Annotated in this window: 210 protein-coding genes and 1 pseudogene (2 of these 211 only partly in view); 139 read left to right on the top strand and 72 right to left on the bottom strand. The window is 38.8% G+C overall.

Annotated elements, in window-relative coordinates:
* Positions 1-958 carry the 3' portion of an RsmB/NOP family class I SAM-dependent RNA methyltransferase gene (locus ACH784_RS17860; RefSeq protein WP_404396089.1) on the top strand. 317 nt of this gene lie to the left of the window's left edge, so the window shows 958 of its 1275 coding nt (coding positions 318-1275); its start codon lies off the left edge, out of view; it ends in the stop codon at positions 956-958.
* Positions 959-1034: 76 nt separating this feature from the next.
* Complete coding sequence (locus ACH784_RS17865) at positions 1035-1457, top strand: NUDIX hydrolase (RefSeq protein ID WP_404396092.1); 423 nt, start codon at positions 1035-1037, stop codon at positions 1455-1457.
* A 119-nt stretch (positions 1458-1576) separates the two neighbouring features.
* On the opposite strand, the gene ACH784_RS17870 is transcribed toward ACH784_RS17865, so the two are convergent.
* The 3 genes from ACH784_RS17870 to udk form a co-directional block, all read right to left on the bottom strand.
* Positions 1577-3175 carry a tetratricopeptide repeat-containing sulfotransferase family protein gene (locus tag ACH784_RS17870; RefSeq protein WP_404396095.1) on the bottom strand — a complete coding sequence of 533 codons (1599 nt, stop codon included), beginning with the start codon at positions 3173-3175 and terminating at the stop codon, positions 1577-1579.
* 227 nt (positions 3176-3402) lie between these two features.
* The gene (locus tag ACH784_RS17875; RefSeq protein WP_058032251.1) at positions 3403-4629 is read right to left on the bottom strand and encodes a NupC/NupG family nucleoside CNT transporter; all 1227 of its coding nucleotides are present in this window, start codon (positions 4627-4629) and stop codon (positions 3403-3405) included.
* Positions 4630-4644: 15 nt separating this feature from the next.
* Positions 4645-5274: a uridine kinase gene (udk, locus tag ACH784_RS17880; protein ID WP_404396098.1), complete on the bottom strand. Its 630-nt coding sequence runs from the start codon at positions 5272-5274 to the stop codon at positions 4645-4647.
* Between the two features lie 296 nt (positions 5275-5570).
* Between udk and ACH784_RS17885 the strand changes: the two genes are divergently transcribed.
* The 7 genes from ACH784_RS17885 (at position 5571) to ACH784_RS17915 (ending at position 10404) form a co-directional block, all read left to right on the top strand.
* Positions 5571-6785: a phosphopentomutase gene (locus ACH784_RS17885; RefSeq protein WP_138560210.1), complete on the top strand. Its 1215-nt coding sequence runs from the start codon at positions 5571-5573 to the stop codon at positions 6783-6785.
* 13 nt (positions 6786-6798) lie between these two features.
* A complete protein-coding gene (deoD, locus tag ACH784_RS17890; RefSeq protein ID WP_404396101.1) occupies positions 6799-7500 on the top strand; it encodes a purine-nucleoside phosphorylase in 702 nt (233 codons plus the stop codon).
* A 238-nt stretch (positions 7501-7738) separates the two neighbouring features.
* On the top strand, positions 7739-8479 hold the full coding sequence (locus tag ACH784_RS17895) for a ferredoxin--NADP reductase (protein WP_404396104.1): 741 nt from the start codon (positions 7739-7741) through the stop codon (positions 8477-8479).
* A 63-nt stretch (positions 8480-8542) separates the two neighbouring features.
* Positions 8543-9001: a nuclear transport factor 2 family protein gene (locus ACH784_RS17900; protein ID WP_404396106.1), complete on the top strand. Its 459-nt coding sequence runs from the start codon at positions 8543-8545 to the stop codon at positions 8999-9001.
* A 5-nt stretch (positions 9002-9006) separates the two neighbouring features.
* The gene (locus ACH784_RS17905) at positions 9007-9321 is read left to right on the top strand and encodes a hypothetical protein (protein ID WP_404396108.1); all 315 of its coding nucleotides are present in this window, start codon (positions 9007-9009) and stop codon (positions 9319-9321) included.
* 52 nt (positions 9322-9373) lie between these two features.
* A complete protein-coding gene (locus tag ACH784_RS17910; RefSeq protein WP_404396111.1) occupies positions 9374-10093 on the top strand; it encodes a substrate-binding periplasmic protein in 720 nt (239 codons plus the stop codon).
* A 53-nt stretch (positions 10094-10146) separates the two neighbouring features.
* Positions 10147-10404 (top strand): DUF2999 family protein, encoded by a 258-nt coding sequence (locus ACH784_RS17915; RefSeq protein ID WP_404396114.1) that lies wholly within the window; start codon positions 10147-10149, stop codon positions 10402-10404.
* A gap of 31 nt (positions 10405-10435) precedes the next feature.
* On the opposite strand, the gene ACH784_RS17920 is transcribed toward ACH784_RS17915, so the two are convergent.
* The 3 genes from ACH784_RS17920 to ACH784_RS17930 all read right to left on the bottom strand — a co-directional run bounded on the left by ACH784_RS17920 (position 10436) and on the right by ACH784_RS17930 (position 13330).
* Positions 10436-10822, bottom strand: a complete 387-nt coding sequence (locus tag ACH784_RS17920; protein ID WP_404396116.1) for a hypothetical protein — start codon at positions 10820-10822, stop codon at positions 10436-10438.
* Positions 10823-11008: 186 nt separating this feature from the next.
* Complete coding sequence (locus tag ACH784_RS17925) at positions 11009-12550, bottom strand: methyl-accepting chemotaxis protein (RefSeq protein ID WP_404396119.1); 1542 nt, start codon at positions 12548-12550, stop codon at positions 11009-11011.
* Between the two features lie 186 nt (positions 12551-12736).
* Positions 12737-13330, bottom strand: a complete 594-nt coding sequence (locus ACH784_RS17930) for a GNAT family N-acetyltransferase (protein WP_404396121.1) — start codon at positions 13328-13330, stop codon at positions 12737-12739.
* A 164-nt stretch (positions 13331-13494) separates the two neighbouring features.
* On the opposite strand from ACH784_RS17930, the gene ACH784_RS17935 reads away from it, so the two are divergent.
* Positions 13495-14370 (top strand): hypothetical protein, encoded by an 876-nt coding sequence (locus ACH784_RS17935; RefSeq protein ID WP_404396124.1) that lies wholly within the window; start codon positions 13495-13497, stop codon positions 14368-14370.
* A 72-nt stretch (positions 14371-14442) separates the two neighbouring features.
* Complete coding sequence (locus tag ACH784_RS17940; protein WP_404396127.1) at positions 14443-15912, top strand: PLP-dependent aminotransferase family protein; 1470 nt, start codon at positions 14443-14445, stop codon at positions 15910-15912.
* Positions 15913-15927: 15 nt separating this feature from the next.
* Here the strand turns inward: ACH784_RS17940 and ACH784_RS17945 are convergent, their stop codons facing one another.
* Complete coding sequence (locus tag ACH784_RS17945) at positions 15928-16392, bottom strand: SRPBCC family protein (protein WP_404396130.1); 465 nt, start codon at positions 16390-16392, stop codon at positions 15928-15930.
* Positions 16393-16468: 76 nt separating this feature from the next.
* Complete coding sequence (locus tag ACH784_RS17950) at positions 16469-16954, bottom strand: SixA phosphatase family protein (protein WP_404396132.1); 486 nt, start codon at positions 16952-16954, stop codon at positions 16469-16471.
* Between the two features lie 358 nt (positions 16955-17312).
* Here ACH784_RS17950 and ACH784_RS17955 point away from each other — a divergent pair, with 358 nt between their 5' ends.
* The 6 genes from ACH784_RS17955 to ACH784_RS17980 all read left to right on the top strand — a co-directional run bounded on the left by ACH784_RS17955 (position 17313) and on the right by ACH784_RS17980 (position 24671).
* Entirely contained in the window at positions 17313-18569 is a 1257-nt protein-coding gene (locus ACH784_RS17955; protein ID WP_404396135.1) for an efflux RND transporter periplasmic adaptor subunit, read from the top strand.
* 89 nt (positions 18570-18658) lie between these two features.
* The gene (locus ACH784_RS17960) at positions 18659-19363 is read left to right on the top strand and encodes an ABC transporter ATP-binding protein (RefSeq protein WP_058032267.1); all 705 of its coding nucleotides are present in this window, start codon (positions 18659-18661) and stop codon (positions 19361-19363) included.
* 1 nt (position 19364) lies between these two features.
* Entirely contained in the window at positions 19365-20678 is a 1314-nt protein-coding gene (locus tag ACH784_RS17965) for an ABC transporter permease (protein ID WP_058032268.1), read from the top strand.
* Between the two features lie 12 nt (positions 20679-20690).
* Entirely contained in the window at positions 20691-21899 is a 1209-nt protein-coding gene (locus tag ACH784_RS17970; protein WP_404396138.1) for an ABC transporter permease, read from the top strand.
* 77 nt (positions 21900-21976) lie between these two features.
* On the top strand, positions 21977-23308 hold the full coding sequence (locus ACH784_RS17975) for a sigma-54-dependent transcriptional regulator (RefSeq protein WP_404396140.1): 1332 nt from the start codon (positions 21977-21979) through the stop codon (positions 23306-23308).
* Between the two features lie 22 nt (positions 23309-23330).
* The gene (locus tag ACH784_RS17980; RefSeq protein WP_404396143.1) at positions 23331-24671 is read left to right on the top strand and encodes a sensor histidine kinase; all 1341 of its coding nucleotides are present in this window, start codon (positions 23331-23333) and stop codon (positions 24669-24671) included.
* A 15-nt stretch (positions 24672-24686) separates the two neighbouring features.
* Here the strand turns inward: ACH784_RS17980 and ACH784_RS17985 are convergent, their stop codons facing one another.
* Together ACH784_RS17985 and ACH784_RS17990 are read right to left on the bottom strand one after the other, a co-directional pair.
* Positions 24687-25079 (bottom strand): hypothetical protein, encoded by a 393-nt coding sequence (locus ACH784_RS17985; protein ID WP_404396146.1) that lies wholly within the window; start codon positions 25077-25079, stop codon positions 24687-24689.
* Positions 25076-25381 carry a hypothetical protein gene (locus ACH784_RS17990; protein WP_404396148.1) on the bottom strand — a complete coding sequence of 102 codons (306 nt, stop codon included), beginning with the start codon at positions 25379-25381 and terminating at the stop codon, positions 25076-25078. The genes ACH784_RS17985 and ACH784_RS17990 overlap by 4 nt, the downstream gene beginning before the upstream one ends.
* 68 nt (positions 25382-25449) lie before the next feature.
* Between ACH784_RS17990 and ACH784_RS17995 the strand changes: the two genes are divergently transcribed.
* The 4 genes from ACH784_RS17995 to ACH784_RS18010 all read left to right on the top strand — a co-directional run bounded on the left by ACH784_RS17995 (position 25450) and on the right by ACH784_RS18010 (position 28348).
* Positions 25450-25980, top strand: a complete 531-nt coding sequence (locus tag ACH784_RS17995) for a TerB family tellurite resistance protein (RefSeq protein WP_404396151.1) — start codon at positions 25450-25452, stop codon at positions 25978-25980.
* Between the two features lie 248 nt (positions 25981-26228).
* A complete protein-coding gene (locus ACH784_RS18000) occupies positions 26229-26402 on the top strand; it encodes a hypothetical protein (protein WP_404396154.1) in 174 nt (57 codons plus the stop codon).
* 271 nt (positions 26403-26673) lie between these two features.
* Positions 26674-27444, top strand: coding sequence for an alpha/beta hydrolase (locus ACH784_RS18005; protein ID WP_404396157.1), 771 nt, complete (start codon positions 26674-26676; stop codon positions 27442-27444).
* A gap of 40 nt (positions 27445-27484) precedes the next feature.
* Positions 27485-28348: a GNAT family N-acetyltransferase gene (locus ACH784_RS18010; RefSeq protein ID WP_404396160.1), complete on the top strand. Its 864-nt coding sequence runs from the start codon at positions 27485-27487 to the stop codon at positions 28346-28348.
* Between the two features lie 109 nt (positions 28349-28457).
* On the opposite strand, the gene ACH784_RS18015 is transcribed toward ACH784_RS18010, so the two are convergent.
* Entirely contained in the window at positions 28458-29540 is a 1083-nt protein-coding gene (locus ACH784_RS18015; protein WP_404396162.1) for an acyltransferase family protein, read from the bottom strand.
* A 216-nt stretch (positions 29541-29756) separates the two neighbouring features.
* Here ACH784_RS18015 and ACH784_RS18020 point away from each other — a divergent pair, with 216 nt between their 5' ends.
* Entirely contained in the window at positions 29757-30200 is a 444-nt protein-coding gene (locus ACH784_RS18020; protein ID WP_404396165.1) for a DUF3291 domain-containing protein, read from the top strand.
* Between the two features lie 15 nt (positions 30201-30215).
* Positions 30216-30848: a glutathione S-transferase N-terminal domain-containing protein gene (locus ACH784_RS18025; RefSeq protein ID WP_404396168.1), complete on the top strand. Its 633-nt coding sequence runs from the start codon at positions 30216-30218 to the stop codon at positions 30846-30848.
* Here ACH784_RS18025 and ACH784_RS18030 read toward each other — a convergent pair.
* Entirely contained in the window at positions 30833-32362 is a 1530-nt protein-coding gene (locus ACH784_RS18030) for a tetratricopeptide repeat-containing sulfotransferase family protein (protein WP_404396170.1), read from the bottom strand. The two genes, ACH784_RS18025 and ACH784_RS18030, sit on opposite strands and share 16 nt — an antisense overlap.
* Positions 32363-34807, bottom strand: a complete 2445-nt coding sequence (locus tag ACH784_RS18035) for a TonB-dependent receptor (protein ID WP_404396971.1) — start codon at positions 34805-34807, stop codon at positions 32363-32365.
* A 344-nt stretch (positions 34808-35151) separates the two neighbouring features.
* On the opposite strand from ACH784_RS18035, the gene ACH784_RS18040 reads away from it, so the two are divergent.
* Positions 35152-35694 carry a manganese efflux pump MntP family protein gene (locus ACH784_RS18040; protein WP_404396172.1) on the top strand — a complete coding sequence of 181 codons (543 nt, stop codon included), beginning with the start codon at positions 35152-35154 and terminating at the stop codon, positions 35692-35694.
* A 107-nt stretch (positions 35695-35801) separates the two neighbouring features.
* Here the strand turns inward: ACH784_RS18040 and ACH784_RS18045 are convergent, their stop codons facing one another.
* Positions 35802-36950, bottom strand: a complete 1149-nt coding sequence (locus ACH784_RS18045; RefSeq protein ID WP_404396175.1) for a S8 family serine peptidase — start codon at positions 36948-36950, stop codon at positions 35802-35804.
* A 389-nt stretch (positions 36951-37339) separates the two neighbouring features.
* Between ACH784_RS18045 and ACH784_RS18050 the strand changes: the two genes are divergently transcribed.
* The gene (locus ACH784_RS18050) at positions 37340-38563 is read left to right on the top strand and encodes a glycerophosphodiester phosphodiesterase family protein (RefSeq protein WP_404396178.1); all 1224 of its coding nucleotides are present in this window, start codon (positions 37340-37342) and stop codon (positions 38561-38563) included.
* A 139-nt stretch (positions 38564-38702) separates the two neighbouring features.
* On the opposite strand, the gene ACH784_RS18055 is transcribed toward ACH784_RS18050, so the two are convergent.
* Positions 38703-41375: a TonB-dependent receptor plug domain-containing protein gene (locus ACH784_RS18055; RefSeq protein ID WP_404396181.1), complete on the bottom strand. Its 2673-nt coding sequence runs from the start codon at positions 41373-41375 to the stop codon at positions 38703-38705.
* Between the two features lie 282 nt (positions 41376-41657).
* Between ACH784_RS18055 and ACH784_RS18060 the strand changes: the two genes are divergently transcribed.
* Positions 41658-44024 (top strand): hypothetical protein, encoded by a 2367-nt coding sequence (locus ACH784_RS18060; RefSeq protein ID WP_404396184.1) that lies wholly within the window; start codon positions 41658-41660, stop codon positions 44022-44024.
* A 44-nt stretch (positions 44025-44068) separates the two neighbouring features.
* On the opposite strand, the gene ACH784_RS18065 is transcribed toward ACH784_RS18060, so the two are convergent.
* Complete coding sequence (locus tag ACH784_RS18065; RefSeq protein ID WP_404396187.1) at positions 44069-44650, bottom strand: TetR/AcrR family transcriptional regulator; 582 nt, start codon at positions 44648-44650, stop codon at positions 44069-44071.
* 132 nt (positions 44651-44782) lie between these two features.
* On the opposite strand from ACH784_RS18065, the gene ACH784_RS18070 reads away from it, so the two are divergent.
* Positions 44783-45826, top strand: a complete 1044-nt coding sequence (locus tag ACH784_RS18070) for an alkene reductase (RefSeq protein WP_404396189.1) — start codon at positions 44783-44785, stop codon at positions 45824-45826.
* A 124-nt stretch (positions 45827-45950) separates the two neighbouring features.
* Here the strand turns inward: ACH784_RS18070 and ACH784_RS18075 are convergent, their stop codons facing one another.
* The 3 genes and pseudogenes from ACH784_RS18075 to ACH784_RS18085 all read right to left on the bottom strand — a co-directional run.
* Positions 45951-47405 (bottom strand): serine hydrolase domain-containing protein, encoded by a 1455-nt coding sequence (locus ACH784_RS18075; RefSeq protein ID WP_404396191.1) that lies wholly within the window; start codon positions 47403-47405, stop codon positions 45951-45953.
* A 309-nt stretch (positions 47406-47714) separates the two neighbouring features.
* Positions 47715-48767: a hypothetical protein gene (locus ACH784_RS18080; RefSeq protein ID WP_404396194.1), complete on the bottom strand. Its 1053-nt coding sequence runs from the start codon at positions 48765-48767 to the stop codon at positions 47715-47717.
* A 223-nt stretch (positions 48768-48990) separates the two neighbouring features.
* Positions 48991-49167 (bottom strand): annotated as a pseudogene (locus ACH784_RS18085) (tyrosine-type recombinase/integrase); the annotation flags it as partial.
* Between the two features lie 74 nt (positions 49168-49241).
* Here ACH784_RS18085 and ACH784_RS18090 point away from each other — a divergent pair.
* The 14 genes from ACH784_RS18090 to ACH784_RS18155 all read left to right on the top strand — a co-directional run bounded on the left by ACH784_RS18090 (position 49242) and on the right by ACH784_RS18155 (position 64055).
* Positions 49242-50426: a tyrosine-type recombinase/integrase gene (locus ACH784_RS18090; RefSeq protein WP_404396198.1), complete on the top strand. Its 1185-nt coding sequence runs from the start codon at positions 49242-49244 to the stop codon at positions 50424-50426.
* Between the two features lie 2 nt (positions 50427-50428).
* Entirely contained in the window at positions 50429-52108 is a 1680-nt protein-coding gene (locus tag ACH784_RS18095; protein ID WP_404396200.1) for a hypothetical protein, read from the top strand.
* Positions 52105-54063: a hypothetical protein gene (locus tag ACH784_RS18100; protein WP_404396203.1), complete on the top strand. Its 1959-nt coding sequence runs from the start codon at positions 52105-52107 to the stop codon at positions 54061-54063. The genes ACH784_RS18095 and ACH784_RS18100 overlap by 4 nt, the downstream gene beginning before the upstream one ends.
* A gap of 28 nt (positions 54064-54091) precedes the next feature.
* The gene (locus tag ACH784_RS18105) at positions 54092-54487 is read left to right on the top strand and encodes a hypothetical protein (protein WP_404396205.1); all 396 of its coding nucleotides are present in this window, start codon (positions 54092-54094) and stop codon (positions 54485-54487) included.
* A 500-nt stretch (positions 54488-54987) separates the two neighbouring features.
* Entirely contained in the window at positions 54988-56670 is a 1683-nt protein-coding gene (locus ACH784_RS18110; RefSeq protein ID WP_404396208.1) for a hypothetical protein, read from the top strand.
* A 206-nt stretch (positions 56671-56876) separates the two neighbouring features.
* Positions 56877-57155, top strand: a complete 279-nt coding sequence (locus tag ACH784_RS18115) for a hypothetical protein (RefSeq protein ID WP_404396210.1) — start codon at positions 56877-56879, stop codon at positions 57153-57155.
* A 19-nt stretch (positions 57156-57174) separates the two neighbouring features.
* Complete coding sequence (locus ACH784_RS18120) at positions 57175-57723, top strand: hypothetical protein (protein WP_404396213.1); 549 nt, start codon at positions 57175-57177, stop codon at positions 57721-57723.
* Complete coding sequence (locus ACH784_RS18125) at positions 57710-57964, top strand: ABC-three component system middle component 6 (RefSeq protein WP_404396214.1); 255 nt, start codon at positions 57710-57712, stop codon at positions 57962-57964. The genes ACH784_RS18120 and ACH784_RS18125 overlap by 14 nt, the downstream gene beginning before the upstream one ends.
* A complete protein-coding gene (locus ACH784_RS18130) occupies positions 57933-59627 on the top strand; it encodes a DUF2326 domain-containing protein (RefSeq protein ID WP_404396217.1) in 1695 nt (564 codons plus the stop codon). Before ACH784_RS18125 ends, ACH784_RS18130 begins: the two co-directional genes overlap by 32 nt.
* A gap of 405 nt (positions 59628-60032) precedes the next feature.
* Positions 60033-61268, top strand: coding sequence for a hypothetical protein (locus ACH784_RS18135; RefSeq protein ID WP_404396219.1), 1236 nt, complete (start codon positions 60033-60035; stop codon positions 61266-61268).
* Positions 61269-61352: 84 nt separating this feature from the next.
* Positions 61353-62264, top strand: a complete 912-nt coding sequence (locus tag ACH784_RS18140) for a phage exclusion protein Lit family protein (RefSeq protein WP_404396221.1) — start codon at positions 61353-61355, stop codon at positions 62262-62264.
* Positions 62265-62399: 135 nt separating this feature from the next.
* Positions 62400-62708, top strand: a complete 309-nt coding sequence (locus ACH784_RS18145) for a transposase (RefSeq protein ID WP_404396223.1) — start codon at positions 62400-62402, stop codon at positions 62706-62708.
* On the top strand, positions 62705-63571 hold the full coding sequence (locus ACH784_RS18150; RefSeq protein WP_404396226.1) for an IS3 family transposase: 867 nt from the start codon (positions 62705-62707) through the stop codon (positions 63569-63571). Before ACH784_RS18145 ends, ACH784_RS18150 begins: the two co-directional genes overlap by 4 nt.
* Positions 63572-63644: 73 nt before the next feature.
* Positions 63645-64055, top strand: a complete 411-nt coding sequence (locus ACH784_RS18155; RefSeq protein WP_404396228.1) for a hypothetical protein — start codon at positions 63645-63647, stop codon at positions 64053-64055.
* Between the two features lie 547 nt (positions 64056-64602).
* Here ACH784_RS18155 and ACH784_RS18160 read toward each other — a convergent pair.
* Together ACH784_RS18160 and ACH784_RS18165 are read right to left on the bottom strand one after the other, a co-directional pair.
* Positions 64603-64929 carry a hypothetical protein gene (locus ACH784_RS18160; protein ID WP_404397017.1) on the bottom strand — a complete coding sequence of 109 codons (327 nt, stop codon included), beginning with the start codon at positions 64927-64929 and terminating at the stop codon, positions 64603-64605.
* A gap of 4 nt (positions 64930-64933) precedes the next feature.
* Positions 64934-65494 carry a hypothetical protein gene (locus ACH784_RS18165; protein WP_404396230.1) on the bottom strand — a complete coding sequence of 187 codons (561 nt, stop codon included), beginning with the start codon at positions 65492-65494 and terminating at the stop codon, positions 64934-64936.
* A gap of 100 nt (positions 65495-65594) precedes the next feature.
* Here ACH784_RS18165 and ACH784_RS18170 point away from each other — a divergent pair, with 100 nt between their 5' ends.
* From ACH784_RS18170 to ACH784_RS18180, 3 genes are all read left to right on the top strand, one after another.
* On the top strand, positions 65595-65921 hold the full coding sequence (locus ACH784_RS18170) for a helix-turn-helix domain-containing protein (RefSeq protein WP_404396232.1): 327 nt from the start codon (positions 65595-65597) through the stop codon (positions 65919-65921).
* 534 nt (positions 65922-66455) lie between these two features.
* On the top strand, positions 66456-68360 hold the full coding sequence (locus ACH784_RS18175; protein WP_404396235.1) for a hypothetical protein: 1905 nt from the start codon (positions 66456-66458) through the stop codon (positions 68358-68360).
* Between the two features lie 922 nt (positions 68361-69282).
* A protein-coding gene (locus ACH784_RS18180; RefSeq protein WP_404396238.1) for an IS3 family transposase occupies positions 69283-70361 on the top strand; the annotation gives its coding sequence in 2 pieces (ribosomal slippage) (positions 69283-69535 and positions 69535-70361; 1080 coding nt in all).
* Between the two features lie 532 nt (positions 70362-70893).
* Here the strand turns inward: ACH784_RS18180 and ACH784_RS18185 are convergent.
* On the bottom strand, positions 70894-72411 hold the full coding sequence (locus tag ACH784_RS18185) for a response regulator (protein ID WP_404396240.1): 1518 nt from the start codon (positions 72409-72411) through the stop codon (positions 70894-70896).
* A gap of 111 nt (positions 72412-72522) precedes the next feature.
* Positions 72523-73818: a methyl-accepting chemotaxis protein gene (locus ACH784_RS18190; RefSeq protein ID WP_404396242.1), complete on the bottom strand. Its 1296-nt coding sequence runs from the start codon at positions 73816-73818 to the stop codon at positions 72523-72525.
* Between the two features lie 212 nt (positions 73819-74030).
* Between ACH784_RS18190 and ACH784_RS18195 the strand changes: the two genes are divergently transcribed.
* Genes ACH784_RS18195 through ACH784_RS18205 form a run of 3 tightly spaced genes read left to right on the top strand, consistent with a single transcriptional unit; the run spans position 74031 to position 77935 of the window.
* A complete protein-coding gene (locus ACH784_RS18195; protein ID WP_404396245.1) occupies positions 74031-75785 on the top strand; it encodes a CHASE domain-containing protein in 1755 nt (584 codons plus the stop codon).
* Between the two features lie 23 nt (positions 75786-75808).
* Positions 75809-76225 carry a response regulator gene (locus ACH784_RS18200; RefSeq protein ID WP_404396248.1) on the top strand — a complete coding sequence of 139 codons (417 nt, stop codon included), beginning with the start codon at positions 75809-75811 and terminating at the stop codon, positions 76223-76225.
* 18 nt (positions 76226-76243) lie between these two features.
* Positions 76244-77935: an EAL domain-containing protein gene (locus ACH784_RS18205; protein ID WP_404396251.1), complete on the top strand. Its 1692-nt coding sequence runs from the start codon at positions 76244-76246 to the stop codon at positions 77933-77935.
* 157 nt (positions 77936-78092) lie between these two features.
* Here the strand turns inward: ACH784_RS18205 and ACH784_RS18210 are convergent, their stop codons facing one another.
* Positions 78093-78833 carry a hypothetical protein gene (locus ACH784_RS18210; RefSeq protein WP_404396253.1) on the bottom strand — a complete coding sequence of 247 codons (741 nt, stop codon included), beginning with the start codon at positions 78831-78833 and terminating at the stop codon, positions 78093-78095.
* Positions 78834-79084: 251 nt separating this feature from the next.
* On the opposite strand from ACH784_RS18210, the gene ACH784_RS18215 reads away from it, so the two are divergent.
* Positions 79085-81913 (top strand): EAL domain-containing protein, encoded by a 2829-nt coding sequence (locus tag ACH784_RS18215; protein WP_404396255.1) that lies wholly within the window; start codon positions 79085-79087, stop codon positions 81911-81913.
* 669 nt (positions 81914-82582) lie between these two features.
* On the opposite strand, the gene ACH784_RS18220 is transcribed toward ACH784_RS18215, so the two are convergent.
* The gene (locus ACH784_RS18220; RefSeq protein ID WP_404396258.1) at positions 82583-82990 is read right to left on the bottom strand and encodes a site-specific integrase; all 408 of its coding nucleotides are present in this window, start codon (positions 82988-82990) and stop codon (positions 82583-82585) included.
* Positions 82991-83598: 608 nt separating this feature from the next.
* Here ACH784_RS18220 and ACH784_RS18225 point away from each other — a divergent pair.
* The 31 genes from ACH784_RS18225 (at position 83599) to ACH784_RS18375 (ending at position 104889) form a co-directional block, all read left to right on the top strand.
* Positions 83599-84444 (top strand): hypothetical protein, encoded by an 846-nt coding sequence (locus tag ACH784_RS18225; protein WP_404396260.1) that lies wholly within the window; start codon positions 83599-83601, stop codon positions 84442-84444.
* Positions 84445-84595: 151 nt separating this feature from the next.
* Positions 84596-84820 carry a hypothetical protein gene (locus ACH784_RS18230; RefSeq protein WP_404396263.1) on the top strand — a complete coding sequence of 75 codons (225 nt, stop codon included), beginning with the start codon at positions 84596-84598 and terminating at the stop codon, positions 84818-84820.
* Positions 84821-85444: 624 nt separating this feature from the next.
* A complete protein-coding gene (locus ACH784_RS18235) occupies positions 85445-85690 on the top strand; it encodes a hypothetical protein (protein ID WP_404396266.1) in 246 nt (81 codons plus the stop codon).
* Positions 85691-85692: 2 nt separating this feature from the next.
* Positions 85693-86178 carry a PIN domain-containing protein gene (locus ACH784_RS18240; protein WP_404396269.1) on the top strand — a complete coding sequence of 162 codons (486 nt, stop codon included), beginning with the start codon at positions 85693-85695 and terminating at the stop codon, positions 86176-86178.
* Positions 86179-86289: 111 nt separating this feature from the next.
* Positions 86290-86817, top strand: a complete 528-nt coding sequence (locus ACH784_RS18245; RefSeq protein ID WP_404396270.1) for a hypothetical protein — start codon at positions 86290-86292, stop codon at positions 86815-86817.
* A gap of 161 nt (positions 86818-86978) precedes the next feature.
* Positions 86979-87287 (top strand): transposase, encoded by a 309-nt coding sequence (locus tag ACH784_RS18250; RefSeq protein ID WP_404396223.1) that lies wholly within the window; start codon positions 86979-86981, stop codon positions 87285-87287.
* The gene (locus ACH784_RS18255; protein WP_404396226.1) at positions 87284-88150 is read left to right on the top strand and encodes an IS3 family transposase; all 867 of its coding nucleotides are present in this window, start codon (positions 87284-87286) and stop codon (positions 88148-88150) included. Before ACH784_RS18250 ends, ACH784_RS18255 begins: the two co-directional genes overlap by 4 nt.
* Positions 88151-88288: 138 nt before the next feature.
* Positions 88289-88651 carry a hypothetical protein gene (locus tag ACH784_RS18260; RefSeq protein WP_404396273.1) on the top strand — a complete coding sequence of 121 codons (363 nt, stop codon included), beginning with the start codon at positions 88289-88291 and terminating at the stop codon, positions 88649-88651.
* A 119-nt stretch (positions 88652-88770) separates the two neighbouring features.
* Positions 88771-89334 (top strand): hypothetical protein, encoded by a 564-nt coding sequence (locus tag ACH784_RS18265; protein WP_237126965.1) that lies wholly within the window; start codon positions 88771-88773, stop codon positions 89332-89334.
* Positions 89334-89909, top strand: a complete 576-nt coding sequence (locus tag ACH784_RS18270; protein WP_404396275.1) for a hypothetical protein — start codon at positions 89334-89336, stop codon at positions 89907-89909. The genes ACH784_RS18265 and ACH784_RS18270 overlap by 1 nt, the downstream gene beginning before the upstream one ends.
* Before the next feature lie 398 nt (positions 89910-90307).
* Positions 90308-90565: a hypothetical protein gene (locus tag ACH784_RS18275; protein ID WP_404396277.1), complete on the top strand. Its 258-nt coding sequence runs from the start codon at positions 90308-90310 to the stop codon at positions 90563-90565.
* A 119-nt stretch (positions 90566-90684) separates the two neighbouring features.
* Positions 90685-90936 carry a hypothetical protein gene (locus ACH784_RS18280; protein WP_404396280.1) on the top strand — a complete coding sequence of 84 codons (252 nt, stop codon included), beginning with the start codon at positions 90685-90687 and terminating at the stop codon, positions 90934-90936.
* Positions 90937-91076: 140 nt separating this feature from the next.
* Positions 91077-91622: a hypothetical protein gene (locus ACH784_RS18285; RefSeq protein WP_404396282.1), complete on the top strand. Its 546-nt coding sequence runs from the start codon at positions 91077-91079 to the stop codon at positions 91620-91622.
* Between the two features lie 452 nt (positions 91623-92074).
* Complete coding sequence (locus ACH784_RS18290) at positions 92075-92923, top strand: hypothetical protein (RefSeq protein ID WP_404396285.1); 849 nt, start codon at positions 92075-92077, stop codon at positions 92921-92923.
* Between the two features lie 120 nt (positions 92924-93043).
* Entirely contained in the window at positions 93044-93661 is a 618-nt protein-coding gene (locus ACH784_RS18295) for a hypothetical protein (protein WP_404396288.1), read from the top strand.
* Between the two features lie 90 nt (positions 93662-93751).
* The gene (locus tag ACH784_RS18300) at positions 93752-94150 is read left to right on the top strand and encodes a hypothetical protein (RefSeq protein WP_404396289.1); all 399 of its coding nucleotides are present in this window, start codon (positions 93752-93754) and stop codon (positions 94148-94150) included.
* Between the two features lie 106 nt (positions 94151-94256).
* Complete coding sequence (locus ACH784_RS18305; RefSeq protein WP_404396292.1) at positions 94257-94637, top strand: hypothetical protein; 381 nt, start codon at positions 94257-94259, stop codon at positions 94635-94637.
* A 120-nt stretch (positions 94638-94757) separates the two neighbouring features.
* Positions 94758-94982: a hypothetical protein gene (locus ACH784_RS18310; protein WP_404396263.1), complete on the top strand. Its 225-nt coding sequence runs from the start codon at positions 94758-94760 to the stop codon at positions 94980-94982.
* Positions 94983-95100: 118 nt separating this feature from the next.
* The gene (locus tag ACH784_RS18315) at positions 95101-96072 is read left to right on the top strand and encodes a hypothetical protein (RefSeq protein WP_404396295.1); all 972 of its coding nucleotides are present in this window, start codon (positions 95101-95103) and stop codon (positions 96070-96072) included.
* Between the two features lie 545 nt (positions 96073-96617).
* Positions 96618-97217, top strand: a complete 600-nt coding sequence (locus ACH784_RS18320) for a hypothetical protein (RefSeq protein ID WP_404396298.1) — start codon at positions 96618-96620, stop codon at positions 97215-97217.
* A gap of 457 nt (positions 97218-97674) precedes the next feature.
* A complete protein-coding gene (locus ACH784_RS18325; RefSeq protein WP_404396300.1) occupies positions 97675-98475 on the top strand; it encodes an acyltransferase in 801 nt (266 codons plus the stop codon).
* 312 nt (positions 98476-98787) lie between these two features.
* Positions 98788-99258 carry a hypothetical protein gene (locus tag ACH784_RS18330; protein WP_404396302.1) on the top strand — a complete coding sequence of 157 codons (471 nt, stop codon included), beginning with the start codon at positions 98788-98790 and terminating at the stop codon, positions 99256-99258.
* A gap of 122 nt (positions 99259-99380) precedes the next feature.
* Positions 99381-99869 carry an AAA family ATPase gene (locus ACH784_RS18335; RefSeq protein WP_404396304.1) on the top strand — a complete coding sequence of 163 codons (489 nt, stop codon included), beginning with the start codon at positions 99381-99383 and terminating at the stop codon, positions 99867-99869.
* Positions 99870-100004: 135 nt separating this feature from the next.
* Positions 100005-100505: a hypothetical protein gene (locus tag ACH784_RS18340; RefSeq protein WP_404396307.1), complete on the top strand. Its 501-nt coding sequence runs from the start codon at positions 100005-100007 to the stop codon at positions 100503-100505.
* Between the two features lie 104 nt (positions 100506-100609).
* Positions 100610-101125: a hypothetical protein gene (locus ACH784_RS18345; RefSeq protein WP_404396310.1), complete on the top strand. Its 516-nt coding sequence runs from the start codon at positions 100610-100612 to the stop codon at positions 101123-101125.
* A gap of 98 nt (positions 101126-101223) precedes the next feature.
* Positions 101224-101649 carry a VOC family protein gene (locus tag ACH784_RS18350; protein WP_404396312.1) on the top strand — a complete coding sequence of 142 codons (426 nt, stop codon included), beginning with the start codon at positions 101224-101226 and terminating at the stop codon, positions 101647-101649.
* Between the two features lie 148 nt (positions 101650-101797).
* Positions 101798-102040: a hypothetical protein gene (locus tag ACH784_RS18355; RefSeq protein WP_404396315.1), complete on the top strand. Its 243-nt coding sequence runs from the start codon at positions 101798-101800 to the stop codon at positions 102038-102040.
* Positions 102041-102137: 97 nt separating this feature from the next.
* The gene (locus ACH784_RS18360) at positions 102138-102596 is read left to right on the top strand and encodes a hypothetical protein (protein WP_404396317.1); all 459 of its coding nucleotides are present in this window, start codon (positions 102138-102140) and stop codon (positions 102594-102596) included.
* Positions 102597-102773: 177 nt separating this feature from the next.
* Positions 102774-103226, top strand: a complete 453-nt coding sequence (locus tag ACH784_RS18365; RefSeq protein ID WP_404396318.1) for an FxLYD domain-containing protein — start codon at positions 102774-102776, stop codon at positions 103224-103226.
* Positions 103227-103486: 260 nt separating this feature from the next.
* The gene (locus tag ACH784_RS18370; RefSeq protein ID WP_404396320.1) at positions 103487-103996 is read left to right on the top strand and encodes an AAA family ATPase; all 510 of its coding nucleotides are present in this window, start codon (positions 103487-103489) and stop codon (positions 103994-103996) included.
* Between the two features lie 371 nt (positions 103997-104367).
* Positions 104368-104889, top strand: a complete 522-nt coding sequence (locus ACH784_RS18375) for a hypothetical protein (RefSeq protein ID WP_404396322.1) — start codon at positions 104368-104370, stop codon at positions 104887-104889.
* 221 nt (positions 104890-105110) lie between these two features.
* Here the strand turns inward: ACH784_RS18375 and ACH784_RS18380 are convergent, their stop codons facing one another.
* The 3 genes from ACH784_RS18380 to ACH784_RS18390 form a co-directional block, all read right to left on the bottom strand.
* Positions 105111-105749, bottom strand: a complete 639-nt coding sequence (locus ACH784_RS18380) for a 2OG-Fe(II) oxygenase (RefSeq protein ID WP_404396325.1) — start codon at positions 105747-105749, stop codon at positions 105111-105113.
* Between the two features lie 102 nt (positions 105750-105851).
* Positions 105852-106301 carry a low molecular weight protein-tyrosine-phosphatase gene (locus ACH784_RS18385; RefSeq protein ID WP_404396973.1) on the bottom strand — a complete coding sequence of 150 codons (450 nt, stop codon included), beginning with the start codon at positions 106299-106301 and terminating at the stop codon, positions 105852-105854.
* 37 nt (positions 106302-106338) lie between these two features.
* Positions 106339-106890 carry a TetR/AcrR family transcriptional regulator gene (locus ACH784_RS18390; protein ID WP_404396327.1) on the bottom strand — a complete coding sequence of 184 codons (552 nt, stop codon included), beginning with the start codon at positions 106888-106890 and terminating at the stop codon, positions 106339-106341.
* 86 nt (positions 106891-106976) lie between these two features.
* Between ACH784_RS18390 and ACH784_RS18395 the strand changes: the two genes are divergently transcribed.
* From ACH784_RS18395 to ACH784_RS18415, 5 genes are all read left to right on the top strand, one after another.
* Complete coding sequence (locus ACH784_RS18395) at positions 106977-107513, top strand: dihydrofolate reductase family protein (RefSeq protein ID WP_404396330.1); 537 nt, start codon at positions 106977-106979, stop codon at positions 107511-107513.
* Between the two features lie 136 nt (positions 107514-107649).
* Positions 107650-108663: an ACR3 family arsenite efflux transporter gene (gene arsB / locus ACH784_RS18400; RefSeq protein WP_404396331.1), complete on the top strand. Its 1014-nt coding sequence runs from the start codon at positions 107650-107652 to the stop codon at positions 108661-108663.
* A 131-nt stretch (positions 108664-108794) separates the two neighbouring features.
* A complete protein-coding gene (locus ACH784_RS18405) occupies positions 108795-110354 on the top strand; it encodes a DEAD/DEAH box helicase (protein ID WP_404396334.1) in 1560 nt (519 codons plus the stop codon).
* Between the two features lie 83 nt (positions 110355-110437).
* Entirely contained in the window at positions 110438-111307 is an 870-nt protein-coding gene (locus ACH784_RS18410; RefSeq protein ID WP_404396336.1) for an HDOD domain-containing protein, read from the top strand.
* 52 nt (positions 111308-111359) lie between these two features.
* Positions 111360-111764, top strand: a complete 405-nt coding sequence (locus ACH784_RS18415) for a GFA family protein (RefSeq protein ID WP_404396976.1) — start codon at positions 111360-111362, stop codon at positions 111762-111764.
* A gap of 24 nt (positions 111765-111788) precedes the next feature.
* On the opposite strand, the gene ACH784_RS18420 is transcribed toward ACH784_RS18415, so the two are convergent.
* From ACH784_RS18420 to ACH784_RS18470, 11 genes are all read right to left on the bottom strand, one after another.
* Positions 111789-112493 carry a GNAT family N-acetyltransferase gene (locus ACH784_RS18420; protein WP_404396339.1) on the bottom strand — a complete coding sequence of 235 codons (705 nt, stop codon included), beginning with the start codon at positions 112491-112493 and terminating at the stop codon, positions 111789-111791.
* A 4-nt stretch (positions 112494-112497) separates the two neighbouring features.
* A complete protein-coding gene (locus ACH784_RS18425) occupies positions 112498-112950 on the bottom strand; it encodes a DMT family transporter (RefSeq protein WP_404396341.1) in 453 nt (150 codons plus the stop codon).
* Entirely contained in the window at positions 112947-113573 is a 627-nt protein-coding gene (locus tag ACH784_RS18430) for a nitroreductase family protein (protein ID WP_404396344.1), read from the bottom strand. The genes ACH784_RS18425 and ACH784_RS18430 overlap by 4 nt, the downstream gene beginning before the upstream one ends.
* 83 nt (positions 113574-113656) lie before the next feature.
* The gene (locus ACH784_RS18435; RefSeq protein ID WP_404396346.1) at positions 113657-114244 is read right to left on the bottom strand and encodes a Crp/Fnr family transcriptional regulator; all 588 of its coding nucleotides are present in this window, start codon (positions 114242-114244) and stop codon (positions 113657-113659) included.
* 128 nt (positions 114245-114372) lie between these two features.
* Positions 114373-114498, bottom strand: a complete 126-nt coding sequence (locus ACH784_RS18440) for a hypothetical protein (protein ID WP_257720524.1) — start codon at positions 114496-114498, stop codon at positions 114373-114375.
* 335 nt (positions 114499-114833) lie between these two features.
* Positions 114834-115214 carry a hypothetical protein gene (locus ACH784_RS18445; RefSeq protein WP_404396979.1) on the bottom strand — a complete coding sequence of 127 codons (381 nt, stop codon included), beginning with the start codon at positions 115212-115214 and terminating at the stop codon, positions 114834-114836.
* An 11-nt stretch (positions 115215-115225) separates the two neighbouring features.
* Entirely contained in the window at positions 115226-115507 is a 282-nt protein-coding gene (locus ACH784_RS18450; protein ID WP_404396349.1) for a hypothetical protein, read from the bottom strand.
* Between the two features lie 534 nt (positions 115508-116041).
* On the bottom strand, positions 116042-119164 hold the full coding sequence (locus tag ACH784_RS18455; protein ID WP_404396352.1) for an efflux RND transporter permease subunit: 3123 nt from the start codon (positions 119162-119164) through the stop codon (positions 116042-116044).
* A gap of 9 nt (positions 119165-119173) precedes the next feature.
* Positions 119174-120136, bottom strand: coding sequence for an efflux RND transporter periplasmic adaptor subunit (locus ACH784_RS18460; protein WP_404396355.1), 963 nt, complete (start codon positions 120134-120136; stop codon positions 119174-119176).
* The gene (locus ACH784_RS18465; RefSeq protein ID WP_404396358.1) at positions 120133-121476 is read right to left on the bottom strand and encodes a TolC family protein; all 1344 of its coding nucleotides are present in this window, start codon (positions 121474-121476) and stop codon (positions 120133-120135) included. Before ACH784_RS18465 ends, ACH784_RS18460 begins: the two co-directional genes overlap by 4 nt.
* Positions 121477-121676: 200 nt before the next feature.
* Positions 121677-122009 (bottom strand): hypothetical protein, encoded by a 333-nt coding sequence (locus tag ACH784_RS18470; RefSeq protein ID WP_404396360.1) that lies wholly within the window; start codon positions 122007-122009, stop codon positions 121677-121679.
* A gap of 106 nt (positions 122010-122115) precedes the next feature.
* Here ACH784_RS18470 and ACH784_RS18475 point away from each other — a divergent pair, with 106 nt between their 5' ends.
* From ACH784_RS18475 to ACH784_RS18520, 10 genes are all read left to right on the top strand, one after another.
* Positions 122116-122511: a MerR family transcriptional regulator gene (locus ACH784_RS18475; protein WP_404396362.1), complete on the top strand. Its 396-nt coding sequence runs from the start codon at positions 122116-122118 to the stop codon at positions 122509-122511.
* Between the two features lie 2 nt (positions 122512-122513).
* Complete coding sequence (locus ACH784_RS18480; protein WP_404396365.1) at positions 122514-124541, top strand: winged helix-turn-helix domain-containing protein; 2028 nt, start codon at positions 122514-122516, stop codon at positions 124539-124541.
* A gap of 22 nt (positions 124542-124563) precedes the next feature.
* Entirely contained in the window at positions 124564-124980 is a 417-nt protein-coding gene (locus ACH784_RS18485) for a VOC family protein (RefSeq protein ID WP_404396367.1), read from the top strand.
* 1 nt (position 124981) lies between these two features.
* Positions 124982-125341: a GFA family protein gene (locus tag ACH784_RS18490; RefSeq protein WP_404396370.1), complete on the top strand. Its 360-nt coding sequence runs from the start codon at positions 124982-124984 to the stop codon at positions 125339-125341.
* Between the two features lie 35 nt (positions 125342-125376).
* Positions 125377-125763: a VOC family protein gene (locus ACH784_RS18495; RefSeq protein WP_404396372.1), complete on the top strand. Its 387-nt coding sequence runs from the start codon at positions 125377-125379 to the stop codon at positions 125761-125763.
* A gap of 10 nt (positions 125764-125773) precedes the next feature.
* A complete protein-coding gene (locus tag ACH784_RS18500; protein WP_404396375.1) occupies positions 125774-126070 on the top strand; it encodes a hypothetical protein in 297 nt (98 codons plus the stop codon).
* Positions 126071-126111: 41 nt separating this feature from the next.
* The gene (locus ACH784_RS18505; RefSeq protein WP_404396378.1) at positions 126112-126582 is read left to right on the top strand and encodes a GNAT family N-acetyltransferase; all 471 of its coding nucleotides are present in this window, start codon (positions 126112-126114) and stop codon (positions 126580-126582) included.
* A 241-nt stretch (positions 126583-126823) separates the two neighbouring features.
* Positions 126824-128848, top strand: coding sequence for a methyl-accepting chemotaxis protein (locus ACH784_RS18510; RefSeq protein ID WP_404396380.1), 2025 nt, complete (start codon positions 126824-126826; stop codon positions 128846-128848).
* 132 nt (positions 128849-128980) lie between these two features.
* On the top strand, positions 128981-129859 hold the full coding sequence (locus ACH784_RS18515; protein WP_404396383.1) for a PhzF family phenazine biosynthesis protein: 879 nt from the start codon (positions 128981-128983) through the stop codon (positions 129857-129859).
* 216 nt (positions 129860-130075) lie between these two features.
* A complete protein-coding gene (locus ACH784_RS18520) occupies positions 130076-130408 on the top strand; it encodes a hypothetical protein (protein ID WP_404396385.1) in 333 nt (110 codons plus the stop codon).
* A gap of 167 nt (positions 130409-130575) precedes the next feature.
* On the opposite strand, the gene arsH is transcribed toward ACH784_RS18520, so the two are convergent.
* The 5 genes from arsH to ACH784_RS18545 all read right to left on the bottom strand — a co-directional run bounded on the left by arsH (position 130576) and on the right by ACH784_RS18545 (position 134304).
* Positions 130576-131346, bottom strand: coding sequence for an arsenical resistance protein ArsH (arsH, locus tag ACH784_RS18525; protein ID WP_404396388.1), 771 nt, complete (start codon positions 131344-131346; stop codon positions 130576-130578).
* 80 nt (positions 131347-131426) lie between these two features.
* Entirely contained in the window at positions 131427-131972 is a 546-nt protein-coding gene (sigZ, locus tag ACH784_RS18530; RefSeq protein ID WP_404396390.1) for an RNA polymerase sigma factor SigZ, read from the bottom strand.
* Positions 131973-132031: 59 nt separating this feature from the next.
* Positions 132032-132376 (bottom strand): HopJ type III effector protein, encoded by a 345-nt coding sequence (locus ACH784_RS18535; RefSeq protein WP_404396393.1) that lies wholly within the window; start codon positions 132374-132376, stop codon positions 132032-132034.
* 94 nt (positions 132377-132470) lie between these two features.
* The gene (locus tag ACH784_RS18540) at positions 132471-133610 is read right to left on the bottom strand and encodes an alpha/beta hydrolase-fold protein (protein ID WP_404396395.1); all 1140 of its coding nucleotides are present in this window, start codon (positions 133608-133610) and stop codon (positions 132471-132473) included.
* A 100-nt stretch (positions 133611-133710) separates the two neighbouring features.
* On the bottom strand, positions 133711-134304 hold the full coding sequence (locus ACH784_RS18545; protein WP_404396396.1) for a LysE family translocator: 594 nt from the start codon (positions 134302-134304) through the stop codon (positions 133711-133713).
* Between the two features lie 96 nt (positions 134305-134400).
* Here ACH784_RS18545 and ACH784_RS18550 point away from each other — a divergent pair, with 96 nt between their 5' ends.
* Entirely contained in the window at positions 134401-134853 is a 453-nt protein-coding gene (locus tag ACH784_RS18550; RefSeq protein ID WP_404396399.1) for an Lrp/AsnC family transcriptional regulator, read from the top strand.
* Positions 134854-135239: 386 nt separating this feature from the next.
* Here the strand turns inward: ACH784_RS18550 and ACH784_RS18555 are convergent, their stop codons facing one another.
* Positions 135240-136457 (bottom strand): NnrS family protein, encoded by a 1218-nt coding sequence (locus ACH784_RS18555; protein WP_404396402.1) that lies wholly within the window; start codon positions 136455-136457, stop codon positions 135240-135242.
* A 184-nt stretch (positions 136458-136641) separates the two neighbouring features.
* Here ACH784_RS18555 and norR point away from each other — a divergent pair, with 184 nt between their 5' ends.
* From norR to ACH784_RS18575, 4 genes are all read left to right on the top strand, one after another.
* Positions 136642-138243, top strand: a complete 1602-nt coding sequence (gene norR / locus ACH784_RS18560; RefSeq protein WP_404396405.1) for a nitric oxide reductase transcriptional regulator NorR — start codon at positions 136642-136644, stop codon at positions 138241-138243.
* A gap of 238 nt (positions 138244-138481) precedes the next feature.
* Positions 138482-138952 carry a bacterioferritin gene (bfr, locus tag ACH784_RS18565; RefSeq protein ID WP_404396407.1) on the top strand — a complete coding sequence of 157 codons (471 nt, stop codon included), beginning with the start codon at positions 138482-138484 and terminating at the stop codon, positions 138950-138952.
* A gap of 3 nt (positions 138953-138955) precedes the next feature.
* Positions 138956-139444 carry a bacterioferritin gene (gene bfr, locus ACH784_RS18570; RefSeq protein WP_130255369.1) on the top strand — a complete coding sequence of 163 codons (489 nt, stop codon included), beginning with the start codon at positions 138956-138958 and terminating at the stop codon, positions 139442-139444.
* A gap of 386 nt (positions 139445-139830) precedes the next feature.
* Positions 139831-140163, top strand: a complete 333-nt coding sequence (locus ACH784_RS18575; RefSeq protein WP_404396411.1) for a zinc ribbon domain-containing protein YjdM — start codon at positions 139831-139833, stop codon at positions 140161-140163.
* Positions 140164-140208: 45 nt separating this feature from the next.
* Here ACH784_RS18575 and ACH784_RS18580 read toward each other — a convergent pair whose 3' ends face one another.
* The 4 genes from ACH784_RS18580 to ACH784_RS18595 all read right to left on the bottom strand — a co-directional run bounded on the left by ACH784_RS18580 (position 140209) and on the right by ACH784_RS18595 (position 146562).
* Positions 140209-140793: a GNAT family N-acetyltransferase gene (locus ACH784_RS18580; protein WP_404396414.1), complete on the bottom strand. Its 585-nt coding sequence runs from the start codon at positions 140791-140793 to the stop codon at positions 140209-140211.
* 157 nt (positions 140794-140950) lie between these two features.
* Entirely contained in the window at positions 140951-141634 is a 684-nt protein-coding gene (locus ACH784_RS18585; RefSeq protein ID WP_404396417.1) for a LipL32 family surface lipoprotein, read from the bottom strand.
* A 173-nt stretch (positions 141635-141807) separates the two neighbouring features.
* On the bottom strand, positions 141808-143862 hold the full coding sequence (locus ACH784_RS18590) for a S9 family peptidase (RefSeq protein WP_404396419.1): 2055 nt from the start codon (positions 143860-143862) through the stop codon (positions 141808-141810).
* Between the two features lie 108 nt (positions 143863-143970).
* Positions 143971-146562 (bottom strand): TonB-dependent receptor, encoded by a 2592-nt coding sequence (locus tag ACH784_RS18595; RefSeq protein ID WP_404396422.1) that lies wholly within the window; start codon positions 146560-146562, stop codon positions 143971-143973.
* A 152-nt stretch (positions 146563-146714) separates the two neighbouring features.
* Between ACH784_RS18595 and ACH784_RS18600 the strand changes: the two genes are divergently transcribed.
* On the top strand, positions 146715-148790 hold the full coding sequence (locus ACH784_RS18600) for a winged helix-turn-helix domain-containing protein (RefSeq protein WP_404396425.1): 2076 nt from the start codon (positions 146715-146717) through the stop codon (positions 148788-148790).
* Positions 148791-149087: 297 nt separating this feature from the next.
* Here ACH784_RS18600 and ACH784_RS18605 read toward each other — a convergent pair whose 3' ends face one another.
* The 4 genes from ACH784_RS18605 to ACH784_RS18620 form a co-directional block, all read right to left on the bottom strand.
* Entirely contained in the window at positions 149088-150449 is a 1362-nt protein-coding gene (locus tag ACH784_RS18605; RefSeq protein ID WP_404396428.1) for a TonB family protein, read from the bottom strand.
* Between the two features lie 283 nt (positions 150450-150732).
* On the bottom strand, positions 150733-153291 hold the full coding sequence (locus ACH784_RS18610) for a TonB-dependent receptor (RefSeq protein ID WP_404396431.1): 2559 nt from the start codon (positions 153289-153291) through the stop codon (positions 150733-150735).
* A gap of 826 nt (positions 153292-154117) precedes the next feature.
* On the bottom strand, positions 154118-155344 hold the full coding sequence (locus tag ACH784_RS18615; protein ID WP_404396433.1) for a threonine/serine exporter ThrE family protein: 1227 nt from the start codon (positions 155342-155344) through the stop codon (positions 154118-154120).
* Between the two features lie 125 nt (positions 155345-155469).
* A complete protein-coding gene (locus ACH784_RS18620) occupies positions 155470-156705 on the bottom strand; it encodes a glycosyltransferase (RefSeq protein ID WP_404396436.1) in 1236 nt (411 codons plus the stop codon).
* Between the two features lie 255 nt (positions 156706-156960).
* Between ACH784_RS18620 and ACH784_RS18625 the strand changes: the two genes are divergently transcribed.
* Positions 156961-159444, top strand: coding sequence for a prolyl oligopeptidase family serine peptidase (locus ACH784_RS18625; RefSeq protein WP_404396438.1), 2484 nt, complete (start codon positions 156961-156963; stop codon positions 159442-159444).
* Positions 159445-159650: 206 nt separating this feature from the next.
* On the opposite strand, the gene ACH784_RS18630 is transcribed toward ACH784_RS18625, so the two are convergent.
* The 6 genes from ACH784_RS18630 to ACH784_RS18655 form a co-directional block, all read right to left on the bottom strand.
* Positions 159651-160514 carry an EamA family transporter gene (locus ACH784_RS18630; protein WP_404396441.1) on the bottom strand — a complete coding sequence of 288 codons (864 nt, stop codon included), beginning with the start codon at positions 160512-160514 and terminating at the stop codon, positions 159651-159653.
* 179 nt (positions 160515-160693) lie between these two features.
* Entirely contained in the window at positions 160694-161488 is a 795-nt protein-coding gene (locus tag ACH784_RS18635) for a Rossmann-like fold-containing protein (protein WP_404396444.1), read from the bottom strand.
* A 46-nt stretch (positions 161489-161534) separates the two neighbouring features.
* Positions 161535-162623, bottom strand: a complete 1089-nt coding sequence (locus ACH784_RS18640) for a methyl-accepting chemotaxis protein (protein ID WP_404396447.1) — start codon at positions 162621-162623, stop codon at positions 161535-161537.
* A 72-nt stretch (positions 162624-162695) separates the two neighbouring features.
* On the bottom strand, positions 162696-163535 hold the full coding sequence (locus tag ACH784_RS18645; RefSeq protein WP_404396450.1) for a GGDEF domain-containing protein: 840 nt from the start codon (positions 163533-163535) through the stop codon (positions 162696-162698).
* 48 nt (positions 163536-163583) lie between these two features.
* Entirely contained in the window at positions 163584-164012 is a 429-nt protein-coding gene (locus ACH784_RS18650; protein ID WP_404396453.1) for a DUF3429 domain-containing protein, read from the bottom strand.
* Positions 164013-164161: 149 nt separating this feature from the next.
* Complete coding sequence (locus tag ACH784_RS18655; protein WP_404396456.1) at positions 164162-164632, bottom strand: DM13 domain-containing protein; 471 nt, start codon at positions 164630-164632, stop codon at positions 164162-164164.
* Between the two features lie 571 nt (positions 164633-165203).
* On the opposite strand from ACH784_RS18655, the gene ACH784_RS18660 reads away from it, so the two are divergent.
* The 4 genes from ACH784_RS18660 to ACH784_RS18675 all read left to right on the top strand — a co-directional run bounded on the left by ACH784_RS18660 (position 165204) and on the right by ACH784_RS18675 (position 171188).
* Positions 165204-166784, top strand: a complete 1581-nt coding sequence (locus ACH784_RS18660; RefSeq protein WP_404396459.1) for a diguanylate cyclase — start codon at positions 165204-165206, stop codon at positions 166782-166784.
* A 325-nt stretch (positions 166785-167109) separates the two neighbouring features.
* A complete protein-coding gene (locus ACH784_RS18665; protein ID WP_404396462.1) occupies positions 167110-168513 on the top strand; it encodes a YfcC family protein in 1404 nt (467 codons plus the stop codon).
* Positions 168514-168666: 153 nt separating this feature from the next.
* On the top strand, positions 168667-170895 hold the full coding sequence (locus ACH784_RS18670; RefSeq protein WP_404396465.1) for a putative bifunctional diguanylate cyclase/phosphodiesterase: 2229 nt from the start codon (positions 168667-168669) through the stop codon (positions 170893-170895).
* Entirely contained in the window at positions 170880-171188 is a 309-nt protein-coding gene (locus ACH784_RS18675) for an EAL domain-containing protein (RefSeq protein WP_404396468.1), read from the top strand. The genes ACH784_RS18670 and ACH784_RS18675 overlap by 16 nt, the downstream gene beginning before the upstream one ends.
* A 61-nt stretch (positions 171189-171249) precedes the next feature.
* On the opposite strand, the gene hemH is transcribed toward ACH784_RS18675, so the two are convergent.
* Positions 171250-172266, bottom strand: a complete 1017-nt coding sequence (gene hemH, locus ACH784_RS18680) for a ferrochelatase (protein ID WP_404396471.1) — start codon at positions 172264-172266, stop codon at positions 171250-171252.
* A gap of 260 nt (positions 172267-172526) precedes the next feature.
* On the opposite strand from hemH, the gene ACH784_RS18685 reads away from it, so the two are divergent.
* From ACH784_RS18685 to ACH784_RS18695, 3 genes are all read left to right on the top strand, one after another.
* A complete protein-coding gene (locus ACH784_RS18685; protein WP_404396474.1) occupies positions 172527-174077 on the top strand; it encodes a methyl-accepting chemotaxis protein in 1551 nt (516 codons plus the stop codon).
* A gap of 112 nt (positions 174078-174189) precedes the next feature.
* Positions 174190-176133, top strand: coding sequence for an ATP-dependent DNA helicase RecQ (locus tag ACH784_RS18690; RefSeq protein ID WP_404396981.1), 1944 nt, complete (start codon positions 174190-174192; stop codon positions 176131-176133).
* A gap of 2 nt (positions 176134-176135) precedes the next feature.
* Positions 176136-177311 (top strand): anhydro-N-acetylmuramic acid kinase, encoded by a 1176-nt coding sequence (locus tag ACH784_RS18695; protein WP_404396477.1) that lies wholly within the window; start codon positions 176136-176138, stop codon positions 177309-177311.
* A 229-nt stretch (positions 177312-177540) separates the two neighbouring features.
* Here the strand turns inward: ACH784_RS18695 and ACH784_RS18700 are convergent, their stop codons facing one another.
* The 4 genes from ACH784_RS18700 to ACH784_RS18715 all read right to left on the bottom strand — a co-directional run bounded on the left by ACH784_RS18700 (position 177541) and on the right by ACH784_RS18715 (position 182155).
* Positions 177541-177975: a hypothetical protein gene (locus ACH784_RS18700; protein WP_404396480.1), complete on the bottom strand. Its 435-nt coding sequence runs from the start codon at positions 177973-177975 to the stop codon at positions 177541-177543.
* A gap of 261 nt (positions 177976-178236) precedes the next feature.
* Positions 178237-178992, bottom strand: a complete 756-nt coding sequence (locus ACH784_RS18705) for a hypothetical protein (RefSeq protein ID WP_404396483.1) — start codon at positions 178990-178992, stop codon at positions 178237-178239.
* Between the two features lie 127 nt (positions 178993-179119).
* On the bottom strand, positions 179120-179455 hold the full coding sequence (locus tag ACH784_RS18710) for a gamma-glutamylcyclotransferase family protein (RefSeq protein ID WP_404396485.1): 336 nt from the start codon (positions 179453-179455) through the stop codon (positions 179120-179122).
* Between the two features lie 558 nt (positions 179456-180013).
* Complete coding sequence (locus ACH784_RS18715; RefSeq protein ID WP_404396487.1) at positions 180014-182155, bottom strand: DUF6351 family protein; 2142 nt, start codon at positions 182153-182155, stop codon at positions 180014-180016.
* A gap of 156 nt (positions 182156-182311) precedes the next feature.
* Between ACH784_RS18715 and ACH784_RS18720 the strand changes: the two genes are divergently transcribed.
* The 7 genes from ACH784_RS18720 (at position 182312) to ACH784_RS18750 (ending at position 189803) form a co-directional block, all read left to right on the top strand.
* Positions 182312-182704: a hypothetical protein gene (locus tag ACH784_RS18720; protein WP_404396490.1), complete on the top strand. Its 393-nt coding sequence runs from the start codon at positions 182312-182314 to the stop codon at positions 182702-182704.
* Between the two features lie 31 nt (positions 182705-182735).
* Entirely contained in the window at positions 182736-183149 is a 414-nt protein-coding gene (locus ACH784_RS18725; RefSeq protein WP_404396493.1) for a hypothetical protein, read from the top strand.
* Between the two features lie 86 nt (positions 183150-183235).
* Entirely contained in the window at positions 183236-183721 is a 486-nt protein-coding gene (locus ACH784_RS18730) for a DUF411 domain-containing protein (RefSeq protein ID WP_404396496.1), read from the top strand.
* The gene (locus tag ACH784_RS18735) at positions 183721-185478 is read left to right on the top strand and encodes an efflux RND transporter periplasmic adaptor subunit (RefSeq protein ID WP_404396498.1); all 1758 of its coding nucleotides are present in this window, start codon (positions 183721-183723) and stop codon (positions 185476-185478) included. The genes ACH784_RS18730 and ACH784_RS18735 overlap by 1 nt, the downstream gene beginning before the upstream one ends.
* A 15-nt stretch (positions 185479-185493) precedes the next feature.
* Positions 185494-188634, top strand: coding sequence for an efflux RND transporter permease subunit (locus ACH784_RS18740; protein ID WP_404396501.1), 3141 nt, complete (start codon positions 185494-185496; stop codon positions 188632-188634).
* Between the two features lie 111 nt (positions 188635-188745).
* Positions 188746-188982 (top strand): hypothetical protein, encoded by a 237-nt coding sequence (locus tag ACH784_RS18745; protein ID WP_404396504.1) that lies wholly within the window; start codon positions 188746-188748, stop codon positions 188980-188982.
* Positions 188983-189179: 197 nt separating this feature from the next.
* Positions 189180-189803, top strand: coding sequence for a LysE family translocator (locus tag ACH784_RS18750; protein WP_404396506.1), 624 nt, complete (start codon positions 189180-189182; stop codon positions 189801-189803).
* A gap of 456 nt (positions 189804-190259) precedes the next feature.
* On the opposite strand, the gene ACH784_RS18755 is transcribed toward ACH784_RS18750, so the two are convergent.
* Complete coding sequence (locus tag ACH784_RS18755; RefSeq protein ID WP_404396509.1) at positions 190260-191156, bottom strand: LysR substrate-binding domain-containing protein; 897 nt, start codon at positions 191154-191156, stop codon at positions 190260-190262.
* Positions 191157-191313: 157 nt separating this feature from the next.
* On the opposite strand from ACH784_RS18755, the gene ACH784_RS18760 reads away from it, so the two are divergent.
* The 16 genes from ACH784_RS18760 to ACH784_RS18835 all read left to right on the top strand — a co-directional run bounded on the left by ACH784_RS18760 (position 191314) and on the right by ACH784_RS18835 (position 211922).
* A complete protein-coding gene (locus ACH784_RS18760; RefSeq protein ID WP_404396511.1) occupies positions 191314-191796 on the top strand; it encodes a DoxX family protein in 483 nt (160 codons plus the stop codon).
* A 111-nt stretch (positions 191797-191907) separates the two neighbouring features.
* Complete coding sequence (locus tag ACH784_RS18765; RefSeq protein ID WP_404396514.1) at positions 191908-192855, top strand: glutathione S-transferase family protein; 948 nt, start codon at positions 191908-191910, stop codon at positions 192853-192855.
* Between the two features lie 289 nt (positions 192856-193144).
* Positions 193145-193603 carry an REP-associated tyrosine transposase gene (locus tag ACH784_RS18770; protein ID WP_404396515.1) on the top strand — a complete coding sequence of 153 codons (459 nt, stop codon included), beginning with the start codon at positions 193145-193147 and terminating at the stop codon, positions 193601-193603.
* A 688-nt stretch (positions 193604-194291) separates the two neighbouring features.
* Positions 194292-194906 carry a class I SAM-dependent methyltransferase gene (locus ACH784_RS18775; RefSeq protein ID WP_404396517.1) on the top strand — a complete coding sequence of 205 codons (615 nt, stop codon included), beginning with the start codon at positions 194292-194294 and terminating at the stop codon, positions 194904-194906.
* Between the two features lie 84 nt (positions 194907-194990).
* Entirely contained in the window at positions 194991-196538 is a 1548-nt protein-coding gene (locus ACH784_RS18780) for a S24 family peptidase (RefSeq protein ID WP_404396520.1), read from the top strand.
* A gap of 16 nt (positions 196539-196554) precedes the next feature.
* The gene (locus tag ACH784_RS18785) at positions 196555-197796 is read left to right on the top strand and encodes a hypothetical protein (protein ID WP_404396522.1); all 1242 of its coding nucleotides are present in this window, start codon (positions 196555-196557) and stop codon (positions 197794-197796) included.
* Positions 197797-198364: 568 nt separating this feature from the next.
* Positions 198365-198607, top strand: a complete 243-nt coding sequence (locus ACH784_RS18790) for a hypothetical protein (RefSeq protein ID WP_404396525.1) — start codon at positions 198365-198367, stop codon at positions 198605-198607.
* A 23-nt stretch (positions 198608-198630) separates the two neighbouring features.
* A complete protein-coding gene (locus ACH784_RS18795; protein WP_404396984.1) occupies positions 198631-200181 on the top strand; it encodes a PepSY-associated TM helix domain-containing protein in 1551 nt (516 codons plus the stop codon).
* Positions 200178-200567, top strand: a complete 390-nt coding sequence (locus ACH784_RS18800; RefSeq protein WP_404396527.1) for a DUF3325 family protein — start codon at positions 200178-200180, stop codon at positions 200565-200567. Before ACH784_RS18795 ends, ACH784_RS18800 begins: the two co-directional genes overlap by 4 nt.
* Before the next feature lie 244 nt (positions 200568-200811).
* Positions 200812-202983, top strand: coding sequence for a winged helix-turn-helix domain-containing protein (locus ACH784_RS18805; protein ID WP_404396530.1), 2172 nt, complete (start codon positions 200812-200814; stop codon positions 202981-202983).
* Between the two features lie 175 nt (positions 202984-203158).
* Positions 203159-203323, top strand: coding sequence for a hypothetical protein (locus ACH784_RS18810; RefSeq protein WP_404396533.1), 165 nt, complete (start codon positions 203159-203161; stop codon positions 203321-203323).
* Positions 203324-204875: 1552 nt separating this feature from the next.
* Positions 204876-205709, top strand: a complete 834-nt coding sequence (locus ACH784_RS18815; protein WP_404396537.1) for a WD40 repeat domain-containing protein — start codon at positions 204876-204878, stop codon at positions 205707-205709.
* Between the two features lie 9 nt (positions 205710-205718).
* Entirely contained in the window at positions 205719-206705 is a 987-nt protein-coding gene (locus tag ACH784_RS18820; RefSeq protein ID WP_404396540.1) for a WD40 repeat domain-containing protein, read from the top strand.
* 93 nt (positions 206706-206798) lie between these two features.
* On the top strand, positions 206799-208109 hold the full coding sequence (locus ACH784_RS18825; protein ID WP_404396543.1) for a nuclease-related domain-containing protein: 1311 nt from the start codon (positions 206799-206801) through the stop codon (positions 208107-208109).
* A gap of 102 nt (positions 208110-208211) precedes the next feature.
* Positions 208212-209102, top strand: coding sequence for a cation diffusion facilitator family transporter (locus ACH784_RS18830; RefSeq protein WP_404396546.1), 891 nt, complete (start codon positions 208212-208214; stop codon positions 209100-209102).
* A 72-nt stretch (positions 209103-209174) separates the two neighbouring features.
* Positions 209175-211922, top strand: a complete 2748-nt coding sequence (locus tag ACH784_RS18835; RefSeq protein ID WP_404396549.1) for an ATP-binding protein — start codon at positions 209175-209177, stop codon at positions 211920-211922.
* 103 nt (positions 211923-212025) lie between these two features.
* Here the strand turns inward: ACH784_RS18835 and ACH784_RS18840 are convergent, their stop codons facing one another.
* On the bottom strand, positions 212026-216522 hold the full coding sequence (locus ACH784_RS18840) for an EAL domain-containing protein (RefSeq protein ID WP_404396552.1): 4497 nt from the start codon (positions 216520-216522) through the stop codon (positions 212026-212028).
* A 269-nt stretch (positions 216523-216791) separates the two neighbouring features.
* Between ACH784_RS18840 and ACH784_RS18845 the strand changes: the two genes are divergently transcribed.
* On the top strand, positions 216792-216986 hold the full coding sequence (locus ACH784_RS18845; protein WP_404396554.1) for a bacterioferritin-associated ferredoxin: 195 nt from the start codon (positions 216792-216794) through the stop codon (positions 216984-216986).
* A gap of 127 nt (positions 216987-217113) precedes the next feature.
* Complete coding sequence (locus tag ACH784_RS18850) at positions 217114-217695, top strand: thymidine kinase (protein ID WP_404396557.1); 582 nt, start codon at positions 217114-217116, stop codon at positions 217693-217695.
* A 5-nt stretch (positions 217696-217700) separates the two neighbouring features.
* Here ACH784_RS18850 and rlmF read toward each other — a convergent pair whose 3' ends face one another.
* On the bottom strand, positions 217701-218591 hold the full coding sequence (rlmF, locus tag ACH784_RS18855; RefSeq protein WP_404396559.1) for a 23S rRNA (adenine(1618)-N(6))-methyltransferase RlmF: 891 nt from the start codon (positions 218589-218591) through the stop codon (positions 217701-217703).
* Between the two features lie 123 nt (positions 218592-218714).
* Between rlmF and ACH784_RS18860 the strand changes: the two genes are divergently transcribed.
* Positions 218715-219617, top strand: a complete 903-nt coding sequence (locus tag ACH784_RS18860; protein ID WP_404396562.1) for an alpha/beta fold hydrolase — start codon at positions 218715-218717, stop codon at positions 219615-219617.
* On the opposite strand, the gene ACH784_RS18865 is transcribed toward ACH784_RS18860, so the two are convergent.
* The 3 genes from ACH784_RS18865 to ACH784_RS18875 form a co-directional block, all read right to left on the bottom strand.
* Positions 219577-221034 (bottom strand): tetratricopeptide repeat-containing sulfotransferase family protein, encoded by a 1458-nt coding sequence (locus tag ACH784_RS18865; protein WP_404396565.1) that lies wholly within the window; start codon positions 221032-221034, stop codon positions 219577-219579. The two genes, ACH784_RS18860 and ACH784_RS18865, sit on opposite strands and share 41 nt — an antisense overlap.
* A gap of 94 nt (positions 221035-221128) precedes the next feature.
* Complete coding sequence (locus tag ACH784_RS18870) at positions 221129-223732, bottom strand: TonB-dependent receptor plug domain-containing protein (protein WP_404396568.1); 2604 nt, start codon at positions 223730-223732, stop codon at positions 221129-221131.
* A 276-nt stretch (positions 223733-224008) separates the two neighbouring features.
* Positions 224009-224170, bottom strand: a complete 162-nt coding sequence (locus tag ACH784_RS18875) for an oxidoreductase-like domain-containing protein (RefSeq protein WP_404396570.1) — start codon at positions 224168-224170, stop codon at positions 224009-224011.
* A gap of 84 nt (positions 224171-224254) precedes the next feature.
* Here ACH784_RS18875 and ACH784_RS18880 point away from each other — a divergent pair, with 84 nt between their 5' ends.
* Both ACH784_RS18880 and ACH784_RS18885 read left to right on the top strand, forming a co-directional pair.
* Positions 224255-224626 (top strand): hypothetical protein, encoded by a 372-nt coding sequence (locus tag ACH784_RS18880; RefSeq protein WP_404396573.1) that lies wholly within the window; start codon positions 224255-224257, stop codon positions 224624-224626.
* Positions 224627-224685: 59 nt separating this feature from the next.
* Positions 224686-226050 carry a leucyl aminopeptidase family protein gene (locus tag ACH784_RS18885; protein ID WP_404396576.1) on the top strand — a complete coding sequence of 455 codons (1365 nt, stop codon included), beginning with the start codon at positions 224686-224688 and terminating at the stop codon, positions 226048-226050.
* Between the two features lie 60 nt (positions 226051-226110).
* Here ACH784_RS18885 and ACH784_RS18890 read toward each other — a convergent pair whose 3' ends face one another.
* Together ACH784_RS18890 and ACH784_RS18895 are read right to left on the bottom strand one after the other, a co-directional pair.
* On the bottom strand, positions 226111-227580 hold the full coding sequence (locus tag ACH784_RS18890) for an aminoacyl-histidine dipeptidase (protein WP_404396986.1): 1470 nt from the start codon (positions 227578-227580) through the stop codon (positions 226111-226113).
* Positions 227581-227652: 72 nt separating this feature from the next.
* Entirely contained in the window at positions 227653-228717 is a 1065-nt protein-coding gene (locus tag ACH784_RS18895) for a ketoacyl-ACP synthase III (protein WP_404396579.1), read from the bottom strand.
* A gap of 130 nt (positions 228718-228847) precedes the next feature.
* On the opposite strand from ACH784_RS18895, the gene ACH784_RS18900 reads away from it, so the two are divergent.
* The 3 genes from ACH784_RS18900 to ACH784_RS18910 form a co-directional block, all read left to right on the top strand.
* Positions 228848-229249 carry a DUF4440 domain-containing protein gene (locus ACH784_RS18900; protein ID WP_404396581.1) on the top strand — a complete coding sequence of 134 codons (402 nt, stop codon included), beginning with the start codon at positions 228848-228850 and terminating at the stop codon, positions 229247-229249.
* A 122-nt stretch (positions 229250-229371) separates the two neighbouring features.
* The gene (locus ACH784_RS18905) at positions 229372-230601 is read left to right on the top strand and encodes a sensor histidine kinase (RefSeq protein ID WP_404396583.1); all 1230 of its coding nucleotides are present in this window, start codon (positions 229372-229374) and stop codon (positions 230599-230601) included.
* Positions 230598-230686, top strand: the 5' portion of a protein-coding gene (locus ACH784_RS18910; RefSeq protein WP_404396586.1) for a response regulator transcription factor. Its footprint extends 436 nt past the window's final position; 89 of the gene's 525 nt are visible here — the first part of the coding sequence; the start codon lies at positions 230598-230600; the stop codon falls past the right edge of the window. Before ACH784_RS18905 ends, ACH784_RS18910 begins: the two co-directional genes overlap by 4 nt.

Here is a 230686-nt window from a genome sequence, read left to right on the forward strand (position 1 = left end):
TGAGGCCTATCAGCTTTTAAACGGCGTAGAGTTACCAAATTGGTCTGAGTTTGCAGGTTTAGATGTTGAAGCATTAAAAGCAAACCTTGATGAGGCCACACCTGCAGAGCAACAAAGCTATCCTGATTGGCTTTGGCAGCGCGCTGAGCAAGAGCTTGGTGATGATTGGGTTAATATCGCACAGGCACTGAACGTACCTGCGAAACCTTACTTACGTGTAAACACCTTGAAGACCGACGTTGAAACGTTACAAACGTCTTTGAAAAAGAGTCAATCAATCACAAAAGTGCTTGAACAAGACAACTGTTTAGAGGTTGAAGAATACGGCTATTTATTTAAATCTGATGCATTCAGCAAAGGCTGGTTTGAAATGCAAGATGCCGGCTCACAGCAGATCGCACCATTACTCGATGTAAAACCGGGCCAGCGCGTTGTTGATGCGTGTGCAGGCGCGGGTGGTAAGAGTTTACACCTTGCTGATCTAATGCAAAATAAAGGTTACATCTTATCGATGGACATTCACCAGCATAAGCTAGATGCACTTAAAAAACGTGCTAAGCGTGCTGGGGTGCACATGCTAGAAACGCGTTTAATCAAAAACAGTAAAACGATTAAGCGCTTAAAAGAAAAGTTTGATCGCGTGTTACTAGACGTACCATGTTCTGGCACGGGGGTTTTACGCCGTAACCCAGATGCAAAATGGCATTTGCAACCTGGAAATATTGATTCTCTGATCAGTTTGCAGGCTGAAATTCTGCAGCGTTACAGCCAGATGTGTAAAGTCGGTGGCAAGCTTGTATATGCGACGTGCTCTATTTTCCCAAGTGAAAACCAACAGCAAGTGCAGGCATTCTTAGAGAACAATCCAAACTTTGAATTACTAGAAGAGTTAAACCTGCAACCGGGAATTAACTCTGAGTATGACGGTTTTTATGCCGCCGTATTAACCAAGAAATAAATTCTTATTAATTTAGAGCCGCTGCAAAGCGGCTTTTTTGTGTTTAATAAAATAATAAATAATTAAGGCAAATATTATGTCAGAACATGTTCGAGTGGGTGTCGCAGTTGTCATTATTCGTGATGGCAAAATTCTACTCGGTGAACGTATTGGTGCTCATGGAGCGAATACGTGGGCCACACCCGGTGGTCATCTAGAAATGGGTGAAGAAATAGCGGCTTGTGCAATCAGAGAAACGTTAGAAGAGACTGGTTTGAAAGTTTCTGACGTAAGTCAGTTAGGTTTTTCTAACGATGTTTTTAATCCGTTAAATAAACATTATGTGACTTTGTACGTGGTGGCAAATGGTGTAGAAGGCGAGCCTGAAATCATGGAGCCAAATAAGTGTCTAGGTTGGCAATGGTTCGCCTTAGATGAACTGCCAAAACCGCTGTTCTTGTCATTAGAAAACTTTTTAAAGCAGGGGAAGTTGAAGTGTTTATTACAATTTAATGATTAACAATCTTGCTGGTCAATTATATACAAATCCCTGTATGAAATCTAAATAGCTGGTTTTTGAGGGTGGGTGCTATGCTTAATAATTAAGCATAGCACCCATGGTCAATGTGCGAATCTAGCTTAAATGTCTATATAGTTTTTATAATTGCTGAAACGGTCTACTGAAGATGTATAAATAGGCTGTCTTACTTGCCAAACACTGGCAGTAGAAACAAGGTTGTCTGATTTATAAAATTGTCTCATTTGATGTTCATAGTCTAACCCTAAAAATGCCAGTAGAGACTCTATGTTTTGCTGAAAGTCAGTAACGAGTGACTCATATTCTATTATTTGTATATTATTAGGATATTTTTTGGAAAAGTGGGTGACCAATTTTTGTTGAATATCATATTGATGGGCGATGGCTTTTAGATCACTAGCATAGGGCAGCGTATTATTCATATGCTGAAAGTATATACTCAGAATGTTTGTAAGCTTGTTTCTTTTGGTTACGACAATTTTTGAATTAGGAAAAAGGCTAATTATCAAATCGATATATAAGTAGTTATGTAGATGTTTATTGGTTGTATGATTGATATTGCCAAACTCGTTTGTTATGTGTGTGCTGTATTCCTTTGCAAGCTCATTGAGTTGAGATTTATCTATTAGGGTCGATAAATATTTTTCATCGTTTTCTTCTAGCTTGATAATGTTGCTAAAAAAACTCACTTCTCCAGCATTTCTTATCTTTGAATGTGCACTTAAAATTTGCTCGATTAAGGTTGAACCGGATCTAAACATGCCACAAATAAAAATAGGTGTGTCATCATTTGCAGTTTTAACTACTGAGCTGTGATTCTTTATTTTTTCTACAAGCACGTCGAAGTAGTTGGCATCATAATTCGTTTGGATTGAGTCATTTGCCGCTTTGTAAAAATTAAATGCTTGTTCATAAAAACCTTGCCTATCAAGCTCAAACGCGATTGCAAATTGTAAGGTTTGTTTTTCCTGTTTGGTAATTCTAGAGCTAAGTAGTTCGTTTGCGGTCTCTAATAGTTCATCTGAATGGTTTGCTTTAAGCTCTAACAACCTTGCTACTGTAAGAGCGTTTTTAGGTTCGATAGATAAACAATGTTGATATTGTTTTATAGCATTGCTTTTATCACCCAGCTCCTCAAAGAATAAACCACAATTATAATTTATGACAAAGTCATTAGGAAAATCAGCTAAAGCTTTTGTAATGGTTTCTAACGCTTGTTTTTTTTTCTTTTGATAAATTCTGGATCTAATTAACAAATTAGTTAATTTCTTCGAATTTGAAGAATGTTGCTTAATATAAGTTAAAAGTAGTTGCTCAGAGAATGAAAAATGGTTTTGACTAATCATCTGTGCTGCAAAATCAGATATTAACGATTCGTCTTTTATTTTCACGATCGAATTTACAAACTTATTTTTTGTCGAATCATCAGATACTTTATGGTATCTAAAAAAGTTTTTTACTAACTCTATTTCTAAAATGTCGTGGTTAATGAGTAAGTAAAAAGCGCAATAACTTTGATTTGAAAGGTCATTGAAAGATTGAAAGTGAAGAAGTAGGTTTGCAAGTACCTCATTATTGCTAGCGCACTCAACAATGAGTTGCTTGTTTATTTTATGGTAGTCAGATTCATTGTCTGCTTCTAACGCTTCAATTGCTCTTAATAGCTGATTTTGAATATGATGAAAGTTTTCAGAGTCCATAAAATAAAATCACAAAGGAAATAAATTCAATCAACATACTAACATGTTTTATTTATGCTTAGGGATATAATAGAGGTCTTTTTTAAGAGTCATATTAAGAAGTAGAAACGATAAAAGGGCCATAAAGGCCCTTTGGTGAAGTATCGTTCAAGTTAGTGTGGTTACTTTAACCCCTTAAAGCAACCAACCAATTGTTTTGCAAATTTTAGGGAAATCTCGTTAAGTTTCTAAGCTAGCGAGAGGAAAAACCCTGCAATTGCGGCGCTCATTAGGTTAGCCATTGACCCTGCTAAAACCGCCCTGAGCCCTAAGCGTGCGATATCCTTTCTTCGACTTGGCGCCATACCGCCAAGTCCGCCTAGTAAGATTGCAATCGATGAAAGGTTAGCAAATCCACATAACGCAAATGTGACAATTGCTTGTGTATGTGCACTTAACCCTTCTCGATAATTCATAAAGTCTAGATAAGCAACGAATTCGTTAACTACTAGCTTTTGTCCGATAAAACTACCGGCCGTTACAGCTTCGCTCCAAGGCACACCAAGTAACCATGCAACTGGTGCGAATACGTAACCTAAAATCTCTTGTAATGTTAGAGTCGGATGGTCAAACCAAGCACCGATTCCGCCTAACAAACCATTTAATAATGCAATTAATGCTACGAAAGCAAGCAACATGGCACCTACATTCAGTGCTAAGTGCATACCACTTGACGCACCAGATGCAGCTGCATCGATCACATTTACTGGTTTTTCTTCATCAGACATAACATCTGATAAGTCTTGCTTTGGTGTTTCTGTCTCTGGCACGATCATTTTTGCCATTAAGAAACCACCCGGTGCAGCCATAAAGCTGGCAGCAATTAAATATTTAAGCTCAACACCAATTGCAACGTAACCTGCCATAACAGAACCAGCTACGGTTGCAAGGCCACCTACCATCACAGCAAATAACTCTGACTTGGTCATGCTTGGAATAAACGGTTTTACAATTAAAGGTGCTTCCGTTTGTCCCACAAAGATATTAGCTGTTGCAGAAAGCGACTCCGGACGAGACGTTTTAAGCAATTTTTGTAAGCCACCACCTAAAATCTTAATAACCCATGTCATTATGCCTAGGTGATAAAGCACTGCGACTAGCGCAGAGAAAAATACGATGACCGGTAATACTTGGATCGCAAAAATAAAACCAATATTACTGTCACTTTTGGCAAGAGAGCCGAATAAAAACTCGATACCGTCTCCTGCATACCCAATTACCGCTGATACTTTGCTTGATAATTGGTCAAGTATGTTTCTGCCAGCTTCCACAAATAGTACAAAACCACCTATAAAAAGCTGTAGTGCAAACGCCACCCCAACAGTACGCAAATTAATAGCTTTGCGATTCGTTGACGCTGCAAATGCAATACCCAGTAGGGCCATCATGCCCACTAGGCTCATTATTGTTGTCATGGTAAATTCCCGTTTTTATTCTTGTAGCAAATATTTTATCTTGCTTTTAATTATATCAATCGCCACGCGATTCATGCCACCGCGTGTAACCACTAAATCAGCAGAATGTTTAGATGGTTCTATAAATTGATAGAACATGGGTCTTACCGTTGCTTGATACTGCTCCACAACAGATTGTAGTGTTCGGCCTCGCTGCTCTATGTCTCGCTGCGTGCGACGCAGTAAACAAATATCAAGAGGCGTATCAATAAATACTTTTATATCAAACTCTTTACATAACTCAGGGTCGCTGAGTAATAAAATGCCTTCAACAATTAATATTTTTGCAGGGTTAACCTGTCGTGTGTCTTTACTACGTGTATGCTGGGCATAATCGTAGGTTGGCACTTCAACAGACTGACCAGATCTTAATTGCTCTAAATGCGATTTAAGAAGTTCATGTTCAAATGCATCCGGATGGTCATAGTTTGTTTGTGTTCTATGCTCAAACGGTAAATGCGATTGATCTTTATAATAGGCATCTTCTTCGATGATGGCGATAGAACCATCTTCTAGCTCATTAACAAGCTCATTATAAATAGTTTGCGTAAAAAGAGATTTGCCCGATGCAGATGCACCAGCAATAGCTATAATTGTTCGTGTCACTAAAGTTCACACCCAACTGTTGATTCACTCGGAAGATCACAATAGCAAAAAAGACACGAATAATCTCTTTTGCTTCGCTTAGGGAGCAAATTTAGCGATTTTGATGTTTCTGTGACAGGACTTATGTCCGCCCGCTAAAAACAGAACTTTTATGACATTTTCGTGACATTTAGCGTCTAATTTTAAAAGCGGACTTATGTCCTGTACGCTATTGTTAACCAACTATTAAAGTATTCAACACTGATTCGGAGGCAACAATTGATTCTCCAAATTAGCTATAAGTTAAGAGGTAAATTATGGCAAGAGCAATTATCCTGATGGCAGACAGCTTAGGCGTAGGTGCCGCTCCAGATGCAGAACAATTTGGAGATTTAGGAGCAAATACCCTTGCACACCTTTTAGCTGCTTACAAAAAAGAAAAAGGTGAATCACTTCCTTTACCTAATTTAACTAAACTTGGTTTAGTAGATGCTTGCGAAGCAGCGGGTAAAGAAGCATGTGAAGTAGCAGAACGCTCAGCGCCAATGGCGGCTTGGGGTTATGCAAAAGAGCTTTCAAGTGGTAAAGATACGCCGTCTGGCCATTGGGAAATGGCAGGCGTACCTGTGTTGTTCGATTGGGGTTATTTCCCTAATACACAGCCATGTTTCCCTGAAGAATTTGTTGCTGAATTGTGCAAGCGTGCTGAAATTCCAGGAATTTTAGGCAACTGTTACGGTTCAGGTACCGTTATTTTAGAACAACTGGGTGAAGAGCATGTAAAAACGGGCATGCCAATTTGTTATACCTCAGTTGATAGTGTGTTCCAAATAGCCGCACACGAGCAATCATTCGGCCTTGACAAGCTTTATCAAGTATGTGAAATCGCACGGGCACTGCTTGATGATATGAATATAGGGCGAGTGATTGCGCGGCCATTTATAGGCACTTCGAGTGCCGACTTTATGCGAACAGGTAATCGTAGAGATTATTCTGTGCTACCTCCTGCACCAACATTATTAGATAAGTTGGCGCAAGATGGTGGTGAAGTGATCAGCATAGGTAAAATTTCTGATATTTATGCCCATCAAGGCATTACTCAGAAGCATAAAGCGCCAGGCTTGATGAATTTACTTGAGAAAACCTCAGAAATCATCGACAGCGCCCCTGATCACAGTTTGATTTTCACAAACCTTGTGGATTTTGACGAAAAATTTGGTCATAGACGTAATGCCGTAGGGTATGCCGAAGCGCTTAAGCAATTCGATGATTACCTACCAACAATACTTAATAAAATGCAAAAAGATGATTTATTAATTATTACGGCAGATCACGGCTGCGATCCAACAGCACCAGGTACTGATCACACCCGTGAATATGTACCGGTTCTGGCTTATACACCGGGGATTGACAATATCGCACTCGGCGAACGACAAAGTTTTGCTGACATAGGTCAAACCCTTGCCCAGTGGTTTAATTTATCAACACTTGACTACGGCGACAGCTTTGCTGACGACCTAATCAAGGCGTAAGAAGGAAAAGAGAATGAGTACTCCTCATATCAATGCGAACAATGGTGATTTTGCTGAAACGGTATTAATGCCCGGTGACCCTTTACGCGCTAAATATATAGCAGAAAATTTTCTTGAAGACGCTCGTCAAGTAACTGGTGTTCGTAACATGTATGGTTTTACTGGCACTTATAATGGTAAACCAGTAAGCATAATGGGGTCTGGTATGGGCATTCCTTCAATGTCTATTTATGCACGTGAACTAATTGTTAGTTATGGCGTAAAAAATCTGATCCGCATTGGTACTTGTGGCGGTATTAGTCAAGACATCAAAATCCGTGATGTTATTTTCGCACAAGGTGCAAGTACAGATTCAAATGTAAACCGTGCACGTGTACGTGGTTATGACTTCGCAGCAATTGCTGATTTTGGTTTACTTGAAAACGGTGTTAACGCAGCACGTAAACTAGGTATTGAAGCGAAAGTTGGTAATGTATTCACGACAGATACTTTCTACCAAGCTGATGGTTCTTTCTATGAAGAACTAGACAAGTTAGGTGTATTAGCTGTTGATATGGAAACGGCAGGCATGTACGGCGTTGCAGCAGAGTACGGTGCTAAAGCAATGGCATTATTCACAGTAAGTGACCATGTTATTACTGGTGAAGCAACACCAGCAGAAGAAAGACAAAGTACATTTAACGAAATGGTGAAGATTGCTTTAGAGTCAATCTAACGATTTTGTAAAACAGTTTTAAGTTGTTATTTGCTCGTTGGGTTTTGAGCAAAAAGTTCCTTGGTAACGTAATCGCTGATTTTTGGAGACACGCCCAAATTGAAGCGAATCACACCCCAAAAGGCCACGCTGTATAGTGTGGCTTTTTTTTGTCTAAAATTTATGAGCCGTTGAGATTTTTGACATATCGTTGCTTTCTGCCACAGTTATAGTGTGTTTAATCTAAAAGAGCTTTTATATGTCTCAATGGGTTAGTGGAAAAATCACTGAGGTAAATTGGTGGACACCGTCACTGTTTAGTATCAAAGTCGCTGCAGATGTTGCGCCCTTTCAAGCTGGGCAGTTTACTAAATTAGCGATGACGATCGGTGATAAACGTATTGCTCGAGCTTACTCCTATGTTAATGCGCCAAATGATCCCGTGCTTGAGTTCTATCTGACTGAAGTTGAGGGAGGCAAACTGACATCAGGACTCGCTGAACTTGAAGTTGGGGCGAGTATTGATGTTGAAGCGAAAGCTAATGGCTTTTTAACTATTGAAGAATCTCCGCAAAGAGATGTACTTTGGATGATTTCGTCGGGTACCGGTATCGGACCTTTTTTATCTATTTTAGCCGATGGCAAGGTGTGGGATAAATATCAAAAAGTGATTCTGATCCATAGTGCTAGATATAATAACGATCTTACTTATCAAGATTTTATTCAAGCCCATGAGAAGCTGTTTAAACAATTTACTTATTTACCTTTAGTGACCAGAGAAGAACCTGAGCATGGCTTGCAAGGGCGTATTACAGAGTTAATTAAACAGAATGCTGTTGCGCGCTATTTTAATTTGCAAGCTTTACCTGAAAACTCCCATTTTATGATTTGTGGAAACCCCGACATGGTAAAAGAAACTTCTCAATTGTTACAATCGCTTGGATATAAAAGACACAGACGTTCTGAACCTGGTCATATATCAGTCGAACAATATTGGTAAGCTATGAATAAAGGATGGGATTTGTTAAGGTTGCCAGCGATATTGTGTTTTATTTAGGTACTTATGAGAATTTTAAGTTTTATAGCTGCTTTAATCGTTACGTTTAGCATAAAAGCAAACCCAGCTTTTGAAGAACAATCAACTGCTTTAAATAACGCGAAGACAGAGCAAGAGTTAGCGGCAGAAAAAGTAATCGATCAGTTAATTGTTGCCTATAATCAACAAGACATTAAATCATTCTTGGCTTTATATACAGATGATGTAGAGTTCTATATGTATCCGCAAAAATTAATGTTTACGGGTAAAGAAGATTTAATTAAGCGCTATGGTTTGATGTTTAAGAAAATGAAATGTCTTAGATCAAAATCACTTAAGCGTATTACCCATGGCAGCATCGTGATAGATCATGAAAGCTCTGAAATTTGCAGTAAAGCTGCTGATGTGGTCGACAAGCGATCTGAGTTTGTAACAAGCTACCAAATTGAAAAGGGCAAAATCAAAAAGGTAGTGTTTTTTAGGTAATTAAAATGAACAAAGACATGAGGATCCAATTACTATATCGTGTTGAGCCAGGGTGCTTGGGTCCTGATGGTATTGATTATATTGAAGAGTTTTGCCAGTTTGCTGCGAAAAAAATCCCACCTCCTAGCTACGCACTTTTTGCTTTTGTGCCTAGGTACGATAAGTTGCTGGACGAAAAAGAATATTCTTTAATGAATCGCAAGCTGTCACAAAGCCAAATCGAAAGTTATTTCCTTAAAATTGAAAAACCTTTAGAAGAATTCGAATCGCAAGTTGATGAATTGATAGCTTTTGCCGTTGATGCTTTTTTTGACCGTTAAAAAGTATTTTTCGTGTTAAGATAATTCGTCCAATATATGCCTTGGGAATTCAATGAGACTATTATTTTGTTTGATACTACTCTTAAGTTTTAAGGTATTTGCCGCGAATAAACTGCAGGTTGTCACTGAAGAGTGGTTGCCCTACAACTATACTAATTCTGAAGGTCAATTAGTTGGTCGTTCTACGGCTAAAGTGCGTGCTGTGCTTACTGATGCAGGCGTCGATTACACCCTCAATAGTTATCCTTGGTTACGTTCAATGCATTTAGCAAAGACACAAGCCAATACTATGATTTATTCTATTTATCGTACACCAGAGCGCGAAAACTTGTTCCAATGGGTTTGTCCCCTTATGGCTCCTGTTAAAGAGTATTTATTTACTTTAAGAACAAGAAATGACATTCAAATAGATTCTTTAGAAGATGCAAAACACTATTTGATTTCCATTGTTAGAGGCAGTGTGAGTGAAGGGTATTTGACAAATGCGGGCTTTAAACCGGGTGAAAATTTAGATTTAACCTCAGATCCAAGCTCGAGTCCGCGTAAACTTATTGCTGGTAGAGTCGATTTTATTCTACAAACTGAATATACGGCTTCAGAAAGAATGAAAGAACTAGGTTACGACTATTCAATGTTGAGAAAAGTCATTGAGGTGAAAGAAATAGATAACCGCAGAGCCTGCCTGGCCTTCAGTTTAAAAACTGATAAAGAGCTTGTTCAAAAAGTACAACAGGCACTAGATAAATATAATAAAAAGCATGGTGAGAGTTGAAAAACAGTACTTAGCCCAAATTTAAAAGTATAAATTTAATTAGAGTCAAAATAATGAATCCAATCATCGCAATATTAAAAGAGCACAACATAGCTGACGAGCAAATTAAAAGCCTATTTGAAACATTAACTGAAAACCCGTTGATGGCTATGGCAGTGGTTCAGCAATTAGGAATTCCACAAGACAAATTACAGCAATTAATGGGTTTAGTGATGCAAAACCCAGGTTTAATTAAAGAGGCTGTAGAAGAGTTAGGTCTTGATTTTGCAAAAGTAGAAGCTGCAAAAGAAAAATTGTCTAACCAGCAGTAATAGTTTGAAAGCGGGACTCGTCCCGCTTAAATTAAATTTTTACCTTATACAAATTCAGTGCATCTTCTTTATCTTTAAACATATCTTGGCATGACACGTAATGAGAAACTTGCTCGATACCAATTAATCCACAAACCCAGATACTAAAGAGCACAACAACGATACCGCCAACCACAAATAGACCTGATGACAGGTTAGTCACAGAGGCTGCAATACATATAGAAATGACGACGAGCAGCGCAAATAATGATTCAGTTTTAACAAGCTGAGCGACCTTATTCGTTAGCCAACTGTGCCAAAGGTGTGGTTCGTGGTTACACAGGTGAGTAATGTCCTCAACGTAGGCAATTCCTTTTACTTTATCTTCAATGTTTCTGAAGGTTTTGTAGTTTTGACTAGTTATTAAATAGTACAGCATGGTATTGACCTCGCGTGAGTTGGTACAAGTCATTACGCTGAAAACAGTTAAGCGATCGCTCTGAGGAGGTTTTAAATAAAGTATTTGGTCAACATTAAGATTTAGCGTTTTATGATTTGCAAACAATGTAGTACAAAAATCACTCAATTTATGGGCGTTGCGTGATATAAGCCACGCAACTTGATGTTAGCAAAATTGCTGGATGAGTTTGGTTTGCTGCTCGATTTGACTTAACAATTCTTGGCTTAAGTTATGAGAATGCTGACCATGTTGCCCACCTAAGTCGGCCAGTTCACTTACGCTCTCAACATTTAAGTTAATTTGCTTTATTACGATAGATTGTTGCTCAATGGCTGCTGCAACAGAGCGATTAAGATCGGCAAGTTCTGAAACATGCGATTGAATAGTTGATAAACTCTCGCCATTTTGACTGGCAAGTGTAACGCTGGTATTCGAAAGTAAATTACCTTGGTCCATTGAGCTTACAGCACTTTGCGAGACTTCATTGAGCTCTTGAACCAGTTGGGTGATTTCTTCTGTTGAGGCTTGTGTTTTTTGGGCCAGAGCTCGAACTTCGTCAGCAACAACGGAGAACCCTCTACCATGATCTCCAGCTCTTGCTGCTTCTATCGCAGCATTTAGCGCGAGTAAATTAGTTTGGTCGGCAATTGAATTTATCACGTTTAAAATACCATGTATTTTCTCATTACCAGCGACTAAGCGCGACACCGCTTGGTTAACCTCAGCTAAATGCTCATCTAAATGATGTATGGCATCAATAACTTTATCTACCGATGATTTACCATCTTGAGTGTGTTGTTCTGAAGCCATTGCAGCGCGTGAGGCTCGTTCTACATTCGTATTTAACTCTTCAATGGTGACTGTAAATTCTTGCATGCACTGCACCATTTGTTGTACTTCGTTATTTTGCTTCTTTAAAAGCTCTGAAACTTGTTGACCACTTTGGGTATTCTTTTGTGCATTGAGGTTCACTCTAAGTGATTCATCGTTTACTCGGCCAACTACAGCTCTTACCTTTGCTTGTTGCATTTTTATTGCTAAAGAAAGGGAGCCTACAGCATCGTTATGTCCAGAGTAAAGGAATGACATAAGTGGATTGTCGTAAGACGCTTTTGCTTCTTTAAGCGTGTATAAATAGCGTTTACGCCACCTAAGTTGCATGAAAGCTGTGACAAATAACAAAGATGTCAGAGCGAAAAAGCTTAATGATGGGGCTAAGGTTAAAGTAATTAAAGCAAGCAGAAAAGCAGCTAGCAGCCCATAAGTTACCCACTTGGTACTATCATAGTATCGGTTTGCAACTTGCCCGGCTTGTATTTTTTGATATGCACATTCAGCTCGCTTTTTGACATTGTCGTCTAGGTAAGTCCTCACTGACTGGTATTCAACAATTTTGCCTTGCTCATTTTTTATTGGCGTAACAAAAGCATTAACCCAATAAAATCGACCATCTTTGCTTCTGTTTTTAACGGGACCCATCCATGAATGACCACTTTGAATTGTTTCCCATAGATTACTAAAAGCAGCTTTAGGCATATCACTGTGGCGCACTAGGTTGTGTGGCTTGCCGTACATTTCTTCAGTACTAAAACCAGATACATCGCAAAAAGCATCATTTGCATAGGTAATGCGGCTACTTTGATCTGTGGTAGATAATAAAAAGGTTTCTTTTTTTAAATGTATTTCTTGGGTTCGACTTATATTCATGGGGCATTCTGTCCATTTATGCAAGAAGGGCAATATAGTCAAATAAGGTTGTTTTATAAACAAGATAAGTACGAAAAATCAGACATTTTCAAGTCTATTTGATGAAGATCAGAAGGTGTTTTTATGCGTTATAAAAACACCCTGATTATTGTGTTAAATCAATTAAATGGGTTTGTTTTTGTGCTGCTAGGCTAACTCTGTCTGCTGTGCCTTTTGTAATAAATTGTCTCGCACAGTCGGCCACAAATCGTCAGTAATACTAAAAATAGCGGTATTGCGGTAAGAGCCATCGACGAGCTTACGTTGTTTATAAGCTAAACCTTCAAAACGTGCACCTAATCGGGCAATAGCATTACGTGAGATGAGATTATTTTCATGCGTACAAAATGTCACTCTTACTAATTTTAATTGTTCGAATGCGTAATTCAGTAATAGATATTTTGAATGGGTATTTATATGCGTTTTTTGGGCTGATTTTGCAATAAATGTGTGACCGATCTCTACGCTCATATTTTGCTCATCTAGTCGGAAAAGGCGGGTTGTCCCAACTACATTATTTGTCTGCTTACAAATAATTGCCATGACCAGTTGGTTCTTGCTATCAAATTGAGCGGTTTGTTCAAACCAAGTTGTGAGGGTGGCACTGTCTTTACAATAATTATTAAATACCCAGCGCCAAATATCAGGATGACTTCCGGCTTCAAGCAAGCCTGTTAAATGATCTTGTGTCAATGGAGTGAGCTTCACTTTATCGGTTTCTAAAGTTATTAAATTAAACATGGTTTGCCTCTAAATTAATTTTTAAGTTACTTTAGAGCTATCTGGCTTAATCAAATACAACCAGTTTTATAAAAACTGCTAGACCAGTTATGGTGCTTTTTATTATTGAGTAAAGTCCTGAATTAAGATTTAATGACAATGCGATGAAAAAGTTAAGGAATAATATGAACCGCTTGTTTTTAATTCTCTTTTGCCTTTTGTTCTACCCCCATAGCAAAGCCGAAATTGATAGTAGTAGTATCACTATTGCTATACAAGACGATATTAAAGCGCAATATTATCAGTTTGTTGATAATCGTCAGATCTTAGAAATTGATGACTACAGCGGCTTAGCCGCTTCAAGAGATGTTGTAGAGCACGCTTTACTAGTGAAGGCTATCCGTTTAGGTGGTTTTGATTTACCCATTAACTATATTCAAGTAGACCATCAACCTCGTAGGATCAAGCTTATGGAGCAAGGCTTGATCCATCTAAGTGCCACGCCACTTTGGCTGAATGAAATAAAACAGTTTGAGCACAAACTACACATAAGTAATGCCATTCTTGAAAAAGGCCGGGCCGAGGCTGGTCTCTATACACATAGTAAGAACAATGCAGTGTTATCTGTTGATGGTCCCGCAGACTTAATAAAGCTTGTCGCAGTGTCGAATCAAAACTGGCAACATGACTGGGAAATACTTAAACAATTAAATTTTAATGGGGTATATCACACCGGTAAATATACAACCATGTTAGATATGCTTTTTAAAAAACGTGCAGATGTAATGTTGGGCCCTTTTAATAACAGTGAAGATTTGAGCTTTCAGCATAATGGCGAAACTTATCTGCCGATAAATAACTTGAAAGTAATAATGCCCGACAGTCGGCATTTCGCGGTTTCTCGATATACAGCTCAGAGTCAACCTCTGATAGAGGCCCTACAAAAGGGCTTAAAAATCTTGAAAAAGAAGGGGGAAATAGAAAAAGCCTATCGTCAATCAGGGTATATAAATGACAAGGTTGCGGGCTGGCAAATCATTAATTTATCATCAAAAATGTAAATTCACCTCAGTGACCGATATGACTTATACCTCGACTAACGCCGTGAAAGCGATTTAAGAAATTAGCCCGCAATGAAACCACTAGATATTGATTTTAACGATACCCAAGCGAAATATTCGCAGATTATTAATGCATATCGCGAAGCTATAAAAACGGGTGTATTACTACCTGATACAAGGTTACCTTCAGCCAGAGCATTGGCTGATTTTTACGAAGTTAATCGTCATACTGTGATGATGTCTTTACAAAGTTTGGTGGCGGAAGGCTGGCTTAGATCCGAGCAAAGAAAAGCCTATGTTGTGAGTTCAGAGCTGCCTATAGATTCTAGCGCTCAGTACAAAAAAGATCTGCCTTTAAAAGCATTTTCTTATGCGTTCGCAAAACCAGATTATGATTTTAATGAAGTAGATTTATCGGTTTTCACCCATGTGTTTGCTGGCGGAATGCCTGATTTAGCTGCATTTCCTAAGCAGGCATTTAAACAGTCATTGAATATGTCTGCAAGGCAATTCAATGCCCATGATATGCATTATTCTGACAGTGCAGGCTTACCAGCGCTAAAGGGTCAAATCATCTCTTATCTAGGTCAAGCAAGAGCTTTAAATATAAACGACTTACTTATATGCAATGGTTCCCAAGAAGCCTTGTTTTTAGTTGCTAAAGCGTTTATCAATCTGGGGGATTTTGTTGCTATTGAAACCTTAGGCTATCCACCGGCAAGAATGGCTTTTGAAAGCTGCGGTGCGGCATTAGTAGACATTAAACAAGATGAGCAAGGGCTTTGTGTTGATGATTTAGAAGCGCAGTTTAAGTTAAGAAAAATCAAACTATTATATTTAACACCTCTACATCAATACCCTACAACAGTGACTTTACCCGTTGCTAGGCGATTAAAAATTTATCAGTTGTGCTATCAATATGGAGTGCTGATCGTCGAAGATGATTACGATCATGAATTCCACTATCAATGCCAGCCTTTACAACCTATGGCTGCAGATGATCCCGCAGGCATTGTGATTTATATATCGACTTTTTCAAAGATAATGTGTGCAGGTGCCAGAGTGGGTTATATGCATGCGGCTAAACCCGTCTTGTCGCGTTTAAAAGCCTTAAAGAAACTCATCAATCATAAAAATGATGCTTTTATGCAACTTGCGGTCGCACATTGGATGGAAACAGGTGAGTTTGAACGTCATTTAAAACGTATGACGAAGTCATATAAAGCACGCTGGAACGCAATGGCTGACACTTTTACAACACTGCAAAAGCAAGGGTTATCTCTTTCATTTACCAAACCAGATGGTGGAATGGCATTTTGGCTAAACTGTCATCAAGATGTGGTCACCCTTAAGTCTAAAGCGAGAGCAAAGGGGATTTATTTTCAGTCAGAAGAAGAGTTTTACCATGCAAATTCAGTTCGCTCTTTAAAACCAAATGATGGCGAGATAAGTCATATTCGCCTAGGATTTGCTGCGCAATCAATTGAGCAAGCACAAGCCGGACTATATGAAATTTTTGCAGAGCAGTTATCTTTGATTTAGTTAGCCTGAGTTCCTTTAGTGGTTAATATTATGAACAGTCATTACTGCATTTTTTATATCTTCTAAATCTGCCTGAATGGTTTTTCTGAGCTGTTGAACCATAAAACGAGACATGATGGCACTCATGAATTTTGCAAAAAGAGTATGTGGCTCACCTTTAAAACTCATAATAAGTTCACATTGTTCTTTGTGTTCGGTTATGCGCATTTCGGAGTAATAATCGCATCCGTGACTTTGCGCTTTTGTTTTATAAAACACATTCGTTTCAGACTCTGTGATCCACATTATCTCGCTGGCATCTTTACCAAACATGGTTCTGGTTTCTTGCCATTTTAACCCTTTAAGCCCCTCTTTAGGTTGCTCAATAATCACTAGGCTTTTTATGGCAGAAATATGTTGGTGGGCATGGCGTATATCGCTGATGATTCGCCATATTTGCTCTTTTGTTGCCGGAATGACTATGGATTCTTGAACCTTCATGGTGTTCTATGCTTTATGGTTTTTATAAAGCATAGATATAGATTGCCGATTTTTCACTAATCTTTATCGGTGGGGGCTAATTGTTTTTTGTAGATACGTTATGACGAATGAGTGTATAACGGCCATTATGTAAACGTAATTCATACAATTTGTCGTATTCATCTTCTTCAATGTTAACTCGATGCTCAGACAGCAGCTTTACAAGTTGAGGCGTTGTATTGCTGTGACCAACTACCACGGCTACACCATTTAATAACTTTAACTCACCAGCAAATTGTACTAATTCTCTCGGGTTATAACTTTGTACCTTGAGTGAAGTTGCCCTTGCCAGTGGCGCGATAGTTTGTTGAGTTCGATTGTAATCAGTACTGAAGAGCTGTGTTGGTTTGGCTGATTTTAGTTGTTTGGCAATGTTGTTGGCTCTGAGCTTACCTTTATCCGTTAATGATGGGTTACTGCCGCTGGCTTTTTCACTGTGGCGTAGCAAAAAAATTTGCTCAGGTTGTGCCAATAGTTGGCTAGAAAATAGTAGCGCAATAATCGCTAATAAACTGAACTTCATTTTTATACCCCTTAATCTCAGTTTAGATACCGTTGACACTGACTTACATTAACAGTCTATTTTTTCATTTCAATGACTTAAGCATTTTTTAATTACACAAGTTGCTTAGGTAAAAAGTGTCCGATGCGGACACTTTTATCGTCCGCGGACAAGCGTTCAATACTCAATAAATCCATAACCACCTGAAAAATATAAGCTTTGAAGTTTGGCACACTCTTGGTATCTATTTAGACATTATAGGCTCAGGAGCTAGACAATGATTTTAACGACCGCTTTTTTTGTATCACCCCTTTTGATGTTGTTGATGTCATTACTTATCAGCTGCACTGAGCAATTTTTGAATCAATAAGGAATGAGTATGATCAGAGATACCAGTGGCCAAGATCAAATGGTCCAACATAAGCCAAAAAGACTAAAACCTCTGCTGCTGATTGCTGGTGTACTGTCGCTAATCACCTGGGCAGGTTACGCCATGATGAATACCAATAATGTCAGTCAATCTGTTGAAAAAGCTCAGCTACAAATCGCAACCGTTATTAAAGGTGACCTAGTCAGAGATGTAGCGACAACAGGTAAAATAGTTGCTGCTAATGCGCCAAAAGCTTACAGCCCAGAGCAAGGCTTTGTCACGCTGCAAGTAAAAGCGGGAGATAGTGTAGAAAAGGGGCAAGTGATCGCTGAGGTTGAAAGCCCAGAGCTGAACAACAGTTTAAAGCAACAAGAATCAGAGCTTGCCAGACTGCAAGGCGAACTTGCCAGAAGCGAGTTAGAAGCAAGACGTCAAACATTGGCTCTAAATAAAACCTTAGACATGGCGCAAGTTGAACTGAGTGCTGCAGAACGTGAAAACCGCCGAGCAAAACTGTCAATTGAGAAAAGCCTGATCAGTCAAATTGATTTAGAAAAAGCCGTCGATGATTTAGCCAAAGCTAAGCTGACCTTTAAACATGCGCAGCAAGAGGTTGAGCTCGCCAAAGATACCTTGGCGTTTGAGTTACAATCATCGCAAAGCCAAGTTGCTAGACAGCAACTGGTGGTTGATGAACTTCAAAGAAAAGTCAGCAACTTAAATGTAAAAGCCAGTGTATCGGGCATTGTTGGTAACTTGCTGGTGCAACCTAGAGCCATGGTGACTAAAAACCAAGCCTTACTCACTTTAGTCGATTTGTCCGCTTTTGAGGCAGAATTGCAAGTGCCAGAGAGCTATGCCAATGATTTAGGGATCGGCATGCAAGTAGAGCTGAAAATGGGTACTGAGCTAGTTAAAGGTACGTTGTCAGCCATTTCGCCAGAGGTGAATAACCGTGAAGTAACCACGCGTGTGCGCTTTAACCAAAGTGATATTAGCAATATTCGTCAAAATCAGCGTTTATCAGGGCGTATCTTATTAGAAAACCGCAGCGATGTATTAATGGTAAAGCGTGGAGCATTTATGAATGCGGGTGGCTACGTGGCTTACAAGCTTAATGGCGAACGTGCAGAACGCATCGAAATCAACACCGGTGTCACCAGTATTAACCATGTAGAAGTGTTAAGTGGACTTGCACAAGGCGATGAAATCATCATTTCAAATTACGACACATTTAAAAATGCCGATGCCGTATTGTTGAGATAAGTACTTCTTAGATAAGTATCGTTGAAATAACAACAAGCACATTTAGGCATCATCAACAGAATATAGACCGAATTAAAAAGGAAAGAACAATGTTAAAAATGAATAATATCAGCAAGATGTATCAAACAGAGATGGTACAAACTCATGCATTACGTGATTTTAATTTAAACGTTGAAGAAGGCGAGTTTATTGCGGTAACAGGCCCGTCGGGCTCAGGTAAAACGACCTTTTTGAATATTGCAGGCATGTTAGAGCCATTTACAGGCGGCGAATATTTATTAGACGGCATTGATGTTGGCAAATTGAATGACAATCAACGTGCAGATTTACGTAACCAAAAAATTGGTTTTATCTTCCAAGGCTTTAACCTCATACCAGACTTAAACCTGTACGAAAACGTCGAAGTGCCTTTACGTTATCGTGGGATCAAAGCGGCTGAACGCAAACGCCGAATTGAGCAGTGTTTGGAGCAAGTGGGGCTGGCAAGCCGTGCTAAACATTTACCTCAGCAACTATCTGGTGGTCAGCAACAGCGAGTTGCCATCGCTCGAGCGCTGGCTGGTGAACCACGCTTTTTATTGGCCGATGAACCAACAGGTAATCTTGATAGCTTAATGGCACGCCAAGTCATGGAGTTGCTTGAACAAATTAATCGTGATGGCGCCACCATTATCATGGTAACGCACGACGCGGAGCTTGCTCGTCGAGCACCACGCAATATTCAGGTAGTAGACGGCCAACTTGCTGATTTTACGTTATATCAGGGTAATCCAAATATGGCAGTAGGAGCTTAATATGTTCAGTCATTACATAGATTTAAGTTGGCGAAGCTTTAAGCGTACGCCGCTAGTAAGCTTGCTAATGGTGATTGCCATAGGGGTTGGTATTGGCATTACAATGACCAGCTTGTCGGTTTACCACATGATGTCGATGGACCCTATTCCTGAAAAGAGTGACAAACTGCATGCCGTTCAGCTGCAGATTATGGACGAGGAATCAAGCTGGTGGACGCCCGATGACTTGCCTTATCAATTGACTTATCAAGATGCAGAGAATTTACAAAATGCTGACTTACCTTATAAACGTACAGCATTAATGAAAAGCGGTTTTTCTGTTCACTTAGACTCAGACAAGCTTCAACCTTTTATGGCTGTAAGCCGTTTAGCATCAAGGCAAGCGTTTGAAATGTTTAATCTGTCATTTAAACATGGTGCGCCTTGGAGTGCAGAACAAGAAGAAAGTGCAACCCCTGTAGCGGTGATTTCTCAAAGTATGAGTAAGAAATTATTCGGTACTGACAATAGCGTTGGTAAGAGTTTCTATTTAGACGATTTGAATGTTCAGGTGACCGGCGTTATCGCTGATTGGCAAATTAATATTAAATACTACGACCTAAATAATGGGGCGTTTAACGAGCCAGAACAGATCTTTTTGCCTTTCTCTTTAATAAAAGCGTATGAGATTGACACTTGGGGCAATACCAATGGTTGGAAAAATGAAGACCTGAGAAATTTCACGAATAAGATGCAATCAGAGCATGTATGGTTGCAATTTTGGATTGAGCTGAATTCTGAAGAAGATAAGAAAGCGTTTGGTGACTACCTGATGAACTACATGCAGGAACAGAAAAAGTTAGGCCGTTTCGAACGAGCTAAACTGGAGTACGGTCTCAAAGATGTCAATGAGTGGATCACTTATTTTGAAGTTGTGAATGAAGACAACAAAATCCTTGTCGCATTGAGCTTTATGTTCTTGGCCGTCTGTTTGGCCAATATTCTGGGATTGTTACTTGCTAAGTTCTTAAAACGAGCACCGGAAGTGGGCGTAAGAAGAGCGCTAGGTGCGAGCAAAACTCAGGTTTTCTATCAGCATATTGTTGAAGTCGCCATGTTAGGTTTGATGGGGGGATTGATTGGTATTTTGGTCGCGCAGTTAGGCTTATGGGGTATAAGGCACAGTTATGATTACTACAGTAACTTAGCAAATATGGACTTATCAATGTTATTTGCAGCACCAGTCATTGCCATAACAGCATGTATTGTTGCGGGTATGTACCCAGCATGGTTGGTATGTAAAACCACACCATCGACATATTTAAAGAGTCAGTAAGGAACACGAATTATGTTTGAGATTAAACCAATTTTTAATGCCTTACTTCGCTCTAAAGTAGGTGCAGTTTTATTACTAATACAAATTGCAATTACCACAGCAATTGTTAGTAATGCGGCGTTTATAATTAAAGATAGATTAGATTACTTAAATCAGCCCACGGGTTATCAAGAAGAAAACATATTTAAATTTAATGTGATGACTTTTGGTACAGATGTAGATTTGGCTCAACAAGCAGAGCTTGATGAAGCCAGCATTCGTGCATTACCCGGTGTGATTGATGCTGTAACCATTAATGCGATTCCTTTATCTGGAGGGGGCTCTTCTACGAGTTACAGACTAAAACCAGTGCCAGAAAAGGCGAAATCAGTCAATGCGAGCTACTTTACCGCAGATGAACATGCTTTAAATACCTTTGGTGTAGAGTTAGTTGAAGGGCGCAATTTTACTGAGTCTGAAGTGGCACACGATCTGGATAATACTCAATCGGCTAATGTTGTTCTGGCGACAAAAGCTTTAATGGATGAACTATTTCCAAACGGTGACGGGTTAGGTCAAATCATATATTCAGGTACAAAGCCTTATAAAGTCATTGGCATTGTAGGCATGATGAAAGGCCCTTGGATGAAGAATGAAGAACGTAAAGACAGATCTGTGATTATTCCATATGTTCGTATTGAAAAATTCAATAAGTTCTTAGTCCGAACGGAGCCAGGTAGACGTGCTGAAGTTATGCAGCAAATTGAGTCGCTTATTCATAAAAACTATAGCAAAAGGGTAGTGCAAGATTTAGCTGGGCTAGATAAGAAAAAAGCAGATTATGTTGCCGAAGACAGGCTAATGATGCGTATGCTAGTGATACTAATTAGTGTACTTGTGTTGGTTACAGCCTTGGGGATTTTTGGTCTTACCTTGTTCAACATTAACAAACGCACGAAACAAATTGGTACAAGACGCGCGCTAGGGGCTCGAAAATCAGCGATTATCAGCTACTTTGTGGTTGAAAACAGCTTAATTTGTATAGCTGGTTTAGTACTAGGCGTTTGTGGCGCTGTGTTGTTAGGTCAACAGCTTATGACCCATTACTCAGTCCCTGCGTTATCAAACTGGTATGTCGCCGTCACAGCAATTGCAGTCTTTGTGATGAGTTTGTTAGCTGTGATTGGCCCTGCACAACGTGCAGCGAATATCGACCCAAGCATCGCAACAAGAACAATTTGATCCCTAAATTTATTGAATGAAATACTTCGTGCTACACTCAAGCCTTTGGTGTGGCACGAATAATAAAAAGAACATACATGGACAAAATACTCATCATTGACGATAACCAAGCAGTGCTCGATGCGTTGTCGTTATTGCTCGAAATACATGGCTATGATGTTGTTACAGCACACACTCCTTTCGAAGCAGAGCAAGTTGTGCGTTATCAACGTATTGCTTTAGTCATTCAAGATATGAACTTTACCGCTGACACCACATCGGGTGAAGAAGGCAAAAACCTCTTTTATCAACTTCGTGCACTCAATGCCCACTTGCCCATTATTCTGATCACCGCATGGACAGAGCTAGAAACAGCCATTGAGCTTGTGAAAGCGGGCGCGGCAGATTACATTGCCAAACCTTGGGATGACAATAAGTTACTGACCAGTATTGCAAACCTGATTGAACTGGGTAAAGCCAAGCAAGACAACGATGTTTTTGCTCGCCAACAAGATGAACGTCACTCTGTCCATGAACAGGCAAACCTCGCAGGCCTTGTGTATGCGAGTACAGCTATGGAGCGAGTAGTTGATATGGCATTGCAACTCGCTAAGTCAGATGTGTCGGTATTGATCACAGGACCAAACGGCAGTGGCAAAGAGCGCATTGCCGAAATTGTGCAGCTAAATTCTGCTTTGGCAGATAAGCCTTTTATTAAAGTGAATGCAGGCGCACTGCCAAGCGAGTTAATCGAAGCCGAGCTATTTGGTGCAGAAGCAGGGGCTTATACGGGGGCCAATAAACAACGCATTGGCCGCTTTGAAGCTGCGGATGGTGGCACATTATTTTTAGATGAAATTGGCAATTTGCCGCCCTCAGGGCAAATGAAATTACTTAGGGTGTTGCAAACAGGTGAGTTTGAACGCCTAGGCTCAGTGCAAACACAGAAAGTACACGTTCGAGTAATTTCAGCAACTAACGCTGACTTATTACAAGACATAAAAGCAGGCAGATTTAGAGAAGATTTATATTACCGACTGAATGTCATTGAGCTCAGGCTACCACCGCTTGGTGAGCGTAAAGACGACATCATTCCACTTATCAAACACTTCTTACCTGAGCGTGAATTTGGTCTTGCCACTGAGCAGGCACTCACTAATTATACTTGGCCGGGAAATGTTAGAGAGCTTGAAAACGCCTGTAAGCGAGCTGCTGTTCTAAAGCCAAGTGGCGCACTGGAGTTTACTGACTTTGGTTTAAACCAGACACAAAACGTAACGCAACCAAATACAAACAAAGAACCCAATAAAGATGAAATCGAGGCGGCAATGCGTGAGTATCATGGGGTTGTTGCCAAAGTAGCAAGGCACTTCGGGCTCTCACGACAAGCGCTATATAGGCGTTTACAAAAATTCGATATCGATTATTAATAAAACTAAAACGATAACCTTTATGAAATCACTCACAGCCAATCTCAGCACTCGACATAAATTGCAGTTAGCAACTGTTTTAAGTGTGGTGTTGGCGTTAGTACCCGTACTACTTGTGCTAGGCGCTTCGAGTACTCTCAGCCTGATCAGTGTGAGCTTAGCCGTTGTTCTAGCTTGGTTTGTGAGTAGCCTTATTACTCAGCCTGTGAACTCAGGCATTAAAGCGTTAGAAACGGGTTTGTTGAATTTTAAAGATGGTGAGTTTTCGAGTTTACTTGCTTACAGTGAAGACGATGAACTTGGGCGCTTGTGTCACACTTACAATCAAACCGCCGAGCAACTTAGACAAGAAAAACAATGGATTTATCAGCGCGAACTGATGCTCGATAAAGTGCTACAGTCTTCGCCTCAAGCTCTGGTTTTAATCGATAGCAATAATTACGTGGTCTTTAGTAATCACAGTGCCAAGCTATTGTTTAACAGTGAGCAGAAACTTGAAGGTCTGACTCGAAATGAACTTTATGAATGTGGCAGTGAGCAGATTAAAAATGCCATGGAAGCCGGTAGAGATGGACTATTTCACCTAAAGAACACACATTCACACGATCGTCAATTAAATCAAGATGACGAAGCCCAAACTTGGCACCTTTCAACCGGACAGTTTTTGTTAAATAACCACAGCCACCGTTTATATATTTTTAAGCAACTGACTCGTGAGCTGAGCCGTCAAGAAGTGGCGGTATGGAAAAAAGTCATACGCATTATCAGTCACGAACTGAATAACTCATTGGGCCCTATGTCTTCTATGTTACATAGCGGAAAATTACTGACACAAAACTTCGATGATCCAAGACTCGGACGAGTATTTTCGACCATGCAAGAGCGCATAAATCACCTAAATGAATTTGTGCAAGGCTATGGTAAATTCGCCAAATTGCCACAACCTAAACTCGAAGCAATTGATTGGTCAGGCTTATTAAGCAGTATTAAGCAGGAATGGAATTTTAGTATTGAGGGTGATATTCCGGATAATGACTGTTATGCAGACAGAGTGCAGTTAGAGCAGTTGCTTATTAACTTACTTAAAAACGCTTTTGAATCGGGCTCAGAAACAGAACTGATTAAGGTGAAAATTGAAGCTAAATCGAATGGCACATTATTAAGCGTCAGCGATGCAGGCAAAGGTATGAGTGAAGCAGTAATGGCTAATGCACTTGTACCTTTTTATTCAACCAAAGCCAGTGGAAGCGGCTTGGGGCTCGCGCTTTGTCGAGAAATTGCAGAAGCCCATCATGGTCAGCTAAGTTTACATAACCGCGGGGATGGGCAAACTGGTTTAGTGGTTCAGGTGTTTATTCCTTGAAACGGTTTAAGACTTTTACCTATCTATGTCACTGAGATCTGAGTCAGAATTGGTGTTCTTTTTTGCGGGCACTCTTTTGTTTAAATAAATACGCTTCTCAGTGGGTTCTTCAGTAATTACAATCCCTTTTTTTGCACATGCTTCCTTAAATTCTTGATAATATTTTTGTTGCTGTGTGCTTTCATCTAATGTCGCAAGAGCACCAATTGTGGAGTAAATAAATGCGCCTGATGCAATGCATTCAGATGAACTGCAGCGTCTAAAGTCTGGATTTATTTTTCCTTTAATAACTTGTTTGTACACATGGTCACATTCTTCAACATAAACCTCTTGGTACTTTTGACCATTCATACAGGCAGTGAGAAAAAATGAAGTAATGACAGTTACAGTGAGCCTGCTTAGTTTCATGAATTACTTCCTTGATTATGGTTTTTGCAGTCAGATGGTGTTTCAAGCCAATACACTGTATTAGAAATAACCACAATACTACCAGATACCACAAAGCTGGCTGCAGTCACTAGGCCATAACTTGCCATTAACAGTGCGCAAGCCTCGTTTGAGCAGTTTGCCATTGGTATTGCTTCTTCGAGTGCTAAGACTTTCTTGTTGCGCATGACATTACATTTTTCATCATAGCTATGTACATCTTCTGGTACGTAAACGCAGCCAGCTAATAAAATCAAAAGTAGTGCTGTGATCAGTGTTTTCATATTCATCCATGGAAGGCTAAAGGTCGACTTTATGTTATTTGGTAGCAAATTACTGTAAGAAAATGTTTATGAGTCGATATAATTCGCAGAACAGCGATATAATCAAACTATATAAAACAATCAGAGACATACCTGTGTTTAAAAAGCTTAAAGCACTATTAGCTGACTTCAGTAATGAATTTCAGCAATCTAACAAATCTGAGAATTCAATCGATTTTAATACAGGGCTTGCCGCTCTGTTAGTTGAAGTTATGCGCGCTGACAGCAAAATTGAGCAATCGGAATTAGCTAAAATTGCCGAAATTTTAAAGACACAATGTGAACTCGATGAAAGCCAAGTTAAAGCCCTAATTGATAAAGTAAGGCCTATGGTCGAAGCTGCGCTAGATTTGCACCAATTCGTAAAAGAGGTGAATGCAAAAACAAGCTACGAAGAGCGTATGGAAATCATAGAATTGCTGTGGCATGTTGCCTTTGCCGATGGCCATTTAGATGATTATGAAGATCATATTATTCGTAAAATATCGAGTTTGATGTATGTTGCTCATGTAGATTTCATTGCAGCCAAAATACGAGTTCAAGAAGTGATAGAGCTTTAACTTTTTATGAAAGCAGGTCATTAACTCAAGAGCTTTTCCATTACCTTTTGCTTTGCTAGCCACTATTTGGGATATCTTGGTATGGGTAGCCTTTTTATAAGATAGGATACTATTTTAGTATTTCCAATTTTCACATTGAGCAATAAAAAACCAACAACAAACTATTTTCACAAGCCAAATTTGCATTCACTAAAGGTTAATTTGGACTCGTAATAATTACCAGTAGTTTGGTTGATTTGGGCTTAAGTATGAAATCGTTAGTTTTTGTTTTATTTGCAACAGTTTTATTATCTGGTTGCCAGTTAACTCGCGTTGAAGGAGTTGTTGATGATGTGGAAGTTAAATTAGGTAGCAAGAGCTCAGAAAAGTCTGATGGTAAATTTTGTCCACCTGGTCAGGCTAAAAAAGGTAAATGTAGCTAATTGATTTTAAGAAATCTATGATGCGTTAAGGCATTGAGTATTGTGTTGACGCATTTTTTATTGATAAACGAGTCTAGTCTGAACTTAGTTAAAGCCAAATTTTAAATGGTTGCCAAATCTATCTCAAGGCAGCGTTAATATTTACAGCTCTCCCTGCACTTTTTAATCCTTATTTTTAGCGAGAACTCAAATTCGCTTATTGATTCAAATCTCAGTATGATGCTGATTAAAAAGCATTTAAGAATTAGATAGTTAAATAAGGAGTTGTTAAATGAAAAAGTGCCTAAAAGGGTTATTACTATTGTCTGCGAGTATTAACTTTACTGCACTTGCTGATGTGATTATTGATTCGTCTCGTGAACGCCATATCCCGATTGAAATGTCTCACCCTATTCAGGCTGAAGTATGTAAAGCTGAATCGCCTTGCCCAGTTGCTTTTATAAGTGCAGGTTATGGTGTGTCACACTCAAATTATCAGTTCATTGCTAGTTTATTTAAACAAAAAAATTATATGGTTGTGGCAATTGGTCATGAGTTGCCAAACGACCCGCCTTTGTCTGTGTCGGGTAATTTATATGAAACGCGAAGCGAAAATTGGTCTCGAGGTGCAGTAACCCTTGATTTCATTCGTAATAATTTGAAAGCGCGTTTTAAAAACTATGACTTAGATAATCTAACTTTAGTTGGGCATTCGAACGGTGGTGATATCTCAGCTTGGCTTGCAAATGAAGGTAAAGACTATATTCAAGATATTATTACCCTAGATCATCGCCGCGTGCCTCTACCTAGAAGAGGCGATGTTAAAGTGTTATCTATTCGAGCCAGTGACTTTCCTGCGGATAAGGGGGTTTTACCTACAGTCAGCGAACAGCAAAAGTTCGGTAGCTGCGTGGTGACAATACCTAAAGCGCGTCATAATGATATGGAAGATGAAGGGCCAGAATGGATCAAAACCAAAATAAACGCTTTGATTGCGGGTTTCTTAGAAGAAAATAGTTGTGCTCAGCTTGCGAGCTCTGCCCGTCATACAGACTATTTGTAAGTAATGAAACGTAATTAACGCATAAAGCGAAGGAAGAACAATGTCAGAGCAAAAGTTCTCGATAAAAGTTGCAAGCTTTGAAGATGTAGAACTCGCCACAAAATGGGCTGAAGATGAAGGCTGGAACCCAGGGCTACATGATGCGAAGCTGTATTATCAAGTAGATACCAGTGGCTTTTACATGGGCTATTTAGACGATGAACCGATAGCGAGTATTTCAGTGGTGAAATACGATGATGACTTTGGCTTTCTAGGGTTTTATATCGTCAAACCTGAATATCGCGGTCAAGGCTATGGTTATCGACTTTGGCAACAGGCACTCACGCATTTAGATGGTTGTAATATTGGTTTAGATGGCGTGGTTGATCAACAAGATAACTATAAAAAGTCAGGGTTTAAATTGGCTCATCGTAATATTCGCTTTGTTCGAAAAGGTGGAGTGATTGAAAGCATAGAACAAGCTAATGCAGACAATATTAAGCCGTTATCATCACTTGAGTTTAACGATGTTAAGAAGTATTGCGCTGCGTTTTTTCCAGCAGACAGAAATGCGTTTTTAAAGGACTGGATCAATCAAGACAATAGCTCAGCCTTAGGTTATGTTGAAAACGGCTCTCTACAAGGTATGGGTGTTATCCGTCAGTGTGCGTCGGGGTATAAAATAGGCCCCTTGTTCGCTGACTCGGCTGATATTGCTCGTGCACTTTATCTGCAGCTAAATAGCCATGTATTAGAAAACGACGACATATTTTTAGATGTGCCCCAAGTCAACAACGAAGCGGTTAAATTGGCTGAGCAGTTTGCAATGACCCAATGTTTTGAAACCGCCAGAATGTATACGCGAACTGAGCCTGATATTCAGCTGCAGAGAACTTTTGGAATTACTTCATTTGAAATTGGCTAGAGAAAGGTTTTGCAATCAGAAGGCGCTTGGACAGGGAGCTTTTTGATTGCATTTGTTTATCAACACTAACTATTACCCAATACCTGCTACCCAAATTTGAAATTACCGTTTATAACAATCTCTTTTTCAAATAAGCCTGTGCGGGGATCTCAACCAGCTTATACATAAAGTGCGCAACAATCAGTGTGAAGACAACATAAATTAATATGGGAATAAGCAAAAAAAGCCCTTCACCGCTTGGCAGTAGTTTTGGTAATGCGCTGTTGAACACCATAAACACCACGCCATGGCACAAATAGATAGAGTAGGAGATCTCGCCCAAATACTTCATATTAGCTGAGGCTAGAAACCGGCTGACGCCATGCTCAGAATTTGTCAGGGCATAAATTAATACCCCAAAGGTGAGTACCATGACCCAGTCCCAACGACTATGTGCGTTAATCACGCTCATATAGACGATGATCAGCGCGGAAACTATCGCAAACAGCCAATATGGTGCTTTAAAATTTAGACGATAAAGCTGAAAAATAAGCATGCCGAAAATAAACTCTGACAAAACACGCACCGACACCCACTCCCAGCCTGCAATATAGCTGTTTTTATCTGTGAGCACCCAACCGATAGAGGTGGTGATGATAAAAATGACGGCGATTAAAGCAAAGCATAGCAATGCTGAAAGTTGTTTTCGAAGCAGCAAAGCGGCCAAAAATGGGAAAGCCAAATAGGCTAAAAACTCCGAGCTGACTGACCAAGAAGGGGCGTTCCATCCTAAGGAATCATGAAAGCCAAAACCATTGGTTAAACTCACGCTGTAAAGTAGTTTTTCAAGTGAGAAAGCATTCACAGGCGAGTCGTAACCAAACGCCCATTTTGCACCGAAATAGATGGGCACGAGCGATAAAGTGGTTAGTAGGTGCACAGGATAAATACGTGCAATACGTTTAACCATAAATTGCTTCATGGTGTTGCCTATGATTTGATTTGCAAAGTCCTTATGGTGAACATAGGCGATCACAAAGCCGCTCAAAATGAAGAACAGGTCAACACCAAGCCAGCCTTTTTCAGCGATGTGTTCAACTAAAACGGGGAGTTTACCTTGCAAAGGGTACTGACTAACCAAGTGATGTAATAACACCCATAAAGCTGCAATGCCACGAATGCCGGTGAGCGCGTCAATCCTGTTTTTAGTCATAACTTCCCCTTACATCGCCGATTTCTCTAGAGTATAGGCAAAAATTTTGGTCTAGTTTGTTTGAGCAAGGGATTTATTATTGTTTATTTTTAAATAACTTACTGTTTAAACATTGAACTAAATAATTTTGACCTTATTTACTTATTTGATTAGCAAGTTGTTGAGCGAGTGTGACAGCGATGCAACTTAGCCTTTTAATTTTTCATGGAGAGAGTTATGCATTTAGCACAATTGAATATAGCCCGCGCAAAATACCCTTTGGATGCCCCAGAAATTAAAGACTTTGTTGAAAATCTCGATGTGGTAAATGCCACCGCGGAACAAAGCGAAGGCTTCGTATGGCGTTTGAAAGATGAATCGGGTGATGCGACGAGCATCCAAGCGTTTGATGATCCGAGTTTTTTAATCAATATGTCAGTATGGACAAGCCCAGACTCCCTAAAAGATTTTATGTTTCGTACCCATCACCGTGATTTTATGCGACGTAAAGGTGAGTGGTTCGAAAAGCTAAATGAAGACTCTTATGTATTATGGTGGATTGAAGAGGGGCACATTCCCACCGCTGAAGAAGCAAAAGCGCGCTTACAACATTTAAGAGAGCATGGTGACTCGCCTTATGCGTTTACTTTTAAAGCCAATTTCACGCCAGATGATCTATAAATAAAAAGTACTAAAATGAACAAATTAATTTGGGTATACGATTCACCCTTCTCAAGAAGTATAAAGTGGTTGTTGTTAAAGCAAGGAATTGAACACGAGGATTACGTTTTAACCTGGCAGCAAATGGCTGATGACGAGTTGCTAGCTGCAAATCCTAAGCGACAAGTGCCGACCTTATTAATAAACAATCAAGCGAAGTATGATTCTTTGCTGATTGCGTTAGATTATTTACCGAGAAATTGGCATCACTCGATAGATGCAAAGTTGTTCCGACTTGCTGACTCTGATGTAGAAGCGGCGATTATCTTTTTGTTCAGAGCTAATCTACTAAAAAAACAATTTGGTGATTCTGAACAAAGCAAATTGATGTATGAAGCGGGAGTGAACACTTACAAATCTGCTGTCGATTTTTTGCTTGACCATGTTTTGAAAAATACACACAGTGTAGAGTGCGAATTTGGTGGTGTGTTACTACTCTCTACTATGCTAGCTGCGATTTTTATGGCCAAAACCGATTTACAAAACTACCGTGTGAGTGAACTCAAGCCATTTATTAACGCCATTGAACAAAATAGTGTTTATCTCAACATGATTGCGCAGTATCAAGGGCAATCAGGTAACTTAGTGCCATTTCAGTTTGCAGGGTAAATCCCTTTGAACTTGTTGATGGAGTGCGTGTTCAAGGGTTGCCTTAATTGCAACTTGCTGGCGGTTGCTGAAAAGTAGTTGTGCTGATGAAATTCAAGAGGATCACCCTCGGCTTCGATATTTAGAAATTTGAATAAATCAGCAAGCTGAGAGTGTGGCTCGCTCACTAAGTTTTCATAATCGACACGCATAAAACTTTCACTAAATACTTGCTGCCAATGGGTACCTAGCTTTAGAAAGTCGTCGTAACAGGCGTTGATATGTTGCCAATCAAAACTGTAATGATGAAAAGGACTGTTTACTTGATAGGCTTGTCTAAAATTACCGACGCAGGTATCGAATTTATTACGCACTAGCCAAATGATTTTCGCATTGGGAAACAGCTTCAAAATCACGTCGACAAAGTAGAGGTTAAACGGTTGTTTATCTATGCCTCTTATGCTGTTTTGTCGCATGTCTGTTTGCTGGTTATTTTCGTTAAGCAACTGAGTATATTGCTTAAATAATAGTTCGGCGGTATCCGAAAGGGTTAATTTTGATTGCTTATAAAAACCCGCTTTTATGTTTAGTAATTGCGGTAAGAAACTTAATTCGCCAAGAGCTTTGAGTCGTGGTTGAGTCGCTAAAAGCTGCTCTAACAAGCTGGTGCCAGAGCGGGGCATGCCAACAATAAAAATAGGGGCAATGGCTTGGTTACCAGTTTTGGGCGTATTTGTAATAAACACATCAAGCTTTTCACTAATAGAGCTTTTGATGCGATTTAAACAAAACTGCTGGTGGGCGTTTGCGTCAAACCGAACACTTTGCGCTGCAGTTTCTTTACTTAATTCAAAGTGATGCCATGCCGCTGTGTAGTCTTTCTGTGCTTCTAGATATAAGGCTTTGGCATAATTGAGATACTGGCTTTGAGGGTTCTTTTCGAGTGCCTTTTCTAAAGAAATAGGAGTCGTATTCGATTTGTCAGCTTTGAGCTCAGCGAGTGATAAATGGGCCAATTCGTGTAAAGGCTGTTGCTGTATTACTGACTCAAATAACCTTTCAGCATCTTGTATTTTTCCTGCCATCTTTAAGCATATCGCGTAATTTAAACTAATGTTTGCGTTCAATTTATCCAGTGAATGGGCTTGCTCGAATAAACTGAGTGCGCGATATGGTTGGTTGAGGCGAAGCCATAAATTAGCGGCCAAATCTAGCTCTATTGCAGAGACTGAAACAGGATGCGCTGTACTTAAGGTTAAGCCTTTGAGTATATTTTCGCATTGTTGGTGATCGCCCGCCAACAATGCCGTTTTAGCAAGCTGAAGTATAATAGGTAATGACGGCGCTAAACTCAGTGCCTTGCTAATAATTTTAAGCGCTTTATTTTTATCGCCTGCGAGTAAATTGAGTTCAGCCAGAAAGCCCCAAGCATGAGGGTTGTGGGGCTCTTGCTGTAACCAAGACACCAATAAAGGGTGCGCTTTAGTGAGCGCGCCCTTTGTAAGGTATTGTTTTACTTGACTGGCTAAGGTCATTTATAACTCAAACTGGTAGTCAAATTTAACACCAATAGTACGAGGTGTGGTCACATAATGCCCGTACACACGTTGTAACTCCGGTAGTGCTTTTGAAAGCTCTGGGTATTTGCCTTCACCCGCCCAAGACTTATCACGACGCACTGACGTTTGCGCGTATTTATCGAATAAGTTGTTCACATAAAGGGTTGTTGACCAAGCTTCACCGGCAAGTCTGAAGCTTAAATTGCTCATAGCGTAACCAGCTAATGTTTCACCATCAGCTTTTAAACCTACTTTGGTGATCACATCACTTTGTGCCGTTAAGCCATAGTTGATGGTCAGCAGTTTATCTTCTAATACGTCGGTGTTGTAGGTTACGCCAAATGACAACTGATGTTTAGGCGCACCCGGTAATCTATCACCTTTTTCACCATTGTAGTAAGGTTGATATTTGGCAATGCCTTCACTGCTATAGTCGTCTTCAGAGAAAACTGCAAACAGGGCTGGTGCATCTTGCGTTAACTTTGCATCGGCATATGAATAGGTTAAATACGTGCTTAAGTTATCGGTTAATATTGCGCGCGTCGCAAATTCAATACCTTTACTCTGTGCTTCACCGGCATTTGACGTAATAATGGCTTTACCATTAACCGTGGTTGCTTGAATTTGAGCATCATTCCACAGCACATTAAAGGCTGCGATATTCAAATGTAGCTTGTTCTTAAACCAAGTCGATTTTAAGCCTAACTCATAGTTGGTGGTGGTATCTGGCTTATAATCCACCTCGTGTGGCAACGCACAAATAATCTGTTGATCAGGCAATACTTCAGGGCATGACATTACGCCATTACCACCGCCTAATCTAAAGCCTTCGCTGATAGTGAAGTAGGTCATGATGTTGTCATCCCACTTATAATCAACATTAAACTTAAATAACGAGCCATTGTCGCTGGCTTCTACCAGTTCCATTGGAACTTGGCTGATGCTGCTAATATCACCTGAATATAGTGGTGTAACAGCGCCAGACAGTGATTTTACTTCATACTCATAAAAACGCGCACCGACAGTGGCATTCAGTTTATCGCTAAACGCATAACCAACTTCACCAAAAATAGCTTGCTCTTTATTGTCGTATTCACCCAGTGCTAAATACTCTAGGTCTTTTTCGATATTGGTGATATCGCCGCCCCAAAAATCGCTAAGGCCTGGCGTGTATTCACGGTCGTCTGAGCTGCCTTCGGTTTTGTTGTAATAGACTCCAGCTATCCAATTTAACGCAGTGTCGGTTTTAGACACTAAACGAATTTCTTGTGTGAGGTTTTTCACTTCACTGGTGTCATCGGTTAGTGCGGTAAAGCTTGGGAAGTCAGCGTAACCCGGCCAAATATCGTAAAGCAGATCGGTTTGGTCACGTTGACCCACTTGTTCGTATTCGGTTAAACCCGTAGCAGAAACAAGCTCTGCAAAGTCTAAGTCTACTTTTAATTCAAGGCTGAGTAATTCATCTTCTTGGGTATTTGGCTCTAATACGCGATAGGCCGACTCGTACTTACCGACTTTGTCAGCAAGCGGATTGCTGCTCGCCAAACTTTGATATTGGCTAATGCTGTTCGCGCCGTTTTCTTGTTTTTGATAAAAGTAGTTAAGCGTTGCCTCAAACACATCAGATGGCTGATAACGAAGAGATACGCGCGCTGTGGTGATGCTTTCGTCATTAGCGTCTTTATGTTGCGTGATGTTTTGTGCTACTTCTTCTGAGTTGTTCCAGTCAATATCTGGCTTGCTAACACCCGGTGTTTTAACCACATAGTTGTAATCGATATATCCAGGATTGGTGTAATGGTTAAAGCTCGTTCTCAGTGCCAGTGTATCTTCAATCAATGGCAGGTTTAAAACTGCACCGAATTCGCCACCTTGGCCGTCGCTTTCAGATAGGGTAAACACGTCGCCGCTCACTTGCACTTCAGTGTAATCAAGCTCAGGTGCTTTTAGCATGTAGCGGATAGCACCACCCAATGTACCTGCACCATAAAGCGTGCCTTGCGGGCCAATAAGCACCTCTACACGTTCAATGTCGGTTAAACGCAGATTAACACTGAGTGGGATTTCACCTAAATAAGTGGCAACCGTACCAGAATCAGAGGCGCGTTCAGATGAATTTGTATTCAAACCGCGAACAATGATAGGTGAGCTTTCACGGCCGCCCTGATCGGTAATGGTTAAACCCGGCACCCAGCGTGATACAGATTCAAGATCAGTGATGTTTTGTTGCCTCATTACATCATTGTCGACCGCTGTAATATTGAGTGGGGCTTCTTGAACTGTGCCTTTTCGTCGAGTTGCCGTTACCTGAATAGTCTCAATCTCTTTAGAAAGTTGCGCTTTCAACTCAGTGTTAGGCTGAGTTTGCGCGTGTGCAAATGTGCTTGGTAAAACCGCAGTAGAGACTGCAAGGGCAATCATTGAAGGACGAAAAAGCGAGAACACGTAAAACCTCATAGTTAATTTGAACGTCATTTTGAGAACGGTGATTCTACTCATGTTTATTCAAAAATAAAGAATTAATATTCACTCATTGTGGTTTTTTATTAAGTTTTCTTTTTCTTGTTGCTTCATTTTCTAATTATTATTCTGTTGTTTACAAATTTTACGTTTTTAGCCTTTTTGGAAACTGAGCTGGTAATTGAAATTAAGAGGTTTAGGCATAAATAAATTGCAGTGTTTAGGTGAAAATCAACTTAAACACTTTTCCCTAGTAAAGAATGTGCATATTATGCCTGCCACAAAAATGTAGCTTGTATAAAAAGATGTTAGAAGTATTTATTTTGGCCACCGCACTCAGCATGGACGCCTTTGCGGTATCTGTTGGTGTTGGGGCAAAAAAGCAAGATAACTTGTCTAAAGTTGCACTTATGTGTGCGCTTTATTTTGGTATTTTTCAAGGGGCGATGCCACTAATTGGATATTTAGGAGGGGCAGGTTTATTAAGTTGGGTCGATGATTACAAGCGCTGGATAGCCTTTATTTTGCTATTTTGTATTGGCGCAAAAATGATTTACGAAGCTTTTGATGGCGATGAAGAAGTAGAATTTAAAAAATTAACACAAAAAGTGATGTGCTTATTAGCTATAGCGACCAGCATTGATGCGATGGCTGCTGGGTTCACTTTAAACTTAATGTCGGTAAACCCTTTTGTGGCCTGCTTAATGATTGGCGTTGTTACTGCTGTATTTAGCTATATTGGCGTTTTGGCTGGCAATAAGTCAGGCACTTGGTTAGAAAGCAAAGCTGAAATGCTCGGTGGCGTGGTATTAATTCTGATTGGGTTTAAATTTTTATTGTTGCCTTAAACAAAAAGGAGAAGATCCGCTTCTCCTTTTTGAATGATATGAAGTGTTTGTGTGTGCACTATTCAACAAATAGCGCACAAAAGCGCAACTAATTAAAGATGCAGAATTTAAAGATGTACAATGCTGTCTGCATTGCCATCAGGGTCGTTAATCGCTTTACCATCCACACTTGGGTTGCCATTACTCATCATGATAACGGCACAAGCTGCAGGTGAAGCCATTGAAGTACCAGACATCGTCGTTGTACCACCACCACTGCGTGTTGAAAGAATGCTTACACCCGGTGCTGCATAATCTACTGGTGGATTACCATAGTTTGAGAAGCTAGCAAAACGGTCGTTAGAATCGGTTGCTGAGATGGTGAATACACGGTTGTGTGATGCACTTGCAGGAGAAACATTAGATGCATGCTGGCTTTCGTTACCCGCTGCAATCACAAAGAAGGCACCTGATTGTTGTGCAGCATTTTCAACCGCATCGTTTAACTCTTGGTTAAAACCACCACCTAAGCTCATGTTTGCACAATCACCTGAACTTGCATTTGCAGCAACGTGGTCGATACCTGCTAAAACGCCAGACCAGCTACCAGAGCCACGTGAGTCTAATACTTTTACAGGTACAACTTTTGCACCCGCAGCAACACCCACTACGTCAATGTTGTTGTCTAATGCTGCGATAGTACCCGCTACGTGTGTACCGTGACCATTACCATCGTCCATGCCTGCATCACGGCCTTTTGTAAATGCGGTAAAACCGCGAGAACTGTCAACATTTAAGTCGGCGTGATCTAAGTCGATGCCAGAATCTAAAACCCAAGCCGTATAGTTGCTGCCGTCAACTGGACCACCAACACGGGTAACACTCCAAGGCGTTGTTTGGCCATTACTACCACCACCTGAGCCAGGCTTGCCTTTAAATGCTTTTGCAGGGTTCGCATGAACCATACCATCTGGCGTAAAGCGCATGATGTCTGCGTTGTTTGCAAAAGCAACTTTGGCTTTATCGCAGCTCATGTTTACAGCCATACCCTTGATGGCATTTTTATAAATATGTTTTGCTTTGGCATTACTCGAAACCAACATGCCGCGTGCTTTACCTTCAACATCAAATTTTGAGATGTCATCGTTGAAACGCACGATACAAGTGTTGCTTACTTCTAAATCTAAATTCGCCCCTTGGAATGTTGCTGGTTGAGCAGATGCAGCTTGTGCTGCACACACTGCGAATACAGCGCCAGCGATCAGTGTTTTTTTCATCTTGTTGATCCTTTAATTATAATTTTAAGTTAACCAATTGTTAAATTGGTGTTTTAAAAGTTAATTTAAGAAAGCTTTTTGTCAAGAGACGAATTGAATAAAAAATACTCATCGGATTTCATTGGGGATAATTAATGTTGAATTTTCTATTTTAAGATATAAACCACTTAAAATTTCTATTTATGGGAAATATTATGCAATGTACCTTTTTCACTATATTTAAATAAATAATTCCCAAATGTAGGTATTTTGGTGTTTTTAGACTTTTAGGTGGCTAAATGTAAAGGTTTTATGTAAAAGTGTAGAATGTTAGCGTCTGTGCCAATTTCCATTTTATTGTCATTATTAGGTGCTTTAATTGTCATAATTTAAAACTCGAAAAATACAAAATGAAACGATTTGTTGGATTTATTCCCATCCTTTTTGCAGGCTGTACCTCAACTCTCACTGTACTACAAGATGAAGATATCCAAGTGGGCGTTCGGCCTTATTATCTAGTCGAACAACTGGCAGAGTCTGAGTTAAAAACTCGATTAAGTCGGTGTAAATCGAAAGCCTTCAAAAAATCAGATTTTTCGATTGGACACCGCGGCGCACCTTTGCAATTTCCAGAGCATACCAAAGAGTCTTACATGGCAGCGGCTAAAATGGGGGCTGGCATATTAGAGTGTGATGTGGCTTTTACCAAAGATAAGGCCTTAGTGTGTCGCCATTCTCAATGTGATCTTCACACTACGACAAATATTCTAGCCATTCCTGAGCTCGCCAAAAAATGCCGTGTGCCTTTTCAAGGGGGTGATGTAGATCAGGGAGTTAAAGCGAAAGTAGAATGTTGTACTTCAGACATCACATTAGATGAATTTTTGCAGTTAAAGGGCAAGATGGATGGTGCCAACGAATTTGCTAAAACAAAACAAGCATATATGCAGGGAACGCCTAATTGGCGGACTGATTTATATGCAGCAAATGGCACAGTGATGACGCATAAGCAAAGTATTGAGCTGTTCAAGCAGCTTGGTGTAAAAATGACTCCTGAGCTTAAAACCCCACAAGTTGAGATGCCATTTGACGGTTTCACTCAACAAGCGTATGCGACAAAGCTAATTTCAGAATATGAGCAAGCAGGTGTGCCAGCCAAAGATGTGTTTCCACAGTCATTTTTACTATCTGACGTAAAATATTGGCTTAAAAACCACTCAGACTATGCACAGCAAGCAGTTTATCTGGACGATAGCTATGAAATTGCAGGATTTGATCATAATGATCCGAGTACTTGGCAACATACAATGGTTGAGCTTAAGGCAATGGGTGTGAATATAATTGCGCCACCTCTTTGGATGCTAGTAACTACAAGCGAAAAAGGAGAACTTGCCCAATCAGCCTATGCGACAGAGGCAAAAAAAGCAGGGCTTAAAATTATTACATGGTCGTTAGAGCGCTCAGGGCCACTTGCAAACGGTGGTGGGTTTTATTATCAATCTGTCAAAGACTTGGTGAAAGATGATGGATTTACACTCGAGCTGCTGGATTTTTTAGCTCAAGAAATCGGTGTAATTGGCGTATTCAGCGACTGGCCTGCAACCACCACTTTTTATGCTAATTGCATGAATTAACATAACTTGAGCTCTGGATAATAAATCTATCTCCAGCGGCTACTTTCAACGCTAACTGCGTTGAATTTACTTGCAATAGACCTGTAAATAAAAGCCCCAATTGTTATTGGGGCTTTGTAAATTACATTTCTAACGGAGATTAGAAGTTGTATTTAAATTTAGCGTACATCTGGCGACCTAATGCATTATGAGTTTTGTTATCGATACCCATAGATTCAGAAGGCGCTTGTGGTGCTTCTTCGTTTAATAAGTTAGCTGCGCCAGCTGTGAGAATTAGGTTATCAAATCCTGTGTAGCTAACAGACGCATCAAGCGTAGTCCAAGAATCAATCTTGAATTTGTTATCGTTTGCATCAGCTAAATCGTTATACGCATCAATATGGCTAAAGCTCAGCGTTGTAAGAACCTCATCCAATTCCCAGTCGATACTTGCAGTCCAGCGGAACTGAGGGTGTTGATATTCACCATTTAAATCTTCAGCTCTGATATAAGTATTGCCATCTTTATCACTTTCGAAAGATTGCTCTTCGAAGTTAAGGGCATAACTTAGTTTGTAATCGAACTTGAATAGACCCATATCAGCAGTATCAAGTTTGTAAGCTAGGTTTAAGTCGAAGCCATCAGTTTCACGACCACCAATGTTTACGAATGTATCGTAGATTGTTTGAATACGACCTGGTGTACTGCCTTCGCTTGGACCACGAACCACTAGATTTGGATCGGTACCGCAACAATCAACTAACTTTTGCGCACCAATTTTCTTGATCAGATCTTCTTGGTCATAATTCCAGTAATCAACACCAATTGAGAAATCTTCGGTTGCTTGCCAAACGACACCTAAGTTGTAGTTGGTTGAAGTTTCAGGTTGTAGGTTTTTGTTACCTGCAACAATGGCTGTATATTCATAAGGAGAACAATCCAGTTCATTACCGGTGATTTTACAACGCTCTTTATCGATTACACTTGGCGACTCATCTGTACGACCTAAGTGAAGTTGAACCAGTGACGGTGCTCGGAAAGCTGTACCCCAAGAACCACGAACGACTAGATCTTCAGTTGGTGACCAACGGAATGCAACTTTAGGATCTGTTGTATTACCAAAGTCACTGTAATCTTCATAACGCAGTGCTAATTGTAATTCTAAGGTTTCAAGTACTGGTACGCTGAATTCTGCAAATAGTGCTGTATTGTCACGATCACCATTTGCTTGTGTCGCTTCTGTACCGAAAATTTCACCGCGAAGATATTGGCTATCAGGGTTGTCTTCGATTTTTTCATAACGGTGTTCTAAACCAAATGCTGCTGCAATAGCGCCATTTTCAAGTTCAAATATTTCGCCAGAAATTGTCGCATCGAACGATTGCATGCTCGAGCTACCATATCGAGTCGTTGTAGTTTCTATAAACGCTAAACCTTCAGCTGTATTTGAGCTTGGTTCGAATGGGTTCCAATAGCCTTTATCGATCGCTTCTTGAGCGCGAAGCTTGTTAGGGAAGCCATCGAAACCTTTCTCAACCGCACTTGAGCGAATAGCTGAGTAAGCTGTTTCCCAATCCCAATCGTTAAATGTACCACGGGCACCGAACACAGCACGATAATACTCAGAGTCTACGTCTTTTTTACGGTTACCAATGTCGTAAGTACGTCGTCGCATTGAAATATCAACGCCATGCAAGAAGTGATCAGCATCATCTGCAAGAGGGTGGTTTGGATTGTCACCACTCATAAATAATTCAGTAAAGCTTGGGCTACCCGCACCTTGAATAAAGGTAGAAGCGTGTTGTGCAGAAAACTCCATGAAGCCTTCGATGTCATCGGTAATTGCTTGCACACCGTTGTAGTTAAAACTAACACGCTCAGTCGAAGGCACTAGGCTCATATGGGGTGCATAGTCATAGCTGCAGATGTCACTAGTGATCAGTGATTCATCACATTTATCATTTCCCCAAACGTCAGCAAAAAGAGTTTGCTTAACTGGCTTACCGTCATCTGCAATCCTTAGAGTCGGTAATGCATCCCATTGAGCATCACTTAACATACTTCTATCTACCTCGATACTACCAGGAATGCCTGATGAACTGAGTGCGTTATTACCACCGCGGAAGCTCTGATCTGCGGTTGAAGCATAGTCACGATCGGCATAAAACACATCGCCGCGTTTAAAGTAGTCAATTGAGAAGTTGTGATAGCCTTTGTCGCTCGTCGAACCCCACAGTAGGGTAAAGTTTTGCTCTTCACCACCGCCATCAGCAGTGTCAGAAATTTTGCCTGCAACTTCAAATCCATCGATGTCGTCACGCATTATAATATTAATTACACCAGCAATGGCATCGGAGCCGTAAGTCGCTGAAGCACCATCTTTAAGAATATCAATGCGCTTAACCGCTGAAACTGGAATGGTGTTTAAATCTACAAAAGAAGTTTCGATGTCTTTTGCGAACGGGCTCACAGCAACGCGGCGGCCATTAATTAAAACCAGTGTTGATGAAGCGCCTAGACCACGAAGTGCTACACTTGAACCACCATTCGCCGTGTCATCACTTGAGTTACCTTGAGTACTGAAAGTACCTGCCCCCGACACTGGCAACTTCTGTAAAGCACCGATAAGGTCGGTTGAGCCAGTTGCAGCCAGATCAGCGGCCGATAATGATTGGATAGGTGAAGGGCCTTCCATATCAGTACGTTTAATATGAGAACCTGTGACTTCGATGCGTTCTACTTTATTCTCTTGTGCATCAGCAGCGAATGCTGAGTTAGAGTTAGCAATGATCACAGCCACTGCTACAGCAGATAATTTATTGATTACTTTCATTTTTTCCTTGTTAATCTCTGTTGTCGTTATAATGGTGGACTAATTTTGTAACATAGTAATAACATGATGTGAATAGTCTTTTTGGTGGTAATTGGATCAATTTGTGTCTTTTGAAATAAATTAACTTGATGTACCTGTTGAGTTTTAAGCAATGTTCCGAAAATGTAAATAATTGCAAATTAAATTAAATACTTACAAATTAAAACACTTTATAAACTGCACATTCAGTTAGAACCATGTATGTTTCTTTTCTAGGAAAAACATTCAAGAAGGAATCAACTTGTGCGTAATATAATTTTTCTTTTTAGTTTCATTTTACTCAGTGCCTGTGGTTCAGGGGGAAGTGATAATAAACCGACTCCGGAGCAGCCTAGTTCCGATAATAAATCTCCGACTATTAGTATTTCTGGTGAGCAGCAAGCTGTCTCAGCACAGGCAATTCGCCTTTCAACACAAATCGACGATCCGGAAGGAGAGTCAGTTACAATGGAGTGGTCGAGTAACTTAGCAGGTGTTACCTTTCAAGACGCGAGTGAAGCTGGCGTCTTGATTCAACTTCCCAATATTACCGAATCACAGCAAATAGTTGTGACACTCAAGGTGACAGACAGTGCTAAAAATACGGTGTCAAAATCTTTTATTATTTCGGTAGAGCCTTCTCAAACAAATGCTGAAATTGAACTTAAAGAGCACTATGAGTTTCTGTCAGGTTCAATCGTTAAAGTAACGGCAAAGTTCATGGCGCAAGAAAAGGTTGAGCAAGTAGACTGGCAATTAACAAATTTGACTGTCGATGACATGAATATTTCAAGTAATTCAGTAAGTGGGAGTGGTGAGTCAACGGTAAGTTTTACGGCTCCAGATGTGAGTGAATCTCAGTCATATCTGTTAGATTTCATACTAGATACAACGGCAGGGAGAGCTGAAAAACAAACAACGATTAAAATTTTGCCTAAAAATAGCGGTGAACTGATTGTTAATCTAGATGCTAGTTATCAGGGCAATGAAAACGATCAAATGCTGATCAAACCCGACGTGCAAACTTCAGAAGTCGTCGAGTCTTATCAATGGCAGTGGTTAGATGATTCATTGGGTGAGTTAGTGGGTCAATCGAGCAAAGATGTGATCATTAAAACCGCTGATGTGTCTGATGATCAAACAGCCACACTTGTATTAACGGTTAAAACCCGAAGTGGTAAAGAAAAATCTGTTCAGACTGAAATTAAAGTTAAAAATGTTGTACAAAGCGGCAATGTATCATTGTCAGTCAATCGGACTTATGCTGCCCCCGGTCAAGAAGTGGTTGTAAAAGTACAATTAGATAATCCCGATGATATTAAAAGCTTTGAATGGCAAGTCAGTGACGAGGTTTACACAGACATCACCGAGTCTGCTTCTCAATTGAATTTAGTGATGCCGACTCAAAGTACATCGTTATTAAGCACCTTGGTAAATTACAAGGTGACCTTTAAGAATGATGTGAGTGTTGAAAAACAAGCTGTCTTCACCTTGATGAGTGAATCGGCTACAAAAGCAACCTTAGATATTACCCAAGCAGATGAATTGCCTCAGTTGTATAAAAATGAAAAACTTACATTTAATGCTCAAGCGATTGATAAAGCGGGTGTATTAGACAGTGTAACCCTAGATATTTCGAGTATTTCATTTGCAGACTTAAATATCGCAACACTCACGCGTGATGGCTTAGATCTGACGTTTACTTTGCAGGCTGAAAACATTTTAGTAAATGCAGAGTTAATGTTAAAAGTCGTTATGAACGCAGGTACCGTTTCTGCAATTGAATATGTCAAAGTTAAATTGAATCGAAGTAATTTAAAGTTATTTGCAGGCTCAGAGAAAACCTTTCTTTCAGGTAGCGATTTTTATGTGTTTGGTCATGCTCAAGACCGCTTGAATTCGCAAAACATAGAGATGAATTGGTCAAGCAACAATGATGATTTATCAATTGAATCACTCTCAGCAAACGCCGCAAAAATTACCAATAATGCAACTGCAAGTTATCTAATCTTGACACTAAGTGCACTTGATGATGAAGGTACGCGTGTTCAATCTGATGTTGTGACTAAAATGACTTCTCGTATTTATGAGTCAGGTGATACCTATAACTGTTATTTCAGAACGGACGAAGTAAGCTGTAGAGATAAACGAAGTAATAAGCTCGATACTGGAGAAATAACGGATACCATCAAAAAAGGAGTAACAGACGGAGAGTATGCATGCTTACTGACTAATACAGGTATCGTCAGCTGTCATGGAAATGGCCCAGCAAGTGTTTTAGAGGTACCAGAAAGAGCAAATGCAGTGAACATAGTAGCGGTAAATAATACGAATATGTGTGCACAATACACTTCAGGTGAGTGGCAGTGTTGGGGAGAATCACAAAGTACCTTAAACACCTTATTGGCAGATAAACCGCAGGTAGATAACCTAATCGGCACCAATAACGGCGTGTGCCTTGTTAACCAAGGTTACTTTGATTGCTATGACGAGCAAAATAAGCCAATTTTCAAGGATACATCGAGCTTTGTGAAGTCGATAGAGTATGTGACTTTGCTGAAAAAGGTGTGTTACATCAGACAAGACTCGAGTTTACGTCAGTGTCCTGATGATATTAATGCTGCTCAGTAAACGCGAAAAAAAAAAAGAGCCTTTTAGGCTCTTTTTTGTTTTGATTAAGCGCAAACGTCAGCGAAAAGTTGTTTTGCTAACTTTTTCAATGTCTCTGGTTCTGGGTGAGTATTAGCAAACGTACGTAAACCATAAATACCCATAACAAAATATCGGCCTCGACACTCAGCCGAGCGCACCATAGATATATCGCCTTCGTTTTGAGCACGGGTAAATTTATCTGTGATAGCGGTTTGCCATGATTCAAGTTGCTGACTGATCATGGTTTGAACTTCATCGTCCTGCTCAGCCAGTTCATTAAGCGCTTTGGTGAGCAAGCAGGCTTTACTGGTGTCGCAGCTCAAACATTCTTCAACGATATGATCTAAATATTTAGCAAGGCCCAGCTTACTCGAGTCGCTATTTATGAAAAACGCACAAAACTCGTCACTTCGATCTTGGTTATATTGTGCAATTGCAGCAAGCAACAAGCCGCGCTTGTTTTCGAATGCACAGTAAATTGACCCCGGATGTAAGCCAGTCGCTTGTTTGAGATCTTGCATGCTGGTTTTGTTGTAACCCTTATTTAAAAAGGCCTGCATGGCAGCTCGAAGAACTGCTACTTTGTCGAATTGGGCACTACGCATTGTTTCTATCTTGAAGAGTTAGTTAAGCAAGTTTAAATCAATTTGAATGTTTGTTCAAAAAAGTAGTTGAACGTTCATTCAAATAAGGCTATCTTGAATAAACGTTCAAGAATGTTACAGACAGAGAAGCTCATGACTGACAACCTATTTCGACCTTTTGCATTAAATAACACCATAGAATTAAAAAATCGCATTTTGATGGCACCACTTACCCGTTGTATGGCTGATGACAATTTAGTACCAACACAAGCGATGGCCGATTATTACGCTCGCCGAGCTTGTGCTGGTCTAATTATTACTGAAGCAACACAAATACGTGCTGATGGGCAAGGCTACCCAAATACACCTGGTTTATATACGCCAGAGCAAATCAATGGCTGGCGTGTCGTGACTGATGCGGTGCACAAAAATGGTGGAAAAATCTTTGCGCAAATCTGGCATACAGGTCGAGTATCTCACCCGTATTTTTACGAAGGCGACAAAGTACTTGCACCAAGTGCGGTGAAAGTAGAAGGCACAGTACCAAGAATGCGTAACCTTGAATATCAAACGCCTACACCTATGACTCAAGCACAAATTCAACAAATGGTTGAAGACTTTGCACAAGCAGCTTCAAATGCCATTGATGCCGGTTTTGACGGTGTTGAGATCCACGGTGCGAATGGATATTTAGTTGACCAGTTCTTGCATTACTCAAGTAATACCCGTAACGATGAGTTTGGTCAGACACCAGAAAACATGGCGCGTTTCCCATTACAAGTCGTGGATGCGATTAGTGAAAGAATTGGCGCAGATAGAACGGCATTACGTGTTTCACCAGGTGCATATTTCAATATGCAAGCAGATAAGCGTGACAGAGCAGTATTTGACTATTTGTTAGATCAATTATCAGAGCGTCAATTAGCCTATTTACATGTGGGTATTTTTGATGATGCTATGGAGTTTGATTATTTAGACGGCACTGTAAGTAACTATATTCGAAAAAATTATCCGCATACGCTAGTAGGCGTCGGTGGTTTTTCAGCTCAGACGGGAAGCCAAGCTATCGCTGAGAATAAGTTTGATTTATTGGCCATAGGTCGCCCGTTTATTGCAAATCCAGATTATGTTGAGCGTGTGCAAGCTGGTAAGGAAATTGTTGAATATTCAGAAGAGATGCTGACACAATTAATTTAAGCCATTATCGCTTTATCTCAAATTAAAAGATGCTGAATTAAATCAAGTTCACTTAATTAAGTGTTTTGGTAATAAAGTAAAGTGCTTACTTTCGGGTAAGCACTTTTTTAAATCAGCGTTTAAATCAGAGCTTTTTCAATTCGAATCGGCCAGCTACCGTTAAGCCTGTTACTTGGCCATCTTCGATTTTAAAGACAAATGAGTTTCCAGATTCTGTACTGATAAAATCAGAGCGACTTTCTGGTACTAGCCGAGAAGTATTGCTATCACCTGGGTTTCTAATCGTAACTTTTCCATCCTCAATCCGGATCTTTGATATGAAGTCACCGTTATAACCAATATCCGTAAGCAATAAATAGTCGCCTTCATAGGATTTTAGCTGTTTTGCTGTCAGTGTTGTTGCTTGAATGATTTTTTGTTTAGAAAATCCGACGTCATAAACCTTCGAGAGTGTCGTTATTATCTCGCTGTTAAGGCCGCCTGCATTGTCGCCATTTGCCATAACTACAAAGGCGTCACCTTGATTAACGAGCGCAATAAATTCATTTGTGAACCCTAAGTTTTTTCCGCCATGACCAAATGCTAGTTGGCCGTCGACGTCCATCAACTCAGGTCCCAGCCCCCAGCTATTTTGGTGTTTAGTAAACATGTCTTCAACGGTACTCTTTTGCAAAATACCGTCTTTTTTGCCTTGCATAATCGCTTGCATATGCGCTGCATATTTTAAAATATCGGTCGGTGTTGTCCAAAGTCCCGCAGCGGGTTTTTCAGGATAGTCATTGTAAACAGCTGTATGCATATTGCCTTGTTGATCAAACGCTGCGCTGGTGTTTGTTTTAAGTTTTTGAGGTAGGACATGCTGGTAAGTGCTATTTGACATGCCCATAGGCTTTAATATGTTTGCACCCGTATATTCTGCAAATGTTTGCCCTGATACTTGTTCAACTAACAGCTGCATAAGGGTATAACCGCCTCCAGAATAGCGCCACTCAGTGCCGGGTGTGAGTACAACCTCAACTTTGTCTGTGTTTCCTTTACCTGTTAAGACATCAAGGGTTGAAGGGACATTTGAATTAGACACGTAACCAGGAAAGCCATGTACTGACAGACCTGCAGTATGCGTAAGTAGCTGTCTTAAAGTCACGGGTGTTGCTTTGGTTAACTTTGGACCAGTGATCTGAAAGCCTTTTAAGTACTTGTTTACGTCTTCATCAAGTGAAAGCTTGCCTTCTTCGACTAATTTTAAGGCTGCAAGAGCACCAATAGGCTTACTGATAGAGCCGGCTTGAAAGAGAGTATTATTGTCGACGACTTGTTTTGTTTTACTGTTTGCAATGCCAAAACCTTTTGCCCAAACGATTTTACCGCCTTTCAATACCGCTATACTCAAACCGGGAACGTTATCTTCAGCCATTCGCTCAATCAGTGAAGTTGCTTTAACACTCTCACCTGAGACAAGAAAACGCTTATGAATATGTTGCTCAATACTATTTGAGGCGTAACTTGGTTGGTGGGTAAACGTTGTGATAATTAAAAATGCAGCAGAACAAGCAATACTAAGTGATTTCCTTAAAAGCATCGTTTTTCCTCAAATTATGTAGTCAGTTAAATACGTTTAAACGCTTAACCTATCAGACAAATATAATTGCGCCTACACAACAGTAATAGCTACTTACAATTTCAAGTGAAAGTATTCAATTTTCACCCAAAGGTATTGCTTATTCAAATAATGGCTATATAGAGTGGCTCTTTTGGCATATACAAAACCTGCATAAATGCACCTTTAACAGTGTTTGTTATAGTAAAGTTTAGTACAAAAAGTTTTTAGGCTTGAGCATAAAAACGGCGAGTCAAAGCTCGCCGTTTTGTATGGGGGATTTGCTTAATGTTAATTAAAATATTGAGTTAAAGCCTGTTTTAAGTATTCAGCCATGTCATCACGGTGATATTTTCTTACACCGTAACTTTGCTCTAAGTGAATAAAGCGTTTTGCTGAAGCATCAGCACTGGTGTGACAACTGTCAACAGAACCATTTGAGTGTCGACCTTGCACATTCCAAGTACCACCTAAACTTTTAGTATTATTGCCATATACACAGGCTTTAATTTTGCCTCCAGCTTCGACGTTTTTGCGCAATAAATGCAAAATACTGTGTTCGTTGTCATTGGTGTGGTAACGCACACCTTCACTTAGGTTGAGCATTAAGTCGTTGTCGGTATTACATTGAGACTGCAATTTAGAACGCGTGGTTGAACCAAATCCATGGTACTGAATGAATACGGTCGAATCATCAAAGTTACTAGCTTGTTCATGTGCGATTTGAAAATAAGATTCGGTCTGATGTGCTACATCACTAGCAGAATAGTTTGTACCAGTACATTCACTGACTGCATGGCTACTGTCTCTTCGCGTTCCTGCCAGCATCAACAATTTACTTTGAGTGTGAAGAAAAGCGTCTATTGATTGCGAACCAGTAAAAGAATCACGTTTAGGGTGGGGAGCTTGAAGTACGGCGTTCAGGCCAAGAGGGTTGAACACAAAAGTGCCACCGCCTTTGAACTCTTCGCTAGGTAATTGATGTTCTTCTTGTAATAGAAAATATGTTTTATTTGTATCGACGTCTGAAAATTGAATTACAAGATAGCCTATTTGTGATGCGTATTCTTCAGCAAGGGGCCAGTTTTGTTGGTAAAAAGCAGAAAACATACTTTCAAAAAGTTGTTGTTCATTATCAGTTGGCATTATCCAACGATCATCTGCTTTTGTACCATAGTTGTATGATTTCAGGTGCTTGTCTAATTCACCTGACATGTGCGTAAGCGCTTTTGAAGGAAAACTTAAAACGGTGATTAAAAGCAATACACACGTCACTATGACGTAGAATAAAAGGGGTCTAGAGCCATTTGATGTAGTGGTTGTGTCAGGTTCGAATAAATGCATTTTGCACCTCAATATCTGAAAACGGACCCATTTACATCCTTGGGGGTTACAGCTAAAAGTATTAGTCTGCTTTATAAAGTTACTAAAGTAGTAGTATCAATATCAGGGTTTGCAAAAAAGTACTAGTAAGATTGCTTAAAATGAGTAAATAGTATTATTTTATTTTGAGAAGCGAGAAGCGAGAAGCGAGAAGCGAGAAGCGAGAAGCGAGAAGCGAGAATTCTTAGATAATTGCCGATAAAGGACTTTCAACGCTGTTAGCTCCTCTTTGTAGTACATGAGTGTAAATCTGTGTTGTTTTAACATCACTATGACCAAGTTGCTCTTGCACTGTTCTGATATCAGCACCACTTTGTAATAAGTGAGTTGCAAAAGAATGGCGTAAAGTATGTAAAATAACCTTACATTTGTTACTTTACCATAGCTAATATGTTACTGCTTATTAGAGCGCTAAACCTATGTTGGGTTACAGATATGAAAATAATTCATACCGATAATAATTTCACCGTATCAAATCTTGAGTATTTAGATGTACCAATATTACTCAATAATCAAATGGAAATAGTGAAACCAGTATTTCGATTCATTATTTATTTGGTTATTCAGGATGGCCGTATTCAAAGCAAGAAAACAATAAAGAGCTATGCTTTAGCCTTGTACGACTATTTTTCTTTTTTAGAAGCTAATGAATTAAATTGGGATGAACCTTATTTAAATGATTCACAACATTTTAGTATTAGTGCTGTTGCTTTATACCGTAACTGGTCAAGGTCGCTTTTAAAAAATAACGGTCAACGTGCAGTTTCTGACTCGACTATTAATCTTCGACTATCTGGGCTGAAACGTTTTTATGAGTATTGTTATAGTGTAGGACTTATTAGCTTTGAGCCATGGGAAACATTATTTAAAGTACAGACGGAAATAGTGCCTAGCTTTCTAAGTCATACCAGAGGGCAGAAAATAGTCAAATCTAATGATCTTGTTTTAAAAACATTTAAAGTTCCACCCAAGATGATATCACTCGAACAATGCAAACAATTAATTTGTTCTATTAACAATAAAACATTGAAATTAATGACTAAATTGATTTTGGCAACAGGTTTAAGAAAAGATGAGTTGATCAGCTTTGAAAGACGGTATTTGTTTGAGCCGAATATGCGAAGGTTTGATATGCGAATACCAATAGACTTAGTTCCAAGCAAAACCGGTCAGCGAACTAAAGGCAGTAAGCCCCGCAGAATTTTTGTTTCAGCACCACTAATGCGTGAGTTATGGGACCATATTCATTTTGGAGAAGGGGTTTCACGAGCAAACAAGTTTAAATCACGTTATGGTTATGATTCTCCTTTTGTTTTTCTAAATCGGTTTGGTGAGCCGTACAGTGAAGCTGGTTTAAATAATGCTTACAGAAAATTATATACTGGAGCGAAGAAAAAAATTGATTTTAAAGTGTCGCCTCATATGCTGAGGCACACATATGCAACTATAGAGCTCTACTCTGAATCTCAAAGGACTAATATAGCGGCAGCACTAACTTGGATAAAAGAAAGGCTGGGACATTCTTCTATCGTCACTACATCAGTTTACTTGCATTGTATTGAGTCACTTCAAGAACATGAGTTATCAACTTACCAAAATGAATTAGATGCGATGGAGTAGCAGTGAGTAGCAAAAAGAACTTTAAAATTCAAACTAATAATTTAATTCCAGTTGATTTTGTTAAAAATAATATTAGTACTGATCTAGTGTTCATAACAAACAAAGGTAAGGTTGATTTTAATAGATGGAATTACTTAGATCGCCCTAAATCTGACGCTTTACTCTCAGCTACCTTTATGGATCGTGAACAGCTAGTGTTGGATTTGTTTAATGCCGTAAACCAATTATCACATGAGCTGTCAAAAACAACAGTGGAATTTTTAGCAGCGGAAGGTTGTAAGCAGCTATTTCAGTTTTTAGATCATAAATTCAAGCAAGGGCAAGGTATTGTTATATCTTCAATCGATCAAATAACTCGAAGCACTATCGATGATATATTAATTTGGATACGCAATAAACCTGCAAAGACCGAAACTGGTAAGCTATCAACTTTAGGAGCTCGTAGGCATTATACAAGCATTAAGAGTTTATTAAATTATTTTGTGCAACAAGGGCGATTATCCAGTGAAATATTTCCTTACTCTCCATTTGTTAATGTTAATCGCTCTGGTAAAGGCACTGAAGCCTATTCGAAATCCGAGTACTCAAGGTTAATACGCTTTCTTTGGTCACAAATATCTGCTGTCAGAAACAATAACTTTAATGGCTGCTTTAATCAAAAGCTTGTTATCTACGCTTTGATGATAGCTGCTAAGACTGGCCGCAATACATCAAGCATTCTTAATATGCAAACTGATTGTATTCAGCCCCATCCTTTAGTTCCTGATACTCATGTTTTGTTAACGACTTATAAAAAGAGAGGGATGAATACATCAGTTCAGGCTATGCGTATCAGCTATGAATTAGAGGATGTTTATGCTGCTCATAAAGATGTTGGTGTATTGATTAAAGAAGTCTGTGAGCTAACCGCTCCTTTAAGAAACAATGAAATTAAGAGTGATTTGTTTATTACAAAAAGCAAAAAAGGAATTTGTCGTTTATCTGAAGTCAATTTTTGGAAGTCGGTGCAGTCTCTTTATACGAAAGCAGGACTAATTAATGATCAAGGAAAAGAATTAAAATTCCAGGTTAAGCGCATGAGGAAAACTTTTGGGAATCGTATTTGGCAATTAACTGGTGGAGACCCGGTAAAGACCGCAAGAATTATGGGGAATACAACTCCGGTGTTAAATACTCACTATTTGGATGTGTCACCTGAAATGGAAAGAAATCATAAATATTTAGGTCATGTGATCACTCACACATTATCAGGAAATAAGTTTGATAATGAATTTAAATCTTCATTATCGAGAGCCCTAGAGATAGATGTCGATAACGTAAATAAGATATTAATCGGAGATTTTAATACAGGGGTTGGTCGTTGTAGTGATCCATATACAGGACGGTACGCATCTAAAGGAGGGATTGCTTGCACTAGATTTCTCGCTTGTTTTAAGTGCCCTAACCAGGTTGTACTAGAATCAGATTTACATCGATTATTTTCATTTTACTGGCTGTTGATTAAGGAGCGTGGGTTTATTGGTAAACGAAAGTGGAAAAAGAATTATTCCTGGGTAGTTAAAGTGATTGAGACAGAAATAGAGCCCATTTTTTGTAATGACTTAGTTTGTGAAATTAAGGAAAGGGCTAGGGTACAACCACACCCTATGTGGGTAGAACGTATGAGTTTGATAGCTATATGAGAGCACTGAAACCTGAATATATTCCGTTAACAAGTAAGAAACATACAAATCATATTATCTCATATGATAATTCCGGTAATGTGCTGTCATTATTTGACTGCGATATTTGGGATTTTAGTCCTTATATACATAACTTAAATGCAGCAAAAAGTCGTTGTGTGATAAAATTCAATGCTCGATTGGTAAATGGTACAACGCTACTTGATCAGCAAAACGAACAGTTATTGCGAGCAGCTAAAGAGTATTTATATGTTAGGTTCCACAAAGTTAGTCCTAAATCAGGTAAATACTTATCACCACAAAGCTTAATATCCAACTGGCATAGTCTCAGATCTTTTATTAATTACTTGCTCTTACATTCAGTAAAAAGTTTTTCACAAGTAACACCTAAGTTAGCACTTGATTACGTGAAATTTAAAAAAGAGAGTAGCAATAACTCAATTTCAGCATCAATGATGCTGAAAAACTTTTCATTATTAGAGGATTTGTTTGCTTTTAAGGATGAGCTGAATGATTCGCTAAAAATGCACCCTTGGCCAGATAGTACCGCCTATTACTTAGCTTATCAGGGAAATCAGTCGAATGTGAAACCGGTAAAACAAACAGCACGTATTCCGGATAAACTATGTGTGAAGCTATATAAGTCGGCAATAGAATTAATTAATACTAAATCGATTCCAGTTTTCAATGTACTCAAGTATTCAAATGATTTAATCGATTTACATTTTGATGAACAGATTAAAAGAGAAAACCAAACGTCTCCCCTTAAAGTAGGGCATCCTCATGCTCACGCGGAATACTTGATATTTAGGAAATATCAAGTAAGAAATGACCTTAGTAAGGTACTGACTGAAAATGGATTCAAGAATAGAGCAGAGCATAAGAAAATGCTCACATTGGTACGTACCGCCTGTTATATTGTCATAGCATTATTAACTGGTATGCGTAACTCTGAAATAGCTTCCTTAAAGTGTGGTGCATTTTACAGAAATTTAGGTTGGGATAATGAAGAATATTGCTGGCTCAAGGGGTTAACTTACAAACTTGAAACTGAACCTAAGCCAGCTCAATGGATGGTACCCGATGTTGTTGAAATTGCCATTAATCATCTGACTAGAATTTCTTCCCAGTACAGCCGGTTTATTGAGAGATCTCTCAAATACCTTGAGCCTAATGACGCTTACAAGCAACAAAAAATGAAAGACTGCTTGTTTTTGACTAAAGACTATAAAACTAATACTTATGGTGTACTCTCTAATCAGCACTTTAATAAATCACTTTCTGATTATGCTGCTACATTTGATTTAAATACTTATGATAGCAATAACGATCTTGGTTTATCCGGCAATAGCATATGGACGCTAAGAAGTCATCAATTTAGACGCACATTTGCCTGTTTAGCAGCTAGAAGTGCGTTAGGTGATTTACGTTACCTGAGAGAACATTTTAAGCATTGGTCACTTGATATGACTCTGCATTATGCAAATAACTCTGATTTTGATGACTCTTTGTTTGATGATGTCTTAACTGAAAGAAATGAATTACAGCAGGTTTTAGTTTCGGATTGGATATCGACAGATACGCCTTTACTTGGTGGGCGAGGTGCAGCAATAGCTGCATTTAGGCAACGAGGAATACTTAAAACAGCAAAAGATTTACCAAATCTTATTAGTCAGATAAGTGACACTGTGCATATTCGTGGTACTGGTCATAGTTGGTGCTTGGCCTCTGGTGATGGCTGTGGTGGTGAAGGAATATATGATGCCATTCACTGTGTAGACTGTGATAATTCGATTATTGATAAGGCTCATCTACCTATGTGGAAAGGGTTGAGGAAACAACATTCAGAACTGTTACGATTGGATGGTTTGGGGGTACCAGTAAGACAAAGGGCTGAAAATTATATTAAACAAGCTGATAAAATTATCAAAAAGCTTGGTGAGATAGAGAAGTAGTATTTAAAAGAAAGTGAGTTTCTAAAAAATGAAAACAATTGATAGACTAGAAGCTTCGTTAGAGGAAGCCATAAATGCTTCACCTAGAGCAAAGTTAAATACCTCTGCAATTGCTAGTTCAGCAGGAATAAGCCATTCGACCATTTATAATCGTTACCCTGAAATCGCCTCGAAAATAAAAGCTCATAATTTAGCTGTGGCTATGGCTAATGAAGATTCAGTTAAGGATAAACTTAAGAAATTAAAATCTGAGAAAGCTCAATTAAAAATAGAAAAAGCAGAATTAGAAGTAGATATCAAAAAACTAGTTTCGATAAATGCAAGATATGAAATGGATAACGCTGAACTATCAAACAAAGTTTCAGTATTGGAAAGAAAACTTGCAGATTTAAACAAAACGTATAACAACATTAAAATTCTTTAGATTGAAAAAGGCAGTTACACCTCAACAAGCGCCGATGAAGGAGTATCATGAATTTTTGAAATCAATGAGGATGACCTCTTTTTTGAACAGATGGTATTGTACGTTCTTTTGTTAGCGTGCAGCAGTTGAACATTCAATATTCTGAAACTGTTAGAAAAATTTGCTAGATTTCAGAATGGATAGCCAAAAATTCTAAATAACAAAGTACAGCTTGCAACAGGTTCAATTACACTTAATCTGAATGATAATAATAAAAAACTTTGAAGGAAAAGGTCAGATTAATCTTTTTGCGAAAATCGCTAATACAGCCGACTAACTAAAGCGCTTTTGTTCTGAGATGGCTTATCCTTATAACTCATCTTTGCCCTAAAACTTTGTTAGAACTAAAAAAATACAGTGTGTTCTCTTCCTAACATTGACCTAGTTTCTCTAATGTATGACTATTCCTATGGTGATTATTAGTTGAAGGCTCAATAATGCTACAGATATGTTCAGGAAAAATGTTCCAAAGAAATGTTGAGTATAGAAATAATCTGCGAGGGATACTTTATACAAACTTAATACTAAGTCGAGATAAAAAGCTGGTTACAGAAGCTGGTTCCCTTTTATCAACATCAAACCTGGGGCAATCAAACGCTGTTGTTTATGAATTAGAAGAGTTAATCGAAGCTAGCGGTCAGGGGGCAGGGGTACTCACCTCACATGGAGTAGATCCATATATATTGGATTTTTCTGCCATTCTTTCGTTTGCATTGAACTGTACAGCTTCTCCTAGCTATACCCTTACAGATCGATTGCTTGGTGAACAACGCGGGATTTCTACACATTCTACACCAAAGCAAGTAGTAAAACGGGTATTTGATAAAGATGTTTACTGTAATGATAAAGACGAAGAACACTTACTCAAACTAATAAAACATCTTATAGGTTTAAAAAGACATACTTATTTAGGGGTTATGAGCTCAATTCGAACATACGTAACTGGTATGCAACGTATAGCTGATGACTTCGAATTGGCGTATACATTATTGGTTGCTTCTATAGAATCCCTTGCACAAAATTTCGATGGTCACAAAGCATCATGGTTGGATTATGACCAGAGAAAAAGACGGCTAATTGACTCAGCGCTATCTGATGCAGATGAGGCAGTCTCAGAAAAAGTGAGGTCAACCCTTCTAGATATTGAACATACATCTCTAAGTCGTCGATTTAGAGATTTTTCTCTAGAAAATATAAGCCCTTCGTACTTTCGAGAAGAAACAGAAAATGTTCTAAACCCTATATCGAAAAATGATTTACCTAAAGCTTTATCAAACGCTTACCAAGCTCGATCACAATATATTCATAACTTACGAAAACTTCCAGATCAGTTAACCACGACTAATTCGCATACAGAAACATGCAGAATTAATAAAAAGACATGGCTAACTATCCAAGGGCTATCACGGCTTGCAAGGCATGTAATAACAGATTTCATTATGCGTCAGCCTAACGTTGAAAAAGAAATTTATGATTATTCCCTTGAGAGAGCAGGAGTCTTACAAATGCCGATGGCACCTCAATATTGGGTTGGTAGACCTAGCCTATATCAAGGTGCTGGTAGCATGAAACTAGAAGGTTTTTTATCTCAGCTATCTAACCTTATGACAACAGACCCTAAAGCTGTGGTTACGGATTTAACAGAATTGCTGACAGCTGTTGAGGAAAAAGTAAATGAGCTTAAAAAAGGTGATAAATTATCTTTTATAGCTCTTTATATTATTTTTAATGGTTTCGTTTCACAATCACAGCGAATGGAAAACTCTGATAGTTTCATTACTGTCTATGAAAAACAATTATCAAGCCCAAGTGCAGAAGCACTAATCGTTAACCTTCTTTTTAACAAAGTCCCTGGGTGGGATATTAAAATTCATTATGACTGTCTAATTAACTACTTTAAAGAAAGAGATAATAAACTAAAATTTCGCTGCCCCAAGTTATTTGAAGCTGGAATGATACTTCAATTAGCTGAACGTTATCGTTCGTCTGGGGATTATCATTCCGCAATTGAAATGGTTGAAATGGCTGTAGAAAGCTACCCTGAGCACACTTTACTTCGACAATTTGAGATTAATTTTAAGCTAGATGATCATGTAATAGATTGGTTTGAAATATTAGTACCTAAAGAAGAGCAGTCGGATTAATAGTTATTTATTTAAACCGGTTAGATCGGACACTCTACTATGCAATCTTATGATACATAAATTTTTCCTTATTTCTCTAATTTGAATGCTTACTCTAAGAAGGTTCTGCCATAACTACTCAGAGCTTTAGCTCTTTATAATTAGTAGCCTGTAGTAAACCAGTTAAAAACTCTATAAAATTAATTTATTTAACGGTATGAAATTATATGGATATATTTTTAACTTGGTTTTCTAGCCCTCTTGGGGTAGCAATAGCATGGGTTTGCAGTGTAGTTGGCTTCATCTATGCGTTTGTACAGCAAAGTGCAAAGAACAAGCTGAAGATTAAATGTGAAAAGCTCGAAACCAATAACTACAAGCTAGAGCAGAAGATCATCAGCATCCAGAACAACAGCACCCACGGCAACCAACAAGACGTAAAGCAAGAAGGTAAAACCAACATCAATACTGGTGTATTGAATGGTGACTTTAATCTCAATCAATGAGATAGGTAATAGTAAGAGTATGACAGGTACGTTAGTCCAGATAGGTGAAGTGAAAGGTGATTTCAATAATGCGGAGTCACCAGAGTCTAAGGTCGACTCTATCATCAATGACATTATCAGCAAGATATCTCAGGATGACGTCATTATAGACATCAGGGACCGTTCATTCCCGCCTAAAGTTTCAAAAAAAATCGAACACAATCAGTTGAAAGAGAATAGAACAATCGTTCTTCAGTACAAGAGTTATTCTTCACACATTGAATCGGCGTACAACATAGTTGAAAAGAATGTCGTCAATGGGAAACAAACTGCAATGTTGATATTGAATGGCATGTACGGTTCCGCATTGAGCAAGTTCAACATTGATGCTTGGGAGCCCGACATGGATGAGGTTAAAAAACATGCTGATGAAATTATCAATGATGTTAAGAAGCAACTAAGCAATTTCCTTTACAAGTCTTCTAATATCAATTTCACCAAAGAACAGATGTCTGTTGGGATTAACATCGTGATTGCCCATGCCTTTGTTGAATGCTACGTGCTGGAGAACCCTAATGATACCGACTAAAGGTTCTAACCCTGAGACCAATGTTGTCTATATTGGCGCTTTTGTTTTGAAACAACTTCATGAAACAAAAAGCCGTAAGATGAAAATTACTCGCCTAATGAAGTTGGGGGAAAAAGAATTGTCTATTTCTATAGACCACATGATCCTAACGTTAGACTGGCTATTCACTATTTCCGCTATTACATATAAAAACGATGAGGTTTTCATCAATGAAGCTACTCACATTAATAACAAAAGTTGATGGAAATGTAATTAGAGAAATCAAGTTTAACGATACTCTAAATATCATTACTAACAAAAGAGATTCGAATTTATCTGGTAACCAGATCGGAAAGTCTGTTCCTGGTCGTATTATTGACTTCTTGTTAGATGGCTCGATCAAACCTATATACATCGATGAAGAATTCGGTACAGCTGAGCCAAGTATTCGACAATTGTTTGAAAAAAGCGACGTCACCTCTTCCCTCTCTTACATTGGGTTAGATGGCAATATCAGTGAAATCAAACGAAACCTAGCCATTGAAAGCTCTAAGGTCTGCTATTACGTCAATAATGAACGTAAAACTAAGAAAGAGTACAACACTCATATATTGAAGACGATGTTCAATGTATATTCCACGAAGCCTACTCTCAGAAAATTAGCCCCTAAGTTTTTGAGAACTGATGCAAATAGAATGACAAAAACAGTAAAGTTTAATGATGATAAGTTCCCTATTTCTCAAGCAGATCGTAACACACTATTTTTGTACCTATTTAACTTCGAAGACACTGAAATTCTTAGTAAAATCCAGATACTTAAAACCTTCCTAGATAACTATGGAAAGAAACTTATCTCATTTAACGGTATTATCAAAGATGACAAAATTATTGGTACTATTAAGAGTACAAAAAATGAGCTCTCCAAGTTAGAAAAATCTCTACTACTAAGTGAGAACAATACTAATAAACTCGCAATTATCGAAGAAATCAACAGCATTGATAATGAACAAAACAATCTATCAGATCAGGTTTTGTCATTAGATCTTAAAGTTAATAATATCACCAAGACTAAGAGATTACTTCAGGCAAACCAGAACCACCAATTGCTTAGTGAGTTAGAAAGCATATACTACTATGCAGCTATTAAGATGGATTCAGTTATTAGAGATTATGATAGCGTATTGCGTTTTCATAACCACCTACTTGATACGAAGAATGAGTTCGTCACTGATGGTTTTGAAAAACTTCAAGCTAAATTACACAAAGCTACTGATGAACTAAAGTTATTGGAGAAGAAAAAATCATCACTTTATCTTGAACTGAAGTCCAAGAAAAAAATCGATGAAATATCTGACTCAGTTAAAAGAATTGGTGAGCTAAATAAAACCCTGATCGAGTTGAATGCTATAGTTGAGAAAAAAGACAGTATTGAGTCCAGGCTAGAAGAAGAAGCGAAAAATTTAGAAAAGCTGTCAGAAAAATTGTCTGATGAACTTCAAAATGTTAGCACTTTCGAAACAGAATTTAAGAGAAACTTTAAAGCATATACCAAGATCTTTTATGGGATCGAATATAATTTTAATCTGAACTTAGATACCACCAACGGTGACTGCCGGCCTTCTGTAGATGACATCCAGTCAAATAACGATGGAGGTTTGAAACGTCTTGAAGCAATCACATTTGACTTGTCTTACATTAAGTCAGTGGATTCACTAGACCTGCTGAGACCTACGTTTGTGATACATGACTCAATCGATGAAGTGGATATTAAACATATACGCCAGTTGTTTGATGAATCCATAAAATTGTCTGGTCAGCAAGTCGTATCGATGTTGGTGAGTCAACTCGAAGAAATCGATTATCGGAAATACAAGGACTATATCGTTCTAGAGCTATCTCAAGAGAATAAGTACTTTAAAGTCTAGATTTATGTATTGTAAAGCTTGAAAGGAGGATGGCGATGACAAACCTTTCTTTTGGGCTTTATAAGTTCAACCATAGTTGAAATAATCTATCGATAGTTTAGTAAGGTTCCTAGCTCACTTTTCCCAGAACTTCAATAGGTGGCATTTCATAGCTCAGAAGTGCCTCAAAATGAGTTAGAGTCCTAATTGAGCGAATTGCAGATCTTCGCTTTGTCTATTTTTGGCTACTTATTTATAAGTTTCTCATATAGTTAGGAAAACGATCGATTTTAAACGTAGAAAGCTTTTTGTAGCAATAAGTTATCCACTATGATAAAAGGTTCCTAAAGTAGAAACTTGAGACGGTTCACGGTATAAAAACGACCGAATCGCTCGATATCAAATTGATAGGACGAAGGACAGTTTGTGGCATTAGATATTTCAGAACTGCTTAAAGTTAAATCTGACACGAATATAGATACAAGTCTCGGAACATTATTCTTGTTCTCAATTAGCGTAGGCAATCAGTCATCACTATTAAAGGCACTAAGTTCTTCTGTTGCAGAAGCAGAACCGCGGGAGTATGTAAAGAATCTCTTCAAGTTTGTATGCTACCCAGAAAACAGCTTAAAGGAAGGTATTTATAAGCCCGATGAGCCCGTCTTGACACGGGAGGATATAGAAAGCTTAACAGAGAAGGAGCTTGAGGATATAGCTGAAGCATATATCCAAGATAATGAGTACCTTTTTAAGAAACGAGAATTTAAAAAGAAAAACAATGAAAAAGGAGAGGAAGTTCACTATTCCGAGTACAGTGATATTCTTCACCCTAAGAATGACGATGAAGACAATATCCAATACCTTCATCGCCTTGCATGCTTAGAACAGGAAAATCAGCGTGAAAGGATGAAGAGTATCTTTGATTCCATGCCGAAATTAGGTAGCTTTTCTAAATCACTAACGGGTGGAATCGCAAAAAACTTAATGCTTGGGGAGTCTTTGGCTAAGTCATTTGAAGCAGCCAGAGCCATACCTAAAATTGAACTATCTCCCGTTACTTCTCAATTAAAAACTATTGACTGGGCTGCAATTGAGAGAAAAAAGGAAAAAGTTCGTAGAGAGCCATTCGAAGAATTGGCTAAGAGGCTTGATAAACTTATTAACTCGTCCTCTCAAGCTTCTGAGTTTATGGTTGAAGCAAACAAAATTCAGACAGAGATTGCAGCTGAGATTAAATCTGGTGGTGATGTGACAGATCGTCACGCAAGAAAAAATGTAAAGCTATCTATCGCAGTAATTTTACTTACCATATCGGGCCTCGTTTTGACGGGGTGGTCGAGTATTTCAGGCGTATCATTCAGTGAAAATCAGCAAATCGCGCTGGATAGCTATAGTTCAAAAATAACTGAATCTTTAGAAAAGTCTAGGCAGTCGGTAGAAGAGAGTAGTAACGAATCAAAGTTAGTTCTTACTGAAATATTACGCTCTCTAAATATTCTTAATAAAAATATCGTCAATAGTCATGAGAAATTAGACGACGCTGTGCGTCAAATTGATGAATTGAAGATTTCCAATGAAAACTATAAACGTGAAATTGAGCAACTTAATATTGAGCTTATAAAGCTAAAAGATGAATATAATAAATCTAACAAAAAGTCCTAACAAAGTCAGCCAAAGGGGCCAAGTAACCGCCGCTTCACATTGTTTTTTCGGCCCCTGCTGGCGGCGTTAGCTTAAATAATCGATATGATGATAAATCACTACAATAATAGCCACAAAGGACATCTTCCAGTAAGGGTTCTTCAGCACAATATAATTGCACAGTTTGAAAGTACGACTGCTAACTTCCTATCAACAACCTTGGATGTGATTAAAAATCAAGGTCTAAAAAGTGAAATAATTTATACAGTCAATCGAAATGCTTCAAATGGTGAAAAAGTAAAAGGACCATTTGTATATAATTGCGCAAAAGAGATACATATACAGGAAACCTTCTTAGCCTATTTATGGTGCATGACGTACAGTTTATACATCTACTCGGATTTGCTCATTTCAGAACAGCTCAATGAAAAAAATCCCCGAAGATTATTAGCCAATAACGCTTTTAGTTACGCGCTAAGCTTAATTGAAAATTATTCAGACTGGGACACAGTTAGTATTCCTAACCCAGAAAAATACAGTCCTGAACATGCCTCAGATATAGAGAAAACAAACGAATTATTTTTGTATGGTGTCAACTTCATTCTTTGTCATGAGTTTTCTCATGTTGACCTTGGGCATTGTGAAGCTTCAACCAGAGGCTTCTTAAGCGATTTAGAAAAAAAAGAATTTGAAATGGAAGCTGATAAGCAAGCTATTGATTTATTGGTTGAAGGAATTTTTCCTCAGAATGAGTCGGCCACAAAATATGGAGTGGCCATTGCCTTATCATCGTTACTATTTTTTAATTCAAAAGTCGCCCGAAAAATACATCCTGATTCTGACGTGCGCATCATGAATGCATTGGAGCAGTTTTCGATTGAGGGGAATGATACATCATGGCTAATTGCATGCTCTGCCCTCTGGTTATGGTCTTCTAACTACTCGATTGAAGTAACTTGGGAGGAGAAAGATTCATTTAGTGAGCTCTATAAATCATTGAGCAGGCAATTAAATTAAGCTAACAAACGCATGTTTTCGACTGGTTTTTCGCCGTGTTTCAAACCAGCCGAAAATGCGGGCGTTAGGTTTCCGAGTTACCCACAAAATGTAGACACCCTCTATAGTTATATTTAACAGAGATTGAGGTGTCACATGGCTCATAAAAAACATCAACATTACACAGAAGAATTCCGCAAAGAAGCTGTTAAACGCTCAGAGAAACCAGGTGTAACACAGGCCCAAGTTGCCAAGGAACTCGGTATCAGTGCGCAGCAAATATCCAACTGGAAACGGCAATTTAAACGACTCTCAGATAAACAGTTTAATACCTTGGATGGCGTAGACTACTCCAAACAAGAAAGTGAAGAGTTGCGTCGTCTTCGCAGAGAAAATAAGCGTTTAAAAGATGAAATGGAGTTTTTAAAAAAGGTCTCTGCGTACTTCGCGAAAAACCAAGAGTGAAGTACGCACTCATGATGGAATACTTGGCTCAATATAGTATCCAACTTATGTGCCGGGTACTTGGTGTTCACCGTTCAGGCTTTTATCGCTGGCGATTACAGCCGACAAGTATACGGTCAAAGCGTCGTGACGCCATTACATCACTAGTCAAAGATACCTTTGAAGAATTCGAAGCAGCTTATGGTGCACCGAGAATAACGCAAGAATTGAATGCTTTGGGTCATCGCTGCTCAGTAAATTACATTGCCAAGATAATGAGTGAGCAAGGCATAGTTGCACGTAACGGTAAGGCATTTAACTATGGTAGCCATACGTTAACGATGCACAATGTTGCAGACAATTTGCTGTGGCGAGACTTTACCACAACGGGTCCAAATCAAAAGTGGGTGACGGATATCACTTATGTGTGGGTACACAAGCGATGGCTTTATTTGGCGACAGTGATGGACTTGTATTCCCGTAAGATAATAGGTTGGAGCTTAGATGTGAATATGACAGAGCAACTTATTACGCAAGCGATGAAAATGGCGACGGCGGCAAGAGGTGTAGCACCTGGGCTCATTATTCACTCAGACAGAGGCTCTCAATATAGGTCAACAAACTACGTCAATTACCTTGAAAGGTTAGGTGTAAAGCGAAGTATGAGTAGAAAAGGAAACTGCTGGGATAATGCGGTAATGGAGTCTTTCTATGCGAGGTTGAAAGTTGAATTAATCTACGCGAAGAATTATCAGTCGATTGCGGAAGCACGTTCAGGTATATTTGGGTACATAGAGATATTTTATAACCGCAAAAGAAGGCATTCAGCAAACGACGGGTTGAGTCCGGTCGAGTTTGAAGAACGAGCGGTAAAGGCTGCATAGTTAGGTGTCTATTTTTTGTGGGTAACACCAGTTTAGTGGGTAACACCAGTTTTACGGAGAGCAATTGATTTCGATGAATGAAAAAATATTAAATTATTTAAAAAATGTAATTTCACATGATGGTCATGATTTATCCCTCGTAGACAACATATTCGCGATATTTGTGGCGGTAACTCTGGCATTAACTTTTGAAAGCTGGATATCTAAGCACCTCTATATAATCAGCGCAGTTCTCGTATCAGTTGCAGTTTTAATAGTTTCCTTGATGGTAACGGTTAACCTCAATACAACGAAAAAGTTGTGGTCGGGCTATTTAGTTTCTCTTCTTGTGTCATTCCTATCTTATGAATGCATTATGTGGGTATCAAATAATGATTTAGCTCCAGAATATCTACATCTATTAGCTCTGCCATACGGCGTAGTTATGTGGATTTTTTGCCGCGAACTTGCTGTTATAATAACCAATATAATCCGTGGTAAGTAAATCTTAACAATAAATTTAAGAGTTATTAACAGTGCTTGGCGCTTTCACTTTAAGCCAGCTTAGTGTTTATGCACAATACTTTAGGTAAGGTGTTAGCGTTGTTAGCACCTTAATTTGGCGTTAGCCACGAAAAGGAGTCATCGTGCCAGTCAGCTTTGAAAAACTGAAAATTGGACAATAATAAGAACGACCGTATCTTGCTGACATTTTGAAGCTAAGTATATTGGTCAAGCTTATAGAAAAAATGTTTCTAGAAGTGCTTTAGATCGTTTGGTCAAACATGAAACACTTCAAAAAATTGTGATTAAGGGAGTTCCTGAATGATATAAGCTTTCTTTATTGCTACTTGAGGTCGAGCCCAATAAGAGTATGGTTACGGTTTTAACTCCAAATGCTAAATCAAAAGATACAGGTGAATCTAGAATTAAAACTGGTTTAGGTAAGCTATTTGGCACTTCTGATCCAGAAAGAATTTCGTTATGTGAAGCCGCAATGATTCGATATTTTTCAGCAGTATTTTCTCAAATTTGTATTGATGAACTTCCTTTCAGGTTGTTCTCATATTCTGTCGAGCCAAAGCAATATCATATTTCGAAACATGACCTTCACAAAGATAGCGATAGAAAAGTTTTCTTCTGCCTAACAAGGCGCTGGGACGGTTTACGCTGCGCTTCAGTCGCCCCAAATCTTTGCGTTGAAGATCTGATTCTAAGTGTTGTTCTAGCTCAGCTTTGAGGGCTGCTTCGGTTAACTGTTTAATGAGTGGCGTTAAAACACTATCTTCGGCAGCTAAACCTTTGCCGGATTGAAGTTCAGTTAATGCTTTATTGAAGTCAAATAGGATGCAACTTAGCATTGTTTTTGTATGGCTCATGGCTTCATAAAAAGGTATCTATGTTTGATGAGTAATGTCGCAGTAACTTGCTTACGGCTTCTAAACCCCCCTGAATTTTGATCGATTGGATTCTAGCCTTATTATAGAAAGGCTCTATAAATGCACGTTCCTTGGGGTAACGGCTAAGTAACTCTTTATATTTCTTCATTTCACTGAGAGATATCGCCTGATTGTTTTCCAGTTCACTTTTCTCTTTGCTAAGCGCGTTATATAGGGTTATGGAGCTTTGACTATTAGATATAAAATCTTGTTTGTATTGACCTAACTTATAGCTTGGCCTTGAAACAAAAATGCTGGTGTTAAAACTTGGAGTTTTAGAGTAAATAACACTGCGTGCTCTTTTCTCTTTGCTTTTCTTTAGATATGCTTTTTTCTCCAACATACCTATTTGACGATATGCAAGCCTAGTAAGTTGCTCCTTCGCAATATTGAAGAATGTCACATTTTCCAAAACACTGACGAGTTCCTTTATAGTGAAATGATCAAAATTCATCACGATCAGTAAGTTATATATATGTTCGTTTAACACTACGGTTTTGGACATGTTCAGGCCCCAAAAAACAAAACTTAGGATTGCTAAGTATACATAGTTAAGTAAAACTTAGAAAATCTAAGTTATGTGAGTTTTATCGTATGCTGTGTAAGTGCAATTCCAAAACCCTATACCAAAGCGCCTTAAAGAGGCTAGAAGAAAAACTGGTTACTCTCAAAAAGCTCTTGGAGTACAAATTGGTATGGATGAAAGCTCAGCAAGTGGTCGTATGAATCACTATGAAAAGGGGAGGCATACCCCCGACTTAAGTACTCTGAAAAGAATTGCTGAAGAGTTAGATGTACCCTTAAATTACTTTTTCTGTGAAGACGATCAAATAGCTGAGATTGTTTGCCTTTTAGACAAACTTAGTGAAATTAATAAAGAAGAAGTTCTTTGTTTAATTAAACAGCTTTATAAATCGAACAAGACTGACTAATATAAGTTCGGCTCGAAATATTATTACAGATTCTAATAATAGAACTCAATCAAATCAGACAGTCACATATGTGCCAACTGCGGACATTGACGCTCCCCTACAAAATTGCTCTTCTAAGCCACCATTGCAGTCATAGAGATAAATTTGATAATAGGACTACTTTATCGAAAGCCGACATTAAGTTTTTGTGAATACACGATCAATCTATTTATGATTTTACTGTTTGTTTGAAGGGCTACTTCAAGCTCAATAGCAGACGTTGAGGTTATATCTACTGGTGAGGTATTTGATAGTCAACAATATTACCTGACTTCAAACTGTTAGTGATAACTTTGAGCTATTGATTTGACGAGTTGAAAAATAGTATGTTATTTGAACAGTTGGTGTGTTAATTAATAGATAGTGTTCTATTATTAAAAAATTGCTCGCCTATTTTTAGTAAAGAAGAAAGTTTAACAAAGAAGGAATAGCCCTTCTTGAAAGGTCTAACAGCGCACTATAATTAAAATAATTGATTACTTAGAGGGAATTAAAATGAAAAAATTGGTAGTTGTACTATGCGCTTTTGCTCTCAGCTCCTGTTCAGTCCTCAAATCTCTTATTGATGAGCAAGCCCCCCCATTAACCGTAATCGACCAAAGATTTGATTCAGTAAAGACAAATCTCTCTCAAATTGGCAATCTGACCCCTTCTGTTGCTGCATTTATTTCTGAGAAACTAATAAAAGAAGTCCTAGCGAATGAGATAAATAAGACAGTTAGAAAAGAAGATGACAAAAACAGTAATATTAATGTACTAAGGTTTGCTAGTGAGTATTATCTATCTGACCAAACAATTTACCTTAAACCGAGATTTACCCTTGAGTTCATAAAAGAGCGTATTACACTTGAGGCAAGTTTTGATGGTGCTGTCGGAGTTCATAACTTAGCTGACAGTATTTATTTACGTCCTGCGCTATTAGATTTCGAAATAGATTCTATCGAATTTGATGGCACGTGGAATGATAGTAAAGAAGCCTTATCAAAACTCGCAATAGATGTCTTGAAAGGCTTCAAAGATAATTTGAATCGAGTCTTATTTAAAGAACCAATCTCGATGAAATTAGAATGGCAACAATCCTTTGAACACCCTTTGTATACCACTTCTCCTGCTTCTGAGAAATCTACTTTTCGCCGTTTTGAAAAAGGGTTAATACTGGTAAATGAAAAAGGCCTCAGGCTCTTAGCACAGGTTACTCAAAATCCTCAAAACAACATACCAGAAGTTGAAATAGATATATCTAAGCTCGGCCAGACACATTCGTTAGAAGAGTTCAACAGTCTTTTTGAACAATATAAACAACAATACGAAGCTATCTGGAATACTTATTTTGATAAGTTAACCGAAACTGACATGAGCTTATTGATAATGATCTCAAAAGCAAGTATTTCAGAAATTTTACAAGAAACATTAAGTGTTGGAGCAAATATATCCGAAAATTTTGACATCCCAAAAACTGATTTCAACTCATCTATAGAACTAGAAAGTAACAAATTGGATTGCCAAACTTTAAGAGAGCCATTTAGACGAAGTAGATATCAAAGAGAATCATGTAACTGGAGCTGCCAGAGATGCGTTTCAGCCTGTGTACCGATACTTGGCTGTTCGGAAGCTTGTACAGATGAACCTGCTTGTCTTAGTAGTCGGGCAGTGTGCAATACAAGAGAAGAAGGAAGAGTCCTTGCTGATAATTTAGTCCATGAAGAAGCTAGAGTAAGACATCAGATCGAACAGGAAGCTAGAGTCGGTGCTTGTGATGTAGCGAGAGAAGCCGCAGATTTTATGGCTCTTGCAAAATTTAAAGGCAATTCAAAAGGCTCTGGTAAGGCAAACATAAACATTCAAAGCGTTACTGTTAACTCTGATTTAACTGGCCTTTCTTTAAGTCTTGACATAAATGTCCAAGCAGATGCAAAAATAAATTTAAAGATACAGCCTATTGATCTCGGACATGCGTTTTTCTGTATAGCTCCATACGCTAATACGTTTGATCAAAAAATAAGGGTCAGTACAGGTTTCAAAACTAACGAAATACCTATAGTTCCAACTTCATCAGAAGATACCTTGAAGCTAAATTTTGATTTTGAATCTTTTTCATATGAAGGAACACTATCACCCCCGCCGATTCAAATTTTTATCTCAGATCCCGAATTTATTGCTAAATGTGGTGCCGCAAATACGCTTATTGTTACAGGAGTGGCAATAGCAAAAGTTGCTGAAATATTTGGGGAAGATGAACCCGATACCGTTGCTAATCTTCTAGGAAGATTTAGTGGAGAATACACGCCTCCGAGCTTTGAAATGATTATTGAATCTGAAACAATTTCATTGGGTGAAGAACTCGATTTATTAGCATTACCGACTTGGAGTGAGAAAGCAATCCACTTGACTAGCCCTTAGTAAGGTTGACTACCCCTCTAAAATTAACTTTGACAACGGTTAGAGGGGTACTGTATTTTTTCGATACAAAACTAAACGCAATGCCCCCTTTGATTTTAATAAATCGATAAAGCAGCACTCTTTATTAAATTTTCAATGATTATCTTGGCGGACAATTCATAAGATGTCGCTTAAGTACAAGTGTTAATCCAAATACAAATTAATTAATATCTCTAAGCGGCACTTCGAAAGGTCAATTTTGATGCAATTATCAGTTCTAAAAATTAGACTCAAATATGGTAGTTGTTATCGTGTAATCCTACCTTGACAGACAGCTATGCCGAAAAATCAGCTATTATAAGTTCAACTATTATCCTATGACAGCTTCGGGAGCTTAGTTGCCTATAAGAGCAAAGATTAACCTATTTACTCTGAGGAGGAAAATAACTCAAAAAGCTATTAATTTTAACGTCCGCTGTTCGCTAATTGCTGCCTATCAGGTTAATTCCAAACCTATTAATAGAAATTGTAAGAACAGATATGAGCTACTACACTTTAGAGTCGGAAAACTATTCTGTACTAACAACTATCATTCAAAACCCCCGATTAACGAATAAAAGGTTGTTCGGAGCGGAAAGTCTGCAAGTTGTTATCCCTTGATAAATGCTTGCTATACACGTTCAAAAAGATCTAGTATCGGTTTCCAATTATTTAAAAAATCACTCTCTTTCTCAGGATGAATTTTAAATAAAGGAACCTTAGATTCCCAGTTAACAGAATCTTTGACAAGCTTGCTTGGAACTACAAATACTTCTGGTTCACGCGAATAATCGACCCAAATATTACAAAATACGTAAAAGAAATTAACGGATGTGTAACTCCCCCAAAAAGTGAAACAGTTCATAAGTAGAATTTTCCATTAACTAAAATAGGAAAATTTACGATGAGAAAAAGCAAGTTTACCGAACCCCAAATTGTTAGCATGATCAAAGAAGCTGAGTCAGGTATTCCTGTGCCTGAAATTTGCCGCAAACATGGCATCGGCCAAAGCACATTTTATAAATGGCGCTCAAAATATGGTGGTATGGAAGCTTCGGATGTTAAACGCCTTAAAGAACTTGAAGAAGAAAACCGTAAGCTAAAAGATATGTTTGCAACGCTAAGCTTAAAGCACTCGATGCTTGAGGATATCATCGCAAAAAAGCTGTAAAAACAAGTAGACGCAGAGCTTGGGTCGAGCATTTAAAAGTTCAATTTAACGTCAGTGTCGCATTTGCTTGTGAAGTGGCAGGGCTAAGCCGCTCAGTTTTTTATTACAAACATAAACGGCCATCAGATGATGAGGTTATAGACGCATTGCTAGCATTGGTTGAACGTCACCAAAGATGGGGGCTGCCCAAACTATTTAAAAGGCTTCGCAATAAGGGGAAACCTTGGAATAAGAAGCGTGTTGAGCGAGTTTACAACATGCTAAAACTGAATTTAAGACGTAAAGGAAAACGCCGTGTACCAACGAGAACGCCAGAGCCATTAAGTGCTCCAACACAGCATAATGAGTCATGGTCAATGGACTTTATGAGTGATGCATTAAGCTATGGACATCGCTTTAGAACACTCAATGTACTCGATGACTTCAACCGACAAGCATTAGCCATTGAAGTTGATACCAGTTTAACCGCTGAGAGAGTGATTAGGACACTAAAACAAATCATAGCTTGGCGCGGTAAACCAAAACAAATTAGAGTCGATAATGGCCCTGAATTTACCTCAACGGCGCTTGAAACTTGGGCTATAGAAAACAACATCAAGTTGGAGTTTATAAGACCAGGTAGTCCTTATCAAAATGGCTTTGTGGAAAGATTTAACCGAAGTTATCGTGAAGAGGTGCTAGATTTATACTTGTTTGAGTCACTACAAGAAGTACGTGAAATCACAGATGAATGGTTAGATATTTATAATTATGAGCGACCTCATGATTCACTTGGTGATATGACACCAATTGGTTACCTTGAGGCTGCATAAAATTCTACAAAAGAGCTGTACTAAATTGGGTGGAGTTACATTCACTTTGCCATCCAGTAATATTATCTAACAAAGTCCATTTTGAATTTATGATATCAATTTCGAAAGAGCCGTTTGTAACTAAATTGTTCGCTGTTGCAATTTGCGAAGCAAAAAGAGTAGATATTGCTAATAGAGATGATTTCATAAACATGGTACTCCAATATTTGGTTTATAAGGTTAAGCAATTTTCATTAACTTGGTTCTTTATTCGTAATTTTAAAAATCTAATTAATCCAATGATGTGTGATTTATTCTAAATTTACATTTTTACTAAAAGCTAAAGTTAGTTAACTGTGCTTTCACTTACTGAAACAGCACAAATAATGCCAAATCGAAAGTTGCGATAAAAATGATAGAACCTTTCTTTGTAAACCATTTTTATTACAAAGCCTTATACTTTTTGATTAGTTAGATAAAGAAGTTGTGTTTTAAGGGTCATGCTAAAAACACAGTTTTATTAAGAGAGGTGCTATTAGTCGTTAATAAAGCTTTAGCTATGAAGAAGGGATAGTAGCTGTTGTTTAGAGAAGGGTTTAGTTAAAAAGCCGTCGCACCCTAAAGATAAACATCTTTTTTTTGTGGTTTCATAAGCATCAGCTGTGAGCATGTATATCTTCGGTTTGTATGTAAGGTTAAGTGATTTAAGTTCTTTTAAGACTTCAAACCCATCCATGTGAGGCATATTTATATCCAGGAGTACAATGTCGTATTGGTTTTTATTAATTAACTCCAATGATTTTATGCCATCTTTCGCTTTATCCAGACAAGCGCATAAAGGACTTAGCATTTTTTCAGCAATAATTAAATTTATTGTATTGTCATCAACAATGAGAATACGTCCTAACTTTTGAGTATAATCTGGAGCTTGTGTTGGCGCATTTGTTGTTTCTGGGGTTTCAATTTTCTTTAGAGGCAATGTTAACTTAACCTGTGTACCTTTTCCCAAGGCAGAGTCTATAGAAAATTCAATTTTCAGTAACTCGCAAAGATGAGAAACAACATCTAAACCTAGCCCTGAACTATTGGCATCTAAAGGTTGAACATTGGTTTCTTGTTCAAAAGGCAACATTATTTTATCTATATCTTCGATGCCAATTCCTGTGTCGGTGATTTGAATTGAACAATGAGTATTTGATTTGCTTGATGATACAGTTATCGAACCTACATCAGTATATTTTATTGAATTACTGACTAAGTTACCTAAGATTTGAATGAGTCTCACTTTATCTGTATCAACAAAAAGGTTTTCGCAACTTTGAAAATTGACTACAAAGTTTAGCTTTTTTGCTTCAGCAGGCTTAGAAAATAAAAAACTTATATGCTCTAAAACATTCGAAAGAGAGACTGTTTCGATACTTAAAGCCAATTTCCCCGCATCAATTTTTGCTAGAGTCAAAATATCATTGAGAATGCGCTGTAATTGTTCACCACAGCTTAAGATTGTAGTTAAATCAGATTTTATATTTAAGTTACTTGGTTCTGCTAAAAGAGACTCTGTGACGCCTAACATCCCAAACAACGGGGTTCGTATTTCATGCGACATTCTTGCAAAAAATTTGTCTCTAGCTTGTAATGCATTAATCGCTTTTTGTTCATTTAATTTTAACTGAGTTACATCGGTATGAGCCCCAATCATACGTATAGGTTTATTGTTATCATCACGAAGTATCAGCCCTCTGCACCTTATCCAAACTGTATGGCCTAAGGAGTGTTGATATCGAACAATTTGATCATATGGGAAACTTGGGTCTTCAATATGCCTATTGAAATTATCAAGCGCAGCTTTCAAGTCTTCTTGATTAATTATATCTTGCCATTCAGAAGACTTATGCTGCTTACTGGTAGGATCATAACCTAGCGTCGTCCAAAACTTAGGACTCATCCACTCATCTTCTGGCTCTTCTAAATCCCAATACCAAAGACCATCTAAAGAAGACTCTTGAATAAAATCAAAAACATACTTATCAGTTGATATCTTATTGTAAAGCTCTTCTTCTAATCGGTTCATAATCTTGGATTACTTGTAATTCTATAGTTTAACTATAGTGCATTTGCACCATTAAATCTGGCAGCTTTAATGATTTATTTTTTAAGTACAGAGGTGCTAATTTGATATGATTTACAACGCTAATTTTCCTACTATAGCACTCACGTTCTCTGCTTCTGTCTTAATCTCTTTCATCACTACTTCAACCTGATTGATTTGTTCCATCCCTGTTATCGCAGATTGGTCAACTATCGACATAAGTTGAGAGACATTCTCTGTCATTTCCTTATTAGCTGTTACAACTTTAGTTATCTCTTCTGTTGAGGAACTTGTTCTTGCAGCTAGATTTCTTACTTCATCGGCTACAACGGCAAACCCTCTTCCTTGCTCACCAGCTCTAGCGGCCTCGATGGCAGCATTTAAAGCTAATAGATTGGTTTGTTCTGCAATACTGCTAATTGTTGAAACTATCTCAGAAATACTTTTTGATTGAGAGTTCAATGATTCAATCGATCTCATCGCTTTATTAGTTCTCTCTGAAACCTTCTTAGATGTTGAAATTGTATCACTTAATTTTAACGAAGCTGTGGCTGCTATTTTTTCTGTATTCAAAGATGTCTCTAAAGCGATTTTGGCAGCTTCACTTATATTTTGAGAGCGTTCAACTTGAACGGTTATATCTGAAGCAAATTTAATGACTTTTTCAACGGTTCCATTTTCACCAACGATTGGATTATAAGTTGCTTCTATCCATATCGTTTTTCCTCCAGCTCCTATCCTTTCAAATTGGCCAGATTTAAATTTCCCTTTATTTAATTCACTCCAAAAGTCAGGGTTTTGTTTATAAAAATCATCGGTGCAAAACATTCTATGATGTTGATGCATTATTTGTTCAAGAGAGTAACCAACAGTCTGAGTGAAGTTTTTATTTGCATTTAAAATATATCCGTCAGGTGAAAACTCAATAATGGCCGTTGACCTGTCGAGAGCTTCAAAAATAGAGTTTTGTTTTTCTAAAGAAAGCTTTTCATCTGTTATGTCTGAAGCAATTTTTATTACTTTTATAACGCGACCATCTTCTTTCACAGGAAAATAACTAGCATCTAACCAAATTGAATCTCCAGATTTATTTATCCTTTTGAAATGCCCTACTTGTGGAATACCATTCGCTAAACTTTTCCAAAAGTTTTTGTATGCAGGTGTAGAATAAAATTCCTGAGCACAAAAAATACGATGATGTTTATTTTGTATATCTGAGAGTGAGTAACCAACTACATTTAGAAATTTATCGTTTGCAGTAAGAATTGCCCCATCAGGTTTGAATTCTATTTTGGCAACTGAATCATCTATTGCTTTTACAACCGCTTTTAGCTGAGCAATTTCCTTCTCCAAGCTTTGCACTTTACTGTTGTCTTTCTTAAAAATCATAGATTAACCAGAACCTTATTAAAAATAGAATGTTTCAATTGTATATAATTTCTTATTGTCTTTTTAGCTTTTTGAGACAAGGATCAGATTTACTTGTATTAAGATAAATCTATTTACACTTCGTTTTTTCTTGACGACCAAAATCTGAGAACCTTAAATGCAATATAGTAGGCTTACTAATAAAAGCCCTACATTCGAAAAGGAGCGTAGTTTTGGTTGATGATTTTGATCCTGATTTTTCAAGAAGAGAGTTGATCAAGTCTAGTAAAGTGGCGAGTATCCATTGGGTAGTCATCGTAGCCTCATTTATACTGACTTTTTCAGCTTGGTATTTCTCAAATAAGACAATTCAAGAGAGGCACCAAATAAGATTCGAAAGGTACTCTGAACAGATTGCTTCGCAAGTTACTGAGCGGATGGATTTATATAAAAATGCTTTACAAGGTGGAGTTGCATTTATTGAAACCCTACCAGTCAAGGTAACTCCCGAAATTTGGAGGATCTATAACCAAAGGCTTAATATAGTCCATTCTTTTCCGGGTATTCATGGGCTTGGAGTCATTTACCACGTAGATGAAAAGGATGAAATTGATTTCATTAATTCTGTAAAAATTCAAAGACCTTCTTTTAAAATCTTTCCGGCACATAATGAAAGTGAACTATGGCCAATTACTTTCATAGAACCAATTGAAACAAATGAAAAAGCTTTAGGTTTAGATATGGCATTTGAATCAAATCGGTATTTAGCTTTAAAAAAAGCACGCGATTTGGCTGAACCTCAAATAACAGGGCCAATTGAATTAGTTCAATACTCAAAGAAAAGTCCAGGTTTTCTCTTTTATGTACCTTTTTACGATAGTTTAATGCCACAGGACACCATCGAACAAAAAAGGGCTTCTATAATAGGAGTAGTTTATGCCCCTTTCATTATGGAGCATTTAATGAAAGGGACACTCTCAAGCGAACATCGTTTGGTAAATGTACGTATTTATGATGAAGACACTATAATTTATGATGGAAATTCCAATTCTAGATTTGAAACGAGTGCTGAGTCATCGAGTTTAAAGAGAACCTCAGTTATTCAAATGTTTGGTAGAAATTGGCGGTTTGAATTTGAACCAACCAAGGAGTTTGTAGGAAGTGTTAGCTATATTGAATCAAGACTGATTCTATTTGGCGGAATATTTATAGATTTTCTGATCATTTTTATTATTTTTTCTGTGACATATGCAAATAAAAGAGCATTAAAGCATGCGGATAGAGTTACCAAAATGCTTAAGCAAGAAACTTCTGAATTAGAAAGAATTAATAAAGACCTCGAACAATTCAATTATGTTGCTTCACACGATTTAAAGTCCCCCTTGAATGCGATTAAGCAACTTGTCACTTGGATTTCTGAAGACTGCTCAACAATTCTGCCAAATGACTCCAAGGAGCATTTAAAACTGTTAAAGCAACGAACTCGAAGAATGGAGTCATTATTAGATGATCTCCTAGAGTATACTAAATTGAGCAACTTAATAGATGCCAACCAGCATATCAATTTAAAAGATCTAATCATGGATATTTGTTTTTTATTAGATATTCCTGAAGTATTCAGCATTACCGTGGATGATAAAAATATTTGGGGCTCGCCTGAAGCAATTGAAATAGTACTTCGAAACCTAATTTCAAACTCGATTAAACATCATCACATAGGGGCTGGAAAAATTGATATAAAGTGTGAATTTGACGAATATTTTACTACTATTAAAGTAATAGATGATGGTCCTGGCATAGAGCCTCAATATCACAATCAAGTTCGGAAAATGTTTCAGACATTGAAACCAAGAGATGAAGTTGAGGGTAGCGGCATGGGGTTAGCTATTGCCAGTAGAGTAATGGAAAATCTTGGTGGATCTTTAAATATAGAGTCCGATGGCATTGATGGAACAAAAGTTATAATTTCTTGGCCTTACAAAAAATGAGATAAAAGGAGATTTGTCAGATTATGAGCAATTCAAAAGACATTACATTACTACTTATTGAAGATGATGATGTAGATGCACTTACAATTGAGAGAAGCTTTTCAAAGCAAAGAATTGCAAACCCAATAGTGAGGGCCGTTGATGGGGTTCAGGCATTGCAATTGCTAAATCAAAATATGATTCAGAAACCTTACATTATATTGCTCGACCTGAGATTACCAAAGTTAGGAGGAGTCGGATTTCTAGAGTGCCTCAGAAAAGATCCCGTTCACTCGGATGCAGTGGTATTTATTTTGACAACGTCTGAGGCCAAACAGGATATTGAGGCTTCCTATAAGAACAATGTTGCGGGCTACTTTGTTAAAGGCAAAGTAGGTGAACAGTTTATTGGTGTAGTTGATATGCTAGACAGCTACTGGAAAGTAGTTCAATTACCTTAGAGGTTGATAGGGAGCGTTGTGAAAATTTTAATTGTTGATGATGATATTATCGATAGAGAAGCTATGAAGCGAGCGATAATGGGGAGCACCATAGAAACCATTATTTTTGAAGCGAATACGGTTCAAGCAGCACTAGATTGTATTGAAAAGCATGCTTTCGATGTAGTTTTGTTGGATTACAATCTACCAACATCTTCAGGTATAGAATTACTGGTAAATTTAAAAAGTAAAAGTATAGACCCAAGTGTAGCGATAGTGATGGTTAGTATTTCTACCGATGACACAATCGCATTAAAGTGCATTAAGGCTGGAGCACAAGATTTTCTTGTTAAAACAGAAATAAATTCATTCAGGTTACAAAGAGCAATGGTTAATGCTCAGGCTAGGGCTGACTTAGAAAGGAACCTATTGTCGAGTTACCAACGAACTAAGATACTAGCTGAACATGATAGTCTAACAGGCCTGACTAACCGCTATTATTTTGATGAAACGTTAAACCGAGAATCCCACAGTCACCTTCGCAACAACGATAAATTGGCCTTATTGTTAATTGATTTAGACCATTTTAAGTTTGTAAATGACAATTACGGGCATGATATTGGTGATCAGCTTTTAATTGAAGTAACAAAGAGAGTTAAAAGCGTTTTAAGAACCAACGAGTTACTTTCAAGGTTGGGTGGCGATGAATTTGGAATAACAATTATTAATATCCTTTCTCCAAGTGCCGCAATACGGGTTGCCCAACGCATTTTATTCCAGCTAAATACGCCTTTTCAAATTGAAAATTATAATATCAATATAACTGCAAGCATAGGCATTTCAGTATTCCCAGACGACAGCAACAACGATAAAGAATTATTAAAGTTTGCTGATATAGCTATGTACAGAGCCAAAGAATTAGGGCGTAATCAATTTCGCTTTTTTGAAAGTCAGATGCAGGATGAGTTCCTATCGAAATATTTGCTCGAAAACAAATTAAAAAATGCCATTGTAGAACAACAGTTCTTTCTTGAATATCAACCATTAGTATGTCCTCAAACTACAAGCATCATTGGAGTAGAAGCACTAATAAGACTGACAGTTGACAATGAATTGATTAGGCCAGATTTGTTCATTCCAATTGCGGAACAATCGCACCTTATATTCGAAATAGGTGAATGGGTTTTGAAAACATCAATTGAGCAATTGAGCATTTGGAAAGAAAAAAATACATCCCCAATAACAATGGCAATTAACCTTTCATCTAAGCAGTTGGCAGACAAAGAGCTTCCTAGCATTATAGAAAAATATACAAATTTATACAATGTTTCTCCTAGCCTGATTGACTTGGAACTAACGGAGACAGCTTTACTTACTGACCTAGAGGATACGAAAAAAGTTATTGGAGAGCTAAAAAAACTTGGTTGTAAAGTGTCATTAGATGACTTTGGGACAGGTTACTCATCAATTTCTCATTTACATAACTTTCCCATTGATACAGTTAAAATAGACAGAACTCTAATGCCAAGCGCATCAAAATCGTTGAAATTAGAACGCCTATTAAGTGGCCTAGTTGTCCTGTTGAAAACTATCAATGTAAATATAATCGCTGAGGGTGTAGAAACCGAAGAAGATTACTTCACATGCAGGGGGTTACAAGTAGATGCAATACAAGGCTATTTTATTCATATGCCTATGAGTGCAGAGGGTATTGAAACCTGTTTTTTCTAAATGGATAGCTATTAATGCAAAAGCGTTTTATTTATAGAAGTTATAAACACTACTAGCAACTAGGTTTATAGTATTAGAAACTATCAATTAGGTGTGAGTTAAAAAAACTCACACCTAATTGATACGATATATTTGACCTTACTTATAATTAAAAAGATTAAAATATCAGTTTTATATTCTTAATTTCTCTTGTTTGAATACCTAGGATCCGGCTATTTGAAGAGAAAGAATTAGAGATTTCTCCTTCTCTGTATCTCTCAACAATAATGTCGAGAGAGCAATCAGAGAAGCCTTTAGTGTCTTCTTTGAGAAAAATACCTAGCTCAGATAAGTTCATCGAAGTGCTTGATGGGTTTATAAAGCTAACATTAGTCGAACCTGAAAATGTACCACTAATGCCATTTTTACATCCATAATTTAAGATCAGCTGAGTATTACTGTTCAGGTCAGAGCCATCTAGTTGAATGAAAAGATCCTGATTATAATTGATACTGGATATTTGAGTTGGCGTAATAAATTCGAAATTAAGAGGCAAGCTCACCTGTGAGAAAGCATTTTCTTCTGTTTGTCTTTTTAGTTCTATGTAATAATTTGTATTGTCATCAGTTAAGCCAAATCGTCCTTCATAATCAATATCCAAAATATCGATATCTTCTTTTAATACTTTTTGCTCTGTACTTGTTGAAGCAATAATTTTATCTCCATCTGAAAGTCTAATATTCGAACCAAAGCTATTACCAGCATTTAGCTCTACAGTAACTTTTGCTCTATCTCCATTCGAAGAAACTTTAATATCAGCTTGAATAGCTTTTGTTTTCAATTGATCCGAATTAGTTTCAGACGTACAAGCTGATGAGATAAATATAATAATAGGTATAAGTGAGAATTTTTTTAACATTTTTAAAGTAACTCAAAATAATTTGTTCCATTTTTAATTACAAATAAAAATAGAGCAATTACTAAATTGTAAAAAAGCGTTAGTTCAGAAGTAAGGTATTACGGCTTTTATCTTCCTTGGAGGCGAAATTATTTCATAATAAAAGAGGTTATTCACTACCCATTAACATAAATTAGTTATTTTGTGCTATATTCAGTCTTTCGCAATTATTCTAGTTTTGTTTCATCTCCATAACAACAAAAGAGATAGTTATGTTTAAGAGGTCAATCTATTCTTTTTTTGAAGTCTTTTTCTTGTATGTTGTCTTAGGCTATTTAACTTTAGCAAGTATAGACAGTGAGCCTTCAATGGCTTCTATTTGGTACTCTAATATTGTATGTGGCTTCATTCTTGGCACTTGCAAAAAAGAAATGAGGGCTCAAATACTGATTGCGATAATCATAGGCAGTCTTACCGTAGACTACGGTTTTTCTTTTTATTCCTTTAACGAATCAGTTTCTATTCTTGTAGGTGATATAGCAGAAGTTACAAGTGTCGCTTTTATTGTTAAAAATTTAAACCGGAATCTTCATACAAAGAAGTTAGAGTACCAAATTTTAGTCTTTCTAGTTTTACTTTTAATTCCAAGCTTAATTGGTGCTTTTTTTGCTGGTTTAGCTGCATTAACTCTCATTTCAGAACAAAACATATTAAAACTAATTTGTACTTGGTTTGTGGGGTCGGTTCTTGGGGGAGTAATTACATATCCTTCTTTGTTGTTAATTAAGCAACAAAAAACAGCCTATACATTTAGTAAAAAGCAAGGGATTGAAATAGCTGTATATGGTCTTATTAGCGTGCTTGTTCAAAGTTGCTCATTCTACTTTATACAATTCCCTTTTGTATTTGTATTATCATTTTTAATTCTTATTGCAATTTTTAGTTCATATAAAATTGTTGCACCAATCATTTTTATCAATGGTGTAAGTATGGTTTTCTTCATTGCGAAGGTAGGGGTTACTGCAGAGTTAAATATAGAAAGTGTGACCCAAGTTATTCTGACTCTTTCCTTAACACTATTACCTCCTGCTTTGATCTCTGTTGGTAAGTATAAAATACAATATGAGGCAATAAAGCTGGGGAGAATTAAAGATGAAATGGAAAGTATTTATACAAACACACCTTCAGCGATGCTTTCCTATAAGAAAAATGGAGATATTATTACTGTAAGTGATAAATGGCTTTCTCTAACAGGCTTTGAGCGCACAGAAGTGGTAGGTGAAAAAATAAACAGATTTATTAATTATGAAGGAAGCTGGTCTGAGAGTGAAATTAGTACAATTAGTTCTAAATTTGAAAAAAACATTTACGTTGAAACATTTACTCAGGATTTTTACTCTTCAAGCTCAAAAGCTACGTATAGCTTACTTGTTTGTAAAGATATAACAAATGAAGTGAGGCTTGCGGAATCATTAAAAAAAGAAAAAGACTTTTTGAAAAGTGTCTTAGAGTCAATAACTGACGGTGTAATTTGTATCGATAATAAAAGTCGAATAACACTGATAAATAAATCAGCAAAAAAAAGCTTGCTTCTAAATAATGAAAAGACAAAGAAGATTAATCTAAAAGATACAATTAAATTTACAAATTATTACACTGGTGAAAGCGTAGACTATTTGCAGGAAAACGAAAATTGGCATCAACCTCTATCCGCATCCGTACAAGGAATTGTGGATAATATATATCAAGTTAAAACTGTTGTGTTGCCTCTATCCGGTTTAGGTTCTAAATTACTGATAGTAAGAGATATTACTGAGAGTTTTTTAAGTGAGGAAATTAGTAAATTTAAAAGTCGTCATGATGCTCTCACAGGGTTACCAAATGAAGTTAAGCTAGAAGAAGATATTTGTAATGAGAAATATAGCTCTTTGGCAATGTTGAAGATATCAAATATTGATAATATTACTTATCAATATGGTAAAAAGTTTTCAGAGAAGGTCTTAAACATATTATCAAAAAAGCTTGTATTATCAGGCAATGAAAACCATACACTCTATCTTTTAAAAACTGGTGAGTTTGCAATACGGTATCAAAAATCTACAAAGTTAAATGTCATCCATTTGCGCTCTTTCCTAGAAGAATTAGAAGCTCCTCTTTTCGTTGATTCTATAAAAATTAAACTAATTATCAACATAGGTTTCTATGACTCAATTAACAATGAGGCTCATGATGTAGATGTATTAAGTAAGGTAAAACTAGCTCTTAATGAGTCGGAATTTTCAGTAAAAAAAGGAATTGTTGAATATAGCATCAAGCTCGAGCATAAATTTAATAAATTTGAATTTATAAATAAGCAAATAGATATTGCATTAGAAGAAGCTAAGTTTTTCCTACTTTTTCAGCCTATAGTATGTGCTCATTCTTCTAGAATACTCTCAATTGAAGCGTTGTGTAGATGCAACACCACAAGAGGGAAAATCATGTCCCCAAATGAGTTTATTCCTGTTGCGGAAAAGTCAGGAAAGATAGTAGATATCGGTAAGTTTGTTATTGAGGAAACAATTAAACAAATTAGTATTTGGAAAAGTAAGAGTTATGAAAACTTTACTGTGTCCTTAAATGTGAGCCCTTTGCAGCTAATTGAAAGAGACTTCTTAACGTTTACAAAAGAAACTTTGGAAAATTATGATGTTGAAGCTAACAGATTAATTTTTGAAATTACAGAATCTGCCTTCATAGAAAATGTTGACCAAACTATTAATACTTTAGATAACTTAAATAAAATTGGAGTTAAATTAGCCCTTGATGATTTTGGGACTGGCTTTTCTAACTTGTCGTATTTAAATAAACTCCCCATAAAATATTTGAAAATTGATAAAAGCTTTGTTGATGACCTCCCTGAAAATAGTGCTTTGGCTGAACTGATTATCTCTATAGGTAAAGTTTTAGAGCTTGAAATAATAAGCGAAGGAGTTGAAACAAAGGCCCAAGTTGAGAGCCTCAGGGATTGGGGAACAAATAGGTTCCAGGGCTATTACTTTAGTAAGCCAATAGATGCTATTGAGTTAGAGAGGAAACTTGAATCTAATATAGCTTGTTGATACTTTCGCATTTCAGTTAGAGAAGCGCTAAAAATTTGCCTTCTCAAACTGGAGCTCTCCCAGAAAAATACTTATGTATCTTGATTATTTGAATAGGCATTAACCCTTTTCTGTAAGGTTCTACTAGCAATATAAAATAGCAGGTAGCTGAGCTTCTAGGTTAATTTGTTTCAGCACCGTATAGGTATTGTAAATCACTAAAAAAATGAAATAGTCAAAAGTAGAGCTTTCTAATAACTAAAATAGGAAAATCTTCAGCATGATTAAAGAAGCTGAGTCTGGTATACCAATCCCTGAAACAAATCATTTTTTGCAGACTTATGCTTCAATTTTATGCCAACTTACACTTCAAGTTTGATTCTAAGTGATTGAAGTAACTTTGTTGTTTATGTCAACTTATGCTTCAAACACCAAAAGCGGTAACACTAATATATAGCAAATAATGCACTCTTATGAATTAGTCTCAATGCTAATTCATAGGAGATGAGAATTGCAAAAATAACAAATAACATTGCTTCAACAGGATTTACTAGGATATATACTTTGCCATTTACAGATCCAGATGATCATCCGATAAATAATGCAATTACAATACTAACATATAGCCTCTAATGTCTTTCAGGATTTAGAATAAGGTATGTATAAAGCAGTTCAGAATATCTTTAAGCTTCAATAATTGGTATGAGCCATTATTTCAAGGCATAAAAATTCTAAATTTGTTACATTGTTCATAGCGCATATAGATTCAGTACTCTGGAGGAGAGTAACAGTTGACAAGGTTATCTTTCGATCAAAAGGTAATTTTAAAAACTCTCGGTATAAAAATACTAATGAATTTAAAGCCGTTGCTTGGGTACTCGCAGCAACATTTCTATCGTTAGAAAGATATTCTAAATATTGCTCAACATGGTTCGCATTCATATCTTTTGGATGTTGCTTGTTATGAAACACAATATATTGATAAACCCAATAAACGTATGTACGGATCGTGCGTTTTGCATACCTACGCGTAACCATATACCTTTCTAAAGCATTCAAAAATGGTGAATTAGCCATGAGTAACAAATCTGTTTGCATGTATAAATAAACAGTAGTTCAAGCTCGGCAGTATGCAAATATTTTTATAATGCCTGATTTTATCCGTTTACAATTCCCGTTTTTGACGCATGAATTTTATAAGGTGTTGAGTCTGTTTAAGAAACACTATATTGTTAATGAAATTAACAGGAATCTTTCCCGATTTTCTACCGACAAAATCAGGAAAAATTCCCTTGAAAAAGCTGTTATGCGTCACTTTAAATCGCTGTCTTTAAAACGGTTTTTACTTCAAGTCTTTTCTTCAAATCAACTTTTAGGTACAGTGGCGTAATCAAGTTTTAAGTTGGTCTTGGCTTTTCGTTTTTCAATTTAAGCTGTGACCAGAATCATCATTCACCAGTCGAGCGCTTCTTTGCAATTTTAGGTTTGGTGAATGTTTTTATAAATAAAAGTTTAGCTCCTTGGTGCAGGCGCAAGCGCTTTGAAAATGGTGTGTCAACGCATAACAAGGCGCTCAACTAGGACAAAATTAAATAAGCTCGTCGCTTCGCTCGATTTTAGCTTATTCAATTTTGCCTGTTAGCTAAGCGTTATGAGTTCTTAAAGGCTTGCGCTTAAAATTCATATTTAAAAGAAGGATTTATATATTGGAAACTCCAAAAAGATTACAACCTCTCACAGAAACGTTGAGGCGTTTATATTCATTATCTGGTAATCAGTGTGCTTTTCCTGGATGTAACCATCCGATGTTTAACAATGATGGTAATTTTGTAGGGCAAATATGCCATATAGAGGCAGCTCTACCTGGGGGAGAACGCTTTAATCCAAATATGACGAATGAATCTCGTCGTGCTTTCGAAAACTTGATGCTTATGTGTTATGACCATCATATTGAGACAGATAAGGTTCAAATGTATCCAGTATGGAAAATGCAAGAGATTAAGAGACAGCATGAAGAGATATACTCGAATATAGACCGATTTATTAATCAGATGCAATCATCACTTACAGATGTAACGTCTTCAATTTCAGTTCCTACGATTCAGTCTTTAGCTAATTTATACATTGAGTTATATGGGGTAGATAATCGTGAACCTGAACATATCGAAGAAGATGTTAATGCATTTAACTTGGCGATCTCTAAATTATCAGCTTTTTCTCCAGATGCTAAAAAATTGTTTGCTTTATCTCTTTCCAGAGCTCAGTACGAACAGGGTGTTTATGGTCAAAGCACAGAAAATATATTTGTAGATCCATATGAAATGGAGAGAATTACACAAGTTAATCCTAATTATTTGTTTCAAGTCTTTCAAGAAATAGAAAGAGCAGGCTTTTTATCCTTAGATCAAGAATATAATGGGCAAAGTGTATTTTGGATTTGTTTACAAGGTACAGAGGCAAACCTTTGGGAAATGATTAGGCAATTTTGCAATAAAAGGTCTCTGGATATTGTAACTATGGTTTCCAATTTAAACTTTGCAGCCATTGACTAATGAACTCATAACAAAGCATTCAAGAGTGATTCCCAACGCTTGGCATTTTTCATTCCATCGTTGGGTTTTGTGTTTACGGTGGAGCGGTTGGGTTTCGTGGTAGCGTTGCTCACACCTTAATGCGGCGTTATATGCAAAAGGAGAGTTAAGCATGAATATCAATGCAACACTAATTGGAGAGATAATATTTATCTCTGTAATTGTTATTGGCATCTTAAGTTATTATTTAGGAAAACGTAAAACTAACACACCTATAATAGCCACTTTAATTGGCTTTTTATTATCATTTATCCCTCCACTAGGTTTGATTTACCTTGCCATTTTGGTTTTAAAAAACGATATTAATCAGAATAATACAGGTGATAGTGTGGTGTAATTTGCATATAACAAAGCGCTAAACTAGGACAAAATTAAATAAGCTCATCGCTTCGCTTGATTTTAGCTTATTTAATTTTGCCTGTTAGCTAAGCGTTATATGCCTATGATATTTTTGAACCGTTCTATAGCTTTAGTGTTTCTTCTTATAAGCTTTATCATGTTATACGGTGTAGGTGAGCGATTTTTAAGTGCGTTATGGATGCTCTATAAATTTTATGGGAGCAATGGAGAAGGGATTTCACTTGGTGTTTCAATGACACTTATTACTTACCTCGTCTCATTTGGTTTAATAGCTGTTTCAAGGGTTATGTACACTAAATCTGGTGATAAGGTTGCTTTATCACTAACCAGAGTAACTAGCTACATAGTCTGGTCTGGGCTAATGCTTTTAACTATTTTGCTTGTTACACCACTAGCTCACCTTTATTCGAGATAGCGGCATATAACAAATTAATTAAACAGTGGACGCAAAACAGCAGGCTTGCGCTCATTCTTCGCTTAGTTTAGCCTGCTATTTTCCGCCGTTTATTAAGGCGTTAGGCAACTATTTGCAGTTAGCATATTGTTCTACTTCAGGGCATTAACATATAATTTAGAAAATTAATTCTTTTTAGGAAATATGATGGATATTACAGCAGCACAAGCAACTAAAGCAGCAGCAGATTACTACAAATCATTAAGTGAAGAAATGGTTCAATTGAGTGTTGAAGAAATTGAGAAGGATAATACTGAAAATGTATGGCTAATAACCTTGGGCATAGCTGAAATGACCTACGCCATAAATAAACCTAAAAATAAAGAGTACAAAATTTTTAAGGTTGAAGTCGAAACTGGTGAAGTGATTTCTATGAAGATTAGAACTATATAATAATGCTCGAAGAACTTCTTAGGCAATATGGTAAACAGGGTGTTTTACTAGATACAAATTTATTAGTAATGTATTTAATTGGTACATATGATAAATCACTTGTTCCAAAATTTAAGCGCACATCAATGTACACTGTTGAAGATTTCGAGTGGCTTGAATCATACGTATCCAGATTTTCAAAAATCATTGTAACACCACAGGTTATGGCTGAGACTTGGAACTTTGTAGAAAAACTAGGTAAAGAAATTGATCAATTCTTAGATAAAGTCCTACCCACATTGTTTTTGTTCGATGAAGAGTACATAAGCAAAGAAACAGTACTAAGTGCAAACGGTTTTAACTATGTAGGAGTGACAGATATGTCAGTTATACAGGCCGGTGTTAGTCTAAGCTGCTTAGTAATTACTGATGACTTTCGTGCTTATAGTCACTTTTGCCAATTTAGTGTTCCTACCATAAACATTAACCATCTGAGAGAAGTTGCCTAACAAGTGCCTAAACCAAAGGACACAAAACAGCAGGCTTGCGCTCCTTCGTCGCTAATTTTAGCCTGCTATTTCGCGCCGGTTAGGCAAGCGTTATGTTGCAAGGAAAGTATCGTGCAATGGAGTAAATTGAAGAAGAATATCGAAAGCTTTTTTGCTGATTCTGTGAAAGGAAGAGTTGAACTAAGAAGTGTAAGGTATAACAAAACTCACGATAATGAAGGTCGTGGATATATCACTATTGATAAAGAAGAAATAGCCAGCTTTTGTACGATTTCAACTTGGAATAAAGAATATGAAATAGCTACAGAGCTTCGTAACATATCAGGGTCAACTGATTTTAGAAATCCAGAACACCAAGTAGAATATTATCAAGCCTATGAACAAGCTGATGACATAACTAAAAAGCAAGGACTGCACTCGCAATACGATTTCTATAACTCATTAAACGAATATCTAAGCTTATCAATAGATGAAGCGCTTGAATCTAACAATGACCTTATTAAGGCACTAACAATTCTAGATCGTAGGCTAGGTAAAAGAAGAGTTGCTCAACTAAAAGGGCATTATTCTCATCCTGAGTTCTTAAGCAAACTATTCCAGTTTCGTTGTAAAGTAGATAATGTAAGAATTGCAACATAACAAATTAATTAAACAATGGACGCAAAACAGCAGGCTTGCGCTCATTCTTCGCTTAGTTTAGCCTGCTATTTTTCGCCGTTTATTAAGGCGTTATATTGCCGAGTTACCCACAAAATGTAGACACCCTCTATAGTTATATTTAACAGAGATTGAGGTGTCACATGGCTCATAAAAAACATCAACATTACACAGAAGAATTCCGCAAAGAAGCTGTTAAACGCTCAGAGAAACCAGGTGTAACACAGGCCCAAGTTGCCAAGGAACTCGGTATCAGTGCGCAGCAAATATCCAACTGGAAACGGCAATTTAAACGACTCTCAGATAAACAGTTTAATACCTTGGATGGCGTAGACTACTCCAAACAAGAAAGTGAAGAGTTGCGTCGTCTTCGCAGAGAAAATAAGCGTTTAAAAGATGAAATGGAGTTTTTAAAAAAGGTCTCTGCGTACTTCGCGAAAAACCAAGAGTGAAGTACGCACTCATGATGGAATACTTGGCTCAATATAGTATCCAACTTATGTGCCGGGTACTTGGTGTTCACCGTTCAGGCTTTTATCGCTGGCGATTACAGCCGACAAGTATACGGTCAAAGCGTCGTGACGCCATTACATCACTAGTCAAAGATACCTTTGAAGAATTCGAAGCAGCTTATGGTGCACCGAGAATAACGCAAGAATTGAATGCTTTGGGTCATCGCTGCTCAGTAAATTACATTGCCAAGATAATGAGTGAGCAAGGCATAGTTGCACGTAACGGTAAGGCATTTAACTATGGTAGCCATACGTTAACGATGCACAATGTTGCAGACAATTTGCTGTGGCGAGACTTTACCACAACGGGTCCAAATCAAAAGTGGGTGACGGATATCACTTATGTGTGGGTACACAAGCGATGGCTTTATTTGGCGACAGTGATGGACTTGTATTCCCGTAAGATAATAGGTTGGAGCTTAGATGTGAATATGACAGAGCAACTTATTACGCAAGCGATGAAAATGGCGACGGCGGCAAGAGGTGTAGCACCTGGGCTCATTATTCACTCAGACAGAGGCTCTCAATATAGGTCAACAAACTACGTCAATTACCTTGAAAGGTTAGGTGTAAAGCGAAGTATGAGTAGAAAAGGAAACTGCTGGGATAATGCGGTAATGGAGTCTTTCTATGCGAGGTTGAAAGTTGAATTAATCTACGCGAAGAATTATCAGTCGATTGCGGAAGCACGTTCAGGTATATTTGGGTACATAGAGATATTTTATAACCGCAAAAGAAGGCATTCAGCAAACGACGGGTTGAGTCCGGTCGAGTTTGAAGAACGAGCGGTAAAGGCTGCATAGTTAGGTGTCTATTTTTTGTGGGTAACACCAATTGCAATCAAATATGAAGTATAAATGTCCAAATTGCGATAAGACTATTTTCAATCGAAGATTATCGCATTGTGAGTTTTGTAATTTTGAGCTACCACGAGAGCTTTTGTGAGTAATGCCGAAAAAATAAAGCTGGATAATGAATATAAAGCAGCTCAATTAAATACATCTAGGCAAAGGTTAAGTAAAGATGTTGGGTATTCGGGAGTTACTGAAACAAACGAAGTTAGCTTTCTGCTCGGAGAGCCGAGCCTTCGTGCTAGAGCTCCCAGAAAATGTATTAAATGTAGTTTTCCTGTGTCAGAAGACTTTGAAGAGTGCCCGTATTGTTTTGGCAAGAACAAAAGTGAAGTGAACAAGGTAAAGGTAACTTACCAACAAGAAATGAAATCGGTTCAAGGGTTAAGTAAATACTTTCTTGTTGCTTTTGTAATCGTCGCTTTAATTATGTTTGGTGCATTTGCAATATAACAAATTAATTAAACCGTGGACGCAAAACAGTAGGCTTGCGCTCCTTCGTCGCTTATTTTAGCCTACTATTTTTCGCCGTTTATTAAGGCGTTAGCATTACAGGAGAATTTGTCATCACAGTGCATTCCTATTGGCCTTATTATTTTTCTCTTGAGGCGGATGTAGAAAAGTTATCTCGTTATGTAGAGTTTACGGAGAGTAACTTCTCTACATATTCAATAGAGATGGTACGATTATATCTTTCTATTTGCTCAGAAATTGATGTTGTATTAAAAGAGTTGTGTAAGGAAATATCACCAGAATTAAGTGCTAAAAATATTAATAATTATAGGCAGATTATTTCAGATGAATTAAAGGATTTTAACGGTCAAGCAGCTATTTGTTATAAATATGGGCTAAGTTTTATTCCGTGGAAATCATGGGAAGAAAATATCTCCCCTGACTGGTGGAGTAACCACAACAAGGTCAAGCATCAGCGAAATGAATTTTATAATAAAGCTAATTTGAAAAACGTTTTAGAGTCATTAGCAGCTCTATATCTTGTTAATATTTACCTGGAATTTGTTAAAGACAAAAAGCTCAGTCATGGTTTTACTTTTTCAATAATAGATACAATACCTAAAATTCCAGTTCAGTTAGAAATGTTCAGAGTAAATAATTTATTCGCCTATATACGCGAGTAATGCTAACAAAGCAATTAAAAATCGGACACAAAACAGCAGGCTGTGTCCGCTACGCTCCCAATTTTAGCCTGCTATTTTGTGCCGTTTATTGTGGCGTTAGGTTGCAGGGGAAAATGCAGCGTAAAATATTCATTAAAGAATCTTTCAAGGGGGCTATACTCTTAGCAATTTGCTTAAGCTCTGTTCCGATAATCAATCAGGGGTCGTTAATTTGGATTCCGCTAATTTTTGCGGGCATGGTTTTCTACTTTTTAATAATTGGTGTTCCAACTCTTATAGTTTGGCATTTCATTTTTCAAAAATACAAAGAAAAAAGCTGTTCTCAATTAACGAAATCTGGTTTTTATACCTTGATTTTATTTGTTGCATTTATCTATTTGTTTGAACTACTTTTATCTCAATTTGTAAAATTTAGTGAGTATGGACCAGGCTCTGTATTATCTTTTTTACTAGTTGCATTGCCTGGGTACTTTATTAGTTGTGTGTTTATTGGGTTTAAACTGCAAAAGCAACCTAACAAAGTCGTCAACGCGGACAAAAAACTGTTGGCTGTTACGCTTCGCTTCACATTTTAGCCAACAATTTTTTGCCGGTTACAACGGCGTTATGCGTCACTTTAAATTGCTGTCTTTACAACGGTTTTTACTTCAAGCCTTTTCTTCAAATCAGCTTTTAGGTACAGTGGCGTAATTAAGTTTTAATTTGGTCTTAGCTATTCGTTTTTCAATTTAAGCTGTGACCAGAATCATCATTCACCAGTCGAACGCTTCTTTGCAATTTTTGGTTTGGTGAGTGTTTTTTAGTTTAAAGTTTGGCTTATTAGTGCAGGCGCAAGCGCTTCTAAGTTTGTGTGTCAACGCATAACAAGGTCGTCAACGCGGACAAAAAACTGTTGGCTGTTACGCTTCGCTTCACATTTTAGCCAACAATTTTTTGCCGGTTACAACGGCGTTAGGTACACATGGATAGAAGTGTGAAAAACGATAATATTGTGCAAGTAGCCACAGATCTTAAAAATCTTATTTCGGAGGCAAAAATAGAGTTTCCAGCATCTGCTGAGTCACTCGAACAGATTACTCCTTTCGTAAATAATGCTTTATCTGATTCGCCATTTACACCACAACGATTACGTTTTGATCATCTATTTATCGAAAGTGAATTAGCAAAGAATAAAGAGCTAGCTGATTTGTATTCCAAATTTGCTAACCTATGCGAGGGCTTGGAGGTATAGTGTACCTAACAAGCTGTTTAAGCGCGGGACTGCTAAAGTTTGGCTCGGTTTCGCTACGCTACACATTTTAGCCAAACATTATCAGCCCCTTAACAGGGCGTTAGGTATACGGAGATAGCATGGACGATTTCGATTGGATTGATAGCCCATCAGAAGGACGACTTCATTCAGCAATTTATAATTGTACCGAATGCTCCAAAAAAGTAGCGTATGGCGATAATTTTTGTAGGCACTGTGGTGTTAAATTCACTCCAGCAATGTGCGCTCATATGAAAAAGAACCTAAAAATACTGGGTAAAGATAATTTCTGGCATTTAGCTTTAATAATGTTAGTAGTATTGGTTATTATTTTAGGTACAGTTCTAGGTTAGGCTTGGCTTAAAGTATACCTAACAAGTAACTAAAGCGGGACAAAATACAGTTGGCTGTTTTCGCTCCGCTCAATATTTTAGCCAACTGTATTATTGCCCCTTAGTTGGGCGTTAAATTTCCCTAAATTTTGGAGCACCTAATGCAAACTAAAACGTTTACCACAAAAGATAAACTTAAAAAGTGGGCAAAAAATACGGCTGGCGTGGTTCTTACATCTGTCGCATTAATGGGAGCTGCTCAAAATATAGAGTTTAGGTTTCCAACTCCTCAGGCTTTATCACATGTCATGGAGACTGCGCCAGATAAGTTTCCTGATGGTCAATATAAAGTAAGTTATTCAAAATCTGATGATATTGACATTAATGATCTAGACTATTCTAAAATGGCAATGGTCGTTTCATTTGAAGCACAGCTCGCAAATAGAAACATAAAAATCGGTGGGTTTCGTCCATTAATTGAAAAATTAGCAGACTTTACTTATTGCTGTACTATAAACAGAACAGATCCTGCTTATATCACAGCATCAATATGGGTAGTTGAGCCCACTAACCCTAGCGAACTCGAAGAGCTAAAAGAAATTTTAAAAAAGTATTCCGTATTTTACGCATTCAATGATGGTTCTGGCTTACTGACTTTAAATAACGGTAGAGTAGGCAATGGAGCAAGCCATATGTTAGAAATTTAACAAGCAATTAAACAGGGATAAAAAACTTGCGGGCTATTCGCTTCGCTCAATTTTAGCCCACAATTTTTTACCCGTTAATCGGGCGTTAGCTACCTATTGAGATTTAAGTATGTCTGATGAACCAGTGTACAAAAGGGCTTTTAAATACGCGTTGATACCTTCAAGCATGATTATCCTTCTTGTGATCTTTTCTATGCTTTCTCAAGAGGTAGTTGGTAGCAACTTAGAAATCGCATTTAGGTTTGTAGTTTCATGCTTAGGAGTTTTTATATCAATGTGGGCTTTACTTACAGGTTACTTATTTTTTAACCCTGATGCAGATAAACCTTCGCGGTAGCTAACAAGGCCGTTAAACCAGGGACACAAAACAGCAGGCTTGTGCTCCTTCGTCGCCAATTTTAGCCTGCTATTTTGTGCCGTTTACGGCAAGCGTTAAATTACAGGAGGAAACTTTGGCTAAGGGATTAAATATAAACACAGTGGATATCACTGACATTACGCTTCCATTTAAAATTGAGCCGCTCGGTGAAAAGTCAGATGCTTTGGATGACTTTTGTATCAGGACAACTGAATGGGTTAACTATATAAGCGAGGTTCTTCTATTTAGCCATATTGGGAGTAAAATGCCCATTTCTGACTATTCAGTTAAGCCTCAACTTTTTGCTCCTAGAAATCGTCATCGTAATAACTCTAACGAGCTTCCGACACCAAAAATAACGATTAAAGATAAAAACTTTGACTCGATATCTAGAAACTTATCTAGAAATCTATTCAATCACTCAGTGTCCCAATTAGCTACCAATTTTGAAATTTTCCTAAATGAGATCACAGAAGACATTCTGTGGAGAAATGTTGAACTACTTGCTAATGACCAAAAGCAGCTCAGTAACAAAGAGATTTTTGACTTAGGCGACTTAGAAGACATTAAAGATAATCTAATTCAAAGGAAAATCTTAGAGCATGCAATGAGTGCGTACCCTAAGAGGGTAGATAGTTTTCAGAAACTTTTCCATATAGGCATTCATTCTAAAAAGTCACCAGTTGAATTACCTATTGTACATGACCTTGTGGAAGTGAGAAACGTAATCCAACATAGTGATGGACACTGTTCTGAGCAATACCTTCAGCGGCTTAGCGTATATAAAGATACTAGTTATGAACAACTCCTTAAGCGTAGGTATACTCAGCCTAAAATTGATTTTCAATGGCTATTGCAACTAGGTATCGATATGGTTGGTCTCGCTGAGTTTATTGATGCTGAAGCAGATCAAAAGTGGGCAACAACACGCAACAGTGAATAGTAATTTAACAAGGCGCTCAAGCAAGGAATTTTAAAGTTTGGCTCGGCTCGTGCCTCGCCAATTTTAGCCAAACTTTAAAATCCGCTTAGCTTAGCGTTAATTTTTTTTGAATTATTGTGTATGAATAAAATTTTTACCCTTTTATTTCTCTTATTCTTGACAGGTTGTAACTCTACTTCAGAACAAGCAACTTTTGATAATTATAATGAGAAAATAGCGCTAACCCTAAAGCAGTTTGATGGTGTGATTTTAACTCCTAGAGATAAAGTTATACAGAAAAGTAGTTTGGCTATTGGCGACTCTTTGAACTTCAGTCTTTTCTCCGGCGGTAAATTAGAAAATGTGACTTATAAACTTACTAAGGTTAAAGGTGAAAATTATTACTTTGATATTTTAAATGAAGGTGTCCTCAATCCTGTTACTAGATACATGTTTAATAATGGACAAAGATTCACAAGCTATCAAAATAGTGATTACGAATTAGATAATATAGCTACTATAAGTGAGTGTTCTCCTTTTAAAACTGGTGACTGTGAATATGAGTTTTTAAAATCAAACAGAGTGTTAAAAACATCATTTAATAACGGGGTTTGGACGTATAAGCTTGTTACAAATGGAATGACCAGAAGCGTAAAAAAAGTAATTTACGAAAAAAATGGTTTACCTCTTTTTTATTCTTTTGAGAACCTTCATAGGAAAAGCTACTACTGGAGAAATAAAAATTTAACAAGCAATTAAACAGGGATAAAAAACTTGCGGGCTATTCGCTTCGCTCAATTTTAGCCCACAATTTTTTACCCGTTAATCGGACGTTAGCTGTAAATGAGCATGAATATAAACCTCCACACAAATGATGAAAGTAAGCAGTTAGAGTTTCGCAATATCAGAGATGTGGGTGCAGACACATACCAGTGCTTAGCATATGTAAAGTCTGGTTGGCTTACTTGCGAAAGGCAGTTTTTCTTTGGCAAATATTACGCTCAAGAGTTTCTAAAAAAACTAAGTGAAATGAACTTATCGTTTAATGGTGTTGCAGAGCTTAAGGCAGAATACGAAGATCAAGTTATTACTATTGGCTGCAATCAAATGGGCAAAGTTGTTGTATCTGGTGAGTTTATTGAACATTCAATGTTATCTCAATCATTCGAGTTCGGCTTTGAAACAGACCAAACGGTTCTACCTGGTCTTATTAAACAATTTACGGGGCTCCTAGAGAGTCACAGCTAACAATGCGCTAAACTAGGACAAAATTAAATAAGCTCGTCGCTTCGCTCGATTTTAGCTTATTTAATTTTGCCTGTTAGCTAAGCGTTAGCAGTATCTGGAGTTATGGATGAATGATTTAGATTTGCAGTCTTTCAATATAAAAGTAATCGGCCCCGGTCGAGAATACTTCCAACCAATAAGTTCTGAAGAGTCTGATAACTTTTCAGAAAAAGGGTTGTATCTTAGCATTACGGAAGGTTTCTCTGTTCCTGAAGTAACTCAGGTTCTTATTTCAATTGGCAGCAATGTTGTCGCTGGTTTAAGTGTTTATTATATATCTAAGTTATTTGACAAAATTTTTTCAGCAAAGGCCAAAGCTAAAAAAGAAGGCCGTGAAATTCAAATTAGTGTTTCTATTCAAGAAAAAATTCATATTAAAAATGTAGAAAGTTCAATTGAAATAGAAAAAGCTTTAGATATTGTCGTTACAAAAACCAAGCAAGAGTAAAATACTGCTAACAAGCAATTCAACAGGGATAAAAAACTTGCGGGCTATTCGCTTCGCTCAATTTTAGCCCACAATTTTTTACCCGTTAATCGGGCGTTATATGCAAAAGGAGAGTTAAGCATGAATATCAATGCAACACTAATTGGAGAGATAATATTTATCTCTGTAATTGTTATTGGCATCTTAAGTTATTATTTAGGAAAACGTAAAACTAACACACCTATAATAGCCACTTTAATTGGCTTTTTATTATCATTTATCCCTCCACTAGGTTTGATTTACCTTGCCATTTTGGTTTTAAAAAACGATATTAATCAGAATAATACAGGTGATAGTGTGGTGTAATTTGCATATAACAAAGCGCTAAACTAGGACAAAATTAAATAAGCTCATCGCTTCGCTTGATTTTAGCTTATTTAATTTTGCCTGTTAGCTAAGCGTTAGGTTCTTAGGAGAAAAGGCGATGGAACAAGATCTTATGATTTCGCTTGAAGGGTTTGCTAGTGAAACCGATGCAAATTCTTTGGGTAATGCCGTGATGAGTGCTGTTCGGGCTTTAGATAAACAGAACCAGCTTGATTTAACTGGTTTAAAGAGAATCTTGATCACTAACGATTTTGCCAGCGCACTGAAGAAAGTGACAGAGGAATATGGCCATATTTCACCTTCGTCATTTACTGACTCAAAACAAGCTACAGCTATAGCGCAGTTGGTAACGAAAGGAGCTAATGAAGAGTTTACACTTGTACTTGGGGTTGACTTCTTCTTTGAATGGTTCAACAGTGACCATAAGTGTGAGATTAGAGATGACAATATATCTGTTGTCTTACACCGAATTCATCATGAGTTAATTCATGTTCACGAAAAGAATGTTTTGACCCAATTAAATGCATCTTTTTTAATAGATGACTATGATGATGCTCTATTAATGTCAGCTACAAGATCTTGGTCAGAATATTTGGCTAACCTAAAGTCGGCGCCGTCAGCACCTGATGAAACTATTCACCTATTTCTTGAACAGCTAAATACGATAATCATGGAAGTTCCAAGTGAAATAGAGTCATTGGTCTTCAAATATAAGTGTCGCCTAGTTCTTCTTGATGAAATGTACATAGCTGTAAAAGCCAGGATTAAGCTCATTTCCAACTCGTATGCGTACGCTTTCGGATTTGTTGATGCTTTCGGTATTGACTTGGCTGGCAACTTCCCCGAACTAACTAAAAGCCTTAAGGAAAGCAAGTTATCAGATACGCTCCATGAATTGGGAATCAGCTTTAGAGTTGTGACAGAGTTATATGAACAAGGGTTGGTTGAAAGCTTTGACGCATTCGATGAGATAGTGAAGGTTATCGATAATATGTTTAAGGATTTTGGCCTAACCTTGGAGCGGACTCAGAGTGATAGTGGCGCAGGGCTATATATACATGTTGAGTGAATCATGGCCTTCAAGGGGATTTAAACCAAACTAGACCCCAAGCCGCTGTGAACAAACCTAACAAAACCATCCACCAGATGCCTTCCCGATGCGCCTTTTGTGCTTGGCGCAAGCGCCAGTTTAGCACAAAATGCACTCTGGTCAGTTACTGGTGATGGCAGCGTTATGCGTCACTTTAAATTGCTGTCTTTAAAACGGTTTTTACTTCAAGTCTTTCCTTCAAATCAGCTTTTAGGTACAGTGGCGTAATTAAGTTTTAAGTTGGTCTTGGCTTTTCGTTTTTCAATTTAAGCTGTGACCAGGAAGGTCATTCACCAGTCGAACGCTTCTTTGCAATTTCGGGTTCGGTGAATGTTTTTTAATTTAAAGTTTGGCTTATTGGTGCAGGCGCGAGCGCATTTAATTTTGTGTGTCAACGCATAACAAGGTCCTCAACGCGGCCAAAAAACTGTTGGCTGTTACGCTTCGCTTCACATTTTAGCCAACAATTTTTTGCCGGTTACAACGGCGTTAGCTATCACTTTTCGTTAGAAAAAGGAGTAACTTTGATAAGTAGTAAAGTAAAATATTTACCTTTCTCTTTGTTTTTAAGTTTGTCTGGTTGTACGGTTGTTACATACAGCGTTCCTGAAACAAGCCCCAAAGCAAATTTGACCATAAAGACGCTCTACAAAGAACCCGGTAATTTATGGGTGAATTACTATGAGGGCGATATGGTTGGATATGAGTGTTCTAGTAAAAGAGCAATTTCTCTTGCTAATTTAAACAATATTTCTCTTGTTAGCGCTTTTGCAGATAAAGGAAAGCATGTTCAAAGCGTAAATCTAGACATTGAAGCAGAGAAACCTTTCCGTATACAAATGGTCTACCCGTTCCCGACTGGAATTGAAGGTGGAAATTTAAAACTTGAATTTTGTGCGCCACACGTCTCTTTTTTGCCGAAATCTGGGATGAATTACAAAATTGTACATGGTTTTGGAGGTGATGTTTGCAATATGGAGGTTTTTGAAATTGATCAAAATAACAATGATTTTCCTGTTCAGCATAAAAAGCTTCCTATATGTTACAACCCAGCTTTTATGCAGCACATCCATGATCCTATTAGACAAAATTACTTAGATAATCCACATTTTTATGAGCAATGATAGCTAACAAGTCAAGTCAGTCGGATTCGTAACATTGGTGCGCTTTTTTCTCACCCGCTACGCGGGCAAAAAGCCCGCCAATGCTCTCACCGCTGCTTGAGGCGTTAGCAGCCAATCCATACTCGATAATCCTGCGCTAAGGTTTAAGGGCGTACGCCCAGTACTATTTTCTCAATTATTGGTTTGTTTCGATGTTCCATTTAGCTGGTGTTCAACTTACTAAAGTACAAAATCCAAACTCAAGTGTTTTCAGGTTTTATTTAATCAGTTAAAGTACTTACATAAGAATAAATTGGGTACATGTCGGCAGGTGTTTTTACTTAGGTAAAGTTTTGTCGGCTAACAATTGCCTCAACCAAAGGGACGCAAAATAGCAGGCTTGCGTTCCTTCGTCGCTAATTTTAGCCTGCTATTTTGCGCCGGTTAAGCGAGGCGTTAGCCGTAAAAAGGAAATCAAATGATTTGGTTGGATAATTCCAGAATAATCGCAATCTATGCTGTTGTTTTACTACACGTATCAGCAGGGATTGTGACAGGAAATGATGTGGGAACAGAATACTGGTGGGTCGGCAATGTGTACGATTCTGCTGTCAGGTGGTGTGTTCCTGTTTTTGTGATGATAAGTGGAGCACTATTGCTCGACCCAGCCAAACAAGAAGATTTGGCAACTTTCTATACAAAACGGCTTTCAAGGATACTAGTTCCAATTATGTTCTGGTCGGCTTTCTTTTTGGCGTGGGCGTTTTTAAAAGGAGTAATGAAAGGCAACGAGCTAACAGTAGTAGATTTGTTAAAAAAGCTACTGACCGGAAAACCTCATTATCACATGTGGTTTCTGTACATGATTATCAGTTTATATTTGTTTACGCCATTCTTTCGAAAAATCGTGACGCATTCAAGTAAAAGGGAGCTTTCGGTATTAATTTTTATCTCGTTCGTAATATCAATACTCAACTACGCCTATGGTAAGTTCTTCTCAGGTGGGTCAAAACTATTCATCAATTGGTTCCTTCTGTATATTCCATTCTTCTTTCTTGGCTACCTTATACGCCAAGATAATCGCAATCCCAAAAAAAGTATTTTGTGGCTTGTTTTTATAATTTCCATAATATTTACATTTGTTGGCTTCTACATTATGGCAATAAACTCTAGTTTGGATGTTGGTTTATATTTTTATGGCTATTTGAGTATAACTGTAATTCCCATGTCAATTAGTATTATGTATATACTAATTGACATGGAGCAAACCTCTTATTAGTGCTTATTTCACAAAACAACTCTCAACACTCACTTTAGGTATATATTTAGTTCACCCTGCAATATTGGAAACAATTAACTTCCTGCAGTATGGTGCAGGAAGTTTTCACCCAATAGCTTCCGTTCCAATAATTACCTTTGCAGTATTTGCCATGTCAGCAGGCGTGGTATATTTGATATACAGAGCTCCAATTATTAGAAGAGTTGTGTAAACTGCTAACAATCACATGCACTCGGACAGTAAAAAGCGCGGCTTGTTCCTCGCTCTGCTTTTTTCTGCCGGTGATTTGAGGCGTTAGTACTAGGAGAAATCGTGCATCCAAATAGAAATGCAATCGCATTTGGCGGCCTTGTTGCCACAGTATTATTTTTTGTAATCCTAATTGTCCTAGCGCTTTGGGCGTGGCCAAAGTACAAGGTTTATAAGCTCGAAATGAATGGTATTGCTGCTCTGAAAGAAGCTGAATGGAGTAAGCAAATTCTAATTGAAGAAGCTAAAGCTAGAGAGCAGGCCGCTTTAATGCAAGCTAAGGCTCGAGTTACTCTGGCTCAAGCGGAAGGTGAAGCGAAAATAGTCCAAGCCAAAGCTGAAGGTCAAGCTGATATCGAACGCGCAAAAGCTGCCGCTGAAGCTAATAAGATTATTGGCGAATCGCTTAAAGGTAACGAAGCTTATCTGCGTTATGTTTGGATAAAAGGGCTACAAGATGGTAATGGAGAGCGTATTTACATTCCAACAGAGGCTGGGCTCCCAATTTTAGAGGCAGGAAAAGCTGGAAAATAACGTACTTATAACAAGGCCGTTAAACCAATGACACAAAACAGCAGGCTGTGCTCCTTCGTCGCAAATTTTAGCCTGCTATTTTGTGCCGTTTACGGCAAGCGTTATGTGTATATGGAGGAAACATGGAAAATCAGGGAAAGCTGTTCTTCTTCTGTGGCAAGATGGGAGCAGGAAAATCGACTAAATCTAAGGTGGTGGCTGCTGAAAATAATGCAGTCCTAATTTCAGAAGACGATTGGTTGTCAGCTCATTATCCTTCGCAAATTCAAACATTTGACGACTACATTAAGTACTCAAACATCATTAAGCCTTTCATTAAAATTCATGTTCAAAGTTTGTTGAATGTTGGGGTTAACGTTGTGATGGACTTTCCAGCGAATACTATTAAGCAAAGAGCTTGGTTCGTGTCACTGTGTGTTGAAGTAGATAGTGAACATGAGCTTTGGTATTTAGACTTAACAGATAAGCAATGTTTATCCCAAATTGCTAAGCGCCGAGTAGAACAACCTGAAAGGGCTATGTTTGACACAGAAGCTGTATTTCATCACGTGACTCAGTATTTTGAAGCTCCAGCAGAGAGTGAAAAACTCAGTCTGGTACTTGTGGGATAATACGCATAACAAGATGGCTGTATTATCCATTCAAGCAATTCAACAGGGATAAAAAACTTGCGGGCTATTCGCTTCGCTCAATTTTAGCCCACAATTTTTTACCCGTTAATCGGTCGTTAGGTTACCTTTGTAGTTATGCGTAAGTTTTTAAATGTGAGCAAACAACGTCAAAAAGCATTGGAGAAGCAATTTCCAAAGCTGATAGATTTAGCTAAAGTTAACGAAACGAAAGAGTATACTTATTTAGCTGTCTCTATTTTTGATCATTGGCTTAATCGTGACGAAGCAATGGAGTTATTAGGTGATCTTGACGCAAGCGAAATTGTGAGAAGAGCTTCAATATTTGAGAGCTTTAATCAATTGTTATCTGAGCAAACAGAAATATTAACCTTTAGCTTTCGCGGTTTAAAAGGTGACAAACCCAAGTTTAAATCATTCCTATCAGAACATGCGCAATCTATGTATTTGCGGCAAACTGATATGGGTATGTATCAAGTTATTCTTCCTAGATTAAATGCGGTCTATTTCGAAGGTTATGACGACACAAATGTGTTTTATTTAAAAGATCTGAGTGTTAGACCCATCATTGAGTCTTATGCTGAGAAAGTAGGTCTACATTGTCTGGAGCATTGGTAACCTAACAAACGCTTTAACCAAAGGACGCAAAACAGCAGGTTTGAGCTCCTTTGTCGCTATTTTTAGCAAGTTAAGCGAGGCGTAATATTTTAAGTGGAGTCTGGATGAGAATCACCAAAATAGTTATTACAACGATAGTCCTTTTATTTTCTTGTCAATCATATAGCAATGACCTTGATATGACTGGAATATGGATAGGAGAAAATATCACTTCTACTGAGCACCGGAAGATATATACCGTCAGAAGTGAAGATGGATATTATTTCTCTCGACATGAATATTACCAAGATGGTGTTATGAAAAGGTGGTTACATAATTATGGTGTTTGGGGGCAGTGTGATAATAAATTCTGGACTGATTTTATAGTGTATGCAAGTGCTACAAGTATTAAGAGCTTACCTGATTGCAATCCGCCAAAATTTAACTATATCATTCAATCAGTCAACCAGAATAAAGCTACTTACGTAGCTGAACGTGATAGCGTCGAGTACACCATGGAAAGACGAGATAAACTGCCATTTGAGTTTTTTACTGGCAATAATGTTCTCCATAAGTTCGTTTTGGAGAAAATTGATAAATATAAACAAGAGTGTTTAAAAGAGCGATCAGAAGCTAATTAATCAGGACAAAAAACAGTTGATTTTGCTCCTGCATCGTTCACTCTAGTTAACTATTTTTAGCCGCTTGTTTGCGGCGAGTATTTTTTAAGGAGAAATTTATGAACCCTGCAATTAAAGGATTAGGAGAAACGGTACTAAGAGTGCGCGACCTAGATAGAATGAAAGAGTTCTATTCCAACATTATTGGTCTTGAACTGATTAAAGAATTTCCTAAAGTAGCCTTTTTTAAAATTGCAGATGGCTTTGGTGGCCATACTCAAGTAATCGGTTTATTTGCTGAAGAGTTACCAAGAGCATTTGTAAATGACAACATATCAACTGTTGAACCTGCATGTTCAAGTCTGCACCATTTTGCATTAGAAATTTCATCTGAAGATTATTTAACCGAGAAAACAAGGTTAGAAAATGCTGGTTGCGAAGTACAAACTGCCGAACACTCTTGGTGTCAGTGGAGATCGATATACATAAGAGATCCGGAGAAAAATGTTGTAGAGTTAGTGTGTTATGACAAGTCTGTTGTGTAAAAACATAACTAAGCACCAAACGGGACAAAATGAATAAGCTTGGTCACTTCGCTCGGTTTTAGCTTATTCAATTTTACCGGTTAACTAAGCATAATTGTTATTGAAATTATCAGTTTACTTCTTCTACTACAGAACCGCAGGGATCTTTATGCCGATAAGAAAATGGATTGCTCAATACACCATTGCTCTGCCCATTATTTTTGTTTTGTTAGCGGGCGTTCAATATCTTAAAGGGCGAAGTTTAGAGTATTCTATTGAATTCGGGATAATGTGGGCACTTATTTCAGTAACCATTTTTGCGATTAGGCGATTTTACAATTATCGCAAAAGCATTAATTGTCAGGTCTGTAATGACTTACCAAGTAACAATCAAGATTCTGATGATAAATAAATACAAAAAATGTTTATAAAAGCGTAGTAAACAGTGGCTTGTGTCGCTACTTTACTTGGTTTAGCCTGTTTTTTTATGTTGATTAGGTAAGGATCAGATGCTGATAAAGACTTTATCGCTCACTGTACTTTTACTCCTTTCTTTTAATATTTTAGCTGTAGAGCCTTGTTCAGCTGTACCTGAGGGTCAGCAGAGGCGGGATGGTGTTTGCTCACATAAAGATGCTGCACTCAGGGCTCGTCAGGTTTTTAGTTACATATTATCTTTGAAAAAATATTGTGATGAGGCGACCAGAGAAGAAATCAACAAATGGTACTTAAGTAACAAAAAGCTCATAAATAATGCAGTGATTATCAGTAAACTACCCTTGAAGGAAATTATAAATAATACTGATTCTGCGCTATGGCGATTTGAAAAAACTGAGAGAATTACAGAGTCTTGCGCTTACGTTAGGCGTAAAATACATGATGACTCACCATCCTTGTTTGGTGGTCGAGTTGGTGAATATTTGAATACTTTCGAACCAAGTGAAAGCCAAAATAAGGGAAAAGAATAACAATCACGCGCACCTTTTCAGGTATTTGGCTGGGCACTTTTTTGTTTTATGTTAGGTATAGCTTCTGGATGAAGCCATAAACAAGGTGGGTAAGTTCGAGGTGAATGAAGTCGTTTGGCTTAGCGGAAGCTATTAAGTGGAAAGATAATAAAAATAATTTTAATAAAGGAAAGATGTATGTCTTCTAAAAATTTTGAAGAAATAATTAGAGGCTTTTTTTGGGGGCTTGGTTTTGCAGTTTCGGTTATTGGGGTCGCTACTGTTTATACTTTAAAAATGGCAGCTTCGGTTGATAAAGGCTTTAAAGACAGTATAAGGCTGAATGCAATAACTTCAGTAAGTGAATTGGCACCGAGTTTTGAGGTGGCATTATCGGAGATCTTTAAAGAAAATGGTGAGGTGAAGATAACTGCTGAGTTGAAAAATATCTCGAACGAAAACCTATATGCTGTCGGTGTTGTTGCGTCTACATTTGATTCAAATGGTAAGTTTATTGGTAAATGTGTCGGCAGTGGTACAGACATAACCTTGCAGCCAAACGAAGTAAGTTATGTCGAAATTAATTGTGACTTTTTTAGAATTCAAGGGGAAAGCGTGCACTCTGTTAAGCTAAAGCCTAAGTTATTTTAATCGGCCTTTGGTAAATAATTAGACAAAGTGAAACTTATTTTTGAGTTTTAACAATATCGATTTAAGTTTAGTCTTCAACTCGGTTTTTATGTTTTCCTCAACTAATTAAAGCATATTAAATACTCTGAACAGTACAATCATCATTAGCTGTGAGTTATTTACAGCGCATGGGCTTTATTGCAAATCTCAATACTCACTTAATTAAGAGTATGTACGGGTATTAATCGTAATTTAAAATAATAATTTATAAGAATAATAATATGTTATATATTTTCGGCGGTTTGCCAGGAACAGGAAAAACAGAGCTTGCAAAAGGGTTAGCCTCTGCAATAGGAGCGGTTTATATCCGTGTTGATACTATTGAACAATCTTTAAAAGAGTGTGGATTAAGTCAACTTTACGATGAAGGTTATCGAGTCGCATTTGCGTTGGCTCTAGAGAATTTGAAAATTGGTCTTTCTGTTGTTGCTGACTCTACAAACTTGATCTCGGAGTCTCGGCAAGCTTGGGTTAACGTTGCGAAAAATGCTGCTACCACATACAAAGAAATTGAAATTGTGTGTTCTGATAAACTCGAACATCGTGAGCGCGTAGAAAATAGAATATCTGATATTCCTAATCTGAACCTTCCATCATGGCACAGTGTCGTTTCTAGAGAGTATCAACCTTGGCTGACTGTTGATATTACCCTCGATACAGCTGGTAAAACACCGTCTCAAAGTCAGCAAGCGCTCTTATCATTGTTAAATAGTTTTACCAATCTAGAATAATAGCCTCTTTATTAAGAGGATTGGAAGTAACGTGAAGAATAGGGGCTTTAGTAAGTTAGCTGGAGAGTTGAATGACGCAGTTTTGGGGCTTTTTTATGTACATATATTTCTGTTTATCTTGAATCGCAAAGCGCCGAACTGAGCAGCCTCATCGAGCAAATTGTGATACTGAGTCTGTTTTTCACCATATAACTTCAGTATATTGAGCGCCAGAAGAGCATGAAAAACTGAGTCTGGTCCGAATGTAGCAAGGGTATAAAGTTATTTAAGCGAATACTAACGTATACGAAAATATCGAAATGATAATTGTATTATTAAGTTTATACAGAATTTACCTATCTGATTATTAGCAAAGTTTACAAAGGAAAAGAATGAAAACAGGAATTTTATCAACAGCACTATTGCTGTTATCAACTCAAGCGGCTGCCGATTGTAATGAGATTTTACAAGAGCGACTCAGTCAAGACTTGACCCTATCATACAAAGAGTTTGATCAAACAAGTGATGCGGGGTTTAGGCTGTTAGTAAACTCAGCGTGTTATGCTGAAGCTGCCACTTTAATAAAGAAATATATAGATCATAATCACTCTAAAGAGAACTCTCTTTTTTGGCATTTAGCGCAAATGTATGGGTTTTCAGGTGATTATAAACAGGCGGTTTACTATGCAAAACAAGTATTAAATGAAAGTGAAGACCTCGCAGAGTCACCAATGTATTGGAACGATTTTGTTTTAGGGAATATCGCATTCTGGAATAGAGATAAATCGAAATTAAAACAGCATATTGAGAATGTCGAAAAAGGTTTAAGCTTTAAACCTAATGAAATGAATGCTCGATATCTACAGCGCTTATTGGCGAACTTTGAAAAAAGTTACGCAAAAGCACTGTTATAGTGGCAACCGTGAATAATATTCCATCATTTCGAGGGTTTAAGCCGCTCTTTACCTCAAAATAAATCTCTGATTTAAAAGGGGTGGTATTACTTAAATGAAGTACGTTCTCGGCATAAATCTGAAAGTTGTACCTGTTAAAGAAGGCGCATCGGGCAGTGAGTTCAGAAAATAATAGAACGCAATTATATGCGCTCTATTATTTTAGTTTTTAAAGCAAACAGTTATCGCGGTGGGTCAATGTGCCCGCCGATACTGTTGTTCACTCTAAACCAGCCTGCAATTGAAAACCTTGCTGATTTAGCTGGTAGAACTTCGTGAGGAAATTCATCACTTAAAAATGTGACGAATGTTCCTAAGCTTGGGGCGACACGGATAAGCTCTTTTTCGTGATCTTTTCCGTCGTAAATAACAAGCTCACCACCATCACCCGTCTGCCAATCTGGATTCAAATATAAAACGGTTGATAGCACACGATTTGTTTGACCTTTAAAGGCATCAAGGTGCTTTTTATAAAAGGCTCCAGGCTGGTAGTGCGCAAAGTGACACTCATAGCTAAATAGGCCCATAAATAGCCGTTGGTTCATGTATCCTTTGACTTCGTCCATATAGTTTAGAAAAACGGACTCAAGTTCATTCCTTTGGTCTAGCCAGTAGATTTTATCACGACGGATTGTTTTATCTGTTTGATGATCTTCTTTACGGCCAATACCTGCTTGATTAAAAGCAGAAAAGTCTAATTCGGCAAGTCTTGCTTGTAACGCAAGTACGGATGGCAAATCAAGGCTTAAAGATTGAATGCTATAACCATTATATTGCAGATCTTGGGCAATATTGCCGAATAAATTGGAGTTAGTTGTCAATCACGTTACTCGTCTAAAATTTTCAAGCTGCCTTTTATCACAGTTTTTTTAAATAGACGAGAAGAATAAAATCTTTTTGTAATGTTTGCGTCATAAGCAAAGTTAGATTGAGGCTAAAATTTTATCTGAAGCCTGCTCTATTAGGTCAAGCACCAGTTCAAACCCATCGCCTGCGCCGTAGTAAGGATCAGGTACTTCGTCGTATTCACAGTCAGCATAACTTAAAAATAGCCTGAGTTTGTGCTGATACTCAGCTGGGCAATTAGCTTGTAGGTCAGCTAGGTTTTGTTTGTCAGCGGCTAAGATCAAATCAAACTCTGTAAAATCACTTTGCTTAACTTGTCGAGAATACTGCCCTTTAAAGCTGTAGCCTCTTTTCTCACCCGCTTTTATTGAACGGCTATCGGGTTTCTCGCCACTGTGATAACCAATGGTGCCTGCAGAGTCTATGGTTAGATTTAGGCCTAATTCTTTGGCTTTATGTTTTAGTACAGCTTCACCGGTTGGTGAGCGACAAATGTTACCCATGCAAACAACTAGAATTTTTGAAATATCTGTGTTCATTGAAGCTTCTCCCTAATCAAGTTATTTATTCTAAAGCCATTGTTTTACAGATAAAAGTAACAGGTTGCTCTATCATCTCAAGGTTTAGTTCATCTCGGTTGGGGTTACACTCCATAGCAAGGGCAAAACCATGTAAATAATCAACGAGCAAATGCAGCACGGTTTGTTGTGTGTCTGTATTTAAATCTAGTGACTCAGTTATACGCTCGAAACGTGCTGCGAAGACCTCGGCTGGGCCAATCAATTTACTGCTGAGTAAGGTTTGTAAAAGCCCGCGATATTTATCAAGTATCGCTAAATAGCTTTTACTTAACTCGTAAATCTCTTGTTGCCAATGCAGTGATTGTGGGTCATGAATTTCGTTGATCAATGACACAGTGACAGCTTCGAGCAATGCATCTTTGTTTTTAAAGTAATGGTAAATGGCCATGGCATCGACATTTAATGCAGCTGCCAAAGCTCTAATGCTTGGCGGTTTGCCTTTATCAAGCATGAGTTGCTTTGCTTGGTCGATGATAATGTCTTGGCTTAACTGTTTTTGTGCAGGGCGGCCTCTTTTTGTTTGCTTGACACTCATCAAAATATCTCTAATTATATAATTAATTCTACAATGTAGAATTTTAGTCAAATTTTAAGTTTTATACAAGTTAAAGGAGGTGTGTAATGACAAACACGGTGTATATAGCAACCAGTCTCGATGGCTTTATTGCAGATAAAAACAACCAAGTAGATTGGTTACATCAAGTGCCAAATCCAACTGGCGATGACTGTGGTTTTGCTGAATTTATGCAGAACATAGACGCGTTAGTGATGGGACGAAATACATTAGAAGTGGTATTGAGTTTTGACTGTGATTGGCCGTATTCAAAGCCTGTATTTGTATTGAGTAATACGCTACAGCAAGTACCAGAAAACTTGAAAGGCAAGGTGTTTCTAGTCAAAGGTGAGTTAAAAGAGGTGGTCGAAAACTTGAATAAGCAAGGGTTCAAACACCTTTATATTGATGGCGGTAAAACCATTCAAGGCTTTTTGCAACATGATTTAATTGATGAGTTAATCATAACGACTATTCCTGTTTTACTCGGAGGCGGTATACCACTTTTTGGAGAGCTCAAAGCACCACTCAAGTTTAAACATGTGAAAGCCACACGATATTTGGATTGCCTAGTTCAAAATTATTTCATTCGCGCGGACTACTAATGTTTAAGGTAATAAATAGATATATGAAATTCCATATATCTATTTGAACTTGATTGGCTTAGAATATATGAAAATTCATATGTTCTTGTTAGGCACTGTTTGACACAAGAATGAGCCAGTTGAAAGTGAGTAAAGTATGGGGCTATTTGAGCGATATTTATCGGTTTGGGTTGGGCTAAGTATCTTAGTTGGCGTGATTACAGGTAACTTTATGCCAGACGCCTTTGCAGTCGTTGCAGGTTTAGAGTTCTTTCATGTCAATTTAGTTGTTGCTTTGCTCATTTGGGTGATGATTTTTCCTATGATGGTTCAAGTCGACTTTGCTGCCATTAAAGATGTCGGAAAAAAGCCAAAAGGGATCATTCTTACTTTGGTACTTAATTGGCTCATCAAACCTTTCACAATGGCTTTGTTAGGCTGGTTGTTTTTTAAAGTCTTTTTCGCGTCAATGGTTGACCCACAAAGTGCGAATGAATACATCGCAGGCATGATTTTATTGGGTGTTGCGCCTTGTACTGCGATGGTGTTTGTATGGAGTCAACTGACGAAAGGGGATGCAAACTATACGCTTGTTCAGGTGTCGGTGAACGACATCATCATGGCATTTGCGTTTGCGCCGATCACCGCGCTTTTGCTTGGGGTGAGTGACATTTCTGTCCCTTGGGAAACATTGATTATCTCAGTCGTGTTGTATGTTTTGATCCCATTGGCTGCAGGTTTTGTATTTCGACGCTTTTTACTGAAACAGCAGGGTGAGGCGCAGTTAAACCGCTTTTTGGTTGGTATTAAGCCTTTTTCTATTATTGGTTTGCTAGGCACAGTGGTACTACTATTTGGCTTTCAAGCAAAAACGATTATTGAACAGCCGCAAGTCATCGGCTTAATTGCTATTCCGCTACTTATTCAAACTTACGGTATTTTTGCTTTGGCTTATTGGCTTGCTAAAAAGCTGAAGTTACCTCATAACATTGCCGCCCCGGCATGTATGATCAGCACCTCTAACTTTTTTGAACTGGCAGTCGCTGTGGCTATTTCAATGTTCGGCCTGCATTCAGGCGCCGCGCTCGCAACTGTGGTGGGCGTATTGGTCGAAGTACCTGTGATGCTGAGCCTTGTTTGGTTTGCTAATAAAACACGTCATTGGTTTTAAGAAATAATGAGCACTTGGAAGTCGATTTCAGGTGCTCAGAGTCTATACTGCTTGAATAATCCTACATTCTCTTTTTGCTAAATTAGCTGCGATCCTGTACCCTGCATCGCCTTACAAATTTGAGTAAATATATGCAATTTTCTGATCTCGCTTTATCCCAAAATATTCTTCAAGCTTTAACCGACAAAGGTTATACCCAACCAACTCCCATTCAAGCACAAGCTATCCCTGCCGTTTTAGAGGGCAGAGATGTAATGGCTGCTGCTCAAACGGGCACAGGTAAAACGGCTGGCTTCACGCTGCCTATGCTTGAACTACTCAGTAAAGGGGATAAAGCCAGAGCGAATCAAGTACGTGCATTGGTGTTAACACCGACGCGTGAGCTTGCGGATCAGGTTTGGCAGAATGTTGAAACTTATTCTCAGCATTTAAATCTGTCGACACAGGTTGTGTATGGTGGGGTGAAAATTAACCCGCAAATGATGAAGCTTCGTCGTGGTGCAGACATACTAGTCGCAACACCGGGTCGTTTACTGGATTTATTCCAGCAAAATGCCATTAAGTTCGACAGATTAGAGTTATTCGTTCTTGACGAAGCCGATCGCATGTTAGATATGGGCTTTATTCATGACATTAAACGTGTGATTAAACTGCTTCCTAAAAATCGTCAAAACTTAATGTTCTCTGCGACTTTTTCGGATGAAATTCGTGAACTGGCGAAGGGCCTTATTAACGATCCTGTTGAGATTTCAGTGGCACCAGCGAACAGTACAGTGAAAAGCATTGAGCAAAGCGTTTATGAAGTAGACAGAAGTAAACGTACTGGGTTACTTAAGCATTTAGTGAAAACACATAACTGGCAACAGGTGCTTGTCTTTACTCGTACTAAGCACGGTGCAAACCGTTTGGTTCGCGATTTAGAAAAAGCAAAAATTGCGGCTGCAGCTATTCATGGTAATAAGAGCCAAAACGCGCGTATGAAAGCCCTTTCTGGTTTTAAAGAAGGTGAAGTGCGTGTTCTGGTGGCAACGGACATTGTTGCTCGAGGTTTAGATATTCAAGAACTGCCTAATGTAGTGAACTTCGATTTACCAAACGTATATGAAGATTACGTACATCGTATTGGCCGTACAGGTCGTGCAGGCGCAACTGGTGAGGCCGTGTCGTTCGTAACTCATGAAGATGCCGATGATTTATTTGGTATTGAACGACTCATTCAAGAGCTTATTCCGCGTAAAATTGAGCCGGGATTTGAGCCACAAAACCCCGTGCCAGAGTCTAAGCTAGACACACGTCCACTGAAAAAGAAAAAGCCTAAGAAGCCAAAAAAACCTAAGCAAGTGGATGGTGAACAAGCTGCAACTGGTAATCAGCAGAGCAAAGCTAAACCAAATTCAAGCAACGTAGCTAAGCAGAAGTCAAAGCCTAGGTCGCAAGGTAATCGCGCTGAAGGCGACAAATCGAACGCGAATAAACCGCGCAGAAATAAGCCTAACTCGGGGAATCGCAAACCGCAGAACGGCAATAACAAGCCGAGCGGTCAAGGGCAACGCAGTGAGCAAGGGAAGGCAAATAACTCTAATCGCTCAAATAACAATAGTCGCCCAAGTAACGGTAATCGTTCTAGCAATGGCAATAATGCTGGCGCGAACAAACCAAAAAGAAGCAGTTACAGAAATACGCGTGGATAATGTAAATTCACACTAAAGCATTTTGTTACTTCTGCAATTCAAAGCCTATACTTTTAGTATGGGCTTTGTTTTGAGGAAAATATATGGCAGCAACTCTGTCAAAACAAATAGATACACTCCCTATGTTACCGAGTGTGATCTCTCATTTACTGTCTCTTTCGGTGAATGACCCTGATTACTTTAATAAAGTGATCCATTTGGCCGAGTCAGACCCAACTTTTGCATTACGCACAATAAAATTGAGCAATAGTGCACTATTTGGCACGCATCAACCGGTGCAAAATATTCATGATGCGGTTATTCGTATTGGTATCGACCAAATTCATAATCTGTTAGCATCTATTTCGGTCACTAAAGTGTTTGTGCCAGTGACCGAGCCTGAAAAACGTTTGTGGCAACATTCTCTCGAAGTCGCTTGTCTATCAAAGCACATAGCCAGTCATTTACACGAATGTCATATAAAACCCGAAGAGGCGTACTTAGCGGGGTTGTTTCATGATCTTGGGTTATTTTTAAGATTCCAAGAAAACCAGCAACAGTTCAATCATATTGACGACTATGTGTGGTCTACGCCTTCTCAGCATCTAGAGGTCGAAAGGGGGTTATTTAAAGAGCCGCATGCCAGTTTGTCAGAACAAATTTGCCGGCATTGGAGTGTGCCAACCAAAATTACAACCGTTGTAGCCCATCATCATTATTACGAACTACCACAAAGTGTGATAAATAATCACGAAGTGACGCATTTAATTCGTGTTATTCAACTCGCTGATTTATGTAGTGAAATGGTGTATCACATGAAGGGCGTGACAAAAAAAACAGTAGTGCAAGAAGTGAAGAAAATTCCAGCTTTGGCTGATTGGGCAAGGGCCCATCTTGACTCGATAAAGGCCCTTGATGATGGCAAAGCTGCTCTAGAGCATGCCCATAAATTATTTGCTGAGCTACTTCATTAATGACTCTTAGGTGATTACACTAGTCACACAATAATTGTAATGAGTCAATATGATGTACCAAGGAAGTTGCCTGTGTGGCGCTATCAATGTCGAGGTTGGTCAAATCAGTGCTATTATTCACTGTCATTGTTCTTTATGTCGTAAATCTAGCGGTACTGCGTTTGCAACCAATGGTTTTGTGAACAGCGACGAATTCAAAATAGTCAAAGGCGCTGATAATTTAAATTTTTTTGAGATGAAAACCGGTCGTAAACGTCACTTTTGTAAAACTTGTGGCTCGCCAGTTTACAGCTCAAATGATGCCGATAAATCTCGCATTCGCCTGCGCCTTGGTATTCTTGATTCTGACATTTCAGAACGACCAATCTCTCATAACTTTGTTACATCAAAAGCCTGTTGGGATAGTCTAAATGAAGATTTACCCCAATACGAAGCCTACGAGCCAAACCGGCAATAAGAGTTTGAGTGTGGGTTAGATTATTTAGCTTGGCTTTAGGTGATAGACCTCAGCGAGTAAGCTGAATCCCATTTGTTGGTAAAGCGGAAGCCCTGCTTTTGAAGCTTGTAGCGTCATTAAACGCGTATTTTGGCGTTTGGCAAAATCAACCAGGTGATGCATGAGTGTTTTTGCGATGCCTTGGCCTCTAAAATTGGGATCGACACCTACTTGATGCACGCCCATCACATCATCGCTTTGAAATGCGATGGCTGTGCCAGCTATGGTCCCGTCAACCTTATAAGAAAATAAAGTAGCATTTGGGTTTGAGAGCAAAGGTAACAGAGCTTCTGGCGCGATGCTATAACCAAATGCGTTTGAACAAGCTTGAGCCCAAGATGCTAAATCATCTGAACGAGTGAGCACTTCAACTTGGTTTGACCCATTAAATTGCGCTCCGTGCAAAGGCAAAACCATGGCCTGCAATGACATTTTTACTTGCTCTGAACTATGCTCTGCTGGTTTTGTAATGGTCACTCTAGATTTGTCTGCGGGTAATGGATGCGCTTTTTCTGGATAATCTAAACCGAAGTCTGCTTGCCAAGCTTTATGTGGCCAATTGGTATGTATTTTTAGTTCTTGCTCGCTTTTTTGCTCATTTTGTTGCTCACTTTTTAGCTCAGGGCTGTGCGCCATCGCAGACCAAAAGGCGTCTAAATTCTGTAAATTCTTTGCAAGTTCTGAAGTCATGATCTTAGTCCCTGTTAATTAAAATAATACCGACGATGAGCAGCGCGCTGCCTAATAGCTTACTACTGGTTATGAGTTTTTGTGGGCTCTCAAATAGTCCAAAATGGCTGATCAGCATGGCGATAACAAGCTGGCCAGTGAGGGCATAACTCATCATCATACCCGCGCCCATTTTTGGAATGAGCCAATACATAGCACCAACACCAATCACACTCAAAGCGCAAGAAAACCATAAATACCAAGGCACACTTGCTAGTTGTATGTTACTAAAAGTGATTTGCAGCGTCTTAAATTGGCTGAGCACAATAAAGCTGGTGATAAGCGCAAAGCTTGCTAAAAATGCAAAACCTGTGGCTAGAAGCGCACTGTTTAAGTGTACCCCGAGCCTTGCATTCATGGCTGCCTGGATAGCAATACAGCCGCCAGCAAGAATTGCCAGCATACCTAGCGAGTTCATAAGGTTACCACCAACTGCTCGGTTGTTTTTCGAAATTTAGGTCGAGTTGCAGTGCTGTCATTTTTACTACGAATACCAACAGGGCAAAGAATAGCGGCATTGAGCCCTTGTTTATCGAGCCCAAGCACTTGGTTGATACCTTGAATATCAAATCCTGTCATAGGACCTGCATCAATTTGATGCATTGCTGCATAACTGAGGAGCTTGCCCAGTGCGATGTAGCACTGCTGCTGCGCCCAAATGCTTTGCTCTGCTGACGTTCTACTCAAAATATCTTGTGAAATGATGTTTTTATATGCCGATAAGCTTTCAACTTCTTTGCCTTGAGATGCTGCAAGCTCACTAATATAACTGTTGATAGTGTCAGCGGTGATCTCGGTGTAATTTGCCAATACCAATAATTGTGAGCACTCAGCTACTTTGTTTTGCCCATAACTGAAAGGTAAGCAAGCATTCTTAAGCGCAGCACTTTCAACAATTAAAAGCTTGTAAGGTTGCAAACCATAAGCGCTGGCACTGAGTCTGACGCTCTCAACTAGGCCATCAATTTGTGCTTGCGATAAAGTCTGGTTTGAAAATTCTTTTACAGCGTAGCGCCAGTTTAGTGCGTCTAAATAGTTCATTGCTTTCATTCCTGCATGTGGTTGATGCGGTTAGTTTATGAAAGCTGAACTTTGAACGCCTTTACATATGTTGAGAAAAGCAATTAATTATTTAGATCTTTTCTAATACGACTGAGTTGGGTAGGTGTGATCCCAAGATAACTGGCAATGTGATACTGAGGGAGTCTCGACAAAATTGCCTCGTATTTGTCTAAAAACATCAAATATCGTTGTTTTGCTTCGTGTTGTAAGTATCCAATTTCTTTAGGCTCTTTCTCTAACAGCCAGTGTTGCTCTAAATAGTTGATATGAAATGCCATAAGTTCATTATCAGCAAACAACTCACGGCGAAACTGTTTAAAATCTATGGTTATGATGTCACAGTCTTCAAGTGCTTCTATGGCTAAAAAGCTGGTTTCATTTTTTAGTAAGGCACTCATTGAGCCCGGAAAACGTCCTTCAGCAAAGAAGTTTTTATTAAACTCATTACCTTCTTCATCTATTAAATAAGCGCGCATCAACCCTTTATGAATAAAGGCAAAACTACTTGGTATTTCACCAATGGCATATAAGGTTGTGCCTTTAGCGACATGTGTAAAGTGGCAGGCATTAAAGTAGCGTTTTAAAGCTTGATCTGATAATGGCGCGTATTGTTTAAGTGTTTGTTCTAAATTGGTAAATGCAGCTTGCAATGAAGTAAACCTAGATAATGTAAAGGCTTTGACTATAACAACTAATAATAGAATAGGTAAGAATTAAGATGGAAGTAAGTTTCTAAATGGTGGGGGATTTGGAGGCCAGCGAACTGGCCATACTATAATTAGCGGTTCGAGTGTGACCACTTAGGGTTATAGTTTACGATTTCAGAGCAGATAGCGAAAACATAACCAACAGAAAGAATGGTATAGAAACAGACAAGCTCTGTAAGGCTTTTAGAAGTATTCATGATTTCCTCTTTGTTTTGTTTATTCGATTACTAGTCTAATAATTAGAGCTCGAATTATCAAGGTTGTTTTTTGATCTTTTTGTTACAGGGGGTAATTAAGAGTTCTAATATTGTGTGCTTTTATTTTTAAGCTCATGTTTTTATTGGGTTTAAAGTTTTTTCGAAGAGGTTTCTTATGTGCTTATTACTTTAATTTATATCCTTAATAAATAATTAGATATAAAAGTAAATTGATTTTAGAGATGAGAGTAGATCGGGATTTAGGTTAGTTTTTCTTGCAGGTTTTTATTTTAAGGTGATGATTTTTATTGTTATTTTGTGCTCTTTGAGAAAGGTTAGGGTGCAAACCTTTTTATCTTGGCGAGCAGTAGAAAAGCGATATGGGAAATACACACTGACAAGAATGCACTGATCCCAAGTGCGCCACCAAATCCTGTTAAGTGAGGGATGAGATACTCAAAAAACAGTGCAAATAAAACTGCAGATAAACAGATGCTTTCAAGACCAAAGCGAATAGGGGCACTCATGCCCACAAAAGTACTGCCAAAAAATACCAAGCTATAAAGTTCAGTATTCAAACCAACCAAGTAGAAAATACCATAGGCTAAAATAGATAAGCAGCTCGACGCGCGTATGGCATCAAAGCGGTTTCGTTTTGCTAACAGGTAGGTTGAAATGGCGCCCAATAACGAGATAAATAACAAATCAATCGCAATCGAATTTAGCATTACATCAATACCTGTCTAGTAAATACAAAAATAGCGACCGAGGTAAACGCAATTCCGCCAAGTCGTCCGCCAAAGCCACTGAACAGACGAATACTTGAGACATAAAGCAAGGTGCCTATTAAGCAAATAAGCGATAACGCCCAAAAGCTTTCTATTAATTCGACAGAACACATACCTGTGAAGCAGCCTGAATATAAGGTTGCATGGGGGTGGTGCGCAAGTTTCTCATTGCTCGGAATAAAGCTTGCCACAAATGCAGGAATACTTGCAGCTAAAACCACAGGAAACGCAAAACAAGCGTGTAATAAAAAGCAAGCAAACGCGCCAATTGAGTAGGTGATTAATAGCGTTGAGTTAAAGTGAATTCTGTGAGAAATGAGATTTTGCCTTATTTTAGTGCGAGTTTAGTCCGGAATTGAACATTTGTTAAGTTCGCTATTTTATCGAAAGTGACTTTAAAAATCAGCCAGATATATTTTTTTGGCGTGGGGTAAACCCAAGCCTACAGATTTTCACGTTGTTATTTTGTAGGCGCCGGTTTTAAATCGCGCTTGTTGCTATTTGGCGTGGGGTAAACCCAAGCCTACGGAGCTGCACTGTTTTACTGTGTAGGCGCTGATTTTACATCGCGCTTGTTGCTATATGGCGTGGGGTAAACCCAAGCCTACGAACTTGCACTGTTTTATTGTGTAGGCGCTGATTTTACATCGCGCTTGTTTTTATATTGCGTGGAGTAAACCCAAGCCAGCAGCACCTACTCAGAATAAAAAAGCAGCTTGTTCAATACAAGCTGCTTTAATGTCATCAAAAACGCGTTAGCGATGTTTTTTATAAATCAAACTATATAAAGCAGGCAATACGACCAAAGTCAGGAGTGTTGAGGTAATTATGCCGCCGACGACGACTGTAGCCAGTGGCCTTTGCACTTCTGCACCTGTGCCGACATTTAGCGCCATGGGGAGAAAACCGAGACTGGCGACTAGGGCGGTCATCATGACTGGACGAAGCCTTTGAAGCGCCCCTTGCTCGATGGCTTGGTATAGGTTTAAACCTTGCTCCCTCAGCTGCTTGATAAATGACAGCATGACCACGCCATTTAGCACTGCGACACCAGAGAGGGCGATAAAGCCCACTGCGGCAGAAATTGAAAAAGGCATGTCTCTGAGCACTAAAGCCAATACCCCACCCGTTAACGCCAATGGTACGCCACTGAAAATGACCAATGCATCTCTGATTGAATTAAACGCGCTATAAAGCAGCCCTAAAATCAATAATAAAGTCACAGGTACTACAATGCTGAGTCGCTGACTGGCTGATTCGAGTTGCTCAAAAGTCCCCCCATAATCAAGCCAATAACCTGCAGGAAGATTTAGTTCGCCATTCATAAGCGTTTTTGTTTCACTGATAAAGCTGACTAAATCTCGGTCATCAACGTTGGCGGTGACAATCACATTGCGTTTGCCGCTTTCACGGTTAATTTGATTCGGCCCTGTGGTTAACTCGATATTGGCCACTTCGCCCAAAGGCACAAACGCCAGATCTGGGTTTTGACTTGCAGGTAAAGCCACAGGCAGTGATTTTAAGGCCTCTAAATCTTGCGCCCATTGTTTATCAAGCCTGACTAAGAGTTTAAAGCGTTTGTCGCCCTCATAAATTAGGCCTGTTTCAACACCGCCGACAGCAGCGGCGAGGGTGTCTTGAATATCACTGACCGTTAAGCCGAGTAACGCCAAATGATCACGTTGTGGTTCAACCGATAAAGTTGGTAAGCCAGCCATTTGCTCTAAGCGTACATCGGTGGCACCTTTGACGTTTTTCAATAGTGCCGTGGCCTTTTCACCATATTGTTTAAGTACACTTAAGTCATCGCCATAAATACGCAGTGCCACATCGGCGCGCACACCGGCGATTAATTCGTTGAAGCGCATTTCAATGGGCTGAGTAAACTCATAGTTATTACCCGGCATGTCTGAGACTTTAGCTCTGAGTCGAGCAAGTACATCGGCTTTACTTTCATCAGGATTCGGCCATTCAGATTTAGGCTTTAAGATCATAAAAGTGTCTGCCACATTCGGCGGCATAGGATCGGTGGCGACATTAGGTGTGCCAATTTTTGAGAACACATGCGCAACTTCAGGCAGGGTTTTAATGGTGCTTTCAAGCGTTATCTGCATCTCAACCGATTGCTCTAACCCAGTGCCAGTGATCCGCAGCGCATGCATGGCAATATCGCCTTCGTCGAGTTTAGGTAAAAATTCAGCCCCAAGTTTTTGTGCTTGCCAAGCGACAATTCCTACAAAAGTGAATGCCACGGCGACTAGCGCAACAGAGTGTTTTAAAGAGAAAGCGAGTAATGGCTGGTAAATGGCTTTTGCGGAGCGCATGACTCGATTTTCTTTTTCTTCAATTTTACCTTTAACGAAAATGGCTATGGCAGCTGGTACAAAGGTGATTGAGAAGATCAGCGCGCCAATTAACGCAGCAATCACGGTAAACGCCATTGGCTGGAACATTTTGCCTTCGACGCCTTCAAGAGCAAATAAGGGGAAATACACCAACATGATGATCAGCATGCCAAATGCGGCGGGATTAAAGACCTCTTTGGTACTGTGATACACAACGTCTAAGCGCTCTTGTAAAGTCAACAAGCGACCGTGTTGGTGTTGGGCTAATCCCAAACGGCGCAGGGCATTTTCAACGACTATTACTGCGCCGTCGACTATCAAACCAAAATCTATGGCCCCTAAGCTCATTAAGTTACCCGATACGCGATTACTTACCATGCCTGTCATGGCAAACAACATACTCAGTGGAATAACCAATGCGGTGATGAGCGCACCTGTGATGTTGCCAAGTAACAAAAACAAAATAACGATGACCAACACCGCGCCCTCAAATAGGTTTTTCTCTATGGTGGCAATGGTTTTATCAACTAATGTTGTGCGGTCATAAACGGCTTCGACGATAACCCCTTTAGGTAAACTGGGTTGAATTGCGTGTAGTTTATCGGCTACGGCTTTGGCAACCACACGACTGTTTTCGCCCATCAACATCATGGCTGTGCCTAGAACTGCTTCTTCACCACCATAGCTGGCAGCACCAGTTCGCAGCTCTTTTCCGTACGAGACTTTGCCTATGTCTTTTATACGCACAGGCGCATCGTCTCGTCTTGTGACCACAAGTTGTTCAATGTCCGTCAGGGTTTTCAATTGCCCGGGAGAACGAACCAAATATTGCATGCCATTTCGCTCAATATAACCTGCGCCGCGATTGGCATTATTTTGCTCAAGTGCATTAACCACATCGGCAATAGTCAGTTTATACGCCAGTAGTTTGCTCGGCTCAGGGGCGACTTGATATTGCTTTTCAAACCCGCCAATGCTGTTTATCTCAGTGATCCCTTTTACTTTCATGAGTTGCGGTTTAATGACCCAGTCTTGCAAAGTGCGCAGATCTTCTGCGGTATAAGCTGATCCATCGGGCTTTTTGGCACTGTCTTGTGCTCTGACAATATAGGTAAATATTTCCCCTAAGCCACTGGCAATAGGGCCCATACTTGGCTCTATGTTATTGGGCAATTCGCTGCGAACACTTTGCAGGCGCTCGCCAATTTGCTGTCTTGCCCAGTAAATATCGGTGCCTTCTTTAAAAATAACCGTGACTTGAGATAAGCCATAACGCGATAGAGAGCGTGTTGTTTCGAGGTTTGGTAATCCTGCCATGGCGTTTTCTATTAAATAGGTGATCCGTTGCTCGGTTTCTAACGGGGTGAAACCGGTGGCTTTAGTATTGATCTGCACCTGTACGTTGGTTATATCGGGGACCGCATCTATCGATAAGCGTGTCATGTTATACACACCAAATGCGGCAACCAGCAAAGTGGCTGCCATGACTAGCCAGCGACGCTTTACGGCAAAAGAAACGATAAAATCAATCATATCTGCTCCTTAGTGCGCGTGGCTTGCGCCGTTTTTAAGAATATCGGCTTTTAAGATGTAACTGTTTTCAGTGACATACTCTTCGCCCGCATTTAAGCCTTCAATGACCGACACCCATTCGCGGTTGGCTTCGCCAAGTGTTACATGGCGCGCCTCAAAGCGGTTTGCGGTTTTAACAAACACCACGTTTTCGTCTTCTAAGCTTTGAATGGCGGTTTGTTTCACTCTTAATTGGCTTGTAAGCTCTGCCGTTTTTACATCAGCTTTCACATGCATGCCCGGTCGCCAGTGTCCGTCACGGTTGTTTATCACCACTCTTGCCCGAGCGATGTGTCCGCCTGTCATCATAGGGGCGATATACGAGACCTTGCCCGTGGTGTTTAAGTGTTGATGTAAATCGTAAATATCAGCGCTTTGGCCAATTTTGAGCTTTTCGATGTTTTCAGGAAATGCCGACAGCTCAACCCACACTTGCTCAAGATTAATGATGGTCAGTAAGGTTTGATCTAACGCCAGTTGCCCCTGCGCAATTAAACGCTCAGTGACTTCACCATCGGCAGGGCTCTTAATGATGTAGCTTTGTAACGTTTGGCGGTTTTGTACTTTGAGTAACGGCTGGTTTTTTGTCACTCGATCACCAATTTCTACAAATACTCTTTCAACAATGCCCTGATAAGGCGCCATGATGGTGAAAGTGTTGTCTATGGTCGGCGCGACCACGCCAAACAAGGTGTCGTGTTGGCTTATTGTGCCACTGCTCGCACGTTCGGTTTTTATACCATTGGCAAGAATGGCTTGCTCGGTGAGCACCACCACATTTTCTTCTTCATCATGTTGCGGTTGTTTCTGAGCCGAAGTCGGCTTCTCATCGTGATCATGTCCTTCGCCAGCAAAAACCATAGCGCTATGAGTCATCCCGAGAGTTGAAAAAACGAATGTTAAGGCGATAGTCGATAGTTTTAATGATTTCATAATGTGTTGCTCCATGGCGAAGAAGTTACAGTTTGATTAGAGAGAGGTGACTGAGAATGAGCGTTACTCAGTGCTGATAGCGAGGTGTTGCCTATCAAGCGCTGTAACATAAGGTGTGAATTGAGCAGTGCGACTTGCGTGTCTATGATCGCTTGCTCGGTATTGAAACGCTCTTTTTGCGCATCTAACAGTTGCAACACTGAGATCTGCCCAAGACGATAACTGTCTAAACTTTGCGAGATTAAAGTTTTTGCCAATGGGAGCAATTGGCTTTGCAACTGCAAGAGCCTGTTCTGTTGGTTTTGCGCTTGGGTGTAGGTTTGGGTTATCTGCTGTTTAAGAGATTGGCGAATTAATTGCTGCTGCTCACTTAATAAGTCGATTTGCGCACGAGCCGCTTTAATATTGCCTTGTTGCGGATTGCTGAGTTGCAGTGGCATCGCCGCTTCAAACAGCAGTGAAGCACTGTTGCTGGCATTATCAAATCTGACTCCAGTGCCCAAAGTAAGATCTGCGACCGAATTAGCTGAAGCCAATTGCATAGCTGCTTGCTCGGCAAGCACTTGTTGTGCGATAAGCTGAATTTCAGGGGCCATATCAATGGCGTTATGTAAGTCAGCTAAATTAGGCAAAGTAAGTTCTGTTTTCAGGTTGCCGTTAGTGTCTCTGCTTGTCGGCAGTAGTTCTAGAACGTTACTGAAGTCAGTTTCACCTAACCAAAACTGAGCAAGGCGCAGTTTTGCTGTTGTAAATTCACTTTCAAGCTGTTGCTGTTCGAGTTGTAGCGTACCGTATTCAAACTGCATTCGAGCTACATCGGCATTCGATACCGCACCCGCCGCTGCGCGTTGTTTAATGGTATTAAGCGCGTCCGATACCGTGTTTTGCCGAGTTTGACTTAATGCGAGTAAGCTTTGTAAGCGCATCACCTGATAATATTGTGCGGTGGCATCAGCAAATACATCGAGTTGCGTGAGTTGATATTCGGTCTGAAATTGCGCCAGTTTGCTATCTTGCACCGCAATACGTCGCTGCTTTTTATCACCGCGTTCAAACAGTTGGCTGATAAGCAAAGTGCCTTCTACACCACTGACACCTTTTGCTTCGTTACTGCCGAATACATTTTCGAGCGAGAAGCTTAATTCTGGGTTAGGCGATAAACCCGCTTGTAAGCGGTTCGCTTCGATAATTGCTGCTTTTTCTTTGTAAAGTTGCAAACTAGGGTGGTTTGCTTGTGTGCGTTGTAGCACAGTTTTTAGGCTAAGCGGCGTTTGCTCGGCCGACACAGGTTGTGGCATACAAACAGCCAAACCCATGATCAAAATAGAGATCTTCTTCATGTTCGTTACTCAATTTATTAAAATTCTGGATGAAAATTAACAGTCAAGCACACACTGGATGATAGCTAGAAGCTAGAAGCTAGAAGCTAGAAGCTAGAAGCTAGAAGCTAGAAGCCAGAAGCTAGAAGCCAGAAGCTAGAAGCTAGAAGCCAGAAGCTAAAATCTAAAAGCCATCAGTTCAAAATTTATAAATGTGTGCGCTAGGCGTGATTGAGTAAACTCGGAGGCGGTACTAAAGGCGGGTAACTCTTGCTTTGATAAGCTGGGTTGTAACTGCTTATTTGTTCGCTATAAGCCAGCACACTTTGCACTTTAACGCTATTGCCGCTGTGACAAGTGTGGTGGTTATGAATATCAGCGTGAAAGACCTGAGAGCCGTCATCGGCTTGATCGAAATGAGGTGATTTAACTAACTCATGTACATGGACAGGTTCATCATGACTATTATCGGCATGAAAAGGCGCGCGGTCACAGTTTAATAAACTGTGCAGCAAGACCAATACAAAAATGTATGCGATGCGCGATTTCAACATGACTAATCTATAAACCAATAATTTAAATGAGTTTAACTATTTCACACGAATAAAAAGTGCGTTAGTGTAAGGCCACTATAAAGCTTCCAGTTACAGGAAGGTCAACATGAAAATTGCCGAACTTTCAAAATTAACTCAGGTGACCAGTAAAACCATTCGTTATTACGAAGAGATTGGATTATTACCAGAGCCCGCACGTGCCGCCAATGGGTATCGCGTTTATCAGCAAGAAGATGTTGAACGTTTATCGTTTATTCGCCGCTGTAGAGATTTACAAATTCCTCTTGAAGAGATTAAAAAAGTACTTGGGTGCGATCATGGCAATGCCTGCGATGGGCATAATAATCATGTTGATGACTTAATTGCAGCGCAATTAGAGCGAGTTAAAAAAGCTAAAATTGAACTCGAAGCATTAGAGCAAACCTTAACGGGCTTGCTGGAAGGCTGCGATGACGCAAATTCGAGTCAGTGCAATATCTTACAGAACTTGCGAGCTCACTAAGTATGCACCAGGCACATTTTCATGGTTTTACCATAAACTGGCAATCTGGCGAATTAAGCAAACAAGGCACTGTAACGCGACTCGAACCTAGGCTGGTGGCGGTGCTTAAAGTGTTATTTGATGCCCAAGGTGAGCTTGTCAGTTATGAGCAATTGCAGCAACAAGTTTGGCAAGATGTGATTGTTGCGCCTAATGCGTTGCAACGCGTTATCGCACAACTTAGAAAGTCTCTGGGTGATACTGCCAAACAGCAGGCCATTATTAAAACGCATCCTAAACGCGGTTATAGCTTGGTTTTGGTTAGTGATAGTCTAAAAGGTGAAAAGCTTGAAATTGAGGTATTTGAAGGTGAGGCACTTGCAAAGCAAAGCGTCACAGCCGCCCATCAAATAAACCAGCGTCTCTTGAATCAACCAATTGCTTTGTTGGTCGTTGTTTCATTCTTAATCGTCATATTTACGTCTATTCATTGGATTTATAAACCGACGACAAAAGCTGAAATTGCTCAGGCTAATTTAATCAGCTTAGATACACAAACTGAGCAATTAGCTCAAGTAATGCCGCTGTCAAAAACTGAATTTATCTTTATCGATAAACAAGCTGGCAACCAGTTAGTGCTTCACAATACACTAAACAACCAGCGAGAAGTGCTGTTAGATAAAGCGAATGTTTATGGCCGAATGGTTTTAGCTAAAGATAAACAGCAACTACGTTTTGGCCAAATCATTGAGCAAAATGGCGCTAAATGTGCCGAATTGGTGGCTGTAGATATCAAGAGTAAAGCGCTTAATCGTTTATTGCCTTGCCAAAACCAGTTCAATCACACACCGCTTTTTATATACGATGAAACACTTTTATTTATTAAAACCGACAAACAATGGCAGTTAGAGCTGATTTCGTTGGAACTTAAAACACAGCAGCAAACTAGTTTGTTAGCAGGTCAGATTGAGAATGCTTTTTTATCGCCTGATAAAACTCGACTTGCTATTAATTTCAATAATCAATTACAGGTGTTTGATTTAAAAGAGCGCAAGCTGGAAACCCTTAGCTTACCGAAAAATTTCGACCAAACCTTAGGTTCGAGCCGTTTGGCTCTGACATTTTCAGACAATGGCAACCTATGGGTAGCTCTAGATAAATCACTTGTAGAATACAGCCCGCAGGGAAAGGTCATAAGCAACACAAACCTAGCCAGCAGCATGCAAGTGTCGGAGTTAACGTTTATTGAAGAGCAGTTGTTTGCTTTACTCGGTCGAGATAACCATCAGGTTCGGTTAAGTTCTGTAACACAGCTAAATGATGTCGTTGATATTGCGCCGTCGAAATTTACTGATATGCAGGGTAAATTTCGGCCGGATTCAGATGAATTCAGTTTACTCAGCAATCGAAGTGGCTCAACTCAGATATGGCTTCAACAAGGTGAGCAGCTTTTGCAACTGACTCAAGCAGGTAAAGTTACAGATCACATTTGGTTAGATAAAAATCGAGTGGCTTATCTTATTGAAAATCATGTTTGGCTTTTAAATCTTGCTGAAGAAAACTCTAAGCCAAAAAAGCTTGAGTTGAATGTACCAGTAAAGCAATTGCTGCAAGCAACAGCTAATGCCTTATACGTGCAATCTGAAACAGAGTTAAATACTTCATTAATTGCTATAGATTTAAAAACAAATAGCCTTAGCACTCTATTTGACGGGCCTTTTCATTGGGCACAGGTGTTACCCGACAACACCTTGGTATTAAATGACAGCAGCCAACTTAAAAAAGTTGTTTCAGGTCAGGAGCAAGCAATTACAGCATTGCCACCTCTAACACTTCAGGGCCGCTATTACGTCAAAGGCAATGAGGTCTTTTTGCAAGATAAACAGCAAAATGTTTGGCGCTATAACCCCAAATTAGAGCAAGCAGAAATTGTCGGCAGCTTTGATGAAAACAATTTGTTTATGAGTGATTTTTCACAATATTCATTAAAAATGCTGGGCGATAACTTTGTGAAAACCAATAATGAATTGGTCATGATTGAATTTAAGTAAGTCAAAAATAGATGGGTCACAGATGTCAGAAAAAATAGAACAAAGTATAGGCTGCATTGCCCTAGTAGTTGAAAATTACGATGATGCCATTGAGTTTTACACGAATAAGCTTAGATTTACCTTAGTTGAAGATACAGACTTAGGAAACGGAAAACGCTGGGTTCAAGTGTCGCCGCCAAACTCGAATGGCACAAATTTACTGCTTGCGCAGGCAAATGCTGATGAACAGAAAAACGCAGTGGGTAATCAAACGGGTGGTCGAGTTTTTTTGTTTCTTCATACCAATGATTTTTGGCGCGACTATGGGTTTATGAGAAGTAAAGGCGTGGTGTTTCATGAAGAACCACGAGAAGAGGTGTATGGCACAGTAGTGGTATTTCAAGACCTTTACGGCAACAAGTGGGACTTACTACAACTTAGTAAAAATAAAGGAAAATAAGATGCTAAATGCAAGTTGTCATTGTGGGAATATACAATTAACTATGCCGAAACCTGAGTCACTTACCAGTTGTAATTGCTCTATCTGCCATCGTTTAGCGGCCCTGTGGGGAAACTACCCTCCGCAAGACGTTTCGCTCAATATCGGCCAAGGTGGTACAGAAATTTACAGTCATGGTGATGAATACATACACTTTCATCGCTGTAGAAAATGTGGGTGCACTACCCATTACACCTTGACTGAAAAAGCAGGTCGAGAAAAAACCGCTGTGAATTTTCGTATGGTTGACCCAGCAGCTGCACAAGATATTAAGGTAAGGCATTTTGATGGTGCGGACACTTGGACGTTTATCGATGAGTAAGCTTTGATTATGTTCTATTTTGTTAGGAGAAGAGGTTGAATTTAAAAGGTATTCATCATGCAGCAATTATTTGTTCTGATTATGAAAGGTCTAAAGCTTTTTACACACAAGTTTTAGGGTTACAAGTCGTTGCAGAAAATTACCGAGCAGAGCGAGACTCTTTCAAATTAGATTTGGCTTTGCCTGATGGCAGTCAAATTGAATTGTTTTCTTTTGTGAATGCGCCAAAAAGAGTGAGCCGCCCCGAAGCTCAGGGGTTAAGGCACTTGGCCTTTTGTGTTGATTGCCTCGACACTGAAATAAAGGCATTAGAAAGCCATGGGGTTGAAGTAGAGGCTATTCGTGTGGATGAATATACCAAAAAGCGGTTTACTTTTTTCCAAGACCCTGATGGTTTACCTTTAGAGTTGTATGAAGTTTAGAGGAGCCAATATGTCTGATGCGATTTGCCCAAAGTGCCACGAAAAAATCGAGCCTTTTGCGATGTCTCTCGCTTTATTTCCGTTCTACTTTAAGTGCAATCATTGTGGTGTGAGGCTCAAGCTTAAATCTTTGACACTTATTTCGTCAGTACTAATTACATATTTGCTGATTGTGGTGGTGATGATTTGGCTTTTACCCGCTTTTAGAGGCTACGCGGTCTTAACGAGTGTGTTTGTCTGGTTGGTGCTTTACAATTTCATTGCGCATAAAATGCTGAGTAAAGACAACCTTCTGATTGTTGAGTGAGTTATTCTCGGCACTGTTCTATAACAATAATAAATAAGATAATGATCCAACTATTAAACAATTCTGCTTCTGAAGTTAGCCTACAAATCTATCGGGTTTTTCAAAGCTCGTACAAAATCGAAGCTGATCTAATTGGTGTTGAAAACTTTCCGCCTTTATCACGCACAGTTGAACACATACAAGCATCAACAACTGAGTTTTATGGCTTTATTATTGAAGGTGAGCTTGCGGGTGTGATTGAAATAACCCTAAACGAGGGAGCAGTAGAGAGCATTGCAAAAACAACACTAGAAATAGACAGCTTAACGGTATCACCTCTGTACTTTAAACAAGGTATTGCTAGCCGATTAATTGAGTTTGTTCTTCAAAACAAAGCGTTTGAATATGCCATCGTCGAGACTGCTGCGGTCAATCAACCGGCAATTAAATTATATAAGAAACATGGTTTTAAAGTTTTCAAGCAGTTCACACCGGCTCATGGCATTGAAAAAGTGGCGCTAAAACGAAGCTAGCTCATTTAGAAAATACATTTCAAGCTATTGAGAGCAAGTATGAAGGCATGTTTGTCTGCTTGTAAGGTTTTATGCTTGATGTGGTACATATTAAATTTTGTCTAATTTCTCATCACCTTGGCATTTTTCGGCATAATTGCCTAAATTTATTAAAGAATCGTTAAATGTTTTAGAGTAAATGCTTGGAATTTACTTTGTTTTATAACATAGTGGTCGGTCCTCAACCGTGGGAACCATTTTTATGCTTAGCAATTTAACAATAAAACAAAAAATAACAGCAGGCTTTGGGGCAATCGGGATTTTGCTTTTACTGGCGTGCTCACTGGGATATATGGCGTTATCACAGATCAGTGATGCAAATAGGAAAGTAACAGACATAACATTACCAGGGCAAAGAGCTGTTGATGAGTTACAGCTACAACAATTACGCTTAAGCAAACAGGTTGCTCAAGCATACAATTTAGAGTCTGAAAATGAAGTCGAGCAAGCTAAACGAAACTTTGAATCTGCCGCTCAAACACAGCAGAGTTTAACTGCCCAATTAAAAAGTAAGCTGTCGTATAACCAAGCTTTAATTAGTTCTGTGTCTCAGGTTGAGCAAGCGATAAGCTCAATGCAGCAAGCTGGCTATCGAATGTTGGCATTAAAGTCGAACTCATTACTCGCACAAAATAAAATCGACACCTTGTTGCAAACTCTATTAGACAGTAAAGAGCAGGCAAGTGTGGCAATGCTAGATATCGAGTTGATAGAAGGAGCAAAAGGTCGTCAGCTCGAAGAGATGATGGGGACAGGTGTTCGCATTGATGACATGTTGTTCACTTTGGAAACAAACGCAAAGCAAATTCCAAATCTTAATTTAGCAAGTATCGCTGCACACAAAGAAGATATGTCTTTTATTCTGGATAACATCAGTAATAATTACGCTTTTTTGAAACGCCAAGCCCAAGGCGTAAATGCAAATGACGTGTTTACTAGCTTTGAGAGTGCCCAAAAAGAAATAGAGTCATTATTGAGAGCGCCTGGCAGTTTATACTCACAGCTCAACAAACAACGCCAGTCTCAAGCTGATGCAACCAAGACTTATCGTCAAGCAGAGCAACATGCTGTAAAAGTAATTAATTCATTAAATGCGATACAAGATCAAACTAAAACGTCTTTTGAAGCGTCTCAAAAGCTAACCCAAGAACTCATTTCGCAAGCACAAACCAGTGCAATCGTTCTGGTTGTTATTTTTGTGGGTTTAGCCGCATTTATTGCATTTTCAACAAGTAAAGCCATGCTTTCTCCACTGAAAGCAGTGAATAAAATGCTTAATTATTTAGCTGAAGGTGATTTTTCTCGCGATATGCAAAAGCGCAATGATGACGAATTTGGCACTCTAATTGATAACATTAATCAGGTTAAAAATAGCTTACGTAGTTTACTTGATGATATTAATACTAAGGTACATGAATTAGATTCAGTATCAGAAAAATCTCTATCTGAAAGTCGCTTGGTTGCTGATAATGCATCTTCACAAATGGTGAGAATGGATGATGCCGCAAATCTTGCCCAAAGTGTTTCAAGCTCAGCATCACAAGTCTCTCAAAATGCAAAACAAAGCTTACAAAGTTTATTACAAGCCAATGAACGTAAAACGGAAGCCTCAACCTTAGTGGTTGATAACCAGTCACATATAGAATCACTCGACGAGAAAATGGCTGAAGCGGTTGAGATGATGACCCGCTTAACCTCTCATAGTAACAACATAGGGTCGATTTTAGATACCATTGTGTCGATTGCTGAGCAAACAAACTTATTAGCACTCAACGCAGCAATAGAAGCGGCAAGAGCGGGTGAGCAAGGTCGAGGTTTTGCGGTTGTTGCTGATGAAGTTAGAACGCTGGCATCTCGTACGCAAGACTCAACTGAAGAAATCAATAAGATGATTTCTGCCTTGCAGCAAGATACCAAACAAGCTGCTGACGCGATTCATAGTGGGCAAACAGATGCGTCTGTGTGCGTAGAGCAAAGCCAAGCATTAGTTGCTGTAATGCAGCAAATTGAAGATGCTTTGAATGAAGTGACTCATTTAAGTGAGCAAGTAACACACTCAGCAGAGCAACAAGAGGGTGATTGCCAGCGTATTGGCCATGTCATGCTTGAGGCCAAAGATACCGCGAGTGATAACGCATCTTCAATGAAGCAAATGGCTAAAGGCAGTGAGTCATTAAGTGAGTTTGCGCATAGGCTGGCTGAATCTGTTGAGAGATTTAAGCTTTAATAGCTCTAAATTTAATAAGTAAGCCGCTTTTTAAAGCGGCTTTTTTATTTGAATCAGTAAACGTTTTGGTTGCACTTTTATATCTTGGAGGTTAACTTCATAGCTATTCTTTAATGATTCAAAGGTGTTGATTTGCAAGATATAAACGCTATTTTAGTTAACTCGTTCACAATGGATGGCGAGGGCGGTAACCCTGCTGGAGTAGTTTTGAATGCAGAGGACTTGTCCTATTCTGAAAAACTTAAAATAGCGCAAGCGGTTGGTTATTCAGAAACAGCGTTTGTGTCAAAAGATGATGAAGTGGACTTTGAAGTATCGTTTTTTACTGTTACAGATGAAGTCGATTTTTGCGGTCATGCGACGCTTGCAACATTTTCAACTTTATTTAATAAGAAGCTTATTGTTGCAGGCAAATATAAACAACGCACGAAAGCTGGAGTTTTAGCCGTTAATGTTGAAGAAAACGGCCTTGTTGTGATGGAGCAAGCTTGTCCGAGTTATTTGCAGACTTTCGAGTATGACGATATTGCTCACTTAATCGGTTTACCGATTGATATATTATCTTCAACTCAGTTACCCATCGAAGTCATTTCCACAGGCTTACATGATGTGATTGTGCCAGTGCCTTTAGGTTGTTTAGACAAATTAGAAGTAGATAACGAGAAGCTTAGCGAGTTTTGTGAAAAGTACGACTTAATTGGCATGCATGCTTTTGAGCTAAACGACTCAGACAGTGAGTTCACAGCCAGTTGTCGAAATTTTGCGCCGCTTTTTGGTATTCCAGAAGAGTCAGCGACAGGCAGTTCAAGTGGTGCTTTGGGCTGTTATCTAGTAAAGCATGTTTTTGCAGGCGCAGAGACATTTGATTTTGTTTTTGAACAAGGTCGCGCTATGGGGTGTGCCTCAAGATTGAGTGTGGCTGTAAAGTCAAATAGTGGTCAAGTAACTAAAGTAGAAGTGGGCGGCTTTGCAAAGCAAATAGGGCAACTCAAAGTAGGCTTGAATAATTAAGTAGAGTAACAGGCACAATAAAGCTCTTAGGACTCGGAGTTTAATTAAGTTAAATCAATACTGTTGTAGCTTATCACGCCACTTTGAAAGCAGACTTTTTATTGCCTATTATTTGATTAATAGCATTCATAAATTAATTAAAGAACTCATTGTAATAGAAGCGTCAGTTACTATGGTAAAACCAACTTTTAGCGTTGAACTCAAAGCAACATAGTTGTGGCTAAGATATGTGGTGACTGGGATATTCAAACTGATATTGCCTATTTAACGGAGCTTGATGAAACGATTGCTAAAGTTCGCGATACAAAGTGGGCACTCTTTGCTGATCTGCGAGGCTGGCAGGTCTCTGAAGAAGTTATCAACTATAAACACAACAATGCTATTCAACTAGCCAGACACAACCAACAAGTAGAGTGTTGGTTAGTAGATAACACTTGTCAAGGCAGCCATATTCAACATCACATTGAAAATTCAGGTGTCGCTTTTAGGAAATTTCTGATTGGTGAAGAAGCGATTGACTGGCTGCAACTAAATGGTTTCTACTTTTAAGAATAACACTTAACTGATAGCGCTTTTTTGTTGTTTAGACTAAACGCATCTTAATGAAGGGAGTGATAACTAAAACTGACAGTCACCGAATAAAAAACAGTCACTGTCAGGTCTAATTTGAGCAAGTACGTTTAATCAGAGTGAGTCTGAGCTAGTACAAGTAAAGGTTAGCAGCAAGCCACTTTGGTTTGGCTTTTTGCTGCAGTTTGCTTTTCATTCTCATGCTTTACTTTTGTCTCTTCAAGAACATCTGCCTGACTCACTTGTTCTTTAATGGCAGTATTTATACTTTCTTTACGTTCACTGTAACGGTCAACTAACCAGTCAAGGTTATCACGAGTCAGTAATGTGAATTTCATTAGCTCTTCCATCACATCGACAATACGAGCGTGGTAGGGGGACTCTTTCATCGTACCGTCTTCGTTAAATTCTTGCCAAGCTTTCGCAACAGATGATTGATTCGGTATGGTTAACATACGCATCCAACGCCCTAGTACACGCATATTATTTACCGCATTAAAGCTTTGTGAGCCGCCTGATACTTGCATGACGGCCAGTGTTTTACCTTGTGTGGGTCTTACTGCACCTTCTGAGAGTGGGATCCAGTCAATTTGGTTTTTAAGCACTGCTGACATGTTGCCGTGAATTTCGGGAGAAGACCAAACTTGAGCTTCTGACCATTTTACTAAAGCGCGCAACTCTTGGACTTTTTCGTCTTCGACCGATACGCCATTATCAAAAAGAGGCAGTCCTTTTGGGTTGAACAACTTAACTTCAGCGCCTAAATGCTCGAGTATTCTTGCCGCTTCTTCTGCCGCATAACGACTCATTGAATGGGCTCTAAGTGAGCCGTATAGCACTAATACACGTGGTTTATGATTGCTGATTGAAAATTGCTTCGGGGTTACGTCAAAAGCTTGGTTGTTTAAAAAACGCATTACATCTCCAATAGTGGTGTTTTGTATTCACTTATTAAGACGAAGCGCGGTGCAAAAAGACGAAACTATTTTAAGAGTTTTTATTTAATTCTCTTTTCAGTTTGTTGTGGCTTTCTATGATAGTCAATTAGATTGCCTTTTTTATCTAATTCAAAGTCACAGCAACGATCAAAAAGTACTTTTAAATCAGCTCTGCTTTTTTGCATCCTAGACTTAAAAGTGGAGTAACTTACTCCAAGCTGTTCAGCTTGTTGTTTTTGAGAGCAGCCTTCTAAGTCAATTTTTCTAATTAAATCAGCTTCATCCTCAGGCATGGCCTGCAGAAATGGCTCTATGCATCTAATTAAATCAGCACGAATGTTTGCGTCTTGTTTTTCAATTACCTCGAACAGCTCGGTATGCTGGTAGTTATTGTGTTTGCGATAAAAATCAATAATGGCGTGATTAGCAATTTGGAAAAGCCAAGGCTTGATACTGGCCTGCTTTTTTAGCTGGTGGATCTGCAAATGTGTTTTTAACAAGATGTCTTGTAATAATTCTTCGGCGTCTGCGGGGTTAGACACTTTCGAAAGTAAAAAAGCGTGCAGGCTATTTTTGTATTCAGCCCAAATTTGTTCGATAGACATAATTTCAAATAGTGGTTTAAAGCTTTTTATCTTAAACCACTATCTGAATGACTAAAAGCTTACTGCAGTGGCGTACCGTCAAAAGTCACCGCACCTACACTCGATTCAGCTTTTAAAAGAGTGCGGATATTACCGTGGTCGTCATTGTCAGGATATTGAACAACGTCGATACGATAATAATCGCCAAAGCAATGTAGTGTCTGTTCTTTGCTTAAGTTGTTGAGTTGTGCAAAAGCTAAGATTTTACATGAACCTTGGTTTTGTTCGGCACTGCTCTGCAAACTATTATTATTAAAAGCTGATGCAGTGTAAGTGTAATTATCAGCAATTATTTGCTGACACAGCTCAAAAGTAATGGTTTCTGGTTGTGCGTTAAGCTGAGCTAAGAAGTCGTTTAATGTCATAAGTTTGTTCCTCTTTTTGCAGAGTCTAACGCGCAGAGCGTAGCAGCTCAATTGAATAAAACTAAGCTGCTTAAATTGCCTAAGTAAAGTTAGTCTAAAGCTTGCTCAATTCACCTTTGAAATATGTAAGGGCATCTGCATTGTTGAGCTTATTCGCAAGCTTAATGCCTTGTTGTAATGTGAGGCGGCTCTTTTCAGTTTCTCCTATTTGTTCATAAATCTTTGCGAGTCTGCTCAAGTAAAAGGTATTTTCAGGGTGAGCGTTAACTAAATATTGCATAGTCAAAACGGCTTTTTCACCTTGTTTGTGTTCTACATAGTAAAAACTTAAATCGATTAAGCTTGGGTTTGGACTAAGCGTTTGCTGGTATTTTTGAGAGAGTTTTTTAAAGTAATCAATGACACTTTGTCTGCCATCATTTGCAAATTGTGCAATGTCGGGGCTTTTATCAGCAAATAGGTGTTCCATTGCATCGGTAAGGCTGAGGCTTGCAACCGATAAGAAATTATATTGGCTGTAATTTGCAAAGCGGGCGTGAAACGCTTGCTGACTAAGATTCGCTTTGATGTTTTCAAACAGTGGTGCGTTATTAGCGAAGGAGCCAAGAGATAGATAAAAGAACCTATCATAATACATTTCTGAATACCTTAGCTTCGAAAGCCTTTCAACAAGTCCTGACTTGTCTAGCTCTAGAGCAGGAGAGCTGGCGATAAAACCATTAAATAATGTCGGCGATTGTTCAAACGCATACAGCACAAAGTTACCATTACTTGAATAGCCTTCCAGAACCTTGTAGTTGTATGTTAAATAGCTCTTATCAATAAATGGGATGAGTTCTTTTTTTAGTACATTTAAAGTCAATGGGTTAGCAACGCCTGACGCTGAAACAAATTTAGGGTGAAGTGTTGATTCAACATCTAGATAAGGTAATTGCACTATGATCATGGCAGGCATAGGGCCCATTTCAACGTGACTTAGCCAATCGGTTTGATAAGTAAGCATATCAATTCGACTGCCTCCCGATGTTGTATAAAGTACAGGGTATTTTTGATTTTTGTCGTATCCCCAAGGCAAGATGACATCGAATGAAATCGTTTGTTTGGCAGCCTTAGATTGAAACTGGTGCTTTATTGTTTTAACGCCCTTGCTTTGTTGCTCTTGAGCGTGCGCGAGCGAGTTTAATAGGCAGGCGAGTGAAAGTATGAATAACGTGAAGTGTTTAATTATGCTCATGGTGACTCCTTGAATAGTTGCCACCATGATGAAAGCAATTGCAGTTAATTAATTGATTTTATTTTGATAAAAAACTGATATTTTGCTGATGAAAAGTTTTTTAAAGCGCTGGAACAATAGAGATGATTAATAAACCCGCCATGGCCCAATTAAACTTTTGCATATGACTTGGTTGGCTCAAGATTGATTGCATTTTTTGCCCCAAAACAATCCAACTTACTACGCACGGAAAACCAACTACAGCGAAAATAACAGAGATAATAGTGACCGTGAGTAAGTTTTGTTCCGGCGCATAAACACTGACGGCGGTGAGTGCCATAGTCCATGCTTTGGGATTGACCCATTGAAAGAGTGCGGCTTGCATAAATGACAAAGGCTTGCCTTTTTCTGCAATATCTTTGCTGACGCTTGGTATGGCGGTCGCAATTTTAAAAGCAAGATAAAGCAAATAGACGATAGAAACGACTTTTAAAATGTCGTAAGTCACTGGGAAGGCATTGAACAATTGCATGACGCCTAACCCAACCAATTCAATCATAATGGCAAAACCTACTACAACACCCATCAAGTGTGGCATAGTCATTTTAAATCCAAAATTTGCGCCAGAACTCATTAGCATTAAATTGTTTGGCCCAGGCGTGATAGATGAAACAAATGCGAATGCAGCAAACGCGAGGATGATTTCTTGAGTCATAGGATTATTCCCTTACTTGTGTTAAAACAAGTTTAGCGAGATATAAGCTCAATTATCACGCGTATTTCACTTTTATAAACTTGGACTTTGCAATTAATGACGAAAATTGACGGTTATAATCAACAAATATTGCGCATTTTAGAAAAGGATGGGCGAATAGCTAACACTGAGCTTGCTGAGCAAATTGGTTTGTCACCTTCAGCCTGCTTAAGAAGAGTTCAAGAATTAGAAAAGTCAGGTTTGATAAAAGGCTACAAGGCAGTTGTTGACCCAGAAAAGCTGGGCGTCGGTTTTATCGCTTATGTAGCTGTTGGGCTGACTGAGCATTCAACTCCTTCGCAACTGGCGTTTGAGCAAGCCCTACAAGATGTTGAAGAAATAAAAGAATGTCATAATGTGACGGGCCCGTATGAATATCTTTTGCGCATAGAAACTAAAGACCTACATACCTTTAAAGCACTTCATGCGGATGTATTGGGCTCAATTTCTCAAGTGAGAACCATCACCACTCATGTTGTGATGGATTCACCAAAAGATACAAGGCAATAGCGCTTTAGTTAAAAAAGTAGAGAACAGAGTTGGCGGTAAAGGGTACTGTTTTATAGTTTTTTTCAACTCTATTAACCCGACATAAAGTCGGTGCTACCGTGTTGATTTCAAAGAATGAGTCGTTATTGCTAACGGCAAGACGCCAACTCTATTAACCCGACATAAAGTCGGTGCTACCGTGTTGATTTCAAAGAACGAGTCGTTATTGCTAACGGCAAGACGCCAACTCTATAAACCGACATAAAGTCGGTGCTACCGTGTTGATTTTAAAGAATGAGTCGTTATTGCTAACGGCAAGACGCCACGTCTATTAACCCGACATAAAGTCGGTGCTACCGTGTTGATTTCAAAGAATGAGTCGTTAATGTTAATGCCAACTCGGCTTTTTAACCTCTGCGCCCATCAACTCTTTTCTGCATTAAAATGGGTGTATAAAACCATAAGAAAATACCGAAACCAACAACCCACAAATAAGCGCTGATGTTCCATGCCAAATGAGGCGCATAAAGAACAGGCATAAAAGCACGCACCAGCGCGCTCAAAGCTATAAAAGCAAATGCCCAAGCGACCATACTGGCAGGGGTTAAGGCTCTACCAGTATGACCAAGTGAGACTCTTGCCATCATTGCCAAGATCATTAACCCAATACCGCCAATGGTAATTAAATGCAGTGCATCCGCTGGATTAATAATGCCGGTGAGGTAGCTAAATGCGAGAAATAAAATGCCAATCGCACTTAAAAAGTAGCCTATATGTAGTGACCAAAGCAGCGGTACTTTGAAGATACCTTTATCAAACCACAAAATAGCGCGTGTTAAATGCAAAGTGGCTGCTGGGAGTAGAACCAAGCCAACATTGATATCAAGAGAAAAGAGCTTGATGCTAGCAAACCCAACCATCGCCAATAGACTAAATAACAGCAGTAATTTATCGAGTTTAGGTGTTCTAACTTGCTCTTCTCGATTTAGTCCGCGCGCAGTAAAAAACGGAATGACTCGCCCACCTATAATGCCAATTAGCAGCATAAAGCCAAGCACAGCTAACTGGGTGAATAAGCGGGCAAGTGAATATTGGCCTAACCATGTACTCATTAAAAACGCACTATTAAAAATAGTGAGTAGGGCGAGTACAACAATCATGATGTAATTGTGTTTAGAGGCAGATGTCACCAGCATATGACTCAAATAAGCAATGGCAAAGAGCCAGAAAAGTACTTGGCCGAGTAGCAACAATAATTGATTGTCAGCATAAAAAAAGAAAATAGCTCGGCATGAAATCCAAATCGCGCTGAGGGTAATTAAGCCTTTACCTGAAAGCCCAGGCACGCCAGTCCAAGTTTGCGCTGCGGTCAGTAAAAAACCGATAGCCACTGCTGAGGCAAAACCAAAGATCATTTCGTGTGCGTGCCAAAGTGTTGCAGGAATTTGTGCTTGCCAAGAGAGTGTGCCATTTAAAATAAATTGCCATAGCAAAATAGCGAACACCGACCAAAGCCCTGCCAATAAAAAGAACGGGCGAAAGCCAAGCATAAATAACGGCCATTGATGAGGCTTTAAAAGTTTAAACTCACTAGGTACCGGCTCGGTTAAATTGATTGGTCTCATGACTACTCCACAACTTGTTGGTTTATCTTTTTTAGGCTTGTTGAAGCAATGGCATTTACTGTGCCAAGTATTATTCAATTTAAAATCAATTTGTTAGTAAAATCAGATGATTTATAGTTTGAATGAGTAAGTCATTTTGACTTAAACTTTGAGTGTCTTTTAGTAATCAAAGAGTCAAAAAAACATGGAGCAACGTTCGTTATCTTCACTGCTTTTGCTTAATAGAGCGTTAGCTCGGGCCTTACCTAACAGCGCACAATTCGACGTAGAACATTGTTTTGAAGCTGTTATTCAGGCTGTTAAAGAGTGTTTTATTAGTGATGCCATTGCCTTATTACTTTATCAAAACAATAAACTTGTCCCTGTTGCCATATCAGGATTGATGCCAGATGTGCTGGGTAGACACTTTGTTATAGATAAACACCCGCGTTTACAGGCAATTAGTCAGTCAGATAAGGCTGTAAGGTTCAGTGCCAATAGCGAATTACCCGATCCCTACGACGGGCTACTCATTGCACAAGAAGGTGATATTCCCGTTCACGCGTGTATGGGGTTTCCGATCAAGAATCAAGAGCAATTGCTCGGAGTGATCACGGTAGACAGTTTAAATGCCGGCATTTTTGAAGACTATGCGCCGTCTTTTTTACAAATGGTTAATGAGGCTTTGACGCGACATGTTAGTGCCATACTACTGACTCAAGATCTGCTCACTAAAGCGCAGCAGGGCAGTCACTTAATCACCGAGCTGAGTAAAGGCCAATATGAGATGGTCGGGCAGAGTTTAGCCATGAAGCAATTACAAAGAGATATTCAACTCGTTGCAGGTTCTGACTTTACCACGCTTATCACAGGTGAAACGGGCACAGGTAAAGAGCTTGTCGCTCACTCTTTACATAATCAATCTTTGCGTGCAAGCAAAGTCTTTGTGCAAGTAAACTGTGCCTCTTTGCCCGAGACGTTGGCTGAAAGTGAGCTATTTGGTTATAGAAAGGGTGCGTTTACTGGGGCGAATTCACATCGTGATGGAAAGTTTCTTCTTGCTGATGGCGGTACGATTTTTTTAGATGAAATTGGTGAGTTACCGCTTAATACCCAAAGTAAGCTTCTCCGAGTTTTACAAAGTGGTGAAATTCAACCCGTCGGTGCGGATAAAACCCAATCTGTTGATGTGCGAGTTATCGCTGCGACAAACCGAAATCTATTAGAAGAGGTTGAAGCTGGCCGCTTTCGCGCAGACTTGTATCATAGATTGAGTGTATTCCCGATTAAAGTGCCCTCTTTAAACGAACGTTTAGATGATATTCCGTTACTGACAGGCTTCTTTGCTGAAAAAGTCAGTAAGCAGCTTGGCATTGCGCAATTAAAGCTATCTTCGAGTTTGTATCAATTACTGCAATCTTACAATTGGTCGGGCAATATTCGCGAGCTTGAACATGTGATAAGCCGTGCAGCATTAAAAGCAAAACAAAATCAGTGGCCAAATAGCATTATTAGCGTAGATGAAAGTGACTGTGAATTGTTTACTGACAGCCAAGGTCATAACAATGTTGCTCAGTCTCGTTTTGAACAAGTGCAAACTTCAAACATTGATCAAAACAGTCCAAATTTAAGTCAAATAGATTCATTAAAGTCTGCTACAGAGCAATTTCAAAAAAATTTAATAGAGCAAGCGTTGTTAGAGCATGATCTTAATTGGGCGGCAGCGGCCAGAGCATTAAAACTTGATAGAGCAAATTTGGTACGTTTGGCAAAGCGTTTAGGTATAGCAGTTAAAAAAACAATTTAACTATATAAAACAAATTCTTATGTTTTTAAATCCCGTGATTTAGAGTTGGCTTAATGTGGATAGTAAAAAAGCATGATGTTAAGAGTGTTTTTACTAATCTAAATCACTCTCAATTATGTTATAAGTTGTTTATTTTAAAAGGATATATTAATTCAGCGCTTATCTTTAATTGGTCTTGAACTGAATAAATATTAGTCTACTGTTATAGGGCGTCTCGTTACTATTTTTAGGGGGCCCTATGCAGGGTAACAAACAAGTCATCGCGCAATTGAATGCAATTCTAACGCTCGAGTTGACTTCAATTAACCAATATTTCCTTCATGCCCGTATGTTCAAAAACTGGGGGTTAGAAGAGCTCAACGAAAAAGCCTATAAAAAATCTATAAAAGACATGAAACAAGCGGACGATCTGATCGAGCGCATTTTGTTTTTAGAAGGCTTACCTAACTTACAACACCTTGAAAAATTACGTATCGGCGAACATACAGAAGAAATGCTCGCCTGCGATATGGCATTTGAATTAGAGCAAATCCCAGCTTTAAAAGCGGCCATTGAACTATGTGAGAAAGAACAAGATTATATTTCTCGTGAACTGCTTGAAGAGATCCTTGAATACGAAGAAGAGTATGTTGATTGGATTGAAGCGCAGCAATTCTTAATTCAACACACTGGCATTCAAAATTATCTGCAGTCGCAGGTTGAGGAGTAAATCATGCAAGGTAATCCAAAAATCATCGACTTACTAAATCAGCAGTTAACGCTAGAGTTAACTTCGATGGATCAGTATCTCGCTCATTCGAAAATGTATGAAGACTGGGGTCTGGGTAAATTAGGTCATAAACTGGCGCATGAGTATGATGAAGAGTTAGATCATGCAAAAGCGATTATTGAGCGCATTTTGTTTTTAGAAGGTAAACCAGATACAGCCTCTCGTCAGCCGATTAATGTGGGTGATAACGTTCAACAAATGCTTGAAAACGATCTGGCGGCTGAGATGACAGTGGCTGCGAGTTTAAAAAACATCATAGGTGAGTGCGAAAAAGCACAAGACTATGTGACTCGTGAAATTCTAGAAAAGCTTCTAGATGACACTGAAATGGATCATATTTATTGGCTTGAACAACACTTAAATTTAATCAAACTGATGGGCCTACCAAACTACATACAATTGCAAATGGACAACAGTGCACCAGACGCTTAATACAAAAGAGTGCTTTTATAGACAAAAGTACAATGCTTAGGGCATTGTTTTTATTCAGAACTTGCCCTAATTTTTTATATGAGCGAACTTTATTGTCAGCCTTTAATTTGCACAAGGCCGTTTTACCTCCTTTTTAGCGGTCCGTTAAAGCTTTAAAGTTCAGCTCGCTTTATACTAAGCCTCAAAATAGTCTACTTAATTAAACAGGTATGTATTATTTATTAACTTAATTGAGCAACAACCTCTTTATTCTCTTAAAACGCGTATTTAATCTGAATTATTCATCGTAAAAATCTGATGATTGATCAGGTTTTTTCAAAATCCCCTCGCATGATACTTCTTTAGCTATTAGAATAGCGGCATTGTAATTTTAGAAGTTGTGAAATATGTCATTACCTCCTTGTCCAAAATGTAGTTCTGAATACGTCTACGAAGATCAAACAAACCTTGTATGTCCTGAGTGTGCCCACGAGTGGAACCCGAATGAAGTAGATGAAGATGCATTTGAAGTTAAAGATGCCAACGGTACAGTGCTTGCAGATGGCGATAAAGTGACCGTTGCCAAAGATCTTAAAATCAAAGGTAGCTCACAAGTGATTAAAATTGGCACTAAAGCCTTAGTTCGTCGCGTATTAGATAAGAAAGACCATGAGCTTGACTGTAAAGTTGATGGTGTTGGCGAAATGATGGTAACAGCTAAGTTTGTTAAAAAAGCATAATACTTTTTGTGAGCCGGGTCTATTTCGGCTCACTTCTTTCTTCAGTTAGTTTCTCTGTAATTTACTTAGCAAATTGTTTCTTACAGCAGGCCACTCACTGGCAATTATGGAATAAACCACGGTATCTCGGTAAGAGCCGTCTTTCATTATTTGGTGATTACGTAAAATACCATCTTGTTTGGCGCCTAATCTTTCGATTGCAGCACGAGAAGTGTGATTAAAAAAGTGTGTTCTAAACTCGACAGCAATGGCATCGCTTTCCTCGAAAAGGTTTGCAAGTAAAAGTAACTTTGCTTCAGTATTTATCGCTGTTCTTTTTACGGAATTCGCATACCAAGTGTAACCAATCATGGCGCGTTTATTTATCTGGTCAACATTATAATAGCGAGTCGTTCCTACTAATTTCCCTGTTTGTTTTGAAATCACGGCATAGGCAATATCACCTTGCTCCATCTCTACAATGGCTTGTTCCACATAGCATGGTACATCTTCAGGCTTTGGCACATTAGCAAACCATAGATTGAATGCTTCACCATCCAGTACAGCTTCTTGAAGAGGTTTTGTATGCGAAGTTTGTAGTGGCTCAAGAACAACATATGTTCCTTCTAGTTTTTGTTTTTTTATTAGCATGAGCTGTTGATTTTATATAAGAAAAGAGTGTTCGAAAGGTAATATTAATATGAAAGTGAATTGGGAATGTAATAGTTTCTGCATTTTACAGAAAATGATCGAGTATAAATTTAAAAAAGGCCCGGATCGGGCCTTTTGTCACTGGTAAAGGCTAAGCTTAAAGCTTATTGCCATTTACTAATTCATGTAACTCTTCAAGCGATGCTGCGATTTTAACGCCTGGCACGTTTGTTCCAATTGTCGCTTCAAATGAGCCTTCTACGTTTGAACGGAAAGACGTAAATGAGATTCGGTAAACACCACGAACAAGCGCTTCGCTTGCGTTATTCATTGATGTAGTTTTACGCAGCAGAGAGTTGTAGTTTGCACCACTTGGGTTTGCTGGTAACTCAGATGTATCGTCATTACGACCTAAGTTTTGTAGCACCTTGCCACCATTTTTGATTTTTGTATTGTCGATGATATTTAAACGATCAAACACAATATAAGTATCAAAGAATTTATCAGCATCTTTTTGCATGCCAGGTGTGAAGTTAGCATGTTTAAAATCATCCCCTTCTGGTTTTGAAACCGCTGGTGACATCATAGATACACCGATTTCATCAACCGCAGCAGGTACCCAAGCGTAAAGATAATATGTATCTTTGCCTTTGTACTTACCTTCAGGTTGTACTGACGAGTCTACATAACCAAAGTAATTTGAGTAGTTAGCATAAGGCAAACGCGCCTCAATACCCGCTACACCTTCAGAAACAGAACTTTTAAGGTGAGGACCTGTTGCCGAACAACCCGCTAAAATTGCAGCAGTTACGAATGGTAGAGCTAGACGAGAGATTTTCATTGATTTGACTCCATGTCACTATTTTAGAAATGAGCATAGAGTATACGCGTGAAAGTTTTATTACTAAAGTATTAGTTTATGGAAATTTTCATATTCAAAAAGAGGGGTTGAATGAAACTCATACAAAAAAGCCACCTAAAACAGGTGGCTATGATTTATTTTGAGAAGTTAAATTACTTTTTAGCTTCTTTTGCTGCTTTTAAATTTGCAGCATGGTCGATTTCGTAAGTCGGCATGGTCTTTTTACCGTCAATTAGGTAGTTGTCCATCCAACGCATTAAACGAATGCTGTAGTCATATTGAGCTGCTACTTTACGGTTACCATGACCTTCACCTGGATAATATACAAGACGTACATCTTTACCTTGTACTTTCATGTAACGGTATAGTTCCATTGACTGAGCAGGGTGAACACGTGGATCGTCTTTACCATGCATAATCAGTAATGGCGTTTCAGACTGACCTGCCCAGTAAATTGGGCTGCGCTCTAAGTACCACTGCCATTTTTCCCAAGGGTATGAACGGGCATGTACAAGGTACATCTCATTAGAGATATCTGTTGTACCAAACTTAGATAGCTGGTTTGTTACACCAACAAACATAACACTTGCTGCGAAGTGTTCAGTCAGTTTAGTTGCACCCCAAGCAGAAGCATAACCACCGTAAGAACCACCTGTAATACCAACGCGCTTGCTATCAACTAGTCCCATTTCAACTAAATGGTTTTTCATATCAACTAGATCGTCAAACTCTTTACCCGCATAGTCACCTTGACCAAGCTTAGAATAATCAACGCCTTTACCTGTTGAACCACGGTAGTTCGGGTAGAAAACCGCATAACCGCGGGCAGCACCCATTTGACCTGGATCTGAGTAACTCGTTAACCAGCCGTCTTTATCATGACTTTCAGGACCGCCGTGAACCGCCATGATCAGTGGGTAACGTTTACCTTCTTGGTAATCAAGTGGGTAAATTAATACGCCGCCAATCTCAACACCGTCACGCGCTTTGAATGAAATATTTTCTTGTTTCGCAAATCGTTTGTCGTTTAACCAATCATTTGAATCTGAAAGACGTTTAGTATTTTTACCACGAAGCATGAAAACTTCGTTCGGGTGCTTGTCAGTGTTACCACGAAGAACGATGGTCTTGTCTGAATCAGATACAGATAGGTTAGAAGCAATCAGTTTGCCTTCTTTAACGATCTTCTTGTACTTGTTAGACCCTACTTTAATTTGGCCAACAAAGCTTTCAGCGCCCACGTTTGCAACAAAGTTTAATGTGTTACGGCGGTTAGCCCACTCGAAATCACCAATGTGGCCCATAAAGTTCGGGATCCACTCTACAATTTCACCTGTTTTCGCATTACCTAGGTATAGACGACCAGTCGCAGGGTCGTGTTTATCTTCTGCACCAAGAATAGCAACGTAATCGCCTTCATATGAGAATTCAGCAGCACCTAGCTTGCCTTCTGTTTTGAAAGACGTGGTAATTTTCTGTGAGGCTACGTCCATAATGTGCCACTGTGACTTCATGTATTTGTCGTCAATCAGGGCTGTAGGCTGAGTTTTAACAAGTAGCTTGTCACCTTCATCAGAGAAGTTGATGTCGCTTACATAACCTTCAATTTCTACTGCGGTCGGTTTAAGTGCTTTTTCAGATTGCACTAAATCAACAAGATGTAGTTGTTTGTTTTTTAGACCTAACTCATAAACTTCAGCCATAAAGCCAAGCTTTTTAAGTTCTTTTTCAGTCTTATCTTTAGCTGGCATGGCTAAGATAGCGACTTGCTTGCCATTTGGATTTAGCTTGTAGCTAGAGATTGAAGTACCGTCTAACGATAATACTTTTTGCGATTCACCACCGTTAGCAGCGATACGGTATAAAGATGTGAACTTATCAGCTTTTTTCTTAGTTAAGAAGTAAATGAAATCACCATCAGCAGACCACTGAATGCTACGAACACTCACTTTACCTGTGATGAAAGGGCGTTCAACACCTTTGTCATCAACAACATAAAGCTCTGAGTAATTGCTGCCGTTAGCATCAATGTAAAGCTCTCTTGGTACTGAGCGTGTGAACGCGACTAGTTCACCTTCAGGGTCTACTGCAGTTTGACCAACAGATTGGATTTTAGGAATGTCTTCAATTGTAATAGTGTCATTTGCAAATGCAGAGCTGGTTACTAAACCTACTGCAAGAGCAATTGTCGATTTTATTAATTTCATTTTTTGACCTTGTTCTTCACTTGTTGCGCAGTATTTTAAAGGGCAAACATAGGATTACCAATGTTTGCGATTAATCGAGAGTAATTAGCGACTAATCTAGTTTGAATCTTAAAATTGATAACGAGCGCCGAAATAGAAACGCCTGCCATTAGCGTACACGCCCGTTGGTGCGTATTGGTTTCTTTCGTATGTATACGCAATTTCATTATTTAAATTAATGAATTCAAATACCAGATCAGTTTTGTCATTAATAGAGAAAGTGATATTGCCATCAAGTTGTCCATAATTATCCATGGTGACTTCGCCGATACCTGTGGCAAATTTAGTACGGTAATTGTAAGCAAAACGAATGCTGAGCCAGCTATTTTCGTAATATGATGTGACATTAAAACTGTGTTTTGATGTGCCAGGTATGAGCGCTGAGGTGTCTGTTAACTGCTGGGTGCGGCTGCCGTCGACAAAGGTATAGTTAGCAATTACCCCAAAGCCGTTAAACAAATGCTGTTGATAGCTAAGCTCTAGGCCCCTCACACTACCACCATTGCCATTTATTGGCCTGTCGATTGACATAATAATGCCCTCATGGTTTTCGAGCTGTCTTTTAAATTCAATAAAGGATTCAACGTCTTTATTAAATATAGCTAATGAGGCCAAAGCGCTTTCTTCAAAATACCATTCTAGACCTGCGTCAAATTGAGTTGCACGGTAAGGGTCTAGACTGGGGTTTCCACCTTGTCCTTGCGCTTGGGTCACATTGTAATTCGTTGAAGGCATTAAATGATGAAACTGTGCACGAGACATGACCCGAGCAACTGAAAAACGAGCGATAAGATCTTCATCTAGGTCGAACTTAATATTGGCACTAGGCAATATGTCTGTGTAATTTTTTTGATCAGTAAGCCATTCAAACCCGTTACTTGTTTGTGAGTCAATTTGTTTAAACGCGGATGCGTCTTGCCATGTATTAACCAGTCTTACCCCTAAATTAGCTCGATAGCTTTCACCTTCAAGGAGTAACTTAATATAGCCTGCTAAAGACTGCTCTTGTATATCGAAACGACTAGCGGTCTCTATTTCTTGTTGAAAAGGGAGCGTTGAAAACGCCTGGCTAAGGCTTGCAATATCAACGAAGCTATACAGCTTTAAAGTGTCTGAATTTCCAATATTGGTTAGATAGTTATCAATAAATGCTGCTGGATGCTCAGCAAGGTTTGTATCTAACACACTTGCTAAACCATCTATTCCTCCATCGAGTGAACGTAGCCTAGAAAATTCGCGAGTATGTTTTTTTACCTTGATCCCAAACTGTAGATCTGAGAGTGATTGATGCATTAACTCATACTTAAAGTCAGCTTGCAGATAAACTAAAGAGTCGGTTGCATCTTGGGCGTCTTTTCTTGCTTCGGTTAAGCGCCATTGTGCTGCATCTAAAGGTGAAACAGCATAATTTGCGACAATGTTTTTATGATGCTCGGTACTGACTGAGTAGTCGGTATTGGTAGAAAACTGCGAAGTGAAATCTTCGCTAGTGCCACCGCCACCATGTGTGAAGCCAAATCGATATTGGTTTTGCCATCGTGGGATTGATTGGCTTAATTCAAGTTGGATACTGCTGGTATCAATTTGTGACTTTCGCCATATGGCTTCCATACTGGTATTAAATTCAGCACCTTTTAACTGACCATACTCTCCATATACCAGGGTATTGTCGATGAATTTGGGGTTAGAAAGTGTACCGCCGTTGTTTAATACAATTGCAGGTTGCCATAAAAAGTTTTGGTTTGAGTTGTCGGCTTCAAGTTGTGAATAAAGTAGGTGACTCTTAAATTGCCAGTGTGGGTTCAGAATATATGAAATGCCTGAAGTTAGTGTGGTTAAGATACGCTGTTGTTGAAATACTGCTGATCCGCCACCACCGGGCGTCCAGACCTTTTTGAGATCAGCAGCTTTATTATTGCTGGTGATATATTGGTTATCAGCGACTTTGCTGTAATCTCGTTCGTGCCAGCCCCAAGATTCAAGTCCATCACGTCTAAGAGAACGTTTTAAACGACTTGCTGTGAACAAAAGGGCTAAATCTTGATCGTGGTTTTTCCAATTAAAAACACTACTTATTTGCGGGTCGAACTCGTTCGATAAGTCATTGTACTGTAGCTGAGTACTGATCAAAGCCAGATCGCCATCAGTATATAAAGGGTCTAGGGTTTTAATATTGATGCTACCACCTAAAGAGCCTTCATCTTGATCTGCTTGAGGGGTTTTATACACCTCGAGCGATGAGACGATATCAGCAGGTAGAAGTGTGAAGTTAAACCCACGAGTAGGTTGAGATGAGATCCACCAATCTGCAGAAGCTAAATATTGACCATTTAAAAAGGTTCTATTTTGCTCTGGCGTCGTTCCTCGAACACCAATACGTTCACCTTCACCTTGTACGCGAGATAATGAAATACCAGTGATCCTTTGCAAGGCTTCAGCCACATTTTTATCCGGAAACTTACCGATCTCTTGCGCACTGATAGTGTCGCTTATTTGGTCATTTAAACGTTTATAGCTTAAAGATTTGACAACGCTGTCATGAAAGCCTCTAATTTGGATTGTTTCTAAAAGATTTTCATTGTCTTTTTCAGAGGAATTAGCGGCAACTTGAGTGCAAAATAAGCAAAGAACAAACAGAGATTTTGTATTTTTATATGTCATTTATGCAAACCTCAAGAATAGCCAGACTCAAAAATAGTTGTATGGGGTTCAATATCGAGCGTGTAATATGTAGAACAATATACGCTTTTATAACGAATTTAACCATTACTTTACGGTAAGACCACAGAATAAGGTATTTTGATATTTTGCAGATGTCACGTATTTTAGTGAATGACGTCTTAATAGAACCAGCGACACTGAAAATTAAAATTTCAGGACAATGGCAAGCTATTGAGGCTAAGCAAATGGCTTTATTGTTGCTGTTAATCGAGCATCAAGGCCAGTGCGTGACTCGAGATAATATTATCGAAAAGCTATGGCCGAATACACTTGTGAGTGACAACTCGGTTTCTCAATTAATCGTCCAATTGCGTAAGACCCTTAAAGACAACAAAGCAGCACCTAAATTCATTAAAACCATCCCGCGAGAAGGGTATCAACTGATCGCCACAATATCTGAGCCACCCAGTATAAAAGAAAAACTCTTGGCTCCGAAGGTGAATAGGCCGATTTATTGGTTACTTTTTGGGGGATTCATTGGGCTATTAATTTCAACAGCTGTGAGTTATTTGAATCAACCTATAAAACAGGTCAACCCATTTAAATATGATTCGAGACTGACATCCGCACCAGGGCTTGAAGTGTATTTGCGTTACTCCCCGAATGGTCGATTTCTGGCTTTTAGTCATTTGGGGGAAAATCAATCACAATTTGACCTCGCTGTGTATGATAGCCATAGTAAAATAGTCCATAGTCTTAAAAACAGCAGTTACAGTGAAGAAGCGCCAGTTTGGTCACCAGATGGTAAGTGGTTGGCGTATTATCGCTTTGACCCATTTAGATGTGAAGTTCGAGCCATAGCTGTAGATCAAACCATAGAAATGTGGCGGTTAGGAAAAGAGAAAAAGCTTTTTGACTGCGAGTTAGGTTATGGTCCTCGTAAATTGTATTGGCTGGCAAATAATCATATTGTATTTAATACTCAAAAGATTAATCAGCAAATAGTAGAAGCTTATGAACTTGATGAACAATTAAATGTGATTAATCAGCTTCAATATGCGCATATTAAAGGGCAAATTTTAGATGCTGATACTGAGTCACAAACCTTGTTGTTAAAGTCACAAATAAACAATCAGCCACACCTAATAAGCCAATCTATTGCTGATCCCTTATTAAGCAAAGATGTGCTGGTAAACTCGAATGTGGCACTTGGAGCTTGGTACCGCTCAAAACAAATTATTACAGCAGATGATCAACTGTTTTTCAGTGACATTTCTAAACAGACTCGATTTTCACTGAACGATAAAGCAGGTTTGGTTGGGGATCTAGCCGTGAGTCAAGCTGGCCAATTAGTGGCTCACTCACAAGGTTATGCTCAAGTGAGCGTGTATCGGTTAAAAATAGATGATGTAAATACGCATCTAGTGCCAATTAGTTCAGCGACACGTATTGATGTCACACCGAGTTTGTCCTGTGATGGTGACTATTATGCTTTCGTGTCATTGCAGACACAGCAAGACGTATCTTCAGAAGTGTGGGTTCGAAACAGATTAAAAGCAAATGCTGAGTTAGCTTACACGCTTGAAAATAATGAGGCAGCAAAGTTATTACTATTCTCTCCTGATAATCAGTACTTAGCCTTGATGACTGAGTCTAATAAGCTTGTCATTATTAATTTATTTGCAAAATCGGCTGTAAAAATAGCCTCTGAATTTGAGTTTGTCAGAAACGTATATTGGGCTGAAGATAGCCGCTCATTATTTTTTACAAGTACAGATGAAAATGGCCAACCTCTCAGTTGGAACTTTACCTTGCTAGACTCAGGGAATAAATTGCTAAAAGAGTCACAAAACTGGCCACCACTGAGAGAGCGAAATGTGACCTTTACGCATTACGCTGAAGACTTAAAATCATATTTATTACCAAAACTAGCTAGTTATTTTGATGAGTCGCAATTAACCGCGTCCTTCGCACTATATCTACCTACTTTGCATGAAAATGGCGCCTATTTTGTGATCCGCGAAGGGCATAATCTTTCCTTATATCAATTTGATAATAAGAATGGCCAGATTTCTCTTATCAAAGAGCTTGGTACTTACCTTTACGATATCAATACGCCGCTATCTCTAAGCAGCGATAAAGAAGGGCAGTATATTCTCATTAATCGAATTGATGATATTGAGATGGACATAGTGCTTCACAGCGCAATTCAAGCTAAAACACACTAGGGCGTGTTTATCTTTGAGGTATGAGTTTTGTTCAAATCAAAGGCTTTCAATACACGAAATGAGCTACGAAGCATAATGAGTTATGTGAGTGGCGAATGACAAAGTAGTGGAAGCCTTTGGTTGAACTCTCCGAGCAGCGCGAGTTGGCCATTTATTCGGCGTTCTCGGCTGACTTACATAGAATAACTATGCGGGGCAACCCTTGCTACGCAGCCTCTGCGGGGCAGCCCCTGCCTGGCCTAAATACCCAACTCACTGCTGCAAAAACAAACAGCAAAGGTCAACACGCCCTAGTACTTAATTTAAAGCGCCAGGGTCAAGTGTTTGCATAAACGCTGAGATAGCCTTGATAGACCACTTCCGACTTCTCGCTTCTTTAAGTGCTTGTTTGGCATACTTCAAAGATAGCGCGTTATTTGGCTGAATTTCCGCTTTTAAAAGCAATAAAGTTGGATGACTATCATCTATATCAAGACCTGTATTAATGCAGCGTTTTAACTCTTGGGATTTGGCTGGCATTGTTTTCAATAATAAACACATATCCCGAATAGCTCTAAAATGATCATGCTCAGCGGCTTTTTGAAAATAAGAGAGCGCAATATGGGGACTGAACTCTGGGTTTTGGCTGTCAGAAAGTATGCTGCCTAGTCTGTATAAAGCGGGCAGGTTATTATGCTGAGCTGCAATTTTTAACCAATTTAATGCGGTTGCTCTGTCAGGATCATTTATGTCATTGCTGAGTATACCCGTTGCAAGCTTATACTGAGCTAGCGGGAAATTATTTTTTGCTGCAGCAAACAGTAAGGTTTGTGCTGCTTGTTCGTCTTGCCAGTGATATTTTAATAGTTGGCTCGCGTTATAATCATTCGATTGCAGCCATTGTGAAATATAAAACTGGATTTCCCCATTGCCTTGTTCGGCAGCATCTATGTGTTCACTAATTGATTGCTTGTATTGCTTTCTTTGATTCTGAAATGCTGTTTTATATTGCTTACCTTTAAAAGTTGTAAAATGGTAAGTCAGAGAACGATTTTTAATTGGCTTGTCAGTGTCGTACTGCCATAGACTCACCGCATTGATAAGCTCTGTCGAAAAAATGTGTTTAGGGTGGGCTGCAATTAAACTGATGTCAGTAACAGCGCCAGTATCATCAATATCAAACTCTAGCCAAACCCAGCCTTCGACGCCTTGTCTTATAGCTTGTTCTGGATAATTTGGCTGGTGATCGCGTACTTTGCTTAAAGATTTCTTTGGTTTACTGAATTCGCTTGGGAAGTACTTTGTTGCAATAACGTCAAACGCATAGTGTTGTTTGAGCGCCACATACATATCATTAAGTACTTGTTTATCTGTGTACTTTTGGCTTATTAGTTCAGCAGTTTGTTTGGCATCACTTAATCCGAAATCACTGGCGAGTAAAAACCAAGCGAAGGCTTTGGGAAGGCTTTTGTTAGTACCTTGGCCATGTAAAGACATGACAGCTAGGTTGTACATGGCATCGGAATTACCAAACTCGCTCAATTGCAGGAATTCTTCATAAGCTTTGGAAAAATTTTGCTGCTGATAATGTTGCGTAGCACTGAATAAATCTGCGTAACTTTGCTTTGAAAAACAGATAAGTAGTAACAGAAGAGGTCCTGTAAAACGCAAAAAATCCATAAATACGAGATGATTACCTGTCTAAGCGAAGTTGAGATTAAACTGAACAAAAATAAGGTTCAACTATGACACGAAATCACTAGCCTTGTATAGTTTATGGTATCTATATGATGAGAGTTTTTGTTGTATTTTCATAAATTGTCCTGAAGCGGCTAAACAATTAAAAAAGAAAGCCGATGTACTTTCGTACACCAGCTTTGGGGTGTGCTCCGGGCTTAGCACCGTGTTTATGCAAATGATCTTGCATAAACTTTTAAGTCATACCTGTGTTAGCTGAAATGACTTAAAAACTGAAACGCAAACCTGCCATGAAGCGTCTACCATCTTTGTAAACACCGGTTAAGGCTTGCTTCACACCTTCTTCTTGATAGCTGAAAGTGTGCTCGTCTGTTAAGTTGATAACTTCGAAAACAGCAGTGATGTTTTCATTAACATTGTAGTTAAATGACGCATCAATCTGACCGTATGCATCTTGATAACCAGGCCATGCACGACCTGTGTCGTAGCCGGTACGATAGTTATAAGAAATACGGCCGCTGTACGTTTCATTCTCATAATAAGTACTGAAGTTAAAAGTATGCTCAGAAATGCCAGGGATCAGAATGTCATTCCCCTCTAAGTCTTTCGACTCACCATCAACAAACGTATAGTTTGCTGCTATACCAAAGCCTTCAGTAATTTCGGTTTGATACCCTAACTCGATACCTTTTAAAGTTCCTGCAGGACCATTGATTGGGCGACTGATTTCAATCGCAACATTATCAAACGTTTCTGTTTGCGTATTCTCACCAAGAGTAGATTGCAAATCTTTATAGAAAAGGGCTGAAGAGAAAATACCTGCGTCAGAGAAGTACCACTCATAACCAACATCAAACTGAGTTGCTCTATAAGGGTCGATATTTGAGTTACCACCCGTACCTACACGTGTTTCAGTGTTATACGTGGTAGCATTAGTCATCGCAGCATAATCTGGGCGCGTCATTACGCGTGCTGCACTGAAACGTAAAATCATGTCTTCTTCCAGGTCAACGGCAAGGTTGATACTCGGTAAGATATCGAAATAGCTCTTGTCTTCTTCTTGCCAAACTTTTGCATCCGCAGGACCAACATACGCCCCCGTTGTTTGCTTAGTTTCTACGAGTCGAACGCCTAAGTTACCGCGAAGGCCGTCAGCATCGATATCAGCCTTGATATAGCTTGCTAAGATTTTTTCAGTGATTGCGAAGTTGCTGTCATAAAGGTAATCGTATTGCCAAGATAGTGCATCACCTGCCGCTCTTGTTTTATCTAAATCGGTCATCGCGTAGCTACTTAATGTGCCAGATGTGCCGATACCAGATAAGAAATCACTTGGTGAAGCGTATGAATAATCAGCTAAATTCCAGTCTAAATCTGTACGAGTTTGTGAACGGAGGCGAATATTCTCACGTTTGTGATCACGGTATTTAACACCCATTTTGATTTTACTGAATACAGCCACATCGATTGCACGTTCGAAGTCAGTTTGGCCGTAATATTCTTTATCTAAAGCATCATTGGAGTCATATCGTAAAAAGCCTAAATCCCAATGCTTACCGTCCGCAGGGCTTTTCGCATAGCTTGTTTCAATGCTTTCCACATTTTGTGCGTTATAGCTATGAACAGCATTGCCTTCCCAGCCAACGCTTCGGTCTGTTTGCGTACCACCTGAACCTTCTGTCACACCAACATGGTAGCTAGATTTCCATGTTTCGCCGTCATGAATTAGCTTTAAGTCATATGAGTTGGTTTTAAGTTTTGAATTACGAATTTTAGTTTCATCTAAGATATTGTTGCCATCAGGTGATAGCCCAAGCGTGCCAGCTTGTGCAAATCTACCCACTTTAGCATGATCAACCACATCTAAAGATTGATATTTTGAACCACCGTAACCAGGCAACCATAAGAAGTTTTGGTTTGCGTTATTTGCTTCTAAAGTTGAATTTAACGCGTTAAAAGTAACGTCCATGTTATCCGAAGGGCGATATTGAAGTGTTAAATTAAAACCAGTACGTACACGTTCTTGAGTGAACATGGCAGATCCACCACCGCCAGGTGTATAAACATTCTCAACGACAGTACCGTCTTCAAGTGTTTCATCACGGTGCGTCCAACTCCATGCCTCAATACCATCTCGGCGTAGATTACGCTCTTGTCTGAAAACTGATACTAATGCGCCAATTGATTCTTCGTCGTTTTTCCAACTGTATAAACCTGCTAACTGAGGATCTGTTTCACCTGACACTTCACTGTGCTGCATGATCACTGAACCTGCAATTTTATTTGCATCTAAATCAAGAGGTTTGCGCGTTTTAACGATAACAGTACCACCAATAGAGCCTTCGTCGATGTCAGCTTCTGGTGATTTATATACTTCTAAACCTGATACAATTTCAGAAGGTAGCATCGTATAGTTAAAACCACGGCTTGCGGATGAATCTACCCACCAATCAGCAGAACCAACAGCTTGACCATTTAATAGTGTACGGTTTTGGTTTTCTGAAGTACCACGGATACTAATGCGCTCACCTTCACCGAAGTTACGGCTCATTGATACACCTGTGATACGCTGTAGAGACTCTGCAACGTTTTGGTCTGGAAACTTACCGATGTCTTCAGAAGATACGGCGTCTACAATTGAGTTAGCGAAGCGTTTTGCATTGATAGACTTTACGACACTACCACGGATCCCACGAACTTGAATTACTTCAACTTCATCTGTTTGGGCACCTTGTGCAATAGCTGAAGAACTAAAACCTGCTGTTGATGCCATAAGAATGCTGCTGATTAAAACAGCAAGCGGCTTTTTATTATTTATGTTCATGCTTTGATTCCCCTTGAAAGCATTTATTTAACAATTGCGACTGTTCTGCAATGTTTATTAAGTTATCGCTTTTAAAAATGGAAATCTTGAAATGAAGTGATTAGTTGTGATTAATGCTATTTTGATTATAAGTATATGAAATAGTTGTGTATGTTTTTATAAAGTTAAAATTACTTAATTATTATTCAAGTGTACTTATATTCAAATTCACAAATAAAAATTAATAAACTTTTAACTTAAAGCCGTGCTTTGATATTGGTTTATGCCTTCTAGATAGTGAGTGTCGCTGAAAAATGAATGAGAGTCGTACTCGTTTTGTATCAATAAGGAGCTTAGGGCTTATACAGATATGCTAGTAAGACTATGCTAAATGGTTTCGTTCACAACTTCCATTACCTATAAACCAAGAACACTAGGCCTTAACACTTTGAGTTAAGTACAATGTATGGCAGCAGCTCTGCAATTAATTTTGCATTGCGTGGTGCGATTATTTAATACCCATGATTATTTATTGTGTTGAAGATAAATTGATTTGTGAGGGGAGCCAAAAATCGCAGCTTAATAATGCAATGAAGTAACATCAACCCTTAATCATCTCAAAACATTTTGAGGAATTTAAGTTGCCACTAACCGCGTTAAAAACTGCTTATTTAGAGCAACTAAATAGCAAAACTTTTGCCTTGCCTATATAGAAGCAGGTAATAGAGTGATAAAAGGAAGCGAGAGCGGTGTTAATGACAAGTTTTCTGCAAAAAAGAGTGTTTAATGTAAAAGGAGCTCTTTAATAATGAAGACAACTTAGGGCTGAGAATGCTCAGCCCTAATGTTAAAGGCTCTTCTTTGGTGGTAAGGCCACATTCGCAAATATAAGACCGGCTACCAATGACATGAAGATCAAAAATGTTTGTTGACCTATTTGATCTGCATTAACAAAGCTCTGGCCTTCAATCAATGAATTAAGGCCAATATAAGTTTTCGAGCCAGGTACTAAAACGATCAACCCCTGCATTGCAACAATTGATGCAGGTGCATTGACGATTCGATTAAAGAGGTTACTGAATACGCCAACTGCAAATGCGCCAACAAAAGCACCAATGCTGTAATCAAAATAAACAGCAGCACTAATACTCGCAGCATAGGCAATAAAGCCAGAAGCAATCGACCAACTAGCATGTTTTAACTTTGTTCTGAAAATAATAATTAAGCTACTACAAAGTAATAATATTGCTAACCATGCCGTCCACTTGGGTAATGCTTCAGGTTGGATAAAGTCTGTTTTTCCAAATAGTGCAAAGCCAATACTTATACCTAAAAAAGCCCCAAAGTATAATTTGAACAACATCATAATGGCGTCCATTACACGTGCTGTTCCAGATACCAAGTGTCGAGCCGATAACTCAGCAAAGCCTAGAGCAAATGCTAGACCAGGAATAAATACAATGATTGATGAAAGCACCACTAACCTTATATTTACACCGGGATCGATATAGCTGCTGACTGCACACGCAGCAATGGATGCTGCAATGGCAACTAATGGTTCGAGCATGTGTGTGACGCGCTTCGAACGCGCTGACCAAAGAACAAACAAGAAAACAATCAATGAAATGAGTCCTGACCAAAGGACATCATTCCAACTGGTACCCATCAGCATAGCAAATGCAGAACCAGATACCATAAAAGCAAATGCAGTAAACCAATTATTATAAGGGCTTTTGCTTGTGTCGATTTTTTCTAAACTGTTTTCAGCTTCTTCGATTGATAATTCACCAGCCAACAAACGGTTAACCACATCATCCGTATCAGCCAATGAGCCTAAGTCATGATCGCCCGGATCAACACGTGCTACATGGGTATACTCTTCTTCATGGCCTTCAGTCCAAATAACAAATGTGACGGAAGTGGGTGACATTACAAAAGAAGACTTTAACTTGAGATGTGTTGCGACTTCCATTAAATGGGCTTCAAGTCGGTAGGCAGGTGTGCCGTATTTATGCAGCATTTTGCCAAGCTTAACAATAAACTTTCTTTTTTGCGTAAAACTAGCTGTGTTCAAGTTTTTAACCAAATGAGGGTGGTAAAAGTAAATATTAGGTTAACTATAGCTTAAGTTAACCTAACTGGTATGCTTTGTTAGAAACGGTGCGAATTCTAATCACTTTTGAGGGTATGTCTAGCAATTTATTGTGAATTATTTTTGTTTTTTGCTTCAATCCATTGAGCCATGTATTGCGTACTTTTCATTGTATGATGCTTTAACATTTGGCCGGTAAAATTAGTCATACGATGTGCGTCTAGGTTGTTTGCTACTGAATTAATTTTTCTCACTAAATTACCGCTTAATTCGACCTTATCGTAAAATTCGTTGAGTAGCACTTTGCCATTATTTACACTGCGATTGAATTCACTTTCTTGTTGGTAAAGCTTTACTGCGGCGTTGGCAAACTCTTCTGCAGTATTCGCTATGAACCCTGGCCATTCTTGACCATTCGTCATGCCTTCGGCACCAATATCGGTTGTAATGCTCGGTGTTTGGTTAATCATGGCTTCCAGTAACTTGCCTTTAATCCCTGCACCAAATCGTAACGGCGCCAGACATACTCTGGCATTTTGCATCACTTGGTTTGCATCATTAGCCCAACCTTTGATTAAAAAACCTGTCTTTGGGTTATTTAACGCAGTCGCTTTTGGTGGTGGGTAAGAGCCATAAATATGTAACTCTGCTTCAGGCAATTGCTTTTTAATGAGCGGCCAAATTTCTTGAAGGTATAAAACAGCATCCCAGTTTGGAGCATGTCTAAAATTACCAATAGTCATAAAATGGGCTCTTTGCTCAAAGCTAGGTAAGGCCTCAGGTAGTTCTTCAAGATTAACCAAAAATGGCAAGTGGTGGCATAAACTTAAATCAACTTTAAAGAATGTTTCAAGCAAAGACATTTCGTAACTTGAGATAATTAAACTCAGATCACAGCGAAGGATTGCAGCGATTTCTCGCTTAGCAATGTCGCTTTGCAAATCAGCAAGTGTAAACTCTCTTTTGGCTTTTTGTGCACTGTGCCGTGCTTGCCTTAAACATTGTAAGTCTTCAGTATCTAAAATTTTAAGCGCATTTGGCGCGAATTTATCAACTCGCCAACCAAATTGTTCTTCCATCATGAAGCGATCAAACATGACGATATCAGGGGCAAAGTCTTTGAGGTAATCATCAAAGCTCGAACAATTTAATGCAATTTCTTTACTGCTAATACCATGGTTACTTAGATCAACCATATGTTCTGTTGGCTGAGCTGGTGTGGCAAATTCGACTTGCCAATTTTGTGAACGAAAGAGCGTGAGCAATGACATCATATGCGTTCCAGCTGCGGATGAATTCGGCTCAGGCCAAACATAGCCAATTACTAAAACACGTTTACTCATAATTATCTCATTAACGTAGGATTTTTGCGGGCGTGAAGTCTAACTGAAATTTCGTTAAAACTCGATGCTGAAAAATACATAATTGCAATTAAAACGAGGTACGAGTCGCAAACTGTAACAAGCGAGCTTTCGTATACAAATGGCTAGGTTTATTGTTTATCAAAACCACAAATTATGCTTCAAGATAGCCGTAAATAGCTGCATTTTTAATGATTTAAGTATATTATTTCGCAACTAAATGTTTGGGGGAAAAGTATGTACCGCACAATATCGTCTGTCTTTGGCGTTTTTTTCGTTTCACTTTTGATAAGCTCTGACGCTATAGCTAATACAAACTCAAGCGAATACCAAACACCAACGCCTGAATTCGCCCGTTTAGTAGAAGTGCAATCTACGCCAGATATTTTGATGAGCCCGGATAATGATTGGTTGGTTCAGTTGTCTACTCATTCGCTAGGAAAAACCAAACAGGCTCAGCCACAGCTTAATTTGTTTGGTATTGAGTTTAATCCCTATAATTTTTCTCGCCACGATATTAAGCGCTACGTTGAGATAGAAATAAAACACGTTATTTCAGGCTCAGTATTGAATATCAATAACTTACCTGATGGCGAAATTCGCGATGTTAAATGGTCTGCAAATAGTCGCTATTTAAGTTTTGTTTTGGAACAATCAAATTCAGCGACCTTATGGGTTTTCGATGTGCAAAGCAGAAGACTTGAACAAGTCACGCAATCGACCTTAAATGGCTTTTTAACTAAAACACCGTACCAATGGCTTCCAGATAGCACGGGATTTGTTGTAAATGTCGCGGTGAATCATGGCAAACCATTATTAGAAAAACCTAAAGCAGAAAAAGTTAAGTCGATTGCTTTACCAAGTCGTGATGGTTTAGTCGTTACAGAGCACTTTCACCCAATTGAAGTTCAGGCTCTGCAACCTAATGCAAATACGTCAGCAGAAGTTGATGTTACTCCTGATCAGCCAGAGGTTGTGCAGGAAACAATGTCAGATGAAACTAACGCTGAAGAAAATATTGAACCTGATCCTATTGCAGATCAATTTAAGTTTTTTGCTCAAGGACAACTTATCAAAATTAATTTGAGTGGGTTAGCTAAGCCTATTGGTCAAGCCACTTTTTTGAACCATTTTGATGTCTCTCCTGATTCTACAAATTTAATCGTTAACATGATTGATGATCCAATTACGTCAGCATTGCCTATGCAAAACTTTGCAAATGTGTGGCACGTTTGGGGGATGACAGGACATGCATTATATGAACTGTCGGTAAATCCTCTTGTTGAATCAATAGACACAAAACCCGTGCATTTAAAGCAAAAGTTTCAGTGGCGTTTAGATAAAGGAGCAACCGTGTTGTGGGCAGAGCCAAAGCCAGATGGCTCCGAAAATTTATTGGTTGTGAGTGCACCGTTTCGTAAAGCCCCTCAAGTATTCGCAACATTAGATTGGCAGCTTGAACATATTAATTGGGCATCGGATTCTTTAGCTTTGCTAACAGAGAAATCTTTAGATGGAAAGAAATATCGTCAAAGCATAATTACACCAAGAGATGCACAGCAGCGTCGTGTTGTATTTAAAGAGTTTAATAGTCAACTACCTGAAAATGTTTGGCATAAATTTATAATGCAAACCAATGACCTTGGTACGGAAGTGCTAAAAGTAGTGGGTGGGCGCTATTTGTTTGTGCTTAGTCAGCAGGTTGAGGGCGATATTGTGTCGCAAGTATTAGAGCGTTTCGATGCTAAAACAAACAGTAAATCTACATTATGGCGTTCTCAGGCTGAGTTTTCGGAGTCTTTAGTTTCACTTTTAGATGATGAAGGTATGCGCTTGTTGCTAAGCAAAGAAACTCAGTTACAGCCAACGAACTTTTTTGTCAGTGATCTTACTTTTAATACCCTTGAACAACTTACTCGAAATACGCATCCAATCGAGGGTTTTATTGGGGTCAAGAAAGAACAATTACAATACTTACGTGCTGATGGCAAAAAGCTAACGGCTAATCTCTATCTGCCTAACAACTATGACTTTACACAAGGCAGTTTGCCTGTGTTGTTTTGGCTTGGTGATGATATTTACAATAAAAAAGGTGAGTTTGTAACAAGTAACCATAAAGATATGGTTGCCTATGTGACAAAAGGCGTTGCAATACTAGAAAACCCAAGTATGCCGAGTATTCAAAATGTGGCTTCTAGTAATGCATTTATGACCGACTTTAAATCGAGTTTAAAAGCAGCCACAGATGCGTTAATAGCAAAAGGTGTCGCAGAACTTGGCAAAATGTCCATTGCTGGCCATGGTCGTGGAGCAACACTGGCGTCTTTGGCACTTGCGAATACAGATTACTTTTCATCAGGAATTTTAAGAAGTGGTCAATACAATGCGTCAATGGCGACAAAAGGTTACTTAGATAGTGACTTTGCTTATTGGCAAAATGCATCTATTTTTGCCGGTGTTTCAGCTTTTAATTCAATTGATAAGATAGATGTCCCTGTTTTAATTATTCATGGTCAAGCTGACGAAACAGCATCAGTCCTTCAGGCTGAATTATTATATAAGACTCTATTTGCTTTGAATAAAGAAGCAAGGTTGGTTTTGTTACCAAATGAACATCATCAATATCAAAGTATCGAAGCTATCTTACATGTATTGTGGGAACAAGAGCAGTGGTTAGAGCGCTTTGTTTTACCAAAACCGAGTGAGTATTTACTTAATTGATGATAGGGGGAGTTTAGCCTTTGCTTGAAAAAAGTGCTTAAAGATCACTCCCCAAACACACTTAAACCAAACTTAATAAATGATCTATTTTAGACAAAGAAAGTAGCGTGATATTAAACATAAAAGCCGGGCGAACCCGGCTTTTATGTTTCTACAAGATTCAGATAAAAAGGCTGAATCTTGGCTAGAGTATTACTGTATGCTAATTAGGCATTACTTTCTTTTGGTTTGTCAGCACCTGTCATGGAACTTCCAACGGAAGCTATGATGATCATAAGTACTGCTATCCATTGCCAAAGAGTTAACAGCTCTCCTAAAATAATTAACCCAGCAACCGCTGCAACAGCAGGCTCTAAGCTCATCATTATGCTAAATCCTTGTGCTGGCATGTTGCGAAGTGCCACCATTTCTAAACTATAGGGTAGCGCACTTGATAAGATACCTATCATGATCCCGAGTGGGATTAATTCCCAATTCAGTAAGGCACTGCCTTGAGAAATTGCGCCAAATGGAACTAATACAAATGCGGATACAGTCATACCTATTGCGACTGTCACACCACCAGAGCCTTGGTTTCCTGTTTTCTTACCAAATAATATATATCCAGCCCAGCAGGCTCCAGCGACGAGTGCGAGTATTACACCGATTGGGTCTAACCCTTCTTGGCTGCTCATATCCGGTAAGAGCATCACTATGCCTGCAATTGCAAAAACAACCCAAAGGTAATCTCGTTTTCTTTTTGATGAAAATAGAGCAACAGCAAGGGGGCCGGTAAACTCTAAGGCAACCCCGATACCTAGAGGGATCCTTTCAATGGCATAATAAAAAGTAATATTCATACCACCTAAACAAAGACCGTATACAATGATTGGGCCCCAATTTTTTGGCATGTGACGCCAAGGTCTGAATATTAGGCATAAAATGAGAGCAGAAAACCCAAGCCGATAGGCTGTTGTCCCTTCAGGGCCAACATATGGGAAAAGTTGCTTAGCAATTGAAGCACCTGACTGTATGGTGACCATCGCACAAAGCAAACATGCAACTGCAAAAAGCAAATCTCTATTTGCCATTGGAAAAATTAACTCTAATTACTATCAAGGCATGTAGTCTAATGGTGAAACGCACTGAGCTCAACACCTTTGTATACATTATTCATGGCTTATGTGGTTAGTATGTACTTTTGTAACATGCTGTTTTCTTGGCTGTAAATAATGCTTAACCCTAAGCATCATCAATATGATGCTCAAGTTTAAGTTAGAGTTTCAGTAGAGAGGTAATTTAACCAATCATTGTGATGTTTAGTCATGCTTTTATGTTTTTTTGAGTTTGCGTGAGCGAGTTTGTCTTTTTCGGTCATAAAAGGACCTGCTCGACAAAAGCTACAATAAGAATCTGATAAATAATGAGGAACTTTTAAATAAGGTAATTCATTTCGAGTCGATTTAGCAGACCAGACATAGCTTATGCCACTGGTATCTTTAACATGTTTATCTCTGTCTACGTTCCTTATTTTATAGCCTGGAAAATCATTGATATCGAAATCACTTTGGCCTAAATATTCGATATTCAGCCCCATTGAAAGTGAAGATTCAATGTCCCATTCGCAGTAAGGTTTTACATCTTTTGAGGTGATAAGACACAGCATAGGACCATGTGGAGCGAGTGCGTATTTATGGGCGTAGTAAATATAAAGCCTTAACAACCGACGATTTAATGTGTTTACAGATAAGGATTGTTGCTGAAACTCAGAAAAGTCAGAAAATGCAGGAATTAAAGGAAATTGAAAAATTACCGCATCAAAGCTTTTGATGGGTAATCTTAACCATGAGTCAGGATCGGTAACATCGAAACTGCACATGACAGGCACTTGTTTTTCAATTAACGCGTGATATGCGTTTTGCTCATACTTATCGAGTAGGGTTTCTTTCGTATCATAGATACTGGCTGTGAGCTGAGATGCAGGGAATTGCATTGATAATGCATTTGAAAAACTTAAGTCACCGTCACCTACGGTTAAAATACGCCATTGTTTGTTGAGTTTCATAACTATCGTAATTTGAAAACAATGGCGTGATTATATCAGGCTCGCTTTAAGCTTGTCTCGCTAGCTCATCTAACAACGACATTACTTCAGACGAAGCTTGTTCCATTTGATTCAGCTTCTGAATGCAGCCTTGTTTGTTGCCCTGAGCAAAAAGTTTCATAGCTTCAACGCCGCTTGCATGCACTTGCTTGTGCGGATTATCTAATCGCTTGAATGAACTTAAGTCGCCAAATTTTTGCTGGCCTTCTGACGTCATCCAATTGCCTAGACGGCAGCTCATGTGATCAGCAAATGCCGAAATAGGCTGAGAGTTATGGCCAATTAAATGATTGTATACGTCTGATTTCCAAACTACATGGTCTAATTTTACTGTTTGTACAAAAGTCTGTGTAGTGGCATCAATAATAGTATCTTTCATCGAACTACAGTTGCCAACGATACTTGAATAATCTTCGTTTAATTGGGAAATACTTTCAGAAAGATTACTGTTCGAACTTTGGATTACATTAACGGCATTAACAGTCTGCTGAGTTGTATCCATAATTTGCTTAACAAGATCTGATACCTCATTAGCAGATTCGTTTGTATTATTAGCCAGCGCTCGTACTTCATCTGCTACAACACTAAAACCACGACCAGCTTCGCCTGCGCGTGCAGCTTCAATTGCCGCATTAAGTGCTAGTAAGTTGGTTTGATCTGAGATTTTAGAAATGGTCGTCACGAACGTATTAATATTGTCAGCCATTTGAGAAAGGCCTGAAATATTGGTTGTCATGGTCGCCATGTTTTGAGTTAAGCCATCCATACCAGCAAGTATGTCTGAAAGTGATTTTTCTGATGTCTGGAAAATTGAATTAATGTTACTGATTGACTGACTTTCTTGCTCGATTGAAGTAAAGCTGTTACTGACAGTCTCTCTTATATCTCTCACTTGAGATAAACCGTTTATGGCACATTGTAAAAGTTGATTGTCTGTGTTGTCGTTGAGTTGAGATTGGGTTTCAACTAATAACTCGTTTAGGTTATTGTTTTCAGCCCTGAGCTGCTCGTTTTCTTGTTGTAATTGTTGTAATTGAAGACGCAAATCTTGAAGCGCCTGTTCTTGCTGTTGATTGTTAAATAAATTACCGAACACAGCTTTTCCCTCTCGAATAGAAATTAGTATTAGATTATCAGTCTGTTAAAAAAAGTGCCAGAAATAAGCGAGTTAACTTCTGGGAGTTTGACGAATAATCTTATGGCTTTTATCTGTATACATGTTTTCATCGGCTTCATGCATGTTTTCGTCTGCCGAAAGTTGCTTATCGGCTTTAGTGATACCAATGCTGATCCCAACACCAAACTCAAATATAGTCTCTAGTAATTGCTCTCTTAATTGCTCTAAATTCTCAGGCATAGACTCACTAAACACCACAAACTCATCACCACCTAAACGGAAGCAATTTACTTCACCAAATTCATCACTAATGGCCTTTGCAATTAACTGTAGTACTTTATCGCCAGTTTTATGGCCATATTTATCATTTGCAGATTTAAAATTATCTAAATCTAAATACAGCAAGTAGGGGTACTTTTTTATAAGCGTTTGAAAGTTTTCGAAACAGGCCTTTCGATTACCTAATTTTGTTAGGTGGTCATGATTCGCTTCGAAGCTCAATTTCTCTTCGAGTTTTTTTCTTTGACTGATTTCGTTATTAAGTTTTTTAATTATTTTTCTTTCATTATGAATAACGTTGAAAAGAACCACGCAAGTCAGGATGAGACCAATTTTCTTTAGGGAAGTGTCAGCTGCCAAAAGAGGGAGGGTTTCTTTTGAGAGTATGTCGTCTAGCACATCTAAAAATAAACCTATGCAATATAATCCCCAAGCACTAATCAAAAACCGGTTACTTACATACTGCGCTCCATAACCGATTAAAAAGCCCGTACAAGAAAACCAAAACAGCTCCTCAAAAGCATCGAGTTCAAATTCTGGCTTCTGAAGTAATAAGATAGCTAAACATAGAGAAATTAAAGCAATAAAAATATAAAAGTATTTTTGTTTCATCTGCTACATCTAAAATGGGTCACCTATTAGATATAGCAGAAAAATTATTTAAATGTTGCGTGACAGCTCGAATTGTTGAGCAATCATGAATAAATGAGTGACAAAAAGGACTGAAGTGAGGATAAATCGCATTTTGTGGTAATCCTTGTGATAGTTTTGCCAAGCAGGCATACCACGTTCGAACAACAGGAGCACTGGATAGCAGATAGCTAAATATGAAAGCACAACAGTTGTATTTACGAATGCAAACAGTGGGAAAGGGATCACAAGTAGTACAGCCATGACAGCATGGGTTTTGCTTTGCTCACCCGGGCGCCACAAAATACCTGCGCAAAATGCACTTATTCCCAGACTATAAAATGTAAAAGCTTGGATTAAAGCGTCATTGATACCAATTACTAGCGAGGCAAAGATACAAGCTAAAAAAGGTAAAACACCATAATAGCCGAGTTGGATATGATTTGAAAAAGGGTGCATAAATATTCCGACTAAGATAACACATCAGTTAATTCAATATGATACCAGTTTTACTTAGAACTAGATCATAATTGTGTTAATTCGGGTTATTTCCTTACATCAATGATTATTCTCGACGATTTAACAAACTTGATAAAAGGCTAACCCAATTAACCTTTATATTTTGCGGCTGTAATAAACTCTTCAAATGCCTCACACCAGATAACAATGGTGGTGTATTCATCTATGTCTAATTGATTGGGCACTTGCTTGATAAAACCATCAAAGCGCTTTACTTCAGCTATGTTTATCATGCTGTTTTTGTGTTGCATAAATTGCTCTTCATTTTCAACAAATTGCTTTGATAGATACAACTGATAGTCTGGACCAGGAGTAAGCGTGCCTTTAAATACTATTTCAGAAGGTGAGAGATAAAATTCGCCAGTTCCGTTATGTAAAAAATCAGAGCCATCTAAGCCTTCTGAAATCATTGCTTTATATTTTGCATTCTGAGATGCGGTTGCTAGTTCAAGCATGCTTAATGGTTCAGGTGCAACCATAATTGGTAATGTATAAATACCTGCCATAAAGCCAAATATAAATATAACAATGCCAGAAAGGCCTAACTTTAATTTATTCACGTTTCACCGAATCATCAACACAATTAACTGAAGTATAGACCTATATTTTAAACCGAACCTGAATGTGTCTTACTAAATGCAAGTAAGACCTGGATAAGAGGGATAAAAGCTTTTTTGAGTAAAACAGTGTTTTAGTGCTTTTTATTTTGTTTATTATCTTTTTTAGGCACAATGCAAAAGCCAAGCGCAGAGACAATATAGACTAGAACTAACGAGTTACCTATAATAAGTACGTGTTTATCACTGACCAGCAACCACAATACAGCGAGTAAGACACAGGCTAATGTTAAGTGAGTAGTTAAGGCTTTAAGTTTACTGCGTACCATAAAAATCTATGCGAATTGAGTTGAGTGAATTATAACTAGGTCTGGTGTAAAAAACGATATACTTCTTTTAGGTAAAAAACTTGTTACTAAGATACTTGTTTTACAGCTAATCTTACTTTTTGTTGTTATAATTCGGATATAAAATTTAAAACATAAAGTTGATTTAGATTAATAATTTATTTTTATCTGAGCGTAACTTTGTACCGTTAAAATTATTTCAGTGATTTGAGCCATTAGAGGTTGGTTTGGTTAATGTTTTTAGCGTCTTTAGACGACTTGATTTAAAACGTTTAGTATTAATACTGGCTTTCTTTGGTGTGTTATTAACGTTAGGTAACGCGTTACTGGCTGCGTATAAAGTTCAGAAAGACTTACTTGTTGAAGATACACTTGAGGCCAATAGAGTTTATGCTGCAAAATTAGCAAATGTTACCGATCTATTTATGGCTTCAGTATTATCGCAACTCGATTATTCTGCTGAATCTATAAAAGACGAATTTACAAACCTTGAAAAGTTGCAATTCGAACTTGACCGTTTGCTTGGGCAAACTAATAGTTTTAACGCGACAATTTTTGTGAATAGCCAAGGCAAAGTACTTGCTGTTTCTCCCTATTCTCTAAATCTTGCAAATACGTACATCAAGGATGAAAAAGCATTAGAGCCTCTAAAACGGCAGCAAACCTTTATTTCTGAACCCTTTTTATCACCGGCAGGTAATTTAATTGTAAGTATTACTTCACCTGTTTTTGATAGCGAAAAGCGTTTTGTTGGCTATATTGGCGGTGCAATCTACTTGCAAGAAAACAATATACTCAATGATATTTTAGAAAAACATCACCACAATGAGGACTCATACACCTATGTAGTAGATCATAATGGACATATCATTTTCCACAGAGATATTGCACGGATTGGTGAGAGGGTAACAAATAATAAAATAATTGAAGCCGTTTTATCCGGAATTTCAGGGAGCATGATAGCGCCTAATTCGTTAGGAGAACAAATGCTAGCAGGGTTTGCTCCGGCTAAATTACCAAATTGGGGGGTTGTCTCTCAAAGTCATAAGTCGGTTACTTTACAGAAAGTATATAACACCATTGTGGATGTCTTACTCAGTACGCTTCCGCTCATTGTACTTACCTTACTGATCATTTTACTGCTAGGAACAAAAATAGCAGAACCTCTAGCCAGCCTGGCCCATGCATTAAAAAATGAAGGCCTTGATAGCAAAATTGATCCTAAAAGCATCAACACTTGGTACTTTGAAGCCGATTATTTAAAGCAGGCATTTTTATCAAGCCATGAGCGCATAGAGAAAACCATTAAAAAACTCGACCAAGATAGGCAAAAAGACCAACTCACACAATTGCTCAATCGTCGTGGTATGGAAAACGCCCTAGAATATTTTGTCGCAAACTCTCAACCGTTTTCGGTACTGGCTCTTGATATTGACCATTTTAAAAGGGTCAATGATAACTTCGGCCATGATGTTGGAGACATCGTCATTAAACAATTCGCAGCTTTGATGCAAAAATGTGCCAGAGAGCAAGATCTAGTTTGCCGCTCAGGTGGAGAGGAGTTTTTAATATTCTTACCACATGTCGGTTTAGACGTTGCATTTAAGATTGCAGAACGATTACGCCTCAGTATTGAAAGTCATGAATTTGAGCAAGTTGGTCAGGTGACCACTTCAATTGGTATTTCTCGTTGGCCAGAATTCAGTGAAGATATAGATACGGTCTTAAAGCAGGCTGACAGGGCTTTATATAGTGCAAAAGAAGCGGGAAGAAATAGAACCCATCTGGTAGATCAAGCCTATAACTAATCTGCTCGTTTGCAATTGTTGACACTTGCACGTGAATATTGGTACTGATTTAGGTATTATGCGCGCTCCAGACTTAAAGTAATACCAATCTGCTTAATTAAGTGGTCTATTTTGAGGCAAGAAAACCTGGTTGCTAGTACCGCTCACGCGTGCAGCTAGCGCTGAGGCACCTACATCCGTGTAGGCAAAGCAAAGATTTCGTTATTTAGTTGTCCCTAAATAAGAAATATTTAACTCAGCTATCATCAGGTTTAGTCCTTCAAAATGATTAAGTGTTATTGCGCATTGGTAAAAGTCTCAGATTAATAAGAATAGGAGCGTGTAAATGGGTAATATTAAAGTACCCCATACCTTGATTTTGTTGTTGGGCATGATGGTTGTGGCTTTAATTGCAACCTGGATTGTGCCACAGGGCTTTTTCGAAACGAGTACGACTGAATCAGGTCGTCAAATGGTTGTGGCGGGCACATACGCGCAAGTTGCAGACAAAACTTACCTTACCCCATGGGACTTACTCACTTCTATTCCTCGCGCCTTTGCTGCAGCACAAGATGTCATTTTCTTTGTTTTAATCGTAGGTGGTGTATTGGCCATAGCTCGAGCGACGGGTACTGTCGATGCGCTAATAGGTCGTCTTTTAGAAAAGCATGGTACCAAGCCACAGCGCCTTATCTTTATGGTGGTATTTTGTTTTGCACTTGCTTCTAGTGCCATTGGTACTGCAGGTGAATATATACCGTTTGTACTGATATTGGTGGCCCTTTGTAAAGCGATGCGTCTAGATGCTATGACTGCAGTAGGCATGATTGTCGCAGGTTATGGTATTGGCTATGGTGTATCTGCATTTAATCCATTTACCGTTCTTATTGCGCAGCAGATTGCTGAAATTCCGGTTTACTCGGGTATTTGGCTGCGTTTCGCAATCTTTGTTCCTTTCGTGCTAATTGGTTTCCATCATGTTTGGAGTTATGCGAAGAAAGTAAGTGAAGATCCAAGTAAATCAATGATGGTTGGTGTACCTTGCCCTCTTGCAGGCAAAGAGCAACCAGATTATCCAAAATTAAATAAAAGGCACCAGCTGATTTTAGGTAGCTTCTTAGTTACTTTAACAGTTGCGGTTTGGGGTATTGCCACACAAGGTTGGTATTTATATGAGCTTGGTGGTGTGTTTGTCGCTTGGGGTGCAGTTGTTGCGATCTTAGGCAAGTTATCTGCAGACGAAACGGCTGAACGCTTTATCGAAGGTGTTTCTGATCTTGTAACTACAGCAATTCTGATAGGCGTTGCACGTGGTATCGCACTTATCCTTGAAGATGGCCAAATTCTTCATACACTAGTTCACGGTATGTCTTTGCCTTTATCACATGTTGCGGCAGAAGTATCAGCTGTTGGTATGTTGATTATTCAAACTTTATTAAATACGTTTATCCCATCAGGCTCAGGCCAAGCTTATGTGACTATGCCTTTAATGGCGCCATTAGGTGACTTAGTCGGCGTACCTCGTCAGGTTGCAGTGCTTGCATACCAATTTGGTGATGGTTTCTCAAATATGATCATTCCTACTAATGCTGTTTTAATGGGTATTTTAGGTATGGCGGGTGTTCCTTATACGCATTGGTTCCGTTTCTGTTTACCATTGATGTTAAAATTAATGGCGGCAGCTTCTGCGGTATTAGTGTTGGCGGTTATGTTTGGTTATGGGCTAGATGTTCAGCCTGTAATTCAGTAAACGCTCATAATTTATTCTTCAGCCACGGTATATTCTTAATACCGTGGCAATTTATTTTCATTTATTTGATCTGACTACAAAACTTTCTAAAACGCTTCCATTATCATTACGATTCGTGCATTTTGTATATACGTCGTTTAAAAAGTGGATCCCATGACGCTCTCTTTTAGCCATTTTTACAGTCTTGAGAATAGCCAAGCTAGGTATGAACAAGCCATTCAAATGATGTTTGAAAAGCTTGAACCTGTTCATTGCTTAATTGGCCAATTTGTCAATGGAAGAACTCAAGTACAAACAATTTGTTATGCTAAGGACGGCGTTTTACAACCTAATATTACCTATGACCTAGCTGGCACCCCTTGCAATGATGCGCAAGATAGCTTGGGTGTATGCATGCTTAATCAACAACTTCAAGAAAAGTACGTTCAAGATGAGCTACTTTGTCAGATGAATATCAATAGTTATGCAGGTGTCACCTTACGTGCATTAGATCATACACCTATTGGCATCATGGTTTGTATGTACGAAGATGAAAGGCTATTAACCGACAGTCAGCAATCGTTTTTAAAAGAGTTAAGTTACATCGTTGGGGCTGAACTAAATCATAATTTAGAAATGGCCTCGCAAGACTTGATCTTAAAGCAGCTTGCCAAAGGTGAACGAATTGCAAAGTTAAGTTCGTGGAACTGGCATTTAGGGCAAGATAAACATTGGTTTAGTAAAGAAATGCGCCATCTCATTGGCAAGCATCATAATATTGAATTAAGCCTAGATTGTTTTTTAGAGTGTTTAGAGCCAAGAGACAAAGAGCGACTCGAAGACCTGCTCTTGCTTTTAAAGCGTGGGGACATTGAGCAAGTTGATACCACAGTGCGTCATAAGTTATTGTCTAAGCGCAAAGGTCTGATGCGTATTATTGGGCATATTGAAAATCAAACCGGCCCAATATCTGAACGTGTTTTTACGGCTACAGTGCAAGACATATCTCAAATCAACGCACTTACAAAGCAACTAGAATTAACCAATGTAGTTTTCGAACACGCCACAGATGCCATTATGATCACCGATCATGAAAATAAAATAATCATGGTGAATAAGGCATTCGAAGACTTAACGGGTTATAAAGGTTTTGAGTTAATGGGCCAAGATCCGGGGGTTCTATCTTCGGGTCAGCAGAGTAAGCAATTCTACAAAAAGATGTGGCATGCGCTAGAAACTTCGGGAACCTGGAAAGGTGAAATTTATAATCGACGTAAAAATGGCCAGATTTTCCCAGAAGAACTAACTTTAAGTGTCGTTAAAGATGAGTTAAATCAACCCACCAATTATGTCGCGATATTCAGAGATATCACTGAGTGGAAGCGAAATGAAGCCCAACTGACGTTTTACGCAAACCATGAGCCCCTAACAGGGTTAATCAATCGTCGTTCGTTTATAGAAAGCCTTGAAGAAGTAATTTCTGAGAACAGAGCAAAGCAAAAAGAGTCTGTGATTTTATTTATAGGTTTAGACAGATTCAAAGAAGTAAACGATGTTTATGGGTCAGAAATTGGCGATAATGTATTGTTGTCAGTAGCTAAGCGCATTAAAAATGGTGTGCGCAGGCAAGATATTGTGTGTCGTTATGGGGGCGATGAATTTACCATTTTGCTGCAAAACAGTGGTATCGACAATGCGATGCAGGTTGCAAGTAAAATTCAATCTAAGATTTCACTCCCTTACGTGTTTAATGAATTGTCTGTAGAGATAACAGCGTGTATTGGGATTGCCGAGTTAGCGACAGATCAACCCCTCACTGCATCAAGCATTATAAGCCATGCAACACATGCTTTGGGGTCTGCGAAGAAAACGTCACCAGGTCAAATTGCACTATACAACGAAGCGATTCAAAACGCTTACTTACAGAAAATACACCTCAGAGATAAGCTCAAAGAAGCCATAAAATTTCAATTATTGTCTGTACATTATCAACCAATTATAGATTCAACAACGGGCGAAATTTCAAAATTTGAAGCACTTGTTCGCTGGTCTGACAGTGAGCTTGGTGCAATTTCACCCGGACAATTTATTCCAATAGCCGAAGAGTTTGGTCTTATTCATCAAATCGGCCAATTTGTATTAGAAAAGAGCTGTCAAGATTTAGCAAAAATGCACAGTCAAGGGTATACCCATATCTCAATTTCGATTAACCGCTCTGTCAATGAATTTAAAGCGAGTAACGACCAATATAAGCAAATTATTGGGGCTATTGAGAAAAATAACTTGCCCTATAATGCGTTAACGATTGAAGTGACTGAATCCGTAGCAGCGAATCAATATACTTGGCAAGTACTTGGCAAGTACTTGGCGATCTACAAAAAAGAGGTGTGCAAATCGCGTTAGATGACTTTTGTACGGGGTATTCTTCTTTAAGCCATCTGCTTAAAAGTAAAGTTGACTTTGTTAAGATTGACCGCTCATTTATCGATACTTTGATTGATGATAAAAAGAAGCAGGCCATGATTAAGTATTTAGTTGAATTGGGTGACGATATTGGCACAAAACTCATTGCTGAAGGGGTTGAGCATGTTGAGCAAGTCAATATGCTTAAACAGTTTGGTTGTCATAATGTACAAGGCTTTTATTATAGCCCCGCGCAACCGATTTCTGTTTGCTTATCGATGCTAGGTAAATAAAACGTTCAATAAAAAAGGCATTCTCAGTCGTTGTGAATGCCTTTTAAGTATTAAGAGCCATTTATAAATTAGGCCTTAGCACATCATATAATGCGTCAATATGATCATCTCTGTCGTTTAACGCAGCAATGTAACGATACTTTTCACCACCCGCTTCTTCGAAAATCTCTCGATTTTCTTCTTCAAGTTCCTCGAGTGTTTCTAAACAGTCAGCGCTGAATGCTGGGCTGATAATGGCAATATCTTTGATGCCTTCTTTAGGGAAAGATTCTAGGGTTGCATCTGTGTATGGTTTTAGCCATTCAGCTTTACCAAAACGACTTTGGAAAGTCGTCATCACTAGTTCTTTATCTAAGCCTAATTTTTCAACAACTAAGCGCGTTGTTTGATGACATAGACAGTGATACGGGTCGCCATGATCTAAAAACTGCTTTGGCATCCCATGGTAAGAGAAGACAATTTTTTGAGGCGTACCATGTTTGTCTAGGTCTTCTTGAATACTATTAGCTAGAGACTCGATGTAAAGCGGGTTTGTGTGATAACCATTGATGAAATGTAATTCAGGTACCCAGCGCCATTTCTTTAATACATTTGCAATTGCGTCAAAAGTCGAACCCGTTGTTGGGCTTGAATATTGTGGGTACAAAGGAAATACAATAATCCGTGTTATGCCTTTATCTCTTAGTTTTTCTAAACCCGCTTCGATTGAGGGGTTGCCATAACGCATCGCAAGCTCGACCTCTACGTTATGATTATTTGCCTTTAACTTCTCGGCGATTTTGTCTGCTTGCTGCTGAGAAATATGAATAAGTGGTGAGCCGTTTTCAGTCCAAATACTTGCATAAGCTTTGGCTGATTTCTTTGGGCGAACTCGTAAAATAATGCCATGAAGGATCATTAACCATATTAGGCGCGGTATCTCGACAATTCTTGGATCAGATAAGAATTCGGCCAAATAAACACGTAAGGCTTTAGGCGTTGGTGCATCCGGGCTACCTAAATTGGTTACCAAAATACCAGTCTTTTTATTAAAACGACCCTCATGCGGGTTGTCAGTGATCGCAGAAAAACGAGACACAAAATGCTCCTTTATAAATTACCATTCTTTAAAAAAGTGAGACGGTGTTGAGAGTGGAAGATTTTACAAGATTTTCAATACGTTCGACACCTAAAAGCGGATCATTCTTGTGTCAGAACAAAGTACAGATGTTTTTGTAGTTATTTAGTATTAAATTTTGCGCTAATTATTAAATATTGTTTGCGTAATAAATAATTTATTAGTAGATTTCGTGCCCCGAAATCAATCTAAATTCTGCTGTTTTACATTAGAGGGGCATAATGAGAAACAACCAGCCAATTACTGCAAACCGCAAAACCTTTTCTTCTGATGTAAAATTAATCTCTGTGACAGACTTACAAGGCAATATTACCGAGTGTAATGACGAATTTATTGCTATCAGCGGTTTCAGTAGAGAAGAGTTGATTGGTCAACCCCACAATATTGTTCGTCACCCTGATATGCCTGAAGTGGCATTTAAAACCATGTGGGCAGAACTAAAGCAAGGTAAGCCTTGGATGGGCTTGGTTAAAAACCGTTGTAAGAATGGTGATTTCTACTGGGTTGATGCCTACGTTACCCCTGTCACAGAGCATGGCAAAGTAGTCGGTTACGAGTCGGTCAGAAGTGTACCGAGTGAATCAGCAATTAAACGTGCTGAACTTATTTACGCTCAAGCGAAACAGAATAAAAACGGATTTAATTTTCGCATTGATACCTATTACGCAGCACTCGCCGTTATTTTGGCTTTATGTGTGGCTGCATTTATTTCAGGTTATCAAGTCTCGGCTTTTGCTTCTTCTATTCTTGCCACTATTTTAACCATAGTCTTAAAAAGCAAACAGAAGAACTTCTATTTCAAAGCATTAAGCAATGAACTATCGAGTAGCTTTAGTGATGACATTGCTAAGAATGTTTATTCAACGTACCCAAGTGATATTGCTGACTTACATGTACGAATTCTGAGTGAGCGAGCGCACTTAGACACAGTTGTTACCCGTATCGCTGATGCGGCAAAGCACGTATCTAAAGGAGCGAACTCCTCTTTAGCTATGGCGCAAAATGCCAATACGCAATTAGAACAGCAGCAATTACAAACCGAGCAAGTCGCAACAGCCATGAACGAAATGAGTATGACCATTAACGATGTGTCGGGTCATGTTCAAGCAACGGCTGAGCAAGCGGGTCAATCACACGACCTTGCAACACAAAGTGCTGAATACAGCGATCAAACCAAGCGTGCAATTGAGTCATTAACAAATACCGTATTAAATATTAAGCAATCTGTTGAAGGTGTATCTAAGCAAACTTCACGTATTGCAGATGCGGCACAATTTATTGAACAAATCGCTGAGCAAACAAACTTGTTAGCTCTAAATGCTGCAATTGAAGCTGCTCGTGCCGGTGAGCAAGGTCGAGGCTTTGCTGTAGTAGCCGATGAAGTTCGCAGTCTTGCTAAGAGAACCCAGCAATCTACACAAGAAATTCAAGGTATTATCAACGAATTATCACAAAGTACAGAACATGCAGTAGTTGTCGCTGAACAAGGTGAGCAAGAATCTCAGCAGGGCATGGCTCATTTGCTACAAAGCAGCGACATGCTGGTTCAAATCAATGAATCAATTGATAAAATTAATGATATGTCACTGCAAATCGCAGCAGCCATCGAAGAGCAAGCGAATGTTTCTGAAGATATAAATCAGCAAGTTGTGAATATTGCTTCATTAGCGGGTGATAGTCTGAATAGTGCAACAAGTGTTGAACAGGCTAGCCAAACACTCACGCAAGTATCTCAAGATATGGTTGAATTAGTGGTGCGATTTAAACGTTAAACACGACATGAAACAACAGCTATATCAACTCTGATAATAAGCTACTCGGTATTATTTGGGGTTGATATTATGCTATCTTAGCTAAGCAGTTGTTAACATGGAATTTCGCATCATGACCGAGTCGGTGCTTCATCAAACCTTAGCGCAATATTTTGGCTTTTCAGAATTTAGATCAGGCCAAGAACAAACAATCACCCAACTAGTAAACGGATATTCTAGTCTAGCAATCTTTCCAACGGGTTCAGGCAAGTCCTTATGCTATCAGTTGACTGCCTTACATCTACCCAATTTAACTTTAGTGATTTCGCCTTTACTGGCGTTAATGAAAGATCAATTAGAGTTCTTAAAGAGCAAAGGCATTAATGCAGCGAGTTTAGATTCCACATTAAGCCGAGAAGAAAGTCAGTCAGTGATGCAAAATGTCAGAAATGGCAGCACCAAGGTATTAATGATCTCGGTTGAGCGTTTTAAAAATGAACGCTTTAGAGAATTTATTAAGCAAGTACCAATTTCTATGCTGGTCGTTGATGAAGCGCACTGTATCTCTGAATGGGGTCATAACTTTAGACCCGACTATCTTAAATTACCTGACTATCGTAACGAATTAGACATTCCATTGGTGCTGTTATTAACTGCGACAGCCACAAAAAAAGTAAAGCACGACATGGCTAGCCGCTTTGATATAAAACCTGAGCATATTGTTCAAACTGGTTTTTATCGCGCTAATCTTGATTTAAGTGTTTATGCTTATCCCGAAGAAGACAAAGTTCCCGCACTTATAGGTTATTTAAAACAACAAACTGGCGCTGGGATTGTTTACGTAACGCTGCAACAACAAGCAGAGCAAGTCGCAAAGCAATTACAAGCTGCAGGCATTAATGCTGGTGCATATCATGCAGGTTTAGACGATGGACTTCGTCAAAGCATTCAAAATGACTTCATGAGTAACCAAAAGCAAGTGATAGTTGCCACCATTGCATTCGGTATGGGCATTGATAAATCAGATATCCGTTTTGTGGTGCACTATGATTTGCCAAAATCGATAGAGAATTATAGCCAAGAGATAGGTCGAGCAGGCCGTGATGGACAATTTTCTGAATGTATCACGCTAGCTAATTTAGATGGTGTTGCTACGCTTGAGAACTTTGTATATGCCGATACGCCAGAACAAACGAGTATTCAAGCACTGATAGAAGAAATTCAATCTCAGCAACAGCATGGTTTATGGGAAATGCAGGAGCTTAGTGCTTCTAAGGTTAGCAATATAAGGCTCCTTGCGCTTAAAACCCTGCTTGTACAACTCGAATTAAAAGGTGTGATTGAAGCTAAATACGCCTTTTATGCCGACTTTAGATTTAAATGGTTACACACAGAGCACAAAATTTTAAGCTTATTTGATCCAAATCGTCAGCAATTTATCCAGCAAATATTTGCCAATACACAATTTAAAAAAGTGTGGGGTACTGTTGATATTCAAGCCTTAGTGCAACAAGGGCAAGATAGAAATCGTATTGTTGCCGCCTTAGATTATTTACATGAACAAGGGCTTATTGAGCTTGAATCAAAGCGAATGATGCAAGTGTATCAAGTTGATGAAAGTAAGTTAGCTCAGCCAGATTTAGCGAAAGAGCTTGCCGATTACTTTTTAGAAAAAGAGCAAGCAGAGGTTAAGCGTATAGGTGCTATGCTTCGTTTCTTTGAATTAAATACGTGCCTGAGTTACAACTTAGCAAGATATTTTGATGACCCGAATGCGCCAGAGCAATGCGGTCACTGCTCAGCGTGTCGAGGCCAAGTTGCTAAGCTTGAGCAGTCTAAATCAACTGAGTTCCCATCAGATGAAGCTTTAAGAAATGATTTGAATGCATTGAGGCAACATTTAATGCAAATAGGTGTTGCGCCAAGTTTGGCAATACTCACCCGTTTCTTAACAGGCATGACTTCACCTCTATCGACATCGTCGAAATTTAGACAACGCGCTGGGTTTGGGTGTTGCACAGACATTCGTTATCAAGAAGTGCTGAGTAAAGTGAAACAATTAGGGTTTGGGGCTTAAAAGTGCGCAAAAACATCGAACAGTTATACCACGTTTCACAAAAGCCAAAACGCCAAATTATAGGTTTAATGAGTGGTACGTCACTTGATGGGCTAGACATCGCTTTGTGTGAAATAAGTGGTTGTGGCACGAGTACCGAAGTGACTTTAAAACACTTCAAAACAGTTGATTACCCTGATGAAGTTAAAAGTAAAATTAGAACGGTCTTTGCCAAGCCACAAGTATCGCTAGAATACCTCACACTTCTAAACCCTTGGATAGGGAAGTATCACGGTCAACTGATCAACCAAGCTTTAAAAGCGTGGCAAGTTAATCCCAAAGACATAGATGCCATAGCCAGTCATGGTCAAACAATTTATCACTGCCCACAGCATCAACATGATTTTAAAGACTTTGCTAATGCAACCTTACAAATTGGTGATGGTGATCACCTTGCTGTCGAGACGGGCATAGTCACTTTGAGCGACTTTAGACAAAAGCACATTGCAGCGGGTGGTGAAGGTGCACCACTAGCACAGTTTGGCGATTACTTTTGCTTTTCATCGAACACTGAACACCGCATTTTATTGAACTTAGGTGGCATCGCCAATATCACTTATTTACCAAAATCGGGCTTCTTCGACGACATTCTGTGTAGTGATCTGGGCCCAGGTAACACCATCATGGACGCCTATATGCAAAAGCATTTCGACCGAGCGTTTGATAGTGATGGCGCGATTTCTTCGAAAGGCAGTGTTAACCAAGCTTTATTATCTAAACTTCTTGATAACGATTTTGTTGAGTTAGGTCTCCCTAAATCAACAGGCCCAGAAGTATTTAACTTAGACTATTTGCAAGCAGCACAGGAAGGCTCAAATACAACTCACTTAAAACATGAAGATGTTATGGCAACCTTGTGTGAGTTGAGTGCTTTACTGATTGCAGAGCAGCTAAATTACCTTTCAGAAGATGAAGAACTAAACGTGTATGCCAGTGGTGGTGGGGTGCATAATCCAACCTTAATGCAAAGAATTAAGAAATTATCTAGCGACAAGGTTTTAATCTCCTCAAGTGATGAAATAAACCTTAATCCCGATGCCAAAGAAGCCATTTTGTTTGCTGTGTTGGCAAACGAGTGTTTAGTTGGTAAATCGACTGAATTTGGAGTAAGTATGGGGAAATTGAGCTTTCCAAATTAACTTAGAAGACGTGAAATAAATTCGTAGCTACCTGAGTGGGAAGTTCGGTAGCACCGACTTTATGTCGGGTAAGCGTTTCAAATTCAGACGCGAAATGAATTTGCTGTTACCGGGGCAGTTTAGCTCGGTAGCACCGACTTTATGTCGGGTTAAGTTTCTTTTCTTTGTGCATTCATATTAAAGAAAAAAGCCCCGCTAAACTAGCGGGGCTGAAAAACAGCCTAGTAATCTAAAAAGCTGAGAGCATCACTGACATCAGTTTTGCGCCCTGTTTTTTAGCACTAATGAGCCAAGGGGAAATAGTGTTCATTTTTTTGTTTTTAATTGCTTGGCTTTTTATATGTGCATTAAACTCGGCTGAATTTTTTATTGAGCCATGTAAACCAAGCAAGTTTAGCTGCATCAGGTAATCATCGGTTTCACCATCACCAATCAGCTTTAATGTTGCATTCTTATTTTCTAAATCAGCTTTCGTTAAAGTTGTCTCCGCACTAAAGCTTTCAGCTCTCGCATCAGGTTTCGTTGCAGATAATGAAATCACATCACCAATCTGTGCATCGTACGGTAAGACGCAATTAAAGGTTATGCCTTCTTTTGCATAATCTAACTTTAATGTGTCGTACTGACAGGTATGTTGCACACTGTAATTATCTAAATCGTTCATTGTACGGGGTGTGAATCCGAGCAATAACGGTGAGTGGTTCATAACTTTAAATAGGTTGCTGTATAAGATGGTGTGTATTATCCAAGAGTTTTATTACAGCAATATGACTAATGAGGTGATTTAAGTGTATATACTCTAAATGTCTGATTTAGAGGCATTTAAAATTTAATTAAATGCCTCTATTAGATTGTTCCTGCACGAAGCTTGAACAATGAAGGTTAATTTATTTAACAGGTTTGTTACGTATTACTGAATAAAAAACTATCTTAGAGAAATCGAGATGTCGTTTAATCGTCTTTGTTGAGATGCTCTACTTTTACTTCCAGCAGCATAATTACTGTCAACATTACCTAATCTAAATCGTTCTACTAACAGGTCTAAAGTACAGTTTTGACGTGTATTTAGATTTTCACCTGTGAACATTTCTAGGGCTTCAAGATCAATTGTCAATTTGCCATCATCAGTAATATTTTCAAATTTTTCAGCATTACCTTGTGTGGCACCATCTTTTAGTTTGCAGATTGAACTAAGAGTAATATCAAGCTTGTCAGCTGTGTTGTAGTTTGACCATTCAATTACAAGTGGTTCAGACCTTGCGAAAGATTGACTTTTTTGTGGGGCAAGAATTTCAAATGGAGCCGGCAAAGTTAACGTGTTGGTCAGGGTAACGTTATCTTCAGAACGAACAAAGTTAACAATATACTGAGTGTTTTCACTATGTGCGTCGAAAATTGCACGATAATCTACATCAAATACTTCAGTGTGTTTTTCAAGGCTTTTAGTGACATTGCCAACACTGGCTTCTAACTTATCCGAACTTGATAAGCTAATGTTATTGCCAAATTCATCAGTTAAGTTCAATTCTGCGATAACCCGACTATCAACTCCGCCTGATGTAACATAAATATTTGACCAAATAGCGCGAGTTTTTACATTATCAGATTCAGTTGTTTCCGTGGAGCAGCCGCTCAAGGCTGATAAAGCGAATGGCAAAGCGAAATAGGCTAGTTTGCGCATTGTCTTTCCTTTTATTTAGATTGAAAATTGAATTTACACTAAAAACTACTTTTTGTGTGTTTCAATTTTAGTGTCAAAAATCAGCGGCTGTATAGAAATTAAATGTAATAGAGTGTAATTATAAAAGTTATTTAGCTGAGGCATAAATCCAGCAAGTTTTACCTGATACTAGTTTGGCTTCGACTCTTTGGTAGTCATCAACTTCATATTCATCGGCTTGCTGTAACTCAGCATCGGTGATTAAAAATACCGTACCATCAACAGTATCTTGTTCATGTTCGGACTTAATCAGAATTGGATGATATTCTTTACCGCTGCTTTTAATGACTGCTTGATCGGTGATTTTAACTTCACCCAGTTTGTAACCAATCAGTGTATCTTTTTGGCCTTCAAGTAAACGACCAAAAGTATCAAGTTGAACTTGAGGTTGCTGCAACGTTCCATAAGAGAAAAGTGCGTGCATTTAAGTTTCCCATACATAAAATAAGTTTCGATTGTACAAGAGTTTAAGACGATTAAAACAGCTTTCATAATCAATTCATACATGCGCGGGGTAAACCCGCGCCTACAAATTTAAGGTTGATTAACCCGACATAAAGTCGGTGCTACCGTGTTTTAATTTAGTAAATGCGCAGATGACATTTTACAACTGATTGTATTGACCTGTAGGCGCGACTTTATGTCGCGCACAAAAGCGCGAGGTAAACTCGCGCCTACAGATATAAACGCGTTGATTAACCCGACATAAAGTCGGTGCTACCGGGTCTTAATTTAGTAAATGTGCAGATGACATTTTAGAACTGATTGTATTGACCTGTAGGCGCGACTTCATGTCGCGCATAAAAGCGCGGGACAAACCCACGACAACATAGATAGAAGTTAATGAACCCGACATAAAGTCGGTGCTACCGGGTCTTAATTTAGTAAATGCGCAGATGACATTTTACAACTGATTGTATTGACCTGTAGGCGCGACTTATGTCGCGCACAAAAGCGCGGGGTAAACCCGTGTCTACAGATGTTAAATATTACTCGGTCGCCCCATATCTCCTTGCTCATAATCACACACCCCATGAGGGAAAACAGTCTTCAATTCTTCTGCTAATTTTGTAATTGGATGGGTGCCATACATACCTTTGCTTATTGCTGTTTCAACATCAATTAAGTGGCATTTGAATATGTCGCCCGCCCAAGGACCGCCGGATTCAATACGGCTGGTACTAAACATCGGAAAACGTGACTGACACGCACCGTCTGACTTTTGATTCCACTTTCCATCAAACACATCATTACCTTTTGCATAGGTACTGCCATCGGCTTCAAAGCAGGTATCGCCTAACTCTTGTGGTTTTGCCTCAATAACACTGAGGTTAGGGTTTTGTTTAAGATTCAAAAGCCATTTATCAATCATGGCAAACGCGGCTTGTGTTGGGTCGTGATCTTTATGGGCCACCCAAATAATGTGGTTTTTATGATCGCCATTGGTTTTATCTATTCGTAAACGACTATAAAAAGAGGCTGACATATGATGCATGTCTAACTCATTTTCAAGATAATGTCTGGCATCAATAATGGGCAAGTTAACTTTGCCAATAAACACTTGGCCCGAGCGATAAGCGGCCTCAATGGCTTCAAGGCTGGCGGTATGACGCTGAGCAGGGCCATGGTTTGCTTCATAAATGTTTTCGCTACCCCAAAGAGAGAGCCAAAGCGGCTTGTGAGGACCAATTGGGGTAATGATATGCTCTACTTTCATGGTTGGCTGCGACTTCCAAGCACCAATATTGTAGTTAATATCAAAAAACTCCTCGATGCTGATCTTATTCTCAAGAAGCGCATTTAACCCATATTGTACGCCCACGTTATCCCAAGTTGAACGGCCAAAACCTTGCTTGTCTGTGCCGAGCACATGCTTCATGTCTTGCCAGTAACTCCAGTTATTTTGATCAACCACAGATTCGGCAAATAAAGGTCTTAAAAAGCCCTGTTTAGGGTTGTTAATATAGGCAGATAGCCCAAAGTAACCGTTTATACATTCGCTGTTACCATCGGGGAAACTGGGCACAAAGCCGGCCATAAGTTGGTTCAAAGGTTGTAAAAAACCAGCCCGCTGCGGAAAGTCATTAATGGCATTCATGCCTTCAATTAAGCGGCGTCTATCCCAGTCTCGCCAAGCCTTTCGGTTATCGGCTCTAAAGGTAAAATAGTTGTTCAGCAGATCACAATCGAGCGCATAAGTCGTTTGGCTGATCATATCCGGATAACTATAAAGAGGCAGTAAACCATCTAAAATGCCCGTACTATTTTGAGCGATTAGATACTGCGCAAGGCCGCCACCCGAGCCGCCAACTCCCACGGTATAAAGCGGATCACCATACAAGCTGGTAAATTGCTTTTTAACTCTACGAGCAGTGTCTTCGGCTAGCAGCATGTTATAGGTATAACTGGTTTTATTACCGCTAGAGCTGATAATGGCGTAACCATCAAGCAGTTGGTCAACTTGGCGCTGCATGACTTTATGAGTTTTTTGTCGTCCTTGTCGAAAGCCAATGCCTGAGCCGCCATTAAATTGATACACCAGTCGATTGTTCCATTGAGACTTTGCTAATCTATCTCCCACTTCTTCAGACTTGATAGGCATCACAATGGTATAAATAAAACGATTAATTGTGCCTTGCTCTGCTCTAAATAACGACCCTTGGTAGTTTTTTGCCTGCTCAATGGTAAGTTTTTCGGGCTGTTTGTCGGCATTGATGGCAAAGTATTGTAAGTGCGATTTAACACCGCAGTCTTTACTGAAGCCTAAAAGTTCACCACTTTCACTTGTGACTGGCACACCAAGACCTTCTTGGTTATCGACCTCCGGCTGGCCAACCTTTGAATCAACCGACATGCAAAAGAAGGGGTATTGGTTTGGCCCTGAATACAAATTGGTTGCAGGCCCAACTCCGCCTAGTGGAATAGGGAAGGGGTAAGTCTCTTCAGGACGTTGGTGTTCAGAAATATGCGGGTAAAAGTTGATTAAATAGTTATCTTCAGCAGGTGCAATTGCTTTTACCTGTCTAGCAAGGAATGGATCTGGCGGGGTGAGTTGCTGCCATGCAATAAAGCCAATAATTGCGCTTAAGAGCCCACCAATTATTCCCAAAGTTAGTTTACTCATAACATCACCTTTGGATTATGGCGTTCTTTTTAAGTTTAGAAATAACTAGAGGAATACGTTGTTATTTGTTTGTTAATTAATCGATTTTTATATTCAGCTGCTTTTTGTTAGTATCTGAATTTAGAATTTCGCAGGAATGAAAAAGGAAGTAAGAGCATGAAGCTATTAGTTAAGTCTTACAAAAAACTAATTGAAAAAATAAAACAATTCTCTTGGTACAGTTTGGCTATGTTAATTGTTGTTGTGTTTGCAGGGCCAGAAATTTTCGTGGCAATGGAACTGACTTTGATGCTAGAAGTCATGGGGGCATCGACGTTCTGTCTGTTCTATTTGAGCGCCATTAAAGCCTTCTTTGAACCTTATCTTAAAAAACTTAAACCTTATTTTGAACGCTTCGCTCAGTTTGAAGGGCACAGCTTTTTTGTTTTGAAATACAAGCAATATAAGCAAATGCCATGTATGTTGGTGCATGCAGTGCCTGCAAATACTTTACTGCTAAGCTATCTAAGTATAATTACAGGCTTTGCTATCCTGGCAAAAATTGTTTAGCATTAGCAGCAGTTAATTCTATTGAGTCGTTATGTTTAAATTCATCGCATCAATCATGCTGTTTTTAAGTTTAGTCGTTTCGCCATTTGGCCAAATGACGGCTTTTGCTGCTCATGAATGCGATATGACCATGATGACTCAAGACAGCATGATGCACCACACTATGGCGCAAGACGAGATGTTACAAGACGGAATGTCGAAGGACATAATGTCAAAAGACCAAACAATTTCGTCAATGGCTTCGTCAGCAAGCGAATCTTCGTCAATGGATTGCTGCGAGGTTGAATGTGTTTGCCCGATTAATGCCTGTCATGCTTTTACTTATGTCCCACAGTCAGTTCAGACGCTTGGTTTTTTCTCTAGTTTTGAAAAAATTCAAAATGCGCCATTAACACCGCCAGCTACAACGATTTCTAATCTTTATCGCCCGCCGATTTTTGCCTAACCTAGGATAATTGCGCTTAAAATTTGGCGTGACTGTCCGTTTAATCACCTATTTTATTGTTTTTATTGTGATTAGGAGCGCAGGCGATGCGAGTTTTCTCAAAGTTAATTTTTTCACTCACGTTATTTTTAAGTACTTTTTCAAACAACAGTTTTGCACAAAGCAAAACCATAGAGCTACTGGTTGCTAAAACCCCGACTTGTGGTTGCTGTACCTTATGGCTAGATCATCTCACTTCTCAAAACATTAAGGTCGAAGGCAAAAATTTTTCACACCCGCAAATGAGCGAAATAAAAAGCCAATATGGCATTGAAGCGAGATACCGCTCGTGCCATACCGCGGTGCATGCCGATGGGTTTGCCTTCGAAGGTCATGTGCCTGCGAAATTCATTAAACAGTTTTTACAATCTCCCCCTGAAAACGCCATTGGATTAAGCGTACCCGCTATGCCACTTGGCTCACCAGGGATGGAAATTGATGAAAGGTTTCAAGCTTATAAAGTGCTACTGCTAAAAAAAGATGGCAGCTACGAAGTATTCGCTGAAGTAAAGAGTTATGAGGAGCAATTCTGATGTCAAAATTTATTACCAATGCAGTATTGCTCAGTTTAGGTATTGCAGCTGGCAGCGCCGGTATGTACTTTTATTCGCAATCAAATACAGAACACAGTGCGCATGTTGAACAAAGTGATGAAAAAAAACCGTTGTATTGGGTTGCGCCGATGGACTCAAACTACCGTCGAGATAAACCCGGTAAATCTCCGATGGGCATGGATCTCATTCCTGTATACGAAGAGTCTAACAGCGAAGACGAGCACGGGCCGGGGGCAATTAAAATCTCTCCCGAGGTGATAAACAACTTAGGGGTTCGTACTGCGCAAGTCACATTGAGAGACATGATGCCAACAATTAATACCGTGGGTTATATTCAGTATGATGAAGATAACCTGGTGCATATTCACCCGCGCGTATCTGGTTGGGTTGAGCAATTATTCGTGAAAACCACAGGCCAAAAAGTTAAAAAAGGCCAAGCGCTTTATACCTTATATTCACCAGAGCTTGTGAATGCGCAACAAGAGTTTTTAATCGCGTTGCGTGGCAAAGAGTTTGGTTTGATTGATGCCGCCAAAGCACGATTAAGAGCCTTACATATTGACGATATTTTTATCGAGCAGTTACAGCGAGATAAAAAAGTCAGTCAAAACGTGACTTTTTATGCGCCACAAAATGGTGTGGTTGCTAACTTAAAAATTCGAGAAGGTTATTACGTGCAACCGGGCACAACTATGATGAGTATTGGCGATTTGAGCAATGTCTGGGTTGAAGCCGAAGTATTTGAGCGTGATGCAGCGTCGGTAACGGTTGGTTTGCCCGTGCACATGAGTCTAGACTATCAGCCGGCGCGAGCATGGCATGGTGAAGTTGATTACATTTATCCAACGCTAGATGAAAAAAATCGCACGCTACGTGTACGTCTACGTTTCGAAAACAAAGATGGCGCGCTCAAGCCAAACATGTATGCACAATTGCAAATAAGCGGTAAAGCAAAACAAGATAGTATTCTTACACCAATCGAGTCAGTTATAAGAACGGGCAAACAAAACCGCGTGGTCTTAGCTTTGGGTGATGGGCAGTTTAAGTCTATTGCCGTGCAAATTGGCCAAGTCTATCAAGATCAAATTGAAGTATTAGAAGGTCTCAATGAAGGCGATACGGTCGTCACATCTGCGCAATTCTTGATTGATTCTGAATCGAGTAAATCATCTGACTTTAAACGCATGGAATATGCCGAAGTGCCAACTTCTGTGTGGGCTGAGGGGGTGGTAACCGCAAAGTCAGATTCAGAGCAAAGTGTAACAATCGACCATGCGCCAGTTGAAGCGTGGCAATGGCCACAAATGGTGATGGATTTTGGCGTGCTTAATCAAGCTGACTTTGATGCGCTAGAAGTAGGCCATAGTTTACATTTTGAGATCACCAAACAAGATGATGGCAGCTATCCGGTTTCAGCCATTCATATTATGGGTAAAGCTGAAGTCGTAGCGCCAGATACACAAGCCACAGTAAACGGTGTGATCAATTCAATTGATTTTGACACTCGTGTTATCAATATTAGTCGCGAAGCCATTGAAAAGTGGGGCAGAGGGCCTGCAACGATGGACTTTGAGCTCATCGGTGAGCTGGATATTTCAACGTTCAAAGCGGGTGATAATATCGAATTTACTTTTGATACCGCACAAGACTTTAAAGTCATCGCCATCAACAAACTAGCCGATAAAAAGGCTATGCAGGATGGTGATATGCCGATGAACGAACACGCTCACCACTAATCACGAGGAGGCAATATGATCGCAGCAATTATTCGCTGGTCTATCAGCAACCGCTTCTTTGTGGTGTTGATGAGTTTAATTTTAGTTGGCGCAGGGTTGTTCTCGTTAAAGAACACGCCTGTTGATGCCATTCCCGATTTATCTGATGTACAGGTGATCGTAAAAACCAGTTACCCCGGTCAATCACCGCAAGTGGTGCAAGATCAGGTGACATTCCCACTGACTACTGCCATGTTATCGGTGCCAGGTGCACAAACGGTACGAGGTTACTCATTCTTTGGCGACTCTTACGTTTATATCATTTTCGACGATAAGACCGACTTGTACTGGGCGCGCTCGCGGGTGCTAGAGTATTTAAGCCAAGTTGCGCCAAGTTTACCCAGTAGTGCAAAACCTCAGCTGGGTCCTGATGCCACTGGGGTGGGTTGGGTGTATTTATATGCGTTGGTCGATAAAACAGGCAAACACGACATTAGCCAACTGCGCAGTATTCAAGACTGGTTCTTAAAATACGAATTGCAATCTGTAGCAGGTGTCTCAGAAGTCGCTGCAGTTGGCGGTATGGTGAAGCAGTACCAAGTACAAGTAGACCCAGACAAACTGCGCGCCTATGGTATTCCGTTAAATCATGTGCAAACAGCATTACAGCGGGGCAACCAAGAAACAGGTGCATCAGTGCTTGAAATGGCCGAAGCGGAATACATGGTTACCGCAACCGGTTATATCCAAAGTGTGCAAGATATTCTGCAAATTCCACTAGGTGTGAATGAAAATGGCGTAGCACTCACCATTGCCGATGTTGCCGTGGTCAATCTTGGCCCGCAAATGCGCCGCGGTGTTGCTGAGCTGAACGGCGAAGGCGAAGTTGTGGGTGGCGTTGTAGTCATGCGCTTTGGTGAAAACGCCAAAACCACCATTGATGGCGTGAAAGCTAAATTAGAATCGCTAAAAGCGGGTTTGCCTGAGGGCGTTGAGATTGTCACTGTCTATGACCGCTCAGCTTTAATCGATAGAGCAGTCGATAATCTATGGGGCAAACTCACCGAAGAATTGATAGTTGTTGCCCTGATCTGTGCAGCTTTCTTGTTCCACTTGCGTTCCTCAATTGTGGCAGTAATTAGCTTACCTATGGGCATTTTAGTTGCCTTTATTGTTATGTATTTTCAAGGAATTAATGCCAACATCATGTCGTTAGGTGGCATTGCGATAGCCATCGGTGCGATGACAGATGGTGCCATCGTAATGATTGAGAACATGCATAAACACATGGAAAAGACCCCTCTTACCGATGAAAACCGCTGGCAAGTGGTGGGCAAAGCAGCCAGTGAAGTCGGGCCTGCGTTATTTTTTAGCTTGCTGATTATTACCGTGAGCTTCTTACCTGTGTTTATTCTTGAAGCTCAAGAAGGGCGCATGTTCGCGCCGCTTGCGTATACCAAAACCTATGCCATGGCAGCGTCTGCAGGTTTAGCGATCACCTTAGTGCCTGTTTTAATGGGCTACTTTATTCGCGGTAAGGTATTACCTGAGCGTAAAAACCCGCTGAATAGATTACTGATCGCTCTTTATATGCCAGTTTTGAAAGGGGTTTTACGTTTTCCTAAAACCACAATTTTGGCGGCGATTGCAGTAACAGTAGTTGGCTTTTATCCACTAGATAAGATTGGCAGCGAGTTTATTCCACCTTTAGATGAAGGTGATTTAATGTATATGCCTACGACGTATCCGGGCATTTCGATTGGTAAAGCCAGAGAGTTGTTGCAGCAAACCGACAAGTTAATTCGCACTATTCCTGAGGTCGAGAACGTGTTTGGTAAAGTGGGCCGTGCTGAAACCGCTACCGATCCCGCGCCGCTTACTATGATCGAAACCTTTATCCAGTTAAAGCCCAAATCACAGTGGCGTGAGGGCGTAACCACAGAGAGTTTGAAAAAAGAGCTGGATGCATTGGTGAAATTACCCGGGGTGACTAATGCTTGGGTTATGCCAATCAAAACGCGTATCGATATGTTGGCAACGGGCATTAAAACGCCTGTGGGCATAAAAGTGGCAGGGCCAGATCTCGATGTAATTCAAGATATTGGTCAACAGCTCGAAACGCTTTTACCTAAGCTTGAAGGCACGGCGTCTGTGTATTCAGAGCGCGTTGCTGGAGGTCGTTATATCAAGGTTGATATTAACCGTATCAAAGCGGCCCGTTATGGTTTAAACATCGCCGATGTACAACAAGTGGTTGCAACGGCCATTGGTGGGATGAATGTAACTCAAACCGTTGAAGGGCAAGAGCGCTATCCGGTGAATTTACGTTACCCACAAGACTACCGAAATTCACCAGAACAATTAGCGCGAATGCCGATGGTGACACCCACAGGCCAACGTATTGCGTTGGGTGATGTCGCGCATGTTTATATTGAAAATGGTCCGCCGGGTATAAAGAGCGAAAACGCCCGTTTAAATGGTTGGACGTATATCGATATTGAAGACATTGATGTCGGCAATTATGTTGAAAATGCCAAAGCATTACTTACCAAAGAGCTTGAACTACCTGCTGGTTATTCAATTAATTGGGCGGGGCAGTATGAATATATGGAGCGGGCCAAAGAGAAGCTGAGTTATGTTGTGCCATTAACGCTGGCGATTATTGTTATCTTACTTTACCTCAACTTCAGGCGTTTGAGCGAAGTCGTGGTGATCATCGCAACATTGCCGATGGCGATGATCGGCGGATTATGGCTCATGTACCTAGAAGGTTTTAATTTTTCGGTTGCTGTTGGCGTTGGTTTTATTGCTCTGGCTGGTGTTGCGGTAGAAATAGGTGTGATCATGTTGGTCTACTTGAATCAAGCACTGCAAGATTTAAAAGATGAACACAAAGCCAAAGGCACAGCCATTGGTAAATCTGATTATCTAGAAGCCATTTTACATGGTGCAGGCTTACGTGTTCGCCCTGTGATGATGACAGTGGCAACCATCATTATTGGCCTGTTACCGATTCTATATGGTGATGGCACGGGCTCTGAAGTGATGAGTCGAATTGCAGCGCCTATGGTCGGCGGCATGTCGAGTGCGGTGCTGCTTACTTTGATTGTCTTACCAGCGGTTTATTGTTTAATGAAAACAGGTGAGGTCAAAAAGTTTAATGAAAAGTTAGAGTGACCTCGGTGTTTGCAATCACAAAGTAGGTATGGTTTTATAGTTAGAGATTAAAAAAGGAACAATTTTTAATCTCTAACAACATTCTATAAAAATAATTTATAAGGAATCATTATGAAAACTTTACTAATGGGCGTTGTCGCAGCCATGACAATGGGTGTTTCAGTGTCTGCTTCTGCATATATAAATTCTTTCCCTGAATATTACGGTCATATCACTTGCCATAAGCCTGTTGAAGGTAATCCATTCAACGTATTATGGAGTAAGCAATTGACTTCTTGGGAAGAGGGTGATGTTTTAATTTCACTTTGTGAATCTCAAGGTGGTTTTGCTGCTGATCACAGAACCTAATCTTTTTAAGAGAAGATTTAAGTTAGAGTTTGGCTCATTTGGTCAGACTCTTTGTAACATAACGACCCTTTCAGCTAGCAGTCGTTTAATTCTTATCATTTGTTATCTTAATCATACCAAGTCATCAATTTGAGTTCTTGCTCGAAAAAGCCGGCATCGTTAAACTTGAGCTGTTTTTTATCAATTAGAGATACAATGTGGAATTAACAACTTGGCTAAGCTTAGCCACTATTTGCGCAATTGGTGCTATGTCACCGGGTCCGAGTTTAGCAGTCGTTTTACGTCACTCACTTTATAACAGTGCAGGGCACGGTATTGCAGCAAGTGTTGCACACGGTGTTGGTGTTGGTATCTATGCCGCGCTATCAATCGCAGGTTTAGCGAGTTTAATTACCCATTTTCCTTTCGTATTCCAAACGCTGGTTTACGCAGGCGCAGCGTATTTAGCCTATATGGGTTATAAAATTTTGACCAGTAAGTCTTCGGGTTTAGATGTGACTCAAGCGAACCCAACGAGTTACAAGCAAGCCGCACAAGATGGCTTTGCCATTGCTTTCTTAAATCCAAAGCTTGCTATCTTTTTTATCGCCTTGTTTTCGCAATTTATACAACCAGAAGCCATGACGCTGACCGTCGCCATTTTAATGTGCGCCACTGTATTGGCGATTGATACTGCGTGGTACTTCTTTGTGTCGGTTGCCAGCGCTAAAGCAAGAGAGAAGTTTGATTTAACTAGGAAGCAAGCTGTGATTGATAAGTTACTAGGCACCGCGTTTTTATTACTTGCAGCAAGAGTGTTGTATCAGCAGTTAATTGGTTAAATTCGAAATACATTTGCTGCTACCAGGGTTTAGTTCGGTAGCACCGACTTTACGTCGGGTAAGTGTTACGCAAAGGGGACGTGAAATGAATTCGCTGCTACCGGGGTTTAGTTCGGTAGCACCGACTTTACGTTGGTAAGTGTTTCGCAAAGGGGACGCGAAATGAATTCGCTGCTACCGGGGTTTAGTTCGGTAGCACCGACTTTACGTCGGGTAAGTGATACGCAAAGGGGACGCGAAATGAATTCGCTGCTACCGGGTATCTAGTTCGGTAGTACCGACTTTACGTCGGGTAAGTGTTACGCAAAGGGGACGTGAAATGAATTCGCTGCTACCGGGGTATAGTTCGGTAGCACCGACTTTTCGTTGGGTAAGTGTTACGCAAAGGGGACGCGAAATGAATTCGCTGCTACCGGGTGTCTAGTTCGGTAGCACCGACTTTATGTCGGGTAAGATTTATTCCGAAAATGCAGTTTCAATACACTCCACCAAGGCTCTTAACCCCTTACCTTTATTCACTACTTTCCAGGCAATATTTAATGGTTGTGGTATTGAAGGCTCCGCCAAGGTTAATACTTTTGATGTGCCTGATTTAATCTGGCTATCTATCTGATCAACTGGTAAAAAACCAACACCTACACCGGCCTCTATGGCGCAGATTTTCTGCTGTAAATTGCTTACATATAAATGCTTTGAACCTTCTATGATGTTTGATGACTTCGCAATGGCATTTCGGCTGGAGTCATGCACAACGACAGTACGGTATTTCAAAATATCAGATGATTCTACTGCTCTGTTTAGTTTATGAAGTGGGTGGTCTGGTGCTGCAACAAAGACGCTATGGTATTCAGTGAGGGTTTTTGCACGTATGCCTTGCTGCGCTGGGACGGGATCTGATGCACCGATCACCAAATCAACCTCATCTTCTATCAAAGCTTCCCACGTACCATTTAATACTTCTTCTTTAAAGTCGAGTTCTATGTTTTCGTGTTCAGCTAAAAATGTATGGCAGGCTTTGAAAACTTTGCGCTCGTCCACAATGGTATCAATAGCGATACGTATTTTGGGCTCCCAACCGTGGGCGATTGTTTGTGTTTGCTCTGTCAATTTGCCAACTGCGAGTAATACTTTGCGGCCCTCTTCAAGAAGATGTAAGCCTGCTGGGGTTAATACTGAGCGCCGACCTTGGCGTACAAATAACGTCACGCCCAGTTGTTCTTCGAGCTTTTGCACAATATACGAAATCGCTGATGGAACTTTATTAAGTTGCTCAGCGGCGCTGGCAAAGCTACCACGTTGATCTATGGCATCAAGCACCATTAAAGCTTCTAAAGTAAGAGGAGAGTGCTGCATATCACTTAAAAACATGTCGAAAATAATTGTTCAAATATTTTGAACTAACTTGTCAAATTCTGCCAGTTATTTGTTTGCTAATGCTTACCTATAATGAACTCACTTCTTCAGAGAAACACTGAAAAACATAATCAACTAAATTTAAGAGAGCAGCAAAATGAACACATCAACTTTACTAAACGTACTAAAAACTGACGACCAACTATCAGCTTTACCACTTCGCGTAGTCGCAGGTATTTTATTTATTGCCCACGGCGCACAAAAGTTATTTGCTTGGTTCGGTGGCTATGGTCTTGAAGGTACAGGCCAGTGGATGGAATCAATTGGCTTAGCGCCCGGCTATTTAATGGCACTTATGGCGGGAAGCGCAGAGTTTTTCGGCGGGATCTTTTTACTCGTCGGCTTACTTACTAGACCAACTGCCGTCGCTCTTGCTTTCACTATGTTGGTGGCAATTTTTGCAGTGCATTTCCAAAACGGTTTATTTATGTCGAACAATGGGTATGAATTCGCGTTATCACTGTTTGCTATCAGCGTTGCCTTGGTATTTCAAGGTGGTGGTAAGTTTTCGCTAGACCGTGTTTTAACGTCTAAGTTGACTAGCCAAGGTAACGCGCAGCTTCAAACTGCCAGTAACTAAATCTAAATGACAAGTTCGAAAGTTATTAAATTGTAGAAATTAAAGTAAAGAAGTCACAGCTCATAGGTGGCTTCTTTCAAGCAAATATTTATAGGATTAAGAGGATTTATTATGGGTTTATTACAAAACGGCAAATGGGTTGATAAGTGGTATGACACCAAAGAAAGTAAGGGCGCGTTTAAACGCCAAGACAGTAAATTTCGAAACACGATTAGCACAGACAGTGATAATCCTTATCAACCTGAAGCTGGCCGTTATCACCTTTATGTTTCTTTAGCGTGTCCTTGGGCACACCGCACATTGATTTTTAGAGCCCTAAAAGGGCTTGAGTCTTTAATTGATGTCACAGTTGTTCAAGCTCAAATGCTTGAAAATGGCTGGGAGTTTGATGATGAAAAAGACCCACTTTATGGTTTTAAATATGCATATGAGCTGTATTTAAAATCAGATCCAAGTTATGAAGGTCGCGTGACGGTTCCAATTCTTTGGGATAAAAAGACCCAAACTATAGTCAATAATGAATCCGCTGAGATCATTCGTATTTTTAATTCCGCGTTTAATGAACTCACTGGCAATACAGATGACTATAGCCCAGAAGCTTTAATACCTGAAATTGACCAGATTAACGCACGCATTTACGACACCATTAACAACGGCGTTTATAAAGCGGGTTTTGCAACGACACAAGAAGCGTATAACGCAGCGTATGATGCTTTATTTGAAAGTCTAGATTGGCTAGAAGACCATTTAAGTAAAAATCGTTATTTAGTTGGTGAGCAAATCACCGAAGCCGATTGGCGTTTATTCACGACGCTTATACGTTTTGATGCCGTGTATTTTGGTCATTTCAAATGTAATCGTACTCAACTGAAAGACTTCGAAAATATCAGCAATTATGTTCGAGAGTTGTATCAGGTGCCGGGAGTAAGCGATACGGTTGATATCGAATATACTAAAGAGCATTACTACGCGAGTCACAAGACCATTAATCCAGCTGGAGTGATCCCAAATGGTCCTGAGCTAGACTTTAACGCGCCGCATAACCGAGGAAATTTATAAAACATTTAAAGGTGCTACCTACTTGATTTAACTCGGTAGCACCGACTTTACTTCGGGTAAGCGTTACTCATATAAGACGCGAAATAAATTCGCTGCTACCGGGGTTTAGTTCGGTAGCCCCGACTTTACGTCGGGTATGCGTTACTCACAAAAGACGCGAAATGAAATCTCAGCTACCGGGGTTGTTTATCTCGGTAGCACCGACTTTACGTCGGGTAAAAGAGTGAACAGGCAAAATTAAAGTTTATAGCTAAACTTTTAGATTGTTTTTAATAAAAGGACTTTTTTAATGTTTTCAGCCATAAATCTTCGAAAAGGCAGAGTATCAATTTCTGGAAGGTACTACGCAATCACTATAACGACTCAAGATAGAAGAGAAATATTCACACAACTGCACGTTAACCAGCTTTTAGGCCAAGAAATATATAAACTTGAAGATAAACAATATGCTGACGTGATTGCTTATACAATAATGCCAGATCATATTCATTTGTTGATTAAATTGGGCTGCATTCTTGAGTTGGGGCAAGTAATCAAATTCTTCAAAGGTCGAACTGCGACTCTTTTAAGAAATACCGTAACTGGTAAGGTTTGGCAAAAAGGGTATTACGATACATGTATTAGGCGAGAAGAAGAGCTGTTAAATCAAGCTAGATATATTGTTGCCAACCCATTGAGAAAAGGCTTGTGCAAGCATGTGTCGGAATATTCCTTTTGGGATTGTATTTATCTAAATAACGCGAAATGAATTCGCTTCTACCGGGGTTTTTAGCAAGGTGGCACCGGCTTTATGTCGGGTAAGCGTTACACACAGAAAACGCGAAATAAATTCGCTGCTACCAGGTGTTTAGCACGGTAGCACCGACTTTATGTCGGGTAAGCGTTACACACAGAAAACGCGAAATAAATTCGCTGCTACCGGGTGTTTAGCTCTGTAGCAGCGACTTTACGTCGGGTAAGCGTTACACACAGAAAACGCGAAATGAATTCGCTGCTACCGGGGTTGTTAGCTAGTTAGCACCGACTTTATGTCGGGTAAGCATTACTCAAATAAGTCGCGAAATAAATTCGCTGCTACCGGGGTTTTTAGCAAGGTGGCACCGACTTTACGTCGGGTAAGCGTTACACACAGAAAACGCGAAATAAATTCGCTGCTACCAGGTGTTTAGCACGGTAGCACCGACTTTATGTCGGGTAAAAAATAACTCGACAACATCCACTATATTTCGGTTTATCTGCTTATATTAAAAACAATTTAAAATAATCAGACCAAACATGAATAACTTATTGATTCTTATCACTACTCATCTACAAAAATTTAAGCTAAATTAGCAATCAACTAAGTTACAAAGAAACTTGGCGAGCAGCAGCTATATTAAAACTGCAAAGGCGTGAAACCCAACGTCACCACTCTCACACTGGTAAAGAATAAACACATGACACAACAAACGCTCGACTACTACGCTCAGAACGCCAGCGCATTCGCCAACAGCACGCTCCATATTGATATGAGCGAGTTTTACAACGCATTCTTACCGCATATTCCTTCAGCCGAAGGCTGCCCGAATGGCTTAAAACCCCATATTCTAGACGCAGGCTGCGGCTCGGGCCGAGACGCACTGTACTTTAAAAAGCTCGGCTACAAGGTCACGGCATTTGATGCCGTTGCCGAATTGGCAGAAATCGCCAGCTTTCACCTAGAACAGCCTGTTTACGTAAAAACATTTCGCCAAATTAACGACCAGCACCAATACGACGGTATTTGGTGCTGTGCGAGCTTACTGCACGTTGCGCACAGCGAATTACCCGACCGTTTCACCAAACTTGCCAATGCGTTAAAACTAAATGGTGTGTTATACGTTAGCTTTAAGTACGGCGAAGGTGAGCGAGACATAAACGGCCGCCACTTCACTGACTTAACCGAAGAAAGCCTAAAAGCATTGATAGATGCAGAGCCGCAGTTAACCCTTGAAAAAACATGGCAAAGCGAAGATCAAAGACCAGAGAGAAAAGGCGAGATTTGGTTGAATGGGTTGATTAAAAAGAAATAAAAGTTGCTCCTCAAGGTGTGAATAATAATTCATTCACACCTAACTAATACATCCTACATTGTTGTATAAGGAATATGCTAGGACGTGAAAGATATAAAACCAAGCGAAAAACTACAGTTAGAATTTATTTCATTTATCCAGAGAATTTTATCTGAGGGCGACTTTGTTGCTACCTATAAGTATGCATTGTTAAATGCTATTGCTGATATATGTATAGAGAAACTTGATGTTAGTGCTAATGAGAGCCTCAAAATTGAGCATAGTTTATTAGCTGAGAAGTTACTTCAATTATATTGGCATCATGCTATGCCTTTTTCGAATATTAAGTCGGGAGCAGACGCGCTCCTCAAACAAAATTCCGGAGCGCAATCTAAAGTCATTTCAGTGTTGTATGAATGCCAACAAAATAATATTCGTAGTTTAGGACAATTGAAGAGAAGTAGTTACTGGCATGAAAGTTATCGAGCAGCGTTAAATACCTTGAAAACAGGACCTCTCTGGCGGCTTCAAATTCTAGCTAAGCAAGAAGAATGTTTTCTTTATCCTCATGACAAAAAACCGCAATACATTGAACTTAAGCCAGGTATCGCAGCATGCTTTAGGAGGTTTTATGATTTGGTTGTTTACCTCTCTAAAAATGCATGGTTGCAAAAAATTCAGAGCATCAAATATAACCAAGCGTTAATTGGGCCTCAATCTAAACTCGAGTCATTTTTGTTTGGAGAGGACAGGCAATCTTTAGCTAAAGTTAAGCCAGTACTAGTAGACTTACAAAAGAACCAATGCTTTTACTGTCAAAAACCATTTAAGAATGATGTTGAGATTGATCATTTTATTCCTTTTTCTCGTTACAGTAATGATTTAGCGCATAATTTCGTTGCTGCTCATCGTAGGTGTAACAATAATAAACGAGACTTTCTTGCCTCTTATGAACATAGGGATAACTGGATAGAAAGTAATTTAGTTAAACACAGTCGAGTTATTGATTCTGAATTGAGTAGGTACTTTGATTGTAGTGTTAATCAAAGTATTGCTGTGAGTAATTGGGCGTATGAAGTAGCAAGAAGTAACCATGCAAAACTTTGGCATGGGATAGACACATTTGTTGATTCAGCACCTTTAGCTCCTGTTTTGACGTTTAAAAAGAAATATGGTGAAAGAGAAGATAAGGTTGAGGCTAATAAGAATGAAAAAATCGCAGAGCCAAAACCGCAATTGCTTTACTTCCCTAATTTAAAAATTGCCTGCGGGCACTTTAAGACTGGCGATGAAAGTGATGCTCAGTATATGGATATACCTGGTGGTATTGGTAAGGTTGACCCTAATAAGCATTTTTTGGCAAGGGCCAGCGGTAATTCTATGAATGGTGGCAAGAGTCCTATTTTTGATGGTGATCTATTGTTGCTGGAATTTATTACGCCTGAGAGTGCTGGCTCATTACAAAACCAAACTGTAGCGATTGAGAGACTGGATGACGCAGGCGACAGCCAATATTTATTGCGAGATATTAAAAAAGCAACGGACGAAAATGGCGACTCATACTATCAGCTCATTGCGAAAAATCCTGACTACTCCATTTTGGTTGCAGATGAAAATATGAAAACCTTTGCAAGACTAAAATCTGTTCTTTAATTGATAAAGTAAAACTATGTCACGACTCAAACCAGAACAAAAAATCATAATTGCTATATTGGCTTTTGTTGCTGCCATTTTTATTGTGGTTCAGTTGTTTCTATTTGAGAATTCTGGTGCTGATGTGCCTACGGTAGTTGAAAGTAACAACACAGCAGCAGAACTATCATTTGTAGAAGATGATGTGATAGATGTAATTGAACAGGCATCTGAGCAAGTTGAAACTAAATTAGATGATGCTCAATCAGAGTCTTTTTATGTGGTTCAGCAAGATATTTCTTATACTGAGCATGCGCCTCATCCTTGGGAACTTGTAGAAGTAACTCCAGCACAAGAGCAGCTTTGTCGGGATATGGCCTTAGAGCCATTAAGCTATAAAGAGGTGTATGACGAAGAGTTACAAGCCAACAAACGAGTTTATTCTGATTATTACGAACTCAATATAGCCGTTTTGCATAACGGAAAGGAATATAGTGTGGGCTCTGTGTATGGTAAAAAAACTGAAAAATGGATCTTATCTAATATTAATCGTCATTTAGAGCGCGTTTACGAGTCTTACTTTAATTGGTTAGGTGCAGAAAACCTCTTTAAAACACCAATAAATATAAAATTAGCAATAAACCAAACCCAATATTTTAATGCTTTAAAAGAGCATGGTGCTGAAGAATCGGCAGTTGTTAGAGGTGTCTATTTACCTTGGATACACCAAGCATTTGTAAAAATACCATTCAATGATAAAGGGCAAATACTTGGACAGCCGTTTATGCGCACCTTGGTTCATGAAGCTGTTCATGCAATTAATTTTATTCAGTTTGGTTATATGCACCGTTGGTTACAAGAGGGGTTAGCTCAGTACTTTACACACTATGTTGATCACGCAGTACCAGAGTTGTTTTTAGATTATGATGAATGGGAAAAAAGAAGCGGCTCATTAGGCTCGCCATTAACGTTACAGGAGTTGATTTACCCTTCTGATCACTGGTTAGAGGATAGACAAGCTTTGTATGCAACCAGTTTTGCTTTTGTGCAGTATTTTAGTGAACTACCAGAACCGAAAAATTTACTATTAACAATTCTTAAAACCGAAAACACTCAACGTTGTTCTTCGTTAAATAAGCAATGGGTAGAAAGTACCCTTGATCCTGAAAACTTACTCTACTCAAATATTCAAAGTTGGTTTGATCACACTGTTATCTATTTTTCAGAGCGGGTTGAAGAATACAAACTTGAGCAGAAGAAAGCCTTACCGAAACAGTAAGGCTTGGCACTAAGTTGCTCATTTGTTCGTATTTAGTTTTGTGATGCACACTCTAAAATACAACAATTCGTACTTAGTGGGTGAACGACAAAATGTTTACCCGCTTTTATTCTTCCGTAAATAAAAGCCTGAGTACTTTGGCTTATAAATAGTTATTTAGCAATTACAGACGCTTACACATTACTTCTATGTGGTTAATGTATGCTTTAATAAACAATGACTCTGGTATTTAATAATCAATTAAAAGTGCACATGTTATTTGTCATCCAGTTAATGTGAAAATGACAGTATCGATGACTTGATAATCTATGGCTGTTTTAATCCAAGGTCTTTGATGTTAATGAAGCTAGCGCAACTCATCTCGTCTAGAAGAAGACGTTTTTTAAGTAACTCTTATGCCTAACAATTAAATCCCATTGAAAAATATAGCTTTATGTATTGTCTTTAATGTTTAATTTGTTGCAATAGAAATTGATAGTTATTATCATTTAACTTTGTTTTTAATTGTCATTTTCTCATGTCAGATTTTTTTTCTCCTTATAGAGTAGAAGTTTTTAGCAGGGCGCTGATGTCTGTTATTGGTGGCTTTACTTTCTCGCTATTTATTTGTTTAGACCTTTCATATTTATTACCTATTGAGACAAAGCATGCAGTTGCATGGTCAAGTATGCTGTTTTTTATTGTATTTCCAGCGGTGGTGATGTGGTCGTTTGCTGTTAAAAACTACAAGTTGGCGAGCTTAAAATTAATTCTGATAACCAGTGTTTTAGCATTTATGTTTTGGCTGTTTAAATTTCAGGGAGTGATGTGATGAAGAGTGCTTTTCGCCAATCTATGGCTTGGTTGCATACCTGGGTTGGTTTATTACTTAGCTGGATTTTATTTTTTATTTTCCTAACTGGTACGCTTGGCTACTTTGATGATGAATTAGATGATTGGATGACGCCAGAAACGCCTGTATTTAATGTAAGCGTCGAGGAAGCAGTGCCTGTTGTTAAGCGCTTTGTCGATAAAAACAAGCTTGATAATTATTCAGTTCGATTTCCAGTGGAGAGATCGCAGCCATTTTTAACGATTTCTTATCGAGATGAAAACAACAAACGGCAGCGTGTAAATCTAAACCCGAGCACGGGTGAAGCGTTAACCCTAAGGGCGACGGCTGGCGGTCAAACATTATATCGAATGCACTATCGACTTCGTTATATGCCAAAGATGGTTGCTTATTACATTGTTGGTGTGGCGACGATGTTTATGTTTTTGGCTTTGATCACAGGGGTTGTGATCCACAAAAAAATATTCAAAGAGTTTTTCACATTTAGAAAAGGTAAAAAACCGACGGCTTGGCTTGATGGTCATAACTTAATGAGTGTTATGTCATTACCATTTCATTTTATGATTACATTTACGGGTTTTTTGCTGCTTCTTTACAGTTTAATGCCTTTGATTATGAATGCGCATTATGGTGCCGGAAAAGAGGGTAAAGACGCTTTTTATAAAGAATACTTTAATCGAACTTCAGTAGAAAAGTCAGGCGTTTACCAATCAAGCCTTGATATCGATAAATTACTTAGTATTGGCCAAAAAGCGATGGAAAACAAACCTGTTGCATGGATGTCGTTATCTCATCTGAATGATGCTAATTCACAATTTGAGATTGGAAGCGTTCATCAGACTCTCAGTGATAGCAGAGATAAATGGGTGTTTGATGCTAACACGGGCAAATTATTGGATGAACAAGTAGGTCATCAATCATCAAAGTCATTTTATTATGTTTTGCGCTCATTACATGAAGGCTTATTCGCGTCAACTTCATTAAGATGGCTTTACTTTTTGACGGGACTTTTCGGAACTGCAATGATTGCTTCTGGTATGGTGCTCTGGACAGTAAAAAGAAGAAGTAAGTCAATAAAAGAGGGCGGAGGCTCGTTTGGATATCGCTTCACAGAAGGATTGAATTTAGGATGCTTATTAGGTTTACCGTCAGGTATTGCTGTTTATTTGTTGGCAAATAGATTATTACCTTTGGATTTTAGCGCTAGGGCCGCTGCAGAAGTGAATTCACTATTTTTGACATGGGGAACAATCAGCTTGATTGCCGTAGTGATGGCACTTTTGAAAAAAGCGGATGCTGCTTGGGTTAAATTAACCTATTTGGCTGGTGTCTTGTTTGCCAGCGTGCCGGTTGTGAATGCATTAACGACGAATCTTGGTTTTTTTAATGCGCTAATAAGTAAAAACTGGGTGTTTGTTTCTGTAGATCTTATTTGTACGCTTGTATCAATTATATGTATTACTTTAGCGATTTACCTTCAAAAGCTTTTCAGTAAAGAGTGTAAAGAAACGAAAGCTGTTCAACAAAGAGTACTTACAAGGACACAAGCATGATGATTGAGTTACTGACCCTATTAATGATGCTACATGGCCTCACTTTGTTGTTACTTGCGATGCCTAAATACAATAAACAAGTACTTGCTTTTCCAAAGAAAAATAAGAAGTTAGAACAAGTATTTAAACATACAGGCGCATTACTTATATTTGTAAGTGTAGCAATATCTATGTTTTATAAAGGAATCGGAGTGGGGTTTGCTTGGAGCTGTGCATTAGTCACTTTAACTGGCACAGCCTTGAGCGTTACTTTCTCAATGAATAGCAACAAAGTTGCACTGGTGTTGATTTATTTGCCAACAAAGTTGTTTGGGGGCATTAATGTGAAAACGTCAGCTTTTTTGTTAACCATTTACCTTATGATTACGTTGTTAATTTTGCTTTAGTTATTGGTGATTTGCTTTTAGTAACCTGAAGTGATTGCTTTGTATCAAGAAAATTTGTTTGATTTAACATAATTCATGCTTTCAATTTGAAGAGTGTGATAAATTAAATATTCATATGTTTGGCTTCATTTTAATCTTGTTTACAAATATTTGCTTTAGAGTGTTTCAAAGTATGAATAACTGATTGATAAGCATGGTTTTAAATTTATAATGCTATTGCTTAGTAATAAGGGTGGTTGTTATTTTGTTTGATACTAATGTTTCTCAAGTTAAGTTTGCTGATTGGACGCTATGTACTCGAAGTTGTAGTTTAATCAGTGAGATAACGACACAAGAACTAACACCTTTAAGCTATAAAATTCTTTGTTACTTCATTCTTAATCCAAATAGAATTATTTCTAGAGATGAATTTGTTAGCAGTGTATGGGCAAACCATTATGTTGATGACAACGCAATCAATAAAGCCATCTCTGATCTGAGGCGCTTACTTAAAGCAACAAATGATTCTCCTAATTTAATAAAAACTCACTATAAGAAAGGTTATAGTTTTATTTGTGAGGTTGAATATGTATATGAAGACTCAACCACGCTGGGTGAGTATTCAATTGATGCCACTTCACAAGCCACCAATGAAATTAACATCAGTACAACTGCCAACGAGACAAGAAGCCTTAATTCATCAACTCAATCAAGTCAGTTTTTATTAGGGTATAAAGAAAAGCCAAGCTCATTATTTAGTTTAAAATATTTTCTTCTAATTATCGCATTTTTGATAGCTGGTGGCGGTGCAACATATTGGTGGCAAACACAACCCAAGGTATTAAATCTTCAGTCTAAAAAACTTTCTATCTCAGATAATAGCGTTTATTCATTGCTCAGCTTATCGCCATCGAATGATAAATTGGCAGTGAGTAAACTCAATCCTAAAAACAATGTTGATGAAATTTTCTTAATTGATTTAGAAACACACAAAAATACAAAAATAATTTCTGAAGAACTAGACAGCTACCCTATTGGCTGGGCATCAAACAGCAGCAGTATTTACTATCAAATTATCAATAATGAGCAAAGTATATGTGAAATTTGGCGAGCTGATTTTAGGGTTAACAATGAAGTTGCGGCAAAAGAAAAAGTATTGGATTGCGAGTCTCAATATATTCTCAGTCTAGTTACTGATGAGCTAAGTAACAGAATTATTTATACAAAGTTTGGCTATCGAAATGTCCCTAGCTTATCAGCGCTTGTTGCAAGAGATTTAGAAACCGGTGAAGAGTTTCAAGTTACCTCTCCAAATATCGATTCATACGGTGACAGATATGTCACTCTTTCGCCAAAGAAAGATAAAGTGGTGTTTATCCGTTCAAAAGTCGGTTTGAGGCAGATTTTTGTTGCAAATTTAGACGGCAGTATGCAAGAGCTACTTTATGAAACACCTGAAAGCATTCGACGGGTTTCATGGAGTAGTGATGCAAATAATCTTACATGGTATGTATCTAACTCAAAGAAGCTCAGTACTCTTGATATAAGCTCTAAACAGGTTGTAACTAAATCATTAAAAGCAGATTCGTATATTGATTTTATGTTGCCTGGTTTTAACTCTTTATATGGTGCTACTAGAACTTCTGACAATGATATTTTTGAATATGATTTGAAATCAGCATCACAAGAGAAATTAGTCGATAGTAGGGCAACTGAGTTTATGCCAATTGCTGTTAAAGAAGGCTTTTACTTTTTTCAAGAAGGTGAGCCTATGAAGTTATTTTCTTACTTCAATAAAGAATTAGTTCAAAATGATATTGCTATAGATTTACCTACATTTGGTTCGGGAGATTATTACGAAAACAGTGGGCTAATTGCCTTAAGCTATAATAAAGAGTTACGTTTAATTGACCCTATTAAGAAAAAAGTAATCGATAAGTTTACTGTCCAAAATCAAATTGTAGATTTAGCTTGGTTCAATAAAGAAAATTTACTTTTAGTTTTAGAATCAAAACAAAGTGAACAGCATGTATGGATGTTCAACTTAGAGACGGAAGAGCTACAAAAGATTATTCATCAAAATGCTAAAAGCATTGCAAGAACTGATGATGATAAAATACTTTATCAAGATTTTTACAATAATTTTTACCTTTTCGACCCCCAAGAAGGTATTCAAAAATTTATTTTGTCACTGTCTGGTTATCCTTATATTCATTGGAAATTATATGGGCAAGAACTGTACTATTCTTCAGGCTCAAGTCTATTTAAATACTCATTGGAGACACTTCAGGAGACAAATTTAATAGATGATTTTAATACCATTGAAAAAACCATTGCAGATTTTTCGGTCACTGAAAAGTTGGGGGGATTAAAACTTATCATTCAAATACAAAGCTTTAAAAGTAATGAGGTAGTTTTACTCAACGTTATTCAATAATTACTAAATTGTGAGTTGTATTTTTTAGGTATTTGTAAGTAATCCCTCATTCTCTTCTTCCCCTTTCTAGCTAGTATGAAAAAAGATTCAGCGGCGCTAGTCTTAATTTCTTTTTAAAGGCTGTTGAATCTTGTTTAATACTTTTTATGTTGCTGTTTTCACAACGAGGCTACTCATGTTTTTAACTCTAAATAAAAAGAAACTAAAAGAGCTATCAAACTCTAAGGTCATTAGTTCAGACACACGCCTAGTCAGAGGTGGGGGTGACACTACAGAACGTCCTTCTAAAACAAGTTATGCGAGATGCGTAGTTGAAGAAGTCGAAAAGTTAGTAGGTTAGTTTATGTAGGATTTAATCAAGGAACGGTTGAAGTAATCAAGGAATGGTTGAAGTAATCAAGGAATTGTTAAGGTAATCAAGGAATGGTTAAGGTAATCAAGGAATGGTTAAGATAATCAAGGAATGGTTGAAGTAATCAAGGAATGGTTGAAGTAATCAAGGAATGGTTGAAGTAATCAAGGAATGGTTGAAGTAATCAAGGAATTGTTAAGGTAATCAAGGAATGGTTAAGGTAATCAAGGAATGGTTAAGGTAATCAAGGAATGGTTAAGGTAATCAAGGAATGGTTGAAGTAATCAAGGAATGGTTGAAGTAATCAAGGAATGGTTGAAGTAATCAAGGAATGGTTGAAGTAATCAAGGAATGGTTGAAGTAATCAAGGAATGGTTGAAGTAATCAAGGAATGGTTGAAGTAATCAAGGAATGGTTGAAGTAATCAAGGAATGGTTGAAGTAATCAAGGAATGGTTGAAGTAATCAAGGAATGGTTAAGGTAATCAAGGAATGGTTAAGGTAATCAAGGAATGGTTGAAGTAATCAAGGAATGGTTAAGGTAATCAAGGAATGGTTGAAGTAATCAAGGAATGGTTAAGGTAATCAAGGAATGGTTAAGGTAATCAAGGATTGGTTAAGGTAATCAAGGATTGGTTAAGGTAATCAAGGATTGGTTAAGGTAATCAAGGATTGGTTAAGGTAATCAAGGATTGGTCAAGGTAATCAAGGATTGGTTAAGGTAATCAAGGATTGGTTAAGGTAATCAAGGATTGGTTAAGGTAATCAAGGAATGGTTAAGGTAATCAAGGAATGGTTAAGGTAATCAAGGAATGGAACAGCTATTCGCAGCTTCGCAAGGATTGGTATTTGCGACTAAATTTGCAAGGAAAGATCATAGGAACTAAATAGCAGGGACGCACGATGTGTAAAACTAATTCATCCAGTCGTGTTTCAGGGAATGACTCACAAGTGTTGTAGTACTTACTTCTACTATCATAACTAATATGGAGTGGGTGCAATACCAAAACAATAATCTAAGTCCACTTCATAGTTACATGGAAGTACGTGAGCTTTTTTGCCAATCATTTTGATTGGCTTTTTTATACGTAGTCTTCATATTTCAATAACCACAATTGTTTTTAATTCAGAAAACTATACTGAGGTAATGATAACGTATCGGTAAAAAGGTAAAAGAGTCTAAAATTGCCTGTTTTAAAGAGAGCCCCATCAAAGTGAACGTCACTATTAGTCCCTCAAATAGATTGAAGATCAGTTTAACGATACCTTTCATCATTACACTTTTTAGCTTTTAGTATACAATTCGATTCTAGACTTTTGCCTTACACTTTTGCATCAATATTGCATAAGCTAAGTCGGTGTTGCAGGTTATTGCCTCGAGGTTTATTTTGCGTTGTTTTAAGCTACTTATTTTTTTTACCACATTCATACTCTTTGGCTGCAATAAAGAAGTCACTTTTTCAAAAGGTGTGATTTCAGATCTTAGCAATGAGCAATTGTTAAGTGCTCAATTTTCTAAGCAAGGAAACTTACTTTTAATATTGAAACTTAGTGGTCAAGCAACTGTTTTTAATGCTAATAATTTTAATGTTGAGTTTGAAGTCCCCAAAAGTGAAGAGCTTCAACAGACCCGACTAGCGCTTTTGTCCGGAGATGGCTCAAAATTAATTTTGGCCAACGATAATGATGTTGCGATTTGGTCAGTTTCAGGAAAAGCCTTGATTGGTAAAACTCAGTTTATGGGTGTGCAACAATTTGCCAAAATATCGGCATTGGCCATATCAGATGATAACGACAAATTAATCGTGGGTATGTCTGATGGTGCCATAAATATGGCGACATTATCTACTCGGCTGAACAACCGTTTTAAGCCTCACACTAGACCTGTAACACACATCTCATTTTTAGATAATGAAAAGTATTGGTCAGCGTCTCAAGATGGAAAGCTTGCCTATCGAGTTTTTGCTTCAGCAGAGCCGATAACAGAACAAGAATTTGCTCACAGAATTACATCGCTAGTGTTGGGCCACGATAGCAACAATATGTTTGTATCTGATGCTTTAAAAACACAATTGGTCAAACCTTTAACAGGTCAGGGAGCTGCAATTCAGCTTCAGTATATGGCAAGGTTTATGGTTTTTAGGCAAGCTTACTTTATTAATCATGCTGATCTTTTAGCTACTTCATCTTCAAAGAACCATTTATCTTTATGGGATACACAAACTGGAGAGGAGCTTGGCACTTGGCAAAGTCAGGTTGAAACGCCAACAGCAACAATCTTATCTATGTTTAGTAATGACAAGGGAGAGCTGTTAACAATAAACTCCGATGCGATGCTAGAAAAGTGGGATTTAACACAGCTAAATACTTTATAAGGTAATGATATGACTAAATATGTATATAAATTATTATTAGTGTTTGTTGTATCTTTATCTGGTTGTGAGGATCCGACGACTTTTTCGATTAGTGAAAAAAGCACGCACAAGTTTACTGATAATTTAGTTTATCTTGCTCAATTTACAGATGATTCTCAAGAACTGACAGTGATTGATGAAAAGAGAAACTTATACGTTTGGAACTTAGATACAAAACAGCTTATTTTCTCATTAGGTCCTTCTGAAACGCCTGAAGAACTGAGAGTGTTTTCTTATAAAAAGGTCGCAGGATTACTGATAATTGCTGGCGCAAATTATATCGATTTATGGGATGTGAAACAGAAATCGAAATTAGGTCGCTTGAAAATTGAATCGGATGAACCGCTTGCAAAAATTTCTGCACTTAATCTATCTCGACATGCAGGACTTATAGCGATAGGTATGACTGACGGCACCTTGTTTGTTTACAACAGGTCAAGTAACTCTTCTATTAAAGAGCGGATCCACGATAGTACTATTAATCACTTGTATTTTGATGATGCTGACAGATATGTGCTCTCGGGTGGTCTTGATGGGAAAATTTCAAAACGAGCAGTGAGTAATCTGGAGATTCAATATGAGAAAAAATTTAAAACTCGATTGAGTAGCCTAGCTTTCAATAACGAAAGTGGGTTGGTGTTTGCATCTGATGTATTAAAAGAGCAAGTGGTTTTTGATTTTAACTCTGGAGAAAGAAAATCTCACTTAGATTACTCTTCTAGGTTCCGTTGGTTTAGAGAAGCATTGTTTTTAGATGATAAAAAGCATTTATTAACAACAACACCAAAAACAGATATTTCTATTTGGCACATAAAAACAGGTAAAGAGCTGTTTACTTGGTCTTCAAAAGTGCTTTCGCTAGGTAGCACAACGATGGATGTAAAAAGTGACGGAGAAGACATAGTAACAGTGACTAGTGAAGGCGTGTACCAAAAGTGGTCGCTGATAAAACAGTAAACTTTGCTATGATATTTAGACAGTAAGTTTTAAACTATTTTTGTTATAACTGATTCTATTTGAATCAAAACTCTAATGGACTAAGGTATTCGTATGCTTATCAGACTTGCATTAATATGGATTACAGCATTCACAAGTGCTGCTTTTGCGTTTCAATCCAATTTATCTGAAGCTCAATGCGCAAGATTTTTCAAAGAATACCAGTCTATCTCAAAAAAAATGAATACGAGTTCTGGTGACGACTTACAATCTTTAGGGAATCGCTATGGTCGTTTACAAGAAAGGTTAGAGGCTTTTTGTCAAAACACGCCGTATTCTACGAAGAAAAATGCACAACAAAAGCAAAATGCTAGTCAAATTGAACCCGAAAAAATTATCTTGTTCTCAGATGAAGCGAAGCAATTAGCATGGGAAGGATTTTATACAGCACCAAGTTATTGTTTAAAAAAGCCACTAAGTTCAGTGAACAAGTTACGCTGTAATAATGAATTAGAAAGATTTCAGCAATTATTTGAGCAGCAGTGGCAGCAAAATAGTAAATTTACGAATAAGCAAAAAGAAGAAGATATTGCTCTTGCAGAACAAGGTATTGAGAAAAGCAAAGCGCAAGAAAATTCAGTAGAGCCAGTATCAGATGAACAACGCTTGCCAGCAAAACCGATTCAAAACACAGAAGTTCAGCCTGTTAAGCAAGCACCTCCAGTTATAGATTACAGCCAAGAGCAATATCAACATACAACAGGACTCGACACGCTTTTTGTATACATAGAAGACTACTTATATTTATTGATATTGTTGTTAATTGTGTTGCTAAGTCTACGTTTTGTTGTACCTGTGGCTAAGAGGTTATTCACAAAGCACTTTAGTTATATTGCGGTAAATAAATATCTAATGAAGCACTTACCAGTAAGTGATTACACATTATACAGCAAGATTAGTTTACCGATCCCAGGTGGTATGGCGGATATTGATGAGCTTATTCTGTCACCGTACGGTATTTTTGTACTTGCATGTCAGCCTCAAACAGGCAGGATCTATGCAGATACAACATCTGAAGTTTGGACTGAGCAATTAGGTAAGAATAGAAGTAACTTTAATAATCCATGTCGACAGTTACCGCTTAAGATTGCGGGAGTGAAACAGTTGTTTGGATTAGAAGAGCATATTCAAGGTCTTGTTGTCTTTGACCAAGAAGCTGACTTTAGAACCAATATGCCCAGCAATGTTTTTCAAACAGGTCAGCTTTTAGCAAAGATAGAGCATTATGAAGAGCGTGTTTTTACACAAGAACAAATTTCTCATTTTGTTCTACTACTCAGTGAATATAAACCGAGTAACCCGTTCAAAGACATGATGTCAAAACTAGGTCAAAAAAAGCAGCCTCAATCAGAATGGGATACTTAGACTAAAATCATTTTACTTTGATTTTTTATCCACACGGCATCTAATTTGAGTTACAATTGAGACTGTATATCATTTCCTTTTATTCAGGTACTCATTTCTTTAATGACGGACATTACAACTCACCAGGCTTCTAGACGACGTCTTCTTATAGCTTTATCAATTACTTGTACTTTCATGTTGATCCAGCTCGCAGGTGCTTATTATTCAAATTCGCTTGCGGTGCTTGCTGATGCCGGCCACCTTTTTGTTCATAATAGTTCGTTATTTATTGCACTTATTGCTTCATCTGTCGCTGTACATTTGGCTAAAAACTATAGCGATGGTTATAAGAAAGCTGAGTTTAGCGGCGGTTTAATTAATGGCTTACTTTACTTAGCTATCTCTGTAGTAATACTTTATGAGGGCAGTGAGCGATTAGGACATCATCATGACGGACAAGGTGAAGAAGTAAATACATATTTAATGTCAGTTATTGCTGCTCTGGGCTTTTTATTTCATGGTTTATCTGCTTGGGTGTTATATAAAGGCAGAAAAGAAAGTATTAACGTTTATGCGGTCTTCTTACATTCATTTTTTGATTTGCTTTCTACCGTATCGACTTTTGTTGCGAGTATTTTAATTTATGTAACCGGTTTTCAAGTGATTGATATTATTTCAAGTATGCTCATTTCACTGTTTGTACTTTTCACCGGAATAAAAGTGGTGAGAAGCTGTCTGATAGGACTGCTAACAAAAGAAGTTAACTTGCCAAGTTCTGACGAAGTTGAAGACCAAATATTGGCAACTGATCATGTAGAAAGCGTACACAGTGTCACCATTACGCAAGTAGACAATGAAATAGCTGTGGGTGCACATGTTGTGTTAAAGCACCACTGTACGGTTGATTTACATGATCAAGCTTGCAGGGAGCAAATTGAACACAAGTTAAATGCTATTTTTGGTGTTTCGCAGTGTGTTTTACAAATCGAAAGCCATGACTGTCCTGAACATTAACTGAATGAAAACTTGGCAGTTGATGGTTTTTAATTTAATTTAAAGAGACATAACGAAAATAAACTAATTAAATTGGATAAAAAACTAACACCGCTACTCCTTGCGATGATCCTCGGGGTGTGTGGTGGATTTATAAATCTTTTACCTTTATGGTTTTTAGATAACTCAGAGTTTCTGCTGGGGCAAGCGTTTGTGCTCGGCGCATTAGTTACATTAGGGTTTCGTTATAGTTTATTAGTCCTTTCAATTGTTACTGCATTTATTTTCTACCGGTGGGGGCATTCCTGGCCTACCATGGTATTTTTGCTAGAACTGGTTTGGTTAAACCATTTTGCTATCCAAAAAGAAAAGATGGTTTTCTTTCGCGGCATTATTTTTTGGATCTGCTGTGGATTACCACTACTTTATTTTCTTGGCCATTTTCAACTCAACCTACCAAATTTAGTCGTTCTTACGGCCGTTGCTAAGTACCTAGTTAATGCAATTATTTGTCTAGCAATTGTTGATCTGATCAATCTTTTTATAAATAAGCATAATTGGCAAAAAATGCCGTTATATTCGATTTTAAATCGAACCGTAAATCTTCTCGTTATACTAATAATAGTAACCACCTCAATTGTTTTGACAAATAACCATTACAGCCGTGTTGAAGATGAAGTGAAGTCCAAGCTCTTTGACTCAGCGCAAAATGTGAACAAGCAAATTGTCGATTATCTTCAAAGTTACTTAAGGGCCGTTAGAATAAGTGGTTACAGTATTTCTCAGGGCGTAGACACTAATATTGTGTTAGAGCAGCTTGTGGAAATGCATGATGGGTTTAGAACAAGTATTTATATTTCTCCAGAAGCCGAAGTTGTTAACTTTTATCCACAATTACTCGGAGATAGCTTTGTTGGTGACTTCCCAAGCGTAGCCGATAGAGAGTATTTTATTGAAGCACCAAATCATCCTCAAGGGTACATTTCTAGTGTTTTCAAAGGCCGCGGCTTTGGTGATGAACCAATAGTTGGCTTGTCGGCGCCAGTTTATGAATTTGGCAACCTTGTAGGTGTCATTGAAGCTTCTTTGCGTTTTGAATCCTTTGAGCAGTTTATTCCCACCCTGCTGTCACAAAGCGGTGAGCTAGTTGTTTTAGACTCAAAAAACCAAGTAGTGTACAGCTCAATAAAGCATGAATTTAATGTTTTAGAAGTGGTAGAAGAAGCATCGTATAAAGGTATCTTGAATAACGAAACAGATCTTTATACAGATAATCAAGGAACCGTTTTTTATCAAAAAGCTTATCAGTCTGATGAGCTAGGTTGGACAGTTGTAACCTTTTTAGACCGAGCACATGTAAACCTAACGACGATCAACTCTTTGCTCACGCCTTTATTTTTAACTGTACTCATTTTAATTATTTGTCGTTTCATGATCCGTATTTTAACGATGCAATTGGTTAAACCTATTACGGCATTAAGTGATGAAATTAATCAATTCGACCCTAGAAAGCAGGCGGAGAGCTCAGCTAATAACGGCAGTAATTTCGTAGAGTTAGTAACGTTGCAACTTCAATTTTCTCAGATGGCACAAAAACTTAGCTCTAGTTTTTCTAAACTGGAACTAGCTAATAGTGAGAATGAGTTATTAAACAAACGACTGACAGAATTTAACGCTCAGCTAGAGCATCAGGTAAATGTCAAAACTAAAAAGTTAATTGAGGCGGTGTCTGAGGCAAAAAATGCAAGTAAAGCAAAAAGTCAGTTTCTTGCAAACATGAGCCATGAAATAAGAACGCCATTAAACGGTATTATTGGTCTAACCGAACTTTTGCTCAAAGAGCACAATGACAAAACTGACAGAGAAAATCAGCTAGAGATTATTCAGTCTTCTGCGAAAAATTTACTATTGATACTTAATGATATTTTAGACTACTCAAAGATAGAAGCCGGGGCACTGGAGCTTGATATTCGACCGGTAAACGCGGTTAAGCTATTTGATGATATAGCTGCAATTTACGATTCTGCGAAATTAAACAGTGGTGTTACTTTTGAGTATTCTATTTCGGCAAATGTGCCTACATTCCTCAAGTTAGATTCGCTAAGAGTGACGCAAATTACCAATAACCTTTTAAGCAATGCTGCGAAGTTCACTGAAAATGGCCAAGTGAGTCTGAAAATAAATTATGTCGAAGATAATTTAGTGATAACAGTTCAAGATACAGGTATTGGGATAAGCGAACAGCAAAAGCAAGCTTTGTTTAGCGAGTTCACACAAGCCGATGTATCTACCACTCGAAAGTATGGCGGTACGGGTCTCGGCTTGACTATCTGCAAACGACTTGCTGAAAAAATGAACGGGAGCATCTTGTTAGAGAGTGAAGAGATGGCCGGTAGTATTTTTAAAGTTGTTATACCTGCTCAGACATCACAACCGATCAATGAAGAGGGTGCAAGTGAGCAACTAGCTAACTTGAACGGAGAAGCTGTATTACTTGTTGAAGATAATTTAGTGAATCAGATTGTTGCGACAAAAATGCTATCGAAATTTAATTGCCAGGTATTTACTGCAGTAAATGGTGAGGAAGCACTTAAGCAACTTTCAGAAAGAGCATTTTCATTGATTTTCATGGACTGTCAGATGCCAGTGTTAGATGGCTTCGATTGTACAAAGCAAATTAGAACGATGAATATAGCGCAGCCCTATATTATCGCTATTACGGCAAACGCCTATAATGAAGACAGAAAAAAATGTTTAGACGTTGGCATGAATGACTTCGTCGCAAAACCTATCGAATTCAAAGTGTTGAATAAAGCAATTTTGGCGTATTTAGCCAGCTAAACACGCGGCTAAGCTCTCTTGTTCAACACTTTCAACACTTTCAACACTTTCAACACTTTCAACACTTTCAACACTTTCAACACTTTCAACACTCTCAATATTCTCAACGCCAACTCGTGGTGTTTTGTTCTTTTAGAAGTAATTGCTCTATAGGCAAAGGTTTTGAAAACAAATAACCCTGCATGTAGTTGCATCCTAGGTCGGTTAAAAACTTAAGTTGTGCTGGTGTTTCAACGCCTTCTGCAATACAAAACATGTTTAAGTTTCTCGCCAGTGAATGAATTGTTTTGACAATAGACTTGTTGGTATGTTGTTCATCCATTTTTCGAACAAAAGACTGATCGATTTTTATAATATCTATAGGGAATTGATTCAAATAAGTCAGAGAAGAATACCCAGTACCAAAGTCATCTAATAAGAGTTTGAAGCCAGCTTTTTTGAGCATGTTTAATGATGATTTAGCTTTTTCTTTATCTTCCATTAAAGATGTTTCTGTGATCTCTAACCTTAATCTAGAAGTCGGTAATTGATAAGACGATAAGATTTGGCATAAATTTTCCGCAGTCTCTTCTCTGATTATATGAATCGGAGATAGATTCAACGATAAATAGAATTGTGAGTTCCTATCAAATAATGGTGATAACTCAACCAAAGCGCGTTTCAATGCCTGTTCGGTCATCAACTCAATAAGACCAGTTTCTTCGGCGATAGGTATAAAATCGACTGGAGAGATATTTTCACCGTTATGTTGCCATCTTAGTAGCAATTCAACTCCAATCATTTGGCCACTAGAGGTATTGATAATTGGCTGGTAATGGTTAAAAAACGCACTGTCTTTATAAGCTGTTTTTAAAGCGGTCTCGAGCACCATTTTACGATTATATTGTTCGATCATCGATGTTGTGAAGTACTTGTAGCCATTTCTTCCTAACTGTTTTGCTTGGAACATAGCGATATCAGCATGGCGTATAAGTTCTTCTGATGACTTAGCATCAAATGGGTAAAGAGCCACCCCAACACTAGCAGAAACACTTACAGAGATACCATCCAGATCTATTTTTTCTGGTAAAACATTTATTAATTCTGCAGTAAGTTTTGTAAGGCTTTCAGGAGATGTGACATCTTTTACTAGCACCAGAAATTCATCGCCACTTTGACGGCCAAGAATACAGTGTTCAGGTAGAAGGCTGTTGATTCGTTGAGATATTTTGATCAGTAACTTGTCACCTGCTTGGTGACCATATGCGTCATTAATTGGTTTAAATTTATCTAAATCAATAAACAGCAGTGCGCAAGTCGTATTATTATTTTGCGAATTAAAGATGGCAAATTCTATATGCTGAAGCATAAGGTTACGGTTTGGCAGATTTGTCAAACTGTCATAGTTTGCAAGGTATCGGAGCTCATTTTCGGCCTTTTTTTGCTCTGTTAAGTCAGACATTACAATCACGAAGTGCTCAATGACTCCTGTGTCATTCGCAATTGCATTAACACTCACATGTATCGGCTTCACGCGATGCTTATTAGTCTCAACGGTCAGTTCCATTTTAAAATTCTGGTTGGCCTTAAGGTCGCTAATTTTATTTATTAATTGTCTTAGCTTCTTCTTACCTAAAATTTTCGCAAAGGTTAAGAATGACAGCTCACTCAACGCATCAGCTTCGTTTAAGTCAAAAGCGTCACAGAAACTTTGGTTAACTGCAAGCGGGTTTAATTGGGTATCTAAGATCAATAACCATTCGTCAATTTGTGAGAATGCTTGGCCCAAAATACTGGCTTGAAGATTGGTTGCTTTACTTTCGGTAATATTTGAATAAATACCTGATACAACAAGAGGTTTGCCATTATCATCACGTTCTGTAACTTGGCCAATGTCTTGAAACCATAACCACTCACCAATTAAATTTTGCAAACGGTAAGTTAAGTTTATATTTTGGTTTTTTGAAGAGTCTAAAAGTGCCCATTTAGATGCTACTTTTTGTCTATCTTCAGGATGAATTAACTCAATAAAGTCGTCTAATGGTAACTCGTTTTGTTGTCCACATTCTCTTGATGTTGTTTTGTTTCTGTATTGATAAATTAATTGCTTTCGAAGATCGGCTTTCCAAGTACCGCTTTTTGTAGACTTTAACGCCATCTCAGTTTGCTGTTTTGATGTCGTCACAGCTAATAGCGCTTTTTGAATAGTCATCTGTCTGCTTTTGCCTTGACGATATGACAGTAATAAAATCGACGAGATGGCAATGAAGTACAAGATCCACGCAGCAGGGGAGTTTAAAAAGTAATATTCAACTTCTACTGGCAATGTAATGCTGTCTATTAAAGTCTCACCGTCTAAAGCAAGTTCTTTAATCGTAATATTGTAATTACCCGGTGCTAAACGTGGGAAAAAGAGTTTGGTTTTACTCAAGTTAGTTAAGCTGACATTTTCAGAGCCAGTTAGCTCTGCAACAAACACCGAATTTCGTTGATGCGAAAAGTCAAAATTACTGAACTTGATTTCTAAGCCAACATCATCGTGTTGCAGACTTAACTTATTTTGGCTTAGATAGTCAGGGTAAAAGTTAAACTCATTCGACATAATATTTATATCGGTAATGCTGAGAGGAGTTTTGATGATACTTTTGTTTTCAATAAAGTCGGCTGTATCAAACCATGTTATGCCAGAAACTGTACCAAATGCGAAATGCTGGTTATTTAGTTTTAAACTTGCACCTGCGTTAAATTCGTTGTTAGGTAAGCCATTATTAATCCCAAACTTTTCGATAAGGCCTGTATCAGGTTCATATCTGAAAAGTCCAGTTTGAGCTGAAAACCATAAAAAGCCATACGGATCAGCCATAACTTCATACAAAGCTTGTGTATCTAGGCCATATGATTCATCTATAACCTTAACTTCTGAAAAGTCTTTTAGATTTAATTCAATAAGGCCATTGTGAGATGTTGTTAACCATAAGCTTTCGTTGACGATTTCCCAATCATCAACGACTTGAAAAGTTTTGTCGTCTGCTTTTTTAAACTCATAAATAGGCGTTAGTTTTTTACTTTCCTGAGAAAACAAATAAAGCCCTTGTAAAGAGCTTACTAGTATCTCATTAGGGTGCGTTGGCAGAGGTTTTAGAAAGCGATAGGCCGATGACATAGGGAGTTGTTCTGCAAGGCCTTTTATTGGACTCACGCTTTTATTTTTCACATTATAAATGAAGTAATCATCTTCGCCGATAAATGCGATTTCATCTTGATTTATTGATGTAGATGAGGAGTTTAATACATTGAAGGGGTTTTCTATTGTACTCGTGACGACTTTTGGGGCTGAAATCGTTTTAGTTTTTAAATCAAAAACTTTGAGACCTTGAATGGTATCTAAATAAACAGTGTCTGAGTTATTGTCAGTTTGAAAAATATGGTAGACAGCATTACTGCCATATACATCTTTCTTGTCCTTTGATTGAAAATAAAAAGTTGCATCATGTTTTTCAGCGAGTGAAGGAATGTGCGCAATACCATTGTCTGTGCCATACAAAATAGAATTGTCTGGTAGCTGATAAATTGCCCATATATTGTTATTAATAAACTCAGTACCACTTTGTTTGATGGTGTTAAATAGTAAAGAGCTCAATGGCCAATAATAAGCACCGTTATGTGTGGCCATCCACAGAACATTATTTTCATCTAATTCTAGTGCCAAGATATTAGGTTGGTTAAGTTTATACTTTGACTTATCTAGTGCTAAAACATTGTTCGCAGTACGAGTATTTCTATCAATTTTGTATAGCCCTAACTCTGTTGCAATGAATTCACCATAAGCTGTGCTCTCGTGGTCCCAAATATTGAGCGACTTCACAAGAGTATATGTATTTGCAAAATCAAAGCTATTGCCTGAAGTAGGGGAAACAAATAGGCCTTCAACAGTACCGATTAATAGGCCTTGCTCAGAGTCGTATTTTAATAATTTAACGTTTTGATTGAGTTCATTTTCAAGACTTTGCTCTAGAAAACGATGCTTTGTTAATACATCGACATCAACTGAAAGAGAATAAAGCCCATCTGAAGAGCCTACGTACAGTGTGTTCCCTATATTTAAAAAAGCCCTTACTAGGTGTCCTGAATCGACTGACCCTATGAGCTTTGATTCATATGTCACTAAGCTAATTTTATAAACGTGATTATCAATTGCAGCATAGAGGTTCTTGCCTACCTTAAGTGCAGTATTGATTGGAGAAGTAAAATTTTGACTATCAGCTAGGCGCCCAGAGTATATTTTTTTCTTTTCTAATGTTTTTGTATCGATTAAATAGGTGCCATCAAAGCTGGTTGAAACAAGTAAATTGACTTCATCAATTAATTGAATTTGGTAAATTTGCTCATTCAGTAAATTTTTGATTTGGGCCGGAAGTGATACATCGATACCATCGTATCTGTTCAAACCTTGCTCAGTTGCAATCCAGATATAACCTAATTCGTCTTGAACGATATTATTCACATTTGCTTGAGAAAGACCTTCTTCCGTTGAAAGACGATAGATTTGTTGAGACGAGTGAGAAGAGAAACTTAGTAAGAAGAAAGTAAAGGTTAAAATCAGATAAGGCTTTAAATGCATCAAATTCTACCAAACAAAATAACACAATAATTAAATTATGAATTTTGTCGAAAACAACGGTTAACATTATGATCATAAACTTAGCACAGTCAGGTGTTGAGGGCTAGATTAAAGCATTGTTTTTGCCTAGTTCACTCATATTAAATGTGGAGGAAGTGGTTTTATATTGCAACAATAGAAATAATTCGCATTAATTTTGAACTTTGTTATTGATAATGGTTTTTGTTTAGAATAAAATTACGTCAGTTTAATTGAGTTCGAGTTTATTCATGTATATCTGCATTTGTCATGGCATCACTGATTCTAAAATAGAGCAAGCTATTGAAGCTGGTTCAACCAGCATGCGTGATTTGAGTAAAAATCTCGGTGTTGGTACGCAGTGTGGTAAATGCACTAACTGCACCAAAAAGATTCTAAACGAAAAGTTAATTGAAATTGTTGATATAACCGAGCAAGTGGCTTAATTCACTCTTGTATTGAAAATTAATTATTTCTTATCTTAGTTGGAATTCCTCTCTTACTTCTATCTCACGTAGTATTAATTCACGCTTTTATGTAGACTTTAGCAACTTTTATTTTCTGCATAGTGTTATGGCTCAGTTATATTTCTACTATTCGGCTATGAATGCCGGTAAATCTACCACTTTATTACAATCTGCTTTTAATTACCGAGAAAGAGGCATGACCCCGCTTATTTTGACTGCTGCAATTGACAACCGGGCTGGGGTTGGCAAGGTCGCATCAAGAATTGGCCTTGAAGCTGAAGCACATATTTATGACAGAACAACAGATGTTTTTGAGTTAATTAAAGGATTACATGAAACCAGTAAACTCGATTGCCTGCTGGTCGATGAATGTCAATTTTTGAGCAAATCACAAGTGGATGGACTGACCGATGTGGTCGACAAACTTAAAATTCCGGTTTTGTGCTACGGTTTAAGAACCGATTTTAAAGGTGAGCTGTTTGAAGGTGCGCAGTACCTTCTTGCCTGGGCAGATAAACTGATAGAGCTGAAAACGATTTGTCACTGCGGCCGCAAGGCAAATCGCGTGCTTCGTACGGATGAGCATGGGAATGCCATTTATGATGGCAACCAAGTTGAGATTGGTGGCAACGACAGGTATGTTTCCGTTTGCCGTGAGCATTATAAAAAAGCGCTGTCGTTGATTTAAAAGCCTTATTTGTACATATCTAAACGCTTGGAGTTAGTTAAGAAACTCCAAGCTATAAAACGGCTGGTTTTTTGGCCTTGAGCCATTTTAATCACTTTCACTTCTACTGCATTAGCCTTCTTTAACGCGAGTTTAATCGGCCTCAATGAATCTTTGTTTGATACCAATGAAGTAAACCAGGCACATTGCTCGTTGAACAATTTGCTTTCACGGATCATTTTTTTGATAAAGCTTACTTCGCCACCTTCGCACCATAGCTCAGGTGAGTGACCTCCGAAATTAAGATTTGAGCTAGGCTTCTTACCAAGCTTTTGCCATTTAGTCCTGGTAGCTTTATTGGCTGATTGCTCACTGTTATGGAAAGGTGGGTTACACATTGTGAAATGGTATCTTTTAGTTTTCTCAATGATGCCATCAAAGTATTTATTCGCGTCTTTTTGTAGAATTATCTCAGTACTTAAATTGTTTTTGCTACAGATTGATTCTGCATTCTTAACTGCTTTGGGATTAATATCAGATGCTGTAAAAGTCCATTTGTAAATTCTTTCACCAAGTATTGGATAGATCAGGTTTGCGCCTGTGCCCACATCGAGCGCTTTGACATTATTTACAATACGGCTTTGATTATCCTGTTTTAACAAATCTGCAATTGCATGAATGTAATCAGCGCGGCCAGGAACAGGCGGGCACAAGAACTCTTCAGAGATATCCCAGTAATCAATTTTGTAATGGCACTTAAGAAGGGCTTGGTTTAAGCATTTCACTGCGTTCGCATTACTAAAATCAATACTTGTTTTACCTGCAGGTGTTTTAATTAAAAATGCTTTGAGTGCTGGGGTAGTGTCGATCAATCGGTCAAAATCATAACCGTGTCGGTGGGCGTTTCTTGGATGCATTGAATTTCATTTTTACTGAGTGAAAGTTAATTATACCTCTATCTGTTAATAGCTTAAATAGTAAAGGTATTGGATTTGCCATAGAATATACACACTGGTACGATGAGATAAAAAGGCATTTATATGATCCAACAAAATTCATTATTAGTCCCTATGGAAGGTGAGCAAGTACTTCATCTTAGGCACATTTATGATCCTAGTTGTATGGGAGATGCAATTTTCTTGCTGCATGGTGCTGTCGAAAACGGCAAGATTTTTTATACAGAATCAAATAAGGGACTGGCACCATTTTTAGCTACTAAAGGTTACCAATGCTTTGTCGCAGATTTAAGAGGGCGGGGTAAAAGTAAGCCTGCAATATCTCAATTATCTCAATATGGACAAACTGAATCTATCCTTGAAGATATTCCCGCCATGCTGAACTTCATAAAAAAACAAACTGGAAGCTACCCTAAATTCTGGGTTGCTCATTCTTGGGGTGGGGTTTTATTGAATAGCTTTCTTGCTCGTTTTCCTGAGCATAAAGAACATGTCAAAGCTTGTGGCTATTTTGGAACGAAAAGAAGTCTGTATAACAACCACCCGAGTAAACTAATTCAAGCAAACCTAATTTGGTATACCTTGGCGCCGATATTGAGTAAAAGAAAAGGCTTTTTAGATGCGCGTAAGCTCAAGTGGGGGAGTGATAATGAAACTGTGAAATCTCATTATCAAAGTATGGAATGGGCAAAGAAAAAGCCTTGGATAGACAGTGATGATGGATTTGATTACAAAGCAGTAATTGAGGATATGGTCTTACCGCCAATATTGCACATTGCGGGTTCGAGAGATAAAGCTTTAGCTCAACCTATTGATATCAAAAAATTTATGGAAGAATCTGGTAAAGGCATTCAAGAAATCAGAATTTATGGCAAAAAGCAGGGTCATAAATGTGATTATGACCACATCAATATGTTAACAAGCCCACATGCAATCACGGATCAGTTTAAGGATTTGGTTGATTGGTTTGTGAATCATCAAGCATAGCTAAAATTTGTTTTTCATACACTTGCCAGTTTGAGCGAGGGCTTTGATCTAAAGGCCTCCGCACTTGTGCTTTACTCAATGTGGATACTGGACGTTTGGATTTATAAAATTCTAAACACTCGGGCTCAAACTTCTGATAGAGAAAGTTTAATACTCTATTAAGCTGTTTAGGCGTTTCATCTAAAAGATCTTCATAACTTAGGGTATAGATATTTCGAGACAGATAGTGTTTAAAATGCGCCATAATATCTTCTTGAAAATCTGCGTACTGTTTGTATTCGCTCAGTGAGCAGAAATAAGGTTCATTTTCAGCAAAGTGATTGCTAAACACTGACCATGCATTTGCATTAAAAGAGCGAGTCAGATGAATAATTCTGGCATCAGGAAAGATCTTCTGTATCAAACCTACATTTTGAAAATTAGCTGGCAGTTTATTAATGACAACTTCTTCCCCGACTCTGTGTTTTTTTATCTCATCAACATACAAACTTCGACAATGATCTAACATAGAAGTTGTAAGCGTGTGCAAGCACTTCGGAAATGGCGCTTCATTTCGAATTTGTAAGTAGGGAACAATCTTATCGCTGATAACTGTGCTTTCGCCCATAGTGCCAATATTACTATGTTGAACCAACATTTGTTCTAGAAGCGTCGAGCCTGTTCTTGGCAATCCGACTATAAATACGGGTGTGAAGGTAGCTTTAACTTTGTCATTGGGTTGGTCAAAAAACTCATCTGAACACTGTGTTTTTAAATCATTAAAAAACGGAGTCATGTGCTCAGTTTTAAACTCACATAAACTCAGTTGTAAATCATTAGCTAATTTAAAATAATCAAAAGCTTGGTTATGATCTTTTAGGCGATGATTGCATTTAGCAAGCGCATAATAGACAACAATTTTTAAACGTTTATTGTCGTATTCGGTCAATAACTCATGCAACCTTTCAATATGACCCTCTAGTTTGCTTTCAGGGGAAATTTGAGCAAGTTCGTGCAGCATAAATGCCGAAACGGCACTTGTAGGACAAGTTAAGCCCGCTTCAAAAGTTTTCTCGGCATTTTCAATAAAGCCATGATCTAAATAAAATTGCCCTAATTGATAATGGGCTTGTGCATTGTGGCGGGCAACACTTAGGGTGTATTCAAGAACAGTTTTAGCATCGACCGATGAACCGACAGCCATAAAAGCATCGGCCAGTGCAAATAACGGATCGAGCATTTTTGGTAAGTTTTCGCAGGCACGTTTTAAATAATAAATAGCGCTATCGTAGTCTTCTAATCTCATGCATATACGACCTAGGCCAAATAATGCAGGACCTAATTTATTATTTTCTTTTAAAACGGTTTTATACATAAACTCAGCTTCTCTGAGTTTTCCTTGCTCAAGCAGTTCGTTTGCTCTGTTTAGTAGTAACATGGATTATTTGTGTTAATTTCTTTTTTATAATCATAAAAATAAAAAGGCGAAATAGCTATCGCCATTTCGCCTTTTGCTGCTGGGTTACAGTAATCTAGAATGTGTAGGTTGCTTTCACATAGTAGAAGCCGCCATTAATCCCGTAAGGAGAGGTTTCATAGTACTTACCACCCCAGTTGTTATTTGGAATACCTGTCGCTGCCTCGAAATCAAGCTTTTCAGGCTCTTGGTCAAACAGATTGTTTGCACCCGCTGTGAAGCTTAAAGACTCAGTTGCGAAATATGTTACTTCAGCGTCGATAGTAAATGATGGATCAGCCATGATTGCTGTTGCATCATAATCTACGTGAACACCTTGGTATTCGCCAAAATAGTTATAACGAAGGAAACCAGAGAAATCTTCCCACTGTTGCGACCATGTATATGTTGCACGGTGTTGAGGTAAGTCTTCTTCAAGACGCTTAACTTTGAAATCACCTGTGATTGCAGAGAATCTATCTACAGTTGTTTCATTCCAGTTATACGCCATACTGAAAGTGGCATAACCACCTAGTAAATCCATAGAGTAGTTAGCAACGATATCTACACCTTGAGTCGTAGTATCAAAGTCATTAGTAAAGAAGCTAACTTGCGCAATGCTATCTACATTCGGCACACCGTCTGCTTTAAGGGCTACCTTTTGAGCATCTGTTAGGTCGATTTTATCTGATTGACTGATACGGTCTTCAACTTTGATATTGTAGTAGTCAACAGTTAAGAATAAATCACCAGAGCGGTAAACAGCACCAAGTGTGTAGCTTTCAGATTCTTCAGGTTGAAGTTCAGTACCACCTAAAATTTGTGAAACAGGGTTCGTTGGTGGTAATAACGCTGAGTCAACAAGTACACCACTACTTAAGTTAGTTTGTACGTTACTTACGTTCGCTTGACCAACCGTTGGAGCACGGAAGCCAGTACTCATTGAGCCACGGAAAGAAAGGTCATCTGTTGCTTGGTATTGAGCACTTACTTTATAATTGGTGGTCGAACCAAATGAATCATAATCTTCATAACGCAACGCCCAACCCATTAAGAACTCTTCAGTGAATGGTGTTTCGACATCAACATAAGCTGCATAGTTACGGCGCGTGAATTCGCCTGCCGCTGAAGGTTTAAAACCTGGGAAACCATTTGAGCCGATACCAAAACCTTGTTGTGTTAAAGGACCCGCAATAAATGAAGCCTCGTCACCAGCGATTACTTCGAATGTTTCTTCATGCCATTCTAAACCAGCAGCAACATTAACGTCATACGCAAGGCCGAAATCATAGCCTTTGCTGATGTCGGCATTAAAGTTCTTTTCAAGTTGAATGTACTTACCTGGGCTAAAGTCCATTGGAGTATCAGCACCTAGCGAAGCATTTACAGTGTTAGTAATGAAATAACGTGATTCGTTACGACCAACAGAACCACTGATATCATAGCGTGCATCTTTAAAATAACCTGATTCGATATCACCACGAGTACCAATGGTTAATGACGTATCAGTGATATTACCACCAAAGAATGGAGTAAAACCTGCAGGTAAGATTTCGTTAAACGCAAAACAGTTTTGACCGATTTCAGAATTTGATGCAATTTGCTGATACGCAGCGATTTGTGTGACATCTAAAATACGATTGCCATCAGCGTCTTTAAGGTTAACCGTTGGACATGATATACCTGTATTAAGGCCATCTAAATCTGCAACAAGTAGCGTCTCGCCTTCATCATTTGAGTAAACTTGAGGACGAGTTTGTGGGTTACGATAGTAGAAACCACCTTTAACATCGCGCTCCGAGTAATTACCAAACATATAGAATTCAGATGTATTTGAAAGCTCTAAGCCAACATTACCGAATAATGTAAAGTCATCTTTGATTTCTGGTGCACCCCAAACTTGAGCTGGGTTTCTTACGCCTGGTACACCTGCAGCATCATAAGCTGCAGCGTCTGGACGCTGAAGACTACGGCTTGTTGCATCTGCATTTTTGTATTGGAAGCTAAGGTTTGCAAAGCCATCATCAGAGAATGGTAAACCAACGTTACCTTCGATTGTCGTGGTGTCACCGTCACCTTCGAAGTATTGGCCTTGTTTGATAGCAAATGATCCGCCTTCAGATGCATCTTTTAAAGCAAAGTTAATTACACCTGCAATCGCATCAGAACCATATTGAGCTGCTGCACCATCACGAAGTACTTCAACTTGTTTTAAAGCAATACTTGGAATAACTGAAATGTCTGGACCTTGAGCACCATCGTTAATACCACCACCTAAGAATGCGATGACAGAAGAGCGGTGACGGCGCTTACCGTTTAGTAGAATTAGTGTGCTATCAGCCGGCAAGCCACGAAGGTTTGCTGGACGAACAAGAGAGGCTGCATCACTGATAGGGTTTTGGTGAACATTTAGAGATGGCACTGAACCTTTTAGAAGTTCTAGCATGTCATCGCCACCTGCTTTTGCGAGTTCATCAGCACCAATGATATCGATTGGAACCGGTGAGTCACCTACTGAGCGCGGTGCTGCACGTGAACCAACAACTGCAATTTTTTCAATATTCTTTTTTGCACCTTCATCTTCTTCAGCATAGGCTGCAGTACTAAACAGACCAATTGTCGCTGTTGATGCTAATGCGTAAGTGATTGCACGGCTTACGTTTGATAATTTTAACTTCATCCTGTTTCCCCAGATTAATGTTGTCATTAAGGTTTCTTATAAATTTTTAACAAGAATGCTCATCAATTTGCTGTGAGCGATTTTAACCTGTTAATTATTGATACATTTAGTTAACACATAATGCAAATAAAATTTGCATTAAAGTTAAAAGTAGACATGACAAGGGGAAAGCGCAAACAGAAAACGTAACTTTATGTTAAGTATGAAATATTTTTCTAGAATAGGTAAAGTTGGAATGCAAAAGCATTCCATAAAAAAGTAATGCTTTGGTCTAATTTATGTTTTGTTAAGTTTTTCGTTAAATTCTAACCAAGCTTTCCTTTGTGCTCTGTAAGTATCCCATACACAAGGGCAGCAGCTCCCCCCACCGCAGCATTCATCAGGCTTGGGTTTCTGCGGTTCGGGCATAGGGTTTTGTTTTTCTGTTTGATTTAGCATAAATGTGAGAGATTACTTAAATACATGGTAAGAGTTTATCAAGTTTTGCTAAACTGTCAGAGTGATTAATAAATTTGGTTAAGAATGCGGCTAATTAAAGTAGTACATAAAGCCCCGATCAGGGTTGCCAGAATTAGTAAAAGAAGGCAGCAGATCAGATTAAGACGTTCTATGCTTGCACTTAAAGTTGCACTTGCGCAAGAGAAGCAAGAGACCAAAGAAATGCTTGATATTTATAAACGGTATAGCTTCGGTGAGGCTCATAAATCTGAATTAAAAATCGCAAATGAGCAACTTGTAGATATTCTTAAAGGTCTTGGTTTAGGTGTGTTTGCTTTATTGCCTTTCGCACCGATAACGATTCCGCTTATTGTCAAATTAGGTCAGTGGGTAGGAGTCGATGTTTTACCGAGTTCTTTTTCTATTTCAAATAAATCTTCAAAATCACGTAAATAAGTGATCTCTTAAAGCGAAATTGTTATTCTCTGAAAAGAAGCAAAAAATCAGAGAATAATATGCAACTTCCAATCATTCATGCCGATGCCGGTACACCGGTTAAATTTATCGTCAAAGCAGATTTCGACACTTGGCTTTCTTCACAAACAAGTTTTATAAAAAGCTTTGTTGAAGCTACGCGAGCGGTGAATAACAACGTAATTTTAGTTCCAAAGCAAAACGCAGCAGGTCTTGAAGTTGTGTTGGTCATCGTCAATGAGCTCGCTGATATGTGGAACACTGGTGATTTAGCTAAACAGCTACCGAAAGGTTCATTTACGCTAGATATTCCAGAAGAGCTTGTAGGAGGGTATGCATTAAGCTTTGTATTAGGCGCCTATCAATTTGCTGTCTATAAATCGTTACCTGCCATTGAGTCTAAACTAGCCATTGCGGATGAAGCTACTTTTAACAAAGTAAAGCAACAAGCCGAAGCGATTTATTTAGTTCGTGACTTAGTTAATATGCCCGCTGCCGACATGATGCCGCAGCATCTTGCTGAAACAATGGAAGAGTTAGTAGAGAGATTTGGCGGTCAATTCAGTCAAATTATTGGTGATGAATTACTTGAACAAAACTACCCAACCATCCACATGGTAGGTCGAGCGAGTGACAACAAGCCTAGATTACTTGATTTATTATGGGGTGATGAGAATGCCCCTAAACTTACCTTAGTTGGTAAAGGTGTTTGTTTTGATTCTGGTGGCTTAGATTTAAAACCTGCTGCTGGCATGCGTAATATGAAAAAAGACATGGGGGGGGCTGCCCATGTTATCGGTCTTGCGCAAATGATTATGGCCGCAAACTTACCTGTTAGACTTCGTGTGCTTGTGCCAGCTGTTGAAAATGCAGTTTCGCGTAATGCTTTTAGACCAGGTGATGTGATTAAAACACGAAAGGGCATCACGGTTGAGATCGATAACACGGATGCTGAAGGCCGCCTTGTATTGTGTGATGCATTAGCTGAAGCACAAACTGAAAATCCAGATTTACTGATCGATTTCGCAACCTTAACAGGCGCATGTCGAATCGCTTTAGGTACAGAGCTTCCTGGTTTTTATTCTACAGATCAAACAATTGCTAATGAGTTAATGTCACAAGGGTTAAAGAACCAAGACCCAGTTTGGCAGCTTCCTCTTTTCGACCAATATAAAGCTTTGTTTAAGAGTGATGTAGCAGACATTGCTAACTGTGGTTCAACACCATTTGGTGGGTCAATTACTGCAGCGTTATACCTGAAAGAGTTTGTTGAGCCAGCAACTACGCCTTGGCTTCACTTTGATGTGATGGCATACAACATTAGACCATTACCGGGTCGACCTGTTGGTGGAGAGGGCTTAGGTTTACGAGCGACATTTGATTATTTAGCAAATCGTTATAAATAGTCTGCTGTAAATTCATAAAACAAAAATGCGAACCCATAGGTTCGCATTTTTTTAGAAAGATTACTTAGCTGGAATGTTCTCTAAGATAGCTTTCATTTGTTGCCAATATAAGCCAACAGATTCAATGTTTACCTTTTCATCTGGTGAGTGAGGGAACTTGATAGTTGGGCCAAATGAAATCATGTCCATTTCTGGGTATGGTTCTTTGAATAGACCACACTCTAGGCCTGCGTGAATAACCATGATATGTGGTTTATGGCCATAAATCTCTTCATAAACATCGCGGAATGTATGCAGGATCTGTGACTCAGGATCTGGTTTCCAACCAGGGTATGCACCACTGAACTCGATAGTCGCGCCAGCTAGGCTTGCTAGCGAAGCCAATGTGCCTTCGACATCACTTCTGCCTGAATCAATTAATGAACGGATCAAACATAGCACTTTGATGTTGTCTTCAGAAGTTTCAATCACACCCATATTCAATGATGTTTCAACCACACCTTGAATATCGTCACTCATACGTACTACGCCATTTGGACAGGCATTGAGCAATGATAACACAGTACTTTGACTACTTGCACTTAATGGTAACGCGTTATTTTCAATAGCTTGTGCTTTGAAAGATAAGTTTGCTTCAATGGCGCTTAATTCTGTTTTTGCTAGTGTTTCAAACTCAGATATTGAGTTATGAAATGCATCAACTTGCGTGTTTGGTACTATCACTTCTGCATACGCTTCACGAGGAATAGCGTTTCTTAAAGAGCCACCATTAAAACCGACTAACTGAACGTTTAAGCTTAATGTGTGATTTTTTAAAAAACGTGCAAGGAGTTTATTGGCATTAGCACGGCCTGTGTGAATATCAACACCAGAATGACCACCTCTTAAACCATTTAGAACAAGTTTAAAGCGTGTTGAGCTTTCTGCGATTGCTTCACGCTCTAAAGGTAACGTGATACTTGCATCAACGCCACCGGCACAACCCATATAAATTTCGCCTTCTTGCTCAGAGTCGGTGTTTAGTAGAATTTCTCCTTCTAACCAGCCTGCTTCTAAACCGAAAGCACCAGTCATACCCGCTTCTTCGTCAATGGTTAAAAGTACTTCCAACGGACCGTGTTTAATATCGTCAGCAGCTAGAACTGCAAGGCATGAAGCCATACCAATGCCGTTGTCAGCACCTAAGGTTGTATCGGTGGCAGTTACCCATTCACCATCGATATAAGGTTGAATAGCATCGGTTACAAAGTCGTGATCAGTGCCATCATTTTTTTGCGGCACCATATCTATATGTGCTTGAAGTACCACTGGCTTCTTATGTTCCATGCCTGGAAAAGCAGGTTTTTTAATGAAAACGTTGCCAGTCTCATCTCTTTTAACTTCAAGAGATTGACTCTTTGCCCAGTCGATAATGAATTGTGCAAGTGCTTCTTCATGCTTCGATGGATGAGGAAAAGAACAAATTTGATCAAAGAATTGCCAAATTTCTTTTGGTTCTAATTGGCTAATTTCAGAATGTGGAGTGAACAATGTTTTCAATGTGTTGCCCTTATTTGAATGTAACAAGTGAATATTACCATTCAAATAAGGGCCGAAGATAGCTTACTTGCAGTAGTTAATCGCGTCGGCCATGAGCTCTAACCCAGTTTGTTTACACTCTGGCAGCTCTGCTTTACTGTCAATGATTGGCGTAACACGCTCACCCCATTTAATGTAACTGGCAGCCCAAGTTAATCCTGCCCCAAATGCAGCACTCATTATATGACTATGCGGTTTGATTTTGCCTTGCTCTAGCGCTTCACACAGTGCAATTGGGATCGTAGCTGCAGAGGTGTTGCCATAATGCTGAATATTGACCATCACTTTGTCATCGCTAAGCTGCAATTGTTTGGCAATGGCTTGAATAATTCTTAGATTTGCCTGATGAGGGATAAGCATATCGATGTCTTCGAGTGCTAAATTTGCTTGTGACAGCACATCATCACAGGCCTCGCTCATACCTTTCACCGCGCGCTTAAAGATATCTTTACCTTGGAACAAAATATCAGAAGGTTGTGCTGAATCGTGTTTATCGATGTCTGTGCCGAAGTTTCTGATATGAAGGATTTCTCTGTCTTCTGAGTCACAACCTGTTTTAGTTGCTAATAGACCGCACTCTTCGTTTGATGCTTCAAGTACAACAGCGCCTGCACCGTCACCAAATAGCACTGCGCTGTCTCTTTTGGCCCAGTTTACATGCCAAAGCATTCTCTCAGCGGCAATTACAACCGCGCGTTTTACCATACCAGCTTTAATTTGCGCTGTTGCATTTTGTAATGCGTATAAAAAACCAGAACATGCTGCGTTGACGTCACATGCGGCTGCACCAGTTGCGCCAATTTGTTGTTGTACGTATGAGGCGGTATTGGCCACTAATGTAGAAGGCGTGCAAGTTGCAAGTAGAACAAGGTCAATGTCTTCGCCCGCAATGCCAGCGCAATCTAAAGCGCGTTTAGCTGCTACAGTTGCTAATTCGCCAGTACCAACATGACTTACTCTTCTTGATTTTATACCTGTACGAGTAGCAATCCACTCATCTGTGGTATCAACTACTGTACTAATGTCTTCGTTTGTTAATGTTGCTGGTGGTGTACATTTACCCCAGCCAATAATCTTGGCGTATTGCATAGTTACTTATCTCATCTGACCAGGTGGTGGTTTATAACAAACTTCTTTTTGTAATTCTAGTCGAGGTTATTTTATGAAGCTTAAAGAAGTAGTCTAAGCTTAGGTTAAAGTGTTTGAATTTGGTGGGATTATGGCGAAAAAAATGACTGAGCAGCTTTTATGTCACCTTATTGAGTTAGAAAGGCGGCTATTAGACCCAATCGTTCGTTCTTCTAAAGCACAGTTAAGCAGTTTGCTACATGATGATTTTTACGAAATATCGGCTAACGGTTTGATGTTTAATAAGCAACATGTGCTTGGACGTTTGCCTTTAGAGAAAATACCGCAAATATATAATCAAGATTTTAAAGGGCAGGTACTAACAGAGTCTTTGGCTCAACTGACCTATTATGCAGCTTATAGAATGAATGTTCATCACGCGCTCAACTTTTCTATTCGAATGTCTATCTGGACAAAAACTCAAAAAGGATGGCAATTGTTTTTTCATCAAGGTACACCATGTCCAGAGTTTAAATTGAATTATGAGGCCTAGTTGAATTTGTATAACCTGAGGTTTGGTTATATAAGCTGACTCAAATCAAACATTCTGAAGTTTCATTTTACCCAAGGCACGCTGTCCGTTAAAGTAACCACAAATTTTTTGTGGACACCTAGATGATTAGCTTTTCACCTCAATCTGCGATTGGGCGTTTGTTACTGCTCAGAACCATTGCAATTCTTATTCAACTTATTTTGGTTTTAGCCGCGGCATTTTGGTTTGATAAATCTATTGAATTATTACCTGTATTGACTGTTATTGCCGTCGAGTCATGTTTTCAGCTCTTTAGTGTTTTTGCTTACAGAAAAACCAGTGAAGCGGCACCATCAGGTATGATGTTGCAGCTGCTGGCCGATATCATCTTTATGACGATTTTATTAAGCTTGTCGGGTGGGGCAAGTAATGCGTTTGTTTCTATGTTGATTATACCCATAGTGATTGCTGCAGTAACTTTACCCAGCCAGTTTGTACTGGTTATCGCACTGTCATCGCTGGTGGCTTATGGGTATTTATTTGTCACCATGGGCGCGCACCATTTGCATCATATGGATATGCAACTTCATTTTAAGGGCATGTGGGCTAACTTTGTATTAAGCGTCATTATTGTGGTAATGGTAGTGATGGCAATGGCAAAGCAACTTAGGATTAGAGAACAATCACTTGCTAAAGTCAGAGAGAAGCAGCTCAAAAATGAGCAGTTAATCGCTTTAGGTAGCGCAGCCGCACAGGCAACACATCAATTGGCAACGCCGTTAGCGAACATACATTTGTTGTTTGAGGAATTTAAAGAAGACCATCCAACTCATCCTGCACTAGACGATATGGGAAAGGCTATACAAAGCTGTAAAGAGCAGCTTGATTTGTTCCGCTCTCAAACCGAAAAGTTTAAATCTACACAAGTTTTTGGTGTGCAAAGTACGGCAGAAATTTTGGCTGAATTAACTACATTAATGGCTTTGCAGTTTCCCGAACAAGTTTTGAATATAGAAGAGGATATTGAAGCGAGCGTGACGGACGATCCAATGTTGATACCGGCTTTGTTAAATATTTTTTCTAATGCAGCTCAAGCGAATGATAAAACAAATGCAAAAGATATCTGTGTCAGCAGTAAAATTGAAAACAATAAGTGGGCTTTAACCATTACAGATCATGGACCTGGCATCGATCCTAAAAAAATGGAACGCTTAGGCCATACCATAGTGAAGAGTGAATCAGGTTTGGGGATGGCGTTGGTCCTGTCTCATGCCTCAATAGAGCGTTTAAAAGGCAATATTCAATTGGAGAATCACCCACAATTCGGTGCCACAACAAAAATTGTTTTACCAATAAAAATTAAGAAGCCATGAAATTATTGATAATCGAAGACGACGAAGCGTTTGCAAGAACGTTATCTAGAAGACTAGCAAAGCATGGTTTTGACTGTCATATAGA

This window comes from Pseudoalteromonas phenolica (assembly GCF_044788725.1).
Classification (GTDB): Bacteria; Pseudomonadota; Gammaproteobacteria; order Enterobacterales; family Alteromonadaceae; genus Pseudoalteromonas; species Pseudoalteromonas phenolica_C.

Excerpts from the sequence above, each read along its gene's own strand:
- ACH784_RS17865 (WP_404396092.1), top strand. The coding sequence starts at position 1,035 with ATGTCAGAACATGTTCGAGTGGGTGTCGCAGTTGTCATTATTCGTGAT.
- ACH784_RS17870 (WP_404396095.1), bottom strand. The coding sequence starts at position 3,175 with ATGGACTCTGAAAACTTTCATCATATTCAAAATCAGCTATTAAGAGCA.
- ACH784_RS17875 (WP_058032251.1), bottom strand. The coding sequence starts at position 4,629 with ATGACAACAATAATGAGCCTAGTGGGCATGATGGCCCTACTGGGTATT.
- ACH784_RS17885 (WP_138560210.1), top strand. The coding sequence starts at position 5,571 with ATGGCAAGAGCAATTATCCTGATGGCAGACAGCTTAGGCGTAGGTGCC.
- deoD (WP_404396101.1), top strand. The coding sequence starts at position 6,799 with ATGAGTACTCCTCATATCAATGCGAACAATGGTGATTTTGCTGAAACG.
- ACH784_RS17895 (WP_404396104.1), top strand. The coding sequence starts at position 7,739 with ATGTCTCAATGGGTTAGTGGAAAAATCACTGAGGTAAATTGGTGGACA.
- ACH784_RS17900 (WP_404396106.1), top strand. The coding sequence starts at position 8,543 with ATGAGAATTTTAAGTTTTATAGCTGCTTTAATCGTTACGTTTAGCATA.
- ACH784_RS17905 (WP_404396108.1), top strand. The coding sequence starts at position 9,007 with ATGAACAAAGACATGAGGATCCAATTACTATATCGTGTTGAGCCAGGG.
- ACH784_RS17910 (WP_404396111.1), top strand. The coding sequence starts at position 9,374 with ATGAGACTATTATTTTGTTTGATACTACTCTTAAGTTTTAAGGTATTT.
- ACH784_RS17915 (WP_404396114.1), top strand. The coding sequence starts at position 10,147 with ATGAATCCAATCATCGCAATATTAAAAGAGCACAACATAGCTGACGAG.
- ACH784_RS17920 (WP_404396116.1), bottom strand. The coding sequence starts at position 10,822 with ATGCTGTACTATTTAATAACTAGTCAAAACTACAAAACCTTCAGAAAC.
- ACH784_RS17925 (WP_404396119.1), bottom strand. The coding sequence starts at position 12,550 with ATGAATATAAGTCGAACCCAAGAAATACATTTAAAAAAAGAAACCTTT.
- ACH784_RS17930 (WP_404396121.1), bottom strand. The coding sequence starts at position 13,330 with ATGTTTAATTTAATAACTTTAGAAACCGATAAAGTGAAGCTCACTCCA.
- ACH784_RS17935 (WP_404396124.1), top strand. The coding sequence starts at position 13,495 with ATGAACCGCTTGTTTTTAATTCTCTTTTGCCTTTTGTTCTACCCCCAT.
- ACH784_RS17940 (WP_404396127.1), top strand. The coding sequence starts at position 14,443 with ATGAAACCACTAGATATTGATTTTAACGATACCCAAGCGAAATATTCG.
- ACH784_RS17945 (WP_404396130.1), bottom strand. The coding sequence starts at position 16,392 with ATGAAGGTTCAAGAATCCATAGTCATTCCGGCAACAAAAGAGCAAATA.
- ACH784_RS17950 (WP_404396132.1), bottom strand. The coding sequence starts at position 16,954 with ATGAAGTTCAGTTTATTAGCGATTATTGCGCTACTATTTTCTAGCCAA.
- ACH784_RS17955 (WP_404396135.1), top strand. The coding sequence starts at position 17,313 with ATGATCAGAGATACCAGTGGCCAAGATCAAATGGTCCAACATAAGCCA.
- ACH784_RS17960 (WP_058032267.1), top strand. The coding sequence starts at position 18,659 with ATGTTAAAAATGAATAATATCAGCAAGATGTATCAAACAGAGATGGTA.
- ACH784_RS17965 (WP_058032268.1), top strand. The coding sequence starts at position 19,365 with ATGTTCAGTCATTACATAGATTTAAGTTGGCGAAGCTTTAAGCGTACG.
- ACH784_RS17970 (WP_404396138.1), top strand. The coding sequence starts at position 20,691 with ATGTTTGAGATTAAACCAATTTTTAATGCCTTACTTCGCTCTAAAGTA.
- ACH784_RS17975 (WP_404396140.1), top strand. The coding sequence starts at position 21,977 with ATGGACAAAATACTCATCATTGACGATAACCAAGCAGTGCTCGATGCG.
- ACH784_RS17980 (WP_404396143.1), top strand. The coding sequence starts at position 23,331 with ATGAAATCACTCACAGCCAATCTCAGCACTCGACATAAATTGCAGTTA.
- ACH784_RS17985 (WP_404396146.1), bottom strand. The coding sequence starts at position 25,079 with ATGAAACTAAGCAGGCTCACTGTAACTGTCATTACTTCATTTTTTCTC.
- ACH784_RS17990 (WP_404396148.1), bottom strand. The coding sequence starts at position 25,381 with ATGAAAACACTGATCACAGCACTACTTTTGATTTTATTAGCTGGCTGC.
- ACH784_RS17995 (WP_404396151.1), top strand. The coding sequence starts at position 25,450 with ATGAGTCGATATAATTCGCAGAACAGCGATATAATCAAACTATATAAA.
- ACH784_RS18000 (WP_404396154.1), top strand. The coding sequence starts at position 26,229 with ATGAAATCGTTAGTTTTTGTTTTATTTGCAACAGTTTTATTATCTGGT.
- ACH784_RS18005 (WP_404396157.1), top strand. The coding sequence starts at position 26,674 with ATGAAAAAGTGCCTAAAAGGGTTATTACTATTGTCTGCGAGTATTAAC.
- ACH784_RS18010 (WP_404396160.1), top strand. The coding sequence starts at position 27,485 with ATGTCAGAGCAAAAGTTCTCGATAAAAGTTGCAAGCTTTGAAGATGTA.
- ACH784_RS18015 (WP_404396162.1), bottom strand. The coding sequence starts at position 29,540 with ATGACTAAAAACAGGATTGACGCGCTCACCGGCATTCGTGGCATTGCA.
- ACH784_RS18020 (WP_404396165.1), top strand. The coding sequence starts at position 29,757 with ATGCATTTAGCACAATTGAATATAGCCCGCGCAAAATACCCTTTGGAT.
- ACH784_RS18025 (WP_404396168.1), top strand. The coding sequence starts at position 30,216 with ATGAACAAATTAATTTGGGTATACGATTCACCCTTCTCAAGAAGTATA.
- ACH784_RS18030 (WP_404396170.1), bottom strand. The coding sequence starts at position 32,362 with ATGACCTTAGCCAGTCAAGTAAAACAATACCTTACAAAGGGCGCGCTC.
- ACH784_RS18035 (WP_404396971.1), bottom strand. The coding sequence starts at position 34,807 with ATGATTGCCCTTGCAGTCTCTACTGCGGTTTTACCAAGCACATTTGCA.
- ACH784_RS18040 (WP_404396172.1), top strand. The coding sequence starts at position 35,152 with ATGTTAGAAGTATTTATTTTGGCCACCGCACTCAGCATGGACGCCTTT.
- ACH784_RS18045 (WP_404396175.1), bottom strand. The coding sequence starts at position 36,950 with ATGAAAAAAACACTGATCGCTGGCGCTGTATTCGCAGTGTGTGCAGCA.
- ACH784_RS18050 (WP_404396178.1), top strand. The coding sequence starts at position 37,340 with ATGAAACGATTTGTTGGATTTATTCCCATCCTTTTTGCAGGCTGTACC.
- ACH784_RS18055 (WP_404396181.1), bottom strand. The coding sequence starts at position 41,375 with ATGAAAGTAATCAATAAATTATCTGCTGTAGCAGTGGCTGTGATCATT.
- ACH784_RS18065 (WP_404396187.1), bottom strand. The coding sequence starts at position 44,650 with ATGCGTAGTGCCCAATTCGACAAAGTAGCAGTTCTTCGAGCTGCCATG.
- ACH784_RS18070 (WP_404396189.1), top strand. The coding sequence starts at position 44,783 with ATGACTGACAACCTATTTCGACCTTTTGCATTAAATAACACCATAGAA.
- ACH784_RS18075 (WP_404396191.1), bottom strand. The coding sequence starts at position 47,405 with ATGCTTTTAAGGAAATCACTTAGTATTGCTTGTTCTGCTGCATTTTTA.
- ACH784_RS18080 (WP_404396194.1), bottom strand. The coding sequence starts at position 48,767 with ATGCATTTATTCGAACCTGACACAACCACTACATCAAATGGCTCTAGA.
- ACH784_RS18090 (WP_404396198.1), top strand. The coding sequence starts at position 49,242 with ATGAAAATAATTCATACCGATAATAATTTCACCGTATCAAATCTTGAG.
- ACH784_RS18100 (WP_404396203.1), top strand. The coding sequence starts at position 52,105 with ATGAGAGCACTGAAACCTGAATATATTCCGTTAACAAGTAAGAAACAT.
- ACH784_RS18105 (WP_404396205.1), top strand. The coding sequence starts at position 54,092 with ATGAAAACAATTGATAGACTAGAAGCTTCGTTAGAGGAAGCCATAAAT.
- ACH784_RS18110 (WP_404396208.1), top strand. The coding sequence starts at position 54,988 with ATGTTCCAAAGAAATGTTGAGTATAGAAATAATCTGCGAGGGATACTT.
- ACH784_RS18115 (WP_404396210.1), top strand. The coding sequence starts at position 56,877 with ATGGATATATTTTTAACTTGGTTTTCTAGCCCTCTTGGGGTAGCAATA.
- ACH784_RS18120 (WP_404396213.1), top strand. The coding sequence starts at position 57,175 with ATGACAGGTACGTTAGTCCAGATAGGTGAAGTGAAAGGTGATTTCAAT.
- ACH784_RS18125 (WP_404396214.1), top strand. The coding sequence starts at position 57,710 with ATGATACCGACTAAAGGTTCTAACCCTGAGACCAATGTTGTCTATATT.
- ACH784_RS18130 (WP_404396217.1), top strand. The coding sequence starts at position 57,933 with ATGAAGCTACTCACATTAATAACAAAAGTTGATGGAAATGTAATTAGA.
- ACH784_RS18140 (WP_404396221.1), top strand. The coding sequence starts at position 61,353 with ATGATGATAAATCACTACAATAATAGCCACAAAGGACATCTTCCAGTA.
- ACH784_RS18145 (WP_404396223.1), top strand. The coding sequence starts at position 62,400 with ATGGCTCATAAAAAACATCAACATTACACAGAAGAATTCCGCAAAGAA.
- ACH784_RS18155 (WP_404396228.1), top strand. The coding sequence starts at position 63,645 with ATGAATGAAAAAATATTAAATTATTTAAAAAATGTAATTTCACATGAT.
- ACH784_RS18160 (WP_404397017.1), bottom strand. The coding sequence starts at position 64,929 with ATGAGCCATACAAAAACAATGCTAAGTTGCATCCTATTTGACTTCAAT.
- ACH784_RS18165 (WP_404396230.1), bottom strand. The coding sequence starts at position 65,494 with ATGTCCAAAACCGTAGTGTTAAACGAACATATATATAACTTACTGATC.
- ACH784_RS18175 (WP_404396235.1), top strand. The coding sequence starts at position 66,456 with ATGAAAAAATTGGTAGTTGTACTATGCGCTTTTGCTCTCAGCTCCTGT.
- ACH784_RS18185 (WP_404396240.1), bottom strand. The coding sequence starts at position 72,411 with ATGAACCGATTAGAAGAAGAGCTTTACAATAAGATATCAACTGATAAG.
- ACH784_RS18190 (WP_404396242.1), bottom strand. The coding sequence starts at position 73,818 with ATGATTTTTAAGAAAGACAACAGTAAAGTGCAAAGCTTGGAGAAGGAA.
- ACH784_RS18200 (WP_404396248.1), top strand. The coding sequence starts at position 75,809 with ATGAGCAATTCAAAAGACATTACATTACTACTTATTGAAGATGATGAT.
- ACH784_RS18210 (WP_404396253.1), bottom strand. The coding sequence starts at position 78,833 with ATGTTAAAAAAATTCTCACTTATACCTATTATTATATTTATCTCATCA.
- ACH784_RS18215 (WP_404396255.1), top strand. The coding sequence starts at position 79,085 with ATGTTTAAGAGGTCAATCTATTCTTTTTTTGAAGTCTTTTTCTTGTAT.
- ACH784_RS18220 (WP_404396258.1), bottom strand. The coding sequence starts at position 82,990 with ATGCAAACAGATTTGTTACTCATGGCTAATTCACCATTTTTGAATGCT.
- ACH784_RS18230 (WP_404396263.1), top strand. The coding sequence starts at position 84,596 with ATGAATATCAATGCAACACTAATTGGAGAGATAATATTTATCTCTGTA.
- ACH784_RS18235 (WP_404396266.1), top strand. The coding sequence starts at position 85,445 with ATGGATATTACAGCAGCACAAGCAACTAAAGCAGCAGCAGATTACTAC.
- ACH784_RS18240 (WP_404396269.1), top strand. The coding sequence starts at position 85,693 with ATGCTCGAAGAACTTCTTAGGCAATATGGTAAACAGGGTGTTTTACTA.
- ACH784_RS18250 (WP_404396223.1), top strand. The coding sequence starts at position 86,979 with ATGGCTCATAAAAAACATCAACATTACACAGAAGAATTCCGCAAAGAA.
- ACH784_RS18270 (WP_404396275.1), top strand. The coding sequence starts at position 89,334 with ATGCTAACAAAGCAATTAAAAATCGGACACAAAACAGCAGGCTGTGTC.
- ACH784_RS18280 (WP_404396280.1), top strand. The coding sequence starts at position 90,685 with ATGGACGATTTCGATTGGATTGATAGCCCATCAGAAGGACGACTTCAT.
- ACH784_RS18285 (WP_404396282.1), top strand. The coding sequence starts at position 91,077 with ATGCAAACTAAAACGTTTACCACAAAAGATAAACTTAAAAAGTGGGCA.
- ACH784_RS18295 (WP_404396288.1), top strand. The coding sequence starts at position 93,044 with ATGAATAAAATTTTTACCCTTTTATTTCTCTTATTCTTGACAGGTTGT.
- ACH784_RS18300 (WP_404396289.1), top strand. The coding sequence starts at position 93,752 with ATGAATATAAACCTCCACACAAATGATGAAAGTAAGCAGTTAGAGTTT.
- ACH784_RS18305 (WP_404396292.1), top strand. The coding sequence starts at position 94,257 with ATGAATGATTTAGATTTGCAGTCTTTCAATATAAAAGTAATCGGCCCC.
- ACH784_RS18310 (WP_404396263.1), top strand. The coding sequence starts at position 94,758 with ATGAATATCAATGCAACACTAATTGGAGAGATAATATTTATCTCTGTA.
- ACH784_RS18315 (WP_404396295.1), top strand. The coding sequence starts at position 95,101 with ATGGAACAAGATCTTATGATTTCGCTTGAAGGGTTTGCTAGTGAAACC.
- ACH784_RS18325 (WP_404396300.1), top strand. The coding sequence starts at position 97,675 with ATGATTTGGTTGGATAATTCCAGAATAATCGCAATCTATGCTGTTGTT.
- ACH784_RS18335 (WP_404396304.1), top strand. The coding sequence starts at position 99,381 with ATGGAAAATCAGGGAAAGCTGTTCTTCTTCTGTGGCAAGATGGGAGCA.
- ACH784_RS18340 (WP_404396307.1), top strand. The coding sequence starts at position 100,005 with ATGCGTAAGTTTTTAAATGTGAGCAAACAACGTCAAAAAGCATTGGAG.
- ACH784_RS18345 (WP_404396310.1), top strand. The coding sequence starts at position 100,610 with ATGAGAATCACCAAAATAGTTATTACAACGATAGTCCTTTTATTTTCT.
- ACH784_RS18350 (WP_404396312.1), top strand. The coding sequence starts at position 101,224 with ATGAACCCTGCAATTAAAGGATTAGGAGAAACGGTACTAAGAGTGCGC.
- ACH784_RS18355 (WP_404396315.1), top strand. The coding sequence starts at position 101,798 with ATGCCGATAAGAAAATGGATTGCTCAATACACCATTGCTCTGCCCATT.
- ACH784_RS18360 (WP_404396317.1), top strand. The coding sequence starts at position 102,138 with ATGCTGATAAAGACTTTATCGCTCACTGTACTTTTACTCCTTTCTTTT.
- ACH784_RS18365 (WP_404396318.1), top strand. The coding sequence starts at position 102,774 with ATGTCTTCTAAAAATTTTGAAGAAATAATTAGAGGCTTTTTTTGGGGG.
- ACH784_RS18370 (WP_404396320.1), top strand. The coding sequence starts at position 103,487 with ATGTTATATATTTTCGGCGGTTTGCCAGGAACAGGAAAAACAGAGCTT.
- ACH784_RS18375 (WP_404396322.1), top strand. The coding sequence starts at position 104,368 with ATGAAAACAGGAATTTTATCAACAGCACTATTGCTGTTATCAACTCAA.
- ACH784_RS18390 (WP_404396327.1), bottom strand. The coding sequence starts at position 106,890 with ATGAGTGTCAAGCAAACAAAAAGAGGCCGCCCTGCACAAAAACAGTTA.
- ACH784_RS18395 (WP_404396330.1), top strand. The coding sequence starts at position 106,977 with ATGACAAACACGGTGTATATAGCAACCAGTCTCGATGGCTTTATTGCA.
- arsB (WP_404396331.1), top strand. The coding sequence starts at position 107,650 with ATGGGGCTATTTGAGCGATATTTATCGGTTTGGGTTGGGCTAAGTATC.
- ACH784_RS18405 (WP_404396334.1), top strand. The coding sequence starts at position 108,795 with ATGCAATTTTCTGATCTCGCTTTATCCCAAAATATTCTTCAAGCTTTA.
- ACH784_RS18410 (WP_404396336.1), top strand. The coding sequence starts at position 110,438 with ATGGCAGCAACTCTGTCAAAACAAATAGATACACTCCCTATGTTACCG.
- ACH784_RS18415 (WP_404396976.1), top strand. The coding sequence starts at position 111,360 with ATGTACCAAGGAAGTTGCCTGTGTGGCGCTATCAATGTCGAGGTTGGT.
- ACH784_RS18420 (WP_404396339.1), bottom strand. The coding sequence starts at position 112,493 with ATGACTTCAGAACTTGCAAAGAATTTACAGAATTTAGACGCCTTTTGG.
- ACH784_RS18425 (WP_404396341.1), bottom strand. The coding sequence starts at position 112,950 with ATGAACTCGCTAGGTATGCTGGCAATTCTTGCTGGCGGCTGTATTGCT.
- ACH784_RS18430 (WP_404396344.1), bottom strand. The coding sequence starts at position 113,573 with ATGAACTATTTAGACGCACTAAACTGGCGCTACGCTGTAAAAGAATTT.
- ACH784_RS18440 (WP_257720524.1), bottom strand. The coding sequence starts at position 114,498 with ATGAATACTTCTAAAAGCCTTACAGAGCTTGTCTGTTTCTATACCATT.
- ACH784_RS18455 (WP_404396352.1), bottom strand. The coding sequence starts at position 119,164 with ATGATTGATTTTATCGTTTCTTTTGCCGTAAAGCGTCGCTGGCTAGTC.
- ACH784_RS18460 (WP_404396355.1), bottom strand. The coding sequence starts at position 120,136 with ATGAAATCATTAAAACTATCGACTATCGCCTTAACATTCGTTTTTTCA.
- ACH784_RS18465 (WP_404396358.1), bottom strand. The coding sequence starts at position 121,476 with ATGAAGAAGATCTCTATTTTGATCATGGGTTTGGCTGTTTGTATGCCA.
- ACH784_RS18470 (WP_404396360.1), bottom strand. The coding sequence starts at position 122,009 with ATGTTGAAATCGCGCATCGCATACATTTTTGTATTGGTCTTGCTGCAC.
- ACH784_RS18475 (WP_404396362.1), top strand. The coding sequence starts at position 122,116 with ATGAAAATTGCCGAACTTTCAAAATTAACTCAGGTGACCAGTAAAACC.
- ACH784_RS18480 (WP_404396365.1), top strand. The coding sequence starts at position 122,514 with ATGCACCAGGCACATTTTCATGGTTTTACCATAAACTGGCAATCTGGC.
- ACH784_RS18485 (WP_404396367.1), top strand. The coding sequence starts at position 124,564 with ATGTCAGAAAAAATAGAACAAAGTATAGGCTGCATTGCCCTAGTAGTT.
- ACH784_RS18490 (WP_404396370.1), top strand. The coding sequence starts at position 124,982 with ATGCTAAATGCAAGTTGTCATTGTGGGAATATACAATTAACTATGCCG.
- ACH784_RS18500 (WP_404396375.1), top strand. The coding sequence starts at position 125,774 with ATGTCTGATGCGATTTGCCCAAAGTGCCACGAAAAAATCGAGCCTTTT.
- ACH784_RS18505 (WP_404396378.1), top strand. The coding sequence starts at position 126,112 with ATGATCCAACTATTAAACAATTCTGCTTCTGAAGTTAGCCTACAAATC.
- ACH784_RS18510 (WP_404396380.1), top strand. The coding sequence starts at position 126,824 with ATGCTTAGCAATTTAACAATAAAACAAAAAATAACAGCAGGCTTTGGG.
- arsH (WP_404396388.1), bottom strand. The coding sequence starts at position 131,346 with ATGCGTTTTTTAAACAACCAAGCTTTTGACGTAACCCCGAAGCAATTT.
- sigZ (WP_404396390.1), bottom strand. The coding sequence starts at position 131,972 with ATGTCTATCGAACAAATTTGGGCTGAATACAAAAATAGCCTGCACGCT.
- ACH784_RS18535 (WP_404396393.1), bottom strand. The coding sequence starts at position 132,376 with ATGACATTAAACGACTTCTTAGCTCAGCTTAACGCACAACCAGAAACC.
- ACH784_RS18540 (WP_404396395.1), bottom strand. The coding sequence starts at position 133,610 with ATGAGCATAATTAAACACTTCACGTTATTCATACTTTCACTCGCCTGC.
- ACH784_RS18545 (WP_404396396.1), bottom strand. The coding sequence starts at position 134,304 with ATGACTCAAGAAATCATCCTCGCGTTTGCTGCATTCGCATTTGTTTCA.
- ACH784_RS18550 (WP_404396399.1), top strand. The coding sequence starts at position 134,401 with ATGACGAAAATTGACGGTTATAATCAACAAATATTGCGCATTTTAGAA.
- ACH784_RS18555 (WP_404396402.1), bottom strand. The coding sequence starts at position 136,457 with ATGAGACCAATCAATTTAACCGAGCCGGTACCTAGTGAGTTTAAACTT.
- norR (WP_404396405.1), top strand. The coding sequence starts at position 136,642 with ATGGAGCAACGTTCGTTATCTTCACTGCTTTTGCTTAATAGAGCGTTA.
- bfr (WP_404396407.1), top strand. The coding sequence starts at position 138,482 with ATGCAGGGTAACAAACAAGTCATCGCGCAATTGAATGCAATTCTAACG.
- bfr (WP_130255369.1), top strand. The coding sequence starts at position 138,956 with ATGCAAGGTAATCCAAAAATCATCGACTTACTAAATCAGCAGTTAACG.
- ACH784_RS18575 (WP_404396411.1), top strand. The coding sequence starts at position 139,831 with ATGTCATTACCTCCTTGTCCAAAATGTAGTTCTGAATACGTCTACGAA.
- ACH784_RS18580 (WP_404396414.1), bottom strand. The coding sequence starts at position 140,793 with ATGCTAATAAAAAAACAAAAACTAGAAGGAACATATGTTGTTCTTGAG.
- ACH784_RS18585 (WP_404396417.1), bottom strand. The coding sequence starts at position 141,634 with ATGAAAATCTCTCGTCTAGCTCTACCATTCGTAACTGCTGCAATTTTA.
- ACH784_RS18590 (WP_404396419.1), bottom strand. The coding sequence starts at position 143,862 with ATGAAATTAATAAAATCGACAATTGCTCTTGCAGTAGGTTTAGTAACC.
- ACH784_RS18595 (WP_404396422.1), bottom strand. The coding sequence starts at position 146,562 with ATGACATATAAAAATACAAAATCTCTGTTTGTTCTTTGCTTATTTTGC.
- ACH784_RS18600 (WP_404396425.1), top strand. The coding sequence starts at position 146,715 with ATGTCACGTATTTTAGTGAATGACGTCTTAATAGAACCAGCGACACTG.
- ACH784_RS18605 (WP_404396428.1), bottom strand. The coding sequence starts at position 150,449 with ATGGATTTTTTGCGTTTTACAGGACCTCTTCTGTTACTACTTATCTGT.
- ACH784_RS18610 (WP_404396431.1), bottom strand. The coding sequence starts at position 153,291 with ATGAACATAAATAATAAAAAGCCGCTTGCTGTTTTAATCAGCAGCATT.
- ACH784_RS18620 (WP_404396436.1), bottom strand. The coding sequence starts at position 156,705 with ATGAGTAAACGTGTTTTAGTAATTGGCTATGTTTGGCCTGAGCCGAAT.
- ACH784_RS18625 (WP_404396438.1), top strand. The coding sequence starts at position 156,961 with ATGTACCGCACAATATCGTCTGTCTTTGGCGTTTTTTTCGTTTCACTT.
- ACH784_RS18630 (WP_404396441.1), bottom strand. The coding sequence starts at position 160,514 with ATGGCAAATAGAGATTTGCTTTTTGCAGTTGCATGTTTGCTTTGTGCG.
- ACH784_RS18635 (WP_404396444.1), bottom strand. The coding sequence starts at position 161,488 with ATGAAACTCAACAAACAATGGCGTATTTTAACCGTAGGTGACGGTGAC.
- ACH784_RS18645 (WP_404396450.1), bottom strand. The coding sequence starts at position 163,535 with ATGAAACAAAAATACTTTTATATTTTTATTGCTTTAATTTCTCTATGT.
- ACH784_RS18650 (WP_404396453.1), bottom strand. The coding sequence starts at position 164,012 with ATGCACCCTTTTTCAAATCATATCCAACTCGGCTATTATGGTGTTTTA.
- ACH784_RS18665 (WP_404396462.1), top strand. The coding sequence starts at position 167,110 with ATGGGTAATATTAAAGTACCCCATACCTTGATTTTGTTGTTGGGCATG.
- ACH784_RS18670 (WP_404396465.1), top strand. The coding sequence starts at position 168,667 with ATGACGCTCTCTTTTAGCCATTTTTACAGTCTTGAGAATAGCCAAGCT.
- ACH784_RS18685 (WP_404396474.1), top strand. The coding sequence starts at position 172,527 with ATGAGAAACAACCAGCCAATTACTGCAAACCGCAAAACCTTTTCTTCT.
- ACH784_RS18690 (WP_404396981.1), top strand. The coding sequence starts at position 174,190 with ATGACCGAGTCGGTGCTTCATCAAACCTTAGCGCAATATTTTGGCTTT.
- ACH784_RS18700 (WP_404396480.1), bottom strand. The coding sequence starts at position 177,975 with ATGAACGATTTAGATAATTACAGTGTGCAACATACCTGTCAGTACGAC.
- ACH784_RS18705 (WP_404396483.1), bottom strand. The coding sequence starts at position 178,992 with ATGCGCAAACTAGCCTATTTCGCTTTGCCATTCGCTTTATCAGCCTTG.
- ACH784_RS18710 (WP_404396485.1), bottom strand. The coding sequence starts at position 179,455 with ATGCACGCACTTTTCTCTTATGGAACGTTGCAGCAACCTCAAGTTCAA.
- ACH784_RS18715 (WP_404396487.1), bottom strand. The coding sequence starts at position 182,155 with ATGAGTAAACTAACTTTGGGAATAATTGGTGGGCTCTTAAGCGCAATT.
- ACH784_RS18720 (WP_404396490.1), top strand. The coding sequence starts at position 182,312 with ATGAAGCTATTAGTTAAGTCTTACAAAAAACTAATTGAAAAAATAAAA.
- ACH784_RS18725 (WP_404396493.1), top strand. The coding sequence starts at position 182,736 with ATGTTTAAATTCATCGCATCAATCATGCTGTTTTTAAGTTTAGTCGTT.
- ACH784_RS18730 (WP_404396496.1), top strand. The coding sequence starts at position 183,236 with ATGCGAGTTTTCTCAAAGTTAATTTTTTCACTCACGTTATTTTTAAGT.
- ACH784_RS18735 (WP_404396498.1), top strand. The coding sequence starts at position 183,721 with ATGTCAAAATTTATTACCAATGCAGTATTGCTCAGTTTAGGTATTGCA.
- ACH784_RS18740 (WP_404396501.1), top strand. The coding sequence starts at position 185,494 with ATGATCGCAGCAATTATTCGCTGGTCTATCAGCAACCGCTTCTTTGTG.
- ACH784_RS18745 (WP_404396504.1), top strand. The coding sequence starts at position 188,746 with ATGAAAACTTTACTAATGGGCGTTGTCGCAGCCATGACAATGGGTGTT.
- ACH784_RS18755 (WP_404396509.1), bottom strand. The coding sequence starts at position 191,156 with ATGCAGCACTCTCCTCTTACTTTAGAAGCTTTAATGGTGCTTGATGCC.
- ACH784_RS18760 (WP_404396511.1), top strand. The coding sequence starts at position 191,314 with ATGAACACATCAACTTTACTAAACGTACTAAAAACTGACGACCAACTA.
- ACH784_RS18765 (WP_404396514.1), top strand. The coding sequence starts at position 191,908 with ATGGGTTTATTACAAAACGGCAAATGGGTTGATAAGTGGTATGACACC.
- ACH784_RS18770 (WP_404396515.1), top strand. The coding sequence starts at position 193,145 with ATGTTTTCAGCCATAAATCTTCGAAAAGGCAGAGTATCAATTTCTGGA.
- ACH784_RS18775 (WP_404396517.1), top strand. The coding sequence starts at position 194,292 with ATGACACAACAAACGCTCGACTACTACGCTCAGAACGCCAGCGCATTC.
- ACH784_RS18785 (WP_404396522.1), top strand. The coding sequence starts at position 196,555 with ATGTCACGACTCAAACCAGAACAAAAAATCATAATTGCTATATTGGCT.
- ACH784_RS18790 (WP_404396525.1), top strand. The coding sequence starts at position 198,365 with ATGTCTGTTATTGGTGGCTTTACTTTCTCGCTATTTATTTGTTTAGAC.
- ACH784_RS18795 (WP_404396984.1), top strand. The coding sequence starts at position 198,631 with ATGGCTTGGTTGCATACCTGGGTTGGTTTATTACTTAGCTGGATTTTA.
- ACH784_RS18800 (WP_404396527.1), top strand. The coding sequence starts at position 200,178 with ATGATGATTGAGTTACTGACCCTATTAATGATGCTACATGGCCTCACT.
- ACH784_RS18810 (WP_404396533.1), top strand. The coding sequence starts at position 203,159 with ATGTTTTTAACTCTAAATAAAAAGAAACTAAAAGAGCTATCAAACTCT.
- ACH784_RS18820 (WP_404396540.1), top strand. The coding sequence starts at position 205,719 with ATGACTAAATATGTATATAAATTATTATTAGTGTTTGTTGTATCTTTA.
- ACH784_RS18825 (WP_404396543.1), top strand. The coding sequence starts at position 206,799 with ATGCTTATCAGACTTGCATTAATATGGATTACAGCATTCACAAGTGCT.
- ACH784_RS18830 (WP_404396546.1), top strand. The coding sequence starts at position 208,212 with ATGACGGACATTACAACTCACCAGGCTTCTAGACGACGTCTTCTTATA.
- ACH784_RS18840 (WP_404396552.1), bottom strand. The coding sequence starts at position 216,522 with ATGCATTTAAAGCCTTATCTGATTTTAACCTTTACTTTCTTCTTACTA.
- ACH784_RS18845 (WP_404396554.1), top strand. The coding sequence starts at position 216,792 with ATGTATATCTGCATTTGTCATGGCATCACTGATTCTAAAATAGAGCAA.
- ACH784_RS18850 (WP_404396557.1), top strand. The coding sequence starts at position 217,114 with ATGGCTCAGTTATATTTCTACTATTCGGCTATGAATGCCGGTAAATCT.
- rlmF (WP_404396559.1), bottom strand. The coding sequence starts at position 218,591 with ATGCATCCAAGAAACGCCCACCGACACGGTTATGATTTTGACCGATTG.
- ACH784_RS18860 (WP_404396562.1), top strand. The coding sequence starts at position 218,715 with ATGATCCAACAAAATTCATTATTAGTCCCTATGGAAGGTGAGCAAGTA.
- ACH784_RS18865 (WP_404396565.1), bottom strand. The coding sequence starts at position 221,034 with ATGTTACTACTAAACAGAGCAAACGAACTGCTTGAGCAAGGAAAACTC.
- ACH784_RS18870 (WP_404396568.1), bottom strand. The coding sequence starts at position 223,732 with ATGAAGTTAAAATTATCAAACGTAAGCCGTGCAATCACTTACGCATTA.
- ACH784_RS18875 (WP_404396570.1), bottom strand. The coding sequence starts at position 224,170 with ATGCTAAATCAAACAGAAAAACAAAACCCTATGCCCGAACCGCAGAAA.
- ACH784_RS18880 (WP_404396573.1), top strand. The coding sequence starts at position 224,255 with ATGCGGCTAATTAAAGTAGTACATAAAGCCCCGATCAGGGTTGCCAGA.
- ACH784_RS18885 (WP_404396576.1), top strand. The coding sequence starts at position 224,686 with ATGCAACTTCCAATCATTCATGCCGATGCCGGTACACCGGTTAAATTT.
- ACH784_RS18895 (WP_404396579.1), bottom strand. The coding sequence starts at position 228,717 with ATGCAATACGCCAAGATTATTGGCTGGGGTAAATGTACACCACCAGCA.
- ACH784_RS18900 (WP_404396581.1), top strand. The coding sequence starts at position 228,848 with ATGGCGAAAAAAATGACTGAGCAGCTTTTATGTCACCTTATTGAGTTA.
- ACH784_RS18905 (WP_404396583.1), top strand. The coding sequence starts at position 229,372 with ATGATTAGCTTTTCACCTCAATCTGCGATTGGGCGTTTGTTACTGCTC.